210 protein-coding genes, 1 tRNA gene, 5 pseudogenes and 2 riboswitches (2 of these 218 cut by a window edge) are annotated in these 227,361 nt (G+C 70.0%); of the genes and pseudogenes, 121 read left to right on the top strand and 95 right to left on the bottom strand.

The window, feature by feature from the left end:
- The 3 genes from MAA44156_RS21665 to MAA44156_RS21655 form a co-directional block, all read left to right on the top strand.
- Positions 1 to 1,121 carry the 3' portion of a glycoside hydrolase family 3 N-terminal domain-containing protein gene (locus tag MAA44156_RS21665; RefSeq protein ID WP_009979624.1) on the top strand. It extends 46 nt beyond the left edge of the window, so 1,121 of the gene's 1,167 nt are visible here — the last part of the coding sequence; its start codon lies beyond the left edge, outside the window; its stop codon occupies positions 1,119 to 1,121.
- A 65-nt stretch (positions 1,122 to 1,186) separates the two neighbouring features.
- Positions 1,187 to 1,834: a TetR/AcrR family transcriptional regulator gene (locus tag MAA44156_RS21660; protein ID WP_003874043.1), complete on the top strand. Its 648-nt coding sequence runs from the start codon at positions 1,187 to 1,189 to the stop codon at positions 1,832 to 1,834.
- 25 nt (positions 1,835 to 1,859) lie between these two features.
- On the top strand, positions 1,860 to 3,113 hold the full coding sequence (locus tag MAA44156_RS21655) for a chloride channel protein (protein ID WP_009979623.1): 1,254 nt from the start codon (positions 1,860 to 1,862) through the stop codon (positions 3,111 to 3,113).
- 1 nt (position 3,114) lies between these two features.
- Here MAA44156_RS21655 and MAA44156_RS21650 read toward each other — a convergent pair whose 3' ends face one another.
- Together MAA44156_RS21650 and MAA44156_RS21645 are read right to left on the bottom strand one after the other, a co-directional pair.
- On the bottom strand, positions 3,115 to 3,957 hold the full coding sequence (locus MAA44156_RS21650) for a MaoC/PaaZ C-terminal domain-containing protein (RefSeq protein ID WP_009979621.1): 843 nt from the start codon (positions 3,955 to 3,957) through the stop codon (positions 3,115 to 3,117).
- Positions 3,957 to 5,321, bottom strand: coding sequence for a 3-oxoacyl-ACP reductase (locus tag MAA44156_RS21645; RefSeq protein ID WP_009979620.1), 1,365 nt, complete (start codon positions 5,319 to 5,321; stop codon positions 3,957 to 3,959). Before MAA44156_RS21645 ends, MAA44156_RS21650 begins: the two co-directional genes overlap by 1 nt.
- Positions 5,322 to 5,473: 152 nt before the next feature.
- Between MAA44156_RS21645 and MAA44156_RS21640 the strand changes: the two genes are divergently transcribed.
- Positions 5,474 to 6,820, top strand: a complete 1,347-nt coding sequence (locus MAA44156_RS21640; RefSeq protein WP_023879417.1) for an acetyl-CoA C-acetyltransferase — start codon at positions 5,474 to 5,476, stop codon at positions 6,818 to 6,820.
- Positions 6,821 to 7,141: 321 nt separating this feature from the next.
- On the opposite strand, the gene MAA44156_RS21635 is transcribed toward MAA44156_RS21640, so the two are convergent.
- The gene (locus tag MAA44156_RS21635) at positions 7,142 to 8,977 is read right to left on the bottom strand and encodes an acyl-CoA dehydrogenase (protein ID WP_003879144.1); all 1,836 of its coding nucleotides are present in this window, start codon (positions 8,975 to 8,977) and stop codon (positions 7,142 to 7,144) included.
- A 201-nt stretch (positions 8,978 to 9,178) separates the two neighbouring features.
- On the opposite strand from MAA44156_RS21635, the gene MAA44156_RS21630 reads away from it, so the two are divergent.
- Both MAA44156_RS21630 and MAA44156_RS21625 read left to right on the top strand, forming a co-directional pair.
- Positions 9,179 to 10,216 (top strand): isopenicillin N synthase family dioxygenase, encoded by a 1,038-nt coding sequence (locus MAA44156_RS21630; RefSeq protein WP_009979618.1) that lies wholly within the window; start codon positions 9,179 to 9,181, stop codon positions 10,214 to 10,216.
- A gap of 97 nt (positions 10,217 to 10,313) precedes the next feature.
- Entirely contained in the window at positions 10,314 to 10,802 is a 489-nt protein-coding gene (locus MAA44156_RS21625) for a flavin reductase family protein (RefSeq protein ID WP_003874036.1), read from the top strand.
- Positions 10,803 to 10,842: 40 nt separating this feature from the next.
- Here the strand turns inward: MAA44156_RS21625 and MAA44156_RS23370 are convergent, their stop codons facing one another.
- The 6 genes from MAA44156_RS23370 to MAA44156_RS21600 form a co-directional block, all read right to left on the bottom strand.
- Complete coding sequence (locus tag MAA44156_RS23370) at positions 10,843 to 10,998, bottom strand: hypothetical protein (protein WP_162291283.1); 156 nt, start codon at positions 10,996 to 10,998, stop codon at positions 10,843 to 10,845.
- Positions 10,999 to 11,117: 119 nt separating this feature from the next.
- Positions 11,118 to 11,864: a succinate dehydrogenase/fumarate reductase iron-sulfur subunit gene (locus MAA44156_RS21620; RefSeq protein ID WP_009979616.1), complete on the bottom strand. Its 747-nt coding sequence runs from the start codon at positions 11,862 to 11,864 to the stop codon at positions 11,118 to 11,120.
- A complete protein-coding gene (locus MAA44156_RS21615; protein ID WP_009979614.1) occupies positions 11,861 to 13,801 on the bottom strand; it encodes a fumarate reductase/succinate dehydrogenase flavoprotein subunit in 1,941 nt (646 codons plus the stop codon). Before MAA44156_RS21615 ends, MAA44156_RS21620 begins: the two co-directional genes overlap by 4 nt.
- A 42-nt stretch (positions 13,802 to 13,843) precedes the next feature.
- Complete coding sequence (locus tag MAA44156_RS21610) at positions 13,844 to 14,671, bottom strand: succinate dehydrogenase subunit SdhC (protein ID WP_009979613.1); 828 nt, start codon at positions 14,669 to 14,671, stop codon at positions 13,844 to 13,846.
- A gap of 93 nt (positions 14,672 to 14,764) precedes the next feature.
- A complete protein-coding gene (locus MAA44156_RS21605; RefSeq protein ID WP_003874031.1) occupies positions 14,765 to 15,079 on the bottom strand; it encodes an Rv0250c family protein in 315 nt (104 codons plus the stop codon).
- A 224-nt stretch (positions 15,080 to 15,303) separates the two neighbouring features.
- Positions 15,304 to 15,744, bottom strand: coding sequence for an Hsp20/alpha crystallin family protein (locus MAA44156_RS21600; protein WP_009979612.1), 441 nt, complete (start codon positions 15,742 to 15,744; stop codon positions 15,304 to 15,306).
- Positions 15,745 to 15,971: 227 nt separating this feature from the next.
- Between MAA44156_RS21600 and nirB the strand changes: the two genes are divergently transcribed.
- Both nirB and nirD read left to right on the top strand, forming a co-directional pair.
- A complete protein-coding gene (nirB, locus tag MAA44156_RS21595) occupies positions 15,972 to 18,539 on the top strand; it encodes a nitrite reductase large subunit NirB (protein ID WP_009979611.1) in 2,568 nt (855 codons plus the stop codon).
- 23 nt (positions 18,540 to 18,562) lie between these two features.
- Positions 18,563 to 18,931, top strand: a complete 369-nt coding sequence (gene nirD, locus MAA44156_RS21590; RefSeq protein ID WP_009979610.1) for a nitrite reductase small subunit NirD — start codon at positions 18,563 to 18,565, stop codon at positions 18,929 to 18,931.
- A gap of 4 nt (positions 18,932 to 18,935) precedes the next feature.
- Here nirD and MAA44156_RS21585 read toward each other — a convergent pair whose 3' ends face one another.
- The 8 genes from MAA44156_RS21585 to MAA44156_RS21550 form a co-directional block, all read right to left on the bottom strand.
- Positions 18,936 to 19,388: a TetR/AcrR family transcriptional regulator gene (locus MAA44156_RS21585; RefSeq protein ID WP_003874027.1), complete on the bottom strand. Its 453-nt coding sequence runs from the start codon at positions 19,386 to 19,388 to the stop codon at positions 18,936 to 18,938.
- Between the two features lie 31 nt (positions 19,389 to 19,419).
- Positions 19,420 to 20,193: a sirohydrochlorin chelatase gene (locus MAA44156_RS21580; protein ID WP_009979608.1), complete on the bottom strand. Its 774-nt coding sequence runs from the start codon at positions 20,191 to 20,193 to the stop codon at positions 19,420 to 19,422.
- A complete protein-coding gene (locus tag MAA44156_RS21575; RefSeq protein ID WP_010950070.1) occupies positions 20,184 to 21,335 on the bottom strand; it encodes a uroporphyrinogen-III synthase in 1,152 nt (383 codons plus the stop codon). The genes MAA44156_RS21580 and MAA44156_RS21575 overlap by 10 nt, the downstream gene beginning before the upstream one ends.
- A gap of 89 nt (positions 21,336 to 21,424) precedes the next feature.
- Positions 21,425 to 22,816, bottom strand: coding sequence for an MFS transporter (locus MAA44156_RS21570; RefSeq protein ID WP_009979607.1), 1,392 nt, complete (start codon positions 22,814 to 22,816; stop codon positions 21,425 to 21,427).
- A gap of 408 nt (positions 22,817 to 23,224) precedes the next feature.
- Entirely contained in the window at positions 23,225 to 24,136 is a 912-nt protein-coding gene (locus MAA44156_RS21565; protein ID WP_009979606.1) for a 5-oxoprolinase/urea amidolyase family protein, read from the bottom strand.
- A gap of 19 nt (positions 24,137 to 24,155) precedes the next feature.
- On the bottom strand, positions 24,156 to 24,830 hold the full coding sequence (locus tag MAA44156_RS21560; protein ID WP_009979604.1) for a 5-oxoprolinase subunit B family protein: 675 nt from the start codon (positions 24,828 to 24,830) through the stop codon (positions 24,156 to 24,158).
- A 100-nt stretch (positions 24,831 to 24,930) separates the two neighbouring features.
- Complete coding sequence (locus MAA44156_RS21555) at positions 24,931 to 25,938, bottom strand: ABC transporter substrate-binding protein (RefSeq protein WP_023879412.1); 1,008 nt, start codon at positions 25,936 to 25,938, stop codon at positions 24,931 to 24,933.
- 57 nt (positions 25,939 to 25,995) lie between these two features.
- Entirely contained in the window at positions 25,996 to 26,580 is a 585-nt protein-coding gene (locus MAA44156_RS21550; protein ID WP_009979602.1) for an acyl-CoA-like ligand-binding transcription factor, read from the bottom strand.
- A 279-nt stretch (positions 26,581 to 26,859) separates the two neighbouring features.
- On the opposite strand from MAA44156_RS21550, the gene MAA44156_RS21545 reads away from it, so the two are divergent.
- Positions 26,860 to 28,251 carry an MFS transporter gene (locus MAA44156_RS21545; protein ID WP_009979601.1) on the top strand — a complete coding sequence of 464 codons (1,392 nt, stop codon included), beginning with the start codon at positions 26,860 to 26,862 and terminating at the stop codon, positions 28,249 to 28,251.
- On the opposite strand, the gene MAA44156_RS21540 is transcribed toward MAA44156_RS21545, so the two are convergent.
- Positions 28,248 to 29,528, bottom strand: coding sequence for a DNA polymerase domain-containing protein (locus tag MAA44156_RS21540; RefSeq protein ID WP_009979600.1), 1,281 nt, complete (start codon positions 29,526 to 29,528; stop codon positions 28,248 to 28,250). The two genes, MAA44156_RS21545 and MAA44156_RS21540, sit on opposite strands and share 4 nt — an antisense overlap.
- A gap of 57 nt (positions 29,529 to 29,585) precedes the next feature.
- Here MAA44156_RS21540 and fadD2 point away from each other — a divergent pair, with 57 nt between their 5' ends.
- Positions 29,586 to 31,271, top strand: coding sequence for a long-chain-fatty-acid--CoA ligase FadD2 (gene fadD2 / locus MAA44156_RS21535; protein WP_009979599.1), 1,686 nt, complete (start codon positions 29,586 to 29,588; stop codon positions 31,269 to 31,271).
- Here fadD2 and MAA44156_RS21530 read toward each other — a convergent pair.
- The 4 genes from MAA44156_RS21530 to MAA44156_RS21515 all read right to left on the bottom strand — a co-directional run bounded on the left by MAA44156_RS21530 (position 31,268) and on the right by MAA44156_RS21515 (position 36,674).
- Entirely contained in the window at positions 31,268 to 31,633 is a 366-nt protein-coding gene (locus MAA44156_RS21530; RefSeq protein ID WP_009979598.1) for a hypothetical protein, read from the bottom strand. The genes fadD2 and MAA44156_RS21530 overlap by 4 nt on opposite strands.
- 1,043 nt (positions 31,634 to 32,676) lie before the next feature.
- On the bottom strand, positions 32,677 to 34,878 hold the full coding sequence (locus MAA44156_RS21525) for an acyl-CoA dehydrogenase family protein (protein WP_009979597.1): 2,202 nt from the start codon (positions 34,876 to 34,878) through the stop codon (positions 32,677 to 32,679).
- A gap of 90 nt (positions 34,879 to 34,968) precedes the next feature.
- Positions 34,969 to 36,111, bottom strand: coding sequence for an alpha/beta hydrolase (locus MAA44156_RS21520; protein ID WP_029248642.1), 1,143 nt, complete (start codon positions 36,109 to 36,111; stop codon positions 34,969 to 34,971).
- The gene (locus MAA44156_RS21515) at positions 36,108 to 36,674 is read right to left on the bottom strand and encodes a TetR/AcrR family transcriptional regulator (RefSeq protein WP_162151401.1); all 567 of its coding nucleotides are present in this window, start codon (positions 36,672 to 36,674) and stop codon (positions 36,108 to 36,110) included. The genes MAA44156_RS21520 and MAA44156_RS21515 overlap by 4 nt, the downstream gene beginning before the upstream one ends.
- 184 nt (positions 36,675 to 36,858) lie before the next feature.
- Here MAA44156_RS21515 and MAA44156_RS21510 point away from each other — a divergent pair, with 184 nt between their 5' ends.
- The 4 genes and pseudogenes from MAA44156_RS21510 (at position 36,859) to MAA44156_RS21495 (ending at position 41,217) form a co-directional block, all read left to right on the top strand.
- Positions 36,859 to 37,440, top strand: coding sequence for a VOC family protein (locus MAA44156_RS21510; RefSeq protein WP_009979593.1), 582 nt, complete (start codon positions 36,859 to 36,861; stop codon positions 37,438 to 37,440).
- 25 nt (positions 37,441 to 37,465) lie between these two features.
- Positions 37,466 to 38,001: pseudogene (locus MAA44156_RS21505) on the top strand (hypothetical protein).
- A gap of 385 nt (positions 38,002 to 38,386) precedes the next feature.
- On the top strand, positions 38,387 to 39,862 hold the full coding sequence (locus MAA44156_RS21500) for a condensation domain-containing protein (RefSeq protein ID WP_009979591.1): 1,476 nt from the start codon (positions 38,387 to 38,389) through the stop codon (positions 39,860 to 39,862).
- 2 nt (positions 39,863 to 39,864) lie between these two features.
- Entirely contained in the window at positions 39,865 to 41,217 is a 1,353-nt protein-coding gene (locus tag MAA44156_RS21495; RefSeq protein ID WP_033730514.1) for a WS/DGAT/MGAT family O-acyltransferase, read from the top strand.
- On the opposite strand, the gene MAA44156_RS21490 is transcribed toward MAA44156_RS21495, so the two are convergent.
- Entirely contained in the window at positions 41,214 to 41,876 is a 663-nt protein-coding gene (locus tag MAA44156_RS21490; RefSeq protein WP_009979585.1) for a TetR/AcrR family transcriptional regulator, read from the bottom strand. The two genes, MAA44156_RS21495 and MAA44156_RS21490, sit on opposite strands and share 4 nt — an antisense overlap.
- Before the next feature lie 83 nt (positions 41,877 to 41,959).
- On the opposite strand from MAA44156_RS21490, the gene MAA44156_RS21485 reads away from it, so the two are divergent.
- The 4 genes from MAA44156_RS21485 (at position 41,960) to MAA44156_RS21470 (ending at position 46,350) form a co-directional block, all read left to right on the top strand.
- The gene (locus MAA44156_RS21485) at positions 41,960 to 42,904 is read left to right on the top strand and encodes an oxygenase MpaB family protein (RefSeq protein WP_009979584.1); all 945 of its coding nucleotides are present in this window, start codon (positions 41,960 to 41,962) and stop codon (positions 42,902 to 42,904) included.
- A 94-nt stretch (positions 42,905 to 42,998) separates the two neighbouring features.
- The gene (locus MAA44156_RS21480) at positions 42,999 to 44,582 is read left to right on the top strand and encodes a PPE family protein (RefSeq protein ID WP_033730512.1); all 1,584 of its coding nucleotides are present in this window, start codon (positions 42,999 to 43,001) and stop codon (positions 44,580 to 44,582) included.
- A 38-nt stretch (positions 44,583 to 44,620) separates the two neighbouring features.
- Complete coding sequence (locus tag MAA44156_RS21475; protein ID WP_009979579.1) at positions 44,621 to 45,613, top strand: permease; 993 nt, start codon at positions 44,621 to 44,623, stop codon at positions 45,611 to 45,613.
- A complete protein-coding gene (locus tag MAA44156_RS21470) occupies positions 45,613 to 46,350 on the top strand; it encodes a TIGR03943 family putative permease subunit (RefSeq protein ID WP_009979578.1) in 738 nt (245 codons plus the stop codon). Before MAA44156_RS21475 ends, MAA44156_RS21470 begins: the two co-directional genes overlap by 1 nt.
- An 11-nt stretch (positions 46,351 to 46,361) precedes the next feature.
- Here the strand turns inward: MAA44156_RS21470 and rpmG are convergent, their stop codons facing one another.
- Positions 46,362 to 46,526 carry a 50S ribosomal protein L33 gene (gene rpmG / locus MAA44156_RS21465; protein ID WP_009979577.1) on the bottom strand — a complete coding sequence of 55 codons (165 nt, stop codon included), beginning with the start codon at positions 46,524 to 46,526 and terminating at the stop codon, positions 46,362 to 46,364.
- Positions 46,526 to 46,762, bottom strand: a complete 237-nt coding sequence (gene rpmB, locus MAA44156_RS21460; RefSeq protein WP_009979576.1) for a 50S ribosomal protein L28 — start codon at positions 46,760 to 46,762, stop codon at positions 46,526 to 46,528. The genes rpmG and rpmB overlap by 1 nt, the downstream gene beginning before the upstream one ends.
- A 101-nt stretch (positions 46,763 to 46,863) precedes the next feature.
- On the opposite strand from rpmB, the gene mrf reads away from it, so the two are divergent.
- The 14 genes from mrf to eccE all read left to right on the top strand — a co-directional run bounded on the left by mrf (position 46,864) and on the right by eccE (position 65,796).
- On the top strand, positions 46,864 to 48,060 hold the full coding sequence (mrf, locus tag MAA44156_RS21455; protein WP_009979574.1) for a ribosome hibernation factor-recruiting GTPase MRF: 1,197 nt from the start codon (positions 46,864 to 46,866) through the stop codon (positions 48,058 to 48,060).
- A 126-nt stretch (positions 48,061 to 48,186) separates the two neighbouring features.
- Positions 48,187 to 49,092, top strand: a complete 906-nt coding sequence (locus tag MAA44156_RS21450; protein WP_009979572.1) for a class I SAM-dependent methyltransferase — start codon at positions 48,187 to 48,189, stop codon at positions 49,090 to 49,092.
- A 179-nt stretch (positions 49,093 to 49,271) separates the two neighbouring features.
- Positions 49,272 to 50,738: a PPE family protein gene (locus MAA44156_RS21445; protein WP_009979571.1), complete on the top strand. Its 1,467-nt coding sequence runs from the start codon at positions 49,272 to 49,274 to the stop codon at positions 50,736 to 50,738.
- Positions 50,739 to 51,067: 329 nt separating this feature from the next.
- Positions 51,068 to 52,921, top strand: a complete 1,854-nt coding sequence (gene eccA3 / locus MAA44156_RS21440; protein ID WP_009979567.1) for a type VII secretion system ESX-3 AAA family ATPase EccA3 — start codon at positions 51,068 to 51,070, stop codon at positions 52,919 to 52,921.
- A complete protein-coding gene (gene eccB, locus MAA44156_RS21435; protein ID WP_009979566.1) occupies positions 52,918 to 54,552 on the top strand; it encodes a type VII secretion protein EccB in 1,635 nt (544 codons plus the stop codon). Before eccA3 ends, eccB begins: the two co-directional genes overlap by 4 nt.
- A complete protein-coding gene (locus MAA44156_RS21430) occupies positions 54,549 to 58,514 on the top strand; it encodes a type VII secretion protein EccC (RefSeq protein WP_009979563.1) in 3,966 nt (1,321 codons plus the stop codon). The genes eccB and MAA44156_RS21430 overlap by 4 nt, the downstream gene beginning before the upstream one ends.
- A gap of 2 nt (positions 58,515 to 58,516) precedes the next feature.
- Entirely contained in the window at positions 58,517 to 58,825 is a 309-nt protein-coding gene (locus MAA44156_RS21425) for a PE family protein (RefSeq protein WP_011726300.1), read from the top strand.
- A 3-nt stretch (positions 58,826 to 58,828) separates the two neighbouring features.
- Positions 58,829 to 60,310, top strand: coding sequence for a PPE family protein (locus MAA44156_RS21420; protein ID WP_065370874.1), 1,482 nt, complete (start codon positions 58,829 to 58,831; stop codon positions 60,308 to 60,310).
- Between the two features lie 63 nt (positions 60,311 to 60,373).
- Positions 60,374 to 60,667: a WXG100 family type VII secretion target gene (locus tag MAA44156_RS21415; RefSeq protein WP_003873939.1), complete on the top strand. Its 294-nt coding sequence runs from the start codon at positions 60,374 to 60,376 to the stop codon at positions 60,665 to 60,667.
- Positions 60,668 to 60,707: 40 nt separating this feature from the next.
- Positions 60,708 to 60,998, top strand: coding sequence for a WXG100 family type VII secretion target (locus tag MAA44156_RS21410; protein ID WP_003879185.1), 291 nt, complete (start codon positions 60,708 to 60,710; stop codon positions 60,996 to 60,998).
- A gap of 20 nt (positions 60,999 to 61,018) precedes the next feature.
- Entirely contained in the window at positions 61,019 to 61,900 is an 882-nt protein-coding gene (locus tag MAA44156_RS21405) for an ESX secretion-associated protein EspG (RefSeq protein ID WP_009979552.1), read from the top strand.
- Positions 61,901 to 61,979: 79 nt separating this feature from the next.
- Positions 61,980 to 63,404, top strand: a complete 1,425-nt coding sequence (eccD, locus tag MAA44156_RS21400; RefSeq protein ID WP_009979550.1) for a type VII secretion integral membrane protein EccD — start codon at positions 61,980 to 61,982, stop codon at positions 63,402 to 63,404.
- Positions 63,401 to 64,807, top strand: coding sequence for a type VII secretion system ESX-3 serine protease mycosin MycP3 (mycP3, locus tag MAA44156_RS21395; RefSeq protein WP_065370873.1), 1,407 nt, complete (start codon positions 63,401 to 63,403; stop codon positions 64,805 to 64,807). Before eccD ends, mycP3 begins: the two co-directional genes overlap by 4 nt.
- Complete coding sequence (gene eccE, locus MAA44156_RS21390; RefSeq protein ID WP_156649253.1) at positions 64,804 to 65,796, top strand: type VII secretion protein EccE; 993 nt, start codon at positions 64,804 to 64,806, stop codon at positions 65,794 to 65,796. The genes mycP3 and eccE overlap by 4 nt, the downstream gene beginning before the upstream one ends.
- Here the strand turns inward: eccE and MAA44156_RS21385 are convergent.
- Positions 65,786 to 66,985 carry an alpha/beta hydrolase family protein gene (locus tag MAA44156_RS21385; RefSeq protein ID WP_009979546.1) on the bottom strand — a complete coding sequence of 400 codons (1,200 nt, stop codon included), beginning with the start codon at positions 66,983 to 66,985 and terminating at the stop codon, positions 65,786 to 65,788. The two genes, eccE and MAA44156_RS21385, sit on opposite strands and share 11 nt — an antisense overlap.
- A gap of 169 nt (positions 66,986 to 67,154) precedes the next feature.
- On the opposite strand from MAA44156_RS21385, the gene MAA44156_RS21380 reads away from it, so the two are divergent.
- Positions 67,155 to 67,937, top strand: a complete 783-nt coding sequence (locus tag MAA44156_RS21380; RefSeq protein ID WP_009979545.1) for a trans-aconitate 2-methyltransferase — start codon at positions 67,155 to 67,157, stop codon at positions 67,935 to 67,937.
- A 157-nt stretch (positions 67,938 to 68,094) separates the two neighbouring features.
- On the opposite strand, the gene MAA44156_RS21375 is transcribed toward MAA44156_RS21380, so the two are convergent.
- Together MAA44156_RS21375 and bluB are read right to left on the bottom strand one after the other, a co-directional pair.
- On the bottom strand, positions 68,095 to 69,525 hold the full coding sequence (locus MAA44156_RS21375) for a sulfatase family protein (RefSeq protein WP_003879192.1): 1,431 nt from the start codon (positions 69,523 to 69,525) through the stop codon (positions 68,095 to 68,097).
- A gap of 69 nt (positions 69,526 to 69,594) precedes the next feature.
- Entirely contained in the window at positions 69,595 to 70,254 is a 660-nt protein-coding gene (bluB, locus tag MAA44156_RS21370) for a 5,6-dimethylbenzimidazole synthase (RefSeq protein ID WP_003879193.1), read from the bottom strand.
- A gap of 56 nt (positions 70,255 to 70,310) precedes the next feature.
- On the opposite strand from bluB, the gene MAA44156_RS21365 reads away from it, so the two are divergent.
- The gene (locus tag MAA44156_RS21365; RefSeq protein ID WP_009979544.1) at positions 70,311 to 70,595 is read left to right on the top strand and encodes a hypothetical protein; all 285 of its coding nucleotides are present in this window, start codon (positions 70,311 to 70,313) and stop codon (positions 70,593 to 70,595) included.
- On the opposite strand, the gene MAA44156_RS21360 is transcribed toward MAA44156_RS21365, so the two are convergent.
- Positions 70,579 to 71,061, bottom strand: coding sequence for a hypothetical protein (locus MAA44156_RS21360; RefSeq protein ID WP_003873927.1), 483 nt, complete (start codon positions 71,059 to 71,061; stop codon positions 70,579 to 70,581). The genes MAA44156_RS21365 and MAA44156_RS21360 overlap by 17 nt on opposite strands.
- Positions 71,062 to 71,119: 58 nt before the next feature.
- On the opposite strand from MAA44156_RS21360, the gene MAA44156_RS21355 reads away from it, so the two are divergent.
- Positions 71,120 to 71,764, top strand: coding sequence for a phosphatase PAP2 family protein (locus tag MAA44156_RS21355; RefSeq protein WP_009979542.1), 645 nt, complete (start codon positions 71,120 to 71,122; stop codon positions 71,762 to 71,764).
- A gap of 98 nt (positions 71,765 to 71,862) precedes the next feature.
- Positions 71,863 to 72,522, top strand: a complete 660-nt coding sequence (locus tag MAA44156_RS21350; RefSeq protein ID WP_003879195.1) for a L,D-transpeptidase family protein — start codon at positions 71,863 to 71,865, stop codon at positions 72,520 to 72,522.
- Positions 72,523 to 72,525: 3 nt separating this feature from the next.
- Here MAA44156_RS21350 and MAA44156_RS21345 read toward each other — a convergent pair whose 3' ends face one another.
- A complete protein-coding gene (locus MAA44156_RS21345) occupies positions 72,526 to 73,005 on the bottom strand; it encodes a nuclear transport factor 2 family protein (RefSeq protein ID WP_003873924.1) in 480 nt (159 codons plus the stop codon).
- Positions 73,006 to 73,009: 4 nt separating this feature from the next.
- Positions 73,010 to 73,630 carry a TetR/AcrR family transcriptional regulator gene (locus MAA44156_RS21340; protein WP_009979538.1) on the bottom strand — a complete coding sequence of 207 codons (621 nt, stop codon included), beginning with the start codon at positions 73,628 to 73,630 and terminating at the stop codon, positions 73,010 to 73,012.
- A 38-nt stretch (positions 73,631 to 73,668) separates the two neighbouring features.
- Here MAA44156_RS21340 and MAA44156_RS21335 point away from each other — a divergent pair, with 38 nt between their 5' ends.
- The 4 genes from MAA44156_RS21335 to MAA44156_RS21320 all read left to right on the top strand — a co-directional run bounded on the left by MAA44156_RS21335 (position 73,669) and on the right by MAA44156_RS21320 (position 78,967).
- On the top strand, positions 73,669 to 74,895 hold the full coding sequence (locus MAA44156_RS21335; RefSeq protein ID WP_009979537.1) for a hypothetical protein: 1,227 nt from the start codon (positions 73,669 to 73,671) through the stop codon (positions 74,893 to 74,895).
- A 156-nt stretch (positions 74,896 to 75,051) separates the two neighbouring features.
- Complete coding sequence (locus MAA44156_RS21330) at positions 75,052 to 76,980, top strand: Hsp70 family protein (protein WP_121035733.1); 1,929 nt, start codon at positions 75,052 to 75,054, stop codon at positions 76,978 to 76,980.
- A 147-nt stretch (positions 76,981 to 77,127) separates the two neighbouring features.
- On the top strand, positions 77,128 to 78,441 hold the full coding sequence (locus MAA44156_RS21325; protein ID WP_205590181.1) for a DUF7159 family protein: 1,314 nt from the start codon (positions 77,128 to 77,130) through the stop codon (positions 78,439 to 78,441).
- 139 nt (positions 78,442 to 78,580) lie between these two features.
- A complete protein-coding gene (locus MAA44156_RS21320) occupies positions 78,581 to 78,967 on the top strand; it encodes an Rv0313 family protein (RefSeq protein WP_003873919.1) in 387 nt (128 codons plus the stop codon).
- 3 nt (positions 78,968 to 78,970) lie between these two features.
- Here the strand turns inward: MAA44156_RS21320 and MAA44156_RS21315 are convergent, their stop codons facing one another.
- Complete coding sequence (locus MAA44156_RS21315) at positions 78,971 to 79,633, bottom strand: DUF3060 domain-containing protein (protein ID WP_009979530.1); 663 nt, start codon at positions 79,631 to 79,633, stop codon at positions 78,971 to 78,973.
- Between the two features lie 57 nt (positions 79,634 to 79,690).
- Between MAA44156_RS21315 and MAA44156_RS21310 the strand changes: the two genes are divergently transcribed.
- The gene (locus tag MAA44156_RS21310; RefSeq protein ID WP_009979529.1) at positions 79,691 to 80,710 is read left to right on the top strand and encodes an NADP-dependent oxidoreductase; all 1,020 of its coding nucleotides are present in this window, start codon (positions 79,691 to 79,693) and stop codon (positions 80,708 to 80,710) included.
- Between the two features lie 118 nt (positions 80,711 to 80,828).
- Positions 80,829 to 81,647 carry a glycoside hydrolase family 16 protein gene (locus MAA44156_RS21305; protein ID WP_009979528.1) on the top strand — a complete coding sequence of 273 codons (819 nt, stop codon included), beginning with the start codon at positions 80,829 to 80,831 and terminating at the stop codon, positions 81,645 to 81,647.
- 3 nt (positions 81,648 to 81,650) lie between these two features.
- Here MAA44156_RS21305 and MAA44156_RS21300 read toward each other — a convergent pair whose 3' ends face one another.
- Positions 81,651 to 83,171 carry a glycosyltransferase family 39 protein gene (locus MAA44156_RS21300; protein WP_009979526.1) on the bottom strand — a complete coding sequence of 507 codons (1,521 nt, stop codon included), beginning with the start codon at positions 83,169 to 83,171 and terminating at the stop codon, positions 81,651 to 81,653.
- A 76-nt stretch (positions 83,172 to 83,247) separates the two neighbouring features.
- Here MAA44156_RS21300 and MAA44156_RS21295 point away from each other — a divergent pair, with 76 nt between their 5' ends.
- The 3 genes from MAA44156_RS21295 to MAA44156_RS21285 all read left to right on the top strand — a co-directional run bounded on the left by MAA44156_RS21295 (position 83,248) and on the right by MAA44156_RS21285 (position 84,998).
- Positions 83,248 to 83,553, top strand: a complete 306-nt coding sequence (locus tag MAA44156_RS21295; RefSeq protein ID WP_003873914.1) for a hypothetical protein — start codon at positions 83,248 to 83,250, stop codon at positions 83,551 to 83,553.
- Positions 83,554 to 83,621: 68 nt separating this feature from the next.
- Positions 83,622 to 84,275, top strand: a complete 654-nt coding sequence (locus MAA44156_RS21290) for a GAP family protein (protein ID WP_009979524.1) — start codon at positions 83,622 to 83,624, stop codon at positions 84,273 to 84,275.
- Positions 84,276 to 84,326: 51 nt separating this feature from the next.
- Entirely contained in the window at positions 84,327 to 84,998 is a 672-nt protein-coding gene (locus MAA44156_RS21285) for a GAP family protein (RefSeq protein ID WP_009979523.1), read from the top strand.
- On the opposite strand, the gene MAA44156_RS21280 is transcribed toward MAA44156_RS21285, so the two are convergent.
- The 4 genes from MAA44156_RS21280 to MAA44156_RS21265 form a co-directional block, all read right to left on the bottom strand.
- The gene (locus MAA44156_RS21280) at positions 84,974 to 85,756 is read right to left on the bottom strand and encodes a hypothetical protein (RefSeq protein WP_023866904.1); all 783 of its coding nucleotides are present in this window, start codon (positions 85,754 to 85,756) and stop codon (positions 84,974 to 84,976) included. The genes MAA44156_RS21285 and MAA44156_RS21280 overlap by 25 nt on opposite strands.
- Positions 85,757 to 85,839: 83 nt before the next feature.
- On the bottom strand, positions 85,840 to 87,243 hold the full coding sequence (locus MAA44156_RS21275) for a mannitol dehydrogenase family protein (RefSeq protein WP_009979521.1): 1,404 nt from the start codon (positions 87,241 to 87,243) through the stop codon (positions 85,840 to 85,842).
- A gap of 52 nt (positions 87,244 to 87,295) precedes the next feature.
- Complete coding sequence (locus tag MAA44156_RS21270) at positions 87,296 to 87,652, bottom strand: DUF732 domain-containing protein (protein ID WP_023880532.1); 357 nt, start codon at positions 87,650 to 87,652, stop codon at positions 87,296 to 87,298.
- Positions 87,653 to 87,821: 169 nt separating this feature from the next.
- Positions 87,822 to 88,160, bottom strand: a complete 339-nt coding sequence (locus tag MAA44156_RS21265) for a DUF732 domain-containing protein (protein WP_011726280.1) — start codon at positions 88,158 to 88,160, stop codon at positions 87,822 to 87,824.
- Positions 88,161 to 88,493: 333 nt separating this feature from the next.
- On the opposite strand from MAA44156_RS21265, the gene MAA44156_RS21260 reads away from it, so the two are divergent.
- Positions 88,494 to 89,039: a hypothetical protein gene (locus MAA44156_RS21260; RefSeq protein ID WP_033725733.1), complete on the top strand. Its 546-nt coding sequence runs from the start codon at positions 88,494 to 88,496 to the stop codon at positions 89,037 to 89,039.
- A gap of 161 nt (positions 89,040 to 89,200) precedes the next feature.
- Here MAA44156_RS21260 and MAA44156_RS21255 read toward each other — a convergent pair whose 3' ends face one another.
- On the bottom strand, positions 89,201 to 90,016 hold the full coding sequence (locus tag MAA44156_RS21255; protein ID WP_009979517.1) for a L,D-transpeptidase: 816 nt from the start codon (positions 90,014 to 90,016) through the stop codon (positions 89,201 to 89,203).
- Positions 90,017 to 90,165: 149 nt separating this feature from the next.
- On the opposite strand from MAA44156_RS21255, the gene MAA44156_RS23655 reads away from it, so the two are divergent.
- Positions 90,166 to 90,753: a DUF4926 domain-containing protein gene (locus MAA44156_RS23655; RefSeq protein WP_224112112.1), complete on the top strand. Its 588-nt coding sequence runs from the start codon at positions 90,166 to 90,168 to the stop codon at positions 90,751 to 90,753.
- Between the two features lie 21 nt (positions 90,754 to 90,774).
- On the opposite strand, the gene MAA44156_RS21245 is transcribed toward MAA44156_RS23655, so the two are convergent.
- From MAA44156_RS21245 to MAA44156_RS21235, 3 genes are all read right to left on the bottom strand, one after another.
- Positions 90,775 to 91,065, bottom strand: a complete 291-nt coding sequence (locus MAA44156_RS21245; RefSeq protein ID WP_009979515.1) for a WXG100 family type VII secretion target — start codon at positions 91,063 to 91,065, stop codon at positions 90,775 to 90,777.
- Positions 91,062 to 91,379 (bottom strand): WXG100 family type VII secretion target, encoded by a 318-nt coding sequence (locus MAA44156_RS21240; protein ID WP_009979514.1) that lies wholly within the window; start codon positions 91,377 to 91,379, stop codon positions 91,062 to 91,064. Before MAA44156_RS21240 ends, MAA44156_RS21245 begins: the two co-directional genes overlap by 4 nt.
- A gap of 162 nt (positions 91,380 to 91,541) precedes the next feature.
- Positions 91,542 to 91,615: transfer RNA gene (locus MAA44156_RS21235), tRNA-Gly, on the bottom strand.
- A 174-nt stretch (positions 91,616 to 91,789) separates the two neighbouring features.
- Here MAA44156_RS21235 and MAA44156_RS21230 point away from each other — a divergent pair.
- The 10 genes from MAA44156_RS21230 (at position 91,790) to rfbA (ending at position 103,283) form a co-directional block, all read left to right on the top strand.
- On the top strand, positions 91,790 to 92,425 hold the full coding sequence (locus MAA44156_RS21230) for a VldE C-terminal domain-containing protein (protein WP_024636776.1): 636 nt from the start codon (positions 91,790 to 91,792) through the stop codon (positions 92,423 to 92,425).
- Between the two features lie 29 nt (positions 92,426 to 92,454).
- Positions 92,455 to 93,027 carry a dCTP deaminase gene (dcd, locus tag MAA44156_RS21225; protein WP_003873894.1) on the top strand — a complete coding sequence of 191 codons (573 nt, stop codon included), beginning with the start codon at positions 92,455 to 92,457 and terminating at the stop codon, positions 93,025 to 93,027.
- A 130-nt stretch (positions 93,028 to 93,157) separates the two neighbouring features.
- On the top strand, positions 93,158 to 95,026 hold the full coding sequence (locus tag MAA44156_RS21220; RefSeq protein ID WP_249043276.1) for a DUF7159 family protein: 1,869 nt from the start codon (positions 93,158 to 93,160) through the stop codon (positions 95,024 to 95,026).
- A gap of 245 nt (positions 95,027 to 95,271) precedes the next feature.
- Positions 95,272 to 96,744 (top strand): DUF7159 family protein, encoded by a 1,473-nt coding sequence (locus MAA44156_RS21215; protein ID WP_009979505.1) that lies wholly within the window; start codon positions 95,272 to 95,274, stop codon positions 96,742 to 96,744.
- A 172-nt stretch (positions 96,745 to 96,916) separates the two neighbouring features.
- Positions 96,917 to 98,035 carry a DUF7159 family protein gene (locus tag MAA44156_RS21210; protein ID WP_011726275.1) on the top strand — a complete coding sequence of 373 codons (1,119 nt, stop codon included), beginning with the start codon at positions 96,917 to 96,919 and terminating at the stop codon, positions 98,033 to 98,035.
- Positions 98,036 to 98,212: 177 nt separating this feature from the next.
- The gene (locus tag MAA44156_RS21205; RefSeq protein ID WP_416188425.1) at positions 98,213 to 99,661 is read left to right on the top strand and encodes a DUF7159 family protein; all 1,449 of its coding nucleotides are present in this window, start codon (positions 98,213 to 98,215) and stop codon (positions 99,659 to 99,661) included.
- 138 nt (positions 99,662 to 99,799) lie between these two features.
- Positions 99,800 to 101,125 (top strand): UDP-glucose dehydrogenase family protein, encoded by a 1,326-nt coding sequence (locus MAA44156_RS21200; protein WP_009979498.1) that lies wholly within the window; start codon positions 99,800 to 99,802, stop codon positions 101,123 to 101,125.
- A gap of 95 nt (positions 101,126 to 101,220) precedes the next feature.
- Entirely contained in the window at positions 101,221 to 101,976 is a 756-nt protein-coding gene (locus MAA44156_RS21195) for a maleylpyruvate isomerase family mycothiol-dependent enzyme (protein WP_023884766.1), read from the top strand.
- Positions 101,977 to 102,005: 29 nt separating this feature from the next.
- Positions 102,006 to 102,380, top strand: a complete 375-nt coding sequence (locus tag MAA44156_RS21190) for a nuclear transport factor 2 family protein (protein ID WP_009979496.1) — start codon at positions 102,006 to 102,008, stop codon at positions 102,378 to 102,380.
- A gap of 27 nt (positions 102,381 to 102,407) precedes the next feature.
- Entirely contained in the window at positions 102,408 to 103,283 is an 876-nt protein-coding gene (rfbA, locus tag MAA44156_RS21185) for a glucose-1-phosphate thymidylyltransferase RfbA (RefSeq protein WP_003879222.1), read from the top strand.
- Positions 103,284 to 103,334: 51 nt separating this feature from the next.
- Here rfbA and MAA44156_RS21180 read toward each other — a convergent pair whose 3' ends face one another.
- The 5 genes from MAA44156_RS21180 to MAA44156_RS21160 all read right to left on the bottom strand — a co-directional run bounded on the left by MAA44156_RS21180 (position 103,335) and on the right by MAA44156_RS21160 (position 111,439).
- On the bottom strand, positions 103,335 to 104,600 hold the full coding sequence (locus MAA44156_RS21180; RefSeq protein ID WP_029248630.1) for a YibE/F family protein: 1,266 nt from the start codon (positions 104,598 to 104,600) through the stop codon (positions 103,335 to 103,337).
- A gap of 32 nt (positions 104,601 to 104,632) precedes the next feature.
- Positions 104,633 to 105,925 carry a pyridoxal phosphate-dependent aminotransferase gene (locus tag MAA44156_RS21175; protein WP_023872266.1) on the bottom strand — a complete coding sequence of 431 codons (1,293 nt, stop codon included), beginning with the start codon at positions 105,923 to 105,925 and terminating at the stop codon, positions 104,633 to 104,635.
- A gap of 32 nt (positions 105,926 to 105,957) precedes the next feature.
- A complete protein-coding gene (locus tag MAA44156_RS21170) occupies positions 105,958 to 108,846 on the bottom strand; it encodes a heterodisulfide reductase-related iron-sulfur binding cluster (protein WP_029248629.1) in 2,889 nt (962 codons plus the stop codon).
- 226 nt (positions 108,847 to 109,072) lie between these two features.
- Positions 109,073 to 110,755 (bottom strand): Hsp70 family protein, encoded by a 1,683-nt coding sequence (locus MAA44156_RS21165; RefSeq protein ID WP_009979490.1) that lies wholly within the window; start codon positions 110,753 to 110,755, stop codon positions 109,073 to 109,075.
- 63 nt (positions 110,756 to 110,818) lie between these two features.
- Positions 110,819 to 111,439 carry a hypothetical protein gene (locus MAA44156_RS21160; protein WP_009979488.1) on the bottom strand — a complete coding sequence of 207 codons (621 nt, stop codon included), beginning with the start codon at positions 111,437 to 111,439 and terminating at the stop codon, positions 110,819 to 110,821.
- A gap of 396 nt (positions 111,440 to 111,835) precedes the next feature.
- Between MAA44156_RS21160 and MAA44156_RS21155 the strand changes: the two genes are divergently transcribed.
- A complete protein-coding gene (locus MAA44156_RS21155) occupies positions 111,836 to 113,266 on the top strand; it encodes a sugar porter family MFS transporter (RefSeq protein WP_023862140.1) in 1,431 nt (476 codons plus the stop codon).
- A 300-nt stretch (positions 113,267 to 113,566) separates the two neighbouring features.
- Here the strand turns inward: MAA44156_RS21155 and MAA44156_RS21150 are convergent.
- The 5 genes and pseudogenes from MAA44156_RS21150 to MAA44156_RS21130 all read right to left on the bottom strand — a co-directional run bounded on the left by MAA44156_RS21150 (position 113,567) and on the right by MAA44156_RS21130 (position 118,946).
- Positions 113,567 to 114,187, bottom strand: a pseudogene (locus tag MAA44156_RS21150) (hypothetical protein).
- Between the two features lie 203 nt (positions 114,188 to 114,390).
- A pseudogene (locus tag MAA44156_RS21145) lies at positions 114,391 to 116,723 on the bottom strand (putative alpha/beta hydrolase).
- Between the two features lie 255 nt (positions 116,724 to 116,978).
- Entirely contained in the window at positions 116,979 to 117,563 is a 585-nt protein-coding gene (locus MAA44156_RS21140) for a hypothetical protein (RefSeq protein ID WP_009979484.1), read from the bottom strand.
- Between the two features lie 135 nt (positions 117,564 to 117,698).
- Positions 117,699 to 118,362, bottom strand: a pseudogene (locus MAA44156_RS21135) (RES family NAD+ phosphorylase).
- Positions 118,347 to 118,946, bottom strand: a complete 600-nt coding sequence (locus MAA44156_RS21130) for a hypothetical protein (protein ID WP_023880545.1) — start codon at positions 118,944 to 118,946, stop codon at positions 118,347 to 118,349. The pseudogene MAA44156_RS21135 and the gene MAA44156_RS21130 overlap by 16 nt, the downstream one beginning before the upstream one ends.
- Positions 118,947 to 119,188: 242 nt before the next feature.
- On the opposite strand from MAA44156_RS21130, the gene dnaK reads away from it, so the two are divergent.
- The 10 genes from dnaK to MAA44156_RS21070 all read left to right on the top strand — a co-directional run bounded on the left by dnaK (position 119,189) and on the right by MAA44156_RS21070 (position 134,121).
- Entirely contained in the window at positions 119,189 to 121,060 is a 1,872-nt protein-coding gene (gene dnaK, locus MAA44156_RS21125) for a molecular chaperone DnaK (RefSeq protein WP_009979480.1), read from the top strand.
- A complete protein-coding gene (gene grpE / locus MAA44156_RS21120; RefSeq protein ID WP_009979479.1) occupies positions 121,057 to 121,740 on the top strand; it encodes a nucleotide exchange factor GrpE in 684 nt (227 codons plus the stop codon). Before dnaK ends, grpE begins: the two co-directional genes overlap by 4 nt.
- 60 nt (positions 121,741 to 121,800) lie before the next feature.
- A complete protein-coding gene (gene dnaJ, locus MAA44156_RS21115) occupies positions 121,801 to 122,979 on the top strand; it encodes a molecular chaperone DnaJ (RefSeq protein ID WP_003879233.1) in 1,179 nt (392 codons plus the stop codon).
- Complete coding sequence (locus MAA44156_RS21110; protein ID WP_009979478.1) at positions 122,979 to 123,374, top strand: heat shock protein transcriptional repressor HspR; 396 nt, start codon at positions 122,979 to 122,981, stop codon at positions 123,372 to 123,374. The genes dnaJ and MAA44156_RS21110 overlap by 1 nt, the downstream gene beginning before the upstream one ends.
- 142 nt (positions 123,375 to 123,516) lie before the next feature.
- The gene (locus MAA44156_RS23750) at positions 123,517 to 128,931 is read left to right on the top strand and encodes a polyprenyl synthetase family protein (protein WP_009979477.1); all 5,415 of its coding nucleotides are present in this window, start codon (positions 123,517 to 123,519) and stop codon (positions 128,929 to 128,931) included.
- Positions 128,928 to 129,386 carry a hypothetical protein gene (locus tag MAA44156_RS21090; RefSeq protein ID WP_009979476.1) on the top strand — a complete coding sequence of 153 codons (459 nt, stop codon included), beginning with the start codon at positions 128,928 to 128,930 and terminating at the stop codon, positions 129,384 to 129,386. Before MAA44156_RS23750 ends, MAA44156_RS21090 begins: the two co-directional genes overlap by 4 nt.
- Positions 129,383 to 129,652 carry a hypothetical protein gene (locus MAA44156_RS21085; RefSeq protein ID WP_009979474.1) on the top strand — a complete coding sequence of 90 codons (270 nt, stop codon included), beginning with the start codon at positions 129,383 to 129,385 and terminating at the stop codon, positions 129,650 to 129,652. The genes MAA44156_RS21090 and MAA44156_RS21085 overlap by 4 nt, the downstream gene beginning before the upstream one ends.
- Entirely contained in the window at positions 129,649 to 130,671 is a 1,023-nt protein-coding gene (locus MAA44156_RS21080) for a hypothetical protein (protein WP_009979473.1), read from the top strand. The genes MAA44156_RS21085 and MAA44156_RS21080 overlap by 4 nt, the downstream gene beginning before the upstream one ends.
- Entirely contained in the window at positions 130,664 to 131,065 is a 402-nt protein-coding gene (locus MAA44156_RS21075) for a hypothetical protein (RefSeq protein WP_009979471.1), read from the top strand. Before MAA44156_RS21080 ends, MAA44156_RS21075 begins: the two co-directional genes overlap by 8 nt.
- Positions 131,062 to 134,121 (top strand): FAD-dependent oxidoreductase, encoded by a 3,060-nt coding sequence (locus MAA44156_RS21070; RefSeq protein ID WP_009979470.1) that lies wholly within the window; start codon positions 131,062 to 131,064, stop codon positions 134,119 to 134,121. Before MAA44156_RS21075 ends, MAA44156_RS21070 begins: the two co-directional genes overlap by 4 nt.
- On the opposite strand, the gene MAA44156_RS21065 is transcribed toward MAA44156_RS21070, so the two are convergent.
- The 3 genes from MAA44156_RS21065 to MAA44156_RS21055 are packed head-to-tail and all read right to left on the bottom strand — an operon-like array spanning position 134,096 to position 136,714.
- Positions 134,096 to 134,998, bottom strand: coding sequence for an aldose 1-epimerase (locus MAA44156_RS21065; protein WP_009979469.1), 903 nt, complete (start codon positions 134,996 to 134,998; stop codon positions 134,096 to 134,098). The genes MAA44156_RS21070 and MAA44156_RS21065 overlap by 26 nt on opposite strands.
- A 7-nt stretch (positions 134,999 to 135,005) precedes the next feature.
- Entirely contained in the window at positions 135,006 to 136,187 is a 1,182-nt protein-coding gene (locus MAA44156_RS21060) for an FAD-binding oxidoreductase (RefSeq protein ID WP_009979468.1), read from the bottom strand.
- Between the two features lie 32 nt (positions 136,188 to 136,219).
- The gene (locus MAA44156_RS21055; protein WP_029248627.1) at positions 136,220 to 136,714 is read right to left on the bottom strand and encodes a DUF3060 domain-containing protein; all 495 of its coding nucleotides are present in this window, start codon (positions 136,712 to 136,714) and stop codon (positions 136,220 to 136,222) included.
- 125 nt (positions 136,715 to 136,839) lie between these two features.
- Between MAA44156_RS21055 and clpB the strand changes: the two genes are divergently transcribed.
- The 8 genes from clpB (at position 136,840) to MAA44156_RS23700 (ending at position 145,906) form a co-directional block, all read left to right on the top strand.
- On the top strand, positions 136,840 to 139,386 hold the full coding sequence (gene clpB / locus MAA44156_RS21050) for an ATP-dependent chaperone ClpB (RefSeq protein WP_003873857.1): 2,547 nt from the start codon (positions 136,840 to 136,842) through the stop codon (positions 139,384 to 139,386).
- 140 nt (positions 139,387 to 139,526) lie between these two features.
- The gene (gene ttfA, locus MAA44156_RS21045; protein ID WP_003873856.1) at positions 139,527 to 140,399 is read left to right on the top strand and encodes a trehalose monomycolate transport factor TtfA; all 873 of its coding nucleotides are present in this window, start codon (positions 139,527 to 139,529) and stop codon (positions 140,397 to 140,399) included.
- Positions 140,400 to 140,455: 56 nt separating this feature from the next.
- Entirely contained in the window at positions 140,456 to 141,229 is a 774-nt protein-coding gene (locus MAA44156_RS21040; RefSeq protein WP_009979458.1) for an SDR family NAD(P)-dependent oxidoreductase, read from the top strand.
- Positions 141,216 to 141,755, top strand: a complete 540-nt coding sequence (pyrE, locus tag MAA44156_RS21035; RefSeq protein ID WP_011726253.1) for an orotate phosphoribosyltransferase — start codon at positions 141,216 to 141,218, stop codon at positions 141,753 to 141,755. Before MAA44156_RS21040 ends, pyrE begins: the two co-directional genes overlap by 14 nt.
- 27 nt (positions 141,756 to 141,782) lie before the next feature.
- Positions 141,783 to 142,667, top strand: a complete 885-nt coding sequence (locus MAA44156_RS21030; protein ID WP_371304208.1) for a hypothetical protein — start codon at positions 141,783 to 141,785, stop codon at positions 142,665 to 142,667.
- Positions 142,664 to 143,308: a TrmH family RNA methyltransferase gene (locus MAA44156_RS21025; RefSeq protein ID WP_011726251.1), complete on the top strand. Its 645-nt coding sequence runs from the start codon at positions 142,664 to 142,666 to the stop codon at positions 143,306 to 143,308. The genes MAA44156_RS21030 and MAA44156_RS21025 overlap by 4 nt, the downstream gene beginning before the upstream one ends.
- Before the next feature lie 112 nt (positions 143,309 to 143,420).
- Positions 143,421 to 144,560, top strand: a complete 1,140-nt coding sequence (locus MAA44156_RS21020) for a glycoside hydrolase family 76 protein (RefSeq protein WP_062899416.1) — start codon at positions 143,421 to 143,423, stop codon at positions 144,558 to 144,560.
- Positions 144,557 to 145,906 (top strand): 3-oxoacid CoA-transferase, encoded by a 1,350-nt coding sequence (locus MAA44156_RS23700; RefSeq protein WP_009979449.1) that lies wholly within the window; start codon positions 144,557 to 144,559, stop codon positions 145,904 to 145,906. Before MAA44156_RS21020 ends, MAA44156_RS23700 begins: the two co-directional genes overlap by 4 nt.
- A 7-nt stretch (positions 145,907 to 145,913) precedes the next feature.
- On the opposite strand, the gene MAA44156_RS21010 is transcribed toward MAA44156_RS23700, so the two are convergent.
- Positions 145,914 to 146,606 carry a DedA family protein gene (locus tag MAA44156_RS21010; protein ID WP_009979448.1) on the bottom strand — a complete coding sequence of 231 codons (693 nt, stop codon included), beginning with the start codon at positions 146,604 to 146,606 and terminating at the stop codon, positions 145,914 to 145,916.
- Positions 146,607 to 146,643: 37 nt separating this feature from the next.
- Entirely contained in the window at positions 146,644 to 147,525 is an 882-nt protein-coding gene (locus MAA44156_RS21005) for an Rv0361 family membrane protein (RefSeq protein ID WP_009979446.1), read from the bottom strand.
- 123 nt (positions 147,526 to 147,648) lie between these two features.
- Here MAA44156_RS21005 and MAA44156_RS21000 point away from each other — a divergent pair, with 123 nt between their 5' ends.
- Positions 147,649 to 148,062, top strand: a complete 414-nt coding sequence (locus tag MAA44156_RS21000; RefSeq protein ID WP_003879249.1) for a DUF3151 domain-containing protein — start codon at positions 147,649 to 147,651, stop codon at positions 148,060 to 148,062.
- A 6-nt stretch (positions 148,063 to 148,068) separates the two neighbouring features.
- Here MAA44156_RS21000 and MAA44156_RS20995 read toward each other — a convergent pair whose 3' ends face one another.
- The 3 genes and pseudogenes from MAA44156_RS20995 to MAA44156_RS20985 all read right to left on the bottom strand — a co-directional run bounded on the left by MAA44156_RS20995 (position 148,069) and on the right by MAA44156_RS20985 (position 150,447).
- Positions 148,069 to 148,965: a cation diffusion facilitator family transporter gene (locus MAA44156_RS20995; protein ID WP_009979444.1), complete on the bottom strand. Its 897-nt coding sequence runs from the start codon at positions 148,963 to 148,965 to the stop codon at positions 148,069 to 148,071.
- A 40-nt stretch (positions 148,966 to 149,005) separates the two neighbouring features.
- Positions 149,006 to 149,787 (bottom strand): annotated as a pseudogene (locus tag MAA44156_RS20990) (site-2 protease family protein).
- 9 nt (positions 149,788 to 149,796) lie between these two features.
- On the bottom strand, positions 149,797 to 150,447 hold the full coding sequence (locus MAA44156_RS20985) for a peptidase M50 (RefSeq protein ID WP_065370866.1): 651 nt from the start codon (positions 150,445 to 150,447) through the stop codon (positions 149,797 to 149,799).
- 296 nt (positions 150,448 to 150,743) lie between these two features.
- Between MAA44156_RS20985 and MAA44156_RS20980 the strand changes: the two genes are divergently transcribed.
- From MAA44156_RS20980 to MAA44156_RS20955, 6 genes are all read left to right on the top strand, one after another.
- Positions 150,744 to 151,685 carry a histidine phosphatase family protein gene (locus MAA44156_RS20980; protein WP_009979442.1) on the top strand — a complete coding sequence of 314 codons (942 nt, stop codon included), beginning with the start codon at positions 150,744 to 150,746 and terminating at the stop codon, positions 151,683 to 151,685.
- A gap of 107 nt (positions 151,686 to 151,792) precedes the next feature.
- Positions 151,793 to 153,091, top strand: coding sequence for an adenylosuccinate synthase (locus tag MAA44156_RS20975; protein WP_009979441.1), 1,299 nt, complete (start codon positions 151,793 to 151,795; stop codon positions 153,089 to 153,091).
- Entirely contained in the window at positions 153,088 to 153,726 is a 639-nt protein-coding gene (locus MAA44156_RS20970) for a PaaI family thioesterase (RefSeq protein WP_003873841.1), read from the top strand. Before MAA44156_RS20975 ends, MAA44156_RS20970 begins: the two co-directional genes overlap by 4 nt.
- A gap of 53 nt (positions 153,727 to 153,779) precedes the next feature.
- Positions 153,780 to 155,042: a formate-dependent phosphoribosylglycinamide formyltransferase gene (purT, locus tag MAA44156_RS20965; protein ID WP_121035731.1), complete on the top strand. Its 1,263-nt coding sequence runs from the start codon at positions 153,780 to 153,782 to the stop codon at positions 155,040 to 155,042.
- A gap of 85 nt (positions 155,043 to 155,127) precedes the next feature.
- The gene (locus MAA44156_RS20960; protein WP_009979433.1) at positions 155,128 to 155,568 is read left to right on the top strand and encodes a rhodanese-like domain-containing protein; all 441 of its coding nucleotides are present in this window, start codon (positions 155,128 to 155,130) and stop codon (positions 155,566 to 155,568) included.
- Positions 155,569 to 155,573: 5 nt separating this feature from the next.
- Entirely contained in the window at positions 155,574 to 156,800 is a 1,227-nt protein-coding gene (locus MAA44156_RS20955) for an O-succinylhomoserine sulfhydrylase (protein ID WP_009979432.1), read from the top strand.
- 5 nt (positions 156,801 to 156,805) lie between these two features.
- Here the strand turns inward: MAA44156_RS20955 and MAA44156_RS20950 are convergent, their stop codons facing one another.
- The 6 genes from MAA44156_RS20950 to MAA44156_RS20920 form a co-directional block, all read right to left on the bottom strand.
- Positions 156,806 to 158,197: an NAD(P)/FAD-dependent oxidoreductase gene (locus tag MAA44156_RS20950; protein ID WP_009979431.1), complete on the bottom strand. Its 1,392-nt coding sequence runs from the start codon at positions 158,195 to 158,197 to the stop codon at positions 156,806 to 156,808.
- 853 nt (positions 158,198 to 159,050) lie between these two features.
- On the bottom strand, positions 159,051 to 159,671 hold the full coding sequence (locus tag MAA44156_RS20940) for a hypothetical protein (protein ID WP_009979429.1): 621 nt from the start codon (positions 159,669 to 159,671) through the stop codon (positions 159,051 to 159,053).
- Positions 159,672 to 159,675: 4 nt separating this feature from the next.
- Entirely contained in the window at positions 159,676 to 160,338 is a 663-nt protein-coding gene (locus MAA44156_RS20935) for a TetR/AcrR family transcriptional regulator (protein WP_009979428.1), read from the bottom strand.
- Positions 160,339 to 160,342: 4 nt separating this feature from the next.
- Positions 160,343 to 161,491: an acyl-CoA dehydrogenase family protein gene (locus tag MAA44156_RS20930; protein ID WP_009979426.1), complete on the bottom strand. Its 1,149-nt coding sequence runs from the start codon at positions 161,489 to 161,491 to the stop codon at positions 160,343 to 160,345.
- A 16-nt stretch (positions 161,492 to 161,507) separates the two neighbouring features.
- Entirely contained in the window at positions 161,508 to 162,704 is a 1,197-nt protein-coding gene (locus tag MAA44156_RS20925) for an acyl-CoA dehydrogenase (protein ID WP_009979425.1), read from the bottom strand.
- Positions 162,705 to 162,709: 5 nt separating this feature from the next.
- The gene (locus MAA44156_RS20920; protein WP_029248626.1) at positions 162,710 to 163,456 is read right to left on the bottom strand and encodes an SDR family NAD(P)-dependent oxidoreductase; all 747 of its coding nucleotides are present in this window, start codon (positions 163,454 to 163,456) and stop codon (positions 162,710 to 162,712) included.
- A gap of 71 nt (positions 163,457 to 163,527) precedes the next feature.
- On the opposite strand from MAA44156_RS20920, the gene MAA44156_RS20915 reads away from it, so the two are divergent.
- From MAA44156_RS20915 to MAA44156_RS20905, 3 genes are read left to right on the top strand one after another with little or no spacing between them, the layout of a single operon-like run.
- The gene (locus tag MAA44156_RS20915) at positions 163,528 to 163,899 is read left to right on the top strand and encodes a DUF3054 domain-containing protein (RefSeq protein ID WP_003873830.1); all 372 of its coding nucleotides are present in this window, start codon (positions 163,528 to 163,530) and stop codon (positions 163,897 to 163,899) included.
- 19 nt (positions 163,900 to 163,918) lie between these two features.
- Complete coding sequence (locus tag MAA44156_RS20910) at positions 163,919 to 164,809, top strand: class I SAM-dependent methyltransferase (RefSeq protein ID WP_023880558.1); 891 nt, start codon at positions 163,919 to 163,921, stop codon at positions 164,807 to 164,809.
- Positions 164,810 to 164,817: 8 nt separating this feature from the next.
- A complete protein-coding gene (locus MAA44156_RS20905; RefSeq protein ID WP_009979419.1) occupies positions 164,818 to 165,336 on the top strand; it encodes a GNAT family N-acetyltransferase in 519 nt (172 codons plus the stop codon).
- A 98-nt stretch (positions 165,337 to 165,434) separates the two neighbouring features.
- Here the strand turns inward: MAA44156_RS20905 and MAA44156_RS20900 are convergent, their stop codons facing one another.
- The gene (locus MAA44156_RS20900) at positions 165,435 to 166,178 is read right to left on the bottom strand and encodes an MBL fold metallo-hydrolase (RefSeq protein WP_009979417.1); all 744 of its coding nucleotides are present in this window, start codon (positions 166,176 to 166,178) and stop codon (positions 165,435 to 165,437) included.
- A gap of 35 nt (positions 166,179 to 166,213) precedes the next feature.
- Between MAA44156_RS20900 and fgd the strand changes: the two genes are divergently transcribed.
- Genes fgd through MAA44156_RS20885 form a run of 3 tightly spaced genes read left to right on the top strand, consistent with a single transcriptional unit; the run spans position 166,214 to position 170,457 of the window.
- Positions 166,214 to 167,224, top strand: a complete 1,011-nt coding sequence (gene fgd, locus MAA44156_RS20895) for a glucose-6-phosphate dehydrogenase (coenzyme-F420) (protein ID WP_009979416.1) — start codon at positions 166,214 to 166,216, stop codon at positions 167,222 to 167,224.
- Positions 167,217 to 169,304, top strand: coding sequence for a phosphate acetyltransferase (pta, locus tag MAA44156_RS20890; protein ID WP_009979415.1), 2,088 nt, complete (start codon positions 167,217 to 167,219; stop codon positions 169,302 to 169,304). The genes fgd and pta overlap by 8 nt, the downstream gene beginning before the upstream one ends.
- The gene (locus MAA44156_RS20885; protein ID WP_009979413.1) at positions 169,294 to 170,457 is read left to right on the top strand and encodes an acetate kinase; all 1,164 of its coding nucleotides are present in this window, start codon (positions 169,294 to 169,296) and stop codon (positions 170,455 to 170,457) included. Before pta ends, MAA44156_RS20885 begins: the two co-directional genes overlap by 11 nt.
- On the opposite strand, the gene MAA44156_RS20880 is transcribed toward MAA44156_RS20885, so the two are convergent.
- Together MAA44156_RS20880 and MAA44156_RS20875 are read right to left on the bottom strand one after the other, a co-directional pair.
- On the bottom strand, positions 170,446 to 171,630 hold the full coding sequence (locus MAA44156_RS20880; protein WP_009979411.1) for a DUF1501 domain-containing protein: 1,185 nt from the start codon (positions 171,628 to 171,630) through the stop codon (positions 170,446 to 170,448). The two genes, MAA44156_RS20885 and MAA44156_RS20880, sit on opposite strands and share 12 nt — an antisense overlap.
- Positions 171,627 to 172,943: a DUF1800 domain-containing protein gene (locus MAA44156_RS20875; protein ID WP_009979407.1), complete on the bottom strand. Its 1,317-nt coding sequence runs from the start codon at positions 172,941 to 172,943 to the stop codon at positions 171,627 to 171,629. Before MAA44156_RS20875 ends, MAA44156_RS20880 begins: the two co-directional genes overlap by 4 nt.
- A gap of 258 nt (positions 172,944 to 173,201) precedes the next feature.
- On the opposite strand from MAA44156_RS20875, the gene MAA44156_RS20870 reads away from it, so the two are divergent.
- The 4 genes from MAA44156_RS20870 to MAA44156_RS20855 are packed head-to-tail and all read left to right on the top strand — an operon-like array spanning position 173,202 to position 178,041.
- Entirely contained in the window at positions 173,202 to 173,612 is a 411-nt protein-coding gene (locus MAA44156_RS20870; RefSeq protein ID WP_003873821.1) for an MmpS family transport accessory protein, read from the top strand.
- Positions 173,609 to 176,479 (top strand): MMPL/RND family transporter, encoded by a 2,871-nt coding sequence (locus tag MAA44156_RS20865; RefSeq protein WP_023880562.1) that lies wholly within the window; start codon positions 173,609 to 173,611, stop codon positions 176,477 to 176,479. Before MAA44156_RS20870 ends, MAA44156_RS20865 begins: the two co-directional genes overlap by 4 nt.
- Positions 176,476 to 177,117 carry a TetR/AcrR family transcriptional regulator gene (locus MAA44156_RS20860; RefSeq protein WP_003879269.1) on the top strand — a complete coding sequence of 214 codons (642 nt, stop codon included), beginning with the start codon at positions 176,476 to 176,478 and terminating at the stop codon, positions 177,115 to 177,117. Before MAA44156_RS20865 ends, MAA44156_RS20860 begins: the two co-directional genes overlap by 4 nt.
- 60 nt (positions 177,118 to 177,177) lie before the next feature.
- On the top strand, positions 177,178 to 178,041 hold the full coding sequence (locus tag MAA44156_RS20855; protein WP_009979405.1) for an endonuclease domain-containing protein: 864 nt from the start codon (positions 177,178 to 177,180) through the stop codon (positions 178,039 to 178,041).
- A 164-nt stretch (positions 178,042 to 178,205) separates the two neighbouring features.
- On the opposite strand, the gene MAA44156_RS20850 is transcribed toward MAA44156_RS20855, so the two are convergent.
- Genes MAA44156_RS20850 through glnX form a run of 3 tightly spaced genes read right to left on the bottom strand, consistent with a single transcriptional unit; the run spans position 178,206 to position 182,793 of the window.
- The gene (locus MAA44156_RS20850; protein ID WP_009979404.1) at positions 178,206 to 180,497 is read right to left on the bottom strand and encodes a serine/threonine-protein kinase PknG; all 2,292 of its coding nucleotides are present in this window, start codon (positions 180,495 to 180,497) and stop codon (positions 178,206 to 178,208) included.
- Positions 180,497 to 181,477: a glutamate ABC transporter substrate-binding protein gene (locus tag MAA44156_RS20845; protein WP_003873816.1), complete on the bottom strand. Its 981-nt coding sequence runs from the start codon at positions 181,475 to 181,477 to the stop codon at positions 180,497 to 180,499. Before MAA44156_RS20845 ends, MAA44156_RS20850 begins: the two co-directional genes overlap by 1 nt.
- Positions 181,474 to 182,793, bottom strand: a complete 1,320-nt coding sequence (glnX, locus tag MAA44156_RS20840) for a protein kinase G-activating protein GlnX (RefSeq protein ID WP_003879271.1) — start codon at positions 182,791 to 182,793, stop codon at positions 181,474 to 181,476. The genes MAA44156_RS20845 and glnX overlap by 4 nt, the downstream gene beginning before the upstream one ends.
- A 150-nt stretch (positions 182,794 to 182,943) precedes the next feature.
- On the opposite strand from glnX, the gene MAA44156_RS20835 reads away from it, so the two are divergent.
- On the top strand, positions 182,944 to 183,585 hold the full coding sequence (locus MAA44156_RS20835; RefSeq protein WP_003879272.1) for an NUDIX hydrolase: 642 nt from the start codon (positions 182,944 to 182,946) through the stop codon (positions 183,583 to 183,585).
- Here the strand turns inward: MAA44156_RS20835 and thiE are convergent.
- On the bottom strand, positions 183,557 to 184,228 hold the full coding sequence (thiE, locus tag MAA44156_RS20830; protein ID WP_009979403.1) for a thiamine phosphate synthase: 672 nt from the start codon (positions 184,226 to 184,228) through the stop codon (positions 183,557 to 183,559). The two genes, MAA44156_RS20835 and thiE, sit on opposite strands and share 29 nt — an antisense overlap.
- A gap of 39 nt (positions 184,229 to 184,267) precedes the next feature.
- Positions 184,268 to 184,377: riboswitch (TPP riboswitch) on the top strand.
- Between thiE and thiO the strand changes: the two genes are divergently transcribed.
- The 4 genes from thiO to MAA44156_RS20810 all read left to right on the top strand — a co-directional run bounded on the left by thiO (position 184,369) and on the right by MAA44156_RS20810 (position 187,147).
- A complete protein-coding gene (thiO, locus tag MAA44156_RS20825; protein WP_009979402.1) occupies positions 184,369 to 185,385 on the top strand; it encodes a glycine oxidase ThiO in 1,017 nt (338 codons plus the stop codon). It overlaps the preceding riboswitch by 9 nt.
- 49 nt (positions 185,386 to 185,434) lie before the next feature.
- On the top strand, positions 185,435 to 185,632 hold the full coding sequence (gene thiS / locus MAA44156_RS20820; RefSeq protein ID WP_003873811.1) for a sulfur carrier protein ThiS: 198 nt from the start codon (positions 185,435 to 185,437) through the stop codon (positions 185,630 to 185,632).
- Positions 185,625 to 186,383 carry a thiazole synthase gene (gene thiG / locus MAA44156_RS20815; protein WP_009979401.1) on the top strand — a complete coding sequence of 253 codons (759 nt, stop codon included), beginning with the start codon at positions 185,625 to 185,627 and terminating at the stop codon, positions 186,381 to 186,383. The genes thiS and thiG overlap by 8 nt, the downstream gene beginning before the upstream one ends.
- Positions 186,380 to 187,147: an SGNH/GDSL hydrolase family protein gene (locus MAA44156_RS20810; protein ID WP_009979400.1), complete on the top strand. Its 768-nt coding sequence runs from the start codon at positions 186,380 to 186,382 to the stop codon at positions 187,145 to 187,147. Before thiG ends, MAA44156_RS20810 begins: the two co-directional genes overlap by 4 nt.
- A gap of 3 nt (positions 187,148 to 187,150) precedes the next feature.
- On the opposite strand, the gene MAA44156_RS20805 is transcribed toward MAA44156_RS20810, so the two are convergent.
- On the bottom strand, positions 187,151 to 187,672 hold the full coding sequence (locus MAA44156_RS20805; RefSeq protein ID WP_009979398.1) for a hypothetical protein: 522 nt from the start codon (positions 187,670 to 187,672) through the stop codon (positions 187,151 to 187,153).
- A gap of 53 nt (positions 187,673 to 187,725) precedes the next feature.
- Entirely contained in the window at positions 187,726 to 188,256 is a 531-nt protein-coding gene (locus tag MAA44156_RS20800; protein ID WP_009979397.1) for a hypothetical protein, read from the bottom strand.
- Between the two features lie 334 nt (positions 188,257 to 188,590).
- Between MAA44156_RS20800 and MAA44156_RS20795 the strand changes: the two genes are divergently transcribed.
- From MAA44156_RS20795 to MAA44156_RS20775, 5 genes are all read left to right on the top strand, one after another.
- Positions 188,591 to 188,923: a CD225/dispanin family protein gene (locus MAA44156_RS20795; protein ID WP_011726219.1), complete on the top strand. Its 333-nt coding sequence runs from the start codon at positions 188,591 to 188,593 to the stop codon at positions 188,921 to 188,923.
- A gap of 19 nt (positions 188,924 to 188,942) precedes the next feature.
- Complete coding sequence (locus MAA44156_RS20790) at positions 188,943 to 189,368, top strand: DUF2752 domain-containing protein (protein ID WP_003873805.1); 426 nt, start codon at positions 188,943 to 188,945, stop codon at positions 189,366 to 189,368.
- Positions 189,369 to 189,421: 53 nt separating this feature from the next.
- Entirely contained in the window at positions 189,422 to 190,918 is a 1,497-nt protein-coding gene (locus tag MAA44156_RS20785) for a M28 family metallopeptidase (RefSeq protein ID WP_009979396.1), read from the top strand.
- A complete protein-coding gene (locus MAA44156_RS20780; protein WP_009979395.1) occupies positions 190,915 to 192,387 on the top strand; it encodes a M28 family peptidase in 1,473 nt (490 codons plus the stop codon). Before MAA44156_RS20785 ends, MAA44156_RS20780 begins: the two co-directional genes overlap by 4 nt.
- 114 nt (positions 192,388 to 192,501) lie before the next feature.
- Entirely contained in the window at positions 192,502 to 193,947 is a 1,446-nt protein-coding gene (locus tag MAA44156_RS20775) for a neutral zinc metallopeptidase (protein WP_009979393.1), read from the top strand.
- 16 nt (positions 193,948 to 193,963) lie between these two features.
- On the opposite strand, the gene MAA44156_RS20770 is transcribed toward MAA44156_RS20775, so the two are convergent.
- The 6 genes from MAA44156_RS20770 to MAA44156_RS20745 form a co-directional block, all read right to left on the bottom strand.
- On the bottom strand, positions 193,964 to 194,839 hold the full coding sequence (locus MAA44156_RS20770; RefSeq protein WP_029248624.1) for an LLM class F420-dependent oxidoreductase: 876 nt from the start codon (positions 194,837 to 194,839) through the stop codon (positions 193,964 to 193,966).
- 16 nt (positions 194,840 to 194,855) lie between these two features.
- Positions 194,856 to 195,290 carry a MarR family winged helix-turn-helix transcriptional regulator gene (locus MAA44156_RS20765; RefSeq protein ID WP_009979391.1) on the bottom strand — a complete coding sequence of 145 codons (435 nt, stop codon included), beginning with the start codon at positions 195,288 to 195,290 and terminating at the stop codon, positions 194,856 to 194,858.
- 46 nt (positions 195,291 to 195,336) lie between these two features.
- The gene (locus MAA44156_RS20760; protein ID WP_009979390.1) at positions 195,337 to 195,960 is read right to left on the bottom strand and encodes an alpha/beta hydrolase family protein; all 624 of its coding nucleotides are present in this window, start codon (positions 195,958 to 195,960) and stop codon (positions 195,337 to 195,339) included.
- Positions 195,957 to 196,805, bottom strand: coding sequence for a bifunctional hydroxymethylpyrimidine kinase/phosphomethylpyrimidine kinase (gene thiD / locus MAA44156_RS20755; protein WP_009979389.1), 849 nt, complete (start codon positions 196,803 to 196,805; stop codon positions 195,957 to 195,959). Before thiD ends, MAA44156_RS20760 begins: the two co-directional genes overlap by 4 nt.
- Entirely contained in the window at positions 196,802 to 198,424 is a 1,623-nt protein-coding gene (thiC, locus tag MAA44156_RS20750) for a phosphomethylpyrimidine synthase ThiC (RefSeq protein WP_009979387.1), read from the bottom strand. The genes thiD and thiC overlap by 4 nt, the downstream gene beginning before the upstream one ends.
- Positions 198,416 to 198,526, bottom strand: a riboswitch (TPP riboswitch). (Overlaps the previous gene by 9 nt.)
- Before the next feature lie 99 nt (positions 198,527 to 198,625).
- Positions 198,626 to 198,901 (bottom strand): hypothetical protein, encoded by a 276-nt coding sequence (locus tag MAA44156_RS20745; protein WP_003873796.1) that lies wholly within the window; start codon positions 198,899 to 198,901, stop codon positions 198,626 to 198,628.
- Between the two features lie 72 nt (positions 198,902 to 198,973).
- Here MAA44156_RS20745 and MAA44156_RS20740 point away from each other — a divergent pair, with 72 nt between their 5' ends.
- Positions 198,974 to 199,168, top strand: a complete 195-nt coding sequence (locus MAA44156_RS20740; RefSeq protein ID WP_009979385.1) for an Rv1535 domain-containing protein — start codon at positions 198,974 to 198,976, stop codon at positions 199,166 to 199,168.
- A 1-nt stretch (position 199,169) separates the two neighbouring features.
- On the opposite strand, the gene MAA44156_RS20735 is transcribed toward MAA44156_RS20740, so the two are convergent.
- The 4 genes from MAA44156_RS20735 to MAA44156_RS20720 all read right to left on the bottom strand — a co-directional run bounded on the left by MAA44156_RS20735 (position 199,170) and on the right by MAA44156_RS20720 (position 202,012).
- Complete coding sequence (locus MAA44156_RS20735) at positions 199,170 to 199,619, bottom strand: hypothetical protein (RefSeq protein WP_023866963.1); 450 nt, start codon at positions 199,617 to 199,619, stop codon at positions 199,170 to 199,172.
- Between the two features lie 167 nt (positions 199,620 to 199,786).
- The gene (locus MAA44156_RS20730) at positions 199,787 to 200,605 is read right to left on the bottom strand and encodes an exodeoxyribonuclease III (protein ID WP_009979381.1); all 819 of its coding nucleotides are present in this window, start codon (positions 200,603 to 200,605) and stop codon (positions 199,787 to 199,789) included.
- A 10-nt stretch (positions 200,606 to 200,615) separates the two neighbouring features.
- Entirely contained in the window at positions 200,616 to 201,419 is an 804-nt protein-coding gene (locus tag MAA44156_RS20725) for a GNAT family N-acetyltransferase, cg3035/Rv0428c family (protein WP_009979380.1), read from the bottom strand.
- A complete protein-coding gene (locus MAA44156_RS20720) occupies positions 201,419 to 202,012 on the bottom strand; it encodes a peptide deformylase (RefSeq protein WP_003873791.1) in 594 nt (197 codons plus the stop codon). Before MAA44156_RS20720 ends, MAA44156_RS20725 begins: the two co-directional genes overlap by 1 nt.
- Before the next feature lie 181 nt (positions 202,013 to 202,193).
- Between MAA44156_RS20720 and napA the strand changes: the two genes are divergently transcribed.
- The 7 genes from napA to MAA44156_RS20685 are packed head-to-tail and all read left to right on the top strand — an operon-like array spanning position 202,194 to position 207,333.
- Positions 202,194 to 202,502, top strand: coding sequence for a nucleoid-associated protein NapA (gene napA, locus MAA44156_RS20715; protein WP_003873790.1), 309 nt, complete (start codon positions 202,194 to 202,196; stop codon positions 202,500 to 202,502).
- Between the two features lie 19 nt (positions 202,503 to 202,521).
- Positions 202,522 to 202,998, top strand: a complete 477-nt coding sequence (locus tag MAA44156_RS20710) for a LytR C-terminal domain-containing protein (RefSeq protein WP_003873789.1) — start codon at positions 202,522 to 202,524, stop codon at positions 202,996 to 202,998.
- 30 nt (positions 202,999 to 203,028) lie between these two features.
- Positions 203,029 to 203,712 (top strand): superoxide dismutase[Cu-Zn], encoded by a 684-nt coding sequence (sodC, locus tag MAA44156_RS20705; RefSeq protein ID WP_009979378.1) that lies wholly within the window; start codon positions 203,029 to 203,031, stop codon positions 203,710 to 203,712.
- A complete protein-coding gene (locus MAA44156_RS20700; protein WP_009979375.1) occupies positions 203,702 to 204,832 on the top strand; it encodes a glutamate--cysteine ligase in 1,131 nt (376 codons plus the stop codon). Before sodC ends, MAA44156_RS20700 begins: the two co-directional genes overlap by 11 nt.
- Positions 204,832 to 205,473: an LON peptidase substrate-binding domain-containing protein gene (locus MAA44156_RS20695; protein WP_009979374.1), complete on the top strand. Its 642-nt coding sequence runs from the start codon at positions 204,832 to 204,834 to the stop codon at positions 205,471 to 205,473. Before MAA44156_RS20700 ends, MAA44156_RS20695 begins: the two co-directional genes overlap by 1 nt.
- A 22-nt stretch (positions 205,474 to 205,495) precedes the next feature.
- Positions 205,496 to 206,518 carry an LLM class F420-dependent oxidoreductase gene (locus MAA44156_RS20690; RefSeq protein WP_009979373.1) on the top strand — a complete coding sequence of 341 codons (1,023 nt, stop codon included), beginning with the start codon at positions 205,496 to 205,498 and terminating at the stop codon, positions 206,516 to 206,518.
- Positions 206,515 to 207,333, top strand: coding sequence for an enoyl-CoA hydratase/isomerase family protein (locus tag MAA44156_RS20685; protein WP_009979372.1), 819 nt, complete (start codon positions 206,515 to 206,517; stop codon positions 207,331 to 207,333). Before MAA44156_RS20690 ends, MAA44156_RS20685 begins: the two co-directional genes overlap by 4 nt.
- On the opposite strand, the gene MAA44156_RS20680 is transcribed toward MAA44156_RS20685, so the two are convergent.
- Entirely contained in the window at positions 207,287 to 208,069 is a 783-nt protein-coding gene (locus tag MAA44156_RS20680; RefSeq protein ID WP_009979371.1) for a hypothetical protein, read from the bottom strand. The genes MAA44156_RS20685 and MAA44156_RS20680 overlap by 47 nt on opposite strands.
- Positions 208,070 to 208,090: 21 nt before the next feature.
- On the opposite strand from MAA44156_RS20680, the gene MAA44156_RS20675 reads away from it, so the two are divergent.
- A complete protein-coding gene (locus MAA44156_RS20675) occupies positions 208,091 to 208,687 on the top strand; it encodes a TetR/AcrR family transcriptional regulator (protein WP_009979370.1) in 597 nt (198 codons plus the stop codon).
- On the opposite strand, the gene MAA44156_RS20670 is transcribed toward MAA44156_RS20675, so the two are convergent.
- Genes MAA44156_RS20670 through MAA44156_RS20660 form a run of 3 tightly spaced genes read right to left on the bottom strand, consistent with a single transcriptional unit; the run spans position 208,661 to position 212,408 of the window.
- The gene (locus MAA44156_RS20670; protein WP_009979369.1) at positions 208,661 to 210,829 is read right to left on the bottom strand and encodes an AAA family ATPase; all 2,169 of its coding nucleotides are present in this window, start codon (positions 210,827 to 210,829) and stop codon (positions 208,661 to 208,663) included. The two genes, MAA44156_RS20675 and MAA44156_RS20670, sit on opposite strands and share 27 nt — an antisense overlap.
- The gene (pssA, locus tag MAA44156_RS20665) at positions 210,826 to 211,689 is read right to left on the bottom strand and encodes a CDP-diacylglycerol--serine O-phosphatidyltransferase (RefSeq protein ID WP_009979367.1); all 864 of its coding nucleotides are present in this window, start codon (positions 211,687 to 211,689) and stop codon (positions 210,826 to 210,828) included. Before pssA ends, MAA44156_RS20670 begins: the two co-directional genes overlap by 4 nt.
- Entirely contained in the window at positions 211,686 to 212,408 is a 723-nt protein-coding gene (locus MAA44156_RS20660; RefSeq protein ID WP_088294888.1) for a phosphatidylserine decarboxylase, read from the bottom strand. Before MAA44156_RS20660 ends, pssA begins: the two co-directional genes overlap by 4 nt.
- Before the next feature lie 65 nt (positions 212,409 to 212,473).
- Between MAA44156_RS20660 and MAA44156_RS20655 the strand changes: the two genes are divergently transcribed.
- Positions 212,474 to 213,640, top strand: coding sequence for an MFS transporter (locus MAA44156_RS20655; RefSeq protein ID WP_104123784.1), 1,167 nt, complete (start codon positions 212,474 to 212,476; stop codon positions 213,638 to 213,640).
- 6 nt (positions 213,641 to 213,646) lie between these two features.
- Here the strand turns inward: MAA44156_RS20655 and moeA are convergent, their stop codons facing one another.
- The 3 genes from moeA to MAA44156_RS20640 are packed head-to-tail and all read right to left on the bottom strand — an operon-like array spanning position 213,647 to position 216,331.
- The gene (moeA, locus tag MAA44156_RS20650) at positions 213,647 to 214,852 is read right to left on the bottom strand and encodes a molybdopterin molybdotransferase MoeA (protein ID WP_009979357.1); all 1,206 of its coding nucleotides are present in this window, start codon (positions 214,850 to 214,852) and stop codon (positions 213,647 to 213,649) included.
- A 14-nt stretch (positions 214,853 to 214,866) separates the two neighbouring features.
- Entirely contained in the window at positions 214,867 to 215,805 is a 939-nt protein-coding gene (locus MAA44156_RS20645) for an SDR family NAD(P)-dependent oxidoreductase (RefSeq protein WP_009979355.1), read from the bottom strand.
- A 31-nt stretch (positions 215,806 to 215,836) separates the two neighbouring features.
- Positions 215,837 to 216,331 carry a cupin domain-containing protein gene (locus tag MAA44156_RS20640; RefSeq protein WP_003873775.1) on the bottom strand — a complete coding sequence of 165 codons (495 nt, stop codon included), beginning with the start codon at positions 216,329 to 216,331 and terminating at the stop codon, positions 215,837 to 215,839.
- 31 nt (positions 216,332 to 216,362) lie between these two features.
- Here MAA44156_RS20640 and MAA44156_RS20635 point away from each other — a divergent pair, with 31 nt between their 5' ends.
- The 3 genes from MAA44156_RS20635 (at position 216,363) to MAA44156_RS20625 (ending at position 219,913) form a co-directional block, all read left to right on the top strand.
- Complete coding sequence (locus tag MAA44156_RS20635; protein ID WP_009979354.1) at positions 216,363 to 217,055, top strand: M24 family metallopeptidase; 693 nt, start codon at positions 216,363 to 216,365, stop codon at positions 217,053 to 217,055.
- 194 nt (positions 217,056 to 217,249) lie between these two features.
- Positions 217,250 to 218,875, top strand: coding sequence for a chaperonin GroEL (groL, locus tag MAA44156_RS20630; protein WP_009979353.1), 1,626 nt, complete (start codon positions 217,250 to 217,252; stop codon positions 218,873 to 218,875).
- Between the two features lie 180 nt (positions 218,876 to 219,055).
- Positions 219,056 to 219,913 (top strand): type IV toxin-antitoxin system AbiEi family antitoxin, encoded by an 858-nt coding sequence (locus MAA44156_RS20625; protein WP_050427690.1) that lies wholly within the window; start codon positions 219,056 to 219,058, stop codon positions 219,911 to 219,913.
- Positions 219,914 to 220,181: 268 nt separating this feature from the next.
- Here the strand turns inward: MAA44156_RS20625 and MAA44156_RS20620 are convergent, their stop codons facing one another.
- The 3 genes from MAA44156_RS20620 to MAA44156_RS20610 are packed head-to-tail and all read right to left on the bottom strand — an operon-like array spanning position 220,182 to position 223,014.
- A complete protein-coding gene (locus MAA44156_RS20620) occupies positions 220,182 to 220,574 on the bottom strand; it encodes a hypothetical protein (RefSeq protein WP_003873771.1) in 393 nt (130 codons plus the stop codon).
- A gap of 27 nt (positions 220,575 to 220,601) precedes the next feature.
- Positions 220,602 to 221,246 carry a PPE family protein gene (locus MAA44156_RS20615; RefSeq protein ID WP_003873770.1) on the bottom strand — a complete coding sequence of 215 codons (645 nt, stop codon included), beginning with the start codon at positions 221,244 to 221,246 and terminating at the stop codon, positions 220,602 to 220,604.
- A gap of 37 nt (positions 221,247 to 221,283) precedes the next feature.
- Positions 221,284 to 223,014: an N-acyl-D-amino-acid deacylase family protein gene (locus tag MAA44156_RS20610; RefSeq protein ID WP_009979351.1), complete on the bottom strand. Its 1,731-nt coding sequence runs from the start codon at positions 223,012 to 223,014 to the stop codon at positions 221,284 to 221,286.
- Positions 223,015 to 223,061: 47 nt separating this feature from the next.
- Between MAA44156_RS20610 and MAA44156_RS20605 the strand changes: the two genes are divergently transcribed.
- The 3 genes from MAA44156_RS20605 to MAA44156_RS20595 are packed head-to-tail and all read left to right on the top strand — an operon-like array spanning position 223,062 to position 224,812.
- Complete coding sequence (locus MAA44156_RS20605) at positions 223,062 to 223,427, top strand: VOC family protein (protein ID WP_009979350.1); 366 nt, start codon at positions 223,062 to 223,064, stop codon at positions 223,425 to 223,427.
- 10 nt (positions 223,428 to 223,437) lie between these two features.
- Positions 223,438 to 223,953, top strand: coding sequence for a mycothiol transferase (locus tag MAA44156_RS20600; RefSeq protein ID WP_009979349.1), 516 nt, complete (start codon positions 223,438 to 223,440; stop codon positions 223,951 to 223,953).
- A 10-nt stretch (positions 223,954 to 223,963) separates the two neighbouring features.
- Positions 223,964 to 224,812 (top strand): hypothetical protein, encoded by an 849-nt coding sequence (locus tag MAA44156_RS20595; protein ID WP_011726197.1) that lies wholly within the window; start codon positions 223,964 to 223,966, stop codon positions 224,810 to 224,812.
- Here the strand turns inward: MAA44156_RS20595 and MAA44156_RS20590 are convergent.
- Positions 224,799 to 226,529: a cytochrome c biogenesis protein DipZ gene (locus MAA44156_RS20590; protein WP_009979345.1), complete on the bottom strand. Its 1,731-nt coding sequence runs from the start codon at positions 226,527 to 226,529 to the stop codon at positions 224,799 to 224,801. The two genes, MAA44156_RS20595 and MAA44156_RS20590, sit on opposite strands and share 14 nt — an antisense overlap.
- A gap of 79 nt (positions 226,530 to 226,608) precedes the next feature.
- On the opposite strand from MAA44156_RS20590, the gene MAA44156_RS20585 reads away from it, so the two are divergent.
- Both MAA44156_RS20585 and MAA44156_RS20580 read left to right on the top strand, forming a co-directional pair.
- Complete coding sequence (locus tag MAA44156_RS20585) at positions 226,609 to 227,295, top strand: TetR/AcrR family transcriptional regulator (protein ID WP_023880582.1); 687 nt, start codon at positions 226,609 to 226,611, stop codon at positions 227,293 to 227,295.
- 22 nt (positions 227,296 to 227,317) lie between these two features.
- Positions 227,318 to 227,361 carry the 5' end (the start) of an MmpS family transport accessory protein gene (locus tag MAA44156_RS20580; RefSeq protein WP_003873763.1) on the top strand. 505 nt of this gene lie beyond the right edge of the window, so 44 of the gene's 549 nt are visible here — the first part of the coding sequence; the start codon lies at positions 227,318 to 227,320; its stop codon lies beyond the right edge, outside the window.

Below are 227,361 nucleotides of genomic sequence, written 5' to 3'. Positions count from 1 at the left end.
CCGTGTCGGCGCTGATGATCGGCTGCGCCCACCGCGCCGCACCCCCGCCCGCGCACTCGTCGACGTCGAACACGCCGGCCGCTGCCCCGGCGCCGCGGGTGTGCGTCGACCCGCCGGCAGCGCCGGCCACCCTGAACCTTCGCGACAAGCTGGCCCAACTGCTGATGGTGGGTGTCAAGAACGCCGACGACGCGCGCAACGTCGTCAACGGCTATCACGTCGGCGGCATCTTCATCGGCAGCTGGACGGACCTGACGATCTTCCAGGGCCCGCTGGCCGACATCGCGGCCAAGGCGGGGCCGTTGCCGCTGGCGGTCAGCGTCGACGAGGAGGGCGGTCGGGTCTCGCGGCTGAAATCCCTGATCGGGACGTCGCCGTCGCCGCGTGAGCTGGCGCAGACGCAGACCGTGCAGCAGGTGCACGACCTGGCCGCCGACCGCGGCAAGAAGATGCGCGACCTAGGCATCACCATCGATTTCGCGCCCGTCGTCGACGTCAGCGACGAGCCCGACGACGCCGTGATCGGCAACCGTTCGTTCGGCGCGGACCCGGCCAAGGTCACCGAGTACGCCGGTGCGTATGCGCAGGGGCTGCGGGACGCCGGCCTGTTGCCCGTGCTCAAGCACTTCCCCGGCCACGGGCACGGCTCGGGTGACTCCCACACCGGTGGCGTGGTCACGCCGCCGCTGGACGACCTGCAGAACAACGACCTGGTGCCCTACCGGACCCTGGTGACCACGCCGCCGGTCGGGGTGATGGTAGGCCACCTGCAGGTTCCCGGGCTCACCGACGACGTGCCGGCCAGTCTGAGCCCCGAGGCGGTGCAGTTGCTGCGCAACGGCGTCGGCTACAAGGGGCCGCCGTTCACCGGCCCGGTCTTCAGCGACGATCTGTCCAGCATGGCGGCCATCTCCGACCGATACGGGGTCTCCGAGGCGGTGCTGCGCAGCCTGCTGGCCGGCGTCGACGTCGCCTTGTGGGTCACCACCGACGAGGTGCCGGCGGTGCTGGACCGGCTGCAGAAGGCGGTCGCCTCGGGCGAATTGCCGGCACAGCGGGTGGACGAGTCGCTGGTGCGGGTGGCGACCATGAAGGGCCGCGGCCCGGCCTGCGGGCACTAGCGGCTGTGCGGCCGAAGCACATTGCCTACCCTTGACTCAGAACGGACCGGCTGGAGAGGTAAGCGATGGCGGGTGGCACCAAGCGGTTACCGCGTGCCGTCCGCGAGCAGCAGATGCTCGACGCCGCGGTCCAGATGTTCTCGGTCAACGGCTATCACGAGACCTCGATGGACGCCATCGCCGCCCAGGCGCAGATCTCCAAACCGATGCTGTACCTGTACTACGGCTCCAAGGAGGACCTATTCGGCGCCTGCCTGAACCGGGAGCTGGGCCGGTTCATCGACGCGGTGCGCGCCGACATCGATTTCCAGCAGAGCCCCAACGACATGCTGCGCAACACCATCGCGTCGTTCATGCGCTACATCGACGCCAACCGGGCGTCCTGGATCGTGATGTACACCCAGGCCACCAGCTCGCAGGCGTTCGCCCACATGGTCCGGGAGGGTCGCGAGCAGATCATCGAACTGGTCGCCGGGCTGATGCGGGCGGGCAGCCGCACCCCGCGGACCGACCGCGAGCACGAGATGATGGCGGTGGCCCTGGTGGGCGCCGGTGAGGCGGTGGCCAATCGGTTGTCCACCGGCGACATCGACGTCGACGAGGCGGCCGCGCTGATGATCGACCTGTTCTGGTACGGGCTCAAGGGTTCACCCGAGGAGCGGGAAGCCGCCGCGGCCCAGCCCGAGGCGGACCGCTCCGGCGCCGGCGGCTAGGGCTACCGTCGTCGAGGTGGCCCGAATGCCCGCACCCCGCTCGGACCGCAACGCTCTCGACTTCTTCTGCGCGGTCATCATCGTCGGTGTGCTCGCCGGAATCGCCGGCGTAGCAACCACATTGGTGCTGCGCGTGGTCCAGCACGCCACCTACCACTACAGTTTCGGCGCGCTGCTGGCCGGGGTGGCCGCCAGCAGCCCGATCCGGCGCGTGCTGGGCCCGATGGTCGGCGCGGCGCTGGCCGGGCTGGGGTGGTGGCTGCTGCGGCGGCGCACCGACGTGCCGCCGCTGGCCGAAACGATCGCGCGCTCCGAGCGCGTCCCGCGGCTCGCCTGGAGCATCGACGCCGTGCTGCAGGTGCTGCTGGTCGGATCCGGGGCATCGCTGGGGCGGGAGGGCGCCCCGCGCCAATTCGCTTCAGCGCTCGGCGATTTCGGTATCGGATGGCTCAGACGCCTGTCGTCGCGCGACCGGGAGATCCTGCTGGCCTGCGCGGCGGGGGCCGGTCTGGGCGCGGTGTATGCGGTGCCGCTGGCCGGTGCGCTGTTCGCGGCCCGGATCCTGCTGCGCACCTGGCGGCTGCGGGCGGTGGGCGCGGCGTTCCTGTCCTCCGGGGTGGCGGTGGCCGTCGGCTCGGCCGTCACCGGCGACCAGCCCAACCTGCGATGGCCGGTCGAAGAGTCCACCTACCTGTTGACCGCGCACGGGCTGTTGCTGGCGCCGGTGGCGCTCGCGGTGGGATTGGTCTTCAACCGGTTGATGGCCGTCGCCCGGCCGGCCCGCCCGATGCGGACCTGGACGCTGATCCCGGCACTGGCCGGCGCCGGCCTGGTGACGGGCGTCTGCTCGCATTGGTGGCCCGAATTGCCCGGCAACGGCCGCAGCATCCTGACGGTCAGCCTGGCCAGCGGCATGACCTTGGCGTCGGCCCTGGCGATCCTGCTGCTCAAACCCGTTCTGACCGCGTTGTATTTGCGCGCCGGCGGGGCCGGTGGCCTGTTGACGCCGTCGCTGGCCACCGGGGCGGCCGCCGGGGCGGCGCTGGTGCTGACGATCAATTGGGCGACCGGGAGCCAGCTGCACGTGCCCGCGGTGTCGCTGGCCGGCGCCGCCGGGGTGCTGGCCGTCACCCAGGGCTCACCGATCTGGGCGGCGATCTTCGTCTGGGAGCTGGCCCGGCCACCGCTGTGGCTGTTCCTGCTTTTCCTGCTGACCGCGACCGCCGCGCACGGGCTGAAAGTGCTTGCCCAGGGCCGTACTACGACGCACGCCGGCTGACCTACAGCGCCCGGACGGTTCCGGTCAGGTGCGGGTAGCCCTTGGCGATGTTGCGCAGCGCGATGTCCCAGCCGCCGTCGTGTTCGTCGATGTAGAGACCGGTGGTGGCGGGCAGCACCACCGGCTTGCCGAACCGCACCGAGTAGCGCGCCGCATCGGGAATCGCGGCTTCGATGTTGGCCAATACCGCTGCGGCGCTGAACATTCCATGCGCGATCACAGTGGGGAAGCCGAACAGCTTGGCCGCGATCGGGTTGGTGTGGATGGGATTGTGGTCACCCCCGACGACGGCGTAGCGGCGGATCAGCCCCGGGGTGATGCGCAGCACGGTCGGCGGCGGCGGCAGCTTGGGCTGCTTCTGCGGCGGCGGTTTGGGTTGGTCGGACAGGCTGGTGCGCTGCTGGTGCAGGAAGGTGGTCACCTGATGCCACGCGGTGTCGTTCCCCACGCTGACGTCGGTCACCAGATCGACCAGCAGACCCTTGCGGTGCTCGCGCAGGTTCTCCGCGTGCACCCGCACCCCGACGGTGTCGGTGACCGCGATCGGACGGTACTGCGTGATGTGGTTCTCGGTGTGCACCGAACCCATTGCCGCGAAAGGGAAGTCGAACCCGGTCACCAGCGACATCAGCGCCGGAAAGGTCAGCGCGAACGGGTAGGTCAACGGCACGTGGTTGCGGTAGCGCAGCCCGGTGACCGCCGCGTACTCGGCCACGTTGGTGCGGTCGATGGGAAGGTCCTCGACGGTGACCGTGCGGGTGGGCAGCGCGCTGCCGCGGGACACCACCGGCAGCGCCCCGGCGGCCGCGCGCAGCATGTTCTTCAAGCCGCTCGGCTGGTTCATCATGCCCCCAGCATCGCCTGGCCGCAGACCCGAATGACGTTGCCGGTCACCGCGTTCGACGCCGGGCTGGCGAAGTAGGCGATGGTTTCGGCGACGTCCACCGGCTGCCCGCCCTGCAGCAGCGAGTTCATCCGGCGCCCCACCTCGCGGGTGGCCAGCGGGATGGCGGCCGTCATCCGGGTCTCGATGAATCCCGGCGCGACGGCGTTGATGGTGATGCCCTTGCCGTAGAGCTCCGGTGCCAGCGCCTGGGTGAGGCCGATCATGCCGGCCTTGGTGGTGGCGTAGTTGGTCTGGCCGCGGTTGCCCGCGATGCCGGCCATCGACGACAGGCCGACGATGCGACCGCCTTCGCCGATGCTGCCGTTGCCCACCAGCCCTTCGGTAAGGCGAAGTGGGGCAAGCAGATTCACGGCCAACACGGCGTCCCAGCGCGCGTCGTCCATGTTGGCCAGCAGCTTGTCGCGGGTGATCCCGGCGTTGTTGACCAGGATGTCGGCGTGACCGCCGTGGTGCTCGCGCAGGTGCTCGGTGATCTTGTCGACGGCGTCGGGGGCGGTGACGTCGAGCCACAGCGCGGTGCCCCCGACCCGGCTGGCCGTCTCGGCCAGCGTCTCGGCGGCCGATTCCACGTCGATCGCGACCACACGGGCGCCGTCGCGGGCGAACACCTCGGCGATCGTGGCGCCGATTCCGCGGGCCGCACCGGTCACGATGGCGACCTTGCCGTCCAGCGGCCGTTCCCAGTCCGCCGGGGGGGTGGAGTCGGCCTCGCCGACGTAGAAGACCTGGCCGTCGACGTAGGCGGACTTGGCCGACAGGATGAACCGCATGGTCGACTCCAGGCCCGTCGCGGCGGGTTTGGCGGCCGGCGACAGGTACACCAGCGCCACCGTCGAGCCGTTGCGCAGCTCCTTGCCCAACGACCGGGTGAAGCCCTCCAGGGCGCGCTGGGCGATCCGCTCGTGCGCGCCGGCGGCGGCGTCGGGCGTGGTGCCGACCACCACCACGCGGGCGCAGTGACCCAGGTTGCGCAGCAGCGGGGTGAAGAACTCGTACAGCCCCTTCAGGCCCTCCGGGGTGGTGATCCCGGTGGCGTCGAAGACCAGCCCGCCGAACCGGTCGGCCCAGCGCCCGCCCAGGTTGTTGCCGACCAGGTCGTAGTCCTTGGCCAGCGCCGCCCGCAGCGGCTCGACCACGCCGCCCTCGCCGCCGATCAGCAGCGACCCGGCCAACGGCGGGTCACCGGGCCGGTAGCGGCGCAGCGTCTCGGGTTGCGGGACGCCGAGCTGCTTGGCGAGAAACGATCCAGGACCGGAATTGACAATCTGCGAGAACAGATCGGACGAGACCTTCGGAGCCACCGGAGCTACCTTCCGTGTTGTTTCTGCGTCGGGGTATGCCTATAGGACAACCGTATCGAGGACGAACTTACTTCAGAGTAAGAACAGTGGGTAGTATGGCCCGAGACGGGCGACCCACAAACCGACCAACCGCAGACACACGGAGAACACAAGTGGCCCCTGCAAGTTCCGAGGCAAGCAAACCGGCTGCTCAGCGCAGTGCGCAGCGGCGGCCAGTGGCCGTCCTGGGTGGCAACCGGATTCCGTTCGCCCGCTCCGACGGCGCCTATGCCGAGGCGTCCAACCAGGACATGCTCACCGCCGCGCTGGAGGGGTTGGTGGACCGCTTCGGGCTGGCCGGTGAGCGGCTGGGCGTGGTGGTCGGCGGCGCGGTGCTCAAGCACAGCCGGGACTTCAACCTGACCCGCGAATGCGTGCTGGGTTCACAGCTGTCGTCCTACACGCCAGCGTTCGACCTGCAGCAGGCCTGCGGCACCGGGTTGCAGGCCGCGATCGCGGCCGCCGAGGGCATCGCCGCCGGCCGCTACGACGTGGCCGCCGCCGGCGGGGTGGACACCACCTCGGACGCGCCGATCGGCCTGGGCGACAACCTGCGCCGCACACTGCTGAAGTTGCGCCGGGCCAAGTCGAACGTGCAGCGACTCAAGCTGGTGGGCACGCTGCCGGCGACCCTGGGCGTCGAGATCCCGGTCAACAGCGAGCCGCGCACCGGCCTGTCCATGGGCGAGCACCAGGCGACCACCGCCAAGCAGATGGGCATCACCCGGGTCGCCCAGGACGAGCTGGCCGCCGCCAGCCACCGCAACATGGCCGCCGCCTACGACCGCGGCTTCTTCGACGACCTGGTCACCCCGTTCCTGGGCCTGTACCGCGACGACAACCTGCGGCCCGACTCGTCGCCGGAGAAGCTGGCCAAGCTGCGGCCGGTGTTCGGGGTGAAGGCCGGCGACGCGACGATGACGGCGGGTAACTCGACCCCGCTGACCGACGGCGCCTCGGTGGCGCTGCTGGGCACCGAGGAGTGGGCGGCCGCGCACTCGCTGACCCCGCTGGCCTACCTGGTGGATGCCGAGACGGCCGCGGTCGACTACGTCAACGGGCGCGACGGCCTGCTGATGGCCCCCACCTACGCGGTGCCGCGGCTGCTCGCCCGCAACGGCCTGAGCCTGCAGGACTTCGACTTCTACGAGATCCACGAGGCGTTCGCCTCGGTGGTGCTGGCCCATCTGCAGGCCTGGGAATCCGAGGACTACTGCAAGGAACGGCTGGGCCTGGACGCCGCGCTGGGCTCCATCGACCGCTCCAAGCTCAACGTCAACGGGTCCTCGCTGGCCGCCGGTCACCCGTTCGCGGCCACCGGCGGGCGGATCCTGGCGCAGGCCGCCAAGCAGGTCGCGCAGCGTAAGGCCGAGCTCAAGGGCGCCGACACACCGGTGCGCGCCCTGATCTCGATCTGCGCGGCCGGCGGCCAGGGCGTGGCCGCGATCCTCGAGGCCTGACGGGCCGGGCCCATGAGTTGGGTCACATCGCGTTAGCAAGGGGTTAGTAACCGGAGGCCGCGGGTATCCGTGACCCCGGATAGCCCCGTGTTGTGGTCTGACCCCCCGACCCCGACGGCAATACGGGGCATCCCTGACACGACCGCCTGCCAGTTTGCGCGACGGGCGTCCGAGAAGGGCCGCCGCTGGAGTGAGGGGATCCAGCGGCGGCCTTTTTCTGCGCCCGATCGTGCGCCCATCCGGCGCCGCGCAATCAAAAACCCCGCTCCCATCGGGGAAGCGGGGTTTTTGATTGCGCTTGTCAGCGGCCTCGGAAGGGCTTTAGAAGGCCGCCTCGTCGAGCTCCATGATGTCGTTGTCCAGCGTCTCGATGACCTCGCGGGTGCTGGTCAGCATCGGCAGGAAGTTCTTCGCGAAGAACGACGCCACCGCGATCTTGCCCTCGTAGAAGGACCGGTCCTCGCCGCTGGCGCCGGCGTCTAGCGCCGCCACGGCCACCGCCGCCTGACGCTGCAGCAACCAGCCGATGATCAGGTCACCGACGCTCATCAGGAACCGCACCGAACCCAGCCCCACCTTGTACAGGCTGGTCACGTCCTCCTGGGCGGCCATCAGGTAGCCGGTCAGCGCGGTCGCCATGCCCTGCACGTCGGCCAGCGCCTTGGCCAGCAGTTCGCGCTCGGACTTGAGCCGGCCGTTGCCGGACTCGCTGTCGACGAACTTCTGGATCTGCTCGGACACGTGGGCCAGCGCCACACCCTTGTCGCGGACGATCTTGCGGAAGAAGAAGTCCTGCGCCTGGATGGCCGTGGTGCCCTCGTAGAGCGAGTCGATCTTGGAGTCGCGGATGTACTGCTCGATCGGGTAGTCCTGCAGGAAGCCGGAGCCACCGAAGGTCTGCAGGCTCTCGGTGAGCTTGGCGTAGGCCTGCTCGGAGCCGACGCCCTTGACCACCGGCAGCATCAGGTCGTTGACCTTGACCGCCAGTTCGGCGTCCACCCCGTAGAGCGCCTCGGCGACCGCCGCGTCCTGGTAGGTCGAGGTGAACAGGTACAGTGCGCGCAGACCCTCGGCATAGGCCTTCTGGGTCATCAGCGACCGCCGCACGTCCGGGTGGTGCGTGATGGTCACCCGCGGTGCGGTCTTGTCGGTCATCTGGGTCATGTCGGCGCCCTGGACGCGAGACTTGGCGTACTCCAACGCGTTCAGGTAACCCGTCGACAGGGTCGCGATGGCCTTGGTGCCCACCATCATGCGGGCCTGCTCGATGACCTCGAACATCTGCGCGATGCCGTTGTGCACCTCGCCGACCAGCCAGCCCTTGGCCGGGACGTCGTGCTGGCCGAAGCTCAGCTCGCAGGTCGCCGACACCTTCAGGCCCATCTTGTGCTCGACATTGGTGACGAAGACGCCGTTGCGCTCGCCGAGCTCACCGGTCTCGAAGTCGAACAGGAACTTGGGCACGAAGAACAGCGACAGGCCCTTGGTGCCGGGGCCGGCGCCCTCGGGGCGGGCCAGCACCAGGTGGAAGATGTTCTCGAACAGGTCGTCGGAGTCGGCCGAGGTGATGAATCGCTTCACACCGTCGATGTGCCAGGAGCCGTCGTCCTGCTTGACCGCCTTGGTGCGCCCGGCGCCGACGTCGGAACCCGCGTCCGGCTCGGTGAGCACCATGGTCGAACCCCAGCCGCGCTCGGCGGCCATCACGGCCCACTTCTTCTGCTCGTCGGTGCCCAGGTGGTAGAGGATGTTGGCGAAGCCCGCGCCGCCGGCGTACATCCAGACCGCCGGGTTGGCGCCCAGGATGTGCTCGTGCAGCGCCCACAGCAGCGCCTTGGGCATGGCGACCCCGCCGAGGGCCTCGTCGATGCCTACCTTGTCCCACCCGGCCTCGATGACGGCGTGGACGGACTTCTTGAACGATTCCGGCAGCGTCACCGAGTGCGTCTTCGGGTCGAACACCGGCGGGTTGCGGTCGCCCTCGACGAAGGAGTCGGCGATGGGCCCCTCGGCCAGCCGGCTGATTTCGTTCAACATCTCGCGGGCCGTGTCGGCGTCCAGATCGCTGAACTCGCCTTGCCCTAAAGCCTTGTCAACGCCCAGCACTTCGAACAGGTTGAATTCCTGGTCGCGGACGTTGCTCTTGTAGTGGCTCACTACGGTCCTCCTCGTTGAGAATGCCACTTGTGGTTGGGTACTAGGTCTAAGTTACCCACCAGTAACAACTTCAAAATATCGTTCGCGTCAGCGGGATGCAAGCCAATGTGAGCTAGATTTCATTGCCTAATTAACCAACCGGTTGGGCAGACGGGTGCCCACGCCGCGTGCAACCCATCTACCTGCGGTGACGGTGGGGAGGTGAGCAACGAGATGTGCCCTGTGCCGGGCGTCACCGCGGTGCCCGAGGTGGACCTGCGGGCCGATCCCGACGTGTTGCGGGACGGCCTGCGCGAGGCCGCGCACCGGGTCGGCTTCTTCTATCTGACCGGCCACGGGGTACCGGCGGACCTGGTGGACCGGGTGCTCGACGCCGCGCGCCGGTTCTTCCGGCTGCCCCAGGCGGACAAGGACGCCGTCGCGATGGTGCGCAGCCCCCATTTCCGCGGCTACACCCGGCTAGGCGGGGAGCGGACCCGCGGTGCGGTCGACTGGCGCGAACAGATCGACATCGGCCCGCAACGCCCGCCGATCGGCGGGCTGGACAAGTCGGACTACCGGTGGCTGCAGGGCCCCAACCAGTGGCCCGCGGCGCTGCCGGAGCTGCCCGGGCTCATCGCGGAGTGGGACGCCGCGCTGTCCGGGGTGGCCCGCACCCTGCTGCGGCACTGGGCGGCCGCGCTGGGCAGCCCGGACGATGTGTTCGACGCGGCGTTCGCCGATGCGCCGGCCACCCTGATCAAGATCATCCGTTACCCGGGGCGCGCGGCCGGCCCGCAGGGGGTGGGCGCGCATCGCGACGCCGGTGTGCTCACGCTGCTGCTGGCCGAGCCGGGCAGCCGGGGCTTGCAGGTGCGCCGCGGCGGGCCGGGCGGCGACGGCTGGATCGACGTGCCGCCGCGGCAGGGTGCGTTCATCGTCAACATCGGCGAGCTGCTGGAGGCGGCGACCCGGGGCTACCTGCGCGCCACCGAGCACCGGGTGAATCTGGCGGGATCGACGGCAGAGCGGATCTCGGTGCCCTACTTCTTCAATCCGCGCCTCGACGCCCGGATACCCGTGCTGTCGCTGCCGCCTGAACTCCGGGCGCGCGCCGTCGAGCGCTGGACCCCGTCGGAGGATCCGGCCGACCCCATCTTCTCCGTCTACGGCCGCAACGCCTGGAAGAGCCGGCTGCGCTCGCACCCCGATGTCGCCTCGGCGCACGGCTTTTCGGCGCACCACGGCGCAGCGGACTGATCCCGCGTAGCGCCAGGGTGGCCGCGACGGCGCCATCCGCGCCGGGTAGGGTCACATCCGAAAATCCCGTGTCCGGCCTAGGGGCGAATGAAGTCCGGTGAATTCGAACAACAAGCTGACAGCGTCGTCACTTCGTGAGGCCTTCGGTCATTTCCCGTCCGGTGTGGTGGCGATCGCCGCCGAGGTGAACGGAACCCTGGAGGGCCTGGCGGCCAGCACCTTCGTCCCGGTCTCGCTGGACCCGCCGCTGGTGTCGTTCTGCGTGCAGAACACCTCGACCACCTGGCCCAAGCTCAAGGACCGGCCCATGCTGGGGATCAGCGTGCTCGGCGAGGAGCACGACGAGGCCGCCCGCACGCTGGCCGCCAAGACCGGCGACCGGTTCGCCGGACTGGAGACCGTCTCGCGGCCCACCGGCGCGGTGTTCATCAAGGGCACCGCCCTGTGGCTGGAAAGCGCGGTTGAACAGCTGATCCCGGCCGGGGATCACACCATCGTGGTGTTGCGGGTCAACGAGGTGACCGTGGACGCCAACGTGGCGCCCATCGTGTTTCATCGCAGCGGGTTCCGCCGCCTCGGCGCCTGATCTTTTCCTGATTTCCCGGCCCGCCCCTTGGTCAGGTTGGTCAGGGGCGGTGGCTGAGTTCTTCGCGAAAACCCTGGATGCGGTTCTCGAGTTCGGCGGCGTCGCCGTGCCGCCCCTCCTTGCGCGCCAGCTGGGCGCGCACCGACAACTGCCGAATCGCGGTACGAATGTTGTTGATGCTGGCGGTCTGTCGCATCGGCTCCATGAGATGCCTTTCCGGTCGTGGGTACACGGCCGCCCGCGGGCGGCCCGACAGGATGCCAGGGGGTTACCCGGGGACCGCGACGGCCTAACCCGGCCGCGCGGCCGGCACGCTCAGCGACGGAACAGCTTGTTACCGAGCCACACCACCGGGTCGTATTTGCGGTCGGCGACCCGCTCTTTCATCGGGATCAGCGCGTTGTCGGTGATCTTGATGTTCTCCGGGCAGACCTCGGTGCAGCACTTGGTGATGTTGCAGTAGCCCAGGCCGTGCTCGTCCTGGGCGTCGTTGCGCCGGTCTCGGGTGTCCAGCGGGTGCATCTCCAGCTCGGCGATGCGCATCAGGAAGCGCGGGCCGGCGAACGCCTTCTTGTTCTCGTCGTGGTCGCGAATCACGTGGCAGACGTTCTGGCACAGGAAGCACTCGATACACTTGCGGAACTCCTGCGAGCGCTGCACGTCCTCCTGCGCCATCCGGTACTCGCCGGGCTGCAGGTCCTTGGGCGGCGCGAAAGACGGGATCTCGCGGGCCTTTTCGTAGTTGAACGAGACGTCGGTGACCAGGTCGCGGATCACCGGGAAGGTGCGCAGCGGCGTGACGGTGACCACCTCGTCCTCGGCGAAGGTGGACATCCGGGTCATGCACAGCAACCGCGGATAGCCGTTGATCTCCGCCGAGCAGGAGCCGCACTTGCCGGCCTTGCAGTTCCACCGGACCGCCAGGTCGGGCGTCTGGGTCTGCTGCAGGCGATGGATGATGTCGAGGACGACCTCGCCCTCGTTGACCTCGACAGTGAAGTCCTGCAACGCACCGTTGGCGTCGTCACCGCGCCATACCCGCATCTTCGCGTTGTAGGTCATTTGCTCTCCGTCCCGGGGTCCGTCCTGGGGCCCCGTCCTGGGTGCCCGGCGAGTTCCTCGTCGGTGTAGTACTTCTCCAGCTCGGCGATGTCGAACAGTTCCAGCAGGTCGGGCCGCATCGGCGTCTGGTCTTTCTTGCGGATGCTGATGTCGGGAATCACCTCGTCGCCCCCGGCCGCCTCGCACACCAGCAGCACCTTGCGCCAGGCCGAGTCCATCGACGGGTGGTCGTCGCGGGTGTGCCCGCCGCGGCTCTCGGTGCGCTCCAGCGCGGCCTTGGCGACACATTCGCTGACCAGCAGCATGTTGCGCAGGTCGAGGGCCAGGTTCCAGCCCGGGTTGTACCGGCGTTGCCCGTCCACGTGCAGGTTCTTGAACCGCTCCCGCAGTTTGCCCAGCCGCGCCAGGGCCTCGGAGATCTCGTCGGCGTTGCGGATGATGCCGACCAGGTCGTTCATCGACTGCTGCAGTTCCAGCTGCAGGGTGTAGGGGTTCTCGGCGGTGCCGCCGGCCGGCGCCTCGAACGGGGCCAGCGCCCGCTTGGCGGCCGCCTCGACGGCGTCGGGGCTGATGGTCGGGCGGCTGCTCAGCGCGCGCACGTAGTCGGCGGCGCCCAGCCCGGCGCGGCGGCCGAACACCAGCAGGTCCGACAGGGAGTTGCCGCCCAGCCGGTTGGAGCCGTGCATGCCGCCGGAGCACTCGCCGGCCGCGAACAGGCCGGGGACGGTGGCCGCCCCGGTGTCGGCGTCCACCTCGACGCCGCCCATCACGTAGTGGCAGGTCGGTCCGACCTCCATCGGCTCCTTGGTGATGTCGACCCCGGCCAGCTCCTTGAACTGGTGGTACATCGACGGCAGCCGGCGGTTGATCTCCGCCGGTGTCAGCCGCGACGCGATGTCGAGGAAGACGCCGCCGTGCGGGCTGCCGCGGCCGGCCTTGACCTCGGAGTTGATGGCGCGCGCGACCTCGTCGCGCGGCAGCAGGTCGGGAGTGCGGCGGGCCGAGTCGTTGTCCTTGAGCCACTGGTCGGCTTCTTGCTCGGTCTCGGCGTACTGGCCCTTGAACACCGGGGGGATGTAGTCGAACATGAACCGCTTGCCCTCGGAGTTCTTCAGCACCCCGCCGTCACCGCGGACGCCCTCGGTGACCAGGATCCCCTTCACACTCGGCGGCCACACCATGCCGGTCGGGTGGAACTGGACGAACTCCATGTTGATCAGCGATGCGCCCGCCCGCAGCGCCAGGGCGTGCCCGTCGCCGGTGTACTCCCAGGAGTTCGAGGTGACCTTGAACGACTTGCCGATGCCGCCGGTGGCCAGCACCACCGCGGGCGCCTCGAACAGCACGAACTGGCCGCTCTCGCGCCAATAGCCGAACGCGCCGGCGATCGCGTCGCCGTCCTTGAGCAGCTCGGTGATCGTGCACTCGGCGAACACCTTGATGCGCGCCTCGTAGTCGCCGAGTTCGGCGTAATCCTCCTGCTGCAGCGAGACGATCTTCTGCTGCATGGTGCGGATCAGCTCCAGGCCGGTGCGGTCACCGACGTGCGCCAGCCGCGGGTAGGTGTGCCCACCGAAGTTGCGCTGGCTGATCTTGCCGTCCTTGAGCCGATCGAACAGCGCGCCATAGGTTTCCAGCTCCCAGACGCGGTCCGGGGCCTCCTTGGCGTGCAGCTCGGCCATGCGCCAGTTGTTGAGGAACTTGCCCCCGCGCATGGTGTCGCCGAAGTGGGTCTTCCAGTTGTCCTTCGGGTTGGTGTTGCCCATCGAGGCCGCGCAGCCGCCCTCGGCCATCACGGTGTGCGCCTTGCCGAACAACGACTTGCACACCACCGCGACGCGCAGGCCGCGTTCCCGCGCCTCGATGACCGCGCGCAATCCCGCGCCGCCGGCGCCGATGACGACTACGTCGTAGGCATGCCGTTCGACCTCAACCATGAAACCTCGCTAGCTAATTCTGATTCTTCGTCAAATGGCTTGTCAGCCAACAAATCTCAGGTCGGGGATGGTGCCGCTGGCCACCAGGGCGATGTAGAAATCGGTGAGCATCAGGGTGCCCAGCGTGATCCAGGCGTACAGCTTGTGCCGGGTGTTGATGTGGCTGACCTGGGTCCAGATCCAGTACCGCACAGGGTGCTTGGAGAAATGCTTGAGCCGGCCACCGGTCACGTGCCGGCAGGAGTGGCAGGACAGCGTGTAGACCCACAGCATGATGACGTTGCCGAGCAGGATCAGATTGCCCAGCCCGAAGCCGAATCCGCCCGGACCGGTGTCGGAGTGGAACGCCACGATCGCGTCGTAGCTGTTGATCACCGAGATGAGGAAGGCGATGTAGAAGAAGTACCGGTGAATGTTCTGGATGATCAGCGGGAACCTGGTCTCGCCGGTGTAGTGGACGCGGGGCTCGGCCACCGCGCAGGCCGTCGGCGACTGCCACACCGTGCGGTAGTAGGCGCCGCGGTAGTAGTAACAGGTCAGCCGGAACAGCAGCAGGAACGGCAGCGACACCGCCGCGTACGGCAACCACCACACGTCCGGCAGGAACTGCGGCCAGATGTCGCCGGCCTCACCGCAGCCCTTGCTGACGCACGGCGAGTAGAACGGCGTCAGGTAGTGGTACTTGCCGACGAAGAAGTAGTTCTGCTGGAAGGCCCGCGCCGTCGCATAGATGAGGAACGCGGCGAAGCCCAGGTCGATCCGCAGCGGCGACATCCACCACCGGTCGGTGCGCAGGGTGCGTTGCTCGATGCGGGCGCGTGTGGGTGAAAAGACACCGGACGCAGGACGGTTCGCCGTGGGTGCGCTCATCTGGTTGTTCCTCTTCGAACGGGCTGTCTGTCGAAGGGTACACAGATGCGAGCCCCCCTTCTGCGGGGGGCTGGCTGGGGGCGCCCGGGTTGTTCAGGACCTGTGGTGGCCGCCGACGCCCTCGTCGTCGACGTCGCGCCAGAATTCGCTGTCGTACTGGGTGTCGGGGATGACGACCTTCTCCCCGGACTGCTGCACGGTAGCGCGGGCCAGGTCCAATTCGGATACGTCGGTGTCGAGCAGGTCGACGTCGGACAGGATGCGGTCGGCGTCGATGACGATGCGGCGCATCGCCGGGCTGTCGCCGTAGCGCGCCCGCAGGGAGCTCACACACCGCCGCAGGCCGCCGATGAGGTCGTGCAGCTCGGCGAATTCGGTCGTGCCCGTGGTGCCCGGCGTGCTAGTCAACGGATCTCCTCGAGGAGTGTTTCGGATCACAGTACGTCCCCGATAGTAGCCACGACACGCGCCGGACGTCAGGCGTTCATCGGCCCCGCGACCGGCACGCCGGGTCGGCGGGCCGCGGGATGCTGCCTGCCGGGCACCAACAGACGCACGAGCAGACGCAAAAGCCCCCGAAACGCCTTGCTTTCGGGGGCTTTTGCGTCTGCTCGCGCGGAGTACGGCGCGGATTACTTGGTGATCGCGATGCGCTTCGCCTGGTTTCCGGCGTACGCACCGGTGACCCGGACCGTCAGCATCCCGGCGTCGTAGGACGCCGTGATGTCGTCGTCGGTGACGTGGCCGGGCAGCTGGAACGACCGGTGGAACGAGCCGTAGCGGATCTCCCGCAGCGTGCGGCCGTCCTTCTCCTCCGCGTGCTCGTCGCGGTGCTCGCCGCGGATCACCAGGCGGCCACGGTCCAGCTCGACCTGGACGTCCTGGTCGACGTCAACGCCGGGCAGCTCGACACGTACGATCGCGTCGTCGCCGTCCTTGACGATCTCGGCGGCGGGCTTGAACGCGCTGGTCGCGGGCTTGTTCCAGTCCGCCGCGGCGGCGGGGCCGAAGAAGTCGCGCAGCCACCGGTCGGTGTCCCAGGCCGGTCGTGTCCACAATGCGAGGTTGCTCATGGTGCTTCCCTTCCACTTCCTTGAGCTTCGTTGTGAGATTCCTGTGACCGGCGCCTCGTCGGCCGGCTACTCCTACAAACATGAGTCGACCACGCTTAAGTTCCAGCTGGCCGTTCGCCGGCAGCGAACGATCAATCACAGCCGTTCCTGTGAGTTGTGAGATCCTCGTCATAGGACCGTCACATTGGGCGAAAAAGACGTAATTTCTCGCCGTTACCCTCAAAGCCATGTCTGCAGACGGGATTTCGCACGACGGCTGTGCGCCGCGTCACATCATCGTAGTCGGACATGGCATGGTCGGACACCGGTTCGTGGAGGCGCTGCGCGCCCGCGACACCGAGGGCCGTTGGCGCATCACGGTTTTCGCCGAGGAGGCTGACGCCGCCTACGACCGGGTGGGGCTGACTTCGTACACCGAGAGCTGGGACCGCGCGCTGCTGGCGTTGCCCGGCAACGACTACCAGGGTGACCCGCAGGTCCGGCTGGTGCTCAACCAGCGGGTCACCGAAATAGACCGCGCGACAAAGTCAGTGGTGACCGCCGACGGTCAGCGGCACCACTACGACACCCTGGTCCTGGCCACCGGTTCCTACGCCTTTGTGCCGCCGGTGCCCGGCCACGAGCTGCCTGCCTGCCACGTCTACCGCACCCTCGACGACCTCGACGCCATCCGCGCCGACGCCCAGCGTGCGGCGCAGACCGCCCATGCTCGCGCCGGCGTGGTCATCGGCGGCGGCCTGCTCGGGCTGGAGGCCGCTAATGCGCTGCGCCAGTTCGGCTTAGCGACCCATGTGGTCGAGATGATGCCGCGGTTGATGGCCCAGCAGATCGACGAGGCCGGCGGCGCTCTGCTGGCCCGGATGATCGGCGACCTGGGCATCTCGGTGCACGTCGGCACCGGCACCGAGGCGATCGAACCGGTCGAGGGCCCCGACGGGTCCACGACGGTGCGGGTGCGCCTGAGCGACGGCCAGGTGATCGACGCCGGCCTGGTCATCTTCGCGGCCGGCATCCGGCCGCGCGACGAGCTGGCGGTCGCCGCCGGCCTCGCCCGCGCCGAGCGCGGCGGGGTGCTCACCGACTTGTCCTGCCGGACAAGCGATCCCGACATCTACGCGATCGGCGAGGTGGCCGCGATCGACGGCCGGTGCTACGGCCTGGTGGGGCCCGGCTACACCTCCGCCGAAGTGGTGGCCGACCGGCTGCTGGACGGCAGCGCGGAGTTCGGCGAGGCGGACCTGTCCACCAAGCTCAAACTGCTGGGCGTCGACGTGGCCAGCTTCGGCGACGCGATGGGGACGACCGAGAACTGCCTCGAGGTCGCGATCAACGACGCGGTCAACCGCACCTACGCCAAACTGGTGCTCTCCGATGACGCCAAGACCCTGCTCGGCGGTGTGCTGGTCGGCGACGCCTCGTCCTACGGGGTGCTGCGGCCCATGGTCGGCAGCGAGCTGCCGGGCGACCCGCTGGCGCTGATCGCGCCGGCGTCCTCCGGCGGCGGAACGGCGTTGGGCGTTGGGGCGCTTCCCGATTCGGCGCAGATCTGCTCCTGCAACAACGTCACCAAGGGCGACCTGAAATGCGCGATCGCCGACGGCTGCGCCGACGTCGCCGCGCTCAAGTCGTGCACCTCGGCCGGCACCTCGTGCGGGTCGTGCGTGCCGCTGCTCAAGCAGCTGCTGGAAGCCGAGGGGGTGGAGCAGTCCAAGGCGCTGTGCGAGCACTTCAGCCAGTCGCGGGCCGAGCTGTTCGAGATCATCTCGGCCACCGAGATCCGCACCTTCTCCGGCCTGCTGGAGCGCTTCGGCCGCGGAAAGGGTTGCGACATCTGCAAACCCGTGGTCGCCTCGATCCTGGCGTCCACCGGGTCGGAGCACATCCTGGAGGGTGAGCAGGCCTCGCTGCAGGATTCCAACGACCACTTCCTGGCCAACATCCAAAAGAACGGCAGCTACTCGGTGGTGCCCCGGGTGCCCGGCGGCGACATCAAGCCCGAACACCTGATCCTGATCGGCCAGATCGCCCAGGACTTCGGCCTTTACACCAAGATCACCGGCGGCCAGCGGATCGACATGTTCGGCGCCCGGGTGGACCAGCTGCCGGCGATCTGGAAGCGGCTGGTCGACGGCGGCATGGAGTCCGGCCACGCCTACGGCAAGGCGCTGCGCACCGTGAAGAGCTGCGTGGGCACCGACTGGTGCCGGTACGGGCAGCAGGACTCGGTGCAGCTGGCCATCGACCTGGAGCTGCGCTACCGCGGGTTGCGGGCGCCGCACAAGATCAAGATGGGCGTCTCGGGCTGCGCGCGCGAGTGCGCGGAGGCGCGGTCCAAGGACGTCGGCGTCATCGCCACCGAGAAGGGCTGGAACCTCTACGTCGGCGGCAACGGCGGTATGACGCCCAAGCACGCGCAGCTGCTCGCCAGCGACCTGGACACCGAGACGCTGGTCCGCTACATCGACCGGTTCGTCATGTACTACATCCGCACGGCCGACCGGCTGCAGCGCACCGCGCCGTGGGTCGAGTCGCTGGACGGCGGTCTGGACCACGTCCGCGAGGTGGTGTGCGAGGACTCGCTGGGGCTGGCCGAGGAATTCGAGGCCGCAATGGAGCGGCATGTGCGCAACTACAAGTGCGAATGGAAGGGCGTGCTGGACGATCCGGACAAGCTGTCGCGGTTCGTGTCGTTCGTCAACGCCCCCGACGCCGTCGATTCGACGGTGGCGTTCACCGAGCATGCCGGCCGCAAAATCCCTGTGTCCATTGGCATGCCGAAGATCCGTCAGGGGTAGTTCCGGAGGAACTGGGAGATAACATGACACTTCTCAACGACATTCAGGTGTGGACGAGCGCATGCTCCTACGACCACCTCATCCCCGGCCGCGGCGTCGGGGTGCTGCTCGACGACGGTTCCCAGGCGGCGCTGTTCCGGCTCGACGACGGCACGGTGCGCGCGGTGGGCAACGTCGACCCGTTCTCCGGGGCGGCCGTGCTGTCCCGCGGCATCGTGGGCGACCGCAACGGCTGCCCGACGGTGCAGTCGCCCATCCTCAAGCAGGCTTTCTCCCTCGAAGACGGTACCTGCCTGGACGATCCGAGCGTTTCGGTGCCGGTGTACCCGGTGCGCATCACCGCCGACGGCTACGTTCAGGTGGGCCGCGACTACCAGCCGCGGGCGGCCTGAGCGGTCACCGGGTGATGTCGCCGACCAGGTAGCGCTGCATGGTCGGCCCGATCGCGTCGACGATGGCGTCCACCGACATCGAATGCAGCGGCTCCGAGCGGATGCCGTAGCGCATGATGCCCAGGCCCACCAGCTGGGAGGCGCACAACGAGGCCCGGACGGCCACCTTGTCGGCGCCCAGGATTCTCAGCAGCGGGCCGAAGACCGGGCCGATGAACATGCCCTGCACGATTTCGGCGGTCTTTGCCATCCCGGTGGACGCGATGGCGCTGGCCGCGAACGGCCCGCCGCCGGCGGCGTCCCAGGTGGTGATCAGCATCCGCAACGTGCGCCGGCCTACCTGGTTGACGCCCCCGGTGACGATCCGGTCGATGAATTCCGGTGTGCCGAAGGGCAACCGCAGCATCTTGGCCACGGGGTCGAGAAGCCCGTGCGACGGCTCTTCGCGGCGGGGCATGGTGTCAGGATCGCCGGTCGTGGGGCAAAGATCAAGGAACCGGCCGCGTGGCGGGCGCGTGGGCGCGCTGGTGCGGACCCGTTCGGCGGGACGCGTGCCGGGCGGTGGCGGCGAGCACCGGCGGCAGGGCGCGGCGGAATCGGTTCGCGATCAGCCGCGCCAGCCCCGGATGTGTGCTCAGCGGCGCACTGACCAGATCGGCGCCGCAGCCGTGCAGCCGCTGTTGGAACAGCCCGTCGGCCAGCAGGTAGGAGGCGACGACCACGCGCCCGCCGTTGCGGCGGGCATGCGGCCGGGCCCGGGCGACCGCCTCGCCCAGCGGCGGGTCTGCGGTGGCCGCGAACCCGAGGGTGACGCGTGATCCGGTCAGCGCCGACAACCACGTCGCCGCGGTGTGCAGGTCGGCCCGCGCCTTGTCGTCGGAGGTGCCCGCCGCCGCCAGCACCACCGAATCGTTTGGGCGCCAACCACATTCGAGCAGCTGATCGCCGACGATCCGGGCGATCTGGCCGCTGGGCCCCAACGCCGGGGTGACCGTCACGTTCGGGTGTCCGCTGAGCGCGACGTGGGCTGGCAGATCGGCGCGGACGTGATAACCGCGCGAGAGGAAGGCCGGCACCACGATGGCGGGCCGGCCGGCCGCCCGGGCCGCGGCCAGGACCTCGCTGGGGGTCGGCCCCACCACGTCCACGAACGCCACCTCGACGCGGCCGCCGACGAGCGTACTCACTTGCGCCGCAAGGCCTTCGATCATCGCCACACCGCCCGGCCGGCGGGTGCCGTGCGCCACCAGGATCAGTGCCATGCCGATCCGTCCGGGGTGTCGATCGCCAGCCGGTAGCCGCGCTTGACCACCGTCGCGATGATGTTCTTGTCGCCCAGCGCCGTTCGCAGCCGCAGCACGGCCGTGTCGACGGCGTGCGGGTCGTTGCTGTTGCCGGGAAGCACCCGCAGCAAGTCGTTGCGCGCGACCACGTCACCGGGGCGCGCCGCCAGCGCGCGCAGCGTCGCCATGGCCGACCCGGACAGTGACTTGACCGCGCCGTCGACCAGCACACAGGTGCCGCGGATCTCGATCTGGTGCCCGGCCGCCCGTAACGTGCACGAGCGCAGCGGCGGCAACTCCTGGGCGATGTGACGGGCCAACGCCCCCAACCGCATCCGCTCCGGCGACGACGTCGGCACACCCGCGCGGATCAACGGCTGCGCGGTCACCGGCCCCACGCACATGGCGTGCACGTCGCTGCGAAGTGCTTGCAGCAGTTGGTCTTCGATGCCCAGCTCGCGGCTGCGCTCCAGCAGCGCCGCGCCGGCGGGCGCCGAGGTGAAGGTGACCGCGTCGAACTGCCGCCGCGCCACGGAGGCGACGAGTTGGTCGAATTCTCCGCCGGCCGGTGTCGGCTTCCAGCGGTAGACGTGGATGGGCATCACCTGCGCGCCGGCCGAGCGAAGCCCATTGATGAACTCCGGGAAGGGATCCCAGCCGTCGGCCGCGCCGTGTAGCTGCACCGCGATCCGCTTGCCGGCCACACCGGAGTCGAGCAGGTAGCGCAATACCTCGCGCGACGATTCGGATTTCGGCGACCACTCCTCGTGCAGCCCGGCGGCGCGCAACGCGCCCGTCGCCTTGGGCCCGCGGGCCACGATCCGGGCCTGCGACAGCGCCGACAGCAGTTGGGGGGCCAGGCCCCAGCCGTCGGCCGCGGCGACCCAGCCGCGGAAGCCGATCCCGGTGTGCGCCACCAGGATATCGGGCGGTTGGGCGATCACCGCCTCGGTGTGGCGGTGCAGCTCCTGGTCCTCGGGCAGCGCGATGATGTTGATGGCGGCGGCGCTGGTGACTTCCGCGCCGTTGCGGCGCAGCAACGCGCACAGCTCCTCGGCCCGGTTCGCCGAGGTGACGGCGATCCGGTAGCCGGTGAGCGGCGCGGAGTCCGGCGGGGCCAGTTGCGGGGCCATATGAAGTGTGTATGCCTAGGACGTTTCCGTTGCGTTACCGAGCAATTGCTGTGGCATTGCCCCTGTTGCGAGTCCGCTCACAGCCGCGCGGCCTGGGTTTCGGGCAGCGAGACCCCGGGCGCGGTGACCGGCCGCCGCACGTACACCAGCCAGGTCATGATGGCGGCGACGACGTAGGACGCCATGAACGTCCAGTACGCCGACGTCTCGGTTCCGGTGCTCAGGTAAGACTGGCGCAGCGCCAGGTTGATCGCCACCCCGCCGAACGCCCCGACCGCCGAGCAGATGCCGATCAGCGACCCCGACATGGCGCGCGCCCATTGGCGGCGCTCGTCCTCGCTGGTGTCCCGGCCGCGGCTGCGGGCCTCGTAGACCGACGGGATCAGCTTGAACACCGAGCCGTTGCCCATGCCGGACAGGATGAACAGCACCATGAAGCCGACGACGTAGCCGATCATGCTGACCGAATGCGCGCCCGCGCGCTGGTCGTCGACGGTGCTGACGATCACCAGCAGGCCGGCCGCCAGGGTCATCGCGGCCAGCACGCCCAGCGTCACGCGGCTGCCGCCGACACGGTCGGCCAGCCGGCCGCCGTAGATCCGCGCCACCGAGCCCAGCAGCGGGCCGATGAAAGCCAGCTGGGCGGCGTGCAGCGCGGCATGCTTGGCGCTTTCCCCGTTCTCCAGGAAGTTGACCTGCATCACCTGCCCGAAGGCGAACGAGAAGCCGATCCAGGAGCCGAAGGTGGCGATGTAGAGCAGCGAGATCACATGGGTGTCGCGTTCGAACAGGATCGAGCGCATGGTGCTCAGCTGGGTGCCGTGGTTGATGTCGTCCATGAACATCGCGGCGGCGATGGCCACCGCGGCCAGGAACACCAGATACACCGCACACACCCAGTACGGGGCCTGGTGTCCGGCGGTGGCCAGCACCAGCAGGCCGACCAGCTGGATCACCGCCACCCCCAGGTTGGCGACGCCGGCGTTGACGGCCATGGCCGCGCCCTTGAGCCGCTGCGGATAGAACGCGTTGACGTTGGCCAGAGACGCCGCATAGTTGCCGCCGCCCAGCCCGGTCAGGGCGGCGCACAGCACGAAAAGCCACAGCGGCAGACCGGGATTGGCCAGCAAGACGATGGTGCCGACGGTGGGGATCAGCAACACGACCGCCGAGAACGTCGTCCATTTGCGGCCGCCGAAGGCCGCGATGCCCAGGGTGTAGGGGATCCGGGCGCAGCCACCGACCAGGGTGGCCACCGCGCCCAGCAGCAGCTTGTCGCCGGCGGAGAAGCCGTACACGGCCGCGGGCATGAACAGCGCCATCACCGGCCACAGGGTCCAGATCGAAAACGCCACGTGGTCACCGGCGATGGTGCACAGCAGGTTGCGACGGGCGATCCTTTTGTTGCCGGCCTCCCAGGCCGCTGCGTCTTCCGGATTCCAGTCCGTGATGCGGTGGTCGCGGCCCATCCGATCGTCACCTTTCCTCGAAGAAGACGCGCCGTTGTCGTCCGCTCGCCGTCGAAACCCGTTGGGCGCGTTCGGGTATGGCGCCCGTCGGACGGCATCGTCGAGCCAGGTGGCACCGCGCTCACCCGGGGTATCGGGAAAGCTGTTGCCGAGCCTGGCTTTCGACGCCTGTGTGGGCACCCCGAATGAAGAGGCGTGCCCCGCCGTGTTTTCCGATGCTCACACTTTGGACGCGAGCGGGTCAACCGGAACGGGCCGATATCCGCTGTCAGTTGATTACCAGTTGTCTGGTAAATCCCTGAAGGGTCGATCGGCGCGGGTCGGCGGCGAATGCACAGCGGCGCCAAGTGATTTCGTCCAGAGACGGCGGCCGGTGTGAGCTGGGCAATAGTTCGTGCGCGAGCGGCGTCAGGCGAACGGCCAACTGGCGGCGCCGGCGTGGGCGCCGGCCAGCGCCCGGGGCCGCGCCCAGTGCAGCCGCACGTATTGGCCGGGCCGCACCTGGGCGACCTTGTCGACGTCCTCGTCGGTGACCACGCCGACCACCGGGTAGCCGCCGGTGACCGGGTGGTCGGGCCCCAGGATCACCGGTAAACCGTTGGGCGGCACCTGGATTGCGCCGCGGGTGGTGCCCTCGCTGGGCAGCTGCCGGTCCGGGTAGCGGTGTTGCAGGGGGCGACCCTCCAGCCGCATGCCGACGCGGTCGCTGCGGTCGGAGGCCATCCAGATGGTGTGCACCAGTGCATCGGGATTGACCAACCAGTCGTCGCGCGGCCCCGGCACCACCTGCAGTTCCATCAGATGCCCGGTGATGGCCGCCACCGGCGCCTGGTCCAGTTCGGGATAGTCCTGCGTGTGTTCCCCGATCGGCAGCCGGTCTCCGGCCCGCAGCGGCGCCGGGCCGATGGCCGACATCACGTCGTAGCTGCGCGAACCCAGCACCGGGTCCACGCAGATGCCGCCGCGGACCGCGAGGTAGCTGCGCAGCCCGGCGCGGGGCGTGCCCAACGCGATCACTTGGCCGTCGCGCACATGCTGAATGCTGTTGCTGCCGAACTCGATTCCGTCGACCGTGGGATCCGCGTCGGCCCCGGTCACCGCGATGTCAACGTCGCCGCCGCGGACCCGGGCCGCGAAACCGCCGAAGGTCACCTCCACGGTGGCTCGGTCGTCGGGGTTGGCCACCAGCCGGTTGGCCAGCTTGTGCGCGCGCCGGTCGGCGGCTCCGGACCGGCTGACGCCGAGGTGGGCCAGGCCCGGCCGGCCCAGGTCTTCGATGACGGCCAGCGGCCCGGTGCACAGTATCTCCAGGAATGGCACAGCTGTCTCCTTAGTGAGGCTAGACGGCCCGGAACTGAACCCACATGCCCTGCGTCAGCAGGGCCGGGTTGGGTCGCTGCAGATCCCACAGCACCGCGTCGGTGTGCCCGATCAGCTGCCAGCCGCCGGGCGACCGGCGCGGATAGATCGCGCTGAATTCACCGGCCAGCGCCACCGAGCCGGCCGGCACGGCGGTGCGCGGCTCGGCGCGCCGCGGCACCCGCAGCCGCGGGTCGCCGTCCACCAGGTACGCGAAACCCGGTGCGAATCCACTGAATCCGACCTGCCACGGGGTGCCGGTGTGGGCGTCGATCAGCTGCGGGATGGTCAGTCCGGTGTGTTCGGCGACCTCGGCCAAATCCGGGCCGTCGTAGACGACGTCGATGACCACGTCGGCGTGGCGCTCGGCGGGCGGGGTGGGCGCGGCGGTGACGTTCATCTTGCGCAGCCGCTGCCGGAGGAGGCCTTGCCGGCCGGGGTCGTCGAGCTTGACCAGCACCGTGCGGGCCGCAGGCACGATGTCGACCACGCCGGGCAGCGCCGCGGCGCGCAGCGCCTGCGCCCACGCCAATACCTCTGCGGTACTGCCGCATTGCACCATCAGCGCTCGATCGCCGTAGTCCAGCACGGCGTTGCCGACCAGGGCTGTCGGCAGGTGGTGGGCCAGGTCGCCGCTAAGGTCCGTCACGCTCATTACTCGACGGTAACCCCGGGATCGCGGCCCGTGCGAGGGGTGGCCGACGGATTTTCGAGCACTGCCAGAGCTGCCTTAGCAAACGCTCAAACAGCCGCGACTAGCCCAGGATCTTGGTCAGCTGCGGGGGCAGCTGGTCGGCGATCACCGGGTAGCTCAGCGGGGACGCGAAGGCGATCGCACCCGCCTGGTCCTTGGTGGTGAAGATGTGCCGGTTCTGTGCGGTGGTCAGCGACCCGGCCACCTCGGGGTCGGCCAGCAGCGCCTTTTGGTCGTCGGGGTTCTGGGTCGTCCAGATCACCACGTCGGCGGATTCCAGCACCGATTTGATGTGGTCACGCGGGATGACGGCGCGCTGATCGGTGTCGAACGGTTTGATGCTGTCGGCGATGACCAGCCCCATCTGGTTGAGGAAGTCGGTGCGCCAGCCGGCCATGGTGGCCACCACGGTGCCCTGCCACAGCGCCCCGTGCATCAGCAGCGCCTTCTTGCCGGTCCATTGCGGGTTCTTCTTGCCGATATCGGTGAACTTCTGGTCGACGCCGGCGACCAACGGCTTCATCTTCTCGGCCGCGAACACCGCCTGGCCGACGGCGGCGGCCTGCTCCTTCCACGGTTCGAAGAAGGCGTCCCCGTCCGATTGCGCCACGGTCGGGGCGATCGCGGACAGCTTCTGGTAGGTGTCGGCGTCCAGCCCCGCGTTGATGGCCACGATCAGATCCGGTTTGAGACCGGCGATCTGGTCGACCGGGATGCCGTTGTCCAGGTTCAGCACGGTGGGCTGGGCCCCGCCGAGTTTGTCTGCGGCCCAAGGCCACACCGCGAACGGCTGGTCACCGAACCAGTTGGTCACCGCGATCGGCACCACGCCCACGGCGAGCAGGTCGTCCTGCTCGGTGTAGCCGGCGCTGACGACGCGCTTGGGCGGTTCCTTGACGACGGTCTGGCCGAACAGGTGGGTGAGGGTCACCGATCCCGGCCCGGCGCCCCCCGGGGGCGGCTGGTGTGCCGAGCACCCCGCCGACAGCCCGGCCGCACCGGCCGTCGCGGCCACGCCTGCTGCCCCTGCGAGCTGCAAGAATCCCCGTCGATTCCATCCCTGTCGCATCGCGTGAGAGTATCGCGTTCCGCCCCCACACACCCATCGCCGCGCTGGTGAGGCCGCTCAGTCCAGCGGCATCCCGGCGTCCATGAAATCCAGTGCCCGGTAGATGGTCTCGGCCGTGGTGGGGGCGCTGTCAAAGGCCGCCATCATGGCGCCGGTCAACGCCCCGGCGAACACCCGGACCTCGAAATCGTCTGCGGCCCGGCCGATCCGATGCGCGATCGCCTCGGCGGCGACGGTCACGGTGCGGTAGTACTCGTCGTACATGGCTGCCTTGAGCTCGGGGATGGAGAACATCAGCCGCTGCCGGGTGCTCTCGAACTCCAGCTGGTCGTCGGGCAGCTGGGACAGCACCGTCGCATAGGCCCGGCGGAACGCCTGCGGCAGCGACAGCTCGCGCGGCTGCGCCTTGAGGGCGTCCAGGATCAGCGGGTCCAGGTCGTCGGCGAGCAGCAGCGACTCCTTGGACCCGAAGTAGCGGAAGAAGGTGCTCGGCGACACGTCGGCGGCCTCGGCGATCTGTTCGACGGTGGTCGCGGCGTAGCCGTTCTGCTCGATGAGGCGAAACGCCTCGCGCCTGATGGCCTGGCGGGTCTTGATCTTCTTGCGCTCCCGCAGGCCCGGGGGAGCCTCACTGGCCGGCATGGGCCGATTCTCCCGCATCGGCGCGGGCCCGCGCCCGCAGCACGGCCACGCGTTGCGAAGTTCTGACAAAGCCGGGTCGGCGGTTGCGATTTCTGCGTAGCGCCGGCGTAACTGTGCACACCACGACCGGTAACACCGCCTCTTTAGCGTCGAGTGGTCACTGCCCGCGCCCGGCGAGACGGGCGCCCGACGAGACCCGCGCCCGGCGAAACGGGCGCCCTGATGAGACCCGCGCCCGGCGAGAGACGGGCGCCCTATGAGACAGGGGAGACCCACCGGATGACCACGACCATCACCCCGGTACCGCAGCCCGCGGCGGCGCCCGAGCGGCACAAGGGGCGGCACTGGATCGACGACTGGCGGCCCGAAGACCCCGAATTCTGGGAGACGACGGGCAAGGCGATCGCCCGCCGCAACCTGATCTTCTCGATCTTCGCCGAGCACGTCGGGTTCAGCGTGTGGATGCTGTGGAGCATCGTGGTGGTGCACATGACGGCCGGACCGCACGGGCACCCGTCGGCCTCCGGGTGGGCGCTGACCGCCAGTCAGGCGCTGTGCCTGGTGGCCGTGCCCAGCGGGGTCGGCGCCTTTCTGCGGCTGCCCTACACGTTCGCCGTCCCGGTGTTCGGCGGCCGCAACTGGACGACCATCTCGGCGGCCTTGCTGCTGATCCCGTGCCTGCTGCTGGCGTGGGCGGTGAGCCATCCCGGCATCCCGTTCGGGGTGCTGGTGGCGATCGCCGCGACCGCCGGGTTCGGCGGCGGCAACTTCGCCTCGTCGATGGCCAACATCTCCTTCTTCTACCCGGAGAAGGACAAGGGCTGGGCGCTGGGGCTCAACGCGGCCGGCGGCAACATCGGCGTGGCGGTGGTGCAGAAGGTCATCCCGCCCGTCGTGATCGCGGGCGGCGGCGTGGCGCTGTCCCGGGCCGGGCTGTTCTACGTGCCGCTGGCGGTCGTTGCTGCGGTGTGCGCGTTCCTGTTCATGAACAACCTGACCGAGATCAAGGCCGACGTGAAGCCGGTGTGGCAGTCGCTGCGCCACGCCGACACCTGGATCATGTCGCTGCTCTACATCGGCACCTTCGGATCCTTCATCGGCTACTCGGCCGCCTTCCCTACCCTGCTCAAAACGGTGTTCGGGCGCGGCGACATCGCGCTGGCGTGGGCGTTTCTGGGCGCCGCCATCGGGTCGGTGATCCGGCCGCTGGGCGGCAAGCTGGCCGACCGGGTCGGCGGGGCGCGGATCACCGCGGCCAGCTTCGTGATGCTGGCCGTCGGCGCGGCGGCCGCGCTGTGGTCGGTGAAGGCGGTGAACCTGCCGGCCTTCTTCGCCAGCTTCATGTTCCTGTTCGTCGCGACCGGCATCGGCAACGGTTCGACCTACCGGATGATCTCGCGGATCTTCAAGATCAAGGGCGAGCTGGCCGGGGGCGATCCCGACACCATGGTGACGATGCGCCGCCAGGCCGCCGGCGCGCTGGGTGTCATCTCGGCGGTGGGCGCCTTCGGCGGGTTCATCGTGCCGCTGGCCTACGCCTGGTCGAAGTCGCAGTTCGGCAGCATCGAACCCGCGCTGCGCTTCTATGTGGTGTTCTTCCTGGGCTTGCTGGCCGTCACCTGGTACTGCTACCTGCGCAAGCACAACGCGATCACCCGGGTCGGCGTCTAGCCCCGGGACGGTTTTTGCCGGCCGCCGTATCCCTGCCAGGGGGAGTAGTCGGCGATCAGCTCCTCCTGCGGTGGCCGCTGGTCCTCGGGGACGCGCTGCAGGTTGATCCGGATCCGGTACCAGATCGAGCTGGGCCCGCGCATCCCGTCGACCAGGACGTCGGCCGGCTGCAGCCGGGCGGCGGCCTCCGGATGGCGGTCGCGCCAGACATCCAGCGCCGCCATCGCCCCGTCCCTCGTCTTGGTGCGGGCCACCTCGATCAGCGGCATCGAGGACCGGCGCCGGCCGCCGGATCGTGTCCCGGCGCCCTTCGGCGCCCGCTCCGGCGGACCCAGCTCCTCGGCCAGCACCAGCAGCCGGTCGAGGTCGCCGACGGCGTCGTCCATGCCCGCCCACGGGTCGCCGATCTCGGCCAACCGGGCGGGCACGGTGTCGATGGTGAACGCCTCGGGCCGGCAGCCGGCCACCTCGTCCCAGCGCAACGGCGTCGACACCCGGGCGTCCGGGGTCGCCCGCACCGAGTAGGCCGACGCGACGGTGCGGTCCTTGGCGTTCTGGTTGAAGTCGACGAACACCCCCTCGCGCTCCTCCTTCCACCAGCGGCTGGTCGCCGCCTCGGGCGCGCGCCGCTCCACCTCGCGGGCCACGGTCTGCGCGGCCAGCCGCACCTGGCGGAACTCCCAGCGCCGGGCGATGCGGGCATAGATGTGGAAGCCGCGCGACCCGGACGTCTTCGGCCACGGGGTCAGGCCGTAGTCCTCGAGCACCTCGCGGGCGACCAGCGCGACGTCCACGATCCGCCGCCAGGACACCCCGGGCATCGGATCCAGGTCGACGCGCAGCTCGTCGGGGTGGTCGAGGTCGTCGGCCAGTACCGGGTGCGGGTTCAGGTCGACACAGCCAAGGTTGATCACCCAGGCCAGCCCGGCGGCGTCGTGGATGACCGCTTCGGCGGCGGAAGTGCCTCGCGCATAACGTAATTCGGCGACGTCGACCCAGTCCGGCCGGTTCGCCGGGGCGCGTTTCTGGAACACCGCCTCTTGCGTGATGCCCTTGACGAAGCGCTTCAGGATCATCGGGCGCCCGGCCACACCGCGCAGTGCGCCGTCGGCCACGGACAGGTAATAGCGGACCAGGTCGAGTTTGGTGTACGGGCCGGCAGCAGAACCGGTGGTTTCGCCGCCGCCGGCGCGGGGGAACACCACCTTGTCCGGATGGGTGATGGTGACCCGCCGCCCGGCCACCTCCAGCGAAACCGGACGGGTCATGTGGTTCATGCTAATTCGCCAGAATTTCTGGCCGTACTGAGACGGACGTCACATATGGTGGATTCCATGCCTAACCTCCTTGGCCTGCCCGGTCAGGCCACCAAAGCGGTAGCCAAAGTTCAGCAGTATGTCGAACGTGGCTCCGCTGAACTGCACTACCTGCGCCGGATCATCGAGTCGGGCGCATTCCGGCTGGAGCCGCCGCAGAACTACGCCGCGATGGCCGCCGACATCTACAAGTGGGGCGAGTTCGGCATGCTGCCGTCGCTCAACGCCCGCCGGACCCCCGACCGGGCGGCGGTGATCGACGAGGAGGGCGAACTCAGCTACGCCGAGCTGGACCGGGCCGCGCACGCGGTCGCCAACGGGCTGATCGCCAAGGGCGTCAAGGCCGGCGACGGCGTGGCCATCCTGGCCCGCAACCACCGCTGGTTCCTGATCGCCAATTACGGTGCGGCCCGGGTGGGTGCCCGCATCATCCTGCTCAACAGCGAGTTCTCCGGCCCGCAGATCAAAGAGGTCTCGGAGCGCGAGGGCGCCAAGGTCATCATCTACGACGACGAGTACACCAAGGCGGTCAGCAAAGCCGAACCGCCGCTGGGCAAGCTGCGCGCGCTGGGCACCAATCCCGACGCGGACGAGCCGTCCGGCAGCACCGACGAGACGCTGGCCGAACTGATCGAGCGCAGCAGCTCCGAGCCCGCCCCCAAGGCGGACAGGCACGCCTCGATCATCATCTTGACCAGCGGCACCACCGGCACGCCCAAGGGCGCCAACCGCAGCACGCCGCCGACGCTGGCGCCGGTCGGCGGCATCCTGTCGCACGTGCCGTTCAAGGCCGGCGAGGTGACGTCGCTGCCGTCGCCGATGTTCCACGCCCTGGGGTACCTGCACGCGACCATCGCGATGTTTTTGGGTTCGACGCTGGTGCTGCGGCGCAAGTTCAAGCCGCCGCTGGTGCTGCAGGACATCGAAAAGTACCGGCCGACCGCCATGGTGGTGGTGCCGGTGATGCTGTCGCGGATCCTGGACACCCTGGAGAAGATGGACAAGAAGCCGGACCTGTCCAGCCTGCGGATCGTGTTCGTCTCGGGCTCGCAGCTGGGGGCCGAGCTGGCGGCCCGGGCGCTCAAGGACATCGGACCGGTCATCTACAACATGTACGGCTCGACCGAGATCGCGTTCGCCACCATCGCCGGGCCCAAGGACCTGGAACGCAACGCGGCGACGGTCGGTCCGGTCGTCAAGGGCGTGAAGGTCAAGATCTTCGACGACAACGGCAAGGAACTGCCCCAGGGCGAGGTGGGCCGGATCTTCGTCGGAAACACCTTCCCGTTCGCGGGCTACACCGGGGGCGGCAACAAGCAGATCATCGACGGCCTGTTGTCCTCCGGTGACGTCGGCTACTTCGACGAGCACGGCCTGCTCTACGTAAGCGGCCGCGACGACGAGATGATCGTCTCCGGCGGCGAGAACGTGTTCCCCGCCGAGGTCGAGGACCTGATCAGCGGGCATCCCGACGTGGTGGAGGCCACCGCGATCGGCGTCGAGGACAAGGAGTGGGGCCACCGGTTGCGCGCCTTCGTGGTGAAGAAGGAGGGCGCCGACCTGGACGAGGACACCATCAAGCACTACGTCCGCGACCACCTGGCCCGCTACAAGGTGCCCCGCGAGGTCATCTTCCTCGACGAGTTGCCGCGCAACCCGACCGGCAAGATCCTCAAACGCGAGCTGCGCGAGATGGAGGTCTAGCGGCGCTCTTTGATGGCCCGGGTGATCTGGGCGGTCAGCTTTGGGTCGACCAGCAGCTGGTCGATCAGCGCGGTGAGCACCTCCTGCCCGGTCACCCGGGCGACCCCCAGCCGGTCGGCGGCTTCCCGCTGCCAGATGTCGAGGGCCCGGTGGGTGGCCGCCGGCAGGTCCACCGTCCGGCGGGTGCGCTGGGTGCGGCCCGCCTGGTTGGCCGGCGGGCCGCTGGGCACCCGCGGGCCGCCGGGCTGGCGGATGCTGGTGAGGCGCTCGGTGGGCGCGGCGTCTCCGGAGGGGCCGGCGGCTGGGGTGGGAGCGCGAAACGCGCCGCCGCTGGGTCCGCTGTGGCTGGGGTTGAAGTTCACTGCGGTGTCTTCCTCCGTGAGTGCCAATCAGTAAATCAGCGCTCGTTGCCTGTGTGTCAATACTGATTCTGTCACCGACGCCAGCCTAAGTCGCGTTGCCGGGCCGGGCATGTGGCGGGCCGGCGCCGCGCCGACGGCCGGCTGCGGCGGATCCGCCGAACCCGCTCGTCAAGCAAATTGCTGACGATAGCTGTGTGTAGGGTTAAACGCCGTTTTGAGTGGCGGTGGATGGGCTCGGGGACGACAACTTCGACAGCATTTCTTCCGCACATACGGCAATGGCATTAACCGTATATCAGTAGATACTCCGGTGCCGGGCCAGTACTTCAGTAGATACCTATCTACCTGTGTGTATGTGGGCCACTTACACCACGCGGAGTCAGTAATCGCGGATAAGCGCATCGGCGCAAATGCGTATAGGAACGCCGCAAAAGAGATGGTAATTCGGCACTCTTGTTATCCAATTCACAGCAAAAACAAGCTAATCCATCTTGTTTGCCGAGAAATGCGCGAGTAGCGTTCTGGGCATCAACCTCCGATAAATCCAAATCGTTGGAAGGACGCCCTCGATGATCTGCTCAGCATCGTCACACGGTGTCGTCGCGGGTGTCGCGGCGGCTGGGGCCGTGGTCGGCGCGCTGCTGTTCGGCGGCGCCCCGGCGGCTCAGGCCGCCCCCGCGCCGGCGCCTTCCACAAGTTTCGCCAGTGCCGGGCCGCACAGCGGACCGGGCCCCATTCCCGACGGTCCCGGTGGCCGCGGATGGGGAGGCCATGATGGTCGGGGACATGGCCCGTGGGGCCACGGTGGCTGGGGCCACGGTGGTTGGAACCGGGGCTTCTGGGCGCCCGGACACTGGTGGAACTGGTGGTGGTGACCACCATCTCCGCGCGGTGAACCGGTCATCGCCGACACGCCAACCCTCGGGATGATCGAACCGCGTAGTGGGGGGAACCATGCCGGCCTGGCATCAGCCAGGTCGGCATGGCCCTATTCCAGACCTATTGCCCAGACCTATTGTCCAGACCGTTTGCGGCGCAACGGTTTACGGGTCGCGGGGCAACCCCAGCAGCCGTTCGGCGATGATGTTCAGCTGCACCTCCGACGTACCGCCGTAGATGGTGGTCGCGCGGCTGGCCAGCAGGTACTCGCCCCACTTGCCGGGTAGCTGATCGGTGTCGCCGATCGCCGCGTCGGTGCCGAACGAGGACACCGCGAATTCGGCATAGCCCTGGCCGGTGCGCATCGACAGCAGTTTGGAGATCGCCGCCGAGGGCATCGCGTCCCCACCGGCCAGCGTCAGCAGCGTGGAGCGCAGGTTCAGCACCTTGGCCGCATGGCCCTCGGCGATCAGCTGACCCGCACGGTGCCGCGCAACCTGATCGAACTGCCCGTCGCGCACGAACTCGACGAACTGCCCCAGCGTGGCCAGGAAATTCGCCTCGCTGCTGCCGATCGAGACCCGCTCGGCGGTCAGCGTGTTGCGGCTGACCTCCCAGCCGCGGTTCACCTCACCCAGCACGCACTCGTCGGGCACGAACACGTCGTCGATGTAGACGGTGTTGAACATCGCGTTACCGGTCAGCTCGCGCAGCGGCTTGACGTCGACGCCGTCGCTGCTCATGTCCAACAGGAAGTAGGTGATGCCATTGTGTTTCGGGGCGTTGGGGTCGGTTCTGGCCAGCAGCGCGCCCCACTGCGCGAACTGCGCGGCGGTGGTCCAGATCTTCTGGCCGGTGATCCGCCAGCCGCCGTCGGTCCGGGTGGCCTTGGTGGACAGGCCGGCCAGGTCCGATCCCGCACCCGGCTCGGAAAACAGCTGGCACCAGATCATTTCGCCGCGCAACGTCGGCGGCAGGAAGCGTTGCTTCTGCTCGTCGGTCCCGTACGCCACGATCGACGGGATGATCCAGGTGGCGATCCCGGTCTGCGGCCGTTTGACCCGCCCGGCGGCGAACTCCTGGGCGATGATGATCTGCTCCACCGGGCCCGCACCCCGGCCCCACGGCTTGGGCAGGTACGGCAGCACCCAGCCGCCCTCGGCGAGGGCAACCTTGCGCTGCTCGCGGTCCATCGCCTTGAACGCCGCCACCTCGGCCCGGATCTCGGCCCGCAGCTTCTCGGTGTCGGGGTCAAGGTCGATGTCGACCGCGCGCATCCCGGTGCTGGTCGCGGTGTCCACCACCTGCTGCGGATAGTCCGAGCTGCGGCCGAACGAGGCGGCCAGCATCAGCGCCCGACGGTAATAGACGCCTGCGTCGTGCTCCCAGGTGAAGCCGATCCCGCCGTGCACCTGGATGCAATCCTGCGCGCATCGTTGGGCGGCGGCCGGGGCCAGCGTGGCCGCCACCGCGGCGGCGAACTCGACGTGCGAACCCGCTGTGTCCCAATCCTTTTCGCGGGCCTCATCGAGCGCGCGGGCCGCGTCCCACACCGCCGCGGTGGCCCGCTCGGTGTCGGCGATCATCTCGGCGCACTTGTGCTTGATGGCCTGGAACTGGCCGATCGGCCGGCCGAACTGCTCGCGGATCTTGGCGTATTGCGACGCCGTGTCGGTCGCCCAGCGCGCGACGCCGATGGCCTCGGCGGACAGCAGCGTGGTCATCAGGGCGTGCGCGGTCGCCATGCTCAGCTTCGTCAACACCACGTCGTCGCCGACCTCGACGGCGTTGGCCCGCACGTCGGCGATGGGCCGCAGCGGGTCGATGCCTTTCACCGGTTCGATCTCGAGCTGCTCGGCGCGCAGCATCACCCACGCCTCGCCGCTGTCGATCGCCACCGGCAGCACCAGCAGCGAGGCCTGCGCCGCGGCGGGCACCGCGCGCAGTTCGCCGCGGATCACCAACACATCACCCTGACGGGTCGCGGTCAGCGCACAGCAATTCAGGCCGTAGGCCGCGATCTGGGCGCCGGATGCCAGCTCGGAGAGCACCTTGGCGTCCGGGTCGTGCGCGGAGATCAGTGCACTGGCGATGGCCGACGGCACGAACGGGCCCGGCACCGCGCCGTAGCCGAATTCGGCCAGCACAATGGCCAACTCGAGGATGCCGAAGCCCTGCCCGCCCACCGACTCCGACAAATGGACGCCGTGCAGGCCCTGCTCGGCCGCCGCCTGCCAGTACGGCGGCGGGTTCTCCAGCGGCGTCTCCATCGCCCGGTGCAGCGTCTCGGACGGCGCGATGCGCGCCACCAGCGATCGCACTGAATCGGCCAGTTCTTGATGCTCGGGATTTATTGCGATCGGCATTGGTCGCCTTCCGTTGCTGCAGGACGCCGTTTCGGCCAAGTACCTTCCAAGCTAACAACCAGTGGGTTGGTCGACGACATGGGCCAGCGGCTAGCGCCACCGCTTGAAGATCCACCGCGCGATGAGATCGGCCTGCTCGCTGCGCGCCCCGGGCGTGGTGAAGTAGTGGTCGGTGTCGATCGAGGCCCGCGTCTTGTCGGTGCTGGCCAGCGCGTCGAAGATGCGTTGCGCGTCAGAGGGAAACACCCCCGTGTCGGCCTCGGCGTTGATCACCAGCGCGGGGCAGCCGATGCGGGCCAGGTGCGGTTCGGCCCGGGTTTGCGCCACCCGCAGGCTCCACATGCTCAACCAGTTCCGCAGCGTGCACGCCGCGGCGATGCCGTGCGCGGAACGGTTCGCCTTGGCCGGGACACCCGCGTAGCACGTGTTGGGTTGGCGCTTGGTGGGCTCGATGGTCGGATCCACCATGCGGGGGTCGGCCCAGGTGCGCATGACCGAAAACGGGCGGTCCGAAAACCCCGCGGCGCGAATGCGTTTCAGCTCCTTTTCGGCCCAGTCGGTGATGGCGTGGTTGCGCGCGGTCTGCGCGGCCCGGTAGCGGGCGAGGAACTCCGGCGCATACGGCGGGCCGTTGCGCTCGTTGAACAGGTCGAGGTCGGCGTCGGTGGCGACGGGGTCGTTCTCGTCGACGACGGCGGCGTCCATCCAGGCGGTGAGCACCTCCGGGCGCCCCGGGTGGGCGGCGGTGGCCACATAGCCGTCGGCCGGCGGCAATTCGGTCAGCCCCGCCGCCGGGCGCATCCCGTCCAGCGGGGTCACGTTCGGCTCGACGGCCTGCGACTGGTAGGCGGCCATTAGCGATCCGCCGCCCGAATTGCCCAGCAGCACAACGGTATCCACTCCCTGGACGTCGCGCAGCCAGCGCACACCGACGCCGATGTCGACCAGCGCGTGGTCGAGCAGGAAGCTGCTCTCGAAGCCGCGGAACCGGGTGTTCCAGCCGAGAAAACCGATGCCGCGGGTGGCCATGTAGTCCGCCAGATAGTGCTCGGAGAAGTCGATCTGGTAGTGCGTGGCGATCATCGCCACCTTCGGTTTGCGTCCCACGCCCCGGTGGTAGAGCCCCTGGCAGGGATGCCCGCCGGCGCCCGCGCGGCCGGCGGTGCGCGAGGGCAGCCCGACGAATTCCCGGATCACCCCGGCGCCGGTACGGCGACTCGATTCGCGACTCAACTCTGCGGCTCCTCCTCACGCCCGTAGATGGCCCGGTAATAGATGTTGGCCAGGGTTCGGATGCAGGCCTGGTCGTCGGGTTCCCCGGAGCGCGCGGAACCGAGCTGGATGTAGCAGAACTGGTTGAACATCGCCACGATCGCCTCGGCGATCAGCTGCGGGTCGTCGTCGCGGCAGTAGCCCCGGGCTTGTGCGCGCCGCACCGATTCGGCGATGAAAGAGATTGGTATCGCGCAGATTTCGGCCCAGTACCGAGCAAAGTCGTCGTTGACCATGGCCAGTTGTGACACGCTGATCACCTCGGCCAGCCGGTTGCGGTAGGTGTGCCAGTGGGCGGCGGCCGCGGTGTAGGCGCGGTCCCGATCGGACAGGCCGTGCCGGGTCGCCGACCGCGCCCGCTGGTTGGCCTCGTCGCGGAAGCGCAGCGCCCACTGGCGCACCATCGCCTCCTTGGAGTCGTAGTAGTTGTAGAAGGATGCCGCCGAGCGGCCCGCCTCCGCGGCGATGTCGGCGATGGTGGTGGCCAGCACACCCTTGCGGGCGATGACGGTGCGGGCGGCCATGTCGATGGCGGCCCGGGTGCGCCTGCCCCGATGCGTGGGCAGCGCCGCGGGCCGGCCGGGCCGGTCAGCCGGGGATGCCGCGGTCGACACCTGCGCACCTCCCTGGGCCAAAACTGAATCTGATGTTAGATTCAGATTCGGGTCTTGGCCAGGATCGTCACCCGGGGACCGAGGGAGAAACCCGATGATCAAGCCGCACAACACCAACACCGAATTCGAACTCGGCGGGATCAATCACGTCGCCCTGGTGTGTTCGGACATGGCGAAAACCGTGGACTTCTACAGCAACGTGCTGGGCATGCCGCTGGTCAAATCGCTCGATCTGCCCGGCGGCGCGGGCCAGCACTTCTTCTTCGACGCCGGCAACGGCGACTGCGTGGCCTTCTTCTGGTTCGCCGACGCGCCCGACCGCGTCCCGGGCATCTCGTCGCCGGGCGCCATCCCCGGCATCGGCGACATCACCAGCGCGGTGAGCACCATGAACCACCTGGCCTTCCACGTGCCCGCCGAGAAGTTCGACGCCTACCGCCAACGGCTCAAGGACAAGGGTGTGCGGGTCGGCCCGGTGCTCAACCACGACGAAAGCCCGATGCAGGTCTCCGCGACCGTGCACCCCGGCGTCTACGTGCGCTCCTTCTACTTCCAGGACCCCGACGGCATCACCCTCGAGTTCGCTTGCTGGGTGAAGGAATTCGACAGCGGCGACGCTCGAGCGGTGCCCAAGACCGCGGCAGACCGCCGGCCCCGGGTGGGCGCCGGGCGCTGACGCCGCCGAGCCGGAGGATGGTGTCATGACCGACGGCATATTGACCGACGAACAGATCGCGGCGCTCACGCCCGAGCAACGGCGCGAACTCGTCTCCCGGCTGAAGCGGCCCCTGGGCGAAGTGATCGACCCGGAATATCTGGCCCGGATGCGGCGCATCCGGCTGAGCCTGATGATCGGCGGCTCCATGGCGATGATCCCGTGGCTCGGCTACCTGTCGGTGACGCTGCCGGAGAACTACGTCGCCCACAACTGGCCGATCACCTGGATCGGCTTCGACGTGCTGCTGGTCGGTTTCATGCTGGCCACCGCGGTGCTCGGCTACCTGCGCCGCCAGCTGCTCGGGCTCGCCGCGTCCTGCTGATCTGTGACGCGTGGTTCGACCTGATGACCGCCGGACCCAAGGACGTCTGGCTGTCGGTGATCACCGCGCTGCTGATCGAGGTGCCGTTGGCCGTCTTCATGATCCTGAGCGCGCTGCGCATCACCCGGCTCACCATGATGCGGCTGTGGCTGCTGCGCCCCGGCATGCGACTGTGGGACCTGCCGCTGTTCCCCTGACGGTCCGGCCGCCCAACGGTCAATCGTATCCCGAGTTACCGACCCGCACAGCGGAATTGGCGAGGACACCGCGCGCGCGGGTGCCTGGCGTCCGGATCGGGGACCTGTCGGGCAGGAGAGGTTACTGCACCGCCGGTGATTTCGCTGGGGAATGCGAGTCTTCACAAAACCGCCGAAATCTTCGCCTCCGTCAGCTAGCGTCACAGCAGCGACACAGGGGGTGCAAGCGACGGGGTGGTTCAGTCCGCCTCAGGGGTCGAGACCGTTGCCGATTTCCAGCGCGAAACCAAACCGATGATGTGCGAAAAGCCAAGCGCTCAATGCACTTTCGCAACCCCCGGCCGCACCGGAAGCGTCGGCTCACACAGCACAAGGATTCGAGGAAATGGTCGCACTCGGCAACATCAACGAATGGCAACCGCCGCACGGCCCGGTCACGATGTGGATGGCCGCGCCGGCCGCGCTCGAAGCCGCGCGCGCCGCGCGGCGAAGTGACCTGCCGCCGAGTTACCAACAGAACCAACACCTCTGGGCCGCCTACCACGGCAAGGTGCTGGACCGCCAGCTACCGCGGCTGATGGTCGTGGCGTGGGACATCCCCGGCGCCTGCGACATTGGCGCGATGACGGCGACCATCAACGCGCACCTGCGCCGGCAGGACACCTACCACAGTTGGTTCGAGCACGACAACGGCGTCTTCGTGCGCCGGGTCATCGACCGTCCCGAGGACATCGACTACGTTGCGGTGCCGCTCGGGCAGATGAACGCCGACCAGGTGCGCACGCACGTGCTGACAAGCACTCCGCAGACCCTGGAATGGGGTTGCTTCACCTACGGAATCATCCAGCACGCAGAGTATTTCACCTTCTACGCCAGCGTCGACCACCTGCACATCGACGGTCTTTCGGCCGCCCTCATCTTCCTCGACATCCACCTGACCTATCAGGAGCTGGCCCATACCGGCCGGCTGCCCGCGGGGCTGCCGGAGATCCGCAGCTACCGCGACTACGCGGTGCGCCAGCGCGCGAAGGCCGCCGCGCTGACCTTGTCGTCGCCGGAGATCAAGCACTGGATCGAGTTCGCGCGCGACACCGACGGCGACTGGCCGAGTTTTCCGCTGCCCCTGGGCGACACGTGGGCCAGCAGCAAGGGCGACCTGCTGACCGTCGAGCTGATGGACGCCGCGGACACGACGTCATTCGACGCCGCCTGCGGGGCGGCCGGCGCCCGGTTCATCGGGGGAGTGCTGGCCTGCACGGCGCTGGCCGAACACGAATTGACCGGCAAGACGACGTATCACGGATTCACCGCCCGGGACACCCGCACACCCGGCGTCGACACCATGACCCTGGGCTGGTTCGCCAGCCTGATCCCGGTCACGGTGCCGACCGCGGGCGAAACGTTCGCCCAGGCGGCCAGGACGGCGCAGAAGTCGTTCGACGACGCCCAACGCCTGGCCGACGTGCCGGTGGAGCGGGTGCTGGAGCTTGCCACGCCGGACGAACTGGGTATCAAACTGCCCACCCAGCTGCCGATGATGTTGTCGTTCCTCGACTTCCGCAAGATTCCCCTCAACGGCCTGTGGGCCGAGACCAAGTTCGGCACCTACGGCGACAGCCTTTCGCACGGCGGGGTGAACATGTGGATCAACCGCCAGGCCGCGAACACCACGGTGACAATGTCGTTCCCGGACAACGCGATCGCCCGCGACTCGGTGCTGCGCTACATCGCCACGCTGATCCGGGTGTTCATCCGCGTCGCCAGGCCCGCCGCGGACGAGCCCGTCGTGGTTGTGCGCCAACCCGATTCGCACGAACCGGGCACCTTGGCGCCCACCGCGGACGACACCGAAGCGGCGTAATCATGAGCAACGTGCTGGATTTGGCCGACCAGACCCTGTTTCTCGGTGAGCGGGCGACGGGAGCCACCAGCCTGCTGCAATGCGTGTGGGTGTACGACCGCGCGATCGACCTGGCCGGGCTGAGGCGGTTCCACCGGCACCTGGGTGCCGGACGGCTGGCGCGGCGGATCGAGTGCTCCCCGTTGCCGTTCGGCCGTCATCGCTGGGTGTCGACCGGCGCGCAGGGCGCCCTCGAGGTGGTCGCGGTGCCGCGGCCGCGGGATGCCGTCGACGCCTGGCTAACCGAGCAGGCCGGCAGGCGGCCGGACGCCGAGCACGGGCCCGGGTGGCACCTGGCGGTGTTGCCGCTGACCGACGGCGGCGCGGTGGTGAGCCTGGTCACCACGCACTGCCTGACCGACGGCGTCGGGCTGTGCGAGGCGCTGGCCGACGCGGCTCTCGGGCGCGCGGACACGGTCCGCTGGCCCGCGGCGGCGGGCCGGCCACGCTGGTCCGCGGTGGCCGAGGACGCACGCCAAACCGCCCGCGACACAGGCGATGTCGGCCGTGCGGTGCGGGCGGCGGCACGGATGCTGCGCCAGGGCCGCGACGGCGCGGCGCCGGCACGGGGCCGCGCGACCCGGCGGCGCGGCACCCAAGACCGCATCACCGTTCCCGCGCAGACGATCTTCGTCGACGCCGACGAGTGGGACGCCCGCGCCCGGACCCTGGGCGGCACCAGCAACGCGCTGCTCGCCGGACTGGCCGCCCGCCTCGCCCAGCGGGTGGGACGGGTCGCCCGCGACGGTTCGGTCACCGTCGGCATGCCGGTCAACGAACGCGTTGCCGGCGACACCCGCGCCAACGCCGTTACCAACGTCGACGTGCTGCTGGGACCCGCGGCGATCGGCACCGACCTGCGCGCGATCCGGGCCGCGGTCAAGCACGCCCTGGTCCGCCACCACGACCTGCCCGACGAGCGGTGGGCGTTGCTGCCGCTGGTTCCGCTGATCCCCAAGCGGGTGTTCCGGCGGCTGCTCGGCGTGGTCACCGGCGGCGCCACCACGGTGGTGTCGTCCAACCTCGGTGCGCTCGACCCGGCCGCCAACCGGCCAGACGGCACGGACGCCGACTATTTCGCGATGAGGTCGGTGTACCCGGGCGTGACCGACGCGACCATGCAGCGCACCAACGGAGCGCTGGCGCTGCTGTCGGGACGAGTGCACGACCGGGTCTTCGTCTCGGTCCTGGGCTACGAGCTGGGCCGGCAGAATTCGAACGAGGCGTTGCGGCAAGCCCTTTCGGGGGCGCTGAACGATTTTTCGCTGACCGCCGCGACGGGCTGGAATCCGGTCCGCGCGGTGGCAACCCGCTAGGACTGCGCGGGCGTTTCGGTGCGCCGGTACAGGGCCGGCTCGGCCAGCTCGTCGAGCAGCGCGGCGAGCTGGTCGACGAGCTGATCGGGCTCGAGACGCACCTCGCCGGCCAGCCAGGCGCTGATGGTCTGTGCCACGCCGCCGACCACGAAGTGGGCGGCCGCCTTGATCCGGTCGTTGGCCGGCATCCGTAGCGCGTCGCCCACGTGCTGGCCGGACAGCATCGCGAACAGCGCGCTGGACTCGGCGCGCTTGCGCACCACCACCGGATCGGCCAGCTGGGTGCTGAACAGCAGCCGGCCCACCCGGGCGTCCTCGGTGATGGTCCGCACGATGTTGGCCATGCCCGCGCGGGTCTGCTCGTGGGCCGGCACCGCCGTCACCGCGGCCTGCGTGGTCGCGGCCAGCTCGGCGACCACCCAGTCGAACACACACGCCACGAATTGGTCCTTGTCGGTGAAGCTTTCGTAGAAGTAACGCGCCGCCAGGCCGGCGCGGCGGCACACGCCGCGGACGGTGACCGCCGCAATGTTCTGCTGCTCGGCCCCCAGCAGGTCCAGCCCCGCGCCCAGCAGCCGGTTGCGCCGGGTGGCCAGCCGCTCGGCCGCCTCGACCCCGCGGTACGGCCGCGCGCCGGACGTCTGGCTCATGCACACCATCTTGACACCAACGCCGGGCCACGACAATATCAGGAAACAAGCGTTCGCAGATTAGCGGACCAGTGCTGCGGGAGGACCTGACGATGGCGATTCACGAGCCGGTGCACCAGCCGACGGCCCATGTCGAGCCGACGGGCCATGTCGAGCCGACGAGCCACGTCGAGCGCCGCGTCACCGACCCGCCCCGGCCCCGGCGGCGCAAGCCGCTGCGGACGCTGGGCATCGACGAGGGGCTGATGGGCGTGGCGCTGCTGGCCGGCCCGGCGAACGTGATCATGCAGCTGGCCAATCCCGGTGTCGGCTACGGCGTGATGGAAAGCCGCGTGGAAAGCGGCCGGGTCGACCTGCATCCGATCAAGCGGGCCCGCACCACCTTCACCTACCTGGCCGTGGCGACCTCCGGCAGCGAGGCGCAGAAGGACGCCTTCCGCCGGGCGGTGAACCGGGCGCACGCGCAGGTGTACTCGACGCCGGAAAGCCCGGTGTCCTACAACGCCTTCGACCCCAACCTGCAGCTGTGGGTGGGCGCCTGCCTGTACAAGGGCGGGCTGGACATCTACCGGATGTTCATCGGCGAACTCGACGGCGACGACGCCGACCGCCACTACCGCGAGGGCATGACGCTGGCCACCACGCTGCAGGTGCCGCCGGCGATGTGGCCGCCGGACCGCGCGGCGTTCGACCGCTACTGGGAGGAGTCGCTGGCCAAGGTGCACATCGACGACGCCGTGCGCGAGTATCTGTATCCCATTGCGGCCAACCGCATTCGGGGAGTGTGGCTGCCCGGCCCGGTGCGGCGTCTCACCGAGGGCTTCGCGTTGTTCATCACGACCGGCTTCCTGCCGCAGCGGTTCCGCGACGAGATGCGGCTGCCCTGGGACGCGACCAAGCAGCGGCGCTTCGACCGGCTGATCGCGGTGTTGGCGACGGTGAACCGCTACCTACCGCGGTTCATCCGGCAATTCCCGTTCAACGTCCTGCTCTACGACCTGGACCGCCGGATCCGCAAGGGGCGTCCGCTCGTGTAGCGCGGGCGGCCGGCCGCCACGGCCGGGTTGATAACAATAATCATTTTCATTAAAGTTTGCTCAGTCTGGTCCGCCTTCCAGCCTGAGGAGACCCATGACGGCGCCGATCTTCATGGCCTCGCCGCCCGAACTGCATTCCGCGCTGCTCAGCAGCGGCCCTGGACCCGCGTCGTTGCTGGCCGCCGCCGGCGCATGGTCGCAGTTGAGTGCCGAATATGCTTCTGCGGCAGAGCAATTGAGCACGCTGCTGACCGGCGTCGCCGCGGGCGCCTGGCAGGGCGTCAGCGGCGAATCGTACGTCGGCGCGCACGCCCCCTACCTGGCATGGCTGACCAAGGCCAGCGCCGACAGCGCGGCGGTGGCCGCCCAGCACGAGGTGGCCGCGACCGCCTACACCACCGCGCTGGCCACGATGCCGACGCTGCCGGAGCTGGCCGCCAACCACGCCGTGCACGCGACCCTGGTGGCCACCAACTTCTTCGGTGTCAACACGGTGCCGATCGCGGTCAACGAGGCCGACTATGCGCGGATGTGGACGCAGGCGGCGACCACCATGTCCACCTATCACGCGGTGTCCACCGCCGCCGTCGCGTCCACACCGCAAGCCGGACCGGCACCGCAGATCATGAAATCTGATGCCTCGCAAGACGATTCGGGCAACGAAGATCACGACCCCAAGATCGACAACCCGTTCAACGACTTCATCGCGAACATCCTGAGGAACCTGGGGATCGACTGGGACCCGGCCAAGGGAACCGTCAACGGGCTGGACTACGACGCCTACACGAATGCCGGGGAACCCATCTTCTGGGTGGTGCGCGCCCTGGAACTGCTGGAGGATTTCGAGCAGTTCGGCTATTACCTGGTGCACAATCCCGCCTTGGCGTTCCAGTACCTGGTGCAACTCATGCTGTTCGACTGGCCGACGCACATCCTGGAGATCTTCATGAGCCAGCCGGAGTTGCTGGCCCCCGCGCTGTTGCTGGCGGCCGCGCCGTTCGCCGCCGTCGGCGGATTCGCCGGGCTGGCCGGGCTGGCGGCCCTCCCGCAGCCGGTGGCCGTCCCCGCGGCCGTCGCGGCCCCGCCGGCCCCGCCCGGCCTGCCGCCCGCCATCGCCATCGCACCCACCCCCGTCGCAGCGGCCGCCCCGGTGGCGACGGCCCCGGCGCCCGCGCCCGCCGCCACGGCGACCACGGTGGCCGGCGTGCCGCCCGCGGCACCGGCACCCGTCGCGCCCGCGGCGGGATTCTTCCCGCCCTACGTCATCGGCCCGCCGGGCATGGGAACCGGCTCGGGGATGAGCGCCAGCGCCAGCTCGAGCGCCAAACGCAAAGCGCCGGAACCCGACAGCGCCGCCGCCGCGGCGGCCGCGGCGGCACGCAATGCCGCCCGGTCGCGCCGGCGCCGCCGCGCCACCCGGCGCGGGCACGGCGAGGAGTTCATGGACATGAACGTCGACGTCGACCCGGACTGGGGCGGGCCGGCCGGCCCCGAGTCCTCGGCGTCCGATCGGGGCGCGGGCGCGCTGGGCTTCGCCGGCACCGCGCGGAAGGACGCGGCCGGCGCGGCCGCCGGGTTGACCACCCTGCCCGGCGCCGAGCTCGGCGGTCCGACGATGCCGATGATGCCGGGCAGCTGGGAACCGGGCGACGACGCGGGAGCCGAACACGACAGCTAGTCGGTTCGTTGCGACGGGCGCGCAGCGATAATGGCCCGGTGGCGACGCTGAAGGCCGTCCGCGGCTGGCGAATCGGGTCGATGGAGGTGCTGGTCGGCATCCTGCTGGCCTGCGCCCTGGCCGCGACCACCCTGCGGACCGTGGTCGGCAACAGCGCGGCGTTGTCCACGGTCGGCACCGTGTTCTGCGGGGTTTTCGTCCAGGCGATCCCGTTTTTGGTGCTCGGGGTGGTGGTGAGCGGGCTGATCGCGGTGTTCGTCTCGCCCGAGCGATTGGCGCGCTGGCTGCCGCGTCGGCCGGCGACGGCGGTCCTGGCGGCCGGTGCGGGCGGGATGGCGTTGCCCGGTTGCGAGTGCGGGTCGGTGCCGCTGGCGCGGCGGCTGTTCGGCGAGGGCGGGGCGACGGGGGCGGCCGCGTTGACGTTCATGCTGGCGGCGCCGGCGATCAACCCGGTCGTCCTGGCGTCCACCGCGGTGGCGTTTCCGGGCTTGCCCGGCATGGTGTTCGCGCGGCTGGGCGCGTCGCTGCTGACCGCCGTCGTCATGGGTTGGGTGTGGTCACGCTGGGGCCGTCCGGAATGGATCACGCGCGCACTGCCGGCATCCCGGGCGCCGGCCGAATCGCGGTTGGAGGTCTTCACCGAGGCGGCCCGTCACGACTTCCTGCAAGCCGCATCGTATTTGGTCCTCGGTGCCGCCGCCGCCGCACTGCTGCACGTGGCCGTGCCGCCGTGGGTGTTCACGCATCTGGCCGGTGACCTGGCGCTCGGCGTCGCGCTGATGGCCGCCCTGGCGGTGGTGCTGGCGCTGTGCTCGGAAGCGGATGCGTTCGTGGCGGCCAGTCTGACGATGGTGCCGCTGTTGCCCCGGCTGGTGTTCCTCGTCGTCGGGCCCGCCGTCGACGTCAAGCTGTTCGCCATGCAGGCGGGCATGTTCGGCCGGGCATTCGCGGCCCGTTTTGCGCCGTGCACTCTTCTCGTAGCAACCGTGAGTGCTTGCGGCATCGGCTTTTTCGTGCTGGGCGCGCGCTGATGAGCCGCGAGACCGAAAACACCGTGTTGCTGTTGGTGGGCATCAGCATGGTCATCATCACCGCCTCCGGCGTGTTCACCCGGTATGTCAAACCCGGACTGTGGCCGTGGCTGGTGACCTCGGCCGTGGTGTTGATCGGGTTGGCGCTGGCGGCCATCGTGGGCGACATCCGCCGCGGTGGCCCGCGCACCGTCGACGCGCCCGGCGGGGCGGGCCACGAGCACTCCCACCGCAGCGGCCTCGTCTGGCTGCTGGTGCTTCCCGTGCTGGTGCTGATGTTCGTGGCGCCGCCGGCGCTGCGTCCTTCCGCGGCGGCCCCGTCGGTGATGGCGGTGTCCAATGATGTTCTGAGACAAAAGTTTCCGCCGTTGCCGACGGGATCGTCCCCGGAAGTGTCGCTGCCGGAGGTGTTGATGCGCGAGGCGCAGGACACCACCGGATCGCTGACGAACCGGACGATCACCGTGACCGGCTTCGTCCTCAACGAGGCTCACGGCGTCGACCTGGGACGCGTCGTGATCGTCTGCTGTGCGGCCGACGCGCAGCTGGCCCGTATCCATCTGCGCGGCCCGGCCGCCGCGGCCGCCGCCGGCCTGCCGGACAACACCTGGATCCGGGTCGAAGGTCAGGTCATTCCGGCGCCGCGGCAACCGAAATCGGCGGTGATTCCGACGCTGCAGACCACCGCGGTCACCCGGATCGATGCGCCGCGCAACCCCTACGCCTACCCGCGCTGACCCGCCTTCGCTCAGCGCTCTTCGCGGAAGTCGACGTGGCGGCGGACGACCGGATCGTATTTGCGCAGCACCAGCCGGTCGGGGTCATTGCGCCGGTTCTTGCGGGTGATGTAGGTGTATCCGGTCCCGGCCGTCGAACGCAGTTTGACCAAGGGTCGAATCTCGTTGCGGGCCATCAGATTTGCTGCCCTTGCCGGCGCAGCCGCGCCACCACCGCCTCGATGCCGTCGCGGTCGATAACCTTGATGCCCTTGGCGCTGACCCGCAGCCGGACCCGGCGCCCCTCCGAGGGCAGGTAATAGGTCTTCAGTTGAATGTTGGGTGACCAGCGCCGAGGCGTCCGGCGATGCGAATGCGACACCGCATTACCGAAGCTCGGCCGCCGGCCCGTCACCTGGCAGTGGGCAGACACGTAACCCCTCTCCGCTTATTGAAAATCATTTTCGACAAGGCCCGCCACGAACGGTACCGTATGGGTGGCTTAGATGAAAACGATTACCAATAAGGAGGCCGATGCGGACGCCCGTCATCCTGGTTGCCGGCCAACGCGGCACGGATCCGGTCGTGGGTGCGCTGCTGCGCACCCCGGGAACGCTGGTCGTCGAGCATCGGTTCGACGGCCACGTGGTGCGCCGAACCACGGCGGTGCTCACCGATGGCGTCTTGACCAGCACCGAGTGCGGGCTGGAACTCGCGCACGGCTGCGTGTCGTGCACTATCCGCAACGATCTACTGGTCCTGCTGCGTCAACTGCACCGTCGCGACGACGTCGACCGGATCGTGGTGCACCTGGCCCCCTGGCTGGAACCGGAACCGATCTGCCTGGCCATCAACCACGTCCGGGTCCGGGTGGCGCCGGGTGGCGTCGACGGCCCTGCGGCCCTTGATGTTTCGATCGCCGCCGTGGTGACCTGTGTCGACTCCTCGACGTGGCTGAGCCAGGCACTGGGCGAGGACGAACTGGACGACGGCCGCACCCACGCCCAGGTGGTGATCGGTCAGGCCGAATTCGCCGACGTGGTGGTGCTCGACCATCCCAATCCGTTCCTGGCCGCCGTGCTGCGCCGGCTGGCCCCGCGCGCCCGCGTCCGAGTTGGCGCCGACGGCATCGATGACGCACTGAACAACCTGTACCGCGACGCGCGCCGCGGCCGCGTCGACGACCCGCACGGCCCGCTGCTGGCGGGGCAGCCGCCGCTGGATGCGCGCGGGCCGATTCGCTTGGTGGAGTTCAACTCTCGAAGGCCCTTCCATCCCGGGCGGCTGCATGCCTGCCTGGATCTGCTGCTCGACGGCGTCATCAGAACCCGCGGGCGGCTCTGGCTGGCCAGTCGGGCCGACCGCGCGATGTGGCTGGAATCGGCCGGTGCCGGCCTGCGGGTCAGCTCGGCGGGCAAGTGGCTGGCCGCCATGACCGGCCCCGAGCGCGACGGCATCGATGCCCAGCGCCGTGTGCTGGCCGCGCTGGGCTGGGACGACCGGCACGGCGATCGGCACACCGCGATGGCAATCCTGGTGTGCGGCGCGGATCCCGCCGAGATTCTCGACGCGCTGCAGGCGGCGCTGCTCACCCACGAGGAGCTGGAGCGCCCCGGCGAGTGGGAGGGGTACGACGACCCGTTCGGCGATTGGCATGAGGAGCCGTGCGTGGGCCTTGAAGCCGCCGACAACGCGGCGCAGGGGGCGCGGCAGGACCCGGACCCGTCATGAGCCCCGCCGGCGCAGGCGGGATGGAGCAGTTCCGCCGACGCGACGGTCGCCGATAGCTGCGAAACCCTAGTACCGTTGCGCGCCACCGGAAATGCGGTGTCGGCCGGGCGGCGTAGGGTGGATCGCGTGCGAAGCGAAGGCGATACCTGGGACATCACCACCAGCGTGGGCTCGACCGCGTTGTTCGTGGCCACGGCGCGGGCGTTGGAGGCGCAAAAGCCCGACCCGCTCGCGGTGGATCCGTACGCGGAGATCTTCTGCCGCGCCGTCGGCGGTTCGGCCGCCGACGTGCTGGACGGCAAGGATCCCGACCATCAGCTCAAGACCGACGACTTCGGCGTGCACTTCGTGAACTTCCAGGGGGCACGCACCAAGTACTTCGACGAATATTTCCGCCGGGCGGCCGACGCGGGGGTGCGGCAGGTCGTCATCCTGGCCGCGGGCCTGGACTCGCGGGCCTACCGCCTGGACTGGCCGGCCGCGACCACCATCTTCGAACTGGACCAGCCGCAGGTGCTCGACTTCAAGCGCGAGGTGCTGGCCGGCGTCGACGCCCACCCGCGCGCCGAGCGCCGCGAGATCGCCGTCGATCTGCGCGAGGACTGGCCGCAGGCCTTGCGGGACAGCGGATTCGACCCGGACAAGCCGTCGGCGTGGATCGCCGAGGGCCTGCTGATCTATCTGCCGGCCAGCGCCCAGGAGCAGCTGTTCACCGGCATCGACGCGCTGGCCGGCCACGGCAGCCACGTCGCCGTCGAGGAGGGCGCCCCGCTGACGCCCGAGGACTTCGAGGCCGCGGTGGCCGCCGAACGCGCCGCCAACGAGCAGGGCGAGCAGCGAATATTCTTTCAGCTCGTCTACAACGAACAGTGCGCGCCGGCCGCCGAGTGGTTCGGCAGCCGCGGCTGGACCGCGGTGCCCACCCCGCTGGCCGACTACCTGCGCCAGGTCGGCCGTCCGGTGCCCGGCCCGGACACCGAGGCCGGGCCGATGATCGCGCGCAACACCCTGGTGAGCGCCGTGCGGGGCTGACCCGCCGAGCGACAAACCGGCCGCGAACCCCGATCGCGGCCGGCTTTTCATGAGTCATCCATGAATCGGCGCCGCGCCGGAACTTCTCGCGGCCCCGGTGCGACTACTACCGGGCTCACCCGTGCGCCGCCGAACAGCCCCGGCGGTTCCTGACCCAGCCCGACGAGGAGTCTTCGGCCATGACCGCGCCGGTGTGGATGGCGTTCGCCCCGGAGGTCCATTCCACGCTGCTCAGCAGCGGGCCGGGGCCGGCCGGCCTGCTGAGCGCGGCCGCGTCCTGGACGTCGTTGAGCGAAACCTATGCGTCGGCCGCCGCGGAACTCAGCGCGACGCTGGCGGCGGCGCAATCCGATGCGTGGCAGGGGCCCAGCGCCGAGCGGTACGTGGCCGCGCACGCGCCCTATCTGGCGTGGCTGGAGCGGGCCAGCGCGAACAGCGCGGCCGTGGCCGCCCAGCAGGAGACCGCGGCCGCCGCATACACCGCCGCGCTGGCCGCGATGCCGACCCTGCCGGAGCTGGCCGGCAATCACGCCACGCACGCCGCGCTGGTGGCGACCAACTTCTTCGGCGTCAACACCATCCCGATCGCGGTCAACGAGGCCGACTACGCACGGATGTGGGTCCAGGCCGCCACCACCATGTCCACCTATCAAGCGGTCGCCGGCACGGCGGTGGCCGCCGCGCCGCAGACCGACCCGGCGCCGTCGATCGTCAACTCCACCAGCTCGGACGGTTCGGACAGCGACGACAGCGGCGACGACGGCGGCATCGTCGACAACGACGGCGGCAACCCCTACCAGCTGAGCTGGTGGGTCAACCGGTTCCTGGAGATCTTCCAAACCATCGGGCGGGATCTCGAGGAGTTCCCCGAAAACCCGTCTGCCGCGCTGACCCAGCTGCTGCGGGACATCTGGCTGCTGATCGTCGACGAGATCGGCCACGCCATCGAGGCCTTCCAGGCCTTCGCGCCCCAGATCGCGGCGTTCAGCCTCGCCCTGCCGGCCGGGGCCGCGGCGGGACTCGCCGGCCTGAGCGGGCTCGCCGCGATTCAGAAGGCCGCACCCCTGCCCGCGCTGCCGGCCGCGCCGCCGCCGCAGCCGTCGAGCATGCCGGCCGTGGTGGCCGGTCCCGCGATGGGCGCCGCGGCCGTCGCCGCCCCGGCGCCCGCATCGGCCGGCGCACCGGCCCCCGCGTCGGCGACGGTGACCGCGTCCGGGGCCGCACCGCCGCCGCCCTCCGGCATCGGCGGCACCGCCTACCCGTACCTGATCGGCGGCCCGACCATCGGGAGCGGCACCGGCATGGGCAGCGGCGCACAGCGCAAGGCGTCCGAGCCCGACCCCGCCGCGGCCGCCGCGCCGGCCGGCGCATCGGCGTCCGAGCGGGCGCGGGCGCGACGGCGACGCCGGGCCGCCATGAAGGACCGCTATCGCGGCTACGAGTTCATGGACGTGGAGCCCGACGCCGGACCCGAGCCCGAAACCGACTCGGTGACGGCATCGGATCGGGGCGCCGGCCCGCTGGGCTTTGCCGGCACCGCGCCGTCGGCCCCCGCGCAGGCGACCGGGCTGGCCACGCTGGCCGGCGACGAGTTCGGCACCGGACCGTCGATGCCCATGGTGCCGGGCAACTGGACCGGCGAGTAGCGGCGGAACTTTACCGCCGCGGCGCCCGACTACTGGCTGCGTGACCGTGCCCGGCTACCCATCCGCTACCCGTCCGCGGGAGGCACGCCGGAATTGATAATGAAAATGATTTTCAGTAAGGTGAGGTCTTGCTGTGAGGCTGCCGAGGGTGCGGCTGTGAGTATGCCGAAAATGCGGCAAATCCCTAGGCGAAACGTCCTCATCAGCGGTAGAAGAAGGGCAGCGGAGTGGTGAGCCGACCAGGCTCGAACGCCTCGACAGTTAGCTTATGCAATGCTAACTTCAGGCGGTTAGGTTAGGGGAGGCTACATACATGAGAAGGCGCGGCCGTGGAACGCGGTGACACCGGCATGCTCACAGCTCAGCCGGTCAATTCCCGGGTCGACGCACGCGTCGACGGCGACGTGGTCAGCCGGTTCGCCACCTGCTGCCGCGCGCTGGGCATCGTCGTCTACCAACGGCAGCGCCCGGCCGACCTGGCCGCCGCCCGCTCCGGCTTCGCCGCGCTGACCCGCATCGCCCACGACCAGTGCGACGCGTGGACCGGGCTGGCGGCCGCCGGCGACGTGTCGCTGCGCGTGCTGGAGGCGGTGGCCCGTACCGCTGCCACCGCGGGCGTGCTGCAGCGCCAGGTGGACCTGGCGCCCGGCGCGCTGGGCTTCCGCTACGACACCGGGCTGTATCTGCAGTTCCGCGCCACCACGACCGACGACTTCCAGCTCGCCTACGCGGGGGCGCTGGCAACCGCCGGGCGCTTCGCCGACGCCGACCGGATCGTCGCCGCGCTGACCGCCGCCCGACCCGGCTGGCGGGAAGCCCGCTGGGTGTCGGTCGTGATCAACTACCGGGCCGAGCGCTGGTCGGACGTCGTCAAGCTGCTCACCCCGATCGTCAACGACACCGACCTCGACGACGCCTACGCGCACGCCGCCAAGATCGCCCTGGGCACCGCGCTGGCCCGCCTCGGCATGTTCGCCCCGGCGCTGTCCTACCTGGAGGAGCCCGACGGTCCGGTCGCCGTGGCGGCCGTCGACGGCGCCCTGGCCAAGGCGCTGGTGCTGCGCGCGCACGTGGACGAGGAATCGGCCAGCGAGGTGCTGCAGGACCTCTACGCCGCGCACCCGGAGAACGAACAGGTCGAACAGGCGTTATCGGACACCAGTTTCGGCATCGTGACCACCACCGCGGCCCGCATCGAGGCCCGCACCGACCCGTGGGACCCCGCCACCGAGCCCAGCGCCGAGGACTTCGTCGACCCGGCCGCGCACGAGCGCAAGGCGGTGCTGCTGGCCGAGGCCGAACGCCAGCTCGCCGAATTCATCGGACTCGACGAGGTCAAGAACCAGGTGTCCCGGCTGAAGAGCTCGGTCGCCATGGAACTGGTCCGCAAGCAGCGCGGGCTCGCGGTCGCGCAGCGGGCCCACCACCTGGTGTTCGCCGGGCCGCCCGGAACCGGTAAGACCACCATCGCCCGCGTGGTGGCCAAGATCTATTGCGGCCTGGGGCTTTTGAAGCGGGAGAACATCCGCGAGGTGCACCGCGCCGACCTGATCGGCCAGCACATCGGCGAGACCGAGGCCAAGACCAACGCCATCATCGACAGCGCGCTGGACGGGGTGCTGTTCCTCGACGAGGCCTACGCGCTGGTCGCCACCGGCGCCAAGAACGACTTCGGGCTGGTCGCCATCGACACCCTGCTGGCCAGGATGGAGAACGACCGCGACCGCCTGGTGGTCATCATCGCCGGATACCGGGCCGACCTGGACAAGTTCCTGGACACCAACGAGGGCTTGCGTTCCCGGTTCACCCGCAACATCGACTTCCCGTCCTACGCGCCGTCGGAGCTGGTCGAGATCGCCACCAAGATGGCCGAACAACGCGACAGCGTCTTCGAACAGGCCGCGCTGGACCACATGGAGGAGTTGTTCACCAAGCTGGCCCGCGAATCGACCCCGGACGCCAACGGGATCTCGCGCCGCAACCTGGACATCGCCGGTAACGGCCGATTCGTCCGGAACATCGTCGAGCGCGCCGAAGAGGAACGGGAGTTCCGGCTCGACCATTCCGAGCACGCCGGAACCGGCGAATTCACTGACGAGGAGCTGATGACGATCACCGACGACGACGTCGCACGGTCGGTTGAGCCGCTGCTGCGCGGCCTTGGCCTGTCGGTGCCGGCATGACCGCCAACAACGAGCCCGACGACCGGCGTTCGTTCACCTCGCGCACCCCGGTCAACGACAACCCCGACCAGGTGCAGTACCGGCGCGGCTTCGTCACCCGGCACCAGGTCAGCGGCTGGCGGTTCGTGATGCGCCGCATCGCCTCCGGTATCGCCCTGCACGACACCCGGATGCTGGTCGACCCGCTGCGCACCCAGTCGCGCGCCGTTGCGATGGGCGCGGTCCTGCTGGTCACCGGGCTGGCCGGCTGCTTCGTGTTCTCGCTGATCCGGCCCAACGGCACCGCCGGGACCAACGCCGTGCTGGCCGACCGGTCCACGGCCGCGCTGTACGTCCGGGTCGGCGACGACCTGCACCCGGTGCTCAACCTGACCTCCGCCCGGCTGATCGTGGGCAAGGCGGTCAACCCCACCACCGTGAAAAGCGCTGAGCTGGATCGGTTTCCGCGCGGCAACCTGCTCGGCATCCCCGGCGCCCCGGAGCGGATGGTGCAAAACCCGTCCACCGACGCGAACTGGACGGTGTGCGACTCGGTCAGCGAGCCCGCCCCGGGCGGGCACGGCGCGCACAGCACCGGTGTCACCGTGATCGCGGGCCGGCCGGACAGCAGCGGCGCTCGCGCCGCCGCGCTGCCGTCGCAGCAGGCGATCCTGGCCGAGCGGGACGGCGGCACCTGGCTGCTGTGGAACGGCCGGCGCTCGCAGATCAACCTGGCCGACCACGCCGTCACCAACGCGCTCGGCCTGACCGAGAACAACTCCGAGCTGCCCGCGCCCCGGCCCATCGCGCTCGGTCTGTTCAACGCGATACCCGAGGCGCCGTCGTTGTCCGCGCCGGGCATCCCGAACGCCGGCGCCCCGGCGCCGTTCGCGGTGCCGGCCCCGATCGGGGCCGTGGTGGTCTCCTACACCCTGGATCAAAGCTCCTCGGGGGCGCCGCGCTACTACGCGGTGCTGCCCGACGGCCTGCAGCAGATCTCACCGGTGCTGGCGGCGATCCTGCGCAACACCAATTCCTATGGGCTGGACCAACCGCCGCGGCTGGGCGCCGACGCGGTGGCCAAGCTGCCGGTGTCGCGGATGCTGGACACCGCGCGCTACCCGGACCAACACGTCAGCCTGGTGGACACCGCCAAATCGCCTGTGACATGCGCATATTGGACCAAGCCCGCCGGTGCGGCCACCAGCTCGCTGAACCTGTTGTCCGGCTCGGCGCTGCCGATCGCCGAATCGATCCGCCCCGTCGACCTGGTGGGCGGCGGCTCCCCGCAGAACGGGCCGGTGGCCACCCGGGTCGCGTTGCCGCCGGGCACCGGCTACTTCACCCAGACCGCCGGCGGCGGCGCGGGCTCGCCGGGTGCCGGATCGCTGTTCTGGGTGTCGGACACCGGGGTCCGCTACGGCATCGACAACGAGGCCGAGCACTCGGCCGCCGGGCACGGCAAAACGGTTGAGGCCCTTGGCCTTAGCGGCTCGCCGCTGCCCATCCCGTGGTCGGTGCTGTCGTTGTTCGCCAAGGGTCCGACGTTGTCGCGCGCCGACGCGCTGCTGGCACACGACGGGCTGCCGCCCGACCAGGCGCCCGGCCGCGTGGCTGCCGCCGCACCGCAAGCCGAGGGAGCCCCCCGATGAGCCGACTGATCTTCGAAGCGCGCCGGCGGCTGGCGCCCCCGGTCGCCCGCAAGGGCACCATCGTCATCGAGCCGCCGCCCGAGCTGCCCCGGGTGATCCCGCCGTCGTTCCTGCGCCGGGCGATGCCCTACGTGCTGGTCATCCTGATCGTCGGCATGATCGTCGCGCTGTTCGCCACCGGGATGCGGCTGATCTCGCCGCAGACGCTGTTCTTCCCGTTCGTGCTGTTGCTGGCCGCGACCGCGATGTACCGCGGCAACGACAACAAGACGCGCACCGAGGAGGTCGACGCCGAACGCGCCGATTACCTGCGTTACCTGTCGGTGGTCCGGGACAACATCCGCACCCAGGCCGCCGCCCAGCGCGCCGCCGCGCAGTGGTCGCATCCCGAGCCCAGCGCACTGGCCACGGTGCCCGGATCGCGCCGCCAGTGGGAGCGCGACCCGCACGACCCGGACTTCCTGGTGCTGCGCGCCGGCCGCCACCACGTGCCGCTGGCCACCACGCTGCGGGTCAACGACATCGCCGACGAGATCGATCTGGAACCGGTGTCGCACAGCGCATTACGCAGCCTGCTCGACACCCATCGCACGGTGCGCGACGTGCCGACCGGAATCGATCTGGCCAAGGTCTCCCGGATCACGGTGCTGGGTTCGCAAGACGAGGCGCGCGCCGCGATACGGGCCTGGATCGCTCAGGCGGTCACCTGGCACGACCCGACGGTGCTCGGGATCGCCCTGGTGACACCCGATCTGGAAGGCCCGGACTGGTCCTGGCTGAAGTGGTTGCCGCACATCGACATTCCCGGTGAGCTCGACGGGGTGGGGCCGGCCCGTTTCATGGCCGGCAACGTCGACGAACTGGTCGCGAAGCTGGGCCCGGCGCTGCTGGACCGGCCGGCCTTCACCGGCGAGGCGGCCGACGCGCTGCGGCACCTGCTGATCGTCGTCGACGACCCGGACTACGACCTGAGCGCCTCGGCGCTGGCGGTCGGCCGGGCCGGTGTCACCGTGGTGCACCGCAGCGCGACAGCGCCGCACCGCGAACAGTATTCGGATCCGGAGAAGCCGATCCTGCGCGTGGCGCAGGGCGCCATCCAACGCTGGCAGACCGGCGGCTGGCAGCCCTACATCGACCACGCCGACCAGCTGGGCACCGACGAGGCCGCCCACCTGGCGCGCCAGCTGTCGCGCTGGGACTCCAACCCGACGCACACCGGGCTGCGCTCGGCGGCCACCCGCGGCGCCACCTTCACCACCCTGCTGGGCATCCCGGATGCCTCCCAGCTGGATGTGCCCACGCTGTGGGCGCCGCGCCGCCGCGAGGACGAGTTGCGCGTCCCGATCGGTGTCACCGCCACCGGTGAGCCGCTGATCTTCGACCTCAAGGACGAAGCCGAGGGCGGCATGGGCCCGCACGGGCTGATGATCGGCATGACCGGTTCGGGCAAGTCGCAGACCCTGATGTCGATCCTGTTGTCGCTGTTGACAACTCACTCGGCCGACCGGCTGATCGTCATCTACGCCGACTTCAAGGGCGAGGCCGGCGCAGACAGCTTCCGCAACTTCCCGCAGGTGGTCGCCGTCATCTCCAACATGGCCGAGAAGAAGTCGCTGGCCGACCGGTTCGCCGACACGCTGCGCGGCGAGGTGGCCCGGCGGGAGAACCTGCTGCGCGAAGCCGGCCGCCGGGTGCAGGGCAGCGCGTTCAACTCGGTGGTCGAGTACGAGGCCGCCATCGCTGCGGGACACGACCTGCCGCCGATCCCCACGCTGTTCGTGGTGGCCGACGAATTCACCCTGATGCTGGCCGACCACCCCGAGTACGCGGAGCTGTTCGACTACGTCGCGCGCAAGGGCCGCTCGTTCCGCATCCACATCCTGTTCGCGTCGCAGACCCTGGACGTCGGCAAGATCAAGGACATCGACAAGAACACCTCCTACCGCATCGGGCTGAAGGTGGCCAGTCCCAGCGTGTCTCGGCAGATCATCGGCGTGGAGGACGCCTACCACATCGAATCCGGCAAGGAGCACAAGGGCGTGGGCTTTTTGGTGCCCGCCCCCGGCGCCACCCCGATCAAGTTCCGCAGCACCTACGTCGACGGCATCTACGAGCCGCCGCAGAAGGCCAAATCCTTTGTGGTGCCGTCTATCCCAGAGCCCAAGCTGTTCACCGCCGGGCGGGTCGAACCCGATCAGGACACCGTGATCAGTGCGCCCGAGGAAGACGAACTGGCCGGGCCGCCGCGCAAGCTGATCGCCACCATCGGCGAGCAGCTGGCCCGCTACGGTCCGCGCGCGCCGCAGCTGTGGCTGCCGCCGCTGGACGAGCCGATCCCGTTGAGCGCCATGCTGGCCCGCGCCGGCGTGCCGCCGCGGCAGTGGCAGTGGCCGCTCGGCGAGATCGACAAGCCCTTCGACATGCGCCGCGACCCGCTGATCTTCGACGCCGCGTCCGCGGCCGGAAACATGGTCATCCACGGTGGCCCCAAGTCGGGGAAGTCGACCGCGCTGCAGACCTTCATCCTGTCCGCGGCCAGCCTGCACTCGCCGCGCGAGGTCACCTTCTACTGCCTGGACTACGGCGGCGGGAAACTGCGTGCGCTCGAAGATCTGGCGCACGTTGGCAGCGTGGCCTCGGCGCTGGAACCCGAACGCATCCGGCGCACCTTCGGCGAGCTCGAGCAGCTGCTGTTGTCGCGGCAGCGCCGCGAGGCGTTCCGGGACTCCCGCGGTGGGGTGCCCGACGACGGGTTCGGCGAGGTGTTCCTGGTCATCGACAACCTGTACGCGTTCGGCCGCGACAACACCGACCAGTTCAACACGCGAAACCCGTTGCTGGCCAAGGTCAGTGAGCTGGTCAACATCGGCCTGGCGTACGGCATCCACGTCGTGATCACCACCCCGAGCTGGCTGGAGGTGCCGCTGGCCATGCGGGACGGCCTCGGGTTGCGGCTGGAACTGAAGTTGCACGACCCGCGGGACAGCAACGTCCGGGTGGTCGGCGCCCTGCGCCGCCCCGCCGAGGCGGTGCCGCACGACCAGCCCGGTCGCGGATTGACCATGGCCGCAGAGCATTTCCTGTTCGCCGCCCCGGAACTCGACCAGATCGCCGCGATCAACGACCGCTACCCGGGCATGGCCGCGCCGCCGGTGCGGCTGCTGCCCACCAACCTGGCCCCGCACGCCGTCGGGGCGCTGTACCGCGGGCCGGAGCAGGTGGTGATCGGGCAGCGCGAGGAGGACCTGGCGCCGGTGGTGCTCAACTTCGCCGACAACCCGCTGCTGATGGTGTTCGGCGACAGCAAGACGGGCAAGACCACGTTGCTGCGCCACCTCATTCGCACCGTGCGCGAACACTCCTCGCCCGACCAGGTGGCCTTCACCGTGCTGGACCGGCGGCTGCACCTGGTCGACGAACCGCTGTTCGCCGACAACGAATACACCGCCAACATCGACCGCATCATCCCGGCGATGCTGGGGCTGGCCAACCTGATCGAATCGCGCCGGCCACCGGCCGGCCTGTCGCCGCAGGAGCTGTCCCGCTGGACGTACGCGGGCCACACCCACTACCTGATCATCGACGACGTCGACCAGATCCCGGACTCACCGGCGATGAGCGGGCCCTACGTCGGGCAGCGCCCGTGGACCCCGCTGATCGGATTGCTGTCGCAGGCCGCCGATCTGGGGTTGCGGGTGATCGTCACCGCGCGCGCCACCGGCTCGGGGCACGCGCTGATGACCAACCCGCTGCTGCGCCGGTTCAACGACCTGCAGGCGACCACGCTGATGCTGGCGGGCAACCCGCAAGACAGCGGCAAGATCCGCGGCCAGCGATTCGGCCGGTTGCCCGCCGGACGGGCAATCCTGTTGGGCGACAGCGACGCTCCGACATACGTGCAGTTGGTCAACCCCCTGGCCGGGGAATCCGTCATGGCAAGTGAAGCGCAACGGGAGGAGTAGAGATGACACTGCGAGTGGTCCCCGAAGGCCTGGCCGCCACCAGTGCGGCGGTGGAGGCGCTGACGGCGCGGCTGGCGGCGGCGCACGCGGCGGCGGCGCCGGCGATCACGGCGGTGGTGCCGCCGGCGGCCGACCCGGTATCCCTGCAAACCGCACTGGGTTTCAGCGCCCAGGGCCAGGAGCACTCGGCCGTGGCCGCCCAGGGCGTGGAGGAGCTGGGCCGGGCCGGGGTCGGTGTCGGCGAGGCCGGCGCGAGCTATCTCGCCGGCGACACGGCGGCCGCTGCGACGTTCGGGATCGCGGGCGCCTGACACATGACCTCCCCGTTCGGACCGATCTGGATGGCTTCGCCGCCCGAGGTGCATTCGGCGTTGCTCAGCGCCGGTCCGGGCCCGGGGCCGCTGCTGGCGGCCGCCGGTGCCTGGGCCTCGCTCAGCGCCCAATACGCCACGGCGGCAGCCGAACTCAGCGCACTGCTGGGCGAGGTGCAGGCCGGGTCCTGGGAAGGGGAGAGTGCCGAGCAGTACGCGGCGGCCCACCTGCCGTATCTGGCGTGGCTGCAGCAGGCCAGCGCCGACAGCGCGGGGGCCGCGGCGCAGCAGGAGGTGGCCGCGACGGCCTACACGACCGCGCTGGCGGCCATGCCGACGCTGGCCGAACTGGCCGCCAACCACACCATCCACGGGGTGCTGCTGGCGACGAATTTCTTTGGCATCAACACCATTCCGATCGCCGTGAACGAAGCCGACTACGCCCGGATGTGGGTGCAGGCGGCCACCACGATGGGCACCTATCAGGCCGTCGCCGGCTCGGCGCTGGCCGCGGCACCGCGCACCGCCCCGGCGCCGTCCATCGTCAAATCCGGCGGGGAAGCCAACAACCTCGCGGCCAACGCGGCCCAGAACAGCTCCGGGGATTGGTGGCAGAACTTCATCCAGCAGCTGTCTCAGTTCTTCCAGAACATCCAGAAGATGCTGCAGGACTTCTGGGCGAATCTGCCGGCGTTCCTGGCGGCCAACGGACCCCTGCTGTTCTTCGTCGCCTACCAGGTGTTCTTCAACGCGGTGGGCTGGCCGACCTGGGGTGCGATCCTGACCGCGCCGTTCCTGCTGCCGCTGCTGCTGGGCATCGGCCTGAGCTCGCTGCTGGCCGCGCCCGCCGAGATCGCGCCCGTCGCCGCCCCCGCCGCGATCACCCCGGTGCTGGCGTCGAACAAGCCGCCCACGTTGCCGGCGGCGGTGGCGCTGGCCCCGAGCGTCGCCACCCCCGCCGGGGCCCCGGCCAGCACGGTCGCCGCCGGCTCCGGCGCGCCGGCCGCCCCCGCGCCGGCCGCCGCGGCGGGAAACTTCGCCTATCTGGTCGCCTTCGGCGGCGACCCGGACACCGGAGTGGGCCCCACCCTGAGCGGGCGCGGCGGGGCCAAGGCCCCGGCGGCGACCATCCCCGCGGCCGGTGCGGCCGCGCCGGCCCGCGCCGAGGCGCGAGCGCGACGCCGGCGGCGGGCCGCGCTGCACGACTACAGCGACGAATTCCTGGACATGGACTCCGGTTTCGGTGTCCCCCCGGATTACGGCGCCGAGGAGGAGCTGGCCGCGGCGGTGGCCTCCGGGCAGGGCGCCGGGACGCTCGGGTTCGCCGGAACCCAGCAGCGGCGCAAGGCCTTTCAAGCGGCCGGACTGACCAAGCTGGCCGACGACGACTTCGGCGGCAGCCCACGGATGCCCATGGTGCCCGGCACCTGGGAGCAGGACACACAGAACGGAGCTCATCCGACCGAGCCGGGGAAAGGGGGGTAAGGCAGTCAGCCAGATGCAGGTGAATCACCGAAACCCCAACGGACGCAACAGAAAGGAAGCACCATGAGTATGTTGGACGCTCACATTCCGCAGTTGGTAGCCGCACAATCGGCGTTCAGCGCCAAGGCGGCGCTGATGCGCAGCACGATCAGCCAGGCCGAGCAGGAAGCGGTCTCGGCCCAGGCGTTCCACCAGGGCGAGTCCTCGGCGGCATTCCAGGCCGCGCACGCCCGCTTCGTGGAAGTCGCCGCCCGGGTCAACACCCTGCTGGACATCGCCCAGGCCAACCTCGGCGACGCCGCCGGTACCTACGTGGCCGCCGACGCCGCGGCCGCGTCCGGCTACACCGCGTTCTGACCCAGCCGTTTTCGAGACGCCGACAGCGAAAGGACTTGTGATGTCACAGATCATGTACAACTACCCGGCGATGCTGAGCCACGCCGCCGACATGTCGGGCTATGCCGGCACGATGCAGGGCCTGGGCGCCGACATCGCCAGCGAGCAGGCCACCCTGTCCAACGCCTGGCAGGGTGACACCGGGATGACCTACCAGGTGTGGCAGGCGCAGTGGAACGAGGCCATGGAGAGCCTGGTGCGCGCCTACCAGTCGATGGCCAGCACCCACGAGGCCAACACCATGTCCATGTTGGCGCGCGACCAGGCCGAAGCCGCCAAATGGGGCGGCTAGTTCGTGGCTGAACTGACCTGATGGACCCAGCACCCAACGCCGTCGAGCTGACGGTCGATCACGCCTGGTTCATCGCGGAAACCACTGGGGCAGGAAGCTTTCCCTGGGTGTTGGCGATCACCTGCCCGTACCGCGATGCGGCGGAACGCAACGCGTTCCTCGACCGTCAGCGCGCGGAGCTGAGCGAGATGGGCCTGGTGTCCGACGCCGGGCTGATCAACCCCGCGGTCGCCGAGTGGATCAAGGTGGTGTGCTTCCCGCAGCGCTGGCTGGACCTGCGCTACGTCGGCCCCGCCAAGGGCACCGGTGAAGGCGGCGGCAGCGAGCTGCTGCGCGGCATCGTCGCGCAGCGCGACGGCGCGGGCGGCCGGTCGATCACGGTGGTCGCGTTGCGCAGCGCGCAGCTGATCACGTTCACCGCCATGGACATCGACGATCCGCGCGCGCTGGTCCCGGTGCTCACCGTGGGCCTCGCGCAGCGGGCACCGGCCTCCTTCGACGAGTTCAGCATGCCCACCCGGGTCGGCGCCCGGGCCGACGAGCGGCTGCGTGCGGGTGCTCCGCTTTCCGAAGTCCTTGACTACCTTGGTATTCCGCAGTCGGCGCGTCCGGTGGTGGAGTCGGTGTTCAACGGCCCGCGCAGCTACGTCGAGATCGTCGCCGGCTGCCACCGCGACGGCCGGCACTCCACCACCGAGGTGGGGATGAGCATCGTCGACGCCCGCGAGGGGCGGGTGCTGGTCAGCCCGTCCCGCGCGTTCGACGGCGAATGGGTGTCAACGTTCAGCCCGGGCACCCCGTTCGCGATCGCCGTCGCGATCGAACACCTGACCGCGCTGCTGCCGGACGACGGATGGTTCGCCGGCCACCGGCTGGCCCGAGATTTTTCTGTCCAACACTGAAGAGAAATAGAGAAGAGAGCACGATGTTCCAGGAACGGCCGCAACATTCTGCGAGGGTCCGGTGACATCCGGAACCGTCATGCCGATCGTCCGGGTGGCAATACTGGCGGACAGCAGGCTGACGGAGATGGCCCTGCCCGCCGAGCTGCCGCTGCGCGAGATCCTGCCCGCCGTACAGCGTTTGGTGGTTCCGGCCGCCGCCAACGGCGACTCGGAGGACGGCGCCCCGTCGCGGGGCGCCGCAGAGGTCGGCGGGGCGGTGCAACTGAGCCTGGCGCCCATCGGCGGGGCGCCGTTCAGCCTGGACGCCAGCCTGGACACGGTCGGCGTCGTCGACGGTGACCTGCTGGCCCTGCAACCGGTGCCGGCCGGCCCGGCCGCGCCCGGCATCGTGGAGGACATCGCCGACGCGGCCATGATCTTCTCCACCTCGCGGCTACGGCCTTGGGGCACAACGCATATCCAGCGTTTCGCGCTGGCCGCGGTGATCGCGGTGGCCCTACTGGCGACCGGACTGTCGGTCAGCTACCGGGTCGCCACCGGGGCGCTGGGCGGGCTGGTTGCGGTCAGCGCGGTGGCGGCACTGACCGCGATAGTCGGCCTGCTGGCCACCGCCCGCTCGCCGCGCACCGGGATGGCGCTCTCGATCGCGGCGCTGGTGCCCATCGGCGCGGCGCTGGCGCTGGCGGTGCCGGGCCGGTTCGGTCCCGCGCAGGTGATGCTGGCCGCGGCGGGTGTCACCGCCTGGTCGCTGATCGCCCTGATGGCGCCCAGCGCCGAGCGGGAACGCCTCGCCGGCTTCTTCACCGCGACGGCGGTGCTGGGCGCCGCGGTGCTGCTGGCCGCGGGCGCCGAATTGCTCTGGCACATCACTCCCGTCGCGCTCGGCTGCGGCCTGATCGTGGCCGCGCTTCTGGTCACCGTGGAAGCCGCGCCGCTGTCCGCGCTGTGGGCCCGCTTCCCGCTGCCGGTCATTCCGGCGCCGGGCGACCCCACGCCGTCGGCGCCGCCGTTGCCGGTGCTCGAGGACCTGCCGCGGCGGGTGCGGATCGGCGACGCCCACCAGAGCGGGTTCATCGCCGCCGCGGTGCTGCTCAGCGTGCTGGGCTCGGTGGCGATCGCGCTGCGGCCCGAAACACTCAGTGCCGCAGGCTGGTACGTGGTGGGGGCGACGGCGGCGACGTCGGTGCTGCGCGCCCGGGTGTGGGACTCGGCCGCGTGCAAGGCGTGGCTGCTCGCCCAGCCGTACCTGGCCGCCGGTGTGCTGCTGGTGCTCTACACCGCGACCGGCCGGTATGCGGGCGCCCTCGGCGCGGTGCTGGTGCTGCTGGCGCTGGTGGCGGTGTGGATCGTGGTGGCCCTGAACCCGGGTATCGCCGCGCCGGAAAGCTATTCGCTGCCGGTGCGCCGGTTGGTCGGCTTCGTCGCGACCGGGCTCGATGCGTCGCTGATCCCGGTCATGGCGTTCGTGGTCGGCCTGTTCGGCTGGGTGCTCGATCGATGATTCGGCCGGCATCGGCCTGCCTCGCGGCGGCGTTGGCGTTGTTGCCCGCCACCGCGACGTGGGCGAGTCCGCCGGCCCTCGCGATCAGCCCGCCGACGGTCGATCCGGGGGTCCCGCCACCGAGCGGGGCGCCCGGCCCCGGGCAGCCAATGGAGCAGCGCGCACCATGTACCACCTCCGGGGTGATCCCCGGCAGCGAGCCGGCCGCCGTCACACCCAGCCAGTCGGCGCTGAATCTTCCTGCGGCATGGCGGTTTTCCCGCGGTGACGGTCAGCTGGTCGCGGTGCTGGACACCGGGGTGCGGCCCGGCCCGCGGCTACCCAACGTCGAGCCGGGCGGCGATTTCGTCGAGACCACCGACGGCCTGACCGACTGCGACGGGCACGGGACGCTGCTGGCCGGCCTCGTCGCGGGCCAGCCGTCGCCCGACGACGGGTTCGCCGGCGTGGCCCCCGCGGCGCGGGTGGTGTCGATCAGGACCACCTCGGCCAAGTTCTCGCCGCGCACCCCGGGCGGCGATCCGCTGCTGGCGCGGGCGGCCGCCGAGGTCGGCACGCTCGCCCGCGCGATCGTGCACGCGGCCGACCTGGGCGCCCGGGTGATCGACATCGGCTCGGCCACCTGCCTGCCGGTGGACCGCCCCGTCGACCAGGCCGCCCTGGGCGCCGCCGTGCGCTATGCGGCCGTGGACAAGGACGCGGTGATCGTCGCCGCCGCCGGCGACAGCGGGCCGACCGGATCGTTCGCCGGCGGAACGTCGTGTGAGTCCAATCCGCTCACCGACCTGAGCCGCCCGAGCGATCCACGCAATTGGGCCGGCGTCACCTCGCTGTCCATCCCGTCGTGGTGGCAGCCCTACGTGCTGTCGGTGGCCTCGCTGACCCCGGACGGTCAACCGTCGAAGTTCACCGTGGCCGGCCCGTGGGTGGGGGTCGCGGCGCCCGGCGAACGCATCGTGTCGATCGGCAACGGCGACGGCGCCGGCCTGACCAACGGACTGCCCGACGAACACCAGCAGCTGGCCGCCCTCAACGGCACCGGCTACGCGGCCGGTTACGTCGCGGGCGTCGCCGCGCTGGTGCGCAGCAAGTACCCCGACCTGTCCGCCACCGCGGTGGTGCATCGGATCACCGCAACCGCGCACAACGGCGCCCGCGACCCGTCCAACGTGGTGGGCGCGGGGAGCGTGGACCCGGTGGCGGCGCTGACCTGGCAACTGCCCGCCGGCGATCAGCCGGGCCCGGCGGCCAAGCCGATCGCCGTGCCGCCCGCGCCGGCGCCCCCCGACGCCACACCCCGCACCGTGGCGGTGGCCGGCACCGCCGCCCTGGCCGTGCTGGTCGCGGTGGCCGGCGCGGTCACCGCCCTCGCGGCACGCCGACGAAAGGACCCCAGCGCGTGAGCAAGCATCGGATACCGACGCCCGGAAGCGGGCGAATCACGTTGGCGCTGTTGGCCGTTGCGCCCGCGGCGATGGCCTACCCGTGGCACTCGCCGCGCGACTACTGGCTGCTGGGCATCGCGGCCGCGGTGCTGATCGTGCTGTTCGGATGGTGGGGCGGGCTGTACTTCACCACCCTGCTGCGCCGCCGGCTGGCGATCATCGGGCGGCACAATGCGGTGCGCCCGCAGCGTCCCGACCCGGCCACCACCGTCCTGATCCGCGTCGGTGCGCCCGCCGACGGCTCCGACGCGCTGCCGCTGCCGCTGATCGCCGGCTACCTGGACCGCTACGGCATCCGTGCGGACAAGGTCCGAATCACCAGCCGCGACAACGCCTCCGACGAGTCCCGGCGCCAAACCTGGATCGGGCTCACCGTGTCGGCGCCGGACAACCTGGCCGCACTGCAGGCGCGCTCGCCGCGCATCCCGCTGGCCGAGACCGCGCAGGTCGCCGCCCGCCGGCTGGCCGACCACCTGCGGGAGACCGGCTGGGAGGCCGGTGTTGTCCCGCCCGACGACATCCCCCGCCTGTTGACGTCCAACCCGCGCGAGAGATGGCGCGGGGTGCAGCGCGGCCCGTCGGATTACCTTGCCGCATACCAGATCCCGGTGGACGAGTCGCTGCCGGAGACGTTGGAGGCGATCCGCTCGTACCCGGCGCGCGAAAGCTGCGCCGCGCTGGAGATCGCCGGGGACAAGGCGGCGCCGACGATCGCCGTGGCATGCGCGTTCCAGACCGACACCGCCCCGGACCGCGGGGCGCCGCTGGCCGGGCTGATCCCGCAACGCGGCAACCATCTGCCCGCGCTGACCGCCCTGGACCTGTTGTCGACCGGGCGGCTGGACGGGCACACCGCGGCGCCCGCGGACCTGCTCGACCGGCTGCACTGGCCCACCCAGGGAGCGCCGGCCGGTGACGCCGACACCGTCGCCGCCGCTAGAACATGACCTGCTGCAGGAACGCGGTCATCCGGCGCAGGTAGTCCAGCTGGCTGATGTGCAGCACATGGCTGCCCGGAAACCAGTGCAGCGCACAATGATCCCAGTGCTGCCATAGCTTGACGGCGTGCTCGGGCGGGGCCATCCGGTCACCGAGGCCGGTGATGATCATCCGCCGGTCTTTGGCCAGCACCGGCCGGTAGGTGAGCGGGCAGTGGTAGGCCAACCCGGCAGCCAACTGCGCGCGGCTGATGTCGGACGATCGCAGGCCCAGCCCGACCAGCTTGTTGGCCGGGAACCATTCGTCGAACAGCGTCGCCGGGGTGACGACGGGACAGTTGGGGATGACGGCCTCGAGCCGATCGTCCACCGAGGCCACCAGCGCCGAGGTGTAGCCGCCCAGCGAGATGCCGGTGAGCGCGATGCGCTCGACACCGGTGTGGCGCAGATAGTCGATGAGCGAACGAAAGTCGTGCACGGCCTGGGCCATCGCCTCGGCGAAGCCGCTGAGTCCACCGGCGAAATAGCCGAAACCGCTGAAGGGCGAGAACCTTTCGGCCCGCTTGCCGTGAAAAGGCAAGGTGTACATCAACACGTCGTAGCCGGCCCGGTAGTACCAGGGCAACGAAAAGAACCGCCCGTTGGCCAGATACGACGACCCCAGGAAACCGTGGATGACGCACAGCGTGGGCCGCGGCCCGTCGTCGTGGCGCCAATGCTGCGCGCGCACCACGTTGTTGCGGCCCCACCCGCTCCAGCGCGCCCGCATGGCCGGGTTGACCGCGGTGAAGCTGCTGTCGAACGCGAGGTTGTCCACCGTGCCGCGGGCCACCCATTCGGCCAACGGGCTGGCCCGTCGGAAGGTGACCCGGGGCGGTTCGGTGGGCGGCGGAAAGGACCGGTCGGGGTCGGCCGCCGCGCCCAGCTCGGCGTAGAACTCGAGATTGGCGCGTTCGGTGGCGGCGTCGGCGTGCCGCAGCGCGTTGGCGACCACGAACGGCGCCACCGTGGTGGACAGCAGCGAGGCCACCCAGGTGCGCAGGGCCAGATCGCCCAGGGCCGAGGCCTCGACTACCATTCGCTGACGAGGCGACAACGCCGAAGTGGGGGGTAATCCGCCGGCGCCGGGCGGTACATCGGCGCCGGGAACGTCTGGAACGGGGATGGGCGGGTCGAACGGATCCAAGTCGGGCGCCACGAACGCCGATGCTAGCCCGGCCGTCGCGCGCTTCCTACAGCGTTCGGCCCGTTTCGCTTCGCCGTGATGTCATCTCGGGCCCACGCAGGGGCGGTGTCGAGGCGCACCATTGGGGTACTACGGTGTGCATCGGCCGGCTAGCGAGGGCGCGTTGATCAGGAGGACCGACATGTGGGATCCGGACGTCTACCTGGCCTTTGCCGACCATCGAGCCCGTCCCTTCTACGATCTGCTGTCGCGGGTGGGCGCCGAGCGGGCGCGCCGCGTCGTCGATCTCGGGTGCGGGCCCGGCCACCTGACCAAGTACCTGGGCCGGCGCTGGCCGGACGCGGTCATCGAGGCGATGGACAGCTCCCCGGAGATGGTCGCCGCCGCCAAGGAGCGCGGCATCGATGCCGTCACCGGCGACCTGCGCAACTGGAAACCCAAACCCGACACCGACGTGGTGGTCAGCAACGCCGCCCTGCACTGGGTGCCCGAACACTCCGACCTGCTGCTGCGCTGGGCCGGGCAGCTGGCGCCCGGGTCGTGGATCGGGGTGCAGATGCCGGGCAACTTCGAGTCCCCGTCCTACGCCGCGGTGCGCGCCCTGGCCCGCCGGGAGCCGTACGCGAAGTTGTTGCGCGACATACCTTTTCGGGTAGGCGCGGTGGTTCAGCCGCCGACCCACTACGCCAACATGCTGCTGGACGCGGGCTGCAAGGTCGACGTCTGGGAGACCACCTATCTGCACCAGCTGACCGGTGAGCATCCGGTGCTGGAGTGGATCACCGGCACCGCGCTGGTCCCGGTGCGCGACCGGCTCGACGACGACGCCTGGGAGCAGTTCCGCGAGGAGCTGATCCCGCTGCTGCGCGACGCCTACCCGCCGCGCGCCGACGGGACGACGATCTTCCCGTTCCGGCGGGTCTTCATCGTCGCCGAGGTCGGCTCCGGCCGCCCGGCCGCCTAGCTCCCGCGCGCCGCCCCGCGCCGGCCCCGCGCGCCGAGCACCGCGCCGGCCCCGCGCGCCGAGCGTGTGGGGCAGGTACGAAAAACGAACGGGACACGTGCGTAGGCCCCACACTGGGCGCGGCCCGGGCGGCGACTTCGCGTCACGATGACCGCAACTACCGCTGCGCGGGGTTGCCCTCCTCCTCGATGCCCCGGTCGGCGGCGATGGCCGAGCGGGCGGTCGGCCGGGCGCCGTGGTGAATCTGCAGATACGTTTCGGTGTAGCGCGCCGCGATGCGGGTGCCGGCGAACTCCGAGGGAATCACGTCCCCGGTGCGCTGACGCCAATCATGCAGCAGCACAGCAAGATTGGCGGCGACCTCGTCGGCGTCGGCGTCATCTCCGGCCAGCAGGTTGGTGATTTCGGTGGGGTCGGCGCGCAGATCGTAGAGTTCACGCTCGGGCCGCGGCGCGGTGACCAACGGCGCCACCGCCATCCCGGACGGGCTCTCCTCGATGTCCCAGGGCAGTTCCAGCAGCGGCCGCGACGCGTAATTTTCGATGTAGCTGTAATCCTTGGTGCGAATCGCGCGAATCGGATCGAACGAGTCGTGGTAGGTCTTCATCGTGTACACGTGCTCGCGCACCGGCGCAGCATCCGGATCCGGCCGCAGCAGCGCGGACGCGTGCGACACGCCGTCGACATCGGGCGGCACGCTGATTCCCAACAGCCCCAACAGGGTTGGCACCAGATCGACCGCGCTGAACAACTCGTCGTACACCCGGGGCGGCAGTCCCCGGCCGGTGGGCGGCCGGACGATCATGCCGATGCCGGTGCCGGCGTCGTACAGCGTGGATTTCGCCCGCGGGAACGCCGGCCCGTGATCGGTGAAGAACACCACCCAGGTGCTGGCGTCCAAACCGGTGTCGGCCAGCGTGTCCAGCAGCCGGCCCACCGCGGCGTCGGCCGTGCTGATGGCCCCGTAGAAGGCGGCCAGGTCGCCGCGCACCTCCGGGGTGTCCGGGAGGTAGTCGGGCGGTTGCACCTCGGCGCTGTCCGCCGGCGGGTACCGGTCCTCCGGATATGGCCGGTGCGTCTCGAAGAAGCCGGCGGTCAGCAGAAACGGTTGCCCCACAACACCTTCAGCGCTCTGCCGCAGCCACTCGTCGGCCCGCTGCGCCACGTAGTCGCAGTAGGAGTTCGACACGTCGAACTCGTCGAACCCCAACCGCTTCGGGTAGGAGGTCTCGTGTTGCATGCCGAAAAGCGCCGAGTACCAACCCGCTTCGGACAGTATCTGGGGCAGGGTGCGAATCCCGCTGCGGTATTCCCAGCCGTGGTGGGCCAGCCCGATCAGTCCGTTGGTCTGCGGATAGCGGCCGGTGAACAGCGATCCCCGCGACGGCGAGCACAGCGGCGCGGTGGCGTGCGCCCGGGTGAACAGGATGCCCTCGGCGGCAAGGCGGTCCAGGCGCGGGCTGGACACGTCCCGGTGGCCGTAGGCGCCCAGGTAGCGCCCCAGGTCGTGCCAGTGCACGATCAGCACGTTGTCCTTGCGGCCCGCGTCGTTGCGGTCGCCAGCGTCGCCCGGCGTCAATTGCGTCACCTCTCACATTGCCTTGCGACCGGCGACGATACCGCAACATGCCGCGACGACTCCCGCCGCGCCGACCGGTCAGGGCAGCTGCGGTTGCGCCCACCGGTTTTCGCAGACGAACTCCGCCAGCGGCCGCGGCGTGGCCCAGCCGTCCAGCTCCAGCGCCGGGCGATCGGGGAATTCGGGCACCGGTCCCAGGCACAGGATGGCCACCGGTTCGGCGCCGTCCGGCAACCCGAGCAGCTCCGCCAGCGGCCGCGGCTCGAACAGCGACACCCAGCCCATGCCCAGGCCTTCGGCCCGGGCCGCCAGCCACAGATTCTGGATGGCGCACGACACCGACGCCAGGTCCATCTGCGGCAACGTCCGCCGGCCGAAGACGTGCTTGTCGCGGTCGTCGCCCAGGGCCACCACGAGAAGCTCGGCGCACTCCAGGATGCCCTCCACCTTGAGCGCCAGGAACTCCTGCGCCCGCTCGCCCAGGGCGGCGGCGGTGCGCGGCCGTTCCTGCTCGACGAGGGCGTGAATGCGCCGGCGCAGCGCAGCGTCGGTGATCCGGATGAAGCGCCACGGCTGCATCAGCCCCACGCTGGGCGCGGCGTGCGCGGCGGCCAGCAGCCGCGCCAGCACCTGCTCGTCCACCACCGCGCCCGCAACGAAGCGGCGCATGTCGCGCCGTTCGGAGATGACGCGATAGACCGCCCGTCGCTCCTGCGGACTGAAAGCCGGACCGGTCACGCAGCCATCGTAGGAAATCCGGGCTAGCGTGGATCGTGTCTTGAAGGGAGTGGCCCGTGAAGCCTTCCGACGTCCTCGAGCAACTGGCCGCCGACCGCGGCGCCGACCGCGGCTACGGCGAGCCCTATCAGACCCCGGACGGCACCACCGTCATCGTGGTCGGCAAACCGCCGGGGGTCTTCACCATCCGTGACGGCCAGGCCCGCTGGACGCCGGCCGTGGACACCGGCCGGGTGGCGCTGATCGGGGTGATGACCGGCCTGCTGGCGGCGGTGATCGGCAGCCTGGCGGTGCTGCGCCAGCCGCCCTGGCCGCGGATCACGATCAGGGACTATAGGTAACGCCGACCGCGCGGAACACGTACTCCGGCGGCATGTCGAAGGCCAACGAGTGGCGCGGCAGGCCGCTGAGCACATCGGCGGGAATGGCGACCTTGTAGTGCAGTGACAACTCGCCGCTGAATTTCTCGTCGACCCGCGAGACGTCGACGTCCACCTGCAATCCCGTCGAGGAGATCTCCACCTGGGCCGCCCCGGTCTGCGGCGCGTCCCAGGCGACGTTGACGGTCGGGCCGGCCAGCCGGGGCAGCATGGACAGCGTCGCCAGCACCCGCTCGGAGGTGAACACCAGCGACCCCGTGTAGCTGGCGACGCTGTGCGGCAGCCGCACGCCCGGGATGGTGCCGCTGAATCGCCGGGTCACCGCGACGTAATCGGCAAGGTAGATAAGGCCTTCCGCCTCGACCTGGGCATGCAGGTCGTCGGGCAGCTTGCCGATGCCGAACAACCTACGGACAAACACGGCCATGCTGCCCAGTATGACGGCGCGCGCGCCGTCGCGCGGCCGTGCTGGTATCGATGGGGCAATGATGCGACCGAGGCCCGCGCCCGCCGCGGCGATCGCCCTGCTGGCCACGGCGGTGTACGCGGTGATGTGGATCGGCTACCGGCACGGCTGGGGCTGGCTGGCGCGGATGGACTGGTCGTTCCTGAACGGCACGCGTGACCTCGCGGTCAAACACCCGGGCTGGCTGCGCGCGGCCGAGGTGGTGTCGGTGGTGCTGGGCCCGGGCACGCTGGCGGTGCTGGGCATCGCGGTAACGCTGTGCGCGGTGGTGCTGCGCCGGCTGCGGGCCGCGCTGGCGCTGGCGCTGGCCTGCGCGCCGTGCAACGAGCTGGTCACCGCCGGGGCCAAGGCGCTGGTCGACCGGCCGCGGCCGCCGACCGCGCTGGTCGGCGCGGCCTCGACGTCGTTTCCGTCCGGACACGCGCTCGAGGCGACGGCCGGTCTGTTGGCCATGACGTTGTTCGCGCTGCCGATGCTGAACCGGGTGCTGCGCGGCCTCCTCGTCGCCGCGGTCGCGGTGGCGCTGCCGGCGGTCGGGCTGTCCCGGGTGATGCTGAACGTGCACTACCCGTCCGATGTGCTGGCCGGCTGGTCGCTGGGCTATCTGTATTTCCTGTTGTGTCTCTTGGTGTTTCGGCCTTCGGCTCCGGACCGCTCGGGCTAAAGCCGTGCGGCGGCGGGCTTTTGGTCACGGCGCGGTGACCTAACCGGGTCTAAAGCTTTACTTGACCCTCGGGACGGGCCGGTCCGACGATGGAGTGCATGCACCGACTGCTCACGTCACTGTGCGCTGCGGCGTGCGTGATCGTCGCCTCGGTGGTGCTCTCGCCGATCAGTGCCGCGGCCGGCGCTCCCTGGTTCGCCAACGCGGTTGGCAATGCGACACAAGTGGTTTCGGTGGTCAGCACCGGCGGCTCGAACGCCACCATGGAGATCTTCCAGCGCACCGGCACCGGCTGGCAGTCGCTGCGCTCCGGCGTGCCCACCCACGTCGGCTCGGCCGGGATGGCGCCGCAGGCCAAGAGCGGCGTTCCGGCCACCCCGATGGGGGTCTACAGCCTGGACTCCGCCTTCGGCACCGCGCCCAACCCCGGCACCGGGCTGCCCTACACCCAGATCGTCGGGCCCAACTACTGGTGGAGCGGCGACGACCACAGCCCCACCTTCAACTCCATGCAGGTGTGCCCGAAAGCCCAGTGCCCGTTCAACACCGCCGAAAGCGAGAACCTGCAGATCCCGCAGTACAAGCACGCGGTGGTGATGGGCGTCAACAAGAACAAGACCCCCGGCGGCGGCGCCGCGTTCTTCTTTCACACCACCGACGGCAAACCCACCGAGGGTTGCGTGGCGGTCGACGACGCTCAGCTGGTGTCGATCATGAAATGGCTGCGGCCCGGCGCGGTCATCGCGATCACCAAGTGACGCTCAGTCCGCCCCGGCGATGGCCCGGCCCGGCTTGAGCGTGAAATTCAGCCCCTCCAATGACATGGTGGCGTCATAGGTGCGGTCGTAGCCGGTGCCGCTGATCTTCCACCCCCGCTCGGTGCGCCGGTAGGTGTCGCGGTAGAAGGCCGCGCCGATCAGCATGAAATTGAGCTCGGCGACCATCACCCGGTCCTGCAGATACCAACTGCCCGTGGCGGTGTCGCCGTCGACGACGATGTCGGGATGGGTGACCCGGTGTTCGGTGATGACGTTCGCGGGCAGCGAGGTTCGCATGTACTCGACCAGCTCGGCGCGGTTGGTGAAGTGCAGTTCGTTGCCGATCGAGGGGCCGTAGTCGGCCGTGATGTCCTCGGCGAGGGTGTCGGCGAAATCGTCCCAGTGCTTGGTGTCCAGCGCGCGCAGATAGCGGTATTTGACTTGCTTGATGGCTTCGATGTCGGCCAGGTCGTCGAGGGTCATCGGATCATTGCAGCACACGGGTGACCATGTCGATCAGGGCACGCCGTTCCAGGCTCCAATCGACGGTCGTCCCGATCACCATCTGCGCCAGCACAACCCCGCGCAGCGTCGCCCAAATCACCTCGGCCACACCGGCATTCGCCGGATCCGTGGTGATCAGTCGGCCGAGCTGGCCGATCGCGGCGTTCATGTCCAGCAGGTGGCGGCGCGACGAGTCTCCCAGCGCGCCCCGGGTGGCGTGCAGGATCTCGAACGCCGCCATCGACGTGGGGCTGCTGTAGCAGCTCCACGCGGTGTCGATGACGACCTCGACGCGCTGCCGCAGCGGCAACTCGCTGACGTCGGCCGACGACAGGCTTTCCACCAGCCGGGCCACCCCGTCGTCCACCACGGCCATCAGCAGGCCGTTGCGGTCGCCGAAGTGGTACTGGATGACGCCCCAGGTCACTCCCGCCCGCTCGGCCACGTGCTTGGCGGTGGCGGCGGCGAACCCCTCCTCGATGATGCAGCGGACCGTCTCGTCGATGATCCTGGCCCGCGTGTCGTCGCCGCGCTTGCGCGGCGCGGTCGTCCGCCTGGTGGGCCCCGCGGGGCGACCGGGCTGCTGGCCTGGGGCAATGGACATTGTTGACTTTATAACATAGCCGAGTCTATTTTTGGGCCGTGGCCCAATCTCCGTATGCCCGCCTGTCCCGGTCCGAGCTGGCCGTCCTGGTCCCCGAACTGCTGCTGATCGGCCAGATGATGGACCGCTCCGGCATGGCCTGGTGCATCAGCTCCTTCGGCCGCGACGAGATGGTGCAGATCGCCATCGAGGAGTGGGCCGGCGCCAGCCCGATCTACACCCGGCGCATGCAGCGGGCGCTGGGCTACGAGGGCGACGACGTCATCACGATCTTCAAGGGGCTGCAGCTCGACATCGGCGCGCCGCCGCAATTCATGGATTTCCGCTACACCGTGCACGACCGCTGGCACGGCGAGTTTCAGCTCGACCATTGCGGGGCGCTGCTCGACGTCGAACCGATGGGCCCGGACTACGTGTTCGGGATGTGCCACACCATCGAGGACCCGACCTTCGACGCCACCGCGGTGGCCACCAATCCGCGCGCCCAGGTGCGGCCCATCCACCGCCCGCCCCGCGAACCCGCGGACCGGCATCCGCACTGCGCGTGGACCGTGATCATCGACGAGTCCTATCCGGAGGCCCAGCCTATCCCGGCGCTGCACATCGTGGGCCAAACCCGCGCTGCCGGTTGGGAACTCGACCCGATCGATGCGTCGGACGAGGGCATGGCCGACTATTCCGGGCCGCTGCTGTCCGACCTGGACTTCGGCGCGTTCTCGCACTCGGCGCTGGTGCGCATCGCCGACGAGGTCTGTTTGCAAATGCACTTGCTGTACCTGTCTTTCGCCATCGCGGTGCGAAAGCGCGCTGCCGATGATGCCGAGGCGGTGTCCGTGTGCACCCGCGGCCTGACCGGCGTCGCCGGGCTGGCCGCCGAGCGAATCCATCGCGCCGTCGGATCCGGTGGCGGGATCGACGCGGTGCTGCGCGTGCTCGAATTGCATCCGCTGCTCAACCCCGCCGGCTACGTCGTCTCCGAAATCGCCGGCAACCGGCTGCTGGTGCACCGGTCACCGGCGCACGACGACGCCGCCTGGATATCCCTGTGCTCGCCGGGTTCGGTGCAACCGCTGCAGGCGATCGCCACCGCGGCGAATCCGCGGATCGGCGTGCGGGTCAGCGGCACCGACACCGACTGGACCGCCGAATTCGTCGAAACCGACACCGACGCCGATGAGCTGCCGGAGGTTTCGGTGACCAAGGTCAGCGGCGGTTCCACCTTCCAATTCGAGCCGAGACGATCGCTGCCGCTCACCGTGGTCTGAGTCCAACGGGAGTTTGTCAAGGGGTCCGCGGTACCACTTCGGTGACACAACCGCATCGACCATATACCGATGACGTTGCAACCCATCGGCTTTGGGCGTGTCCACGGATATGGTTGACGCTGGCCACCGACCCCTATAGACGAAGGTTTTCGCTCTATGTACGACCCACTCGGGTTGTCGATCGGGACCACCAACCTGGTCGCTGCGCGTAATGGAAGCCCACCGGTTAGTCGCCGCTGTGTGCTGACCCTCTACCCGCACTGCGCACCGAAAATCGGTGCGCCCGAAGAGAATCCGCTTCTGGCTGAGCCTGGCGTGCCGATGAAGGGCTTTGTGGAGCGCATCGGCGATTCGGTCGCGCTGGTGTCGCCGGACGGTTCCGCGCACGATCCGGAGCTGTTGACGGTGGAGGCGCTGGACGCGATGGTGCTCGCCGCCGGTGCGGATGCGGCGTCTTCGGAGATTTCCATCGCGGTCCCGGCGCACTGGAAACCCGGCACCGTGCAGGCGCTGCGCGACGCGTTGCGCACTCACCTGGGCTTCGTCCGCAGCGGCATGGCGCCACGGCTGGTCAGCGACGCCATCGCTGCGCTGACCGCGGTGAAGTCCGAACTGGGCCTGCCCGACGAGGGCGTGGTCGGGCTGCTCGACTTCGGGGGCAGCGGCACCTCGGCCACCCTGGTGAACGTCGCCGGCGACTTCGAGCTCGTCAGCGCCACAATGCGATACGCCGCGCTGTCCGGCGACGAGATCGACCAGGAGCTGCAGCTGCGGGCGTTCGAGGAGCTCGGGCACGGCAGCGGCCTCGACCCGGCCAGCACCGCCGGGGTGGGACAGCTCGCGGCGCTGCGGGAGCAGTGCCGCGCCGCCAAGGAACGGCTTTCCACCGACGTCGTCACCGAGATCACCGCCGAACTCGGCGGGCGCAGTTGCAGCCTGACGTTGACGCAGGACGATCTCGAAGAGCTGATGCAGGACCGGCTGACCGGCTTCATCTATGCCTTCGACGACCTGCTGGTGCGCTACCGCAAGAGCTGGTCGGACCTGGCGGCGGTGGTGACCGTCGGTGGCGGTGCACGCATTCCGCTTGTCACGGAGCGACTTTCGGTGCACGGCCGGACACCGATCCTGACACCGTCGCAGCCGGCGTTCGCGGCCGCGGCCGGGGCGCTGCTGCTGGCCTCGCGCGGCGGCGAACTGGACATGCGCACGCGCACCTCGATCGGCCTGCTGGCGGCGGCCGACGCCGCCGGCGACGTCGTCGACCTGGGCGCCGGCGATGTGCTGGTGATCGACGACGAGGCGCTGACCGACCGCGAATTAGCTTGGTCGCAAACCGAATACCCCGGTGACCTGCGGATGCGGTTCGGCGGCGAAACTTATGACGAGGACGGCCCGGCCGGCTGGTCGATGCGGCTCAACGTCATCGACCCGCCTAAACCGCGGCGGCCCTGGCGGCGACTTCGCTTCTCCCAGTTGATCATCGGGATGTCCGCCGCGGTCGCCATGACCGCGATCGGCGGGGTGGCCTACACGCTGACCGGGATCGAAAACCGCCAGGCCCCGCCGGCGCCGTCCGTCGCCCCGCTGCCGCCGGTCAGCCGGGTGGTGCCGCCGTCGGCCGTCGCGCCGCCCACCGCGGTGCCCCCGCCGCCACCGCCCAGCGCGCAACCGGTCCCCAGCCCGGCGCCGCCACCGCCGCAGCCGCCCCCGCCGCCACCGTCGCCGCCGCCGGCACCGCCGCCTCCGGTCGTGGTGACCACGGCACCGCCGGCGCCGACCTACACGCCGCGGCACACCACGGCGCCGACGCCGAGTCCGACGCCCACCACCACACCGCCGCCACCGACGACGACGCAGGAGCCGACCACCACCAGCACCACCACCACGGTGCCGATGACCACCGAGTGGATCCACGTTCCGCTGCTGCCGGTTCCGATCCCGGTGCCGGTGCCGCAGAAGCAGGCTCCCGCGACGCCGCAGTATCCGTCGAACGAGTATCCGCAGTACCCGCAATATCCGGGCAACGAATATCCGCAATACCCGGGGAACTCCCAAAACCCCTACTACGGCCCGGGGTATTAGCGTCCGTCCTGCTCAGGCAGTCCATCTGCGCGCCGAGTCGCGCGCGGGTAGCGTGGTGTCACCAAGTTCATGCGGGGTTTACCCGCCATGCCCTCGCCCGGCCCGGTCCGGGTCGCGCGGGGCAGTGCAAGACCTTGGAGGCGTTACGTGGACATCGTGCTTGGGGTGTCGATGGCTCCCGGGACGGTCCGCCTGGTAGCGATCGAAGGACAGAATGCCGACGGCGTGACCGTCGAACAGGAAGAGTTCGCAGTCGGAGCCGCTGAGAGTTCGGCGAATTCGGCGGCCGACCAGGTGATCGACGCGATCATCGGCACCCGCGAGGGAGTTTTCGAGGGCGGCCACCGGCTGACCTCGACGGGGGTTACCTGGACCGACCCCACCGGGGCCGCGGCGTTGCGGGATGCGATCGCCTCCCACGAGCTGGGCAACGTGATGTTGGTCTCGCCGCTGCTGGCCGCGGCCGCGCTGGCGCAGACGGTCGGGTATGCGCTCGGCTACGGGCACATCGCGATGCTGTTCGTCGAGCCGCGCAGCGCGACGCTGGCCGTCGTCGACGTGAGCGACGGTTCGATCGTCGATCTGCACCGCCACCAGATCCCGCACGGCGCCGGCGCGCCGGTGGCGGCCGAGCTGGCGTCGATGGTCGCCGGCCTGGATGCGCGCGACACCCGCGCCGACGGCGTGTTCGTGGTCGGCTGCGGAACCGACATCGTCGCGGTGAAACCGGCGCTGGAGGCGGCCAGCCCCGTTCCGGTCACCGGCCCCGAGGAGCCGGACATGGCGCTGGCCCGCGGCGCGGCCCTGGCCTCGGCGAACGCGCCGCTGTTCGCGTCGTCGACGGCGGCGCTGGCCTACGCGCTGGACCCGGGCACCGGGGAGATGGATCCTCCCGCGTTCAACCCCACCTATCTGGATGTGTGGGGCGACACCGGTGCGGGCACCGGCGTGCGCGCCTACAGCGCCGTCCCCGACGAGGAGGAGCCGGCCCCGCGCCGGCCGTGGTCGATGCTGCTGGCCGGCGGCGCGCTGGCCGGCATCGCCGCGGTGATCGGCGGCGTGGTGCTGGTGACGCTGACCTCGGACGGTCACGGCTCGAACACCCGGCACAACCAGGGCGTCAGCGTCGCCACCCCGGGGATCCAGCTGCCGGCGCCGCCGCCGAGCAACCCGCCGGCGGCGCAGCCGCCCGCGCCGAGCACGCCCGCCCCCGCCCCGACCCCACCGAGGTGGCCGCCCCGGCGCCGGAGCCCGTCCAGCAGGCGGCGCCGCAGACCCCGGTCACCACGGCGCCCCCGGCGCCGGTCTACCGCGCCCCGGCCCGGCCCACACCGCAGTACCAGCCGCGGCCCGTCGAGCAGCCGGTGCCGCCGCCGGCCGCCGCGCCCGCCCCGGCCGCCCCACCTCCGGCGCCCGCGCCGCCGCCGGCCGCCCCGCCGGTGCCCCACCAGCCACCGGTGACGATGTACCTGCACTTCCCGTTCGTCACGGTGCCGATCCCGATCACCCCGCCGGCGCCGCCGCCCGGCCCATAGCACCTGGCACACCCGGCCGGCCGGGCGCACACTGGCAGGTACGGCACGAGCGGCAAGGAGGTCGCGTGGGCGAGCAGGGTGGGTTCGGATTCGACCCCGACGAGTTCGATCGGATGATCCGCGAGGGCAGCGAAGGGCTGCGCGAGGTGTTCGAGCGGGTCAGCAAGTTCGTCGCCGCTCCGGGCGCTCGGACCGGCTGGTCCTCCCTTTTCGAGGACCTGTCGCGGCGGGGTCGCCCCGCGCCGGAGACCGCCGGGGAAGCCGGCGACGGGGTGTGGGCCATCTACACCGTGGACGCCGGCGGCGGCGCGCACGTCGAACAGGTCTTCGCCACCGAGCTCGACGCGCTGCGGGCCAACAAGGACAACGTCGACCCCAAACGCAAGGTGCGCTTCCTGCCGTACGGCATCGCGGTCAGCGTCCTCGACGACGATCCCGAACAGCCCGGCTGACCGTCAGCCGCGGCCGACCACGTTCGAGCCACCCGAGTTGCTGATGCTCGGTGTGCCCGAGTGGTAGGTGACCTTGTTGTTGAAGCCCGAGGCGTCGATGCGCTCGACCGCCTCGACTGTGACCGTGTTCTGCACGCCCGACACCGACAGGCTGGTGCAATGCCCCGTGATCACCACGGTGTTGGACACGCCGCTGACGCTGACTGGGTTGTCGTCACAGGCCAGCGTGCGGTTCTCGTTGATCCCGGCGACGCTGAGCTCGGTGCCCGGCGGCGCGGCCGGTGACGTCGGCGTCCGGCGGGACGTCGAGGGGGCCGGCGTCGTCGAGATGCCCGGCGGCGGGCCGAACGTCCTGGAGATGGTGGGCGGCGAGTTGATGATCGACTTCACCCCCGAAAGCTGGTGTGCCGCAAAGGCTGCGATGCCGCCGGCCAGGGCCAGCACGCCGACGGCGATGAGGGTGCCCACCACCCACCACACCCGGTTGCCCGACGGGCGTTGCCCGGGCGGGCCGGGGACGGGCCCGCCGTAGGACCACGGCGCCGGCGCAGGAGGGTAGCCCGGGCCGGTGGACGGCGCGCTGCCCTGCTCGGAGGCCCGCGCCGAGTCGGCGAGCGGACGCTCGAGTTCCCGGATCCGCTCCTCCGGGTCGTCGTTTGCTGCCATGGATTGAATATGCCATTCCCTTCTGCGGTTTCGGCCCGTTCGGTAGTTTTTAGGACCGTGCCCGATTTGCCGAACCGCCAGATCCTGCTGCGTCGCCGCCCCTCCGGACTGGTCCGGCCGGACGACACCGAACTGGTCACCACCCCCGCCCCGGAACCCGCCGAGGGGGAGGCGCTGCTGCGGACCACCTACGTCGGCATCGACGCCGCGGCGCGCACCTGGCTCGACGACCAGCCCAGCTACCTGCCGCCGGTGCAGTTGGGTGAGGTCATTCGCGCGGCCGGGATCGGCGAGGTGGTGGCCTCGCGCTGTGACGCGTTCGCCGTCGGCGACGTGGTCACCACGCTGACCGGATTCCAGGAGTACGCGATCATCCGCGACGACCTGTTCAGCACGCCGATTCCCGGCGAGGACGACCAGCTGGCGATCATGTCGGTGTACGGACCGACCGGCGCCACCGCCTATTTCGGGATGACCGACATCGGCCGCCCGCAGCCCGGCGAGACGGTGGTGGTGTCGGCGGCCGCGGGCGCCACCGGGTCGATCGCCGGGCAGATCGCCAAGATCGCCGGCGCCCGGGTGGTGGGCATCGCCGGGGGACCGGAGAAATGCCGTGCGGTGGTGGCGGACTTCGGGTTCGACGCGTGCATCGACTACAAGAACGACGACGTCGCGGCGGCGCTCAAACAGCATTGCCCGCGCCGCGTCGACGTCTACTTCGACAACGTGGGCGGGCCCATCCTGGACGCCGTGCTGGGTCGGCTGGCCCCCCGCGCCCGGGTGGTGCTGTGCGGCGTCATCTCCAGCTACCTGACCGGGGACCATCCCGGCCCGGCCAACTACGTGAACCTGCTGTCCAAGACCGCGCTGATGCAGGGGTTCAACGCGCTCGACCAGTGGGGCCGCTTCGACGAGGCGTTCGCCGCGCTGCGGAAGTGGGAGGCCGAGGGCCGACTTCACCACCGGCAGACCATCTTTGAGGGCATCGAATCCTGCGTCGACGCCCTCAACGGGCTGTTCACCGGCGTCAACATCGGCAAGACGCTGGTCAAGCTCAGCGAACCCGGCGCCGGCTGACCGGGCGCGGGATGCGGCCCAACCCCGGCGCGTGGTTTCATAACACCGTTTGCGAGAGTTGCTTGGGGAGATCGCGCCGCGCATGACGGGCCGGCATCGAACGATTGGTGGTTACTAGATGGATCGTCGCAGCATGATGTTGATGTCGGGAATCGGCATGCTGGGAGCTGCGATGCGCCTGCCCGGCGCCTGGGCCACCCCGCCGGCGCCCGAAGCGCCGCCGTCGGCCGGGGGCGGGCCCTACATCTTCGCCGACGAGTTCGACGGTCCCGCCGGCTCGCCGCCCGATCCGGGCAAGTGGACCATCCAGACCTGGCAGGACGACGTGTTCCCGCCGGTGGCCGGGATCTACCGCGACGACCGCCGAAACGTGTTCCAGGACGGCAATTCCAACCTGGTGTTGTGCGCCACCCAGGAGATGGGCTACTACAGCGGCAAGCTGCGCGGCAATTTCCGCAGCATGATCAACCAGACCTGGGAGGCGCGGATCAAGCTGGACTGCCTGTTCCCCGGCCTTTGGCCGTCGTTCTGGGGAGTCAACGAGGACCCGCTGCCCGACGGCGAGGTGGACATCTTCGAGTGGTACGGCAACGGCCAGTGGCCACCGGGCACCACCGTGCACGCCGCCTCCAACGGCAAGACGTGGGAAGGCAAATCGATTCCCGGCCTGGTCGACGGCAACTGGCACACCTGGCGAATGCATTGGGGCGAAGAGGGATTCGAGTTCTCGCGGGACGGGGCCGAGTACTTCAAGGTGCCCAACAAACCCATCCACGTCGCCGGCGGCGCGCCCGACGACTTCCGCTGGCCGTTCAACAACCCCGGCTACTGGATGACGCCGATGTTCACCCTCGCCGTCGGCGGGGTGGGCGCCGGTGACCCCGCGGCGGGCGTGTTCCCGTCGTCGATGCTGATCGACTACATCCGCATCTGGTAGCGCTCACCTCGTGGCCTCGAACACCTGAACCAGGTTGAACTGCCAGCGCTCGACCAGCCGGAAGCCTAGGTCGTGCGGCACCGCGAAGGCGGGCGTCGCCCCGTAGACCGGGCCCGGCGGCAGCGCCGGGCCCTGCTGGTGCGCCGGCTCGGACGAGTCGGCCTGGGTGATGATCCACAGCACGGCGCAGTGGCTCAACGGCCCGGCCACCACCTCGGGGATCAGGTTGGTGTCGAAGACGTCGTTGCGGTCGACGGCCCGCTGCCACAGCGTGAGATCGATCAGCTTGCGATACGCGTCCGGGCGCGCCGCCAGCAGCGGTCGCATCGGGGCGGGCATGAACGTCACCGTGTCGTTGACCAGCAGGCAATCGCCGGGTGCGGCCTTCGCGGTGATCAGATCGGCAACCTGGCTGTAGTCCATCCCATACTTGGCATACGGATTGCGCTGTGCCCGAATATAATTCGGTGCCGCAGCGATAGCGAAAACACCGACCACGGCGGTGGTCACCCAGGGCTTGGCGGCTATCGCGGCGCTGCAGACGCCCAGGATCAGCGCCATCGCCGGCGCGGTGAAGCACAGGTAGCGGGGCGTGTAGATCGGATGCACCAGCGCCGAGTAGGCCACGATCGCCGCGGTCGGTATCCCGACCCAGCACGTCGCCAGCACCAGCAGTTGCCGCTCCGAGGGCCCCAGCGGCGCGGACCGGCTGAGCCACAACGCGATTGCCGCGCAGATCAGCAGCGCCGACAGCACGGCGAACGGCGGGCTGCGTTCGAAATACTGCTGCATCACCACGTCTTCGATGGTGCGGTGCCCGATCGCTGCCACCCAGCTGATCTGGTGCGCCTGCCCGGCCACCGTCAGCAGGAACGGCAGCAGCATGACCACCGCCACCGCCGAGCTGATGCCGAAGCGCCACAACACCGTTCGGCTGCGACAGCAGACGCCGACGAAGACGGCGTACGCCGCGAGCAGCAGCGCGATGTACGCGTCGAGCAGCACCGAGCACACCAGGGCGAGGCCGAAACACAGCCACGGCCAACGGGATTGGCGGCGGGCGGCGAAAACCAGCAGCGCGCTCAGCCACACCGCGGCCATCATCGACAGGGCATACGGCCGGGCCTCGACGCCGGCCCAGGTGGTGCGCGGCAACACCGCGCAGAAAACACCGGAGGCCACCGCGACCGTGCGCGACGAGAACTGCCTGCCCAGCACGACGACGCCGGCCGCGGCGGCCCCCACCGCCAGCCCGCTGGGGGCGCGCGACCAGAACTCGGTGGGCGGGACGAGCCGGAACCAGCCGTGCATGAGCAGGTAGTACAGGCCGTGCACGGCGTCGACATTGCCCAGCATGTGCCACATCTGGGTCAGCGACCGGCTGTAGGAGGCCGAGATGGTCGCGGCCTCGTCGTACCAGAAGGACGGCCGCGCGGCCCCGGCCAGGCTCACCGCGGCGGCCAGCGCCGCAACGATCCACGGGTCCAGCGCGGCCGGTACCGCCGGACGGGTCGGGCTGGACACACCGCCATGTTGCCAGACGCCCGTCGGGCCACCCGGCGTACCCGGACACCTCAGGATTCGAACGTATGATCGATCGATGGATCCGCTCGCGTCGATCGGATACAACGGCCAACCGGTGCGCAGCCCGTTTCGGGTGGTGCGCCCGCCGATCGCCGTGCTGGTCGATCTGACCGTGCTGTTCCCGCGCCAGCCGCACCGCTCGGGGCGGTATCAGCCCAACGGTCTGCAACTGCACAAGGTGGTGGAGGGGCGGCTGAGTTGCTGGGCGCTGTGCGAGCAGGGCGACTGGTGGGGCCTGGTCACCTATCCGGTGGCCTACGGCGCCAAATGCCGGACCGTGACGCACTGGGTGCCGGCCTGGACGCTGCGCCGCAAGGGCTGACGGCGCAGCCATGCGCCGGTGTCGCGCCGATGCGATGATGGCTGCCCGTGGAACCAAGTTGGGCATCGGTGCTGAGCAAGCTGGTGGCGCTGGCGGCGGTCATCGCGCTCTCGCCGATCACGGTCATTCCCGCGGTGCTGGTGTTGCACGCGCCCCGCCCGCGCCCGGCCAGCCTCGCCTTCCTCGGCGGCTGGGTGCTGGGCCTGGTCGGGCTCACCACCGCGTTCGTCGGTGGTTCGGAGCTGCTCAGCGGCTTGCACGCGACCCCGCCGAAATGGGCGTCCTGGGTGCGGCTGGTCTTCGGGGTCGCGCTCCTCGCGTTGGCCGCCTACCACTGGTTCACCCGGCACCGGCAGCGCAGCATGCCGCGCTGGATGCGCTCGTTCGCCGCGCTGTCGCCGGTGCGGGCCGGGGTGGTGGGGGCGGTGCTGGTGCCGCTGCGGCCCGAGGTGCTCATCCTGTGTGCGGCAGCCGGTTTGGCCGTCGGCAACAGCAGCCTGAGCGCGGGCGCCCAGCTGGTCGCCGCCGCGATCTTCGTCGTGCTGGCCGCGTCGACGGTGGCCGTCCCGATCCTGGTCTACGTCGGTGCCGGGGACCGCTTCGACGATGCGCTGGAGCGCCTCAAAGCGTGGATGGAAGCCAACCACGACGCGATGCTGGCGGTCATCCTGCTGCTGATCGGGTTGATCGTGCTCTACAACGGGATTCGCGCGCTGGCCTGACCCGGCGCGTTTCGGTGTCACATCGGCGCGGCGGTGGCAGGATTGCCGCTCATGGCAGGAAGCTGGGGCACCGTGCTGACCGGGCTGGTGCCGCTGGGGCTGGTCATCTCGTTGTCGCCGCTCACCGTCATCCCGGCGGTGCTGGTGCTGCAGGCGCCGCGGCCGCGGCCGAGCAGCCTGGCGTTCCTGGGCGGCTGGCTGCTGAGCCTGGCCGCGCTGACCGCGCTCGCCGTCGCGGCCTCGCACCTGCTCGGCGGCCTGGACAGGTCGCCGCCGCGGTGGTCGTCGTGGCTGCGGGTGGTGTTGGGGGCGGGGCTGATCGGCTACGGCATTTTCCGGTGGCACACCCGGCACCGGCACAGCGAGTCGCCGGCCTGGATGCGGTCATTCGCCAGCATCACCCCGGCCCGCGCCGGCATCACCGGGGCGGTGCTCGCGGTCGTGCGCCCGGATGTGGCGCTCATCTGCGTCCCGGCCGGATTGGCCATCGGCAGCAGCGGACTCGGCCCGATCGGCGACTGGATGGCCGCGCTGTTCTTCGTCGCGGTCGCGGCGTCCAGCGTCGCGATCCCGATACTGGCCTATCTGGCGGCCGGCAGCCGCCTCGACGACGCGCTGGCCCGGCTCCGGGACTGGATGGACCGCAACAACGCCGCCCTGCTCGCGGCGGTCCTGGTGGTGATCGGCGCGATGGTGCTCTACCACGGGATCGACGCCCTGTAGCCCCCGTCGCACAATCCCGCGTCCTCCTCGAATCGGTTGACCACCCGAAAAGCCAACTCGCGGAACAACTCCCGGCCGTAGCCGGTGAGCATGCCGAAATAACCGCGGGCCGCCCACTGCGCGGCGTGCCGTTCCTCGTGGTGCAACAAGCGGTCCAGGTCGAGGTGGGCGGCGCGCGGGACGCCGTGCGCGTCCCGGCCCCAGGCGCGTCCGGAGCGGATGATCCGGTGCAGCTGGTCGACCGGGTCGGCCAGCCGGCCCAGGTTGACCATGAAGATGTCGCCCCAGGTGGTACCGCCCCGCGCGCTGAACAGCCGTTGAATCCCGTTGCCGCCCAATCCCATCAGCATGCCGTTGGGGGTGGTGACCAGGCGAGCTCCGTTGCGGTGCACGAACCGGACGTCGCGGCGATAGCTCCAGTCGTTGGCGTGCTGGCGGGCGATGATGCGCACCGCCTCCACGGCGCTATAGGGGGTGGGTGGAAAGTCCGTGGGCGCCTTGCCAATCCCGTAATCGGTGCCGGCATTGAGGATGTAGGTCATCAGCACCGCCTCCCGGGCGTGCTCGCCGGGGGTGTCCGGGCGCAGCAGGAAATACGATTTGCCGAGCGGGTCCCGGAACTCGGTAAGGGTCTCGAGCACCGCGAAGCGCGCCGGGGTGATGCCGTGGCGCCGGACGATCTCGTCGACCACCCGCGCGGCCACGCCTCGACGATCGGCGTTCTGCCGCCACCGCGCGCAATAGCCCTGTGCGTCCATGTCTTTGGCTGTTCCCCGCCCAGCCTAGGCGCTCTCGGTCAGGCCGCGGGGGTCCGTGCCCGGGTCGATGCCCGCGACCAGGCTCACGACCCGTCGGCCCCGATCAGCGCCCGCAACGTCGCGCGCGCGCCGCGCCGGTGCAGCGAGTCCAGGGCCCACCGGTAGGCCTCGCGGAAGCGCGGTGCGTCGATCAGGTCGCCGAACACCGCACGGTTGGCCAGGAACGCGTCCGGATTCTCGCGCTGCGAGCGGGCGAGCGGCACCAGGGTGTCGGCGAGCCGGTCCACCACCTCGATCGGGCGGCCCTGTTCGTCGACGCCCTCGGCGTAGCGAGCCCAGCTCGCGACGATCGCCGCGGACAGCTGCACCGGGCCGCCGGAGCGCAGGTTGTCGTGCACCACCGGCAACAGCCACTTCGGGATATGGTCGGAGGAGTCCGCGCACAGCCGGGCCACCTGGTCGCCCACATAGGCGTTGGCGAAGCGGGGGATGAGGCCGTCCCGGAAGTCTTCCAGACCGGGCATCCGCGGCAGCGTCGGCATCGCCTCCGAATCCATGTAGCGGGCAAGGAATTCCGCGATCACCGGATCCTGCGCGGCCTCGTGCACCTCGCGGTATCCGGCCAGGTAGGCGAAATAGCACAGGCCCTGATGGCCGGCGTTGAGCAGCCGCAGCTTGATCGCCTCGTAGGGCGCCACGTCGTCGACCAGCCGCACGCCGGCCTTGTCCAGCGGGGGCCGCCCGTCGGCGAAGTCGTCCTCGAGCACCCACATGGCGAACGGCTCGGCCACCACCGGCTCGGCGTCCTGCACGCCGAACTCGGCGGCCAACCGGTCGACGAGGTCTGGTGTGGGCGTCGGGGTGATCCGGTCGACCATCGAGTTGGGGAAGGTGGTGTTCTCCCGCATCCATTGCGCGAGTTCGGGATTGACCTGCTCGGCGTGGGCAGTGAAGGCGCGCCGGGCCACGTCTCCGTTTTTGATGATGTTGTCGCAGGAGACGATCGTCGGAGAGGGCAGGCCGCGCTCCCGTCGCCGATTCAGCGCCTCGGCCACCAACTCGAACGCCGCGCTGAGCGGCGGCTGGTAGCCGCCCTCGGTGATGGTGAGCGAGATGATCCGGGTGGCGGGATCGGCCAGCAGATCGACGACGGAACCGGGATCCTCAGGCGCGTAACGGAAGTCGACGATGGATCCGATGACGCGCGGCTCCTGGGTGCCGTCGGGATGTTCCAGGATCAGCGTGTAGAGGTAGTCCTGGCTGCGCAGCGCGTCGCGCATGCGCCGGTCGTCGGGCAGCACGCCGATACCGCAGATGCCCCAGTCCCGGGCGAGACCGTCGTTCAGCAAGCGGTCCAGGTACATGGCCTGGTGGGCGCGATGAAAACCCTCGACGCCGAAATGCGCTATGCCGATGCCGATTTGGCTACGGTCATAGGTCGGGACGGGGATTTTGAGACCGGTCAGGTTATGTGCGTTCAGCTTCACTCGACTGTCACCCTAGCCTGGACCGGACGCCTGGGTAGCGACCGGGCCGGTGCTAGGCGTTGGGGCACAGATCGCGCAACGCGAAGATCACCACGTCCGCGGCCTGCCGGCCGTTGATGCCGCCGGTGCCCTGGTCGGCGTCGGAGCGCTGCAGCGCGAGCCCCTCCAGCTGCTGGGGAGATGCCCCCCAGGACAGCTGTTGGCACAAATCCGCGCCCATTTGCAGGAGCGCGTCGTCGCCGCCGTTGACGGCATGGATCCCGGCGTTGTGCAGGTCGTTGAGGAAGGCGGCTTGGTCCGCCCGCGCCGGGCCGGCCGTCACGGTCGCCGTCAGCATCCCCGCCAGCATCAGTGGGCCCGCCGTCAGCGCCGCGCCCGTTACCCGGTCAACCAGCCTGCGTGCCGCCATCCAACCTTCTCCTTCGTCTGTGCCCGATGCGGATGATGCACTTTGACACAGAAGTGCGAAAAACCGCTGCGCAAACACATCCGGAGGATGAACAGTCGGCGAAGAGGAGTGGGCGGTCGCGGCACGCGGCGACCGTCCACTCGGGCCTACCTAGCGGGGCTACGCGGTGCTAGCTGGGGCACAGATCGCGCATGGCGTAACCGACGAGGTCGTCGGCCTGCTGGGGGGTGAGCCCGCCGGGCCCCTGCCGGTCGTCGGAACGCTGCAGCGCCAGACCCTCGAGCTGCGCGGGCGGGGCGCCCCACGATATTTGCTGGCAGATGTTCAGGCCCGCCTGCAGCAGCGCCGCGTCGCCGCCGGTCACGGCATGGATGCCGTCCCGGTGCATGTCGTTGAGGAAGCCGGCCGCATCGGCCTGTGCCGGGCCGGCCCAGACGACCGCGGCGAGAAGCGGGCCACCGAGCAGCGCTGAGCCGATCAAACCGCCAGCTAGACGACCTGGTGACATAATCCCTTCCCCTCTTCCTGTCAACCGTTCGGATCACGGTGTTCACTTCTATGTAACCTCGAAACCCGCCATTGTTCACCAAAAATTTCCTGTGAATGGCCTGCGGAAAAATAGATTCCCTGCGATTCGAAGTCGCCCGGCTGGGGTGCGCCGGCGCCGGGTGGCTCCGTGACACCGTTGTGACGTCACCATTTGGAAACGGCGCGGTGCGGCGCGGCTCGTGTCGCGCGCCGGCTACCGACAATTAGCCCGGTCGTGAAAAGGCCGGGTACGGCGAAGCGGGTCTGCTGCACCAAAACATTGCCGAACTAGCAGAGCGTGGATGAAGGGAAGTTGACGCTGATGGCGATCGTCGATCGGTTCAACATGAAAGTGGTTGCGAGCGCTGGGTTGTGCGGAGCGGCCATAGCGTTGAGCCCCGATGCGGCGGCCGCCCCGCTGATAACGGGCGGCCACGCGTGCATTCAGGGGCAGTCGGGCGAAGCGGCGCCCGCAGCCGGCGGTCCGGTCGCCGGTGGTGCGCCCGCGGCCGGTGGTGCGGTGGCCGCGGGTGCGACGGACATGTGCGCGGCCCCCCTCACCGACATGTCCGGCGTGCCGATGGCCGTGCCCGGGCCGGTGCCGCTCGGCGCTCCGGTACCGCTGGGCGCTCCATTGCCGCTGGGTGCCCCCGTGCCACTCGCGCCCCCGGTGCCGGTGGTGCCGGCCGGCGCGCCGCTGATCGCGCTCGGCGGGCCGGCCGCGGCCGGCGCCCCGGTGGAGGCGGCCGCTCCCATCATCGACATGTCGGGTGTGAAGGACGCGCCGACCGGCCCGGCGCCCACCGGCGGTCCGGTGCCCGGTCAGCCGGTGCGGCCCGGCCCCTCGGGCGCCAGCTGACGCTTCGTTCGCTTACAGCGGGCCCGCCGGTTTGCATGCCGGTGGGCCCGCTTTCGTTGTGGGAGTGGGTATTTCCTGTTCCAGGTGCCGGGACGCCGCCTGGGTGACGCGGTGTGCCCCGCGAATTACGTTGTGCTGCGGTTGGTTACGCCCGGCCGTCGTTAGTCTTGGACGATCACCGGGTCGCCGACGTTGACGTGGTCGTAGTACCACTCGGCGTCGTCGGGACTCAGGCTGATGCACCCGTGGCTGACGTTTTCCAGCCCCAGTGAGCGGACCGCCCACGGCGCGGAATGCACGAACAGGCCGCGGTTGGTGATGCGGACGGCGTAGTTGACAGTCAGCAGGTATCCGTCGGGATCGTCGACGGGAATGCCGACGCTGCTCGAATCCATCGTCACCGCACGCTCTTTCGACAGGACGGTGTACGAGCCCACCGGCGTCGGGAATTCCGGCCTGCCCATCGAGGCCGGCATCACCCCCTGCTCACCGAAGTGGGGCCGGTGGTGCGGCGCCGGCAGCGAGGTCGGCGGACCGGCTTCGACGCCGTCGATGCTCACGGTGAAGGTGTGTTCGGAGATGCTGGCCACCCCGATGACCGCGGGACCCGTCTTGATCTCGGTGGAAACCCCGCCGACGGTCAGCGCAATCGTGCTGTGCGCGGGCCAGTACCGGTCCGGAACCCATTGCACGACACGGTTGTCGAGCCATTCGAACTTGCCGCTCATCGCGGGTGTCGATTTGACGTCAATGGTCTGTTCGGCCGCGTGTCGCTTGGCCGGATCGGTGATGGGCGCGCGGAACGTCACGACCACGGGGTGCGCCACGCCGACCACCTCGCCGCTGCTGGGCAGCACCGACGCGATCGCGAACGCGTGCGACTGGCTCGCCGCGGCCAGGCTGACGCCGGCCGGCGTCACCACCACACACGCAGCGACGCCGACCGTCGCAAGAACACACCGAACACCCGTCCGCATGGCCCCAATTCCTTTTAACTGACATAGTTGCAATAGGGATCGTAAATGGGCGATTACCTGCGGAAGCGCAAGGGCGCGTTGATATTTGGCCACGCATCGGTCACGTTTCGGTGTCAGCGGTTTAGCGCGTCAGTGGGAGGGGTTGGAGAGTGACTTTTCAGCTGCCGCTCCTCGCCGCGAACGCAAGAATCTTCGCAGCCGAGAAGGCGGCAAGTGGTGGTGCCGGCATTGATGTGGTGCAGGCGGCCAGGCTTTCACAGGAAAGCGATCTGGACAAGCTTGAAAGGTACTTGCTCAATCCCGACCACGTAACTGGGGGACCGAAGGCGAAGTGGTTCGAACGAAACGGGTGTCACCCAGTACGGCATAAAATACAACCAAGTGATCTCGATCGCCGGAGCGAACGGAAGGGTCATAGATGTGACGTTCGCCTGGATACGCGGAAACGACGGTGTAGTGCGCTTGGTGACGGCGATCCCTACGAGCAAATGAGAGAACGTAAAGCGTTGAGACCTCGAGAGTATGACGTGATCAGGCTGCTGCGGCCGCTGCCGGAACACAACCTGCCTGCCGGTTCACGCGGGACTATCGTCATGGATTACACGAAGGATTCGGATAGCACTCTCCCGTCCGCGTACGAGGTGGAGTTTTCAGATGCCGACGGCGTAACCCAGGCGCTGGTCACGCTTTCCGGAGATGACCTGGAAGTCGTCTGGCGGCCGGATCCAGATGCGTAGCGACTGTAGTTGCGGCCCGATTCAGGGCCACATGGCCGTATTGTGTTGGGCCACACCGTCATAGTTGCGGTGCGCCCTCTCCACATTGGTGCGCAATTCGGTGAGCGCTTCTCGCATTTGTTTGTCGGCTGCTACCCATCTTTGGTGGTACTCGCGCTCGGCGTCTGCGCCGCGACCCAGCCAGGAACCGTGGAGTTCGGCGATGCATTGGTCGACGGCCGCGGCAATTTGTTCCGCGCTGGCAGTGAATTTCGCCAGTCGGTCGGCAAAATGCGACAGTGCCTCAGGGTCGACCGTGTAACGGCGGCTCATGATTCCGGATCCGTTGGGGACAGGGCGGCGAAGGCTCTCGCGGCAATCGTCTCGTGGTCGAGCATGAGGTCCAGTGAGCGGAGCAACAGCTGGGAGTGTTCCGATAGCAGCGTTGCGACGGCCTTTGCGCCTTGGTGCCACTCATCCCATGCGGGCCGGAAATCAGATGCGGCGGCGCCTTGCCACGTCGATGACAGATTGCGCCAGTCGTCGGCGATGCTGTCGAGTTCGCTGCTGAAGCCGTCGGCTTGGTTTGTCAGGATGTGTGCGGCCGACGCCATCGCCTCCAACTGCATCGTCAGATGGCCAGCCACCGCAGCCTTCTTTCACCGTTTTTTGACACCTAAGCCAAGGTTGCGACGCCGTACAACTCACCCTGATTGGTGACGCGGAAACCCGTGCGCGGGTTGTGATGCAGGCCGGCGTCGCCGTTGGCGATGCCGAGAACTTGGGCCGTTGCCCGGAGTATGGGGTCGTGGAGCCGATGACGGGAATCGAACCCGCGTTCTCAGCTTGGGAAGCTGATGTTCTGCCATTGAACTACATCGGCGCGGTCGCGTCAGAAGGCTAGCATCCGGCGCCGCGGACGCTCACCTGCCTGGGCCGTCGCGGCCGGCCGCCAATCGCCCGTCGCATTACGCCTTAAACCACGCATGCACAATATCCGCCGGTCGGCGAAATGCCCGTGTTTATTATTTCGTGATTGCGCCGTAATGTGCTGGGCGTGGGTCGACACGCATTAGCCAGGAAGCGACGCAAACCGTCGGCGACCCTGGCTGCGGTGCTCGCGCCCGCTGCCGTCTTCTTCGCGGTCTCGGCCGATGTTCATCCATTCGCGGCGCGCGGGACAGCCAAACCCGTTATCAACGAGCCCGCTCCGTGTTGCGCGGAAATCGTGACCTTGGCATCGACGCGGCTCAGTAAAGGATTCGGCGACGGCCAGCCCGTCGCTGCCTCGCGCTATCACACCCGCTCGCGCTTCCTGCCCGCCGGCGTGGCGCCGGAACGGGGCCTGCAGGTGCGCACCATCCTGACCGCCCGCAGCATCAGCGCCGAGTTCCCCCAGATCCACGAGATCGGGGGAGTGCGACCGGATCCGCTGCCCTGGCACCCCCTCGGCATGGCGATCGACGTGATGATTCCCGACCCGGAAAGCGCCCAGGGCATCGCGCTGGGGAACGCGATCGTGGCCTACGTGCTGCAGAACGCCGACCGGTTCGGAATCCAGGACGCGATCTGGCGCGGCGTCTACTACACCCCCAACGGCGCCCAAACGAGCCGGCTCGGTCACTACGACCACGTCCACGTCACGACCATCGGCGGCGGATACCCCACCGGCGACGAGGTCTATCTCCGCTGAACGCGCTGCGCAGCAGTTAGGCTCGCTTGGTGCTGCTCTCCGATCGCGACCTCAGGGCCGAAATCACCGCCGGGCGGTTGGGCATCGAGCCGTTCGATGACGCGCTGGTGCAGCCGTCCAGCATCGACGTCCGCCTTGACTGCATGTTCCGGGTTTTCAACAACACTCGCTACACCCACATCGACCCGGCCAAGCAGCAGGACGAGCTCACCTCGCTGGTCGAACCGCAAGACGGTGAGCCGTTCGTGCTGCACCCCGGCGAGTTCGTGCTCGGCTCGACGCTCGAGCTCATCACCCTGCCCGACGACCTCGCCGGACGTTTGGAGGGCAAATCGTCCCTGGGCCGCCTGGGGCTGCTGACGCACTCGACCGCCGGCTTCATCGATCCCGGCTTCAGCGGCCACATCACGCTCGAGCTGTCCAACGTCGCCAACCTGCCGATCACGCTGTGGCCGGGCATGAAGATCGGTCAGCTGTGCATTCTGCGGTTGACCAGTCCGGCCGAACACCCGTACGGCAGCACTCGCGTAGGTTCGAAGTACCAGGGCCAGCGAGGACCGACACCGTCGCGCTCGTACCAGAACTTCATAACGTCTACATAGGTTCTGCGGGGCTCTCACGCCACCGTTCTGCGCGATACTTAGTTAGCCGTGGTTTTTTCCTCCGCCTGGCCGTGGCGATCGCGCAACACCTTTGGAGGGGTTTGTCTTGAATATCGTGCTCGGGGTGTCGATGGCACCGTCTTCGATCCAAATGGTCGTTCTGGAAGGCGAATACGCCGATGGCGCGACGGTGGAAGAGGACGCGATCGATGTCACCGGCGCCGATGACGCGGCCACCGCGAGCGCCCCGGATCGGGTGATCTCGGCCATTCTGGGCACCCGGGAGGGCGCCGCCGACGCCGGCCTGCAGCTCTCCTCCATCGGGGTGACGTGGACCGATCAACTCGAAGCCGCGGCCCTGCGCGACGCGTTGGCGGCTCGCCGGATCGACAATGTCATGCTGGTCTCGGCGTTTCTGGCGGCTGCGGCGCTGGCGCAAAACGTCGGCGGCGCAATGGGTTACGAGCGCACCGCGGTGCTGCTGGTGGAACCCGATACCGCGACCCTGGCGGTCGTCGAGACCTCCGACGGCTCCATCCCCGATGTCTACAAGCAGCAGATTCGCGCCGAGTCCTACGGCGACGCGGCCGGGCAGCTCAGCGCGATGGTCGCCGGGCTGGAGAAGCTGGAGTCCCTGCCGGGCGGGCTGTTGCTCGTCGGCTCGGGCGTCGACGTCGCTCCGCTCAAGCAGGTGCTGCAGACCACGACGTTCCTCGACGTGAGTGTGGCCGAGGAGCCGGAGACCGCGCTGGCCCGCGGGGCCGCCCTGGCCGCGGCGAACGCGCCGCTGTTCGCGTCGTCGACGGCGGCGCTGGCCTACGCACAAGACCCCGGCACCGGCGCTGTCGACCAGTACTCGCTGCCCGACTACCTCTATGTCCCCGTCGATCCCGAGCCCGGCGACGACGAACTCGCCTACAGCGCGGTGGGGGAGGAGGACGCCGAGTCGCCGACCGTGGTCATCGAGAAGCTGTTCCTTCCCGAGGACAGTGAGCCGCGTCGACGGCCGGTCCTGCTGGTGGGCAGCGGGCTGGCGGTGGTCGGCATCAGCGCGGTGCTGGCGCTGGAGATCGCGCTGGCGATCGGCATCCGCACCACCGGAACCGTGGCGTTGCAACCTACCCCGAATCAACATCTGATCGTTCCCACCGAGCAGGCGCCGGCACCGCCGCCGGTGCAGGCGTCGGCACCGCAGCCCAAGATCAGCGTGCCCGAGCCGGTGGCGGCGCCCAAGCCGTTGAGCCCGCCGGTCGCCGCGCCGTTGCCGGCCGCCCCGCCGCCGGCTGCGCCGCCGCTTCCGGAGGCGCCGCCGATCCCCGCGGCCCCGCCGGTGGTGCCGGTCCCGGTGGTGGTCCCGCCGGTCCCGGTTCCGGTGCCGGTCCGCATCCCGGTGCCCGATCCGGTCAGCCCGCCGCAGCTGCTGGCGCCGCCGCGGCTGTCGGTTCCACAACCGGTGCAACCGCCGGTGCGCGTCCCGCAGCCGCCGTCGCCTCCGCAGGTCGGCGGCACTGTTCCGCAGTCACCGCCGCAGCACCAGACCCCGCCCGGCGAAGGCACGCCGCCCAAGCCGGACGGCCCCGGCAACTACGGCGGTGGTCACGTTCCCACCCCCGGTGCCGGTGGTTCGGGTGGCTCGGGCGGCGGTCACGTTCCCACCCCCGGTGCCGGTGGTTCGGGTGGCTCGGGCGGCGGTCACGTTCCCACGCCCGGTACCGGTGGCCCGGGTGGCACCGGTGGATCGGGTGGCGGGCACGTTCCGACGCCCGGGGCGGGTACCCCGGGTGGCTCCGGTGGCGGTCACCTTCCCTTCCCGGGCGCGGGCAGCACTCCGGGCGGCTCGGGTGGCGGTCACCTTCCCACTCCAGGTGCCGGTACGCCCGGCGGCGGCCTGGGCGGCTTCGGCGGTGGCCACGCCCCGGCGCCCGGCGGTGGCTTGGGTGGCTTCGGCGGCGGTCACAGCGGCGGCGGCCTGGGCGGACTCGGCGGCGGGCACAAATAGCCCCGCGCCGACCACTCCGTCGACCCGCGCCACGACGCAGGCCGAGATCACACGAGTAGGGTTGCGGTATTGAGGCTGGCGAAAAGACGCCGCCTCGTCCGCCAAAATTTCATCAATCCAGCAAACGGCTTGGGTTGTGAGCCGGGCTTAGCTACGGCAAGGAAATTCGTGGCGCACGCGCAATAGGGATGCTGCCCGGAGGGCGCGTCGGGCAGCGCAGCAAATGGGGCAGGGGGCTAGAAGCAGTGGCGGGCATCGTGCTTGGCGTCGCGATGACGCCGACCAAGGTGCGCATGGTTCTGGTCGAAGGCGAAAGCGCCGACGGCGTCACTGTCGACGAGGACGACTTCGACGTCGACACCCGACGAACCGCCCTCCCCGGCACCGCCCCCGACCAGGTCATTTCGGCGATCCTGGGCACCCGGGAGGGTGCCGCCGACAGCGGCTACCAGCTGCTGTCGACCGGCGTTACCTGGACCGATCACGTCGAGGCGGCCATGCTGCGCGACGCCTTGATCGCGTACAAGGTGGAAAACGTCATGCTGGTCTCGGCCTTCATGGCCGCCGCAGCACTGACCCAGGCCGTCGGCGACGCCACCAACTACGCGCGGACCGCGATGCTGTTCGTCGAGCCCTACAGCGCGACGATGGCGGTGGTCGACACCGCCGACGGTTCGGTCTCGGAGGTCCGCCGTCGGCCCCTGCCGGAGGACGAGGACCAGGCGGTGGCCGAACTCGTCGACATGGCCGCCAGCGCCGAGTCCCTGCCAACCCGTCCGGAGGGCCTGGTCCTGGTCGGCTCCGGCGTCGACGTCCCGCTGATCAAGCCGGCGCTGGAGGCTGCGACGTCGCTGGAGCTGTCGGTGCCGGACGAGCCGGAGATGGCCCTGGCCAGGGGCGCCGCACTGGCGTCGGCGAACGCGCCGCTGTTCGCGTCGTCCACCGCGGCGCTGGCTTACGCGCTGGATCCCGGCACCGGAGAGGTCGACCCGCTCGCCCTGGCCGGGCAGTCCCCCGGCCTGCTGCCCGGCTATCAGCCCGAGTACCACAGCCGCATTGCGGCGCAGGCCGCCGACGCCGGCGAGGGCAAGGCCAACGTCGCCTACAGCGCGGTTCCCGACGATGATGCCGAGGCCAAGACACTGATCGACCTCGACGAACGCGCCCGGCGGCGCAAGTCGCTGCTGCTGGTCAGCAGCACCCTGGCGGTGATTTTCATCGCCGCCGTGGTGGCGCTGGAGATCGCCCTGGCGATCAGCATCCGGCCCACCGTCGCGTTGCGGCCCAGCCCCAACGAGAACATCATCGCCCCCGCTCCGGCGCCGCCCCCGCCCGCGCCGCCGGTCCAGGCGCAGCCGAAGATCACGCCGCCGCGGCCGCTGGCCGCGCCGCACCCGATCGCACCACCGCCCCCGGCCCCGCCGCCCATCGCCGTCCCCGTTCCCGTCCTTCCGCCGCCGGTGTTCGTTCCGCCGCCGCGCGTGCCGCTCGCCCGCCCACCCGCGCCCGGTCACGGCCCCTTCGGCGGCCACGGCCCGTTCGGTGGGGGCCACGGTCCCTTCGGCGGGCACGGTCCGTTCGGCGGGCATGGTCCCTTCGGCGGGGGTCACGGCCCGTTCGGCGGGCATGGTCCCTTCGGCGGGGGTCACGGCCCGTTCGGCGGGCATGGTCCCTTCGGTGGCGGCCACGGGTTCGGTGGCGGCCACGGCCACCGGTAGCGCGGATTCCGGCTCGCCTGCGTGTCTGACCCGGCGCGCTAGGGTGGCGGACTAGGGTATGGCCGCGGCCAGAACTCTCAGCAAGTCCCGGCTGACCCTCAAATCGCGAGCCCCGACGCGGCTACGCAGCCACCCGGCACAGCAACCGACTTTCGGACGATTTGGAGGAGCGGTGGACGTCGTACTCGGCGTGTCGATGGCGCCTGAGACAGTCCGCATGGTGCTCGTCGAAGGAGAATCGGCCGGCGGGCTGACCGTCGATCAGGACGGCTTCGACGTCACCGCCGACGCAACCCCCGCGGCCGCCGCCCACCACGTCGTCGCGGCGATCCTGGAAACCCGGGACAGCGCGACCCAGGGCGGTTACCGGCTCAAATCGAGCGGGGTGAGCTGGACCGACCCGGTTAAGGCGGCCGCACTCCGCGACGCGTTGGCGGCCCGCAAGATCGAGAACGTGATGCTGGTTTCGGCGGTCATGGCCGCCGCGGCCCTGGCCCAGGCCATGGGCAGCGCCACCAACTGGGCCCGCACCGCACTCCTGCTCGTCGAGCCGACCAGCGCGACCCTGGCCGTCGTCGACACCCGCAACGGAACGGTCACCGACGTGCACCGCCACCCGCTGCCGGGCCATGACGACGCCGCGCTGGCAAAGCTCACCGCGATGGTGTCGGGTGCCGAATCGATGCGATCGCGACCCGATGGGCTCTTTTTGGTCGGGTCGGATGTGGACATCCCGGCGATCAAGCCCACCCTCGAGGCCGCGACGTCGTTATCGGTGACGACGCCCGAGGAACCGGAGATGGCCCTGGCTCGGGGTGCCTCGCTGGCCGCGGCCAACGCGCGGTTGGGCGCGCCGCGGACGGTCGAGATGGCGTCGACGCACCTCTCGTCGACCGCGACCGCGCCGCCGGCGGCCGAACTCGCCTACAGCGCCGACACGCACGACGATCCGGCGTCCGAGCCCACCCGCGAAGGGCGCAGTCCCAAGTCGGTGGCCACGATCGCCGCGGTGGCGGTGATCTTCGTCGGCGGCATCGTCGCCCTGGCGTGGGCGCTGGCGTTCATCCGGCCGCACGCCGACAAGCGCCCCGAGGTGGGCACCCAGGTCGTCGCCCCCGACAACCCGCCGCCGCCCAGCGCCGCCCCACCGCCGCCACCGGCAGCGCCCGTACCGGCGGCGCCCCCGCCCCAGGCTCCGGTGTCTCCGGCCCCCTCGCCGCACTCCGGCGACCACGAGCACTGGGACGACTGGCTGCATCGCCACCTGGGCCCGGGAGTCCCGGTCCCCTAGACCGGCCCCGCGGACTGGTGCCGGCCCCCTCCGGCCCACCCCCCGGCCATCGATGGCGCGTAAAATCGGGGCATTAGGGGAATATCGGGTGGGGACTCAGCGATGTCTTGCGCCATCATGTCGTGCGACGAGCACGCCCTCACCGCGAAGGACTAGCAACCGACTATTGGAGGAGCTTTGGACACCGTACTGGGCGTGTCGATGGCGCCGACGGCAGTCCGAATGGTGCTGGTCGAAGGCGAGAACGGCGATGGCGCCACCGTCGACGAAGACAACTTCGACGTCGCCACAAGCGAGGATGCAGCAACTGTCACCGCCTCCGACCAGGTGCTTTCGGCGATACTGGGAACTCGGCAGGGGGCGGCCGAGGGCGGCTACCAGCTCGCCTCGACCGGCGTGACGTTCACCGACCCGGTCGAGGCCGCCGCGCTGCGCGACAAGCTGGCCGCCCACAAGGTCGAAAATGTGATGCTGGTCTCGGCCTTCCTGGCCGCGGCCGCGCTGGCCCAAGCGGTCGGCCACCGGACCAACCACGCGCACACCGCGCTTCTGTACATCGAGCCCGACACCGCGACGCTGGCGGTCGTCGACAGCGCGGACGGCTCCATCGCCGACGTGCGGCGCCAGCCCCTCCCCGAAGACGACGAGGCGGCGGTGGCCGAGCTGGCCTCGATGGTCTCCAACGCCGAGAACCTGGAGACCCGCCCCGACGCCGTGTTCGTCGTCGGCTCGGGCATCGACATCCCGCTGATCAAGCCGGCCCTGGAGGCGGCGACCACGCTTCCGCTGACCGCGCCCGAGGAGCCGGACACCGCGCTGGCCCGCGGCGCGGCCCTGGCCTCGGCGCACGCTCCGCTGTTCGCGTCGTCCACCGCGGCGCTGGCCTACGCGCAGGACCCGGGCACCGGTGCCATCAATCCGCTCGCGGTGGCGCCCGGCTACTTCGAGACCCCCGCCGACGCCGGCGCCGACGGCCTGGCCTACAGCGCGGTCCCCGACGACCCGGACGAGTTCTTCACCGGCACCCAGGCCGCGGCCACCGAGCTGGTCGACGCCGACTACGCGGACCGCAGCTCGTTCAAGCTGGTGGGCAGTGCGGTGGCGGCGATCTTCGTCATCGGTGTGGTGGCCCTAGTGGTCTCGCTGGCGATCGCCATCCGGCCGACGGCCAACGTGCGGCCCAGCCCGAACCAGAACGTCGTCGTCGCACCCACCCGACCCGCGCCGGCGGCTCCGGCCCCGGCGCCCGCCCCCGAGGCGCCCGCGCCCGCACCCGCTGCCGCACCTCAGGCCCCCGCGCCCGCGCCGGAGGCCCCTGCACCCGCCCCGGCGGCCCCGGCCCCGGCCCCGGTTCAGGTGGCGCCCGTGCCCGTCCCGGAGGCACCCGCGCCGGCTCCGGCGGCCCCGCCACCCCCGCCGCCGGCGGTCGCGCCCATCCCGGTGCCGATCCCGTTGCCGATCCCCGGCCTGGGTGGTCCCGGATTCGGCGGACCGCCCGGCCACGGCGGCGGTGACGGCGGCGGGCACGGCGGCGGTGGCTTCCCCGGCTTCCCGGGCGGCGGCGGCCACGGCGGTGGCGGCTTCCCCGGCTTCGGCGGCGGGCACGGCGGCTTCGGCCACCACTAGTACCGGGCCCACCGCTAGTACCGGGCCCACCGCTAGTACCGGGCAGTGTCGGCGCCATCGGCCAGCTGTCATCCGCCGTTTGCCTGACGCTTAGCCCAGCGATGCAATCAGCTCATCGGGGCCACCTACACCGGTTGTATGCGATGCACCGTGTTCGGCACGGGTTACCTGGGCGCCACCCACGCGGTGGGAATGGCGGAGCTGGGACACGACGTGCTCGGGGTCGACATCGACCCCGGCAAGGTGGCCAAGCTCGCCGGGGGTGACATCCCCTTCTACGAGCCCGGCCTGCGAAAGCTGTTGAACGAGAACCTGTCCGCGGGCCGGCTGCGCTTCACCACCGACTACGACATGGCGGCCAGCTTCGCCGACGTGCACTTCCTGGGTGTGGGCACCCCGCAGAAGAAGGGCGAATACGGCGCCGATCTGCGCCACGTGTACGCCGTCATCGACGAATTGGTGCCCCGGTTGACGACGTCGGCGGTGCTGGTCGGCAAATCGACGGTCCCGGTGGGCACCGCGGCCGAGCTGAACCAGCGGGCGGCGGCCCTGGCGCCGCACGGCGTCGACGTCGAAATCGCGTGGAACCCGGAGTTTCTGCGCGAGGGCTACGCCGTGCAGGACACCCTGCGGCCGGACCGGATTGTGCTGGGCATCAAACAGGATTCACTGCGCGCCGAGGCCGCCGTCCGAGAGCTGTACGGGCCGCTGTTGGACGCCGGGGTGCCGTTCCTGGTGACGGATCTGCAGACCGCGGAGTTGGTCAAGGTATCCGCCAATGCCTTTCTGGCGACCAAGATTTCGTTCATCAACGCGATCTCCGAGGTGTGCGAGGCCGCCGGCGCCGACGTCAGCCTGCTGGCCGATGCGCTGGGCTACGACCCGCGGATCGGGCGCCAATTCCTCAACGCCGGTTTGGGTTTCGGCGGGGGCTGCCTGCCCAAGGACATCCGGGCGTTCATGGCGCGCGCCGGCGAGCTGGGCGCCGATCAGGCGCTGACGTTCCTGCGCGAGGTGGACAGCATCAACATGCGCCGCCGCACCCGGATGGTGGAACTGGCCAGCGCGGCCTGCGGCGGCTCGCTGCTGGGCGCCAACGTCGCGGTGCTCGGCGCGGCGTTCAAGCCCGAATCCGACGACGTGCGCGACTCGCCGGCGCTCAATGTCGCCGGCCAGCTGCAGCTCAACGGTGCCGCGGTCAACGTGTACGACCCGAAGGCCCTGGACAACGCGCAGCGGCTGTTCCCCACGCTGAACTACGCCGTCTCGGTCGAGGAGGCCTGCGAGCGCGCGGACGCGGTGCTGGTGCTCACCGAGTGGCGCCAGTTCGTCGAGATGGACCCCGACGACCTGGCCGACCGGGTGCGGGCCCGCGTCGTCGTCGACGGCCGCAACTGCCTGGACGTCACCCGCTGGCAGCGGGCCGGCTGGCGGGTCTACCGCCTGGGCGCGCCGCGACCCTGAGCGCGCCGGCCGAGCGTCACGCCAGCGCGACGCCGGCCCGCGAGCGCCACGCTGGCGTGACGCTCGGCGACGAACGGGAGCGTAGCCTGACCGGCGTGGACTATGCCGGAGCGTTCCTCGACGAAAACCGCGCGTTCGCGGAGCTTTTCCGGGATGCCGACGAGTCGATGCCGGTGCCCACCTGCCCGGACTGGACCCTGCGGCAACTGTTCCGCCACGTCGGCCGGGGCGACCGCTGGGCGGCGCAGATTGTGCGCGACAGGCTCGACAGCTACCTCGACCCGCGGATGGTCGAGGGCGGCAAGCCGCCGCCCGATCCCGCCGACGCGATCTCCTGGCTGCACGGCGGGGCGCAGCGGCTGGTCGACGCCGTCGAGCTGACCGGCGTCCAAACGCCGGTCTGGACGTTCCTCGGGCCGCGCCCGGCCAATTGGTGGATCCGGCGCCGGCTGCACGAGACGGCCGTACATCGCGCCGACGCGGCCATCGCCCTGGGCCGCGAGTTCACGCTGCGGCCCGAGCTGGCGGCCGATGCGATCACCGAATGGCTGGAGCGGGTCGCGGTTCAGGCGGGCGGCCAGGGCGCGCCGCTGCCGCTCGACAACGCCGACACCCTGCATCTGCACGCCACCGATCCCGGCCTCGGCGATGCCGGCGAGTGGACCGTCGCGGTCGAGCAGGGCCGCATCGCCTGGTCGCACGAGCACGGCAAGGGCAGCGTCGCGCTGCGCGGTGGCGCAACCGATCTGCTGCTGGCGATCCTGCGCCGCCGCCCACTGGCCGACACCGGCGCCGAACTGTTCGGCGACGACGCCGTGTGGCAGCGCTGGTTGGACCGTACGCCTCTCTAGCCGCGCGACCACACGGTAACTTGCACACCATGACCACATCGGAGATCGCCACCGTTCTGGCCTGGCACGACGCGCTCAACGCGTCGGACCTGGACACCCTGATCGCCCTGTCCAGCGACGACATCGAGATCGGCGACGCGCACGGAGCCGCACAAGGCCATGAGGCGCTGCGCAACTGGGCCGCCGCCCGTCGGGGAACCGCGGAACTCGGCCGGATGTACGTGCACGATGGTGTCGTGGTCGTCGAACAGAAGGTCACCAGCCCCGACGACCCGGGCGCCGTCAGCACGGCCGCCTCGGCGTTCCGCGTCGTGCACGACCGGGTCACGTCGGTGTTCCGGCACGACAGCCTGGCCTCGGCGCTGGCGGCCACCGAACTGACCGAGGACGACGCCGTCGACTAGGGCCGATCAAGGCAGTAGGAGCCACCCATGCGCGGAATCATCTTGGCCGGCGGGTCGGGCACCCGCCTGCATCCGATCACCACCGGCATCAGCAAGCAGTTGCTGCCGGTCTACGACAAGCCGATGGTCTACTACCCGCTGTCCACCCTGATGATGGCCGGCATCCGCGACATCCTGGTGATCACCACCCCGCACGACGCGGCCGGATTCGTCCGGCTGCTGGGTGACGGCTCGCAATTCGGCATCAACATCACCTACGTGACGCAGGAGCGGCCCGACGGCCTGGCCCAGGCGTTCGTCCTGGGCGCCGACCACATCGGCAACGACTCGGTAGCATTGGTGTTGGGAGACAACATCTTCTACGGCCCCGGGCTGGGCACCAGCCTGAGGCGCTTCCAAACCATAACCGGCGGAGCGGTTTTCGCGTACTGGGTGGCCAACCCGTCGGCGTACGGGGTGGTGGAGTTCAGCGACGACGGCATGGCGCTGTCGCTGGAGGAGAAACCCAAGACGCCGAAATCCAATTACGCGGTGCCGGGTTTGTATTTCTACGACAACGACGTGATCGAAATCGCCAAGGGTCTGAAGAAATCCGAGCGCGGCGAGTACGAGATCACCGAGGTCAACCAGATCTATCTCAGCCGCGGCCGGCTCTCGGTCGAGGTGATGGCCCGCGGCACGGCCTGGCTGGACACCGGCACTTTCGATTCGCTGCTGGACGCCAGCGACTTCGTGCGCACGCTGGAGCGCCGCCAGGGACTCAAAGTCAGTGTGCCCGAAGAGGTGGCGTGGCAGCAGGGCTGGATCACCGATGAGCAGCTGTCCGAGCGCGCCCAGAGCCTGCTCAAGTCGGGCTACGGCGGCTATCTGCTGGACCTGTTGGAGCGCAGCCGTTTTCACTAGACCGATGGCGGCGGCCCGCCGCGCCCGGCTTCGCCGCGCTTGCGACCGCCGCTAGACCGATGGCGGCGGCCCGCCGCGCCCGGCTTCGCCGCGCTTGCGACCGCCGCTGGGTCTGGCCAGCACCGCGGCGATCGCCGTGGTCAACGGCACCGACAGGGCCAGCGCCATGCCGCCGACCGCCGAGCGGGCGATCTCGATGGCCACGCTCTCGCCGGTCAGCACGTCGGTCAGCGAGCGGTTGGCGACGCTGAACAGCAGCAGCAGCGGCAGCGAACTGCCGGCATAGGCCAGCACCAGCGTGTAGACGGTGCTGGCGATGTGATCGCGGCCCACCCGCAGGGCGCCGGTGAAGATCGCCCGCCGCGAGCCGCCCAGGCGGGCCAGCTCGAACACCGTCGACGACTGGGTCACCGTCACGTCGTTGAGCACACCCAGCGAGCCGATGATGAAACCGGCCAGCAGCAGCCCGCCGATGGACACGCTACCGAGGTACGCGCTGACCGTGCTGTTCTGTTCATCCGAGAGCCCGGTGAGATGCGCCAATTGTATTGCCGCCCAAGATAATCCGGCGGCCAGCAGCAACGACGACAGGGTGCCCAGCAGCGCGGCGCTGGTGCGCAGGCTGACGCCGTGAGCCAGGTAGATGACCGCGTAGAGGATCGCCGCCGCCGCCACCAGCGCCACCGGAACCGCGGGCGCGCCGTCGCGCAGCGCCGGCAGCAGGAACGTCACCAGCACCACGAAGGCGACCAGGATGCCCACCAGCGCCAGCAGTCCGCGCCAGCGCGCCACCGCGACGATCACCACCGCGAACGCGACCGCCAAACCGACCAGCGCCCAACCCCGTTCGAAGTCGTAGAAGGCGTAGCTGGTAGCGCCCTGGTCGTCGACCTGCCGGACGATCCGGATGCGGTCGCCCACCGCGAATTTCGGTTGGCCGGGCCCCGGGGAGGACTCCAGCAGCGTGGCGGCGCCGGCGTTGGGCCCGGAATCGATCGCCACCTGGGTCAGCACGCAGCGCCCGGCACCCGGCAGCGCCGGCTGCGGCGGGCCGGTGAGCACCTGACTGACCGACGGGCTGCCGCAGTCGCCCAACCCGCTGGACAGCACGTGCCCGGCCTGCGTGCTCACCGCGCCGCCGGCCGCGTTCTGCAGCGGCATCGGGATGTCGACGTGCTGCCGGCTGGGCCACAGCACGATCGCGCCGACGGCGACCGCCACGCCGATCGCGATCAGCAGCCCGACGACGATGCGGGCGGGCAACCGATCGACGGGGGCCGGGCCCGACGGCAGGCCGTGGGAGTGGGAGTGCGTCACGCGCTCCACCGTAGAGGCGCCCGGCTGGGTGCTTACTGTCGATAGCCGACCAGGAAGTTGCCCAGCCGCTCGATCGCGGCGGCCAGGTCCCGCGCCCACGGCAGCGTCACGATGCGCAGGTGATCCGGCGCCGGCCAGTTGAAGCCGGTGCCCTGGGTGACCAGGATCTTCTCCTGCAGCAGCAGGTCGAGCACCAGCTGCTCGTCGTCGGTGATGTCGTAGACCTCGGGGTCCAGCCGGGGAAACGCGTACAGGGCGCCGGCGGGTTTAACGCAGGACACCCCGGGGATCTCGTTGAGCTTGCTCCACGCCACGTCGCGCTGCTCGAGCAGCCGCCCGCCCGGCAGCACCAGGTCCTCGATGCTCTGGTGGCCGCCCAGGGCCACCTGGATCGCATGCTGCGCCGGGACGTTCGGGCACAGCCGCATGTTGGCCAGCAGGTTGATGCCCTCGATGAAGCTGCCGGCGTGGTCCTTGGGTCCGGTGATCGCCAGCCAGCCGGCCCGGTAGCCGGCCACCCGGTACGCCTTCGACAGGCCGTTGAAGGTCAGGCACAGCATGTCCGGCGCCAGCGACGCCACGTTGATGTGCTTGGCGTCGTCGTAGAGGATCTTGTCGTAGATCTCGTCGGCCAGCAGCAGCAGCTCGTGCTTGCGCGCCAGATCGACCATCTGGCTCAGGATTTCGCCGCTGTACACCGCGCCGGTCGGGTTGTTCGGGTTGATCACCACCAGCGCCTTGGTGCGCTCGGTGATCTTGGATTCCAGATCGGCGATGTCGGGCTGCCAGCCCTGCGTCTCGTCGCACAGGTAGTGCACGGGGGTGCCGCCGGCCAGCGAGGTCGACGCCGTCCACAGCGGGTAGTCCGGCGACGGGATAAGCACCTCGTCGCCGTTGTCGAGCAGCGCCTGCAGCGTCATCGTGATCAGTTCGGACACGCCGTTGCCCAGGTAGACATCGTCGACGTCGAAGCGGGGGAACCCGTCGACCAACTCGTAGCGGGTGACCACCGCCCGGCGCGCGGGCAGGATGCCCTGCGAGTCGGAGTAGCCCTGGGCGTACGGCAGGGCCTGGATCATGTCGCGCATGATGACGTCGGGCGCCTCGAAGCCGAACGGCGCCGGGTTGCCGATGTTGAGCTTGAGGATGCGGTGTCCCTCGGCCTCCAGCCGCGCCGCGTGCTGATGTACCGGGCCGCGGATCTCGTACAGGACGTCCTGGAGCTTGGACGACTGGGCGAAAGTACGCTGCTGGCGATGGTGCGCGGACGAGTGCACAGGCAGCTGGTGGGTTGTCACACCACCAATGGTGCCATCACTGTCCACTGAAATTTGCTGTCAAGCCTGAAATTGCCAGCTCAGCGCTTGCCCGGTGGACGCGCCCCGCGGGCGATGCCCAGTCCCTTGACCGGTGGCTGCGACGGTGCGTCGTCGCCATTGGTCTGCTTTGCCGGCTCCGCTTTCGGGGCCGGTTCGGCTTCGGCCTTGGGAGCTTCCGCCTTGGGCGCTTCCGCCTTGGGTGCCTCGGCCTTGGGTGCCGCCTTCTTCGCACCGGGCCGCTTGGCGCCCGCGGCGATGCCCAGCCCCTTCACCGGTGCGGCCGGCGCCGGCGGAGCCCCCGTCTTGGCCTCACCGGCTGCCTCGGTCTTGGCTTCGGTCTTGGGCGCTTCGGTCTTGGGTGCTTGGGCGGCCGGGGCGGACTTCTTGGCGCCGGGCCGCTTGGCGCCCGCGGCGATGCCCAGCCCCTTGGCGGGCGCCGCCGGGGCCTCCGTCTTGGCCTCCGCCGGAGCCTCGGTCTTGGCCTCGGCGGCCGGCGCGGACTTCTTGGCGCCGGGCCGCTTCGCGCCGCCGGCGATGCCCAACCCCTTGACCGGCGCGGCCGGCGCGGCCGGTGCCGCCTCCGCCTTGGGTGCCGCCTCGGCGGGCTCCTTCGTCGTCTCCTTGGCCGGCGCCTCGACGGTGGCCGTGGCCTTGGGCGCCTGGGCCGCCTGCTTCTCGGCTTCCTTGGCGGCCGTGCCCTTTTCGGGCAGCGTCGCCTTGTCGTACTCGAGCGAGCCCAGCAGGATCTGGGCGACGTCGAGCACCTCGACGCCGGAGCGGCCGGCCTCCTCCTGCCGGTCGTTGACGCCGTCGGTGACCATCACCCGGCAGAACGGGCACGCGGTCGCCACGGTCGCGGCGCCGGTGGCCAGGGCCTCGTCGACACGCTCGTGGTTGATCCGCTTGCCGATGTGCTCTTCCATCCACATCCGGGCGCCGCCGGCGCCGCAGCAGAAGCTGCGCTCGGCGTGCCGCGGCATCTCGGTCAGGTTCGCGCCCGCGGCGCCGATCAGCTCACGCGGCGCCTCGTAGACCTTGTTGTGCCGGCCCAGGTAGCAGGGGTCGTGGTAGGTGATGTCCTGGGACACCGGGGTCACCGGCACCAGCTTGTTGTCCCGGATCAGCCGGTTCAGCAGCTGGGTGTGGTGCAACACCGTGTAGTTGGCGCCCAGCTGGCGGTATTCGCGGCCCAGCGTGTTGAAGCAGTGCGGGCAGGTCACCACGATCTTGCGGTCGACCGTCTCCACACCCTCGAACACCCCGTCCAAGGTTTCGACGGCCTGGGCGGCCAACTGCTGGAACAGGAACTCGTTGCCCGAGCGGCGGGCCGAGTCGCCGTTGCAGGTTTCGCCGGCGCCGAGCACCAGGTACTTCACCCCGGCGACGGCCAGCAGCTCGGCGACGGCCTTGGTGGTCTTCTTGGCCTTGTCGTCGTAGGCGCCGGCGCAGCCCACCCAGAACAGGTATTCGTAGCCGTCGAAGCTGTCGACGTCCTCGCCGTAGACCGGCACGTCGAAGTCGACCTCGTCGATCCAGTTGGTGCGGTCGCTGGCGTTCTGGCCCCACGGGTTGGCCTTGGTCTCCAGGTTCTTGAACAGCACCGACAGTTCCGAGGGGAACTCCGACTCCATCATCACCTGGTAGCGGCGCATGTCGACGATGTGGTCGACGTGCTCGATGTCCACCGGGCACTGCTCGACGCAGGCGCCGCAGGTCACGCACGACCACAGCACGTCGGGGTCGATGACACCGCCCTGCTCCTCGGTGCCGACCAGCGGGCGGGTGGCCTGCTCCGGGCCCGAGCCCATCACCCGGCCGAAGCCCGACTCGGGCACGTGGTGCGCCTCGGCGTGCTTCTCACCGGACAGCTCCTCGCCGACCCCGCCCTCGGGCGTGCTCTCCAGCGGGGACTGCTTGTCGCCCAGGATGTAGGGCGCCTTGGCCATCCAGTGGTCCCGCAGGTCCATGATGACCAGCTTGGGCGAGAGCGGCTTGCCGGTGTTCCAGGCCGGGCACTGCGATTGGCAGCGGCCGCACTCGGTACACGTGGCGAAGTCCAGCATCGCCTTCCAGCTGAAGTCCTCGACCTTGCCGCGGCCGAAAACAGCGTCGTCCGGCGGGTTTTCGAAGTCGATGGGCTTGCCGTCGTATTCGATCGGCAGCAGCGGGCCCAGCCCGTTGGGCAGCCGCTTGAAGATGACGTTGATCGGCGCCGTGAAGATGTGCATGTGCTTGGAGTGCAGCACGATGATCAGGAACGCCAGCATCACCGCGATGTGCGCCAGCAGGGCCGCGGTCTCGATGTACTCGTTGGCGGGCTGGCCCAGCGGCCGCAGGATGGCGCCGAACAGCTGGGACAAGAACGCGCCCTTGCCGTAGGGCAGCGTGCCGTTGTTCACCGCCGAACCGCGCACCAGGACATAGGTCCAGATGACGTTGAAGATCATGAACAGCACCAGCCAGGCGCCGCCGGTGTGCGAGCCGTAGAACCGTGACGAGCGGCCGATCTCACGCGGGCTGCGCATCAACCGGATGACGGTGAAGGTGGCGATGCCCAGGAACACGGCGGTGGCGAAGAAGTCCTGCAAAAAGCCCAGCGCGTCCCAGCGCCCGATGATCGGGATGTGGAAGTTGTCCTGGAACAGCAGGCCGTAGGCCTCGATGTAGACCGTCAACAGGATGAAAAAGCCCCACATGGTGAAGAAGTGGGCCAGGCCGGGGATCGACCACTTGAGCAGGCGGCGCTGCCCGAAGACCTCGGAGACCTCCGCCCAGACCCGCTTGCCGGGGTCGTCGGTGTGCCCCGGGGCCGGCTTGCCGGACGTGATCAGCTTGAACAGCCACAGCACCCGGCGTGCGGCGAGCGCGGCCACGATCAGCGTCATGCCCATGCCCACGACCAGTCTGATGAGCATCTGCGTTGTCACAGAAGGTCTCCCCAATGCATAGAAAATTCGGCCTGTGCTTTATTTGCCTGCTTAAGCCCCGCTCATAGTTACATCTTCGTGGCTTTCGGCGCGAGAAAGGCTGCCCTAACTTGGCCGTGGTCGGCGCCCCTGGCCTGCTGCGTTGGTACCCGCCCGCGGCCATGTGACGTTTGTCGGAGTGATCGACGCCACCGGCTTTTCGCCGAATGACCTTTACCGGGCGGTGTTAACGGCCGAAAGGTGGTTGAAAGATCGGCGGAATCGGGCGCACCCGGGTGGTCGTCGGCGCCGCGCTGGTGGTGCTCGGCTGCGCCGTCGTGGTGGGCGCGGCGCTGGTCGTGGTCGTGCTGCTCGGCGGGGGCGTCGTGGTTGTCGTGGTGGTCGACGGCTCCGGCGGCGCTGTCGTGGTGGTGGCCGGGGGTGGCGGCGCCTCGCTGGACGGCGGTGGCGGGGCCGGCACGACGGTGACGGTGGTGCTGTCGTTCGGCCCGGTGATGGTCACGGTTTGCGGCGGGGCGGGCGTGCTGGGCGGCGACGTGGGCCGGTCCTGGGTGGACTTGGTGAGCAGCAGGTTGATTGCCAACACCAGGGCGATCAGCACCGCCGCGCCGGCCCCGGCCACGCTCAACACCAGCGCGGTGCGCTTGTACCAGGGCAGCCCGCCCGCCGCGACATCGTCGAATCGTCTTGCCTCACTGGCGTATTCGCCGGTGGCGTCGCGGCCGGTGTAGGGCACCGGCTCGTCGGAGGTGTCGGCGTCCTGCGACCACGCCAGTGCGTCGTCCACGTCGGTGGCCTGGGCGGCCCAGGCGGCCTGGGTCATGTCGAGCCCGCCGGCGCCGACCATCTCGGTGGGTGTCTCCACCGCGGCGGCGGCCGTCGGAGCGGCCCCCGACGCGTATTGCGCACCCAGCGTCGCCGCGCCCAGCGCGGCGCTCAATCCCGGCTGCGCGGTGCTGTGCACCGGCACCCCGAACCGTCCCGACAACCGCGGCGTGAGCAGCGGGATGCTCGCCCCGCCGCCGACGATCGCCACCCCACGCAGAGTGGAGTTACCAATCCCGTTGCGCCGCAACGCTTCCTGGCACCAATCCAGGAACCGGTCCAGCGGTGTGGAGATCAGTTGCTCGAACTCGGCGCGGGTCAGCTGGGCGCCCTGTCCGGGCGCCCCGGCCACCGTGACCGCCACGGCCGTCGACAGCTGCTCCTTGGCCCGACGGCAGGCGCCGAGCAGCCGGCTCTGCGACCCGATCCGCCCGGACCCGCCCAGCATGGCGGTGCTGACGTCGGAGGCCAGCAGGTGGTCGAGGACGAGCTGGTCGATCGCGTCGCCGGAGAAGTCGGTGTACCGCAGCGACGGGCCGACCGGCGCGAAGCCGGCCCGGCCGTCCATCAGGGTGACGGTGGTGCCGCCGGCGCCGAAGTCACACAGCGCAATCACGCCGTCGGACGGGAATCCCGGCGTGCCGCGCAGCATCGCGAGTGCGGCCGTGGCGTCGGAAACCAGCATCGGCGCCACCCCCTCCCGCGCGAGGTCGGACTGGGCGAAGAACTCCTCGCGCAGCGCGGCGAACTGGTCGTCGGACCAGTAGGCGGGCACCGCGATGGTGATCGGCGCCCCGTAGCCGACCGCGCGGGCCATCGCCTCGACCGCCTCGACCGTCAGCGCCGCGCCCAGGTACTTGGTGCCGTCGGCCGCCACCAGCGGGGCCCGGTCGCCGACCCGCTCGACGAACCCCCGCAACACCAGCCCGGGTTCGGTCAGGTTCGGGTTCTCGTCGGGCAGGCCGACTTCGGTGGGCCGCTGCTCGAACAGCGTCAGCACCGAGCTGCGGATCACCGGGACGCTGCCGGCGCGGGCCGCCACCAGGTTGGCCACTCCGATCGACAGTCCGAGCGGCTCGCTCATGTCCCGCACCCCTGTGTCAGTCGTCGGTTGGATTGCAGCGAGTGTAGGGCGCCGCCCCGCGGCCTAACGCAGACCCGGCGGCACCGTGATGACGGTCGGCACCTGCGGAATGGTGATCACCGGCGGCAGCTGCGGCAGCCGGTGGTGATGCGACGGCTGCTGGGTCTGGCCCCCGCCGGGCTGCTGGCTGGGCTGCTGCGCCGGCGGCTGTTCGGCGCTGCTGCCGGGCGAGGTCGAGCTCGGCGTGGTGGTTGTCGTCGTCGGTGTCGTGGTCGTCGTGGTCGTGGTGGTCGTGCTGGTGGTCGATCTGGGCACATGGCTGACGCCCTGTTGGCCGCCGATGAGCTCGATGACGCCGAAGACGATCAGGCCGATCAGGACGACGACGGAGACCACCCAGGCGATCAGCATCGCGGGCCGGCGATACCAGGGGGTGGGCTCGGCCTCCTGGTCGAACGGGTCGACGTTGCCGGGTTGCTCGAACCCCTCGGGCCGGTCCGGCGGGAAGCCGGGCGGCGGCAGCTCGCCGGTGGGCGGCTGCTGGCTCATGCCGAAGTCGGCATGCTGCGTGGGCTGGTTGTGGAACTCGTCGCGTGGGCCGTTGGATGCCACGGCACCGATGGTACTGACCGCACCTGCCAATCCGCTGATGCCGATCGGTAACCGGGGCGTCGGGACGCGCACCGCACACCGTCGATCCTGACCCGTCTATCGGGTCGGCTCACGCCTGCGACTGTGGCGCCCGACACACCAGTCCGGCGGTTCGTGCGTCGAATCTCGTTCTGGTACAATATAACTGGCTTCGTCGCCTGATGACTTCACCAAGTCTGCGACGGGCACGCGTTCCGCGTCAATGCGCAGCGAGCCGACCGGAACCGCTGGTCATGCGAGCACCTTGACCGCGCCCGCGACCACTACACAACCGCCTCCCGGTAGCGCCACCGGTGATGACATCGGGCTGTCGAGACCGTCGGAAAGCAACGCCGAGCAACCATCCGAGCACACGCCCAAGGAGACGATGACGATGCCCGGGCCGACCCGGCAAACGCCTACGCTCCGCGATGACCACCAGCTCTGCTAGTGCGCGACGACGACTCGGCAAACCGGTGGTCAGGGGTCCGCGAGGCTCCGACCGCGCCGAGTCGGCAACTGACGGGTGCCGTGGTGATCATCGCGCTGGTCGCCGCGATCTCGGGCATGCTCTACGGCTACGACACCGGCGTCATCTCCTGGGCCCTGCTGCAGCTCACGCAGGACTTCAACATCACCGAGGGCTGGCAGCAGGTGATCGCCGCCAGCATCCTGCTCGGCGCCGTCGCCGGGGCGCTGACGTGCAGCTGGCTCTCCGACCTGCGCGGCCGGCGTGGCACGCTGTTGATGCTGGCGGTGGTGTTCATCGTCGGCGCGTTGTGGTGCGCCGACGCCGCAGATTCCGTGATGCTGTCGCTGGGCCGGCTGGTGCTGGGGTTCGCGGTCGGGGGCGCGACGCAGACGGCGCCGATGTATGTCGCCGAGCTGGCGCCGCCGGCCTACCGGGGACGGTTGGTGCTGTGCTTCCAGATCGCCATCGGGGTGGGCATCCTCACCGCCACCCTGGTCGGGGCCGGCGGCTCGATCTCCTGGCGGGGGCCGATCGGCCTCGCCTGCGTGCCCGCGGCGATCATGCTGTGGCTGCTGCTGCGCCTCCCGGAAAGCCCGCGCTGGCTGGTCAAAAAGGACAACCGAGACGCCGCCCGCGCCGTGCTGGAACACGTCCGGCCCGAGGGCTACGACGTGGCCGCCGAGCTGGATGAGGCCACCGAACTCGCCCGCGTCGAACGCACGGCCGCCACCCGCGGGTGGCGCGGGCTGCGCGACGCCTGGGTCCGCCCGGCCCTGGTCCTCGGTTGCGGTATCGCGGTGTTCACCCAGCTCAGCGGCATCGAGATGATCATCTACTACTCGCCGACCATCCTGACCGACGACGGCGTGTACCGGTCCGTGGCGCTGCAGGTGTCGGTGTGTCTGGGCGCGGCGTACCTGATCGCCCAGCTGGTCGGGTTGGCCATCATCGACCGGGTCGGCCGGCGCCGGCTCACCCTCATCATGGTGCCGGGCGCGGCGATCAGCCTGTTCGCGCTGGGCCTGCTGTTCATCACCAGCGACAGCGGTCGCGACGTGATCCCCTACATCATGATCTGCCTGATCGCCTTCATGCTGTTCAACGGCGGCGGCCTGCAGTTGATGGGCTGGCTGACCGGCTCGGAGACCTATCCGCTGGCGGTGCGGCCGGCGGCCACCGCCCTGCAGTCGGCCACCCTGTGGGGGACCAACCTGGTGATCACCTTGACGATGCTGTCGCTCATCAAGGCGATCGGGGTCGGCCCCTCGATGTGGCTCTACGCGTTGTTCAACGTGGCGGCCTGGATCTTCGTGTTCTTCCGCATGCCCGACCTCACGGGCAAAACCCTTGAGGAGATCGAATACCAGCTGTCCGAGGGGAAATTCCGGCCGTCGGACTTCGGCCGCTGACGAATCCCGTTGCGCGGCAACCCGATCCGCGGCTCAGAACGTGTTGACCTTCTCGATGCTGACGAACCTATCTGGACGTTTGGTGAAGCAAGGTGTGTTGAGAACGTTGGCTCTGATGGTTGCCATGAATTGCCGCTAACTCTGCTGCGGACGGTCTGCGGACGATTGCTGATACTGAACCGCCAAGGTGCGGATCCCCTCGCGAGGAATCTCGTTGAATTGGGTGGCTTGAAAGCGAAGCCGGGTCTGCTCAGCACCCAGGGCGATCGCAGCATGGAACCTCGAAACCGAGGCAGGACATCACGATGCCGCGCTCGGGGCTGGCCATCCCGGAGAGGGCGGCAGCGTGGGGAAGTCGGTGCGGGGGTATTCGCCGCCACGCTGGAGGTCGGGGTGTGGGGGTGCTTTGGCGAGGCAGGTGTTTCTGTCTTCGCTGGCGTTCGGCTATTCGTCCCCGACTCCGGACTGGGCGAAGTAGCCGCCTTGATGGCTGGTGATCCGCCAGCCGTTGAAGACGTCGACGGACGGTGTACGGGCCGGTCCCTGCTGAGGAAATTGTGGTCCTGGCTTAGCGGGGGTTTCCATCGTGATCCGCAGGGGGTCGATGCCCGAATATGGCGGTGGCTTACCGATATTGGGTTCGTAACCGTGGCGGGCTGGTTGGGCTGAGCCAAACGTGTATTCGCAGGCCACCACCGTCACGTCGCGGCCGGCCGTCGTGACAGACAGGATGTGCACCTGGACGGTGCCGATCCATTGTTGTTGGGGGGCGTTGGTTTTGGGCCACAGAGATTGGGTGCCGATGGGGTGGTTGATGGACTGGTTGGGATCGACAGACTGCTGGAAGCCGGGATACAAGTACCGGTTGTCACCCATGATGGAGGCGAGCAGGTAGGACTCGGTGTAGGCGCGCACCGGCACAGCGGGTCCCGCGGTGACGTCAATGCCGGGCTCAGCGGTCCAAACGAATGTGAAGTCGTTGAGGGCCGCGGGCCAACCGGCAGGAGGGGTAGCCGGCGTCGAAGACGCCTCAGAACGGTGGGCGCCGGAGCTGCATCCAGCTATCGAGATCACGGCGAATACCACGCAGGTGGCAATACCGCCGAACTTGCGTAACACATTCGTCACTTCGGTCGACCCTGTTCCGCGTGCGGGACGCCGACGACATTGTCGTAGCGGGTGGCCATCCACTCATCCGGAGACATTTTTCCTCGGGCGGCAATGCGATTGCGTGCGATAGCGCAGGGCCAATCACGCCGTCGTACTGACTAGCAGTAAGCCCGGGGAATTTCGCCCTTGCTTCGTCGAGTGTTGCGAGTCGCCCGTGCGGGTGTTGATCGTCGTACACGACGTACCCGTCCGGAAGCGGGACGTTGTGCCCGGCCGCGAGCATCGCATTGGCCATTCCTTGGTCTGCGACGCCGATGTCCATGGGTTGTATGGGGTTCTCGCCTGGTGCGCTGGGAGCCGGCCCGAGGATGCTGTTTTCCAGCCCGTGTCCGAGCACGTTGAGTGCGGGGTTGGCCACGGTACCGACACCTGGCGGTAACCCGGCCACGGTGCCTAGACCGGTGAGCCCGGCCTCGTATGCCTGTTTCTTCAACTCGTATTCGGATAACTGTTGGTGATATCCGTTTACTTCATTCGCGTGATATGCGTTGTGAGTTCCGACGTCGACCAAGCCCTTCAGAGTCGCGGCGTCGTAAAGCTGGGTGTCGTAACCGGAATGAGTCGGCTCATTGCCGAAGGCGGCTTCGTGAGCCACGGCATGTGCATAGGCTTGACCGTTAAAGTATTGGCCCGCGGCTTGGTCGCTATTGAGGACTGAGAAGACGCCTTTGGCGACCGGCAGCGCGCCAGATCGAGTGTCGCCCTCGTTGTCAAGGGAGTCGCCGAATCCTGGCAGTCCGCCGGTCGTACCGGCGATGTTGTCGACGTAAGGCCCCAAACCGTGGGCCATGCCCTGTACGAGATTGGGGTTGACCTGTCCGAGGGTGTGATTGCCGGGAAGGTTCAATAGGTCCTGCTGGTGGTGCCCGATGTAGGTGCTGTAGGCGTGTGCGGTTTGAGCGGCGATGCTTGCTTCGGGTCCTTGGGTCGCATCACCCGTCCAAGAAAACAGCGAGCTCACCGCCTGGCCGTGGTCTTGCCAGGAATGGTGTGTGAGGTTCTGCAGGAAGCGGTCATGGTCGCCGGTGGTCATGGCGTCGTGCACCACTTGGTGATCAGGTGATGCCGCCGATAAGACATTGGAAACCGTGGGGTCGATGCCGGGGTTGAGGTCGCCAGGACCGCCTTCACCGGCACGCCAAAACGGGCTATTCATGAGCGTCGATGCCTGCTTGACCATCCCACGGTCCAAGTCGGTGTTGGCCTGGAAGGTGTGGTTGCCGTCTTTGACGATGTCAGCGAGCTGGTTCAGGTGGCGAAGGTCCGGTCGCGGTGAATTCAGCAGCTGCTGAACACTTGTGGGCAACTGGTTGGCCCCACCTTTGACCATGTCGGTTCCCTGCTTCGCGCCAATGCTCAGCGGGGTCTGAGGGAACATGAGATTCGGGTTGCTCATCAGCTGCAACGAATTGCCGATCACGCCTTTCTCGTCGCCCAAACGCTGTTCGGCGGTCTTGAGCGCATCCATAGACATGCCATGTTCTTGCGCCTGTAGTTGGCTCAACACCGAAGCCTGCTCGGCGGTTAATGGCACCTTCCCGGCCAGCTGGTCGGGGGTGATCGAGTTCAGGACGCCGTTGACGCGGGAAGCGGCCCCCTTGTCACCCGCCAGGGCATCGGTGACGTCTTGCCTTGCCTGGTCGGGTGTTTCGGCTTCATGGCCGTCGGCACCGAAGGTCGATGTGGGGTCGTATCCGTCGTTGGCCAAGTTGGTCTGCGCTTTGCGAAGGGAACTCGAATAGCTGTCGCGGGTGGCATGCAGCTGGCCGAGCGCATCCTTGGTGTCATTAACCGCAGCCGTTCGGAGAGCTTTGATAATCGCATGCAGCTCTTGCTGGCTCGCCGCGTCGGGGTGGTCCCGCAGATCCTGCTCGGCCAAGTCGATCATGTGGTCGAGCTGCTCCAGCTGACCTTCCAAGGTGGCGATCTCGGCAGCACCGCTTTTTTGCGCCTCGGACAATGCAGCGGCGATGTTTTCCAAGTCGGCGCCGATCTTGGGCAACTGTTCAGACTGCGCGCCAAGGGATTTGACGGTCCGCTGCACTTCCGCTGAGCTATTGATCGGGTTGGGGCCGCCGTCCTGATGGTTCCAGGCGGCATTGAAACGTTGCTGCGCCTGCGCGAATGCATGGTCGGACTCGGCGGTGTGACGCCCCGCGCCGTGGAAAGCTTCTGCCAAACGCTCAATCTGGGCCGGGCGGCCGGCCTGCAAGGTCCGGTTGACCTCCCACGGATCACCGCCAGCCCCGGCAACCAGCTCGGCGATGGTGAGATGCTTTAGCTGCATCGCATCCCCATACCAGTTCGCGGTGACTGGTCAACCACTCCCGTTGCACATCGGTCAGGGCAGTAAGCTCCGGAGCGCCGCCAACCCCTCCCGACAGCATCGCCATCCCTTCCGCGCACGGGAAAAGGCTACCGCCGCGAGCTTGTTGACCAATTCACTTTCGGACTGTGGGCGGCGCGGTGCTCAAGCCATCTGCTGCGGACGCACTGCGGACGTCATCTGCGAAGTAAGCCCACTACCTCGGCTTTCAGGCCCCTAGAACGTGTTGACCTTCTCGATGCTGACGAACATGCCGTGCTTGGTCTGGTCGTTGGTGAACCGGGTGCCGTCGGCGTTGGCGACGATCGTCCAGCCCTGCGCGCTGTAGGTGCGGTAGTCGAGCTTGACGGTCGGGATGGCGCCCAGGTTGCCCAGCACCCACTGCACCTTGCCGCCGGCGTTGATGCTGACGCCGTTGGCGTGTTCACCGTCCTGCAGCGGGGAGTTGGTGAACGGCGCCTCGCAGCCGACGGTGTCCTTGTTGATCTGGCAGCGGGTCGACCCGGATTTGGTCTCGATGAAGACGTAGCCGTTCTGGTCCGGCGGCAGCGGGATGGCGCCGGCGGGAGCCGAGGGACTCGGGGGCGGCAGCGCCGTCGGCGCGGGGGCGGCGGTGGCCGACGGCGGGGTGGAGCGGGGCGTGGGGAAGGACGGTTCGGTGGGTCCGGCCCCCGGGGAGGCCACCGGCCGGCCGCCGATCACCGTGCTGCAGCCGGACACCAGCCCGCCGCCGCCCGGCAGGACCACCAGCAGCAGTGCACCACCGGCCAGGCTCCGCCGGGCATTCTCCGATAACCGCACCTGCCGCTCCCCAGACAATTCAGATCGCGGGACTCAGGTTACGCATACCGCGGCGGTGGTCGCTGCGGCGCGGCGGGCATCGATGCGGCGCCGATGGTGAAGTTTTATCGCGGCGTGATCGACGCGTCGACGCCGTCACACCACGCCGTAGCCGAGACGTTTCGCCGCACCGGCGACCCGGCCGGCCAGATCCGGATGGGCGAGGGGTAGCGACAATCTCGGCCTGGCCGGCATCGCGGATGCGGCCGGCGGGAACAGCGCCAGGCATGGGTCGCCGGCGAATCGGCTGTTGTAGCGCAGGCCGTCGAGATGGGGGAATGCGGCTGTGATGTGCCGCGCCCATTGCTGAGTCACGGTGTGCCGGGCCGTCGAAATGGCGAACGTGCCGCCGACGCGGGTGGCCCACGCCCCTCGGCTGTCAGCGGCGAGGTCGAGGACCCGCAGCGGGCGGGTGAAGGACAAGCCGGTCAGATAGGGGCGGCCGCGTTCGCGGTCAATGGTCCGGTCGACTTGGTATGCCTCGCCGAGTGCGGCGCACGGACTTGACGCTCCGTACCAAACGCCATGCCGGGCATGCTCCCCCCCTGGGGAGAGGGTGCGGGTCGAACCGCAGCACCGGCCCGAAGGTGCGCAATGCATTCCACGCCAAGACGTGCTCGCCCGCCGTGCGATGGACACGCCACCAGATCTCATCGACGCCGATCGCGCGCATCTCGTCGTCGCCGATGCCGAGCGAGCGCAATATGTGCGGTGCCGGAGGTTCCGGCAGCATGGGGTCGACGGTCAAGTCGCGGTCCAATCGGCGATCTCGATCAGTTCGAGTACCGGCCCGACGGATTCACCGTGTAACAGCCAGTCCCGCACCGACTTCGGCTGACCGTCGATTCGTAAATCGGGTTGCGTCGTCATGAGAAAGCCGGCCACCGCGGTGGGATGCAGCTCCCTAGCGAGCAGAGCCGGCAGCACCGCGTCCAGGCCGCGGACCTGTTTGAGCGTGAGGGGCTCGTCGCGGCCGCGGTCGACGATCTCGAACTGGATCGCGGGGTACACCCAGGTGCCGCCGTCGTCGATAGCCCATAGCGTGTGGGCGAGGCGGCGCTGCCTCACGCGGGAGTCGTTGACGCCGAGCCCTTTGCTGACGTCGGCGGCGCTGTAGGCCGTGCCGTACAGCCTGGCCATATGGGCGGTGACGTCGGCTGCGATCTCCGCGTAGGCTCCGGGATCTTCGGTGAAACCGGCGTCATCGAGCAGCCGGGCCTCGTCGGTGGTCAGCGTGGCCGCCCACGGCCGGTGCGCGGGGAGCGTTTTAAGCGCCGCGATCAGGTCGGAGCGGCGCAAGTTGAACCGATCGAGCAAGAGTTGGTCGAGTTCATCGGTAGACATCGGCAAGCCTTCGCGCGCGCTAACGGAAATTAACAGAACTCTATCACCGTTAGATGGATTCTGGCTCGAACGATAGCCCCCGGGAACAAGATGCGGCCGCGCGCCGTTACCATTCTCGACAAGTTGAGCGAACCGGACTCAATGCTGGGTTGACAGCCCACTGCCCTCACGGGCAGGCTTGAGCGGGGTTCACTCAGCATAGTGACACCACAGCAGGCTCTACATAACCAGGAGGAATTACTATGGCTCGTGCGGTCGGTATCGACCTCGGGACCACCAACTCCGTCGTCGCAGTCCTCGAGGGCGGTGACCCCGTCGTCGTCGCCAACTCCGAAGGCTCGCGGACCACCCCGTCCATCGTCGCGTTCGCCCGCAACGGCGAGGTGCTCGTCGGCCAGCCCGCCAAGAACCAGGCGGTGACCAACGTCGACCGCACCATCCGTTCGGTCAAGCGGCACATGGGGACCGACTGGTCCATCGAGATCGACGGCAAGAAATACACCGCTCAGGAGATCAGCGCCCGCGTGCTGATGAAGCTCAAGCGCGACGCCGAGGCCTATCTGGGTGAGGACATCACCGACGCGGTCATCACCGTACCGGCGTACTTCAACGACGCCCAGCGTCAGGCGACCAAGGAAGCCGGCCAGATCGCCGGCCTCAACGTGCTGCGCATCGTCAACGAGCCGACCGCGGCCGCGCTGGCCTACGGCCTGGACAAGGGCGAGAAGGAGCAGACCATCCTGGTCTTCGACCTCGGCGGCGGCACGTTCGACGTTTCGCTGCTCGAGATCGGCGAGGGTGTGGTCGAGGTCCGCGCCACCAGCGGTGACAACCACCTCGGTGGCGACGACTGGGACGACCGGATCGTCAACTGGCTGGTCGACAAGTTCAAGGGCACCAGCGGCATCGACCTGACCAAGGACAAGATGGCCATGCAGCGGCTGCGTGAGGCCGCCGAGAAGGCCAAGATCGAGCTGTCCAGCTCGCAGAGCACCTCGATCAACCTGCCCTACATCACCGTCGACGCGGACAAGAACCCGCTGTTCCTCGACGAGCAGCTGACCCGCGCCGAATTCCAGCGCATCACCCAGGATCTGCTGGACCGCACCCGTCAGCCGTTCAAGTCGGTGATCGCCGACGCCGGCATCTCGGTGTCCGACATCGACCACGTGGTGCTGGTGGGTGGTTCCACCCGGATGCCCGCGGTGACCGACCTGGTCAAGGAACTCACCGGCGGCAAGGAGCCCAACAAGGGCGTCAACCCCGACGAGGTTGTCGCGGTGGGTGCCGCCCTGCAGGCTGGTGTGCTTAAGGGCGAGGTGAAAGACGTTCTGCTGCTTGACGTTACGCCGCTGAGCCTGGGTATCGAGACCAAGGGTGGCGTGATGACCAAGCTGATCGAACGCAACACCACCATCCCGACCAAGCGGTCCGAGACGTTCACCACGGCCGACGACAACCAGCCGTCGGTGCAGATCCAGGTGTACCAGGGTGAGCGCGAAATCGCCGCGCACAACAAGCTGCTCGGCTCCTTCGAGCTGACCGGAATCCCGCCGGCGCCCCGCGGCGTGCCGCAGATCGAGGTCACCTTCGACATCGACGCCAACGGCATCGTGCACGTCACCGCGAAGGACAAGGGCACCGGTAAGGAGAACACGATCAAGATCCAGGAGGGCTCCGGCCTGTCCAAGGAGGAGATCGACCGGATGATCAAGGACGCCGAGGCGCACGCCGAGGAGGACCGCAAGCGGCGCGAGGAAGCCGACGTCCGCAACCAAGCGGAATCGCTTGTCTACCAGACGGAGAAGTTCGTCAAGGACCAGCGCGAGGCCGAGGGTGGCTCGAAGGTTCCCGAGGAGACGCTGTCCAAGGTCGACGCCGCGATCGCCGACGCCAAGACGGCCCTGGGCGGCACCGACATCACCGCGATCAAGTCGGCGATGGAGAAGCTCGGCCAGGAGTCGCAAGCGCTGGGACAGGCAATCTACGAGGCCACCCAGGCCGAGTCCGCCCAGGCCGGCGGGCCGGACGGTGCCGCGGCCGGCGGCGGGTCCGGATCCGCCGACGACGTTGTGGACGCGGAGGTGGTCGACGATGACCGGGAGTCCAAGTGACACAAGGAAATCAGAAGACGGAAGGCAACCCGCCGGAACAGGTGACGGTTACCGACAAGCGGCGAATCGATCCCGAGACCGGTGAGGTCCGGCACGTCCCTCCCGGCGACACGCCGGGAGGGACGGCGCCGCAAGCCGCGACCGCCGAGTCGGGCGGCGCCGGGGCCGACAAGGTCGCCGAGCTCACCGCTGACCTGCAACGCGTGCAGGCCGACTTCGCCAACTACCGCAAGCGGGCGCTGCGCGACCAGCAGGCCGCGGCGGACCGGGCAAAGGCCGCCGTGGTCAACCAATTGCTGGGCGTGCTCGACGATTTGGAGCGGGCACGCAAGCACGGCGACCTGGAGTCAGGGCCGCTGAAGTCGGTGGCCGACAAGCTGGAAAGCGCGCTGACCGGCCTGGGCCTGACCGCATTCGGTGAGGAGGGCGAAGAGTTCGACCCGGTGCTGCACGAAGCCGTGCAGCACGAGGGCGACGGCTCCAAACCCGTCATCGGCACCGTCATGCGGCAGGGCTACAAGCTCGGCGATCAGGTGCTGCGCCACGCCTTGGTCGGCGTCGTCGACACGGTCACCGAGGAAGGCGACGGGGAAGCCGCGGCCACCGACGAGCCCACCGCCTCGGCCGCCGAAACCCGGCCGCCCGAATCGGACGATAACGCCGGCGCATCCGGTGACTAGATCACACAATCAGCACATTGGAAGACAGACCAACAGAAAGTGGTGAGGGGGTGACGCGGCATGGCCCAGCGTGAATGGGTCGAAAAAGACTTCTACAAGGAGCTGGGCGTCTCCTCTGACGCCAGTCCCGAAGAGATCAAACGCGCCTACCGCAAGCTGGCGCGCGATCTACACCCGGATGCCAACCCCGACAATCCCGCCGCCGGCGAACGATTCAAGGCGGTCTCCGAGGCGCACAACGTGTTGTCGGACCCGGCCAAGCGCAAGGAATACGACGAAACCCGAAGGCTTTTCGCCGGAGGCGGTTTCGGCGGGCGCCGGTTCGACACCGGTGGGTTCGGCGGCTTCAACGTCGGCGGGGACGGGGCGGAGTTCAACCTCAACGATTTGTTCGACGCCGCCGGCCGCAGCGGCGGCACCAACATCGGCGACCTGTTCGGCGGCCTGTTCGGGCGCGCTTCGGGCGGCCGGCCCAGCCGGCCGCGCCGCGGCAACGACCTCGAAACCGAGACCCAGCTGGATTTCGTCGAGGCCGCCAAGGGCGTGGCGATGCCGCTGCGGCTGACCAGCCCGGCGCCGTGCACCAACTGCCACGGCAGCGGCGCACGCCCCGGCACCAGCCCCAAGGTGTGCCCCACCTGTAACGGCTCCGGCGTAATCAGCCGCAACCAGGGCGCTTTCGGCTTCTCCGAGCCCTGCACCGATTGCCGGGGCAGCGGCTCGATCATCGAGCACCCCTGCGACGAGTGCAAGGGCACCGGGGTCACCACCCGCACCCGCACCATCAACGTGCGGATCCCGCCCGGCGTCGAGGACGGGCAGCGCATCCGGTTGCCCGGTCAGGGCGAGGCCGGGCTGCGCGGCGCGCCGTCGGGCGACCTGTACGTGACGGTACATGTGCGGCCGCACAAGGTGTTCGGCCGCGACGGCGACGACCTGACCGTGACCGTTCCCGTCAGTTTCACCGAATTGGCTTTGGGCTCAACCATATCGGTGCCCACACTGGACGGCAAGGTCGGGGTTCGAGTGCCCAAGGGCACCGCCGACGGCCGCATCCTGCGGGTGCGCGGACGCGGGGTGCCCAAGCGCAGCGGCGGCCACGGCGACCTGCTGGTGACGGTAAAGGTCGCGGTGCCACCGAATTTGGACGGCGCCGCTCAGGAGGCGCTGGAGGCCTACGCGGCCGCCGAGCGCGCCAGCGGCTTCGACCCACGGGCGGGATGGGCAGGTAACCGCTGATGGCCAAGAACCGGAAAGGACACGAATCCCGGACGTTCCTGATCTCGGTGGCCGCCGAGTTGGCCGGCATGCACGCCCAGACGCTGCGCACCTACGACCGGCTCGGCCTGGTCAGCCCGCAGCGCACGTCCGGTGGGGGACGGCGGTATTCGGAGCACGACGTGGACCTGCTGCGCGAGGTGCAGCGGCTCTCCCAGGACGAAGGCGTCAACCTGGCCGGCATCAAGCGGATCATCGAGCTGACCAATCAGGTCGAGGCGCTGCAGGCGCGGGTCAAGGAGCTGACCGAGGAGTTGGCGCAGGTGCGCGCCGGCCAGCGGCGCGACCTGGCGGTGCTGCCCAAGAGCACCGCGCTGGTGGTGTGGCAGCCGCGCAAGGGCGGGACCCGGGCCTGATCAGACCCGCATCGCCACGCGGCTGAATTCACTCCGCCGATTTGCCGGGCCTGCGTTATAGTCGGCCGGTGACCAGCGGAGAACCGCTGAGCGGGCGGGGCAGCAAATTAGCCACAGCGGGCGCCGTGCCGTGACGGCTCCGGTGCTCGACCTCGACGACCGGGTGACCGACCGGCAGCGGGAGCTCGCCCGGCTCCGGGCCGCGGTCGACGCGGCGGCGCGCGGCGGCGGGGAATGCGTCCTGATCAGCGGGGTGCCGGGCGTCGGCAAGTCGGCACTGATGAAGGCCTTCGGCGTCGAGGTGGCCGGGCGTGGCTGTGTCTTCGCCTACGGCAGGTGCCGGGACGGCGCGCCGGCGCCGTACGCCGCGGTGCGCGACGCGCTCGGATCGCTGGTCCGCACCATGGCGGCGACGGCCCCGGCCGAACGTGACCGCTGGCGCGCGGATCTGGCCGGCGGGGTGTCGCCGATCGCCGGCGTGCTCGGGGAACTGGTCCCCGACCTGCCGCGGGTGCTGGGCGAGACCGCGTCCCACCCGGAACTCGACGCCACGGATTCCCGCCGGCAGCTGCACCGCGCCGCCACCCGGCTGCTGTCCGCCACCGCGTCCTACCGGACCGTGGTGCTGGCGATCGACGACCTGCAGTGGGCCGATCGGGATACCCTGCTGCTGCTCGCCGAGTTGTTGACGGTGTCGCTGCGCGACCTGCTGGTCGTCGGCGCGCACCGCGCGGGCGGGTTCGACCCCGCCGCGGCGGGGATCGCAGCGGAGAACCTCACCACGATCGAGCTCGAACCGCTGGCCCGCGACGACGTCGAGGAGCTGCTCGCCACCGTGTGCGGCCAAAGCGGGGAGCTGCCCGAGGTGGCCGCCGAGTTCCACCACCGCACCGGGGGCAACCCGCTGCAGGTCCGTCAGCTGCTGTACCGGGCGCAGCGCGAAGGCGCGCTGCTCCCGGTCGGCTCCGGCGGGCCCCCGCGCTGGGACCTGCGGGTGCTCACCTCGATCGAGGTTTCGGCCACCGCCGCCGAGTTCCTCGGCCGCTACCTCGACCAGCTCCGCCCCGCCGACCGGGAGGTGTTGAGCGCGCTGTCGTGCATCGGCGGCGAATTCGACCTCGACGACGCCGCGGCAGCGGCCGCGCGGACGCCCGACGTCGTGGCCCACGCGCTGTGGGCCTGCCTCGAGCTGCGCCTGCTCGAAGCCCTCGACATGACCGGCCAGCGGATCAGCAACGCCATCAGCCGCGACGCCCGCTACCGGTTCAGCCACGACCGGGTGGCCGAGGCGGCGCGCGCGGGACTGTCGCCCGACGAGATGCGCGCCGTGCACCTGCGCATCGGCCGGCGGCTGATCACCCTCGGGGACGATCGCCTGTTCGAGGCCGCCCGCCACGTCGGCGTCGGCGGCCTCGCCGTGGCCGACGAGGCCGAACGCACCCGGTTCGTCGAGGTGCTGCGGCGGGCCGCGCACCAGGCCCGGGCGCAGGCCTCCTTTCCCCTGGCGCTCGGATACTGCCGCGACGCGCTGGACCTGCTCGGCGAGCAACGCTGGGCCGGGCAGTTCGTGCTGACCCGGGAGCTTGCGCTCGACGCCGCCGATGCCGCGCTGCGGGTCGGTGACGTGCCGGTGCTCAACGCCCTGCTCGACGAGGCCGAGGAGTTCCTGCGCGAGCCCCCGGACCGCGCGCGACTGGCCTACCTGCGGATGAAGGGCAGGGTGGCCGAAAACCGTCTGCAGGAGGCGCTCGAGATCGGGCTTGCGGCCCTCGACGAGCTCGGCGAACGGGTGGCGACCCAGGCGGGCAAGCCACGCATGGGCAACGCGATCGTGCGGATGCGGCTCACGATGGCCCGCTGGAGCACCGAACGGCTGCTGCAGCTGCCGCACTGCACCGACCAGCGGGTCATCGCACTGCACCCGATCCTCGCCGAACTGTGCAACATGGCGGTCCTGGTGCGGCCCAACCTGTTACCCCTGCTGGTGCGCAAGCAACTGGAGCTCACGTTGGCCCACGGCCACACGTCGTCCTCGCCGCTGGTCATCACCGGCTACGGGATCGTCCTGGTGTTGCTCGGCGACCACGCGGGCAGCCAGCGCTTCGGCGAGGTCGGCATGCTGCTGGCCCAGCGACCGGAACTCCGCGAGGCCCGCCCGCAGACGGTGTTCATGTACCTCGACTACATCCACCACTGGCGCCACCCGATCCGCGACGGCCTGGGCGAGCTGCGCGACGCCGTCGAGGAGGCGCTCGACCGGGGCGACCAGGAAAACGCCGGATTCCTGACCGCGGTCCTGCTCTCCCAGTCGTTCTGGGTCGGCCGGCCGCTCCCGGAGATCGACGCGCTCGCCAGCTCCCTCATCCCGCACATCCGTTCCCAGCCGGTGCCCAGCGCGCTGTGCCAGGCCGTGCAACAGCTTTGCCTGAACCTGATGGGGCGCAGCGCCGACCCCTTCCTGCTGGCCGGCGAGAGCGGCTACGACGAGCGGCAGGTGTTACCGGCGTCCCGGCAGCAGGGCGACGAGGTGGCCCTGGGCGCGGCCGCCGCCATGAAGCAGGGCCTGCACTTCTGGTGCGGCGACCACGCCGGCGCGGCCGAGGCCACCACGGAGGCGATCGAGCATCTCGGCGGTTTGGCCGGCGTCGCGGCCTCACAACTCGTCCACCTGATCGGCGCGCTCAGCATGATCCATTGTGCGCCAAGGGATTCCGCAACCATCCGGTTCGTCCGCCAGGCGCTGGCGTCGCACCGCAAATGGGCAGCCGGCGCACCGGAGAACTACGCGGCGCCCTACGCGCTGATCCAGGGCGCGTGGGCGCGGGCGCGCGGGCAGCACGGCAAGGCCGAACGTCACCTGCACCAGGCGATCGAGCTCGCCGAGGAGCACCGGCTGCCGGCGATCAGTGCGCGCGCCCACGAGGAGGCCGCCGCCCTCTATGCCGAGACCGGGCGGCAGACCCTGCGCGAACACATGCTGCGCTCGGCCTACCAGCGCTGGCTGAATCTGGGTTTCGCGGTGCGCGCCGATTGGCTGGCCCGGGAACACCCGTGGCTGCTGCGCCGCGATCTTCGGACGGGCTCGGCCGGCATCGACCCGCTCGGCGCCCACCAGCTGGTGCACGCGCTGTCGGGGGCGCGCACCCCGGACGCCTTGGCCAACATCATCCTGGGCTCGGTCGCCGACACCACCGGCGCGGGCCGCGTCCTGTTCATCACCGGCGAGGCGGACAACCAGTCGGTGCGGGCCATCCACGATCACGGAGAGGTCTTGATCGTCGAAGGGCCGTGGACGGAGGTTCCCTACCGCCGCGACATCGTGCGCCGAGTGATCGACGGCGGCGCGCCGGTGATCGTCGCCGCCGACCGTGCGGCGGCGACCAACTCCGTCCTTGCCGCTCCAATCACGTTGCACGACAGGATACTTGGCGTGGTCTATGCCGAGCAGGGCGAACCGGGCAGGAATTTCGGCGCCGATCACGAGGAGGCGATTGCCTTCCTGTGCGCCCAGGCCGCCGCGCCGCTGTGGAGCTTCCAGCTCGAGGCGCGACTGCGCGCCGCCGACGAGTACCGGCAGTCCCTCATCGACGTGCAATCCAGATTCGTGCCCAACGAATTGCTGGGCCCTCGCCAACCAAACGGTCAAAGAGACGTTCGAGCAGTGCAGCGTGGCCTGGCAGGCCATCCCGCACTGGGACACCGGCGACCCCAGCCAGACGACGGTGCCCAACGACAACGTCAACCCGCCGAACAACTTCCTGCCGCTCACCTCGCTGCCCAAGCCGTTCGAGGTGACGCTGGCCGCGGCCATCGCCCCGACGCCCGACGAACTGCTGGCCACCATCGTCTACTACACCGCCAAGCTGGCCGCCGATTTCGACGCCGCGGTGATCCCCGGGCTCCTGACGGCGACGACGCCGTCGCAGCTGGTGCCCGGGATCAGCCCCGCCCAGCTGTTGACCGCGCTCATCGAGGCCCGGGCGAAGGTCGAGAAGGGCGGATACCGGGCCCCGTCATGTCTGATCACCGACACCATCGGCGTGGAGACACTGGCCGCGAGCACCATCGCCAACGGGTATGCCGGCACCGACGTGCTGTTGCCCCCGGCCAACATCAACTCGCTGCAACGCGTCGACACGCTGGCCACCGATCCACAGGTCCGGGGATGGTTGCTCGGACGGCGTCAGCGCATCGCACCGGGTGGCGCGGCGGAGGCCTCGCCGGGCGAGGAGGCGGTGGACCTTGCCGTCAGCGTCCCGCCCGGTCTGGAGGTCGTCGGCGACACGACCAACAACACGATCAAACTCGACGTCCGCCTCAGCTACGCCCTCAGGATCAAGGACGAAGGCGGGCTCGTCGTCTTCCGCGCGTGATGACGTCGACCCTGCCTGACGCGCGGCCCGCGGTCGCCGCGCTGAACCCGCTCGAGGACTACCTCGCCGCGTGCAAACAAGCCTGCGACCGGGAGATCGTCCGGCTGTACGGTCCGGGTGAGCGCGGGTCGAACGGGCTGTACCAGCTCATCCTCGACTACCCGCTGCGCGGCGGGAAGGCGCTCCGGCCGGCGCTGAGCATCGCCACCTGCCTCGGGCTCGGCGGCCACCTCGAGGCGATACTGCCGACCGCCGCAACGCTCGAGCTCTACCACAACGCGTTTCTCATCCACGACGACATCGAGGACGAATCATGGTGGCGGCGAGGCAAACCCACGCTGCACATCGACCACGGCGTGCCGGTCGCGGTCAACGTCGGCGACGCCATGCTCTCGCTTTCGTTGCAACCCCTGCTCGACAACGTCGAGCGGGTGGGGCTGGGGCCCGCGCTGCGCATCCTGCGTGCCGTGGCCACGATGACCCGCAAGACCGTCGACGGCCAGGCGCTCGAGCTGGACTGGGTGCACTCCAACACCTGGCGGCTCGATGACGCCGACTACCTCGAGATGGTGGAACTCAAGACCAGCTGGTACTCCTTCATCACGCCGTTGCAGGCCGGCGCCGTCGCGGCCGGGGCAACACCCGACCGGATGGCCCCGTTGGAGTCGCTCGGGCGGCATCTCGGGGCGGCCTTCCAGATCACCGACGACCTGCTCAACCTGCGCGCCGACCCGCAGGAGTACGGCAAGGAGATCGGCGGCGACCTGTGGGAGGGCAAGCGCACCCTGATGCTGCTGCACACCCTGCGGCATGCCGAACCCGGCGACCAGGAGCGCGCGGTGCAGATTTTGTCCCGGCGCCGCCCGAGCCCCGACGCCGAGTTCGACCTGACCGAGCTGCTGGACCGGCTCACCGCCGGCGGGCAACTGTCCGTCTCGGGCCGCACCGAGATCGAAGCCCGGCTGCGGCGGCACCACCACTCGGAAGTCAAGAGCCTCAACGACATTCGCTGGCTCTACGAATTGATGCACCGGGTGGGCTCGCTCAACCACGCCCGCGACGTCGCCGTCCGGCAGGCCCGCCAGGCCGCCGCCGTGCTCGCCGGCCTGGACTGGTTTCCCCGCAGCCGGCACCGCGACATGCTGGCCGCCCTGGTCGATTACGTGCACGGGCGGGCGCGATGAACCCCGAGGCACTGATCGGCATGCTGGCCGAACTCGAGCGGATCCGCGAGCTCACCCTCGACCTCGTCGAGCGGCAGGCCCCCGGGTTGAACCCCGCCCCGCCGGCCGACGCCGACGGTGCGGAGCGCGCCGTGTTCGACCTGCTGCTCGGCGCGCGCCGTGCGGTCCTGGGTAACCCGGCGGCCGCCCGCCGGGTGCACGACCTGCTCGTCGCCGAGGGCCGCCGGTACGCGAACACGCCCCGCGGGGCGCGGCTGCGCGACGGGTTGGTCGCCTCCGAAGCGGTGGAGAACCTGCGGCGGGTCTGGGAGATGGTGAGCCTCAACGTTCTCGGCGGTCCCGCCGCGCCGCACGCCGGCCCGGACGCCTGGGCGGACCTGCTGGCGGACGCGTTCATCGGGCACGGGCTGGACGACTCCGTGCTGGCTCGGCTGCGGCCCGAGGGGTACGCATGACGCTCACCGATCCCCGCGACGCGCTCGCCGACCAGAGCGACTTCATCGGCTATCTGGTCGGCCTCGCAGGGCTGGCCGACGTGGTGCACACCCTGGCCGGCGACGGCGCCCGCGCCGCCGCGGATCCCCGCGCCCCCGACGACTTCGTGCACCTGCTGCTCGGCGTGGCGAGCGTCGGTGCGGGGATCGCGCGGCTGGCCGATTGTGCTGTGGCACAGTCTTTTCCAGTCGCCGGGGTGGCATCGACCGCGCGGTGGTTGCGATGAGCGCGGTCCTGGCCCGCAGCGACTTCCTGCGCGCCCCGGTGTTGGCCACCGCCCGGCCTGCGGGTTTCAAGGAGTGGCATCACTTCGTGGTGCACGGCCGGGGCGTGCGACTGTTGATCAACTTCAGCCTCAACAATGAAGCCTTCGGCGCGGACGGGGCGCGGCTCACCCCGCGGGTGATCGTGATCGCGCGCGACGAGCGCTGGACCGGGGCGGTGGCGCGGTTCGACGAGCGCGCTGTGCACGTCTCGGCCGACCTGGGTGAACTGTCCGTCGGTGGCAACCGGATGACCATCGTGCCCGACGGCTACCGGGTGGCAATCGAATTGCCGGACAAGGACATTCACGGCGAATTGCACTTTACCTCGACCAGCCGGCCGTTCGTGGTGCGCAACGAGCCGGCGGGCGAGGGACGGGTCAGCTGGCTATTCGTCCCCAGGCTGCGCGCCGACGGCTGGCTGCGGATCGGCGGCGCCGACTACCGGGTGCGCGACGACCTCGCCTACCACGACCACAACTGGGGCCGGTTCCGGTGGGGCGACGACTTCGGCTGGACGTGGGGCACCATCTTGCCGGCCGGGCCGGACGACCCGTGGTCGATGGTGTTCGCCCAGATCACCGACCGGAGCCGGCTGCGCTGTGTGTCCCGGTCGCTGTACGTGTGGCATCGCGACGAGCCGGCGGCGATATTCCGGCACGCGGCGGTGCGGGCACGCACCGAGGGCCCGCTCGACCGGCCGGCCGACTGCACTCTGCCCCCGCCGATGCGGCTGCTGCTGGACGGCGAGGTGCCCGGTGTGCCGGAACGGATCGAGATCACCGCGACACGGGCCGCCGACACCGTGCGCGCCGAATTCCGTTCGCGCTCCTATGTTCGCCTGGCGCAACCGAGCGAAACCCGCCTCGACCGATCGACCGTGCTGTGCGAGACGGACGGCACCGTGGCGGCGAGCGGCACGGTGCGGGGCGAGAAATTCGACTTCGCCGGCACGGGTGTATTCGAGTTCCTCCATGGCTGAGCGGGTTTCGTCGCTGTTGCGGCGTTCGGTCGAGCACCTGCACGACGAGGTGCCGGCAAGCTACCGGCTGCTGGCCGCCGAGCTCGGCGAGATGGTGGTCGGGCTCGACGTGGACGGCGAGGCGTTCACCCTGTGCGGCGGTGATCGGCTGGACGTGTCGGACGGGGCGCCGCGCGAGGCCGCCGTGCGCATCGTCACCTCGCGGAACACCATCCTGGCGCTCCTCGACGCGGAGGTCGGGCTCGGCGAGGCGGTGCAGGCCGGCGCCGTGAGCGTGCGGGGTTCGCTCGACGACGTCCAGCGCGCGCACGACGCGCTGCGGGCCTACGTGCACGCGGCCGTCCGGGCCTCCACTCAGCCCGCGCTGCTGTCCGAACTGCGGGCGGGCGCATGAGCGAGCACATCCGGACCCCGGCGTCGCAGGCACGACGTCCCACCGTCGCGGTGCTCGGCGCCGGCATCGCCGGGCTCACCGCCGCCCACGAACTCGCCGAGCGCGGCTTCGTCGTGACGGTGTACGAGGCGCAGCAGGACGAACGCAACGGGTTGGGATCCGCGCCGACCGGAACATACCCGCCCGTCAAGCTGGGAGGCCTTGCCGCGTCGCAATATTCGACCGTGGGCACCCACGACGGGAGCCACGCCGAACTGCGTCCCTTCCCGGGCCGGCCCAGCCGGCCCACCGACCCGGGGCGCGCCGTCGCCGGCGAACACGGCTTCCGCTTCTTCCCGGCCTACTACCTGCACATCTGGGACCTGTTCCAGCGCATCCCGGTCTACGAGCTCAGGAACCCGGGCGGCTGGGCTCCGACCGCGCGCACCGTCTACGACAACGTCCGGCGGGTGATCACCCAGGGCGTCACCATCGACGGCAGGCCGTCGCTGGTCTTCCCGCGCGAACTGCCGCGCAGCGGCGCCGAATTCCTCGGCATTCTCGGCCAACTCGCGACGGTGGGTCTCACCTTCGGCGATGTCGCGACCTTTCAGGGCAGGATGCTGCGCTACCTGGTCACCAGTCCGCTGCGCCGGGCGCGCGAGTTGCAGAACATGTCGGCCTACGACTTCTTCGTCGGCCACGACCGCCGCACCGGGTTGAACCAGTACTCCTACACGCCGCGTTGCGACGCGCTGTTGCGGCAGATGCCAAAGGTTTTGGTGGCCTTCGACTCCCGTTGGGGTGACGCCCGCACCAACATCAGCACCTATCTGCAGCTGTACCTGAACATGGACCGCCGCGACGACAAGGCCGACGGCGTGCTCAACGGTCCCACCACCGAGTCGTGGTTCGACCACTGGTACCGCCACCTCGTCGCGCTCGGCGTCCGCTTCGTCCGCGACGCGGCGACCCGCCTCGACCCGGTGCCCGTCGACCCGAGCCGGCCACCGCATCTGCGGCCCCGGGTGCAGATCACGCTGACCGACGGAACGCGGGTGACACCGGATTACATCGTGGTCGCCGTCGACGCCCCGGGCGCCGAATTCCTCACCGCCCCAATGCGCGCCGCGGGCACCGGCGGCACCGTGGCCGGGCTGGACGGCTTCGCCACCTCCGTCCCGCCGCCCGACGGCCCGCTGCAGCCGCAATCGACGCGGCCGCCGGGCCGCCGCGATCCGTACGCGATGGACGAGTTGGGGCGGGTGCCCTGGGATCGTTTCCAAACGCTGTGCGGTATCCAGTACTACTTCGACACCGAGTTCCAGTTGCTGCGCGGGCACCTGCTCTACGCCGGCACCGAATGGGCGCTGTCGTCGATCAACCAGACCGGAATGTGGGAGAGGCCACCGATTCTCGATCGAGACGGCCACGTCTCGGTGCTCTCGGTCGACATCGGCGATTTCAACGCCGCGTCCTCGCACCTGGTCGACGAGTCCGGCCGCGGCAAGGCGGCCCGCGACTGCACGCCCGACGAGATCGCCACGGAAGTATGGCGCCAGATCGTTGCCGCGCTCACCAGCAGCACCGGGCCGGCGGGGGAGGAGTTCATGCCCCGGCCCGTGTGGTACGCGCTCGACCGCGGCCTGATCATGGAATCCGGGCCCGGTCAGGGCCGGGGCCGGGTGGTGCGCAACGCGACACCGTATCTGGTTCCCATCGTGGGGGATTGGGACAACCGGCCGAGCAGCGACCCGTGGAACCCGCACGGCACGTCGTGGAGCAGCGTGCCGCCCGAGGACTGGTGGCTCGAGGATCTGTGGCGGCGCAACGTCTGGCAGGCCCGCCACGGCGGCTATCAGGTGCACAACAATGCGGTGGTCTTCGCCGGCACGTGGAACAAGACGTTCACCCGGTTGACGTCGATGGAGGCGGCGTGCGAGTCGGGGCGCCACGCCGTCAACGCCATTCTCGACCACTACATCTGGGTCCAATCCGGCGGCCTGGACCGCCGCGAGAAGACCACGCTCTCATGGGAGTTCCCCTTCGGCTTCCTCGACCAGGGCCTGTCGAGCCCGATCCGGATGCCCACCCCGGCCGGCGACTACTGCTATGTGTTCGACATCGAAAACCGCGAGCCGGCCGACACCCGGGCGCTGCGCATCCTCGACTCCAAATTCTGCGAACGGTCGCTGCCGCACCCGTTGGACGTCGGCGCCCCCACGTCCTTCATCCCACCACCCGCGGGAGGTCAGGAAATGTTCGGTCCCACAACGGATTACAACCAGCAGTTGCTCGCCTACCTGCAGGCGTGGCGCGAGCTGCTGGAGCGGTGGACGGCCATGTGCGCCGCCACGCCGTCCCCCGCCGCGCCGTTCACGCCGCCGTTCATGCCGCCCGCGGCTGCGCCGGCGCCGATGCCGCCGGCACCCGCGGACTATTCCCAGCAGCTGTTCGGCTACCTGCAGGCCTGGCGGCAGTACCTCGAACAGATGGCGGGCGCATCCTCCGGATCGGCGCAGCAGCCGACCGCGCCAACGACAATGCCACCGACAATGCCACCGCCGACGCCGCCCACCGCGCCGCCGCCCTCCATGCCATCGACCGGCGGTCAAGCCTTCGGCGCCGCCCCGCCGGGTCAGCCCGGCACGTCGGGCGACCCCACGCCGGGCGGCAGCACGCCGGTCAGCGCGACCGCCAAGGGATCGACCCTGACCTGGCCGCCCCCGCTGCTGGGTTTGGAACCCAGCAGCTACGTCGGCACCCAGGACCCGCCGGTCAGCCGCTTCCTGCCGCCGAATCTGGTCAACCGCGTAGAGGACCGCCGGGAGGTGCTGCTGCGGCCCAATGACGAGTACGGGTATCTGCACGACCTCTTCAGCCTGAACCCCGGCCTGGCACGCGCCATCTCGTCGACCGGGCCGGCCCCGGTCGCGTCGGGTTCGTCGTTCCTGGGCGCCATGAACCGGGTCGGGCCCGACGTGTCGGCACGGGTCACGCCGCGCTCGCTGTTCTCCAGTCGCGCCGCGCGCGCCCCATCGGCCGGGGCGATCACACCCGGATCGAGAACCGGGTAGCCGCCGGCCGGCCGGGGTGTGCGCGGCGGTAGCCGCCGCGGCGCAGGGCGTCGGTCGGCGCGGTCATCGGCTCGAAGCAGATGACGGCCTCCTCGCCGGGTTTGGCCGGCGGCGCGAAGATCTGCGCGGCGGGATAGCCGTGCTCGAAACATACCTCGAGCCGGCGCCCGCCGCCGGACACCGCGAACACCGCGCCCTCGTCGACCCGGTCGTAGGCATCATCGAACGTCTTGTCCCGCAGCGGTTCTCGCTGTGCCGGCTGTAGTTCGGACTCCCCGGTGGGCAGCCCGTGGTCGTCCAACCCCAGATGCCGCAGCGGCGGGGTCTCGATGACCCACTCGGCGCGCGGTACGGCGGGCAGCTGCAGGTAGGGGTGAAAGCCGAAGCACACCGGCACCGCGGTGTCACCGGTCGCGGTGACCGTGGTGGTCAGCGTCAGCGTGCGCCCGGCCAGGCGCACCGCCACCTGCAGCAGATGCGGAAACGGGAAGCCGGCCAACAGCTTTGGATCGGCGCCGAAATCGAGCTGGGCGGTCAACTCGTTCGCCGTCTGCGCCGTCACCCGCCAGCCGGGATAGCCGGCCAGCACGCCGTGCAGCGGCAACCCGTTGGGGTCGGCGCGCACGCCGTTGCGTCCGGGCGTCAGGGTCACGGTCGCGCCCTCGGCGGCATAAGTGTTGCCGCCCAACCGGTTCGCCCACGGATACAGAATCGGGATGCCCATCGTCTTGCCGTCGGCGACGTAGGCGTCCAGGCCGCGGCGCTGGCCCAGCAGCTCCACCTCGCCGTCGCGCAGCGACGTGCCGATCATGCCCGCCCGCGGGATGAAGCGGGCGACGACCGACGACACGGGGTCACGCAGCGCGACGACATCCATGGCTAGCTCACCTCGACAAGGGGTCGTGCTGAATACGTTGGGCCGCAGCGCCTTTGGCGATCAGCGCGGCCTTGGTGGCGGCGACCATCCTGGGCCCGCCGCAGATCAGGATCTGCCGGTCGCCCCAGCCCCCGTACTTGGTCACCACCTCGGGCAGCCGTCCGGTCTGGTGCACGTGCAGCCCCCGCGGCGGTGTGACGTCGGGATAGTCGGCGGCCCACGGCGGGTCGGCCCGGTACTCCGACACCGGCGACACCGACAGCCACGGATTGTGGGATGCGATCTGCCACAAGGTCGGCAGGTCGTAGAGCTCGCAGCGGTAGCGCGCACCGAAGAACAGGTGCACCCGCGGGTTCACCGCAAACCGGGACAGGTCCATGATCAGCGCCCGCAGCGGCGCCAGGCCGGTGCTGCCGGCGACCATCAACACGTCGCCGCCGTCGCGGTCGACCCGCAGGCCGCCGTGCGGACTGGACAGCCGCCAGCGGTCGCCGGGCCGGGTTTCGTTGACGATCGCGGTGCTGACCAGGCCGCCGGGGACCAGGCGGACGTGAAACTCGATCCCGCAGCCCGGGTCGGCCGGAATGGCCGGGCTCAGATACCGCCAGCGGCGCGGGCATTGCGGCACCTGGACGTTGACGTACTGGCCGGGGTGATAGGGCATCGGCTGATCGAGCCGCAGCCGGACCACCGCCAGATCCCGGGACACCCGCAGGTGCCCGATGACGGTGCCGTCCCACCAGGCCGGCCCCTCGTCGGCGTCCGCGGCCCCGCTCATCACCCCGGTGATCAGGTTGAGCGACGTGCGGGCCGCGTCCTCGACGGCGTCGGTCCAGGCCGCGTCCAGATGCGAGCGCAGCGTGGCCAGCAGCGCGCGACCGAGCGTTTGGTAATGCCGGGGCAGCACACCGTATTTGCGATGATCCCGCCCGAGCTGGGCCAGAAACGCCACCGGTTCCTGCGCCCGCCGCGCCACCAGCTCGCCGTACACCCAGTGCAGCGCGTGGCCGAAAGCCACGCGCTGGGCGCCCATTTCGGGCGGGAACAGATCGCGCACCGAGGGGTCGAGGGCGAACCAATGCGTATAGAAGCGGTGCACCAGATCACCGGAATCGCCCGGGCGGCCCGCATCGCAGGGCGCGAAGGCGTCGCGCAGCACCCGCAGCGCGTCGGCGTCCTCGAGGCTCACGGGGCCCGATTCTAGGCTCGCGGGCCGCCGGCTCAGCCCTGTCGAACGACGTTGCCGGAGCCGGCGTTGACGACCTTGGGTGAACCCCAGTGGTACACAACGACATTGCCGGCGCCCGCGGCGCTCACGGCGTCGCTGCTGTCGACCGCGATGCGGTTGCCGTTGCCCGAGACGCTGACGCTGGTGCAGTGCCCGGTCAGGGTGACCGTGTTGTCTTTTCCGCTCACCGAGAGGTAGCCGGCATGGCAGGGCAGCGACTTCGTGGTGCCGGCGCCGCTGACCTGCAACGTCCCGGCTTCCGGCACGACCGGCGCCCGGCTGTCGCCGCCGAGGCCGGTGCGCGCGCCGGTCGCCGCCAGCCCGGCCGCGGCCACACAGCAGACCGCGATCGCCAGCCAGCACACCGCCCCCGCCCGCACCCGGGCCACCCGTTTGCCGTCGCGGCGCGCCCGCGCGGGAGCGCGCTCGGAGTCTGGGATATCGGCCCGCACCTGGGTGCGCATCTGGGGTTGTGTCGTCTGCGTCATCACTCTCCGGGTACCCCGTACGCCGGGTCGCCCAAAACTCGATAGAGTTGAGCGGAACAGACTCAACCTTGACGGCGTTGAACAACCCGACAAGCATTTTTGCCACTACCCGAACGGAGGTCGTCGTGGACTCTTTCAACCCGACCACCAAGACGCAAGCGGCGTTGACCGCGGCGCTGCAGGCGGCCTCGGCCGCCGGCAACCCCGAGATCCGGCCCGCCCACCTGCTGATGGCCCTGCTGACGCAGGCGGACGGGATCGCCGCGCCGTTATTGGAGGCCGTGGGTGTCGAGCCCGCCACCATTCGCGCCGAGGCCGAGCGCATGCTGGCCCGGCTGCCGCAGGCCAGCGGCGCCAGTTCGCAACCGCAGCTGTCCCGCGAGTCGCTGGCCGCCATCACCACCGCCCAGCACCTGGCCACCGAGCTGGACGACGAATACGTCTCCACCGAACACCTGATGGTGGGCCTGGCCACCGGCGACTCCGACGTCGCCAAGCTGCTCACCGGGCACGGCGCGTCCCCGCAGGCCCTGCGGGAGGCCTTCGTCAAGGTGCGCGGCAGCGCCCGGGTCACCAGCCCCGACCCCGAGGCGACCTACCAGGCGCTGGAGAAGTACTCCACCGACCTCACCGCGCGGGCCCGCGAGGGCAAGCTCGACCCGGTCATCGGCCGTGACAACGAGATCCGCCGCGTCGTGCAGGTGCTCTCCCGTCGCACCAAGAACAACCCGGTGCTCATCGGTGAGCCCGGCGTCGGCAAGACCGCGATCGTGGAGGGCCTGGCCCAGCGCATCGTGGCCGGCGACGTGCCGGAAAGCCTGCGCGACAAGACCGTCATCGCGCTGGACCTCGGCTCGATGGTGGCCGGCGCCAAATACCGCGGCGAGTTCGAGGAGCGGCTCAAGGCCGTCCTCGACGACATCAAGAACTCCGCCGGGCAGATCATCACGTTCATCGACGAGCTGCACACCATCGTCGGCGCCGGCGCGACCGGCGAGGGCGCGATGGACGCCGGCAACATGATCAAGCCGATGCTGGCCCGCGGCGAGCTGCGCCTGGTCGGCGCCACCACGCTCGACGAGTACCGCAAATACATCGAGAAGGACGCCGCGCTGGAGCGACGCTTCCAGCAGGTGTTCGTCGGCGAGCCGTCGGTGGAGGACACCGTCGGCATCCTGCGCGGGCTCAAGGACCGCTACGAGGTGCACCACGGGGTGCGCATCACCGACTCCGCGCTGGTCGCCGCCGCCACGCTGTCGGACCGCTACATCACCGCCCGCTTCCTGCCCGACAAGGCCATCGACCTGGTCGACGAGGCCGCCAGCCGGCTGAAGATGGAGATCGACTCGCGGCCCGTCGAGATCGACGAGGTCGAGCGGCTGGTGCGCCGCCTCGAGATCGAGGAGATGGCCCTGGCCAAGGAGGAGGACGAGGCGTCCAAGGAGCGGCTGGAGAAACTGCGCTCCGAGCTGGCCGACCAGAAGGAAAAGCTGGCCGAACTGACCACCCGCTGGCAGAACGAGAAGAACGCCATCGACGTCGTCCGCGAGCTCAAGGAGCAGCTGGAAACGCTGCGCGGCGAGTCCGACCGCGCCGAGCGCGACGGCGACCTGGCCAAGGCCGCCGAGCTGCGCTACGGCCGGATCCCGGAGGTGGAGAAGAAGCTCGAGGCCGCGCTGCCCCAGGCCGAGGCCCGCGAGAACGTGATGCTCAAGGAGGAGGTCGGGCCCGACGACATCGCCGAGGTGGTGTCGGCGTGGACCGGGATCCCGGCCGGGCGGATGCTCGAGGGCGAGACCGCGAAGCTGCTGCGCATGGAGGACGAGCTGGGCAAGCGCGTCGTCGGGCAGAAGCGGGCCGTGCAGGCGGTGTCCGACGCGGTGCGGCGCGCCCGGGCCGGCGTGGCCGACCCGAACCGGCCGACCGGGTCGTTCATGTTCCTGGGACCCACCGGTGTCGGTAAGACCGAGCTGGCCAAGGCGCTGGCCGACTTCCTGTTCGACGACGAGCGGGCGATGGTCCGCATCGACATGAGCGAATACGGCGAGAAGCACTCGGTGGCCCGCCTGGTCGGCGCGCCGCCGGGCTACATCGGCTACGACCAGGGCGGTCAGCTGACCGAGGCGGTGCGCCGGCGTCCCTACACGGTGATCCTGTTCGACGAGATCGAGAAGGCGCACCCGGACGTGTTCGACGTGCTGCTGCAGGTGCTCGACGAGGGCCGGCTCACCGACGGGCAGGGCCGCACCGTCGACTTCCGCAACACCATCCTGATCCTGACCTCCAACCTGGGGTCGGGTGGCAGCGAGGAGCAGGTGATGGCCGCGGTGCGCTCGGCGTTCAAGCCCGAGTTCATCAACCGGCTCGACGACGTCATCATCTTCCACGGCCTCGAGCCCGGCGAGCTGGTGCAGATCGTCGACATCCAGCTGGCCCAGCTGCAGAAGCGGCTGGCGCAGCGCCGGCTCACGCTGGAGGTGTCGCTGCCGGCCAAACAGTGGCTGGCCCACCGCGGCTTCGACCCGGTCTACGGCGCCCGGCCGCTGCGCCGGCTGGTGCAGCAGGCCATCGGCGACCAGCTGGCCAAGCAGTTGCTGGCCGGTCAGGTGCACGACGGCGACACCGTCCCGGTCAACGTCAGCCCGGACGGCGACTCGCTGATCCTGGGCTAGTCGGTCTGGCTCGAACGTCGACTTGTTGCGGGGATTTCCCTCGAAATCGCCCAACAAGTCGACGTTCGGCGCATTTAGTGATTTTGTTGTGACCTGGTCGCCTTCTGTGTTCCCGCCCAATAGCAGATACGCTGTTTTGGATGGTCCCCCTCTGGTTCACGCTGTCCGCACTGTGCTTTGTCGGTGCGGGCGTGCTGCTGTACGTCGACATCGACCGGCGGCGCGGGCGCAGCAGGCGCCGCAAGTCGTGGGCGCGGTCGCACGGGTTCGACTACGAGCGTGAATCGACCGACATCCTCAAACGCTGGAAGCGCGGGGTGATGTCGACGGTGGGCGATGTGGCCGCCCAGAACGTCGTGCTCGGTCAGATCCGCGGCGAGGCGGTCTACATCTTCGACCTCGAAGAAGTCGCCACGGTGATCGCGCTGCACCGCAAGGTCGGCACCAACGTCGTCGTCGACCTGCGCCTCAAGGGGCTCAAAGAGCCTCGGGAGAGCGACATTTGGCTGTTGGGCGCGATCGGGCCGCGGATGGTCTACTCGACCAACCTGGACGCGGCGCGGCGGGCCTGCGACCGGCGCATGGTGACGTTCGCCCACACCGCGCCCGACTGCGCCGAGATCATGTGGAACGAGCAGAACTGGACGCTGGTGGCCATGCCGATCACCAGCACCCGCACCCAGTGGGACGAGGGGCTGCGCACCGTGCGCCAGTTCAACGACCTGCTGCGGGTGCTGCCGCCGCTGCCGGAGGAGACTCCGCAGGAGGCGCCGGCCGCGCCGCGCAACTCCTCGCCCAGCCGCCCGCTGGCCCCCGCCGGCCGCGCGGAGCTGCCGCCGCGCCGCGCGCAGCAGGACGTGGCCGGGCTGCTCGGCCCGGACGTCCAGCCCGGCCGCCGCGCCGCCGAGCCGGTGCGCCGCGACCAGCCGCGGCCCGAGGCGCGCCCGGACACGCTGCGCCGCCCACCCCCGGGTGGGCGTAACGGCCATCAGGCCACCAACTATCAGCGCTGACGGCGGCCCCGGGCGTCCGCGAGGCCGGGCGCCCCGCCGTCATTAAGATGTCGCTCATGCCTCGCCCCGTCGCCCTGATCACCGGGCCGACCTCCGGGATCGGCGCCGGATACGCGCGGCGCTACGCGAGCGACGGCTACGACCTGGTGCTGGTCGCCCGCGACGTGGACCGGCTGACCGCGCTGGCCGGCGAACTGCGCGACCGGGCGGGCAACATCGAGATCCTGCCCGCCGACCTGGGCGATGCCGTCGACCGGCAACGGGTCGGTGAGCGCCTGGCCGGCGGAGTGCGGGTGCTCGTCAACAACGCCGGCTTCGCCAGCTCCGGCGACTTCTGGCACACCGACCCTGCGCTGCTGCAGTCCCAGCTCGACGTCAACGTCACCGCCGTCATGCATCTCACCCGGGCGGCGCTGCCGGCCATGCTCGACGCCGGCGCCGGGACCGTCATCAACATCGCCAGCATCGCCGGGTTGCTGCCGGGGCGGGGGTCGACGTACTCGGCGTCCAAGGCGTGGGTGATCTCGTTCAGTGAGGGCCTGTCCGTCGGGCTGCAGGGCACCGGCGTCTCCGTGCACGCGGTGTGCCCGGGCTACGTGCGCACCGAGTTCCACGCGCGCGCCGGGATCGACATGTCCAAGTCGCCGTCGTTTCTGTGGCTGCAGGTCGACGACGTGGTCGATCAGAGTCTGGCCGACATCGCCCGCGGCAAGGTGATCAGCATTCCGGGCTTGCAGTACAAGGCGATCGTCGCCGTCGAGCGGCTGATCCCGCGCACCCTGATGCGGGCGATCACCAAACGAGTCGGTGGTGGCCGTGGCCGAACCTGAGCTCGAGGAGCTGGCCGAGCTGGTGCGCCGGCTGTCGGTGGTGCACGGGCGGGTGACGCTGTCGTCGGGCAAGGAGGCCGACTACTACGTCGACCTGCGCCGGGCCACCCTGCATCATCGCGCCTCGGCGTTGATCGGCAGGCTCATGCGCGAGCTGACCAGCGACTGGGACTACGCGGTGGTCGGCGGCCTGACCCTGGGCGCCGACCCGGTGGCCACCGCCATCATGCACGCGCCGGGCCGCCCGATCGACGCCTTCGTTGTCCGCAAGTCAGCGAAAACCCATGGGCTGCAACGCCTTATCGAAGGCTCGGAGGTCGCGGGCAAGCGGGTGCTGGTGGTCGAGGACACCAGCACCACCGGCAACTCGGCGCTCACCGCGGTGCGCGCCGTCCAGCAGGCCGGCGGTCAGGTGCTGGGGGTGGCCACCGTGGTGGACCGCGCCACCGGCGCCGCCGAGGCCATCGAGGCCGAGGGGCTGCCCTACCGCAGCGTGCTCGGTCTCGCCGATCTGGGGCTGGGCTAATTGCATTGCTGTGCAAGGCTTCTCGCGATAGTTGCCTGCCTGCTGGCCTGCGTGACGGCCTGCTCGAACCCCCACCCCGCGGCGCGCCCGTACGGCGCCCAGGGCGCGCGGCTCGGCGAAGCGCTGGCGCTGCTGGGCTGGAACATGTCGCTGTCCAACCTGCGCTGGGACGGCGACTACGTCCTGGTCGACGTCGACGCCAGCCCGGCCTCGGCCAAGGGCCCGCACGCCAAACCCGAGGACATCCGGTTCGGGCTGTACGGCGCCCTGGCCCACCCGATGGAGGCGGCCGGCCTGGGCAGCTGCGACAGCACGACGACCAGCCTGCGTGACGTCCCCGCGCCGCTGTCCGCGCCGCCCGACCGGCTCACCGGCACGGTTTGCCTTGGGCCGCTGAAGGATCGCAGTCAGGTCCGCGGCGTCTACGGCTACTCGCCGCGCGACCGCATCCCCAACAGCTCGTCGGCCTACCCGGTCGCCTTCCCGGTGGGACTGCTGCCGACGAACCCCAACGACAGCGGCGGCCTGGCGGTCAAGACGGCCAGCCTGTCCGCGTGGCGGGCCGACGGCACGCCGGTGACCAAGGCGCAGCTCGGCGATCCGGGGGCGTTCACCGGCAACGGCTACATGCTGCTGGGGTTGGAGGCCACCGCCGTGGCGGCCCGCTATCGCGACGAGTCGGTCCAGCGCGGCGGCCCGATGATGCTGCTGGCCTCGCCGACGCTGCCCGGCCGGGGCCTGAACCCGGCCTGCGCGGCTTACGGGTCGTCGGTGCTGATCCTGCCCGACGCCTCGCTGGACGCGGTGCACGTGAACGCGTCGCTGTGCACGCAGGGCGAGATCAACGACGCGCTGCTGTATGCGACGCTGGCCATCGACGGCACCCACGCCGGGGTGTGGACGCAGCGATGAGCGAACCGGGGCCCACTGAATGGGGAACGCCGGCCGCCGGGGTGGGGCCGTGGCGCGGCGAGCTTCCCGACGACCCGCGCTATGACCCGATCCTGTTGCGCGACGGCGACACTCGCAACGTCGTCGACGCCTACCGGTACTGGACCCGCGAGGCGATCATCGCCGACATCGACCGGCGCCGCCATCCGCTGCACGTGGCGATCGAGAACTTCGGCCACGACGCCAACATCGGCTCGGTGGTGCGCACCGCGAACGCCTTCGCCGTGCACACCGTGCACATCGTGGGGCGGCGGCGGTGGAATCGCCGCGGCGCCATGGTGACCGACCGCTATCAGCGGCTGTGCCACCACGACAGCACCGCCGAGCTGCTCGACTTCGCGGCCACCGCGGGGTTGACCGTCGTCGCCGTCGACAACGTCCCGGGCGCGGCGCGGCTGGAAGAGACCACGCTGCCGCGCGAGTGCCTGCTGGTGTTCGGTCAGGAGGGCCCGGGCATCACCGACGACACCCGCACCGGCGCCACGCTGACGGTGTCGATCGCCCAGTTCGGCTCGACGCGCAGCATCAACGCCGGCGTCGCCGCCGGCATCGCGATGCACGCCTGGATCCAGCAGCACGCCGACCTGTCCCGCGCCTGGTGAAGCCGGCGCACCCGTCGAGTGTGTACTCACGGCGGCCCCGGCCGGCGTGTCGTCGCCAACGATGCACACTCGACGCCGCTGGGCGGCCGGGCGTGAGGCAGGATCGGCAGGTATGGATCAGCTCTGGGCCAATCGGGCGGCCAGCTGCGAAGCCGCTGTCACGCAACGACACCTGAGGCGGCTGTGGGGACTGCCCGCCACCCAGCTCGGCGTGGTGGCCTGGCCGCCGACCCGGCGCGACCGATGGTTCGGCACCTGGCACTACTGGTGGCAGGCGCATCTGCTGGACTGCCTCGTCGACGCGCAGCAGCGCGACCCGCAGCCGCAGCGGCGGGCCCGGATCAACCGGCAGGTCCGCTCGCACCGGCTGCGCAACAACCTCTCCTGGACCAACAGCTACTACGACGACATGGCCTGGCTGGCGCTGGCGCTGGAACGCGCCGCCCGCATCGCCGGCGTGCACCGGCGAAAGGCCCTGCCCAAGCTCGCGAACCAGTTCCTCCGCGCCTGGGTGCCCGAGGACGGCGGCGGCATCCCGTGGCGCAAGTCCGACCAGTTCTTCAACGCGCCCGCCAACGGCCCCGCGGGGATCTTCCTGGCCCGCTACGGCGATCACCTGAAACGCGCTGAGCAGATGGCGAATTGGATCGACGAGACCCTGATCGACCCCGAGACGCACCTGGTGTTCGACGGCATCAAGGCCGGTTCGCTGGTGCGCGCCCAGTACACCTACTGCCAGGGCGTGGTGCTGGGGCTGGAGACCGAGCTGGCCGCGCGCACCGACGGGCCGGCCCGGCAGCGGCACGCCGCGCGGGTGCGCCGGCTGGTCGCGGCCGTGGCCGAACACATGGCGCCGGCGGGCGTGCTGGCCGGCGCCGGCGGCGGCGACGGCGGGCTGTTCGCCGGTGTCACGGCCCGCTACCTGGCGCTGGTCGCCACCACGCTGCCGGGGTCTGCCGCCGAGGACGTCGCGGCCCGCGACACCGCCCGGCGGATCGTGCTGGCTAGCGCGAAGTCGGCCTGGGACTACCGGCAAACCGTGGACGGGCTGCCGGTGTTCGGCCCGTTCTGGGACCGCGACGCCCAGTTACCCACGGCCGGCGGCAAACAGGCGGAGTTCGTCGAGGGCGCGGTGACGGCATCCGAGATCGCCGAGCGGGACCTGTCGGTGCAGCTGTCGGGGTGGATGCTCATGGAGGCCGCCTGTAACGTCTCCGCCGAATCGTCGCACGAGAACAGGAGCGCCCTGTGAGTAAAGTCCACCCCGACGCGGAATCGGCTCTGCACGGCCTGCTGAAGGACGGCATCACCGTCGCCGCCGGCGGTTTCGGTCTGTGTGGCATCCCGGAGAAGCTGATCCAGGCGCTGGTGGACAGCGGCATCAAGGACCTCACCATCGTCGGAAACAACGCCGGCGTAGACGATTTCGGGATGGGGCTGCTGCTCAAGGGCCGGCAGGTGAAGAAGGTGATCGCCTCCTACGTCGGAGAGAACAAGGAGTTCGAGCGCCAGGTGCTCTCCGGCGAGCTGGACCTGGTGCTCACCCCGCAGGGCACGCTGGCCGAGAAGCTGCGCGCCGGCGGCGCGGGCATTCCCGGCTTCTACACCCGCACCGGCTACGGCACCACGCTGGCCGAGGGCAAGGACACCCGGGTCTTCGACGGCGTCGAATACGTACTGGAAGAAGGCATTCGGGCCGACCTGGCGATCGTCAAGGCGTGGAAGGGCGACAAGGCCGGCAACCTCGTCTACCGCAAGACCGCGCGCAACTTCAACCCGATGATCGCCACCTGCGCCGCGGTGACGGTGGCCGAGGTCGAGGAGCTGGTCGAGGTCGGCGATCTGGACCCCGACCTGATCCACACCCCCGGCATCTACGTGGACCGCATCATCCAGGGCATCGGCTACGAGAAGCGCATCGAGTTCCGCACCACCAGCGGCGGCGCCGCGCTGAAGAACGACAGCCCGATCCGCGAGCGGATGGCCCAGCGCGCCGCCAAGGAACTGCGCGACGGCTACTACGTCAACCTGGGCATCGGCATCCCGACCCTGGTGGCCAACTTCATCCCGGACGATATCCAGGTCACGCTGCAATCGGAGAACGGCCTGCTGGGCATCGGCGCCTATCCCAGCGAGGACACCGTCGACCCCGACCTCATCAACGCGGGCAAGCAGACCATCACCAGCCTGCCCGGGTCCAGCTTCTTCTCCAGCGCCGATTCCTTCGCGATGATCCGCGGCGGCCACATCGACCTGTCCATCCTGGGCGCATTGGAGGTCGCCTCCAACGGGGACCTGGCCAACTGGATGGTGCCCGGCAAGATGGTCAAAGGGCCCGGCGGCGCAATGGATTTGGTGTCCGGTGTGAAGCGGGTGATCGTGCTGATGGACCACACCGCCAAGGACGGCAGCCCGAAGGTCCTCGAGCAGTGCACGTTGCCGCTGACCGGCAAGGGCGTGGTCGACATGATCATCACCAACCTGTGCGTCTTCGACGTCGAGCCGGGCCGGGGGCTGCTGCTCACCGAGCTGCATCCGGGGGTGACGGTCGAGGAGGTGCGCGCCAAGACCGGCTGCGACTTCACCGTCGCGCTCTAAAGCCCGGCTACTCGGACGCCGGCAGCCGCTCGGATTCCCGCTCGGGCGTGCGCGCGGGGCGTCGCCGCCCCCGATAGCCCCGCCAGGCGGCGACGAACGCCGGCATCAGCGAGACGACCAGGATGCCCAGGATGATCTTCTCCAGGTTGTGGTGCACGAACGGCACGTTGCCCAGGAAGTAGCCGGCCAGCGTCGCGCCGCCACCCCAGGCGATGCCGCCGACGATGTCGAAACCCAGGAACACGGGATAGCGCATGTAGGACACCCCGGCGATGACCGGGACGAAGGTGCGCACGAACGGCGCGAACCGGGCCAGGATGACCGCCCAGGACCCGTACTTCTCGAAGAAGGCGTGCGACTCGGTCACGTAGTGCTTCTTGAAGAACCGGGAATCTTCCTTCTTGAACAGCGCCGGCCCGATCCGGCGCCCGATGAAGTACCCGGTCTGATCGCCCAGCACCGCGACGATGGCGACGGCCGGGGCCAGCACCCAGATGCTGGCCGGCGGGTTGGGGTGCGCGGCCAGCAGCCCGCCGGTGAACAGCAGCGACTCTCCGGGCAGCAGCGGGAACAGCAGGCCGGTCTCGATGAAGACGATGACCAGGATGCCGGGCAGCACCGCGGAGCCGAAGACGCCGTCGGCGCCCAACCAATACATCGGGTCGAGGATGTCGGGCAGGGCCGTCACGGCGGTGCTCATGATGCCTCAAACATACCGGTCGCACCGGCAATCATGGCTATCCGCTGGCGGACTGGCAGATCTTCCACTGGTCGTCGCGGTACTGCAGGTCCAGGCTGCGGGTGGAGCGCACCTGCGGGTCGTAGGCCATGAAGGTGGTGACGTTCGCCTCGGCGTGCTGGCCGTTGACCACCACCTGGTCGATGCTGGCGATCACCGGGTACTGCTTGGCCGCCGAGACCCGGCGATAGGTCTCCGCCCAGGCGTGTTCGTCGTAGTCGGCGTAGCCGTCGCGGGTGGTGCCGCAGGTGATGCTGCGCAGCGTGGTCAGGTCACCGCGCTGGATGGCCGCGTCGAAGTTGCCGATGGTGTGCCGGACCTGATCCTCCTGCGAGACGTTGGTGTGCCTGCCGCGGGTGAGCAGCACGGTGCCCAGGATCGCGATCGCCGCCAGCGCCAGCACGATCACCACCAGCGCCAGTATCCAGCCCCAGTTGAATTGCCGGGAGGTGCGCAGCTTCCCGCCGAGCCGAGGTGGAATCGATTGTGGGACAGCGGCTTTGGGCGGAACCCCGAACTGGGTGGTGTTGTCCTGCCCGGGCGGCACGAACGCCTCGGTGGCCGGCTCCGGTGTGGTGGCGATGATCGTGGTTTCCTTCGCGTCGAAGCCCGGCGCGGTGAACCGGCGTTCGCGCTGCGGGCCGTCCGGCGTCTCCTGCGGGCCGCTGGGCGGATCGGGTTTGTTGATCACCACGGTCTCGGTTTCGGCGTCGCTCGGGACCATCGGGACGCTCTCGGTGGCGTCCTCGCTGCTGTCGAAGCCGCCGTCGGGCTCCTCGCCGGTCTCGGGCGTCCACTCGTCGCTCGCGCGAGACGCGCGTGGGTCGAACCCGGGCCGTTTCGGCGGGCCGCCGCGGCCGGGTTCGGGTGGGTTGGGCATGAGTACTACTGTCCTCCCGCTGTCGAGTGGGGTAGTTGCAGAGCTTAGCGACCGAGTACCCCGCTCGGGGCGATGGTAGAGGTGCGTCCCGCGGGCGAGACGAGTGAGCTGCAGAATAGAGCCATGACGCCGATGGGAGATCTGCTGGGGCCCGACCCGATCCTGCTGCCCGGAGATGCCGACGCCGAGGCGGAACTGGCCGCGGGGGAGAACCCGGGCATCGTCGCCGCCGCGCATCCGACGGCCTCGGTGGCCTGGGCGGCGCTCGCCGAGCAGGCGCTGGCCGACGACCGGGCCATCACCGCCTATGCCTACGCCCGCACCGGCTACCACCGCGGCCTGGACCAGCTGCGCCGCAACGGCTGGAAGGGCTTCGGCCCGGTGCCGTACTCGCACGAACCCAACCGCGGCTTCCTGCGCTGCGTGGCGGCGCTGGCCCGCGCGGCCGACACGATCGGCGAGACCGACGAGTACCTGCGCTGCCTGGACCTGCTCGATGATTGCGACCCCGCAGCACGCAAAGAGCTTGGGCTGTAAGGCTTTTCAGAAGCTGTCGGAGCACTCGGTGTCGTCCGGGCAGTCGATCTGCACGGTGGCGTGGGCGAGCCCGCGGGCCGAGAGCACGGCGCGGGCGTCGCGCAGCACCCGGGCGGAGTCGCCGGTGCTGATCAGGTGCGCGGTGCACATGTCCTTGCCCGGCGACAGCGTCCACACGTGCAGGTCGTGCACGCCGGTCACGCCGTCGACGGCGCCCAGCGCGGCGCGCAGCTCCTCGACGTCGATGTGGGTGGGTGAGGATTCGGACAGGATCCGCAGTGCGTCGCGGGCCAGCGAGATGGCCCGGGGCAGCACCCACAGCGCCACCAGCACGGCCACCACCACGTCGGCGTAGGGCCAGCGCGTGGTCACCGTGACCACCCCGGCGATCAGCACGCCCAGGCTGCCCACGGTGTCGGCGATGACCTCCAGGTAGGCGCCCTTGACGGCCAGGCTGCCCGACGAGTGCGAGCGCAGCAGCAGCGCGACGACGAAGTTGGCGGCCAGCCCGGCCAGTGCCACCACGATCATCGGCACGCCCGGCACGGCGGGAGCCTCGCGCAGCCGCTGGATCGCCTCGTAGAGGATGAACACCGAGACGCCGATCAGCAGCCCGGCGTTGGCGACGGCGGTGAACACCTCGGCGCGGTGCCAGCCGTAGGTGCGCGCCGGCGACGAGCTGCCCCGGCGGGCCAGCGTGACGGCGACCAGCCCCATGAACACCGCAACGACGTCGGTCAGCATGTGGCCCGCGTCGGCCAGCAGCGCGATCGAGTTGATCAGCAACGAGGTGACCAGCTCGACGACGAAGAACGCCGCCAGGATCGCCGCGGCCATCACCATCCGCGGGATCAGCCGGGCGTCACCCGTCTCGGCGGGGGTGTGGTTGTGGCCGGCGCCCATGCCGGGAAATATATGCATGGCAACGCATATATGGCAAGGGTCAGACCCAGCGGCTCCAGAAGCGGGTCAGCACGTTGCCCGCGCCGGCCAGCCAGTGCGGCACGCCGGAGAAGTCGAACAGCCAGTAGACGATCCCGAAGAACCACCGGTTGAGCCCCGGCGCCAACAGCAGGAACAGCAGGATGAAGAACCCCCACTGCTTGGCCGGCGCCAGCGCCCGCTGCGTCTCGGGGCTCAGGTGCGGTTCCAGGGCGTCGTAGCCGTCCAGCCCCGGGATCGGCAGCAGGTTCAACAGCACCGCGGTGAGCTGCAGGAACCCCAGGAAGGCCACGCCCGCCCACAGCACCGCGTGGTCGGCGGTGAAGAACGCCCGGGTCAGCGCCAGCAGCACCGCCGCCAGCACCAGGTTGGCCGCCGGGCCGGCCAGGCTGACCAGGGTGCGGCGGGCCGGGGTCATGAACCAGGTCTGCACGTAGACCGCCGCACCGGGCAGACCGATGCCGCCCAGCGCGATGATCACCATCGGCAGCACCAGCGACAGCGCGGGATGGCTGTAGCGGCGCGGGTCCAGCGTCAGTAGCCGCGCACCGCCGCGTCCCGGTCGCCGAAGCGCCAGGCGGTCACCGCGTGCCCGAATTCGTGCAGGCACAGCGACACCAGCCAGCCGGCGATGACGAAGACGAACACGCCGAGGTAGGCCAGCGGCCGCGGGCTGGATCCGGCCAGCCAGGCCAGCGCCCCGCCCAGCGCGGTCAACCCCAGCAGAGCCAGAAAGATCGGGCTGGGCCGCACCGACTCGTGTTGGGGGGCGCGGAAGCTCACCGGTCGAAACTAGCGGACCAGCAGCCAGCCCTCGATGTTGCGGTAGAAGGCCGACCGCCGCGCGGGGCGGTCGGCCGGCACGCCGTCGCGCAGCACGGTCGCCCCGGTGCTGCCCAGCTGCGCCGCCCGGCCGGTGACCCAGCGCCGCCACGGCCGGCCCGCGACCGCCGCCCGCAGGCCCGGCATCGCCGCCGTCGGCTCGATCCACACGGCGGTGACGTCGCCGTCGAACAACGTGGTGTCGTCGACGACGGCCTCGCCGTGCAGCCACCGCTGCCCGCCGGGCGCCGCCCAGCAGGCCCGCCCGACGATCGCCGAGCCCGTCTCGTCGCGGATCAGCGGCACCCGCCGCGCCGCACCCCGCGCGGCCCGCCGCGCCGCCCGGAATCCGGTGGGCAGCCGGTAGTTCCGGGTGGCCCGGGTGCGCCGGCGCGGCACGTAGGCCATCTCGACGTCCAGCCGCTCGGCGCGCAGCAGCCGGGTCAGCACCAATGCCAGCTCGGCGTCGCCGCCGAGCACGATCAGCCGCCGGTACGGGCCGATCGCGGCGTCGACATCGGTGTCACCGGCGACCCGATGGGTGGGCATGCCGCGCAACGGCCGGTAGCCGCGTCGCCGGCCGAACTGAAGAACCGCGGCGGCCCGATCCTGTTGCGTCACAGCCCATCCAATCGGCGAACATCCAATGTCCTTGTCTCCCAACATCTCTGAGCGGACATGAACCGCGACGCCGAAAGGGCGCACCATAACGACACGGTCACAACATGGCGTCGGACTGCGAAAGTTGTTGCCACGCTTCCGGGAAACAACCGGATACTTTACTCCTGCCACAGGGCTGACGTTGCGCGGAATCCCGCCACGAGTGGTTTAGCGGAACGGAGCACCACCATTCCTCGACCAACCGCCATCTTGTCGATCGCGCCGACCGCGTCGGGCGCCGGTCCCGTCCGCGTCCGTTGCTGAGGACGCCGCTGTGCCGCGCCGGCGCCGTGCTGGCGTCGGTCGTGCTGCTGTGCAGCGCTTCGGCGACCGCCTCGGCCGACGAGTCGATCGTGATCGACCTGGTGCGCCACGGGCAGTCGGTGGCCAACGCGGCGGGACTGATCGACACGGCGGTGCCCGGCGCATCCCTCACCCAGCTCGGTCAGCAACAGGCGCAGACCGTCGCCGGCGTTCTGGCGGCGCGGGGCCCGGTCGCCGCGATCTTCGCCTCGCAGCTGATCAGGACGCAGCAGACCGCGGCGCCGCTGGCCAGCGCGCTGGGCATGAACGTCCAAGTGCTGCCGGGGCTCAACGAGATCGACGCCGGCATCTTCAACGGCCAGCCGCAGTTCAGCCTCGGCGGGCTGGCCTACCTCTTGGCGCCGATCGCGTGGATGCTCGGGCTGCGCATCGTGCCGATGCTGGCTCCCGGCTCCGCGGACGCCAACGGGTACGAGTTCCGCCGGCGCTTCGACGGCGCGCTGCAAACCGTGTACGGCAGCGCCGCGGCCAGCGCCGGCGGCTTCGGTGACGTGCTTCAGGCGGTGTACGCCGGGGCGGTGACGAACCCGGTCCGCGCCGCCAATGGCCGGATCACCGGGGTGGCGTTCTCCAGCGAGTTCGCCATCGGCGTCGGGACGATGATGACCGTCAAGAACCCCGATCCGTTGCTGCTGCTCTTCGACCCGCTGCCCAACACGGGCATCGTGGTCATCCAGGGCAGCCCCCGCGACGGCTGGACGCTGATCAGCTGGAACGGCAAACCCGTGCATCCGGGGTGGTCGGCCACCCGGAACGGTCGCGGCGCCAATGGCCTGTGCCTGATGCTGGACCCGTCCACCCGGACCGGCGTGTGCGCGGCCAAACCGCCCGGGCCGGCGAGCGCCCCGGTCGCGGCGCGTCCTGGCTTAAGCTGATTTGCCCGGCTCCTGCGCCGGCCATCGGCGGCCCGCCTCGCCGCCAGGCTAGGGTGGGTCACCGGCTGGACCACAATACGCAGGCGAGATCAGGGTTGGAGCGTGTCATGCCGGCAATCGTCCTCATCGGCGCCCAGTGGGGCGACGAGGGCAAGGGTAAGGCCACTGACCTGCTCGGTGGGCGCGTGCAGTGGGTGGTGCGCTACCAGGGCGGCAACAACGCCGGGCACACCGTCGTCTTGCCGACCGGGGAGAACTTCGCCCTGCACCTGATCCCGTCCGGGGTGCTCACGCCCGGCGTCACCAACGTCATCGGCAACGGTGTGGTGGTCGACCCCGGGGTGCTGCTCGACGAGCTCAAGGGGCTCGAAGACCGCGGCGTGGACACCTCGCGGTTGCTGATCTCGGCGGACGCGCACCTGTTGCTGCCGTATCACGTGGCCATCGACAAGGTCACCGAGCGCTACATGGGCAACAAGAAGATCGGCACCACCGGCCGCGGCATCGGCCCGTGCTACCAGGACAAGATCGCCCGGATCGGAATCCGGGTGGCCGACGTGCTCGACCGCGAGGTGCTGACCCACAAGATCGAGGCAGCGCTGGAGCTGAAGAACCAGATCCTGGTCAAGATCTACAACCGCAAGGCGCTCGATCCGCATCAGGTGGTCGAATGCCTGCTGGAGCAGGCCGAGGGTTTCCGGCACCGCATCGCCGACACCAGGCTGCTGCTCAACACCGCGCTGGAGGCCGGCGAGACGGTGCTGTTGGAAGGCTCGCAGGGCACCCTGCTCGACGTCGACCACGGCACGTACCCCTATGTGACGTCGTCGAATCCGACGGCCGGCGGGGCCGCCGTGGGCTCGGGGATCGGCCCGACCCGGATCACCGCGGTGCTGGGCATCCTCAAGGCCTACACCACCCGGGTGGGGTCCGGCCCGTTCCCCACCGAGCTGTTCGACGAGAACGGCGAATACCTGTCCAAGACCGGCGGCGAATTCGGGGTCACCACCGGCCGGCGCCGCCGGTGCGGCTGGTTCGACGCCGTGATCGCCCGCTACGCCACCCGGGTCAACGGCATCACCGACTTCTTCCTGACCAAGCTCGACGTGCTGTCCAGCCTGGAGACAGTGCCGGTGTGCGTCGGCTACCGCATCGACGGGTCGCGCATCAACGAGATGCCGATGACCCAGACCGATCTGCACCGCGCCGAGCCGATCTATGAGGAGCTGCCCGGCTGGTGGGAGGACATCTCGGCGGCCCGCGAGTTCGACGACCTGCCGGCCAAGGCGCGCGACTACGTGCTGCGGCTGGAAGAGCTTGCCGGAGCGCATGTTTCGTGCATCGGGGTGGGGCCCGGTCGGGAACAGACCATCGTGCGACGCGACATCCTGGCGGCGCGCCCGTGACGGAACCCGACCCGACCGAACTAGATCCCGAATACGAACACCACGGCGGCTTCCCGGAGTACGGCCCGGCCAGCCCCGGGCCGGGGTTCGCCCGGTTCGTGGAGTCCATGCGCCGGCTGCAGGACCTCGCGGTGTCCGCCGACCCCGGTGACGACGTCTGGGACGACGCGGCCGAGCGGGTGGCCGCCTTGGTCGAGCTCCTGGATCCGTTCGAGGCCGACGAGGGCGCTGCGCCCGCGGGCCGCACCCCCGGCCTGCCCGGCATGGGCAGCCTGCTGCTGCCGCCATGGGTGCTGACCCGCTACGGACCCGACGGTGTCGAGATGACCGGGCACTTCAGCCGGTTCCACGTCGGCGGCAACCACGCGGTGCACGGCGGCGTGCTGCCGCTGCTGTTCGACCACATGTTCGGCATGATCTCGCACGCCGCGGGCCGGCCGATCAGCCGGACGGCCTTCCTGCACGTCGACTACCGCAAGATCACCCCGATCGACGTGCCGCTGCTGGTGCGCGGCCGGGTCACCGGGACCGAGGGCCGCAAGGCGTTCGTGGCCGCCGAACTGGTCGACGGCGACCAGACGGTGCTGGCCGAGGGCCACGGCCTGATGGTGCGGCTGCTACCCGGCCAGCCCTGAGGCCGGCCCCGAGGCGGGACGGGCACTCAGCGGACCCACCTATCCTTGGACCCGTGACTGACGGCGTGACCGACGGACGGGACGACGAGACGACGGCGCTCGCCGTGCCCAGGCCCGCTCCCGCCGAGGGCGGCCCGGCTCCCGCCGACGGCGGCCCGGCTCCCGCCGACGGCAGGCCGGCGGTGATGCTGCTGGGCTCCGGCGACATCAGCCGCGAGCTGGCGATCGCCTTGGGGCGGCTGGGCGCGCGGGTGATCGCCGTCGACGCGCACCCGCAGGCGCCCGCGCACGCGGTGGCCGACCAGGCGCTGGTGCTGCCGTTGACCGACGCCGGCGAGCTGTCGGCGGCGATTCACCGGCTGCGACCCGACGTCGTGGTGAGCACCGCCGACGCCGTCGCGGTGCCGGCCCTCGAGGCGCTGGACGGCACGGGCGCCGAGCCGGTGCCCAGCGCCCGCGCCGTGCGGCTGGCCGCCGACCGGGAAGGGCTGCGCCGGCTGGCCGCCGACGAGCTGGGGCTGCCCACCGCGCCGTTCTGGTTCGCCGGATCACTGGGTGAACTCGAGGCGGTGGGCGCGCACGCCGGATACCCGTTGCTGGTCAAGCCGGTGGTCGGGGCGGTCGGGCCGCGGCAGTCGGTGGTGGCGGGCCGTGAGGACATCGCGGCCGCCTGGCACCGCGCGGTGGACGGTCAGCCCGGCGCCCGGGTGCTGGCCGAAACCGTGGTCGAGGTGCAGTTCCACGTCATGCTGCTGGCGGTGCGCAGCGAGGGCGCCGCGGGTCCGGCGATCGAATTCTGCTCACCGATCGGGCATCGCGGCGCCGGCGGGCGGGTGCTGGAATCCTGGCAGCCGCAGAAGATGAGCCCGGCCGCGATGGACGCCGCGAAGTCGATCGCGGCGCGAATCGTCAAGGCGCTGGGCGGGCGTGGCGTGTTCGGCGTCGAGTTGATGGTCAACGACGACGAGGTGTATTTCGCCGACGTCACCGCCCACCCGGGCGACAGCGCCTGGGTGACGGTGCGCAGCCAGCGGCTCTCGGCGTTCGAACTGCAGGCCCGCACCATCCTGGGCCTGCCGGTGGACACCATGATGGTGTCGCCGGCCGCCGCCCGGGTGGTCGACTCCGCCGACCCCGGCGACCGAGCGGCCCTGTCCGGCGCGCTCGGCGTGCCGGAGAGCGACCTGCGGGTGTGCGGGCGCGGTTTCCGGGCCCTGGCGACCGCACCGGAGGTGGCCGCCGCCCGGGAGCGCGCCGGCCAGGTCGCCGCCCGGCTGACCGCGGGCGCGGGCGGCGTGGGCGGCGCGGGCGGTTGAGCCGCGGCGGCGCCGGCGCGACGGCCTCGATACGATCGCAGGTCAGGGTGGCCGGCAATGCGTACCGAGACGAGGGGACACCAGCATGAGCACCGAGCGCGCACACTCCTACGCGGGGGACGTTTCGCCGCTGGAAGCATGGAAACTGCTCAGCGACAATCCGAACGCCGTGCTGGTCGACGTGCGCACCGACGCCGAATGGCGCTTCGTCGGGGTGCCCGATCTGTCCAGCCTGGGCCGCGAGGTGGTCTTCCTGGAGTGGAACACCTCCGACGGCAGGCACAACCCGGACTTCGCCGACCAGCTGCGCCGGCAGGTCGAGCCGGCGCCGGCCGGCCAGGAGCGTCCGGTGCTGTTCTTGTGCCGCTCGGGTAACCGCTCCATCGGCGCCGCCGAGGTGGCGACCCAGCTGGGCATCACGCCGGCCTACAACGTGCTCGACGGCTTCGAGGGTCATCTCGACGCCAACGGCCACCGCGGTGAAACAGGTTGGCGGGCAATCGGTTTGCCCTGGAAGCAGGGATAGCCCGGATGAGTCAGGCCGGCGACGATTCGGTCCGCACGCCCCCCGCGCTGCCCGACGGCGTCAGCCAGGCGACCATCGGCGTGCGCGGCGGACTGCTGCGTTCGGGATTCGACGAGACCGCCGAGGCGCTGTATCTGACCTCCGGCTACGTCTACGAGTCGGCCGCCGTTGCCGAGCAGTCGTTCACCGGCGAACTGGACCATTTCGTCTACTCCCGCTACGGCAACCCCACCGTGACCATGTTCGAGGAGCGGCTGCGCCTGCTCGAAGGCGCGCCGGCGGCGTTCGCCACCGCGAGCGGCATGGCGGCGGTGTTCACCTCGCTGGGCGCGCTGCTGGCCGCGGGCGACCGGCTGGTCGCCGCGCGCAGCCTGTTCGGCTCCTGCTTCGTGGTGTGCAACGAGATCCTGCCCCGCTGGGGCGTGCAGACGGTGTTCGTCGACGGCGACGACCTCGCGCAGTGGGAGGAGGCGTTGTCGGTGCCGACGGCGGCGGTGTTCTTCGAGACGCCGTCGAACCCGATGCAGTCGCTGGTGGACATCGCCGCGGTCACCGAGCTCGCCCACGCCGCGGGCGCAAAGGTGGTGCTGGACAACGTTTTCGCCACCCCGTTGCTGCAGCAGGGCATCCCGCTCGGGGTGGACGTGGTGGTGTACTCGGGCACCAAACACATCGACGGCCAGGGCCGGGTGCTGGGCGGGGCCATCCTCGGGGACAGGGACTACATCGACGGGCCGGTGCAGAAGCTGATGCGGCACACCGGTCCGGCGATGAGCGCGTTCAACGCCTGGGTGCTGCTGAAAGGCCTTGAGACCATGGCCATCCGGGTGGAACACAGCAATTCCTCGGCGCACCGGATCGCCGAATTCCTGGAGACCCATCCCGCGGTGCGCTGGGTCCGCTACCCGTATCTGCCGTCCCACCCGCAGTACGACCTGGCCAAGCGCCAGATGTCCGGCGGCGGAACGGTGATCACCTTCGCGCTGGACTGCCCCGACGACAAGGCCAAGCAGCGGGCCTTCGAGGTGCTGGACAAGCTGACGCTGATCGACATCTCCAACAACCTCGGTGACGCCAAATCCCTTGTCACACATCCCGCTACCACCACCCACCGGGCGATGGGCCCGGAGGGCCGCGCGGCGATCGGGCTGGGCGACGGCGTGGTCCGCATCTCGGTCGGGCTGGAAGGCACCGACGACTTGATCGCCGACATCGACCGCGCGCTGGGTTAGCCGGGTCAGCCGGCCTGCTTTTCGGCCGAGTCGACGTGCTCGGCGGCCGCCAGCGTCCCGTCCTGGGCCCGGCGCTCCAGCCACTCCACCACCGGGCGCGCGTAGATCATCTGGCTGGTGATGGCCATCTGGCCGCGGGTGCGGCCCAAAAACGAGATGCCCCAGGCGAACATGGCGGCCAGCCGGTTGCGGTGGCCGATCAGGTAGTACAGGTGCAGCAGCAGCCACGCCAGCCAGGCGATGAAGCCGGCGAACTCCACCCTGCCGACCTGCGCGACGGCGCTGTACCGCGAGATCAGCGCCATGCTGCCCTTGTTGACGTACCGGAACGGCTTGCGCTCGGCCGGGTTGTCCTGGCCCTTGACCGCCTGCTTGATGATGCCGGCCGCGTACTTCGCGCCCTGGATCGCGCCTTGGGCCATCCCGGGGACACCGGGCACCGACATCAGATCGCCGACGACGAAGACGTACGGATGCCCCTTGACGGTGAGGTCGGGCTCGACGATCACCCTTCCGGCACGGTCGGTTTCGGTGCCGTCGGACTGCTCGGCGATCATCGCGCCCAGCGCGCTGGCCTGCACCCCCGCCGCCCACACCTTGCACGCGCATTCGATGCGGCGCTCGGCGCCGTCCTTCTCCTTGACCGTGATGCCCATGTAGTCCACCGCGGTCACCATCGCGTTGAGCTGGACCTCGACGTCCATCTTCTGCAACCGCCGCTGCGCCTTGAGGCCCAGCTTGGGGCCCATCGGCGGCAGCACCGCGGGCGCGGCGTCGAGCAGGATGACCCGGCATTCGCTGGGGGTGATGGTTCGAAACGCCCCGGCCAGGGTGCGCTCGGCGAGCTGGACGATCTCGCCGGCCAGCTCGACGCCGGTGGGGCCGGCCCCGACCACCACGAAGGTCAGCCGGCGTCTGCGTTCGGCCGGATCGGTGGCCACCTCGGCGGCCTCGAAGGCGCCCAGGATGCGTCCGCGCAGCTCCAGCGCGTCGTCGACGCTCTTCATTCCCGGCGCGAACGCGGCGTACTCGTCGTGGCCGAAATAGGACTGCTGGGCCCCGGCGGCCACGATCAGGCTGTCGTAGGGCGTGACGGTGTCCATGCCCATCAGGTGCGACGTCACCGTCCTGGCGGTGAGGTCGATGGCCGAGACGTCACCCCAGAGCACCCGAACGTTCTTCTGCTTGCGCAGGATCAGTCGGGTGGTCGGGGCGATGTCGCCCTCGGACAGGATGCCGGTGGCCACCTGGTAGAGCAGCGGCTGGAACAGATGCGTGGTGGTTTTCGAGATCAGGGTGATGTCGACCTGGGTTCCCTTGGGCACGCGTTTGAGCGCCTTGGCCGCAGTCAGTCCGCCGAAGCCGCTTCCGATGATGACGACACGATGGCGCGACATGCCCGTCCCTTCTGCCGTGCCGGGCGGCCGGTCTGCCCAGCGCAACTCCACCGTACGACGCCACACCCGCGAAAGGCGAGGCATCCGGGCAGACCGATGCGCCGCGCGGCCCAGCCGTCGACCGGCCGAAGGAACCCCTCAAGGCGAAAACGGTTGGGAGCGCGCGGTTCTCGGCAATGCCCGAACACCGAGGCGCCGCTGCTCCCACGCCGTGAACCGAAGCGAACAGCGAAGTTCCTTGTGCGGCAGCAGGTCCCGGCCGAAGCCGCGGTGAGCCGACGACCCCAGGCCGCGGCTCCGGCCGGTTACCTAACTCATCTTCGCTTTTGCGAAGCGTGAAATGACCGAAAAAGCCCGAATCACACTGTGGGCTTGTTCGGTTGATGCACTACTACGGAGTGCAGGTCAAACCGGGTCCGCAGTCGATAACTAACGGAACCGTGCACGCCGAGGTCATTGGTGCCGCCAAGGCGAGGACCACGGCGACGACGATTTTGCTGGTGCGACGAGACATAAGAACCCCCTTCGTCTGGGAGACGATATTCTGATGCCCGATGTGGGCGAGTTTACGTCGTCAGCACTTCGCAGATAAGGGATTTCGCGAAGATCGCCGACCGATTCGCCAAACGGATGATCGGCGACCACCGGCGCGGCCCGGCCCCCGGATGGGCATTGCAATCGCAGCAAAATTCGCTGCCGGGAGGAATTCGAATTATCCTGCGCGCGGCCGTGACCGCGGCTATATTGGATCGCTATTTACCGGCCGCCGATTGGTGCCGGTGCGTAAACCGGACATGAATTCAAAAACCCGGCAAGCGGTTTCGGTCTCATTCCGCTCCGACCGGCGGCGGGGCTAGAACGGCCACCCGGTGGCGTCGCTCTTGTACTTGGCGTTGAGGTCACTGCAGAAGTCGGCGGCGGTGCCGGCGAGCAGGATGTAATAGGTCTCGCCGCGGCGGCTTTCGTAGGAGGTGGGGGTGGTCCAGCCGCTGTTGCACATCGCGGTTTCGCCGCCGGCGGTGGCCCGTCGCCAGTTGGTCTTCGCGCACGCGGCCAGGTTGTCCGGGCTCGGCGTGGCACTCTTGGCCGCGACGAGCATGGCCCCACCCCACTGGCCGTCGTTGCGCCGGTAGGCGCGCGCCCCGAACCCGGCGTTGTTGTCCTGGTACGTCAACGCGCGGCGCAACAGCGAAAAGGGCGCCGCCAGCTGCTGGTTGGCCGCCCCCGCCGCCGCGGTGATGAACTGCGCCGCGTCCGAGCCGTCGATCTCCTGCACCACGCCGGGGTTGCCAAAGCTGAACAGCTGCTGGGAGATTCCCTGCGCGGCGGCCGAGCCGCCGCCGATGATCGGGCGGCTGCCGCCGGAAGTCATCGGCGGCAGCCCCGGGGGCGGGTCGGCGGCCGCCGGCGCCGTGGCGGCGTACAGGGTCGCCAGCGCGGTCAGGGCGCCGATCCGGCGGGCCGTGGCACTCATGCCCCTATTTCAGCACGTCCGCGTAGTCGGCGCGGCGCTCATCGGAAATCAGCCCGTTGAGCAGGTGCCGGGTCTGCAACGCGATGTACTCGTCGAGGGTGTAGATCGGCCCGAAGTGCCAATGCTTGAGCGCCCAGCCGTGGGCGAGCAGCATGATGTCGAACACGGCGAGGTCGACGTCGACGCTGCGGAAGACGCCTTGGGCGATGCCGGTTTCGATTACCGCGCGCAGCGGCGCGGCGGTGGCGATTTCCAGGTCCTTGATCTGGGCGCGGCCGGCCGCCCCGAGGGTCCGGCTCTCCCGGTAGGTCAGCACCACCCCGTCGAGGTTCTCGTCGACGATCTGGATGTAGCGGCGGATCCCCGCGCTCAACTGGTCGACGACGTCGTCGCCGGCGGCGTCGATGACCGGTGCCAGTTGATCGCGGAACACGTCGAGGATGCGCACGATGGTGGCCAGCAGCAGGTCCTGTTTGCCGCCGAAGTACTTGTACAGCAGGCCGACGCTGACGTCGGCCTCGGCGGCCAGGTCGTGCATGGACATGCGGTGAAAACCGTTGCGGCCCATCACCTTGACCGCGGCGTCGAGCACCTGGCGGCGCCGCGCGCCGGCCCGTGCGGCACGCACGGCCTCCTCGGCGGGCAATTCGCTGTAGTCGACGGCCATGCCGCTAGAGGCCCAGGTCCCTGGCGATGATGGTCTTCATGATCTCGTTGGTGCCGCCGTAGATGGTCTGGATGCGGGCGTCGACGAACGCCCGCGCCACGCCGTACTCGCGCATGTAGCCGTATCCGCCGTGCAACTGCAGGCAGCGGTCGGCGGTGCGGACCTGCAGATCGGTGGTCCACCATTTCAGCCGGGCGGCCCGCGCCGCGGTCAGCTCGCCGGCCAGGTGCGCGGCCAGGCAGTCGTCGAGATAAGTGCGGGCAACGTCGATTTCGGTGGCCAGTTCGGCGAGCACGAATTGACTGTTCTGGAAGGCGGCGATGGGCGCGCCGAAGGCGTGCCGCTGCTTGACGTAGTCCAGCGTCTCGGCGAATACCGCCTCGGCGGCGGCGACCGCGCCCACGGCCAGCGAAAGCCGTTCCTGAGGAAGGTTTTTCATCAGCTGGTAGAAGCCCCGGCCTTCCGCCTCGAGCAGGTTCTCGGCCGGCACCCGCATGTCGGTGAAGCTCAGCTCGCTGGTGTCCTGGGCGTGCAGGCCGATCTTCTCCAGGTTGCGGCCCCGGCCGAAGCCCGGCGTGTCCGCGTCCACGACCAGCAGCGAAAGCCCCTTGTGCCGGTCCGGTGCGGTGCGTACCGCGACCACGAACAGGTCGCCCACCTGCCCGTTGGAGATGAACGTCTTGGCGCCGTTGACCAGGTAGTGATCGCCGTCTCGCACCGCGGTGGTGCGGATCCCGGCCAGGTCGCTGCCGGTGCCGGGCTCGGTCATGGCGATCCCGAGCACCGTCTCGCCGGTCACCACGCCGGGCAGCCAGCGCCGTTGTTGCTCGGGTGTGGTCAGCTCGACGAGGTAGGGCAGCACGATGTCGTTCTGCAGCGAGAAGGCGATGGCCTCGGCGGCCGCGCCGGCCCGCTGCAACTCGTCGACCACGATCGCGTTGTAGCGAAAGTCGTCGACCCCCGGGCCGCCCAACCGCTCGGGCGCCGAAAAGCCCAGCAGCCCCAGTTTGCCCGCCTCGACGAACAGCGACCGGTCCCACTGGCCGTCGCGTTCCCACTTCTCGTGATTGGGCACGACCGTCCGTTGCACGAAATCGCGGACCAGCTCCCGGAACTGGTGATGCTCGGAGGTGTACTGCAGGTGTGCGGCCATCGGGTGCTGCTCCGGGTCAGCGGAAGGCGTCGGCGCCGGTGAACGCCTGGCCGAGGACGAGCTGATGCATCTCCGGCGTGCCCTCGTAGGTCAGCACCGATTCCAGGTTCACCATGTGCCGGATGACGGGGTATTCCAGCGATATCCCGTTGCCGCCCAGGATGGTTCGCGCGGTCCGGCAGATCTCGATCGCCTCCCGGGTGTTGTTGAGCTTGCCGAAGCTGACCTGCTCGGGCCGCAGCCCGGTGCTGTCCTTGAGGCGGCCCAGATGCAGCGACAACAGCTGGCCCTTGTGCAGCTCGACGGCCATGTCGACGAGCTTGGCCTGGGTCAGCTGGAATCCGGCGATGGGGCGGCCGAACTGGGTGCGCTGGGTGGCGTAATCCAGGGCGGCCTGCCAGGCCGAGCGCGCCGCGCCCATGGCGCCCCAGATGATCCCGTAGCGGGCCTCGGACAGACACGACAGCGGGCCGCGCAGCCCGGTGGCTCCGGGCAGCATCGCCTCGTCGGGCAGCCGCACGTCGTCGAGCACCAGCTCGCTGGTGATCGAGGCACGCAGCGACAGCTTGTGGTGAATCGTGTTGGCGGTGAAACCCGGCGTGTCGGTGGGCACCAGGAAGCCGCGGATGCCGTCGTCGGTGCCGGCCCACACCACGGCGACGTCGGCCACCGACCCGTTGGTGATCCACAGCTTGCGGCCGTCGAGCACCCAGTCCGAACCATCCCGTCGCGCACGGGTTTTCATCGCCGCAGGGTCGGAGCCGACGTCGGGCTCGGTCAGCCCGAAGCAGCCGAGCAGTTCGCCGGTGGCCATGCCCGGCAGCCATTGGCGTTTTTGCTCCTCGGAGCCGAAGTTCCAGATCGCGAACATCGCCAGCGAGCCCTGCACCGAGACCATCGAACGCAGACCGGAGTCGGCGGCCTCCAGCTCCACGCAGGCCAGCCCGTAGTGCACGGCCGACGCGCCGCCGCAGCCGTAGCCGTGCAGGTGCATGCCCAGCAGGCCGAGCCGGCCGAACTCCCTGGCCAGTTCGCGGACCGGCAGGTCGCCGATCTCGAACCACTCCGCCACGTGCGGCAGCACATGCTCGGCGCAGAAACCCCGCACGGTGTCGCGCACCGCGCGTTCGTCGTCGGACAGCAAGGCGTCCAGGCCCAGCGGGTCGTAGCGGTCGAAGGCCGGTGGGGTCTTGGTGCTCGTCTCGGTGCTCATAGCAGTCAGCCTGCCATCGTCAGGCCGCCGCTGACACTGATCACCTGTCCGGTGACGAACGACGCGGCCTGCGAGGCGAAGAACAGCACCGCCGCGGCGACCTCCTCGGGCCGGGCCAGCCGGCGCAGCGGAATCGCTTTGACCAGTGCTTCTTTCAGCTTCTCGGGCTGGGCGTGAAACAGCGGGGTGTCGGTCGGGCCCGGGCACACGCAGTTCACCGTGATCTGGTGGCGCGCCATCTCGCGCGCCAGCGACTTGGTCAGCGCGATCACCCCGCCCTTGGCGCCGGCGTAGATGCTCTCACCGGCGCTGCCGACCCGCCCGGCGTCGCTGGCGACGTTCACCACGCGTCCGCCGCCGTGCGTCTCGATCATCCCGGGCAGGAACGCCGAACACACATGCACCGGCCCCAGGTAGTTGATGGCCACCACCTTCTGTGCGAATTCCGGTGTGGCGTTGAGGAATTGGTCGGTTCGGTCCCAGCCGGCGGCGTTGACGACGACGCCGGGCACCTCGATGTCGGCGTGGATGCGGTCCCGCAGCGCGGCGACCCGTGCCGGGTCGGCGACGTCCACCGGCGCCGCGGTGATCAGGTCGGGATGCTCGGCGGCGGTGGCCGCGGCCGACGCCTGGTCCAGGTCGGCGGCGACGACGCGGTCACCCCCGGCGGCCAGCCCGAGCGCGATCGCCCGGCCGATGCCCGAACCCGCGCCGGTCACCACCGCGAGGCGGCGGTGTGAATCAGTATTCATTGCAGACGAATCTAGGTTCACCTCGGTTGCCGGGTCAAGGATCGGCGCGGCCGAGCGGGTAGTCTCGCTGCATGCTTAGGCTCCGGCGGCTGGCCTGGTTCGCGGTCGATGTCCTCGGCGTGCTGGTGTTCTGCGCCGTGGGGCGGCGCAGCCACGACGAGGGCCTCAGCGCCACCGGCGTCGCCGTGACGGCGTGGCCGTTTCTGACCGGCACCGCGCTCGGCTGGCTGGTCTCCCGGGGATGGCGGCAGCCCACCGCGGTGCTGCCCACCGGCGTCGTCGTCTGGCTGTGCACCGTGATCGTCGGCATGCTGCTGCGCAAGGCCAGCTCCGCCGGCGTGGCGGCCAGTTTCGTGGTGGTGGCCTCGACGGTCACCGCGCTGGTGTTGCTCGGCTGGCGGGTGGCCGCCGGGCTGACCCTGCGGCGCCGCTCCGACGCCTGAGACGACGCCCGGGACGACGATGGCAGCGACAGCCGAGGTGGGGGTGACCGCAACCTTGGGCGCCGGCGCCCGGGCCGTCGCCACGCGGCAGGGGTTGCTCAACGACCCGTACGCCGAGCCGCTGCTGGGCGCCGTCGGCATCGACTACCTCACCCGCGCGATCGCCGACCACACGTTCGCGGCCGATGAATCGCCGGTCGGCGACGACCCGGCGGTGACGTCGTTGCTGGATGCGCTGGCCGCCCACACCCGGTTCGTGGACGAATTCCTCGCCGAGGCGGGCCGCGCGGGCATTCGCCAGGTGGTGATCCTGGCATCGGGCCTGGACACCCGGCCGTACCGGCTGTGGTGGCCGCGCGGGACCACGGTCTACGAGATCGACCGGCCGCGGGTGCTCGATTTCAAGGCCGGGGTGCTGCGCGGGCTGGACGCCCGGCTGGCCGCCAACCGGTGCGCGGTCGGCATCGACCTGCGCGACGACTGGCCGGCGGCGTTGCGGCGGGTGGGTTTCGACGCGGCCCAGCCCACGGCGTGGGTCGCCGAGCAGCTGCTGGTCGGCTACCTGAAGCCCGCCGAGCAGAACCGGCTGCTGCGCCGGCTCACCGCGGCCAGCGCCGCGGGCAGCCGGTTGGCCGCCGACCACCTGCCCACCTGGGATCCGCTGCAGCTGGAGGCCGAGCGGGCCTTCGTGGAGGGCTGGCGGCGCCGCGGCCTGGACATCGACCTGGCCAGCCTCACCCACCCGGGCGAATACCATTACGTCCCTGAGTATTTGGCGACCCACGGCTGGGAGCCGGCGGCGCGGTCCATCGCCGATCTGCTGGGCGCCCTGGGGTTGGGGCCGCGGCGGGGCGCCGGATCAGGCGGCGCCCAGTTCATCCCGGAATACGTCACCGCGACCCGCGTTTGAGTGTGTCGATGACCTCCGAATCCAGCCCGCCGGCCGACGGCCGACTGCGGTTCGTGCCGGCCACGCACGACGACCCGCTGGCCCGGCCGCTGCTGGCCGAACTTGCCGTCGAGTACGCCCAGCGCTACGGCGGCACGCCGAGCGCGCACCTGAGCTGGTTGCCGGTGCCGCGCGACGAACTGGCACCGCCGCACGGCGGGCTGCTGATCGGCGTCGTCGACGGCGTGCCCGTCACCGGCGGCGCGTTTCGCCGCTACGACGCCGAGACCGCCGAGCTCAAGCGGATCTGGACCGACGCGGCCCACCGGCGCCGCGGCTACGCGCGGGCGCTGCTGGCGGCGCTGGAGGAGCGGACCCGGGCGTGCGGGTATCGGCGGCTCTACCTGATCACCGGCAACCGGCAACCCGAGGCCGAGGCGCTCTACGACGCGACCGGATACATCCGGGTGCCCGCCGACCCGCTGCCGGATTGGGGTCCGTTCCGCCCGATCGCGTTCGAGAAGTGGCTGGTTCCCGACGAACGGTGAATTGCCCTGGGCCGCAACAGCTCACTGGCGCCGAGCGTGGGCCGTATGGACGAATTCCGGGCGGTTGGCGTACGTGGGGCCCACGCTCGGGCGCCGGCCTAGCGACCCGCCGCGAGCGCGAGCGCCGCGTCGGTGGCCTCCTTGATCGGCCCGCGCCACACGTCGCCGTGGCCGGGCAGCAGCACCTCGGTGTCGAGCAGGGCGAGCGCGGACAGCGTGCGGATGCAGTCGCGCTGGCTGTAACTGAAAATCGCCGGGAGCAGCTGAGGTCCGCGGTGGCGCAGCAGGGGATGGCCGGTGATCAGCGCGTCGCCACTGACCAGGACGCCGTCGATCAGGTACGAGCAATGGCCGTTGGTGTGGCCGGGGCTGAAGACCGGCGTCGGCCGTCCCGGCAGCCCGGCGGCCACCTCGGCGGTCAACGGTTGGGCGGTGGGGATGCCGTCGCGGATCAGGCCGCCGCTGCGGACCACATGCGCGGTCCACTTCGCCCATCGGGGCCGCCAAATACGAAGCGCCACATCGAAAATCGACACCTGCTCCAGGTACTCGCGTTTGGCGTGGCCCACCTCGTCGGCGTGGCAGTAAACCGGGATGCCGTGCTCGCTCGCCAACCAGATCGCGGTGCCCAGGTGGTCGATGTGCGCGTGCGTCAACACGATGGCGCGCACGTCGCCCGGGCCGTAGCCGAGCTCGGCCAGCGAGCCCAGCACGTCCTCGCGGTCCCCGGGATAGCCGGCGTCGACCAGCATCACCCCGGTGTCGTCGGCGACCAGCGTCCAGTTGACCGCGTCCCCCCGGGCGAGGTGCACCGCGTCGGTGACCTGAACTAGCTCCGCCATGCCCGCGAGTGTAAGCGGAGGAGTAGAAATGACCCGTGGCTGAACTCAAACTCGGATACAAAGCGTCCGCCGAACAATTTGCACCCCGCGAGCTGGTCGAACTCGCCGTCGCCGCCGAAGCCCACGGCATGGACAGCGCCACCGTCAGCGACCACTTCCAGCCGTGGCGACACGAGGGCGGCCACGCCCCGTTCTCGCTGGCCTGGATGACCGCCGTCGGGGAACGCACCACGCGGATCACACTGGGCACCTCGGTGCTCACGCCGACCTTCCGCTACAACCCGGCCGTCGTCGCGCAGGCCTTCGCCACCATGGCCTGCCTGTACCCGGGCCGGATCTTCCTCGGGGTGGGCACCGGCGAGGCGCTGAACGAGATCGCCACCGGATACCAGGGCGAGTGGCCGGAGTTCAAGGAGCGCTTCGCCCGGCTGCGCGAATCGGTGCGGCTGATGCGCGAGCTGTGGCGCGGCGACCGCGTCGACTTCGACGGCGAGTACTACCGACTCAAGGGCGCCTCGATCTACGACGTGCCCGACGGCGGCGTCCCGATCTACATCGCCGCCGGCGGCCCCGCGGTGGCCAAATACGCCGGCCGGGCCGGCGACGGCTTCGTCTGCACCTCCGGCAAGGGCGAGGAGCTGTACAAGGACAAGCTGATCCCCGCGGTCATGGAGGGCGCGGCGATCAACGACCGCAATGTCGACGACATCGACAAGATGATCGAGATCAAGATCTCCTACGACCCCGACCCGGAACTGGCGCTGGAGAACACCCGGTTCTGGGCGCCGCTGTCGCTGACCGCCGAGCAGAAGCACAGCATCGACGACCCGATCGAAATGGAGAAGGCGGCCGACGCGCTGCCCATCGAGCAGGTGGCCAAGCGCTGGATCGTGGCCTCGGACCCCGACGAGGCGGTGGCCAAGGTCAAGGACTACGTCGACTGGGGCCTCAACCACCTGGTGTTCCACGCGCCCGGCCACGACCAGCGCCGGTTCCTGGAGCTCTTCGAAAAGGACCTGGCGCCCAGGCTTCGGCGACTTGGCTGACATTTCGGCGATCTACGTTGCCGCTCCCGAACCGGAGACCGGCAAGTCCACCGTCGCGCTGGGCCTGCTGCACCGGCTGACCGCCACGGTCGCCAAAGTCGGTGTGTTTAGGCCGATTACGCGTGAGGGGCAGGACCGCGACTACATCTTGGAGCTGCTGCTGTCGCGCACCACCGCGGGGCTGTCCTACCAGCAGTGCGTCGGCGTCACCTACCAACAGCTGCACGCCGACGGCGACGCGGCGATCGCCACGATCGTCGACGCCTACCACGCGATGGCCGAGCTGTGCGACGTGGTGGTCATCGTCGGCAGCGACTATTCCGAACTGGGACAGGCGATCCGGCCCGCGGAGCTGTCCACCAACGCCCGGATCGCGGTCAACCTCGGTGCGCCGATCCTGCTGACGGTCAGCGGCAAGGGGCGCACCGCCGCCGAGGTCGCCACCGTCGTGCAGGTCTGCCTGGCCGAGCTGGACGCCCAGCACGCGCACACCGCGGCGGTGGTGGCCAACCGGTGCGAGCCGGCCGAGCTGGACGCGGTGGCCGAAGCGTTGCGCGGCTTTCCCCAGCGCTGCTACGTGCTGCCCGACGAGCCGCTGCTGTCGGCGCCGACGGTGGCCGAACTGGAAAAGGCGGTCGCCGGTTCGCCGGTCAGCGGCGAGGAGTCGCTGCGCGAGCGCGAGGTCACCGGCATCCTGGTCGCCGGGATGACCGCCGACCACGTGCTGGAGCGCCTCGCGGACGGCATGGCCGTGATCACCCCCGGCGACCGCTCCGACGTGGTGCTCGCCGTGGCCAGCGCCCATGCCGCCGAAGGCTTTCCGTCGCTGTCGTGCATCGTGCTCAACGGCGGGTTCGCGCTGCATCCGTCCATCGCGGCGCTGGTGGCCGGGCTGCGGCTGCGGCTGCCCATCGTCGCCACCGCGCTGGGCACCTACGACACCGCCAGCGCGGCGGCCGCGGCCCGCGGCAGGGTGACGGCCACCTCACAGCGCAAGATCGACACCGCGCTGGAGCTGATGGACCGGCACGTCGACATCGCGGATCTGCTTGAACAGCTTGCCATTCCGATTCCCACCGTGACCACGCCGCAGATGTTCATCCATCAGCTGACCCTGCAGGCGCGCGCCGACCGCAAGCACATCGTGCTGCCCGAGGGCGACGACGACCGCATCCTGCGCGCCGCCGGCAGGGTGCTGCAGCGCCGCGTCGCCGACCTGACCATCCTGGGCGACGAGGCCCGGATCCGGCAGCGCTCGGGAGAACTCGGGGTGGACCTGAGCGACGTTAAGGTCATCGACCCGCGCACCAGCGCGCTGCGGCCCGAGTTCGCGCAGCAGTACGCGCAGCTGCGCAAGGCCAAGGGCGTCACCGTCGAGCAAGCCCGCGAAATCATGCGCGACGCAACGTACTTCGGCACCATGCTGGTGTACACCTCCCAGGTCGACGGCATGGTGTCCGGCGCCGCCCACACCACCGCGCACACCGTGCGCCCGGCCTTCGAGATCATCAAGACGGTGCCGGACGTCTCCACCGTGTCCAGCATCTTCCTGATGTGTCTGCCCGACCGGGTGCTGGCCTACGGCGACTGCGCGATCATCCCCAACCCGACACCGGAGCAGCTGGCCGACATCGCGATCTCCTCGGCGCGCACCGCCGCCCAGTTCGGCATCGAACCGCGGGTGGCCATGCTGTCCTACTCGACGGGTGACTCCGGCACCGGAGCCGACGTCGAAAAGGTGAGAACTGCAACGCAATTGGTGCGGCAGCGCAACCCCGACCTGCCGGTCGAGGGCCCCATCCAGTACGACGCCGCCATCGAACCGTCGGTCGCCGCCACCAAGCTGCGGGATTCGCCGGTGGCCGGTCGGGCCACCGTGTTGATCTTTCCCGACCTCAACACCGGCAACAACACCTACAAGGCGGTGCAGCGCAGCGCCGGCGCGCTGGCCATCGGGCCCGTGCTGCAGGGCCTGCGCAAGCCGGTCAACGACCTGTCGCGGGGTGCGCTGGTCGAAGACATCGTGAACACGATTGCCATCACCGCGATTCAGGCGCAGGGGCTGCCCGGTGGACGGTAGTGACGGCGCGCGCCGGGTGCTGGTGATCAACTCCGGCTCGTCGTCGCTGAAGTTCCAGCTGGTCGATCCCGAGTCCGGGGTGGCCGCCTCGACGGGCATCGTGGAACGCATCGGCGAGGAATCCTCGCCGGTCCCCGACCACGACGCCGCGCTGCGCCGGGCGTTCGACATGCTGGCCGGCGACGGCGTCGACCTGAACACCGCCGGGCTGGTCGCGGTGGGTCATCGGGTGGTGCACGGCGGCAACACCTTCTACCAGCCCACCGTGCTGGACGACGCGGTGATCGCCCGGCTGCACGAGCTGTCGGAGTTGGCCCCGCTGCACAATCCGCCGGCGCTCCAGGGAATCGAAGTGGCCCGCCGGCTGCTGCCCGGCATCGCGCATGTGGCCGTCTTCGACACCGGGTTCTTCCACGACCTGCCGCCCGCGGCGGCGACCTACGCCATCGACCGCGAATTGGCCGATCGCTGGCAGATCCGCCGGTACGGGTTCCACGGCACCTCGCACCGCTACGTCAGCGAGCAGGCCGCGGCCTTCTTGGATCGGCCGCTGCGCGGCCTGAAACAGATCGTGCTGCACCTGGGCAACGGCTGCTCGGCGTCGGCGATCGCCGGCACCCGGCCTCTCGATACCTCGATGGGGTTGACGCCGCTGGAGGGACTGGTGATGGGAACCCGCAGCGGTGACATCGATCCCAGCATCGTCAGCTATCTGTGCCACACGGCCGGGATGGGGGTGGACGACGTCGAGTCGATGCTCAACCACCGCTCGGGGGTGGTGGGGCTGTCCGGCGTGCGGGACTTCCGCCGGCTGCGCGAACTCATCGAATCCGGGGACGGCGCAGCGCAATTGGCCTACAGCGTGTTCACGCACCGGCTGCGCAAGTACATCGGTGCCTACCTGGCGGTGCTGGGCCACACCGACGTCATCAGCTTCACCGCCGGCATCGGTGAGAACGACGCCGCGGTGCGCCGCGACGCGGTGTCCGGCATGGAGGAGCTGGGCATCGTGCTCGACGAGCGCCGCAACCTGGCCGGGAGCAAAGGGGGACGCCAGATCTCGGCCGACGACTCGCCGATCACGGTGCTGGTGGTCCCCACCAACGAAGAGCTGGCCATCGCCCGTGACTGCGTGCGGGTGCTAGGCGGATAGGAAGCCGAGGTCGCGGCGGCCGGCGCCGACCGAGGGCGCGGGATCGGTGCCGACGGTGCGTGCCAGCAGCTCGTGGTAGATGTCGCGAAAATCGGTGGTGTACTTCAGGTCTCCGTTGTCGAGGTCGGTGAGGCTGGGTTGCTCGCCGTAGAATCCGCCGTTGACCGGTGCGCCCGCGATGAACACCGGGCCGGCCGTGCCGTGGTCGGTGCCCTGTGAGGCGTTGGCCCGCACCCGCCGCCCGAACTCCGAATACGCCATCAGCACCACGTTGCGCCCGGCCATCTGCGCGACGAATCCGGTGACCGCCTCGTCGAAGGTCTGCAGCAGCCGCTGCTGGGTGCCGCGTTCCCCGGCGTGGGTGTCGAAACCGCCCAGTTGCACGGTGTAGACGCGGGCCGGCACCCGGGCCTTGACGGCCTGGGCGACCACGTCCAGCTGGGCTGCCAGCGAATTATTCTGTTTGGCAGGCGGTTTCACCGAGGCGAAGGTGGCGTCGGCGGTGCGCGCGGCGCGGTAGGCCTTGCACACCGCGGCCATCGCCGGGGTGTCGTCGGGGGCGTCGTCGCCCAGCGCGGTCATCACGGCGTCGAACTGCCCGGCCTTGCCGGCGCCGCCGCCCGGGCTCAGCGCCGCGGCCGTGCACTTGGCGCCGACCGCCAGCGGCGGCAGCACCGCCCCGATGTTGACCGCGCGCAACGGGTCGTCGCCGGTGGCGTCGAGCCAGCGGCCGATCCAGCCCGTCGACACCGGCTCGTCCGGCGACGCGGTCTGCCAGATGTCCATGGAGCGGAAGTGACTGTGGTCGGGTTTCGGGTAGCCCGCGCCGCGCACGACGGCCAGCTTCCGCTGGTTCCACAGCCCGGCCAGGCCCTTGAGCGCCGGGTTGAGCCCCAGCTGCTGATCCAGGTGCAGGACGTCTTGCGGGGCGTAGGCGAGTTCGGGCCGGGCGTCGTGATAGGCGTTGTCCGCGTACGGGATCAGCGTGTTGATGCCGTCGTTGCCGCCGTAGAGGGTGACGATCACCAGCACGCCGGCGCCCGGTGCCAGCGGCCGGTCCCGGGCCGCGCGCATCAGGTCGGGCCAACCGACCGCCACCGCCGACGACAGCAGCCCGGCCGCCGACACGCCCGCGCTGGCGATCAGGAATCTGCGACGGTTCATCTCGGTCATGACGTCAGGTACTCCGGGGTGTTGACGGCCGCGGCGACCAGCCGGGGCGGTTGGCCCACCAGGGGTTGCAGCGCGCGGGCGGTGCGGTCGGACCAGGCGCCGACGCCGATCAGGTAGCCGACCGCGTCGATGCGGTCGGTGGGCGGGGTGTTCTCGATGCCGGACAGGTCGCCGGCGTGCGCCAGCTCGGTCGCGGCGCGCAGCCGGGCCCCGGCGCTGGCGGTGGACAGCCAGACCTGCCCGCTGGGCCAGCCGCCGACGCTGGGCGGATAGAACGGCCGCTGCCCCAGCGTGCGCAACGTCGCGTCGATCATCTTGAGTCGCTTGGGATCATCGACGGGCACCCGCAGCGAGCGGATCACGCCGATCAGCCATTCGATCGGGGTGTTGACCATGCTGGCCTGGGCGCCGGTGAACTCCGGGTCGGTGAGGATGGCCCGGGTCAGGGCGCGCAGGTCGCGGCCGGGGCCGTAGGCGGCGACCAGCCGGTCGAGCGCGGGCGGCGACGGCGGGTCGTCGCCGGCCAACTGCTGCCACAGCCGCCCCGCCACGTACCCGGCCGATTTCGGCTGGGCGAGCACCGCGTCGCAGAACCCGGCGGCATCGAAGTTCGCGCTGCGGCCGAACAGCGTCTTGGCCGTCGCGTCATGGCGTTTGGGCAGCACCGACGTCGCGCCGCCGGCGCCGATGACCCAGCCGGTCAGGGCGCGTGCCCCGTTGCGGACGTCGCTCTCGGTATAGCCGTTGCCGTGGCCCAGCGCGAACAGCTCCATGAATTCGCGGGCCAGGTTTTCGTTGGGCGCCTTGGCGGTGCTGGTCTGCCCGTCCAGCCAGCGCAGCATGGCGGCGTCGGTCAGCATGGCGTAGGCCAGGGTGCCGAAATCGCCCAGCGACAGCGTGCGCAGCTTCTGGTTCTGCGCGGCCATCTGCGCCGCCACCCGCACCTTCTGCGCCGAGGTGGCAAAGTGGTTGTGCCACAACAAGGTCAGCTTCTCGTGGAACGGTTGGCGCACGACGACCATGCGGCGGATCCACCAATCCGACAGCACGCCCTGCTGTTCGGTGAGCTGCTGGTTGTACTGCTTGCGGGCCGCGGGGGTGGCGCGTTTGCCGGGCGGCTGGGGCGCCGGCAGGGCGGGCATCGGGGTGGCCAGCGCGCCGGGGTCGGCGTCGGGATCGGCGGCCAGCATCGCGTCCAGGTGGCCGGGCCAGCCGCGGGCGACGGCGGCGTCGACCTCGGGGCCGGTCACGCCGAAACCGGCCCGGCGCAGCATGCGCGCCGTGCCGACCCACAGGGTGGACTGCCCCGCCATGGAATAACTGTGCGGTGTGCAGCTGAAAATTCGCTGAGGGTTCTTGCGATTTTCTTGAGGCCTCACGGGCGGCGCGATCCGACGCTGCCGCGCGGCCGCCGTTCGCGTGCTGTACAGTGACCGAGGGCCGGTTCACGGAACCGGAGTTCCGTTTAGGGTTGGGCTTCGCGGGCGTTGCGCGCTAGTCGGCGGCGCTTGTCTCGCTGCGCGAAAAATGAAGGGAGGCAGCGGATTTTGCGCATCTTGCGTAGGGCGTGGATGCCCCTGCTGCTGGTGGTCGTGATTTCGCTGGGCGCCTACGCGGTGGTCCGTATCCGCGACACGTTCGGCACCCACGGCGGTGTGACGAGCGGGGAGGGCGCCGGCGACAACACCAAGCCGTTCCACCCCAAGCACATCACGTACGAGATCACCGGCGCCCCGGCCGGCACGGTGAACGCGAACTATCTGGACGAGAACGGCCAGCCGCACCTGGTCGAATCGGCGCCGTTGCCGTGGTCGTTCACCATCGTGACCACGTTGCCGTCGATGTCGGCCAACATCGTCGCCCAGGCCAGCGAGCAGGTGCATGCGCTGCGGTGCCGGGTCATCGTCGACGACCAGGTCCGCGACGACCGCAACACCAACGACTACCAACCGTTCATCTACTGCTTGGTGAAATCCGTATGAGTAACCCGCATGCGCAGTCCCGACTCCCGGTCATTCCCAGGCTCATTCGCGTGCTGTCGCTGCCGATCACCCTCCTGGGCTGGGTGTTCGTCGCGGTCGCCCTGGGGGTGCTGTCGCCGTCGCTCGACGACGTCGCGTCCCAGCACTCGGTGCCGATGACCCCGCGGGACGCGCCGGCGTTCAAGTCGATGATGCACATCGGCGACAAGTTCAACGAGTTCCACACCGATTCCACGGCGATGGTGGTCCTGGAGGGGAAGGACAAACTCGGCGACAGCGCGCACGAGTTTTACGACCGCATCGTGCGCAAGCTGCGGGACGACCATCAGCACGTCCAGAACATCCAGGACTTCTGGAGTGATCCGCTGACCGCCGCCGGCTCGCAGAGCCCGGACGGCAAGTCCGCCTACGTGCAGGTCTTCCTCAACGGCGCCCAGGGAACCACGCCCAGCTACGAGTCGGTCGCCGCGGTGCGCAAGATCGTCGACAGCACACCCGCACCGCCCGGCGTCAAGGCGTACGTGGCCGGCAACACCGTGCTGAACGCCGACACCAGCATCGTCGGCCATAAGAGCATGGCGACGATGGCGCTGGTCTCGATCGTGGTCATCTTCGTGATGCTGCTGGTGGTGTACAGGTCGATCGTCACCACCGTGCTGAGCCTGGTGATCATTGGCATAGAACTCTTTGCGGCCCAGGGCATTACGGCGACGGCCGGCAATCTCAACATCATCGGCCTGACGCCCTACGCGGTCAGCATGATCACCATGCTCAGCATCGCCGCGGGAACCGACTACGTCATCTTCCTGCTCGGCCGCTATCACGAAGCGCGCTCCTTCGGCCAGGGCAGGGAGGAGGCCTTCTACACCGCCTATCACGGTGTCTCGCACGTCATCCTGGGCTCGGGCCTGACCATCGCGGGCGCCTGCCTGTGCCTGACGGCGGCCCGGTTGCCGTATTTCCAGACCATGGGGTTGCCCTGTGCGATAGCGATGGTGGTCATCGTGTTGGCGGCGCTGACCCTGGCGCCGGCGATCCTGGCGGTCGGCTCGCGGTTCGGCCTGTTCGATCCCAAACGCGCGATCGACGTGCGGGGCTGGCGCAAGGTGGGCACCGCCGTGGTGCGCTGGCCCAAGCCGATCATCGTGGTGACCGCGGCGATCGCGGTGATCGGGTTCATCAGCCTGCTGACGTACGTGCCGAACTACGACGACCAGAAATTCACGCCGAAGGACATGCCCGCCAACGCCGCGATGACGGCCGCCGAACGGCACTTCTCCCAGGCCCGGATGAACCCGGAGTTGCTGATGGTGGAGGCCGACCACGATCTGCGCGACCCGGCCGATATGCTCGTCGTCGACCGAATCGCCAAGAGCGTCTTTCATCTTCGCGGCATCGAGCGGGTCCAGACCATCACCCGGCCGCTGGGGGCGCCGATCGAGCACAGCTCGATCCCGTTCCAGATCGCCATGCAGAACTCGGGCACGCTGCAGACGGCCAAGTTCATGAACGACACCATGGCGAACATGCTCGAGCAGGCCGACGAGCTGGACAAGACGATCGCCGTGATGGAGCACATGTACGGCGTCATGAAGGAACTCACCGCCACCACGCACAGCATGGTCGGCCGCACCCACGAGATGGTGGACACCACCAATGAATTACGGGACCGCATCGCCGATTTCGACGACTTCTTCCGGCCCATCAGAAGCTACTTCTACTGGGAGAAACACTGTTTCGACATCCCGGTCTGCTGGTCGATGCGCTCGCTGTTCGACGCGCTGGACGGCATCGACGAGCTCTCCGACCAGATATCTGGGCTCACCATCGATCTCGATCACATGGATCGGTTGATGCCGCAACTGCTGGCCGATTTCCCGAAAACCATCGACTCGATGAAGACGATGCGCGACTTCATGCTGTCCACCCATTCCACGATGGCCGGCATCCAGGCCCACCAGCAGGAGGCCGCCGAGGGCTCGACGTTGATGGGGCAATACTTCGACGAGGCCAAGAACGACGACTCGTTCTACCTGCCGCCGGAAGTCTTCAAAAACCCCGACTTCAAACGCGGGCTGAAGATGTTCGTCTCACCCGACGGCACCGCGGTGCGGTTCATCATCACCCACCAGGGCGATCCGGCCTCGGTCGAGGGAATCAAGCACGTCGCCGGTGTCAAGGACGCGGTCGCCGACGCCATCAAGGGCACCCCGCTGGAGAGCTCCAAGGTGTACCTGGCCGGGACCGCGTCGATGTACTCCGACATGCAAGAAGGCGTCATCATCGACCTCCTGGTTGCCGGAATCTCCTGTCTCATCCTGATTTTCACGATCATGTTGATCATCACCCGCAGTGTGGTCGCGGCGTTGGTCATCGTCGGCACCGTCGCCGCCTCGCTGGGCACCGCCTGCGGCCTGTCGGTGCTGATGTGGCAGGACCTCATCGGGCTCGGCGTGCAATGGATCGTGCTGCCGCTGTCCATCGTGATCCTGCTGGCGGTGGGATCGGACTACAACCTGCTGCTGGTGTCGCGACTCAAGGAGGAGATCCCCGCGGGCCTCAACACCGGCATCATCCGCGGCATGGGCGCCTCGGGCCGGGTCGTCACCGCCGCCGGGCTGGTGTTCGCCTTCACCATGGCGTCGATGATCGTCAGCCAGCTGCGGGTGATCGGCGAGCTCGGCACCACCATCGCGCTGGGCCTGCTCGTCGACACCCTGATCGTGCGGTCCTTCATGACGCCGTCGATCGCCGCCGCGCTCGGGCACTGGTTCTGGTGGCCGATCAACACCATCCGCATGACCCGACGCACACACCACGACGAGGAGGCACACACGGCGCCGATCCGGCAGCCGGCTCTAAGGTGAACTGCGTGGGGCAGCCGCAATCGCAGATGGAGCCGGAATCCAAGCTTCGCCAGCGCACCGAGGGGCGACTCGATCGCTCGCGCGACCCCGCGATCCTCGATGCCGCGTTGGCGGCGCTGGCCGAACACGGCTATGACGCGACGAACATGAACGACATCGCCGCGCGGGCCGGCGTCGGCAAGGCCGCGATCTACCGGCGGTGGTCGTCGAAGGCCGCGTTGATGACCGACGCCCTGATCTACTGGCGGCCCGAGCTCCTCAACGACGACGCGCCCGACACCGGGAGCCTGGCCGGCGACCTCGACGCGATCGTCAAGCGCGCCAAGCGCAACGACAACGCGTTGATCTCCAACGACCTCGTGCTGCGGGTCGCCTTGGAGGCCGCGCACGATCCCGAGCTCGCCACCGCGCTGAACGACCTGATCCTGTTCAAGGGCCGGCGGGTGCTGTCGGCCGTTCTGGCGCAGGCCGCCGACCGCGGGGAAATCGACCCGAACCGCGACTGGTCGTTGGTCGCCGACGTGTTGACCGCGATGGGCCTGTTGCGCGCCATCAGCGGGCAGCGCGTCGACGGCAAGTTCGTGCGGCGGGTCATCGACACCCTGATCCTGCCCGCCGTGCGGGCGGCACCCGAATAGCTATCGGGGCCTGTGCACAGCCGCGGTCGCGGTCGCCGCCGGCGTGCCAGGGTTTCTCGTATGGGGGAGGCGCCGGTCGTCGGCAGCGAGGAACTGGCGTCCGGGCGGCTGAACCGTCACCGGCTGCGGGTGGCCTACCGTCCGGTGTTCCCGAATGTCTACCTGCCCGCGCAGGTCGAGCCGACGCTGCCGCTTCGCATCCGCGCGGCGTGGCTGTGGTCGGGGCGGACGGCGGTCATCGCCGGCGCGGCCGCGGCGGCGGTGCACGGCGCCGCGTGGATCCCCGATGCTGTCCCGATCGAGTTGATCCACCACAACACTCGTGCCCCCGACGGGGTGCTGATCCGGCGCGACGGCCTGTGCCCCGGCGAAACGCAGATCTGCGACGGGCTCGCCGTCACCACACCGGAGCGAACCGCCTTCGACATCGGGCGACGGGGTGCCGTCCGCTCGGCTGTGGTCCGGCTCGACTCGCTGGCGCGCGCAACGGGTTTCAAGGCCGACGACGTGTTGCGGGTGGCCGGGGCGCACCCGCGCTCGCCCGGGCTACGGCGCCTGGAGGCGGCGCTGGGCCTCGTCGACCCCGGTGCGCAGTCACCGCGGGAGAGCTACCTGCGGCTGCTGCTCATCGACGCGGGTCTGCCTCGGCCGCAGACCCAGGTCCCGGTGCCGGGCGCCGACGGCCTGCCCGTCGCGTACCTGGACATGGGCTGGCCCGAGTGGATGGTCGCCGTCGAATACGACGGCGACCACCATCGCACCGACCGGCGCCAGTACGTCAAAGACATTCGCCGGCTGGAGATGCTCGAGCAGCTGGGCTGGGTCATCGTCCGGGTGGTCGCAGAGGACCGGCCGGCGGACATCGTCCGCCGCGTCCGCGCGGCACTGGCGAAATCTGGTGTTGCGCCTCGGCTTTCAGTGTGAGGTGTCGGCTTTCGGTGTTGCGGTACGGCTTTCGGTGTTGCGCTGCGGCTTTCGGTGTTGCACCAGGGCGCGGATCGTCGGCGTGTCGCCGCCCTGTGTACACACTCGACGCCCAGGGTGCACACTCGGGCCGAGGCGCCGGGACGCCGAGGCGCCCGGACGACTCAGAACGTGCTGGTGGGCCGCACCTTGTTGGCCATGTCCACCAGCGCGTAGCGGTGCCGCTGGGTGGGGGCGACGCGGGCCAGGTTGCGCAGCGCCGCTTCGACGCCCAGCCGCAGCCCGTGCTCGGTGAACGGGAAGCCGAGGATGTGGTTGGTGCTGGCCTTGTTGTCCTCCAGCCAGTCCATCGCGCAGCCGAGCACCAGGGCGCGGATCTGCAACACCCGCGGCTCGGTCGGCGGCAGCGCCTCCACCCGCCGGGCCGCGTCCCGGATTTCCTCTTCGGTGATCTCGCTCTTGGACCGCCCGGACAACAGCGTCACCGCACTGGTCAGCCGCGCGGTGGTGAAGTGCCGCGAGGTGGCCGGCACCTCGTCGAGGGTGCGCACCGCGGCGGCCCGATCACCCTCGGCGGACAGGGTTCTGGCCAACCCGAAGGCCGCCGAGATCACGCCGTCGTTGGTCTTCCACACCGTCTCGTAGAACCGATGCTCGTCGACATCGCCGGCCAGCTCGGCGGTCGCGGCCAACGCCAACTTGGGCGCCAGCTCGCCCGGGAAGGTGTCCAGCACCTCGGTGAAATGCGTTGTGGCCGAATCGTAGTCGCCGGTCAGCAGCTCGGCCACCGCCTTGTACCAGACCAGCCGCCACTGCCAGCCGACCCGCTCGGCCAGGTCGTCGAGCTTGCGGGTGGCCTTGGCCACGTCGCCGAGGTCCAGCAGCGCGCGCACCTCCATCAGCGGCAGCTCGATCGACTCGGACAGCTCGACCCCGTCGGCGTCCAGCGTCCCGTGCCGGGCCGCGCGCAGCGAGTCCAGCGTCTGCACCGGCTGCGACAACACCGTCGCCTGCAGCACCGGGGCGGCGACGTCGGCCGGATCGACCAGCGGCACCTGCAGCGCGGTCACGATCTCGCGGGCGGTCAGCTTCTCCGAATGCACCTGGCCGTCCAGGTACACGTCGGTGTGCGCGACCAGCAGGTCCACCCCGAACGTCGAGCGGCTGGGCGAGAAGATGGTCGACAGGCCGGGCCGCGGCACCCCGGTGTCGTGCGCGACCACCTCGCGCAGCACCCCCATCAGCTGGGCCGACATCTCCTCGGTGCTGGAGAACCGGCGCCGCGGGTCGGGGTCGGTGGCGCGGCGCAGCAACCGGCGGAAGGAGTCGTAGGTGCCCAGCACCGGGTCGTTGTCGGGGATGCCGTCGACGTAGCGGCCGTTGCGGGTGGGCAGGTTCAGCGTGAGCGCGGCCAGCGTGCGCCCCACCGTGTAGATGTCGGTGGCCACCGTCGGGCCGGTCCGCACGATCTCCGGCGCCTGGAAACCCGGTGTGCCGTAAAGGTATCCGAACGAGTTGATCCGCGACACCGCGCCCAGGTCGATCAGCTTGAGCTGCTCCTCGGTGAGCATGATGTTCTCCGGCTTGAGGTCGTTGTAGACCAGGCCTATCGAATGCAAATAGCCCAGCGCCGGCAGGATCTCCAGCACGTAGGCGATGGCCTCGGAGACCGGCAGCTTCTCGCCCTTGCCGTGCCGCAGCGGCTGCCCGCCGACGTACTCCATGACGATGTAGCCGACCGGATTCCCGTGCCGGTCCACATGCTCGACGAAGTTGAAGATCTGCACGATCTGCGGGTGCACCACCTCGGCGAGGAATTGCCGTTCGGCCATCGCGATGGCCTGCGCCTCGGCGTCACCGGAGTGCACCAGGCCCTTGAGCACCACCGGCCGGTCGTTGACGTTGTGGTCCACCGCCAGGTAGACCCAGCCCAGCCCGCCGTGCGCGATGCAGCCCTTGACCTCGTACTGGTTGGCGACGATGTCGCCCGGATTCAGTTGCGGCAGAAACGAATACGCGCTGCCGCAGTGCGGGCACCAGCCCTCGGAGGTGCCCTTGCTCTTCTTGGTGGACCGCCCCACCGGTTTGCCGCAGTTCCAGCAGAAGCGCTTGGACTCCGGCACCACCGGGTTGGTCATCAACGCCTCGCGCGGGTCGATGTCGCGGCCGCGCGGAATCTCGACCAGCCCACCGCCGAGCTGACGGACCGGCGGCAGCGCCCGCGTCGCCACCGTCATGCGGTCGGCGCTGTCGGTGTCCAGGGCGCCCAGCGAGATGTGCGGGAAGTCGTCGTCGTCATCGTCGAAGTCGGGCCGGAACAGCGCCTGGGTGGCCTGCAGCCGCCCCGTTGCCGCGCCGCCCTGGGCGTCGTCGCCCACCTCGGCCGGCTGGGTGCCCGGGCCCACCTGCTCGGTCCCCGGTTCCGGCTGCTCGCTCTTGTTGTCCGGCTCGGCCATCAGTCCAGATACCTCGGGGTGGGCGGGGCCGGCGCGGGGCCCAGCACGGTCAACCACTTGCGGTACAACGTGTTCCAGGTGCCGTCCCGGCGGATCCGCTCCAGCGTTCCGTTGACGAACCGCACCAGTCCGGTGTTGTTCAGGTTGATCCCGATGCCGTAGGGCTGGGTGGCCATGTTCGGCCCGACGATGTGCAGGTACGGGTCCTCTTCGACCAGCCCGGCCAGGATCGAGTCGTCGGTGCTGACCGCGTCGATCTCGCGCTGCTGCATGGCCACCAGGCAATCGGCCCAGTTGACCACCGACACCACGATCGGCGGGGGATCGATCTGCCGGATCCGGTGCAGCGACGTGGTGCCCTTGGCCACGCAGACGCGTTTGCCGGACAGGTCGGAGACCTTGGTGATCGGCGAGTCGCGCGGGGCCAGGATGCGCTGGTTGGCATCGAGGTACACGGTGGAGAAGTTCACCTGCTTGCGCCGGTCGCAGGTGATGGTCATGGTCTTGACCACGACGTCGACCTCGCCGCGCTGCAGCGCGGTGACCCGCTCGTCCGACGACAGGATCCGGTACTCGACGTGCGAGGGCGCGCCGAAGATGTCGCGGGCGATCTCGCCGGCGATGTCGACGTCGAAGCCGGTGATCTCGCCGGTGATCGGGTCGCGGAAGCTGAACAGGTTGCTGCCGATGTCGAGGCCGACGATCAGCCGGCCGCGGGCGCGGATGTCGGCCACCGCGGCGTCGGCCTCCGCCTTGGTGGGGAAGGGTCGCAGGCTGGCCGTCAGGTCGCAGTTTTGGTCCGGGCCGTCGGGCGGCAGCGGCGGCTGCGGCGGCAGCTGCTCCATGCCGACCGGGGTGGGCGGCGGCAACGTCGGCACGCTGGCCACCCGCAGCGACTCGGTGTGGCCGCACCCCGCCGCGACCAGCACCGCGGCCAGCGCGGTGCACGCCCGTCGCAGCAGGGGCAGCCCGGCCGTCATCGGTACTCTTTCAGCCTCGGCCACAGGCCCAGCGCCACCGCGATGGCGGCGCCCAGCGACAGCACCACGCCGCCGACCTGGGCGCCGGACAGCCCGCTGCGCGCGTTGATGACGTCGTTGCGCAGGTGGATGCGGCCCTGGTCCATCGCCTTCATCAGCTCATCCTGCAGCTTGTCGAACGCGGGGGTGGAGTCCTCCTCGCTGCTGCCCAGCGCGACCTGGGTGGCGGCCCGATAGTTGCCCACCGAGATGTAGGAGGTGATCCGGTCGTTGGCTTGGCGCCAGCGCAGCAGCAGCTGGTCGGCACCCTCCAGGTCGGGCTTGTCCACCGCATCGCTGCGCGACATGTACTCGTCGAGCTGGCGGTGCATCGAGTCCAGGCGCTGGTAGAACGACTGCTTGCGCTTCTCTTCGTCGCCGCGGCGGATCAGCGACAGCGTCTCGTCGGCGCGGGCCTGCTGCGCGGTGATGGCGACGTTGGTGACGGTCTTGAGCGACTCGGCGGCAGTGTCCTTGGCGCTACGGCTGGCCGTCGTAGAAATGGTCAACGCTGTCCCGACCCACACCACCATGACGAGAATAGCGAGCGCGCCCACCACCAGCCCCGGATTGATCCGCCGCCGCGTGCGCCGGGCCAGCCAGCGATGGGCGAACGCCCCGAAGACCACGGTGGCGCCGACCACCATGATGACCGGCGCCGGGATCTGGGTGGACGCCGTGGTCTCCTCGTCCACCCGCTTGGAGGTGGCCTGGTACAGCCGGGCCGCGTCGGGCAGGATCGTCGACTGCATCAGCCCCGACGCCTCCGACAGGTACGACGAGCCGACGGGGTTGCCCTGCCGGTTGTTGGTGCGGGCGGTCTCGATCAGCCCGGTGTAGACGGCCAGCTCGGCGTTGATCCGGCCCAGCAGCTGCACCATCGGCTCGTCGGTGAGCCCGCTGGAGGCCCGGGTCACCGCCACCGCGGCGTCGGTGATGGCCTGCTCGTAGCGCTGCCGCACCGGCGGCGGCTCGGCCTCGGCGATGAAGGCGGTGGCCGCGGCGGCGTCGGCCACCGACAACGTGGTGTACAGCCGCCCGGCCGCGAACGACAACGGCTCGGTGTGGTTGAGCACCGTGGTGAGCACCTGCTGGCGGTGGTTGATGGTGGTCGAGGTGGCGAACGCGCTCAGGCCGCCCAGCGCCGCCAGCACGATGCCGATGGTCAGGATGCGGCCGGGCGTCGTCGAGATGAACCACCAGCGGGGATGGGCTGGTTCGGCCGGTGACCGCGAGCCCTGCGGCTCGGTCGACGGGTGCGCCAGCTCAACCGTCACGTCTGATCAGCCCTCATCTCTCGGCCACTGGATTTCGCTGCACGGACCTGTATAAGCGAAGTCTAAGAGCATGTTCGGGTGGATGGGTGGAGGCGAAGCAATTGACGACGTGCCAGGGAACAAAGAACTAAGTCTGCCTATCCTGAACTCGTGCACGGCGACGGTGACGGGTGGGTGATCTCCGAGCGCGGCGCCCACTACTGGGGTCGGTACGGCGCCGCCGGTTTGCTGCTGCGCGCCCCGCAACCCGACGGTACGCCCGCCGTGCTGCTGCAGCACCGCGCGGTGTGGAGCCATCAGGGCGGCACCTGGGGACTGCCCGGCGGCGCCCGGGACAGCCACGAGACACCCGAGGAGACCGCGGTCCGCGAAGCGAACGAGGAGGCCGGCCTGCTGGTCGACCGGCTCGCCGTGCGCGCCAGCGTGGTGACGGCCGAGGTCGCCGGGGTGGGCGGCACCCGGTGGAGCTACACCACCGTGATCGCGGACGCCGACGAACTGCTGCACACCGTGCCCAACCGGGAAAGCGCCGAGATGCGCTGGGTCGCCGAGGACGAGGTGGCCGACCTGCCGCTGCACCCCGGCTTCGCGGCCAGCTGGCACCGGCTGCGCACCGAGCCCGCCCGGCTGCCGCTGAGCCACGGCGACGAACGCCGGCAGTACCTGCCCCGCACCATCGAGCTGGAGGACGGCGTCTTCGTCTGGTGCATGCCCGGCGACCCGGCCGACACCGACGAGGCGTCCGCGCAGCTGTGCCGCCGGATCAGCGCGCTGCTGCCAGCGCCGAGCTGAGCCGCCGGGCCGCCGCGGCGGGGTCGTCCGCCGCGGTGATCGCCCGCACCACCACGACCCGGCGGGCCCCGGCGTCGAGCACCTCGGGCAGCCGCTGCGCGTCGATCCCGCCGATCGCGAACCACGGCTTGCCGGTGCGCAGCTCGGCGGCCGCCCGCACCAGCGCCAAGCCCGGCGCCGCGCGGCCCGGTTTGGTGGGCGTGGGCCAGCAGGGCCCGACGCAGAAGTAGTCGGCCGGTCCCGCCGCCGCCGCGGTCATCTGGTCGCGGTCGTGGCTGGACAGCCCGAGCAGCACGTCGGGCCCGACGAATGCGCGCGCCACCTCCAGCGGCAGGTCACCCTGCCCCAGGTGCAGCACGTCGGCGCCGGCCGCGCGGGCGATGTCGGCGCGGTCGTTGACAGCGAACAGGGCGCCGTGCCGGCGGGCCGCGTCGGCCAGGATCTCGCAGGCGGCCAGCTCGTCGCGCGCCTCCAGCGGGCCGAACCGCTGCTCCCCGGGCGACCCCTTGTCGCGCAGCTGGATGACGTCCACGCCGCCGGCCAGGGCGGCGGCGGCGAACTCGGCCAGATCGCCGCGCTCCCGGCGGGCGTCGGTGCACAGGTAGAGCCGCGCGGCGGCCAGAGTTGCCAGACGTTGATGCACACCGCGACGCTAGCGCGCTAGCGTGGAACCCGAACAACTCGTTTTAGACACGGGAGTCCCGGGACCGGGGTCTGAGAGTGGGCGCGCCCGCCCTTACCGTCACACCTGATCCGGATCATGCCGGCGAAGGGAGGCCGCGAATGCCCTCGGACTGCGGGTCGCTGGCCGTCGTCGGTGGCGGGGTCATCGGGCTGGCGGTGGCGCGCCGCGCCGCGCAGGCCGGGTGGTCGGTGCGGGTACACCGCAGCGGCGAGCGGGGCGCCTCCTGGGTGGCCGGCGGCATGCTGGCCCCGCACAGCGAAGGCTGGCCCGGCGAGGAGCGACTGTTGCGGCTGGGCCTGGAATCGCTGCGGTTGTGGCGGGAGGGCGGTTTCCTCGACGGGCTGCCGGGGCGGCTGGTCACCGCGCGCGAGTCGCTGGTGGTGGCGGTCGACCGCGCCGACGTCGCCGACCTGCGCACCGTCGCGGATTGGCTGTCCGCACAAGGACATCCGGTGGTCTGGGAGTCGGCGGCCCGCGACGTCGAGCCCCTGCTGGCGCAGGGCATCCGGCACGGCTTCACTGCGCCCACCGAACTGGCCGTGGACAACCGCGCGGTGCTCGAGGCGCTGGACGCGGCCTGCGAGCGGCTCGGGGTGCGCTGGGCGCCGCCGCTGCACGACCTGGCGGAGGCCGACGCCGACGCGGTGGTGATCGCCAACGGCATCGACGCGCCGGCGTTGTGGCCGGGCCTGCCGGTGCGCCCGGTGAAGGGCGAAGTGCTGCGGCTGCGGTGGCGAAAGGGTTGTATGCCGGTGCCGCAGCGGGTCATTCGGGCCCGCGTGCACGGCCGGCAGGTGTACCTGGTGCCACGCGCGGACGGGGTGGTGGTCGGCGCCACCCAGTACGAACACGGGCGAGACACCGCCCCGGTGGTCTCCGGCGTGCGGGACCTGCTCGACGACGCCTGCGCGGTGCTGCCGGCGCTGGGCGAATACGAGCTGGCCGAGTGCGGCGCCGGGCTGCGCCCGATGACGCCCGACAATCTGCCGCTGGTGGGCCGCCTGGACGCGCGGACCCTGGTTGCCGCCGGTCACGGCCGGTCGGGATTCCTGTTGGCGCCCTGGACGGCAGAACAGATCGTGTCCGAACTGGCCCCGGTGGGAGCACACCGATGATCCCGCCGGCGACGATGCTTCAGCGAAGCGATGAGGAGGAGCGGCGCCAATGATCGTCGTAGTCAACGAGCAAAAGGTCGACGTCGACGCGCACACCACGGTCGCGGCGCTGCTCGATGAGCTGGGCTTCGGCGGCCGCGGCGTCGCGGTGGCCGTGGACGACGCCGTGTTGCCCCGATCCCGTTGGACGACAGAGCTTTCCGAGGGCGCGCGGCTCGAGGTGGTGACGGCGGTGCAGGGTGGTTGATTCGAAACTGACCATCGCCGACCGCAGCTTCAGCTCGCGGCTCATCATGGGCACCGGGGGAGCGGGAAACCTGGCGGTGCTGGAAGAGGCGCTGATCGCCTCGGGCACCGAACTGACCACCGTCGCCATCCGCCGGGTGGACGCCGAGGGCGGCACCGGCCTGCTCGACCTGCTCAACCGGCTGGGCATCACGCCGTTGCCCAACACTGCGGGATGCCGGGGCGCGGCCGAGGCGGTGCTCACCGCGCAGTTGGCCCGCGAGGCGCTGAACACCAACTGGATCAAGCTCGAGGTGATCGCCGACGAGCGCACCCTGCTGCCCGATGCGGTCGAATTAGTCAGGGCCGCAGAACAATTGGTGGACGACGGGTTCGTCGTGCTGCCCTACACCAACGACGACCCGGTGTTGGCGCGCCGACTCGAGGACGCCGGCTGCGCGGCGGTCATGCCGCTGGGCTCGCCGATCGGCACGGGTCTGGGCATCACCAATCCGCACAACATCGAGATGATCGTCGCCGGCGCGGGCGTCCCAGTGGTGCTCGACGCCGGCATCGGCACCGCCAGCGATGCCGCGCTGGCGATGGAATTGGGTTGCGACGCCGTGCTGTTGGCCACCGCGGTGACCCGGGCCGGCGATCCGGCCGCCATGGCCGCCGCGATGTCGGCCGCCGTCACCGCCGGCTATCTGGCCCGCCGGGCCGGGCGGATCCCCAAGCGGTTCTGGGCCCAAGCGTCGAGCCCGCCTCGATGAAACGCTATGTGGCGCTGGGCAGCTCGATGGCCGCCGGCCCCGGGATCCGGCCCCGCGCCGCCGGGGCTCCGCGCTGGTCGGGTCGATCCGCGCGCAACTACGCGCACCTGGTCGCCGCGCGTTGCGGCTACGACCTGGTCGACGTCACCTTCTCCGGGGCGACCACCGCCCACGTGCTCACCGAGCGCCAACACGGTGCGGCGCCGCAGATCGCCGCGCTGGACGGCTCGGAGAGCCTGGTCACCGTCACCATCGGCGGCAACGACGTCGGCTACATCCCGCTGTTGACGGTCGCCGCGCTGCCGCGCCCGCTGCGGCGGCTGCCGCTGCTGGGTGACCGCATCGCCGAACTGCTGGACGCCGAGGCGCGAAACGGCGCGCTCGAGGCGGTGTTCGAATCGCTGTGCGCCGTGGGCACCGCGGTGCGTCAACGCTGCGCGGAGGCACGGATTTTCTTTGTCGACTACCTGACGATGCTGCCGCCGGCGGGCGTGCCGGCCGCGCCGCTGTCAGCCGCCGACGCCGACCTGGGCCGGCACGTGGCCACCACGCTGGAACGGATGACCGCCGATGCCGCCGCGGCGACCGGCTGCGATCTCATCCGGGCGGCCGCGGCCAGCCGCGAACACCACGCCTGGTCCGCCGACCCGTGGACGACGCTGCCGGCGCGGTACGGTCTCCCGCTACCGGGCCGGCCCGCGCCGTTGCACCCCAATGCCGCCGGGATGCGTGCGGTGGCGAAATTGATTGCGGCGCGACTGTAAGCGTCAGCCGTTGGTGCGCCACCACTGGTAGAGGGCGTTGACGTCGGAGTTGGCCGCGGTCAGGTGGCCCAGCACGTTCTTGGCGTCGGTGGTCCAGGTCAGCGTCGCGTAGTTCTTGTAAGTGCCGCAAGCGATCTGACCACCCGTCTGGCCGTTCTGCTTCCAGGTGCCCGGCGACTGCCCGGCGTCTCCGCAGTTGGCCAGCGACACGTCCTTGATGGTGGAGCTGAACGCGGACGCCAGGTTGGTGCCGTTGGAGAACAGGGCGTAGACGCCCGACCCCGGTCCGCTGGGGTCGGGGCTCTGCCCGCACAGCAGCTCGGCCAGTTCGCCGGACTCGGTCAGCTCCTGCGGCTTGCAGTTGTTCAGGCCATAGCCTTTCGATAGCGACGCCGCCAGCGTGTTCATGTCCGAGGCGCTGCCGGTGTTGGGTTCGGCGAGTGCGGGGGCGCTACCCGCGAGAGCCAAACTGCCGGTGAAGGCTGCGGCCGACACGAGACGCAGCGCGGTGTTCCGATATGACATTTTCTGACTCCCTGCGGTTGATGGAAACAAAGCGGGCGAACGCATCTGGGCGCTCACCCGTTGGCGCGCCACCATTGGTAGAGCGCCGCGACATCGGTGTTGGACGCGCGCAGGTAGCTCAGGATGTTCTTGGCGTCGATGGTCCAGATGATCTCGGCGGCGTTGCGGAAGGTGCCGCACGCGGCCTGCCCGGCGCTGGCGGACGAACCATCCTTGTGCCAGCTCGACGGCGACTCGTGGGCGTCGCCGCACGGGGTCAGGACATCCTCTTTGATGGTGGCCCGGAACGCGGTGGCCAGGTTCTCGGGGTTGGTGAACAACACGTACTTGGCCTGCGCCGGTCCCTTCGGGTCGGGGCTTTGCCCGCAGGTCAGTACCGCCAGTTGCCTGCCGCGGTCGATGTTTCCGGCGGTGCAGTTATTCAGCCCGTAGCCCTTCGACAGCGACGCGGCCAGGGTGTTGATGTCCGACGGGTTAGGTGTGCCGGCCGGGTCGGCGGCCGCCGCGGCGCTGCCCGCAAAGACGAATCCGCCAGTGAATACCGCTGCCGTCGCCGCCCTCAGCGCATTGCTGACTTCGGACATCAATGGCTCCTATAACCGCACCTGTTAACACGGATAGTAGGGCTATGTCGCGGTAATGCAATACGTTCCGTCGGCAATTGTCTGTCTGGGCATCGATTTCCGCGCATCCCGTGGAGGACCAGCCAGTGGCGGCAGAGTGAATTTTTCCGCGCCATATTTCGAATTCTGTTGAGGGACGATCGGTGTCGGCGTGGCGCGGATGCACCGATGTGGCCGGGTCGGCACGGCCCGACTCGGCCGAATCAAATTTTGTCATTGCTAGTGCCGACCCGAGCGCGAGCGGGTATGGTTAGCACCGCTTTACGCCAGCTAACTCCCCTCGACTGGAGAATCCATGACACAGCCGCCGCCTCCCCCGCCGCCGCCCGGGTATCCGCCGCAGCAACCGGCCGCCCAAGCGCCGAATAACTATCTGGTGTGGTCGATCCTGGTCACCCTGTTCTGCTGTCTTCCGTTCGGCATCGTCGCGATCGTCAAATCCAGCCAGGTCAACGGATTATGGGCGCAGGGCCGCTACGCCGAGGCGCAGGCGTCCGCCGACAGCGCCAAGAAATGGGTGATCTGGTCGGCGGTCATCGGGGTCGTGGTGGGCATCATCTACGGCATCTTGATGGCGGTCGGCGCGCTGAACACGAACACCAACGCGGCGCTCGCCGCGATGTTCTGACGCCGCGGGGGCCTCGATCATGGTGATCCGCCGGGGGGCGGTGCAGCAGAATCTGACTGCGCCGGTGGTGGTGGCCGCATCCGCGACGGTGCTGTGCGCCGCCGTCTGGGCGGGTGACCCGACCACCCCGGGCGGGCCGCTGCCGGTGTGCCCCACCAAAGCGCTGCTGGGCGTTGACTGTCCCGGCTGCGGCAGCCTGCGCATGGTGTACGCGCTCATGCACGGCAATCTGTTGGGGGCGGCCAGGTTCAACGCCTTAGGCCTGGCCGCCGTCGTGCTGTTGATGTGGGCGTACTTCGCCTGGACCTACGGGCACCTGGTGGGACGACGGATCCGCAGTTGGCAACACCATCGCTGGGCCGCGGCGGTGACGCTGTCGTTGGTGCTGGCCTGGTTCGTGGTGCGCAACATCCCGGTGGCGCCGTTCACCGCGCTGCATGTCTGAGGACGCCGTGTCCTGAATCCGCCCACCCGGGCCGCGGTCTAACCTGGGGCGCGATGGTGAACAAATTCACGACATTTCCGGCGCTGCTCGCGGTGGTCGCCCTGACCGCGTTGGCCACCGGCTGCGGGCACCGCTCCTCCGGCGCGGGCCAAACCACCGGAGACCCCGCCGCGGCGGAGTTCGCGTCCGGGTTGCGCAACAAGGTCACCACCGACGCGATGATGACCCACCTGACCAAGCTGCAAGACATCGCCAACGCCAACAACGGCACCCGGGCGGTCGGCACACCCGGCTACGAGGCGAGCGTCGACTACGTGGTGAAAACCTTGCGCGACAGCGGGTTCGACGTGCAGACCCCGGAGTTCTCGGCCCGGGTGTTCCACGCCGAAAAGCCCGATCTCACCGTCGGCGGCAGGCCGGTGGAGGCCCACGCACTGGACTTCAGCCTGGGCACCGGGCCCGACGGGGTGAGCGGCCCGCTGGTCGCCGCCCCGCCCAACAACCCCGGGTGCGCGGTCACCGACTACGGCAGCCTGCCGGTGCAGGGCGCGGTGATCCTGCTCGACCGCGGCACGTGCCCGTTCGCGCAGAAGGAAGATGTCGCCGCGCAGCGCGGCGCGGTGGCGATGATCATCGCCGACAACGTCGACGAACAACAGATGGGCGGCACGCTCGGGCCGTCGACCGAGGTGAAGATCCCGGTGCTGAGCGTGACCAAGTCCGTCGGGGTGCAGCTGCGCGGGCAGCCCGGGCCCACCACCATCAAGCTCACGGCCAGCGCGCAAAGCTTCAAGGCGCGCAACGTGATCGCGCAGACCAAGACCGGATCGGAGCACGACGTGGTGATGGCCGGGGCGCACCTGGACAGCGTGCCCGAGGGCCCGGGCATCAACGACAACGGGTCGGGCGTGGCCGCGGTGCTGGAAACCGCTGTGCGACTGGGCAGTTCGCCTCCGGTGCACAACGCGGTGCGGTTCGGGTTCTGGGGCGCCGAGGAGCTCGGGCTGATCGGGTCGCGCAACTACGTCGAGTCGCTGGACTTGACCGCGCTGAAAGACATTGCGCTGTACCTGAACTTCGACATGCTCGCCTCGCCGAACCCCGGCTACTTCACCTATGACGGCGACCAGTCGCTGCCGATGGACGCCCGTGGTCAACCGGTGGTGCCCGAAGGGTCGGCGGGCATCGAGCGCACGCTGGTGGCCTACCTGAAGTCGGCCGGCAAGACCGCACAGGACACCTCGTTCGACGGCCGGTCGGATTACGACGGGTTCACCCTGGCGGGGATTCCGGCCGGCGGGCTGTTCTCCGGCGCCGAGGGGAAGATGTCCGCCGATCAGGCCAAGCTATGGGGCGGAACCGCCGACCAGCCGTTCGACCCCAACTACCACCAGAAGACCGACACCCTCGACCACATCGACCGCACCGCGCTGGGGATCAACGGGGGCGGGGTGGCCTACGCGATCGGTCTCTACGCCCAAGACCTCGGCGGCCACAACGGCGTCCCCGCCATGGCCGACCGCACCCGGCACGTGCTCGCCAAGTCATGACCGTCCGGCTGGGCGCGACGCTGCTGTGGATCGCCGTGCTGCTGGCCGGTTGCTCGTCGGCGGGGCCCGGACTGCCGACCGCGGCACCCGATTTGGGCCACGGCCTGGCCAAGAAGGTGACCGCCGACGCCATGATGGCCCACCTGCGCGCCTTGCAGAACATCGCCAACGCCAACGGCGGCAACCGCGCGGACGGCACCCCGGGCTTTCAGGCCAGCGTCGACTACGTGGCTAAAGCGCTGCGCGACAAGGGTTTCGACGTACAGACGCCGCAGTTCGACCGGCTCTACCCGGTGTCCCCCGGCAAGCCGACGCTGACCGTCGCGGGCCGCGGCTACCCCGTCGACCAGGCCTCGATGTTGGTCCAGACCCCGCCCGGCGGGCTGACCGGACCCGCCGTCCGCCCGGCCCAGCCGTCGGGTTGCGCGGCCAGCGACTACCCCGGCGCCCCGCCCAAGGGTGCGATCGCCGTCGTCGACGACACCCGCTGCTCGGTGGTCGACAAACAGAACAGCGCGGTGGCCCGGGGCGCGAGCGCGCTGATCGTGGTGAGCGCACCCGACGGGCACGGCGCCCCGCCCACCTTGTTCACCCCCGGCTACTACAAACAGCTGAGTGTGCCGGTGGCCGTCGTCAACCCGTCCGGCGCCGCCGCGCTGGCCGGTGCCGGCGGGCCGGTGCGGTTAATCCTGGATGCAGTCAACGTCAAGGTCACATCGCGAAACGTGGTGGCGCAGACCAAGACCGGGTCAGCCCACGAGGTCATCATGGTCGGTGCGCACCTGGACGGCTCGCGCGCCGGACCGGGCATCAACGACAACGGCTCCGGCGTGGCCGCGGTGCTGGAAACCGCGCTGCAGCTGGGTCCGCTGGCGCCGGTGAGCAACGCGGTGCGGTTCGTGTTCTGGGGCGCCGGGGAAGACGGACTGGGCGGCGTGATGGATTACCTGTTCGGCCTGGACCGCGACCAACTCAACGACATCGCGCTGTATCTGAACTTCACCATGCTCGGCTCGCCCAACGCCGGGTTCTTCACCGACGACGGCGATCAGTCCGGGCCGCCGGCCCCCGGTATTTCGGCCGCCGACGTCCCCGAAGGGTCGGCCGGCATCGAGCGCACCCTGGCGGGCTATCTGAACCTGGCCGGCAAGCGTGCGGCGGACATGCCCCTGAACACCCGGGCCGACTACCACCCCTTCATGGTGGCCGGTGTGCCGATCGGCGGCATGACCACCGGAGCCTCGCAACCGAAAACCACTGTGCAGTCCCGGTTGTGGGGCGGCCAGGCCGGCGTGCCGTTCGATCCGGACTTCCAAGGTCCCCGCGACACCGCCGACAACATCAACCGGGACGCCCTGGCGGTGATGGGTTCCGGCGTCGGGTTCGCGGTCGGCAGCTACGCCCAATCGATCGGCGGGGTCAACGGGGTGCCGCCGCACGACAAGCGGCATCGCACCCGAGTGCCCTGACCGCGGCACAACGATTTACGCCGGCACGCCGAAGGGTGAGAAATCGCGAGATCCCTTGAAGGGAGCCAGCGCCTTTCTTGCCCCCGGCGACGGCCGGTCGCTCTACACTGAGCCATGCACAGCCACGCGCTCAGGTCGGCATTCGTGTCGGCCGCGGCGGTGCTGCTGGTGGCGGGTTGCTCGACGTTCGTCGAGGGACGCGCGCTGTCGATGCTCAACGACCCGTTCCTGGTTGGTGGTCTGCCCGCGACCAACGGGCCCAGCGGCATCCGCTCCAACGCCCCCGCCCCCACCGGCAAGGTGCTCAACACCGACAACGGGTCGATCGACTCGCTGTCGTTGCTGTCGATCAACGACATCGAGGACTACTGGCGCTCGGTGTACGGCCAATCGCTGAAGGGCAAATTCGTTCCGATCAGCAAGATCGTGTCCTACAACTCGACCGATCCGAGCAGTCCGATCGTGTGCCACAACGACACCTACCAACTGGTCAACGCGTTCTACACCTCGCGGTGCAACCTGATCGCCTGGGACCGCGGCGTTTTCATGCCCGTGGCGCAGAAGTATTTCGGCGACATGTCGGTGACCGGTGTGCTGGCGCACGAGTTCGGGCACGCGCTGCAGCAGATGGCCGCACTGGTGACCAAACGCGATGCGACCATCGTGCGCGAACAGCAGGCCGACTGCTTCGCCGGGGTCTATCTGTTCTGGGTTGCCGACGGCAAGTCGCCGCGCTTCACGCTGAGCACCGCCGACGGGCTCGACCATGTGCTGGCCGGGATCATCACCACGCGCGACCCGGTGATGGACAGCGAGACCGCGAACGACGACGCGCACGGCTCGGCGCTGGACCGGATCAGCGCCTTCCAAATGGGTTTCCTCAACGGCGCCTCGGCCTGTGCGTCGATCAACCGCAGGGAAATCGAGCAGCGCCGCGGCGACCTGCCCAATGCCCTGCGGGTCGACACCAGCGGCACACCGGAGACCGGCGAGGTCCCGATCAACCAGGACACCCTGTCCACGCTGATGGAGCTGCTGGGAAAGATCTTCGCGCCGGCCAATCCGCCCGCGCTGAGCTACCAGCCGGCCGCATGCGCCGACGCCAAGCCCAGCCCGCCGGCGTCCTACTGCCCGGCCACCAACACCATCGCCGTCGACCTGCCCAAGCTGGCCGCGCTGGGCAGGGTCGCCGACGAGAACGAACACACCCTGCCCCAGGGCGACGACACCGCCCTGTCCGTGGTGATGTCGCGCTACGCGCTGGCGGTACAGCATGAACGCGGCCTGGCCATGCAGAGCCCGTGGACCGCGCTGCGGACCGCCTGTCTGACCGGCGTGGTGCACCGCAGGATGGCCGAGCCGATCGAACTGCCCTCGCACAACCAATTGTTGCTCACAGCAGGCGATCTCGACGAGGCGGTGGCCGGGCTGCTGACCAACCACCTGGTCGCCAGCGACGCCGACGGAACCAGCGTGCCGGCGGGTTTCACCCGCATCGCGGCGTTCCGCGGCGGCGTGACCGGCAACGCGGACGCCTGCTACTCCCGGTATCCGGGATAGCGAAAGCCGAACGCCATCAACCGATTTCGGCCAGCCGGGGGATCACCTCATCGCCCAGCCGGCGGATATAGCCGACGGGATCCGGATTGCCGGGTAGCGGCCCCACGTTGATCATGTCGATGCCGAGCCTGCCGAAGCGTTCCACCGTCCTGAGGTATTCGTCGAGGTTCTCGAACGGGTCGAGGGTCGCCAGGCCACCGCACGTCTTACGGATATCCCGCGGGTCGCGGCCCACCGCGTCGCAGTGCCGGTGCAGCACCTCGATCTTGTGCTCGAGCTCGGCGAGGTCGTTCGACATGCTGTTCCAGACGTCGGCGTACTGCGCGACCAAACGCAGCGTCTTCTTCTCGCCGTCCCCACCGATCAGGATCGGCGGGCGCCGAATCGGCTGTGGCGCACAGATCGTCTCGGCCAGCCGGTAGTGCTTGCCCTGGTACGCGCCGTCGTCGTCGCTCCACATCTGCCGGCAGATCTGCAGGGTTTCCTCGAGCATCTCGAACCGTGTGCTCAGCGCGGGATACGGAATGCCCAACGCGGTGTGCTCGCGTTCGTACCAGGCCGCCCCGAGTCCCAGCATCGACCGGCCCTGCGACAACACGTCCAGGGTGGTGACCGTCTTGGCCAACACGCCGGGGTAGCGATAGGTGACCCCGGTGACCAGCAGCGCCAGCTCGATCGTGGAGGTCTGCGCGGCCAGAAAACCCAGCGACGTGTAGCCCTCGAGGAACGGATTCTCCGCGGGCCCAAGCTGTTCCATCTGGAAGAAGTGGTCGGCCAGGGTGAACAGCGTGGCACCGCCCTGCTCGGCGGCGCGGGCCGCCTCGGTCAGCGTCGGGCCCAGCCGTGCCGGGTCGCCGGGCAGAAAGTCGATGAAATGCAATCCCAATTCGATGGTGGGTCCCTCTCTGCTATTGCTCGGTCAAGCGCTCGAGCAGCGACAGCGCGTCGACGATGACGCGCCGCTCCGCCTCCGTGTAGCGCTCCTGGATGGCGCGGGCCAGCCACTCCTCCCGCGCACGGCGGTCGCTCTCGGCGCGCTTGCGGCCGGCCGCCGTCAACGAGACGACCTGGCGCCGCTTGTCATTCGGGTCGGGTCTGCGTTCGATGAGCCGACGTTGGCCCAGCGCAGCCAGGATGGTCGCCATCGACTGGGGGCGCACCCGTTCCGCCGCGGCCAGTGCGCTGGCCGACGACGGTCCCTCTTTCCACAGCCGGGTGAGCACCGCCGTCTGCGAGGGGGTCAACCCGTCGACCGCGATGTCCTTCAGCCGGCGCCGCAGCCGGCTGAACACCACCCGGATATCGCGCGCGGCCGCCACCGCGGAGTCGCTGACGCCATCCACACGGCCAGCCTAAACTGCACAGTCAAAACTGTCCAGTTAAAACTGTCTAATTCCGGCCGAGCAGCTGCAGCGCGGCGTCGACGGCCAGCGCCGCCACGTTCAGCGTCTTGGACCGCAGATCGTGTCGGGCGCTGGCGATCTCGACCACCGCCGTCGTTCCGCCGACCAACGCGGCGGCCGCGTTGAGCTCCTCGGGCGTCCCGAAGGGATCCGACGTCCCGTGGGTGAAGACCGTCGGCACCGTGATGGCCGGCAGATGCTCGGTGCGGGCCCGTTCCGGCTTGCCGGGCGGATGGACCGGGTAGGAGAACAGCGTCAGCACGTCCACCGCGGCGTCACCGGCGGCGACCACCATCGACGTCTGCCGGCCCCCGTACGAATGGCCGCCGGCGATCAGCGGGCCGTCGGCAAGCCCGCGGCACAGCGTGATCGCCTCGACGATGCCGGCACGGTCGGCGGCGCCCGACCCGGACGGCGGGCCGGTGGGCCGGCGCCGGCGGAAGGGCAGGTTGTAGCGCACCGCCAGCCAGCCGCGCTGGGCCCACTCCTCGCAAACCTGTTGCAGCAGTGGCGAATCCCGGTTGCCGCCGGCGCCGTGGGTGAGCACCACCACGCCTTCGGGGAAGCCGTCGGGCCGGTGGTCGATGCCCGCGATCCGGTCGAGGTTCATCCGTCCCCCGACAGCCGGAACAAGGCGGAGACGGGGCCGTGGCCGTGGCCCAGCGGGTAGGAGGCGCGCAAACACTCGGTGACCCAACGCTTTCCGAAGGCGACCGCATCCGGCACGGTGAAGCCGTGCGCAAGCGCACAGGCGACGGCACTGGCCAGCGTGTCGCCGCCGCCGTGGTCGTTGCCGGTGGCCAGCCGGTGCGCGTCGAACTCGTAGCACGAGTCGCCGTCATAGAGCAGGTCACAGCTGCGTTGCGACGACCGCAGATGCCCGCCCTTGACCAGCACCCATTGCGAGCCCAGCGCGTGCAGGGCCTTGGCCGCATCCCGCTGCGACGCGGCATCGGTCACGTCGATGTCCACCAGCAACCGGACCTCGTCGAGGTTCGGCGTCACCAGGGTGGCCAGCGGGAACAATTGGCCGCGCAGGGTGTCCAGCGCGTCGGCGGCCAGCAGCGGGTCACCGTGCATGGACGCGCACACCGGATCGACCACCAGCGGCACCGACAACCCGAGCCGGCGCCAGGTCGCGGCCACCTCGGCGATGATGGGCGAGGACGCCAGCATGCCGGTCTTGGCCGCCTGGATGCCGATGTCGCCGGCGACCGCCTCGATCTGGCCGGCCACCACGTCGGCGGGCACCTCGTGAAAGCTGTTGACCCCCAACGTGTTCTGCACGGTCACCGCGGTCACCGCGACGCAGGCGTGCACGCCCAGCATCGCCATGGTGCGCAGGTCGGCCTGGATGCCCGCACCACCCCCGGAGTCGGATCCGGCGATGGACAGCACGCGACGCGGCGTGGTGCCCGGCGGCGCCAGTGGCAGCGTCGGCGGCGGCCCCGTCACTGTGCCAGCGGTAGATACACCCGGTTGCCGTGCTCGGCGAACTCGCGAGACTTGTCGGCCATGGCCGCCTCGATCGCTTCCTCGCTGTCCAGCCCGTGCTTGGCCGCATAGTCGCGGACGTCCTGGGTGATGCGCATCGAGCAGAACTTCGGCCCGCACATCGAGCAGAAGTGCGCGGTCTTGGCGGGCTCGGCGGGCAGCGTCTCGTCGTGATACTCCCGCGCGGTGTCGGGATCCAGCGACAGCGCGAACTGGTCGTTCCAGCGGAACTCGAAACGCGCCTGGCTCAACGCATTATCGCGCTCCTGCGCGTGCGGGTGCCCCTTGGCCAGGTCGCCGGCGTGCGCGGCGATCTTGTAGGCGATCACGCCGTCCTTGACGTCCTTGCGGTCCGGCAGACCCAGGTGCTCCTTGGGGGTCACGTAGCACAGCATCGCGGTGCCCGCCTGGGCGATGATGGCCGCGCCGATCGCCGAGGTGATGTGGTCGTAGGCCGGGGCGATGTCGGTGGCTAGCGGGCCCAGCGTGTAGAACGGGGCCTCCTCGCACCACTCCTCCTCCAGCCGCACGTTCTCCACGATCTTGTGCATCGGAACGTGCCCGGGGCCTTCGATCATCACTTGCACGCCATGGGATTTCGCGATCTTGGTCAGCTCGCCCAGGGTGCGCAGCTCGGCGAACTGCGCGGCGTCGTTGGCGTCGGCGATCGAGCCGGGCCGCAGGCCGTCGCCCAGGGAGAAGGTGACGTCATAGCGAGCGAAGATCTCGCACAGCTCGTCGAAGTTGGTGTACAGGAACGACTCTCGGTGATGCGCCAGGCACCAGGCGGCCATGATCGACCCGCCGCGGGACACGATGCCGGTGACCCGCTTGGCGGTCAGCGGCACGTAGCGCAGCAGCACACCGGCGTGCACGGTCATGTAGTCCACGCCCTGCTCGCACTGCTCGATCACGGTGTCGCGGTAGATCTCCCAGGTGAGCAGCGTCGGATCGCCCTTGACCTTCTCCAGCGCCTGATAGATCGGCACGGTGCCGACCGGCACCGGCGAATTGCGCAGGATCCATTCGCGGGTCTCGTGGATGTTCTTGCCGGTGGACAGGTCCATGATGGTGTCCGCACCCCACCGGGTGGCCCACACCATCTTGTCGACCTCCTCGGCGATCGAGCTGGTCACCGCCGAGTTGCCGATGTTCGCGTTGACCTTGGTGGCGAACGCCTTGCCGATGATCATCGGCTCGATCTCGGGATGGTTGTGGTTGGCCGGGATCACGGCGCGGCCGCGGGCGACCTCGTCGCGCACCAACTCCGCCGGCATGCCCTCGCGGGCGGCGATGAACGCCATCTCCGCGGTGATCTCGCCGGCCCGGGCCCGCTGCAGCTGGGTGCCGCGGTCGCGCACCCGGCCCGGCCGCGCCGGCAGCCCGGCCGTCAGGTCGATCGTCGCGTCCGGATCGGTGTAGGGGCCGGAGGTGTCGTAGAGGTCGAAGTGGTCGCCGGTGGACAGGTGGACGCGGCGGAACGGAACCCGGGCACCGGGCACCCCGTCCAGTTCGCGGTAGACCTTGCTGCTGCCCGCGATGGGCCCGGTGGTCACGCTCGGTTCGACAATTGCGGTCATTTTTCATCTCCCTACGCCGGCATTACCCGGTCAGGTTCGTACGGTCGACGGCCCCGAGCCGTCCTCTCAGCACACTCGGCGTGCGCTCCCGCGTCTGATGGATGGGTCCGCACGCGACGTTACCCCCACCGGCAACCGCATGGCATGGCCGACGGCCCTATTCCCGCCGGTTCGTGCCGCGCGGTCACCGCGCGCTGACCCTCACACCTCCTCCATCGCCTCCCCGAGCTCCTCGAGGATCTTGTTGTGGTGATTGCTGGCCAGCAGGTGCCCCGCGGCGATGACCACGGCCACCGGCCAGTCGATGAGCTCCAGCGCCGCCAGGGCGGCCAGCCCGCCGAAGTAGGCCAGCTGCTCGGGCCGGGGAATCTCGACCTGGCCCAGGCCGGGCAGGTTCACCACGAAGGTTTCGCCCTCCCGGATCTTTTCCACCGCCTCGCGCTGGGACGTGCCGCGCCTCGCCTTCTTTTCCGCCATCATTTGCCTTTCGGTAACGAAGGGTTTCCCGACTCGCTGGGTCGCGCGTCCACCGTCGGAACTATGTCGACGATGACCGACACCGGGGGCGATCCGCTAGTTTCGTCGTTTGCTTCGGTGCTGAAGGTGCCGCTAGTTGAACTGTATGCGCTGTTGTGGCGCGTCGGGGTGGTCGAGATTCGCGACGACGATCGGACGCGCGCCGCGGCGGCGGGCCCGATCTGTCCGGATCCGTCGGCCCATCGGGCCGACCGGGTGGCCGTCTAGCTCAGTTGGTGCTGCGCAAGTCGCCGGCACCGGCCCGGCGCCCCGGGGCCTTCTTGGCCGTCGACTTGGCGGCGGTCTTGGCCGGCGCCTTGCGGGCCGGCGCCGATTCCGCCGGCACCGACTTCAGGTTCGCCTTGACCGCCCGCGGCTCGGGCTGCTGCTCCTTGCGGTTCAACCGCTGCAGCAGCAAGGCGCCGCCGCCGACAGCCAGCAGCACCGGCCACTCCACCAGTCCCGCGACGCCGAGCGCGCCGAAGGCCAGCGCGGCCGCGGGCGTGGAATGGCTGCCGCTGTTCATCCCGCGTTTGACGCCCTCCGCGGCTCCGGTGACGCCGCCGATGACGCCGTTGACCGCCGCGCCGCCCACGGCACCGGCGGCCGCGGTCGTCGCGGACGCGGCGCGGTTCACCGCCTGACTCACGCCCCGGACTGCTCCGCCGATGACACTCATGATGACTCCCTGGCTTTGATTGCGTACGCCGCGCGCCGGCGTCGGCAGCGAGTAGTACCCGCTGAACGCAGGCTTAACAACTAGGCAATGCTGTTTCCGCTCCTGATTTTGCAAAGCCTGCCACCTTGCCGCGCGGCAGACAACGAGAAGCGGTGCCGGATTTCTCCCTAGGACGGCGGCTCGTCGCGGCTCACATCGACCAGCACCGGCGCGTGATCGCTGGCGCCCTTGCCCTTGCGCTCCTCGCGGTCGATCTGCGCGTGCGTCACGCGGCGCGCCAACGCGGGTGAGCCGAGGATGAAATCGATGCGCATGCCTTGCCGTTTCGGGAACCGCAGCGCGGTGTAGTCCCAGTACGTGTACACCCCCGGGCCCGGCGCGAAAGGCCGTACCAGGTCCGCGAATTGCGCGTCGAGGATGGCGTTGAACGCGCGCCGCTCCGGCTCGGAGACGTGGGTGGCGCCGGCGAAGATCTCCATGCTCCACACGTCGTCGTCCTGCGGGGCGATGTTCCAGTCCCCGGCCAGCGCGATCTGGGCGGCGGGATCCTCGCGCAGCCAGCCCGCGGCCGAATCACGCAGGGCGGCAAGCCAATCCAGCTTGTAGGCGTAGTGCGGGTCGCCCACCGCGCGGCCGTTGGGAACGTAGAGGCTCCAGATCCGCACACCGGCGCAGGTGGCGGCCAGGGCGCGGGCCTCCGCGGCGGCGGCGACCTCCGGCTTGCCGCTCCAGCTCGGCTGGCCCTCGAAGCCGACCCGTACGTCGTCCAGGCCGACCCGGGAGGCGATCGCCACACCGTTCCACTGGTTGAAGCCGACGTGGGCGACCTCGTAGCCGAGTTCGAAGAACGGCAACGTCGGGAACTGGCCGTCGGCGCACTTGGTCTCCTGCATGGCCAGCACGTCGACGTCGGTGCGGGCCAGCCAGTCCAGCACCCGGGGCAGCCGGGAGCGAATCGAGTTCACATTCCAGGTGGCCAGCCGCACGGACTAGAAACTATCCCACCGGCCCGGCCGGGACCGTCAGGTAGCGGCGCCGGTGGTGCAGCCGGAAACCCAGCGCCCCGGCCAGTTCCAGCGCCGCGGCGTCGTCGTCGGGCACCGCCAGATAGGCGCGCGTGGCGCCCCGCCCGGCGCCCCGCGCCAGCAGCGCCTCGCACCCGGCGCGGGCCTCGGCGTCGTGCCCGCCGGGCGGCACCCACAGCCCCACCCACCGGGTGCCGTCGGGTGCGGCGCTGAGCGCGGCCTGCGCGACGGACGCGTCGACCCGAACCCCGGGTTCGTCGCCGGACGGGCGGGAAAGGTCTTGCACCACAACCTGTTCGGTGCGCTCGCAGGTCAGCCCGGGCGGCGGCGTCAGCATCCGGTCCGGGACGGCCAGTCGCGGCATCAGGCCGCGTCGCTGGTACCAGCCGGCGATCTCCGGGATGGCCTCGGCGTGAGCGGAAAGGTCCAGCGGCACAGCGGAATCGGCTGCGGGCCCGGCGGGCCGGCCGGGTGGCGGGCCGGCCCGCAGCAGCCAGCCGTGCAGCCAGGTCTGCTCCGCGGCGGGCCAGGCCGCGGCGGCGGCGTGTTCGAGCGCGCGGATCTGCGAGGTGCGGATCGGGGTGTCGGTGAGCACCCGCAGCGCAACCACGTCGGCGGGCGCGAACTCGACGACCGCGCCGGTCTTGGTCTGCACCCGCACCGTCGGATCGACCGTCAGCAGCCGGCCCACCGCGTCGGTCAGCGGCGGCACCGATCCGGGCGGGCGCCGGTAGCGAACCGTCACCCGGGTCCCCGGGTCGGGCCACGAGAACATCAGTGACCGAACGGGTCCGGTCCCTCGCCGGGCATCCAGGACAGGCCGGGCACACCCCAGTTGTGGGATTTGACGGCCCGTTTCGCGCTGCGGGCATACCGGCCGATGAGTCGGTCCAGATACAGGAAGCCGTCCAGGTGCCCGGTCTCGTGCTGCAGCATCCGGGCGAACAGGCCGTGGCCCTCGATGGACACCGGGTTGCCGTCGGCGTCCAGCCCGGTGACCCGCGCCCAGCTGGCCCGCCCGGTGGGGAACGATTCGCCGGGCACCGACAGGCAGCCCTCGTCGTCGGTGTCCGGGTCGGGCATGGTCTCGGGGATCTCGGAGGTCTCCAGCACCGGGTTGACCACCACGCCGCGCCGCCGCTCGGTCAGCCCCCGGTCGTCGGCGCAGTCGTAGACGAAGACCCGCAACCCGACCCCGATCTGGTTGGCGGCCAAGCCGACCCCGTGGGCGGCGTCCATGGTGTCGTACATGTCGGCGATCAGCTTGCCCAGATCCGCCGGCAGGGAACCGTCGTCACCGACCGGCACCGGCTGTGTCGGGGTGTGCAGGACGGGATCTCCCACGATGCGGATCGGTACGACTGCCATGGTCGGCTAAGCTACCGCACGCTCGCGGGTGGGCAATCTGGGTCAATCGGCCGACTCGCGGGTCTGGATGACGGCTTGAGGGTTTGGGGCGTGTTTCAATAATTCGCGCAAACCACGCGCTTAGCTAAGCCAAGTCATTCGAGCAGTTCGGAATTCGCCGAAAGGGTCCAGGGGAAGCGATATGGACAGCGCCATGGCGCGGGCAAATCGATCGGGGGACGACGCCGAGATCGCAGATGGGCTGACCCGCCGCGAACACGACATCCTGGCGTTCGAACGCCAGTGGTGGAAGTTCGCCGGTGTGAAGGAAGACGCCATCAAAGAGCTGTTCTCGATGTCGGCGACGCGGTACTACCAGGTGCTCAACGCGCTCGTCGACCGGCCCGAGGCGCTGGCCGCCGACCCGATGCTGGTGAAACGGCTGCGGCGGCTGCGCGCCAGCAGGCAGAAAGCGCGTGCGGCGCGGCGGCTCGGCTTCGAGGTGACCTGACTCGTTACAGTAGGGCTCGATGAAAGAACGAGTTCCCGACTCCACTGGACTGCCTTTGCGGGCCATGGTGATGGTGCTGTTGTTCCTCGGCGTCATCTTCCTGCTGCTCGGGTGGCAGGCGCTGGGTTCGTCCGGGAACTCCGAGGACGATTCGGCGTCGCCGGTGTCCAGCTCGACGGCCACCAGTTCGGCGTCCGCCTCGCCGACTAACAAGCCGGCGGCCAACCAGGCCGAGGTGCAGGTGTACAACATCTCCTCGAAAGAGGGCGTGGCGGCGCGCACCAAGGATCAGCTGACGTCCGCCGGGTTCAAGGTCACCAAGGTCGACAACCTGGCCGTGCCCGACGTCTCGGCCACCACGGTCTACTACACCGACGCCGACGACGAGCACGCCACCGCCGACGCGGTGGGCAAAAACCTGGGCGCGCCGGTCGAGCCGCGCATCCCCGCGCTGAGCGGCCAACCCCCGGGTGTCATCGTCCTCGTCGCGGGCTGAGCGGGCCGGCGAAGCGTTAGGCTGCTGGCTATGCCCAAGCTGCTGCCTCCCGTGGTTCTGGCCGGTTGCGTCGTGGCGCTGGGCGCCTGTTCGTCGCCCCAGCACGCGTCGTCGCTGCCGGGTACCACCCCCGCGGTGTGGACCGGATCGCCGTCGCCGTCGGGCGCGGGCGCAGCCGAGGCCGCGCCGGCCGCGGCGCCCAGCATCACCACCCACCTCAAGGCGCCGGACGGCACCCAGGTCGCGACCGCGAAGTTCGAGTTCAGCAACGGCTACGCCACCGTCACCATCGAGACGACGGCCAACGGCGTGCTCACGCCCGGCTTCCACGGGGTGCACATCCACAAGGTCGGCAAGTGCGAACCCAGCTCGGTCGCCCCGACCGGCGGCGCCCCGGGGGACTTCCTGTCCGCCGGAGGGCATTTCCAGGCGCCCGGGCACACCGGCGAACCCGCCAGCGGCGACCTGACCTCGCTGCAGGTGCGCAAGGACGGCTCCGGGACGCTGGTGACCACCACCGACGCCTTCACCATGGAGGATCTGCTCGGCGGGCAGAAGACGGCGATCATCATCCACGCCGGCGCGGACAACTTCGCCAACATCCCGGCGGAGCGCTACAACCAGACCAACGGAACACCGGGCCCCGACGAGATGACGATGAGCACCGGTGACGCCGGCAAGCGGGTGGCGTGCGGTGTCATCGGTGCCGGCTAGACGGGGCGACGCGCACATCGATTTCGCCCGCTCGCCGCGGCCGACCATCGGGGTGGAGTGGGAGTTCGCGCTCGTCGACGCGCAGACCCGCGACCTGAGCAACGAGGCCACCGCGGTGATCGCCGAGATCGGCGAAAACCCGCGCGTGCACAAGGAATTGCTGCGCAACACCGTCGAGGTGGTCAGCGGCATCTGCCGGACCGTGCCCGAGGCGATGGAGGATCTGCGGCAGACCCTGGGGCCCGCGCGCCGGATCGTGCGGGACCGCGGCATGGAACTGTTCTGCGCCGGCGCACATCCGTTCGCGCAGTGGACGACCCAGAAGCTCACCGACGCCCCGCGCTACGCCGAGCTGATCAAGCGCACCCAGTGGTGGGGACGGCAGATGCTGATCTGGGGGGTGCACGTGCACGTCGGGATCTCCTCGCCGAACAAGGTGATGCCGATCATGACGTCGCTGCTGAACTACTACCCGCACCTGCTGGCGCTGTCGGCGTCCTCGCCGTGGTGGACCGGGGTGGACACGGGCTACGCCAGCAACCGGGCGATGATGTTCCAGCAGCTGCCCACCGCCGGGCTGCCGTTCCAGTTCCAGACCTGGGCGGAGTTCGAGGGCTTCGTCTACGACCAGAAGAAGACCGGCATCATCGACCACGTCGACGAAGTCCGTTGGGACATCAGGCCTTCCCCGCACCTGGGCACGCTGGAGATGCGGATCTGCGACGGCGTGTCCAACCTGCACGAGCTGGCCGCGCTGGTGGCGCTGACGCACTGCCTGGTGGTCGACCTGGATCGCAGGCTGGAGGCCGACGAGTCGTTGCCGACCATGCCGCCCTGGCATCACCAGGAGAACAAGTGGCGCGCCGCCCGCTACGGCCTGGACGCGGTGATCATCCTGGACGCCGACAGCAACGAACGCCTGGTCACCGAGGACCTCGACGACGTGCTCAACCGGCTGGAGCCGGTCGCCCGCAAGCTGCAGTGCGCCGACGAGCTGGCCGCGGTGGCCGACATCCCCCGCCACGGCGCGTCATACCAGCGTCAGCGCCGGGTGGCCGAGGAACACAACGGCGACCTGCGCGCGGTCGTCGACGCGCTGGTGGCCGAGCTGGAGATCTGATGACCGAACCTGTTGCGCTGCCGATGTTTCCGCTGGAGTCGGCGCTGCTGCCCGACCAGGACCTGCCGTTGCGGATCTTCGAGCCCCGCTACGGCGCGCTGGTGCGGCACTGCCTGGACACCGGCGAGCAGTTCGGGGTGGTGCTGATCGCCCGCGGCCGCGAGGTGGGCGGCGGTGACGCGCGCTGCGACGTGGGGGTGCTGTCCCGGATCGTCGACTGCGTCGACCAGGGCGCCGGCCGGTACTTGCTGAATTGCCGCACTGGGCAACGCATTCGGGTGTCCGAGTGGCTGCCCGACGACCCCTATCCCCGGGCAACGGTGATGCCGTGGCCCGACGAGCCCGGCGCCGTGGTGACGCCGGAGCAGCTGCTCGGCGTGGAAGACCGCGCGGTGGCGCTGTTCGAGCGGATCGCGCAGGCGCGCGGCATCACCCTGCCCGGGCGCGACGTGCTACTGGGCCGCCACGATCCGGAACGCCCGGTCGGGCAACGCCTCTACGAGCTGGCCTCCCGCATCCCGATCGGCACGGCCGACCGCTACACGGTGCTCTGCGCGCCGTCGGCCGCCGAGCGCCTGGCCGCGCTGCGCGAGGCCGTGGACGCGGTGACCGAAGTGGTCGAGTTCCAGCTATCCGAATAGCGCTGTGCGACAGGAGCTTACGATGAAGGTTCAGCTGCAGGTCGACGGTTCGCCGGTGCGGGCGGCGGCAAGTGCCGCCGAGATCGCCGCGACCGGCGCCGACGGCCTGTTCACCTTCGAGGGCCAGCACGACGTCTTCTTCCCGCTGCTGATCGCCGCCGAGGCCACCGGGTGCGAGCTGATGACCAACGTGGCGATCGCCCCGCCGCGCAGTCCGATGCACCTGGCCTACGCGGCCTACGACCTGCAGCTCTACAGCGGCGGCCGGTTCCGGCTGGGGTTGGGCTCGCAGATCAAGGTGCACGTCGAAAAGCGTTACGGCAGTAGGTGGGAGCCGCCCGCGGCGCGGATGGCCGAGGCCATCTCGGCGATCAAGGCGATCTTCGCCGCGTGGGAAGGCCGGGCCCGCCTGGATTTTCGCGGTGAGTTCTACACGCACACCATCATGGCGCCCACCTTCGATCCCGGCCCCAACCCGTACGGGGCGCCGCCGGTGCTGCTGGGCGCGCTGGGTCCGGTCATGACCCGCACCGCCGCCGAGGTCGCCGACGGGCTGCTGGTGATGCCGTTCAACAGCGCCCGCCACTTCGCCGAGCGCACCCTGCCCGCCATCGGTGAGGGGCTGCGCCGTTCGGGGCGGACCTTGACCGAGTTCCCGATCATCGCCCAGGCCATGGTGGCCGTCGGCCGCGACGAGGCCGACCTGGCGACGGCGATCGACGGGGTGGCCTCCCTCATCGCCTTTTACGGCTCCACGCCGGCCTACCTGCCGGTGCTGCAGGTCGAGGGTTGGGACGGCATCCAGCCCGAGCTCAACGCGCTGTCCAAGCAGGGCCGCTTCGCGCAGATGCGCGGGCTGATCACCGACGAGCTGGTGGCCCGGATCGGGATCGTGGGAACACCCGAGCAGTGTGCCGAGCAGATCGCCGCCCGGTTCGGCGAGCACGCCGACGAGGTGTGCTGTTACTTTCCGGGCTACACCCCCCGCCCCGCGGACGTCGCCGACCTGATCGGCGCCCTGCACCGGGTGCCGGCGCTGCCGTGACCGCCGACCTGACCGTCGAAATCGACTCGGGCGTCGCGGTTCTCACGCTCAACCGGCCCGAGCGGCTGAACGCCTACACCGCCGCGATGGGCGAGCTGCTGAGCCGCGCCTACCGCGAGTGCGACGAGGACGACGACGTCCGGGTCATCGTGCTGACCGGCGCCGGGCGCGCCTTTTGCGCCGGGGCCGACTTCTCCGGCGGCGCAAGCCCGTTCGACGCCCCGGCCGGCGACGGCGCCTTCACCGCCTCACCGATCACCCCGGCGGCGTTCGAGTTGCGCAAACCGGTGATCGCCGCGGTCAACGGCCACGCCGTCGGGATCGGCCTGACCATCGCGTTGCAGGCCGACATCCGCATCGTCGCCGCGGACGCCAAATACGGTGTGGTGCAGGTGCGCCGGGGTGTGCTACCCGACTGCATGGCGCACTGGACGCTACCCCAGTTGACCAACCTGGGGGTGGCCGCCGAGCTGCTGCTCACCGGGCGGATGTTCGGCGGCGCCGAGGCGGCCGCGCTCGGCGTCGCCAACCGCGCGCTGCCCGCCGATCGGGTGCTCGACGAGGCGATGGCGCTGGCCCGCGACATCGCCGTCAACGTGGCGCCGATGTCGGCGGCGCTGTGCAAACGCCTGCTGTGGGACAGCGCGATCAATCGCTACCCACCGCGACAGGTCGCCGCGCTGGAAACCCTGCTGCACGAACGGGTGATGGGAGGCGCCGACGCCGCCGAGGGCGTCGCCGCGTTCCGCGAGCACCGGGCGCCGCGCTTCACCGCGCGGCTGTCGTCGGAGTGGGAGCCGCTGCCGGAGCCATGACGGCGGCGCGCCGCATCAGCCGCGGCGCCGCCCGGCGATGCAGCGGACCGACCAGTGCCCACACCGCCCGGGCGGCGATCGGGCGGCGGTAGCGCACCCGCGTGGTCAGGGCGGCGCGCCGATCGTCGTGACGGCGCAAGGTCAGCTCGCCGCACAGCAGCGGCCCGCGCGCGGCGAGCACGACTTCGTCGCGAGCCGAACGGACGATCGTCCACCCGCCCAGCCGCAGCACGTGCCGGTGCACCCAGCGCACCGCGTCGCCGCCCGCGCCCGGACGCCCCACCGCGTCGCGAAAGGTCTCCTCGGCGCTGCGCGAATCCCCTTGGGGCAGAGGTGCTTCGAACACGTCGGTGTAGTCGGCCCGCGCGGCGGCCCGGGCGACACGGTTCAGCGTGCGCCGAACGACGATGCGGTGCCCGCCGGTGCCGATGACCAGCGCCCGGTAGGCCTTGCCGTGCACCCCCGGGAAGGCCGCCCAGGTGGCCGCCCGCAGCCGGGTGCGTGCCGGGCCGTCGAGCGCGTCCAGCTCGAACACCCACCGGTACACCGCGAACGGGTGGCGGCCCTTCAGCGCGAACCGCACCGGCGGCCGGGCCTCGTCCAGGGCGAAGCCCAGCGGCACGGTCGACGGGTCGCGCGGGTCGCGGCACAGCACCCGCAGCAGCGCCGCCCACGTGTCGTCGCGGTTGGCCTCGATGGTTATGGCATGCTCATCGATATAGGGTAATCGTTCCATATAGAAGGAATGTACTAGATCATGGCGCCTCCGCGGAAGCATGAAACCGATGTGATCCTCGACGCCGCCCGGGCTCTGGTGCTCGACGGCGGGCCGCGCACGGCCAGCGTGGCAGCGATCGCGACAGCCAGTGGCGCGCCGGCGGGCACGCTGTATCACCGGTTCGGCAACCGCGACGGCATCCTGACCGCGGCGTGGCTGCGGGCGCTGGAACGCTTCCAGGCCCGGGCGCTGGCCGCCGACGGCGACACCCCGGAGGACACCGCGGTGGCGATGGCCGTGGCCGCGGTCGGCTTCGCCCGCGCCCTGCCCGACGACGCCCGGCTGCTGCTGACGATCCGCCCGGGCGACCTGCTCGACGGCGAGCCCGATGCGGCGTTCCGGCAGACGCTGGCCGCGATGAACGCCCCGCTGACCCAGCGGCTGGCGCAGTTGGCCCGGCACCTGTACGGGAACGCCCGGCCGCGATCGGTCGACGCCGTCGCCCGCGCCGTCGCCGACCTGCCGTATGCCGTGGTGCGCCGTCACGCGCACGACGACCCGATGCCGTCCTGGCTGGAAACCGACGTGGCCGCGTCGGCCCGGGCCGTGCTACGGAGCTTCGGCGAACGCCCGTAGCGACGCGACCTGCGCGGGATCCAAAGAGGGACGGACGTTTTCGCGAGCCGCGGCGAGGTCGGCGGCCGTCACGTCGGTGGCGTCGATGGACCGGCGCATGGCCGTCAGCGCGGCCTCGCGCAGCAGCGCCACGCAGTCGGCGGCGCTGTAGCCGTCCAGGCCGGCGGCCAGCTCGTCGAGGTCGACGTCAGCGCTCAGCGGAATCGATTTGCCCGCGGTGCGCAGGATTTCGCGCCGCGCCGCGGCGTCGGGCGGCTCCACGAACACCAGCCGCTCCAGCCGGCCCGGCCGCAGCAGCGCGGGGTCGATGAGGTCGGGCCGGTTGGTGGCGCCCAGCACCACGACGTCGCGCAGCGGGTCGACGCCGTCCAGCTCGGTCAGCAGCGCGGCCACCACCCGGTCGGTCACCCCGGAGTCGAAGCTCTGCCCGCGCCGCGGGGCCAGCGCGTCCACCTCGTCGAGAAAGATCAGCGCGGGCGCCGAATCGCGGGCCCGCCGAAACAGTTCGCGCACCGCCTTTTCCGAGCTGCCCACCCACTTGTCCATCAGCTCGGAGCCCTTGACGGCGTGCACCGACAGCTGGCCGGTGCTGGCCAGCGCGCGCACCACGAAGGTCTTGCCGCAGCCGGGCGGCCCGTACAGCAGCACCCCGCGCGGCGGCCGCACACCCAGCCGGGCGAACGTGTCCGGATGCTGCAGCGGCCACAACACCGCCTCGGTGAGCGCCTGCCGGGCCTGCGCCATGTCACCGACGTCGTCGAGGGTGATGTCCCCGACGCTGACCTCTTCGGCGGCCGAGCGGGACAGCGGCCTGATCACGCTCAGCGCGCCGGTGAGGTCCTCCTGGTGCAGCGCGGGGGGACGGCCGTCGGAGCTGGCCCGCGACGCCGCCCGCAGCGCCGCCTCGCGGATCAGCGCGGCCAGGTCGGCGACGACGAAACCCGGTGTGCAAGAAGCAATTTCATCCAAATCGAGGCCATCGGTGGGCACGTTGCGCAGCAGCGACTCCAGCAGGGCCTTGCGGGTGGCGGCGTCGGGCAGCGGCAGGCTCAGCTCCCGGTCGCACAGGTCCGGCGCGCGCAGCCTGGCGTCGAGCTGGTCGGGGCGCGCCGAGGTGGCGATCAGGGCGACACCCTCGCTGGCCACCGCGCCGCGCAGCTCGGCGAGGATCAACGAGGCCACCGGCTCGGCGGTGGCCGGCAGCAGGGCGTCGACGTCGGTGATCAGCAGCACGCCGCCGCCGTCGCGGACCGTCTGCACGGCCGAGGCCACCGCCTTGAGCCGGTCGTCGGCGCCCAGCGCGCCGACCTCCGGGCCGTCCAGCGTGACCAGCCGGCGATCCCCGCACACCGCGCGCACCAGCGTCACCTTGCCCACCCCGGCCGGGCCGGTCACCAGCACGCCCAGGAAGGTGGCCGCGCCCAGGGTCTTGAGCAGGTGCGGCTCGTCCAGCGCGAGCTTGAGCCATTCGACCAGCTTGGCGGCCTGCGGCTGGCAGCCCTTGAGCTCCTCGACCACCGTCTGCGGGCGGGCCACCTCGACCGAGACCCGCGACGCCGCCGCGGGCGCCGCCCCGGCGCCCCAGCCGACCAGCGAGTTGGGTTGCACGCTGACCGGCCCGTCCGGGTCGACGCCGGTGACGGTCAGCAGCTCGGAGGTCCAGCTGATGCCCACCGCGGCGGCCAGCGCGCGGGTCGCCTCGGACGTCGAGGTGCCGGGCCCGAGGTCGCGGGGCAGCAGCGACACCGCGTCGCCGACGGTGAGCACCTTGCCCAGCAGCGCCTGACGCAGCGTGACCGGTGACACCGACCGGGTGGTCAGCGGCGAGCCGGACAGGGTCACCGACCGCGCGCCGTACACGGTGACCGGGCTGACCACCACGGCGGTCCCGTCGCGCAGGCCGGCGTTGGACAGCGTCACGTCGTCGAGCAACACGGTGCCGGAGGGTATTTCGGGGCCGGCCAGGCCGGCCACCGCCGCGGTGGTGCGCGAACCGATCAGCGACACCGCGTCCCACTCCCGAATGCCAAGGGCCGCAACGGCACTCGCGTGCAGGCGGACGACGCCGCGACGGGAGTCGACGGCCGAGGTGTTCAGCCGGGCGGTCAGCGTGAGTTGACGCGCCGAGCCGGAACCGGTCACGGCACGCGCCTGCCCGGCTTGCGCAGGCCCAGCCGCGTCACCGACCGGCGGTTGGGCTGTGCCCGGCGGATCGCCCGCCGGGCGGCGCGGCGCTGCTTGGGCGCCTCGTCCCACGCCTCGGGGTGCGCGGCCAGCCAGCGCTGGTTGCGCACCGCGAACGGCACGTGGCACAGGTAGGCGACGATGATCACCCAGATCAGCACGTAGGGCGCCAGCACCGCCGCCGCCGCGCAGATCGCCAGCACCGCCAGCAGCGGCGCCGCCCAACTCGGCGGCACCGCCACCGCGTGCATCTTGCGCATCGGGATCTTGCTGACCATCAGGATCGACGTCCCGGTGATCCAGATGCACAAAAACAGCGGGGACGTCCACCAGCCGTCGCCGAACTGCAGCTTGAGTCCGATCAGGCCGATCATCGACACCGCGCCGGCCGGCGCCGGCATGCCGATGAAGAACTCGTGGGTGTAGGCGGGCTGGCTGCCGTCGTCCAGCAGCGCGTTGAACCGGGCCAGCCGCAACACCACGCACACCGCGTAGAGCAGGATCGCCACCCACCCGGCCGGCGACGTGGTCAGCAGCGTCACGTAGAGCACGATCGCCGGGGTCACCCCGAAGTTCACCGCGTCGGCCAGCGAGTCGATCTCCTCGCCCATCCGGGACTGAGCGTCCAGGATCCGCGCCACCCGGCCGTCCAGCCCGTCCAGGATCGCGGCCGCCGCGATCAGCGCCATCGCGGCCTTGGGCTGGTGCTCGAGGGCGAACCGGATCGAGGTCAGCCCCGCGCACACCGAGAGCACCGTCATCGCGCTGGGCAGGATCTGCAGATTGACTGCCCGGCGGCCGCGCGGCTTGCTGATCATGGCAGCTCGGCCAGCACGGTCTCGCCGGCGATGGCGCGTTGGCCGACGGTCACCAGCGGCTGTGCGCCCGCCGGCAGGTAGGTGTCCAGCCGGGAGCCGAAGCGGATCAGGCCGTAGGTGTCGCCGATCGACAGCTTGTCGCCGACGTGCGCGTCGCAGATGATGCGCCGCGCCAGCAGCCCGGCGACCTGGACCGCGACCACCTCCGCGCCGCCGGGGGTGCGGATGCGCAGGCTGGTGCGTTCGTTCTCGGTGCTCGCGGCCGCCAGGTCGGCCGACCCGAACCGGCCCGGCCGGTGCTGCACGTCGATCACCTCGCCGCTGACCGGGGCCCGCTGCACGTGGGCGTCCAGCAGCGACAGGAAAATGCTGACCCGCGGCAGCGCCACGTCGCCCATGCTCAATTCGGCGGGCGGGGTGGCGACGTCGATCACGCAGATCTCGCCGTCGGCGGGCGCGACGATCGCGCCGGGCCGGGCCGGCGGCACCCGGGGCGGGTGCCGGAAGAATCCCGCGCACGCCCCCGCCGCCAGCAGGCCCGCCCGGCGCAGCCAGCGGTGCCGGCGCCCGGCCAGCGCCAGCGCCAGCCCGGCGCCGACGAACGGCCGGCCGGCCGGATGCACCGGCGGGATGGCGGAGCGCACCAACTCCAGCGCATGCTGGGGGCTGAAACCGGGGTCGGAAGCCGAGGGGCCGATGGTGCGGGGGCGTCGTGCCACGCGGCCATCTTACGGAGCCGGTGACGGATTCGTCGCCGCCCGCGAAGGGAACGTTCACCGTCGAGATGCTGAGTCGGGCCAAACGCGGTGTCACCGCGGTGTTCGTTGCTCACGGCCTGCTGTTCGCGTCGTGGGCCGCCCACATTCCGCAGGTCAAAGCCGGACTCGGCCTGGACGACGCCGCGCTGGGCACGGCGTTGTTCGGCGCTCCGCTGGGCTCGGTGCTGGCCACGCTGGCCGGCCACTGGGCGCTGCCGCGCTGGGGGAGCCACCGGCTGATCCCGGTCACCGTCGCCGGCTACGCGGCGGCCGGGACGACGGTGGGGCTGGCCCGGTCCGGGCCGGCGCTGTTCGCGGCGCTGGCGTTGTGGGGGATGTTCCAGGGCGCGCTGGACGTCGCGATGAACACCCAGGCCGGCACGGTCGAACGGCGCGCCGGGGCGCCGATGATGGCGCGCTTTCACGGGATGTGGAGCCTGGGCACCCTGCTCGGGGCGCTGATCGGGGCGGCCTGCGTCGGCGCCGGCATCGGCCTGACCGCTCAGCTGACGGTGCTCGGGGCGGTCGTGCTCCTCGTGGTGGCGGCGCTGACCCGACGCCTGCTGCCGGACGCGGCCGATTCCGTGGCCGCGCCGCCGGAACCGGCCGCGGGCCGGCGGGTGACGCCGGCGGTGGCGATCCTGGCGGCCGTGTCGTTCGCGTCGTTCCTGTGCGAGGGAGCGGCCACCGACTGGTCGGCCACCTACCTGCGCGACGTCGTCGGCGCCGGCCCGAGCGTGGCCGCGGCGAGCTACGCGGCCTACACCCTGACCATGGTCGTCACCCGGTTCGGCGCCGCCCGGCTGCACGCGCGGCTGCCCAGCCGCCGGTTGCTGCCGGCGCTGGCGGTGCTGGCCGTGGCGGGCATGAGCGTGGCGCTGGCGACCGCCGACGCGGCCGCCGGGGTGCTCGGGTTCGCCGCGCTGGGCGTCGGCGTCGCGCTGCTGGTGCCCACCGCGTTCAGCGCGGCCTACGGCGCCCGCGGCGCCGGATCGGCGATCGCGATCGTGGCCGCCACCGGCTGGCTGGGCTATCTGCTCGGCCCGCCGCTGATCGGCCACCTGTCCGAGTGGGTGGGCCTGTCCGGGGCGCTGGTCACCATCCCGGTGATGATGACGATCGTCGCCGTCGCCATCCGCTACACGCCGGCCTTCGACACCGCCGACGAATTCCATCGAGCGCCCGCCGGCTGAATCGGGCTAGCGCAGATCCCACACCTCGAGGGTGGTCCCCTCGGGCACCTCGACGACGTCTTCGGGGATGTCCAGCAGCCCGTTCGCCGACGCCAGCCAGCGCAGGTGATGCGAGGCCGGCGGGCCGTAGCTGACGACGGTGCCGGCGTCGTCGTCCAGCACCGCGCGCCGGAATTGGCGTTTGCCGCGCGGCGAGGTGAGCGACTCGGCGAGCACCGCCGACCGGTGCGGGCGTTCGGGATCGGGCAGGCCCATCGCGGCGCGCAGCGCCGGGCGGATGAACACCTCGAAGGACACCAGCGCGCTGACCGGATTGCCGGGCAGCGTGACGATGGTCGCCCCGGCCACCCGTCCCACGCCCTGCGGCATGCCCGGCTGCATGGCCACCTTGACGAACTCCACGCCCTGATCGCCCTCGCGCCCGAAGGCGTCCTTGACCACCTCGTAGGCGCCGGCGCTGACGCCGCCGCTGGTGATGATCAGGTCGGTGCCGGCCGCATACCGGTCGATGATCGAACTGAACTGTGCCACCTCGTCCTCGGCGGTCGCGACGGCCACCAGCTCCGCGCCGGCGTCGCGCACGGCCCCGGCCAGCATGATCGAGTTGGACTCGTAGATCTGCCCCGGCCGCAGCGCGGCGCCCGGGGCCACCAGCTCCGATCCCGTCGAGATGACCAGCACCCGCTGCCGCGGGATCACCGACAGCTCGGCGATGCCCAGCGCCGCGGCCAGCCCGAGCACCGCCGGCGTCACCACCTGCCCGCGGCGCAACACGGTGGTGCCGGGGGAGACGTCCTCACCGGCGCGGCGGATGTGCTTGCCGGGTTCGCGCGACGCCCGAATCGACACCACGTCCACGCCGCCGTCGGTGTCCTCCACCGGCACGACGGCCGTCGCCCCGGCCGGCACCGGCGCGCCCGTCATGATCCGGTGCGCGGTGCCCGGCTGCAGCGTCAGCTCGTCGGTGCGCCCGGCCGGAATGTCCTCGGCGACCGGCAGCACGACCGGCCGCTCGGGGGTGGCGCCCGCGGTGTCCTCGGCGCGCACCGCGTAGCCGTCCATCGCGGAGTTGTCGAACACCGGCAGCGCCAGCCCCGCCACCACGTCCTCGGCCAGCACCAGGCCCTGGGCCTGCGCCAGCGGCACCGCGACCGGCGGCCGGGCGCGGATCAGCCCGGCCACCACCCGCTGGTGTTCGGCGACGGAGCGCATCGCGGCCATGGAGGTCAGACCGGGAAGTGGACGCCGGTGAGTTCTTCGGACACGGCCCACAGCCGGCGCTGCAGCTGCTCGTCGTGCGACTGGGCGCTGGACTCGACCAGCTTCGGGCGCCCGCGCTGTTCGAGGAAGCCGTCCGGGCCGTAGTACTGCGCGCCCTGCACGGCCGGATCGGTGGCGGCCCGCAGCGTCGGCAGCGCGCCCATCGCCGGGCTCTGGAACAGCACCGGCCCCAGCACCGCCTGCACCGGCCGGAAGATTCCGGGCAGGTGGCGGGCCAGCTCGGTGTTGGAGCCGCCGGGGTGCGCGGCGACCGCGATGGTCTTCGCGTCCGGGGCGGCCGCCAGCCGGCGCTGCAGCTCGTAGGTGAACAGCAGGTTGGCCAGCTTGGACTGGCCGTAGGCGGCGACCCGGTCGTAGCGGCGCTCCCAGTGCAGGTCGTCGAAGTGGATGGCGGCGCGCAGCCGGTGGCCGAGGCTGCTGACCGTCACCACCCGCGAATCCCGCACTCCCAGCAGGTGATCGAGCAGCAACCCGGTCAGCGCGAAGTGCCCCAGATGGTTGGTGCCGAACTGCAATTCGAAACCGTCCTCGGTGACCTGCTTGGGCGTCCACATCACGCCGGCGTTGTTGATCAGCAGGTCGATGCGCGGGTAGGCCGCGCGCAGCGCCTCGGCGGCAGAACGCACCGAGGCCAGCGAGGCCAGGTCCAGCTGCTGCAGCGTGACGTCGGCGTTCGGGCTGGCGGCCACGATCCGCGACAGCGCCGCGTTGCCCTTCTCCAGGTCGCGGACCGCGAGCACGACGTGGGCGCCGCGGTGGGCCAGCACGGCGGCCGTCTCGTAGCCGATGCCGGTGTTGGCGCCGGTGATGACGACGACGCGGCCGCTCTGATCACCGACGTCGGCCTCCGACCAGTCGCGGTGCTGTTTGTCGTGGGGAGCCATGGCCCACAACATACTCATCGACCGGGACGCGCTATTGAACCCAGAAGTTGTCGTGCCGGGCGAACCATTCCCGGCGTTCCTCGTCGGTCATGTCGGCCAGCGCGGCGAAGCCTTCGAAGTAGGCCTCGCGCGGCGCGCCGGGCGCGAACAACATCAGGATCGACGCGGGGTCGTCGGCCTCGTTGCGGAAGCCGTGCACCCCGCCGGGCGGGACGTAAAGGAAGTCGCCCTGGTGCCCGTCGGTCCACTCGGTGCCGTCGTAGAGCTTCATCGTCCCGGAGAGCACGAAGAACGCCTCGGACATGGCGCGGTGGAAATGCGGCCCGGGCCCGCCGCCGGCCGGGGCGATGTCGACCCGGTACAACCCGTAGTCGCCGGCGGTGTCGTGCTGGTTGGCCAGGTAGTGGTACTTGACGCCGGCGGTCTGGTAGTCCGGCGGTTCGTCGGCCCGCTTGAGCCAGGCGCTGGTCTCCGGCTGGTCTTTCGTGTAGCGGGCGGGCGGGTAGGGCGGCACGACGAGGGACATGAGGTCCAGCCTGCCAGTTAGCATCGCCAAGGTGGAGGCCTCCGAGGACGTGCGGGTGCGGCGGCTGCTGGACGCCCAGGACAAGGCGGCGCAGCTGTTCGACGAGATCGAGCGGCGCGGCATGATCCGCCCGGGAGTGGCCGAACGGCAGCTCTCGGACGAGATCCACGACCTGGCCGGGGCGATGTTCGGGGTGCGCCAGCACTGGCACCGGCGGATCGTGCGGGCCGGCCCCAACACCCTGCAGCCGTTCCAGGAACGCCCGCCGGACCGCACGATCGCCGCCGACGACATCGTCTTCCTCGACCTGGGGCCGGTATTCGAGGAGTGGGAAGCCGACTTCGGGCGTACCTTCCTGCTGGGCGACGACCCGCACAAGAAGGCCGTTCGCGATGCGCTGCCGCGGGTGTGGCAGGCCGGGCGGGACTACTTCGCCGGCCACCCGGATGTCACCGGGGCCGAGCTGTTCGACGCCGTCGTCGCGGTGGCGCGGGCCGAGGGTTTCGAGTGGGGCAGCCACATCGCCGGGCATCTGATCGGGGAGTTCGCGCACAAGAAGATCGCCGGGCCGGGCATCGAGTGGTACATCATGCCCGGATCGGACAAGCCGATGCGCCGCACCGATCCCCGCGGCCGCACCTGCCACTGGATCCTGGAGATCCATCTGGTGGACCCCCGGCGCGGTTTCGGCGGCTTCTACGAGCAGCTGCTCGACCTGCCCTAGTTGCGCCCCGACCTGTTCTTGCACTCGGCATGGGCGAGTGCTAAGAATGACTTGGCACTCGCGACCAGTGAGTGCTAGGTCGGGACGGTGAGGCTCGGCTCTGTCGTCGCCCGACGGCAGCAGCCTGGTCGTCCGTCGCGGGCACTGCACCCGGCCAGGACGTGTCATCCCCAATCCGGAGGAATCACTTCGCAATGGCCAAGACAATTGCGTACGACGAAGAGGCCCGTCGCGGCCTCGAGCGCGGGCTCAACGCCCTCGCCGACGCGGTAAAGGTCACGTTGGGCCCCAAGGGTCGCAACGTCGTCCTGGAGAAGAAGTGGGGTGCCCCCACGATCACCAACGATGGTGTGTCCATCGCCAAGGAGATCGAGCTGGAGGACCCGTACGAGAAGATCGGCGCCGAGCTGGTCAAGGAAGTCGCCAAGAAGACCGACGACGTCGCCGGTGACGGCACGACGACGGCCACGGTGCTCGCCCAGGCGTTGGTCCGCGAGGGCCTGCGCAACGTCGCGGCCGGCGCCAACCCGCTGGGTCTCAAGCGCGGCATCGAGAAGGCCGTCGAGAAGGTCACCGAGACCCTGCTCAAGTCGGCCAAGGAGGTCGAGACCAAGGACCAGATCGCTGCCACCGCGGCCATCTCCGCGGGCGACCAGTCGATCGGCGACCTGATCGCCGAGGCGATGGACAAGGTCGGCAACGAGGGCGTCATCACCGTCGAGGAGTCCAACACCTTCGGCCTGCAGCTCGAGCTCACCGAGGGTATGCGGTTCGACAAGGGTTACATCTCGGGCTACTTCGTCACCGACGCCGAGCGTCAGGAAGCCGTCCTCGAGGATCCGTTCATCCTGCTGGTCAGCTCCAAGGTCTCGACCGTCAAGGACCTGCTGCCGCTGCTGGAGAAGGTCATCCAGGCCGGCAAGCCGCTGCTGATCATCGCCGAGGACGTCGAGGGCGAGGCCCTGTCCACCCTGGTCGTCAACAAGATCCGCGGCACCTTCAAGTCGGTGGCCGTCAAGGCGCCCGGCTTCGGCGACCGCCGCAAGGCGATGCTGCAGGACATGGCCATCCTCACCGGCGGCCAGGTCATCAGCGAAGAGGTCGGCCTGTCGCTGGAGAGCGCCGACATCTCGCTGCTCGGTAAGGCCCGCAAGGTCGTCGTCACCAAGGACGAGACCACCATCGTCGAGGGCGCCGGTGACTCCGACGCCATCGCCGGCCGGGTGGCCCAGATCCGCACCGAGATCGAGAACAGCGACTCCGACTACGACCGCGAGAAGCTGCAGGAGCGGCTGGCCAAGCTGGCCGGCGGCGTGGCGGTGATCAAGGCCGGCGCCGCGACCGAGGTCGAGCTCAAGGAGCGCAAGCACCGCATCGAGGACGCGGTCCGCAACGCCAAGGCGGCCGTGGAGGAGGGCATCGTCGCCGGCGGTGGCGTGGCCCTGCTGCACGCGATCCCGGCCCTGGACGAGCTGAAGCTCGAGGGCGACGAGGCGACCGGCGCCAACATCGTCCGGGTGGCCCTCGAGGCTCCGCTGAAGCAGATCGCCTTCAACGGTGGCCTGGAGCCCGGCGTGGTGGCCGAGAAGGTCCGCAACTCGCCCGCCGGTACCGGCCTCAACGCCGCCACCGGTGAGTACGAGGACCTGCTCAAGGCCGGCGTTGCCGACCCGGTGAAGGTGACCCGCTCGGCGCTGCAGAACGCGGCGTCCATCGCGGGGCTGTTCCTGACCACCGAGGCGGTCGTCGCCGACAAGCCGGAGAAGGCGGCCGCTCCCGCGGGCGACCCGACCGGCGGCATGGGCGGCATGGACTTCTGAGTCCGTTACGGAAAAGCCCGGTCCCTCGAAATCTCGAGTGGGCCGGGCTTTTTCGTGCCCGCGTCGGGCCTGGTTTACCGCGCCGAGCGTGGGGGCTACGTCCGTCCACACCCCGGAATTCGTGCACAGCCCCCACGCTCGGCGCACCCGCCGCGCGTGTGCGACGGCGAATATGCCGGCATGTCCCCGTTTCTGGGCAGTGACGCCCTGCACCGCGGCGCGGTGACCCGCAGTCAGCTGCGAACGCGGTATCGCAAGGTGTTCCGCGACGTCTACATCGCGAAGGACGCCGAGCTGACGCCGGCCGGCAAGGCGCGCGCGGCGTGGCTGTCGACCGGTGCGACACTGGCCGGTTTGTCCGCCGCGGCGATCCATGGCACCAAGTGGCTCGATGCGGCCGCGCCCGCCGAAATCGTGCGCGCGGATCGGCACGGTCAGCGCGGCATCCTCGTGCGCAGCTACACGCTGGCCGATGACGAGGCGGACACCGTGTCCGGAATGCGGGTGACGACCGCGGCCCGGACGGCGTTCGACATCGGTTGCGGCCTGCCCGCCGCCAAGGCGCTGCCGATCCTCGACGCGTTACTCAACGCGACGGGTATCAAGCCCGCCGACGTCGTCGCTGTGGCCGACCGGCACCGGGGCGCCCGCGGCATTCGCCGGCTGCGCGCCTCGCTGGAGCTGGCCGACGGCGGTGCGGAGTCTCCCCAGGAGACCAGGTTGCGGGTGCTGCTGGTGCGGGCCGGACTGCCGAAGCCGCAGACGCAGATCGAGCTGCGAGAGCTGCGCGTTCGGGTGGACATGGGGTGGCGGGAGTGGAAGGTCGCCGTCGAGTACGACGGGATCCAGCACTGGGACGATCCCTATCAGCGGGCCTGGGACATCGAGCGAATCGCGTTGCTCGAGGCGGCCGGCTGGGCCGTGATCAGAGTCAGCGCGGCGATGTTGTCGCGGCCGCAGGTGATCGTCGAGCGCGTCACGGCCAAGCTCGCCGAGCGTGGGGCCTACGGTCGACCGCGAGCGAGTTCGCGTGCGTAAGGCCCACGCTCGGCGCCCGTAGGGTGAGCGTTATCCCGTTGTGGTGCAACGTGATTGCTCATAGCGGCGACGCGGGTCACTCCAAGACGCTTGCCGACACCTGCTGACTCATCCGGACATTTGTGGGGTGTTCAATCGTTCAAGCACCGCCAGCGACCAGCACCATCCGGCCAGCTGACGCGCGATCGCGGCGTTGGGACCCACGGAGCGTTTCTTGCGCTGATCAAAACACGTTCACATGTGAGCGAGGCCCCAGCCCCCATACCGTCTAGGCCGGCAGCGAGAAAACCACGCAGTCGTGCAGACAGCCCTTGGCGGCGTCGGCCGAGTCGGCGTCGCGGTGCAACAGCGCGCGGGTGGGCGCCACCGCCAGCCGAACCGCGTCGCCGGCCTCGCTCACCTGCGCCGTGCCGTCGACGATCAGCGAGTAGCCGCCCGGCTCGGTCGGCGGCCACAGCAGGGTGACGTCGCGGCGCCGGGCCAGGTTCTGCTGAGTGCGGCCACCGATCAACCCGACGTCCAGGATCGACTCACGCAGCACCGGTTCGACCGTCACGGTGTGCGCGCGGTAGTCGTCGTCGACCGTGATCAGGTAGGCATACGGGTAGTCGGCCAGCGCGTCGGCCAGCGCCTGCAGATCGACCTTCTTCTTGCTGCGCATGATGTTCCACGATAGGCGCGCGCGGCGTCACTGCGGCGCGCGCGGCGCGAGAAACCCCGCGATGCGCGAGGTGTAGCCGCGGGCCACGGCGCCCGAGCCGGCCGGGCGGGTGACGGCGGTGCTGGCGTTGGAGAACCCGAGGTTCTGCAACACCTCATTCCACGGCGGCAACTTCGCCACGGCCGCCGATGCGTCGGCGTGGTAGCCGAACATCGCCGCCACGTCCGAGGCCCACATCTGCTCGTAGGCGGCCTCGATGTCGGCGATCGCCGGCGTGTTCTGGCCCAGCCAGTTGGTGGCGGCCAGCGCCTGCACCAACGCCCGGTTGGCGGCCACCACGGCGGGCTGCACGGTGGCCGCCAGGGCCACCTCGAACGCCGTCGCGATGGCCGAGGCCTGGTGCGACACCTCCTCGGCCTGCGCGGCGGCCGCGGACAGCCAGCTCACGTATTGGTTGGCGACGGTCATCATGGCCGCCGACGACGCGCCCTGCCACGACCCGCTGGCCAGATCCGACGTGACCGAAGAAAACGACTGTGCCGACGACGCCAGCTCCTCGGCCAGGCCGTCCCACGCCGCCGCGGCAGCAAGCAGCGGCCCGGGACCAGGACCGGAATAAATTAGTGCCGAGTTGACTTCTGGCGGCAACCACGCAAAATGCGGGTTCGTCACGGACCCAACTTAGCTGGTATATGCCACTTTTGGGGCGTTATCGCAAGGGTGCCGGGCCGGGCCGGCGGCCGCGCACCAACTTGCCCGGACGCGCAGCGGTGGGCACGCCGTTCTCGGCGATGATCTCTCCGGACACGATGGTGGCGACGTAGCCGTCGGCGGTCTGGTCCAGGCGCCGCCCGCCCGCCGGCAGGTCGTGACTGATCACCGGCTTGTGCAGCCGCAGCGCGGCGTGGTCGATGACATTGAGGTCGGCCTTGTAGCCCACCGCGATGCGGCCGCGGTCGCCCAGCCCTGCCACCCGCGCGGGCACCGAGGTGAGCCGGCGCACCGCGTCGGCCACGCTGAACCGCCCCGACTTTCGGTCGCGCGCCCAGTGCGTCAGGAAGTAGGTCGAGTAGCTGGCGTCGCAGATCATCCCGTAGTGCGCGCCGCCGTCGCCCAGACCCAGCACCACATCGTCGCGGTGCAGCAGCTCCCCGACGGTGTCCAGCGAGTTGCCCTGCAGGTTGCTGGTCGCCACCAGCAGCATGGCCCGGCCGTCGTCGTCGAGCAGCCGGTCGTAGGCCTCCTCCATCGGATCCACGCCGCGGGCGCGGGCCCGGGCCGCGATGGACGTCGACGGGTCCGGCTCGTAATCGGGGTTGTCGCCGAGCGGGTAGATCCAGTCCCACATCTGGGCCACGTACAGGATCGGGTGGCCCTCGCCGGGCTTGTCGGCCAGGATGCGGGCCCGCACCTCGGGCTTGCGCATCTGTGCGACCCGCTCGGCCAGCGGCAGGTGCGCGATCTCGCGGTAGCTGGGGTAGAGCACGAATGGGTTTGCGCTCAACTGCAATCCGATGATCAACCCGATCGGGCGCGGCAACAGCTGCGCGGTGATGTCGCCGCCCGCCGCGTTGGCCTTCTCGATCATCGTGATGGCGTCCGGCCACGTCGGGTCACCGGAGTTGGCGACGACGAGGGTGAAGGTGAGCGGCAGGCCGACGTCCTCGGCGACGTCGAACACCGTCTGCAGCACCGGCTGGTAGCCGCCGGCCGGGATGTCGGGAACGAACTGCAGCAGGCCGCCGCCGCCGTCCACCACACCCCGGGCGATCTGCTCGATCTCCTCCCGGGCGGCGTCGTAACTCGGGATGGGAGAACCACTTTCGGTCTTGTGGATGGTCAGCCGCGACGAGGCGAAACCCAGTGCGCCCACCTCGACCGCCTCCTTGGCCAGCGCCCGCATCTTCGCCAGGTCCTCCGCGGTGGCCGGCTCCCGGTCGGCGCCGCGCTGACCCATCACGTACACCCGCAGCGGCGAATGCGGCAGATAGGCGGCCACGTCGATGTCACGCTTGCCGGCCTCGAGGGTGTCCAGGTATTCGGGGAACGTCTCCCACGTCCACGGCAGGCCGTCGGTCATCACGACGCCGGGGATGTCCTCGACACCGGCCATCACGTCGACCAGCACGTCGTGGTCGGACTGGCGGCACGGGGCGAAGCCGACGCCGCAGTTGCCCATCACCACCGTGGTCACCCCGTGCGCCGAGGACGGGGTCAGCCGCTCCGACCAGACGGCCTGGCCGTCGTAGTGGGTGTGCAGGTCCACGAAGCCCGGCGTGACCAGCCGCCCGGTGGCGTCGATCTCGCGGTTCGCGGTGGCCCCGTTCACCGCACCGACCGCCGCGATCACGCCGTCGCGCACCGCCACGTCGCCGACGTACGGCTCACCCCCCAGCCCGTCGACGATGCTGCCATTACGGATGATGAGGTCGTAAGTCATTCAAACAATCTACGACCGTTCCCGCCGGTCGTGCCAGGATCTGTTCCGTGATCGATCACGTGGGAATCAACTGCGCCAACTACGCGGAATCTCAGCGGTTTTACGACGCCGTGCTGGGCACCCTGGGTTTCTCCCGGCAGCTGGATGTGGGGCCAGCCATCGGCTACGGCCGGGCGGGCAAACCGACCTTCTGGATCTCGGACGCGCCCGCGGGCCCCAACCGGGAGGTGCACCTGGCCTTCGAGGCCGCCGACGAGGACGCGGTGCGTGCCTTCCACCGGGCGGCCGTCGAGCTGGGCGCCGAGGTGCTGCACCCGCCGCGGCTGTGGCCCGAATACCACCCCGGCTATTTCGGTGCGTTCGTGCGCGACCCCGACGGCAACAACGTCGAGGCGGTCTGGCACGGCGCGTAGGGTCGGCCTTATGCGAGCTGACAGCGACGCCGTTACCCGAGAGCTGCTGCGCGACGCGTTCACCCGGCTGATCGAACACGTCGACGAACTCACCGACGGGTTGACCGACGAGGTGTCGGGCTACCGCCCGACCCCCGACGCCAACAGCATCGCCTGGCTGATCTGGCACAGCGCCCGGGTGCAGGACATCCAGCTGGCCGACATCGCCGGGGTGGAGCAGGTGTGGACCCGCGACGGCTGGGTGGACCGGTTCGGGCTGGACCTGCCGCGCAACGACACCGGCTACGGGCATACGCCCGAGGACGTCGCCAAGGTGCGGGCGCCCGCCGACCTGCTGTCCGGCTACTACCACGCGGTGCACGAGCTCACCTGCGAATACATCGGCGGGGTGACCGCCGGGGAGCTGAGCCGCGTCGTGGACACCAACTGGGACCCGCCGGTGACGGCCAGCGCGCGGCTGGTGAGCATCATCGACGACTGCGCCCAGCACCTCGGGCAGGCCGCATACGTGCGGGGAATTCAGTAGATTCGCGGGCGTGCGATTCGCGGGCGTCGTGCTGGGGTGGCTGATCGCCACGCTGGCCCTGGCGGTGGCGGTGCCGGCGGGATGGGTGCAGCTGCACGTCGTCGACGCCGACGGCTATGCCGCGCTGGCCCGCCGGGCCGCCGCCGACCCGGCGCTGCAATCCGCCATGGCGGCCGAACTCACCACGCGGGCAATGGCTTTGATCGCCGAGCACGGCGGCGGCCGCTACCCGGTGGACGGTACGCAGGTGCACGACGCCGCTGCCGCGTTCACCGCGGGGCCGGCGTTTCCGCCGTTGTTCGCCCAGGCCAACCGCGCCGCGCACGCCTGGCTGTTCGACGGGTCCGGCGCGGGCGGCGACCAGTGGGCGGTCGATGTGGCCCCGATGCTCGACGACCCCTCGATCCGGCCGCTGCTGCGCCGGCACAACGTCGCGGTCCCGGCGAAACTGACTGTGCCGCTTACCGTTTCGGTGCCTCGGCAGGGCCGGCTCAGCGGGCTGACGCGCTGGGGGCCGTGGCTGAGCCTGGGGTCGGCGGCGCTGTGCGGGGTGGGCGCGCTGCTGACGCTGGCCGCCGCCCGGCGCCGCGGCAAGGCGCTCAGCAGCCTGGGCGTCGCGGCGCTGCTGGTCGGCGCGGCCGGATGGGCCGGCCTGGAGGCGGCCGGCCGCTACGTCAACGACGCGCTCAACCACACCACCGGCAACGTCCGCCGCATCGCCGAGGTGATGGTCGCGCACGCCGAATCCGGTGTGCACCAATGGCTCAACGCCACGCTGCTGGCCGGGGCGGCGCTGGCGGGGCTGGGCGTGCTGGTGGCGGTGCTGGGCGGCCTGGCCGGTGCGGCTAGCCGAAGGTGAACGAGAAGACCTGCAGCCCTGGGCTGACGCGCATGTCCAGCTGGTCGCGGTGCGCGGAGTCGTCGGCGACGATCCGGTGCAGGGTGGGCGCCCCGCCGATCGGCGTCGTGGTGGTCGTTCCGTCCCGGGTCACGGTCAGGGTGCCGGTGCCGCCGACGACGGCGTAGACGTCTTTGGCGGTGTAGTTCAGCCGGACCGCGCAGTCGTCGCCGGCCGCGGTGGCGCCCTGGTCGTCCAGCGTCCAGCGCCCGCGCAGCGCGAACCTGTCCTCGCCCAGGGTGGCCGGATAGCTCAGCGTCGCGGTGCCCGACCGGTAATCGCCGGTGCCGCCGTAGTTTCCGGCCTTGCCCACGCCCAGGTAGGTCTCCGGGGTGAGCCTGGACTGCGGTGTGGTGTCGGCGGTGTTCGCCGGGGCGGGTAGCCGCGCGCCGGGATGGGCGGCGGCGAGCAGTTCGCGGATCAGCCGTTCGGTGCCGTCGTAGTCGCCTTCGCCGAACTTGGTGTGCCGCACCTGCCCGGTCGCGTCGATCAGGTACTCGGCCGGCCAGTACAGGTTCTGGTAGTTGTTCCACGTCGCGTAGTCGTTGTCCAGGGCGATCGGATAGCCGATGTGCAGGTCGGCCGCGCCGCTGGCCACGTTGCCCGGGACCCGTTCGAAGGCGTATTCCGGGGTGTGCACCCCGATGACCAGGAATCCGCTGTCGTGATACCGGTCGTACCAATCGATTACGTGCGGGATGGCGCGCTGGCAGTTGATGCACGAGTAGGCCCAGAAGTCGATCAGGATCACCTTGCCGCGCACCGCCGCCGGGTCGAGCGGTTTGCCGTCCGGGGTGTTGAGCCACCCGGTGATCCCGGTGAGCGCGGGCGCCGGCCCGCACCGCTGCAGCTCCGCCAACCCGTCGGAACAGTCGGACAGCGCCCCGCCGCCGGTGACGTCGCCCGGGCTCAGCTGCAGCGCGCCGCCCTGGGTCGGCGGCGGCCCGGGGGGGCTCAGACTGCGCTGAAGGTCGTTGGCGCCCAACCGGTTCTGCATCGCGGTGGTGTAGTCCGGGACGGCGCGCTGCAGCATCGCGGGCAGGTTGAACACCAGCGCGACGGCCAGCACGATCATCGCGATCCCGCCGGCGACCTGTATCGCCCGCTGCCGGCGGCGGAACGCCGCGACCCGCTGGGCGACGCGCCGGCCGGCCAGCGCGAAGGCCAGCAGCGGCAGCGCGTTTCCGGCGGCGAACGTCGCGGTCAACACCAGCGCGCCGGGGCCGATCGAGGAGGTGCCGCCGGCCACCACGATCGCGGCAAGCACCGGTCCGGCGCACGGCACGTACAGCGCGCCCAACGTCAGGCCCAGGCCGAAACCGTCTGCGCCGGGCCGACTTTGGCGCTGCGGCAGGTAGGCGAACGGTCGCTCGATCAGTTGCTGCAGCGGCGGGAAGATCAGTCCCAGCCCGATGGCGGTCAGCACCACCAGGGCGGTCCACCGGATCGCATCCTGGGGCAGGTGCAGCGCCGTCAGCAGCGCCGAGCCGATCAGCGTGGCCACGCTGAAGCTGCACACCAGGCCCGCGATCACCAGGTAGGGCCGCGCCGCGGAGCCCACGCCGCGCCGGTCGCCGTCCATGCCGGACAGCAGTATCACCGGCAGCACCGGCAGGATGCACGGCGAGATCCCGGTGATCAGGCCGCCGAGGAACCCGATCAGGGCGATGGTCTGCACCCGTCCAGCTTGACGCGTCGCGGCGGGGCTCAGTGGCCAACGACAAATCACGCCACGTGCGTTATACAAATCACATAATGTGCGTTACGCTCGGCCGGTGGCGCAACTAACATTCCAGCGCGCCCGCACCGAGGAGAAGAAGCGCCAACGTGCGGAGGCCCTCGTGGAGGCGGCCCGTTCGCTGGCGCTGGAGACGGGCGTCGCGTCGGTCACGCTGACCGCCGTCGCCCGCCGCGCCGGGATCCACTACTCGGCGGTGCGCCGCTACTTCACCTCGCACAAGGAGGTCCTGCTGCACCTGTCCGCCGAGGGCTGGGTGCAGTGGTCGAACACGGTGTCGGACAAGCTCGCCCAGCCCGGCGCCGCGACGCCGTCGCGGATCGCCGAGACGCTGGCCGACGCCCTGGCCGACGATCCGCTGTTCTGCGACCTGCTGGCCAACCTGCACCTGCACCTGGAACACGAGGTGGACGCCGAACGCGTGGTCGAGGTCAAGCGGATCAGCACCGCCGCCACGCTGTCCCTCGCCGACTCCATCCAGCGGGCGCTGCCCGAACTCGGGCGCTCGGGGTCGCTGGACATCCTGCTGGCCGCCTACTCGCTGGCGGCCACGCTGTGGCAGGTGGCCAACCCCCCGGAACGGCTCACCGACGCCTACGCAGAGGAGCCGGAAGTCGTTCCGCCGGAATGGAATCTGGACTTCGCCTCCGCGCTGACCCGGCTGTTGACCGCCACGTGCATCGGCCTCATCCCGCAATCGGCATGATCGCAGAAAGGGGGGCGCGCCCATGACGACGACCGAGCCAAGGACCGAGCCGTTGAACAAGCAGGA

Source organism: Mycobacterium avium subsp. avium (assembly GCF_009741445.1).
Classification (GTDB): domain Bacteria; phylum Actinomycetota; class Actinomycetes; order Mycobacteriales; family Mycobacteriaceae; genus Mycobacterium; species Mycobacterium avium.
This window is presented reverse-complemented; position numbering and strand designations above follow the sequence as displayed.

Coding starts and splice junctions, on each gene's coding strand:
- MAA44156_RS21600 (WP_009979612.1), bottom strand. CDS start 15,744: ATGAGCAACCTCGCATTGTGGACACGACCGGCCTGGGACACCGACCGG.
- MAA44156_RS20865 (WP_023880562.1), top strand. CDS start 173,609: ATGAGTAACCCGCATGCGCAGTCCCGACTCCCGGTCATTCCCAGGCTC.
- MAA44156_RS20625 (WP_050427690.1), top strand. CDS start 219,056: ATGTCCCCGTTTCTGGGCAGTGACGCCCTGCACCGCGGCGCGGTGACC.
- MAA44156_RS20645 (WP_009979355.1), bottom strand. CDS start 215,805: ATGGCTCCCCACGACAAACAGCACCGCGACTGGTCGGAGGCCGACGTC.
- MAA44156_RS20795 (WP_011726219.1), top strand. CDS start 188,591: ATGACACAGCCGCCGCCTCCCCCGCCGCCGCCCGGGTATCCGCCGCAG.
- MAA44156_RS21270 (WP_023880532.1), bottom strand. CDS start 87,652: ATGGCGGCACGCAGGCTGGTTGACCGGGTAACGGGCGCGGCGCTGACG.
- MAA44156_RS23370 (WP_162291283.1), bottom strand. CDS start 10,998: ATGCGACAGACCGCCAGCATCAACAACATTCGTACCGCGATTCGGCAG.
- MAA44156_RS21090 (WP_009979476.1), top strand. CDS start 128,928: ATGAACCCCGAGGCACTGATCGGCATGCTGGCCGAACTCGAGCGGATC.
- MAA44156_RS21360 (WP_003873927.1), bottom strand. CDS start 71,061: ATGGCCGTGTTTGTCCGTAGGTTGTTCGGCATCGGCAAGCTGCCCGAC.
- MAA44156_RS21500 (WP_009979591.1), top strand. CDS start 38,387: ATGGTCGCACTCGGCAACATCAACGAATGGCAACCGCCGCACGGCCCG.
- MAA44156_RS21555 (WP_023879412.1), bottom strand. CDS start 25,938: ATGCGACAGGGATGGAATCGACGGGGATTCTTGCAGCTCGCAGGGGCA.
- MAA44156_RS21425 (WP_011726300.1), top strand. CDS start 58,517: ATGACACTGCGAGTGGTCCCCGAAGGCCTGGCCGCCACCAGTGCGGCG.
- dnaJ (WP_003879233.1), top strand. CDS start 121,801: ATGGCCCAGCGTGAATGGGTCGAAAAAGACTTCTACAAGGAGCTGGGC.
- MAA44156_RS21410 (WP_003879185.1), top strand. CDS start 60,708: ATGTCACAGATCATGTACAACTACCCGGCGATGCTGAGCCACGCCGCC.
- MAA44156_RS21560 (WP_009979604.1), bottom strand. CDS start 24,830: ATGAGCGTGACGGACCTTAGCGGCGACCTGGCCCACCACCTGCCGACA.
- MAA44156_RS20655 (WP_104123784.1), top strand. CDS start 212,474: ATGCTGAGTCGGGCCAAACGCGGTGTCACCGCGGTGTTCGTTGCTCAC.
- MAA44156_RS20745 (WP_003873796.1), bottom strand. CDS start 198,901: ATGGCGGAAAAGAAGGCGAGGCGCGGCACGTCCCAGCGCGAGGCGGTG.
- MAA44156_RS21220 (WP_249043276.1), top strand. CDS start 93,158: ATGGCACCGTCTTCGATCCAAATGGTCGTTCTGGAAGGCGAATACGCC.
- MAA44156_RS21405 (WP_009979552.1), top strand. CDS start 61,019: ATGGACCCAGCACCCAACGCCGTCGAGCTGACGGTCGATCACGCCTGG.
- MAA44156_RS20780 (WP_009979395.1), top strand. CDS start 190,915: ATGACCGTCCGGCTGGGCGCGACGCTGCTGTGGATCGCCGTGCTGCTG.
- MAA44156_RS20690 (WP_009979373.1), top strand. CDS start 205,496: ATGAAGGTTCAGCTGCAGGTCGACGGTTCGCCGGTGCGGGCGGCGGCA.
- rfbA (WP_003879222.1), top strand. CDS start 102,408: ATGCGCGGAATCATCTTGGCCGGCGGGTCGGGCACCCGCCTGCATCCG.
- MAA44156_RS20935 (WP_009979428.1), bottom strand. CDS start 160,338: ATGGCCGTCGACTACAGCGAATTGCCCGCCGAGGAGGCCGTGCGTGCC.
- eccD (WP_009979550.1), top strand. CDS start 61,980: ATGCCGATCGTCCGGGTGGCAATACTGGCGGACAGCAGGCTGACGGAG.
- MAA44156_RS21200 (WP_009979498.1), top strand. CDS start 99,800: ATGCGATGCACCGTGTTCGGCACGGGTTACCTGGGCGCCACCCACGCG.
- MAA44156_RS21345 (WP_003873924.1), bottom strand. CDS start 73,005: ATGACCCTCGACGACCTGGCCGACATCGAAGCCATCAAGCAAGTCAAA.
- MAA44156_RS20640 (WP_003873775.1), bottom strand. CDS start 216,331: ATGTCCCTCGTCGTGCCGCCCTACCCGCCCGCCCGCTACACGAAAGAC.
- MAA44156_RS21040 (WP_009979458.1), top strand. CDS start 140,456: ATGCCTCGCCCCGTCGCCCTGATCACCGGGCCGACCTCCGGGATCGGC.
- MAA44156_RS21295 (WP_003873914.1), top strand. CDS start 83,248: ATGGATCCGCTCGCGTCGATCGGATACAACGGCCAACCGGTGCGCAGC.
- MAA44156_RS21545 (WP_009979601.1), top strand. CDS start 26,860: ATGACCACGACCATCACCCCGGTACCGCAGCCCGCGGCGGCGCCCGAG.
- dnaK (WP_009979480.1), top strand. CDS start 119,189: ATGGCTCGTGCGGTCGGTATCGACCTCGGGACCACCAACTCCGTCGTC.
- MAA44156_RS20805 (WP_009979398.1), bottom strand. CDS start 187,672: ATGTCATATCGGAACACCGCGCTGCGTCTCGTGTCGGCCGCAGCCTTC.
- MAA44156_RS20760 (WP_009979390.1), bottom strand. CDS start 195,960: ATGAACCTCGACCGGATCGCGGGCATCGACCACCGGCCCGACGGCTTC.
- eccB (WP_009979566.1), top strand. CDS start 52,918: ATGACCGCCAACAACGAGCCCGACGACCGGCGTTCGTTCACCTCGCGC.
- MAA44156_RS21650 (WP_009979621.1), bottom strand. CDS start 3,957: ATGAACCAGCCGAGCGGCTTGAAGAACATGCTGCGCGCGGCCGCCGGG.
- MAA44156_RS20955 (WP_009979432.1), top strand. CDS start 155,574: ATGAGTCAGGCCGGCGACGATTCGGTCCGCACGCCCCCCGCGCTGCCC.
- MAA44156_RS20800 (WP_009979397.1), bottom strand. CDS start 188,256: ATGTCCGAAGTCAGCAATGCGCTGAGGGCGGCGACGGCAGCGGTATTC.
- MAA44156_RS21490 (WP_009979585.1), bottom strand. CDS start 41,876: ATGGTGTGCATGAGCCAGACGTCCGGCGCGCGGCCGTACCGCGGGGTC.
- MAA44156_RS20855 (WP_009979405.1), top strand. CDS start 177,178: ATGGGGGAGGCGCCGGTCGTCGGCAGCGAGGAACTGGCGTCCGGGCGG.
- MAA44156_RS21660 (WP_003874043.1), top strand. CDS start 1,187: ATGGCGGGTGGCACCAAGCGGTTACCGCGTGCCGTCCGCGAGCAGCAG.
- MAA44156_RS21265 (WP_011726280.1), bottom strand. CDS start 88,160: ATGTCACCAGGTCGTCTAGCTGGCGGTTTGATCGGCTCAGCGCTGCTC.
- MAA44156_RS21350 (WP_003879195.1), top strand. CDS start 71,863: ATGCACCGACTGCTCACGTCACTGTGCGCTGCGGCGTGCGTGATCGTC.
- MAA44156_RS21110 (WP_009979478.1), top strand. CDS start 122,979: ATGGCCAAGAACCGGAAAGGACACGAATCCCGGACGTTCCTGATCTCG.
- MAA44156_RS21540 (WP_009979600.1), bottom strand. CDS start 29,528: ATGAACCACATGACCCGTCCGGTTTCGCTGGAGGTGGCCGGGCGGCGG.
- MAA44156_RS21655 (WP_009979623.1), top strand. CDS start 1,860: ATGCCCGCACCCCGCTCGGACCGCAACGCTCTCGACTTCTTCTGCGCG.
- mrf (WP_009979574.1), top strand. CDS start 46,864: ATGCGGACGCCCGTCATCCTGGTTGCCGGCCAACGCGGCACGGATCCG.
- MAA44156_RS21075 (WP_009979471.1), top strand. CDS start 130,664: ATGGCTGAGCGGGTTTCGTCGCTGTTGCGGCGTTCGGTCGAGCACCTG.
- MAA44156_RS20950 (WP_009979431.1), bottom strand. CDS start 158,197: ATGTCGCGCCATCGTGTCGTCATCATCGGAAGCGGCTTCGGCGGACTG.
- MAA44156_RS21495 (WP_033730514.1), top strand. CDS start 39,865: ATGAGCAACGTGCTGGATTTGGCCGACCAGACCCTGTTTCTCGGTGAG.
- MAA44156_RS21615 (WP_009979614.1), bottom strand. CDS start 13,801: ATGGTTGAGGTCGAACGGCATGCCTACGACGTAGTCGTCATCGGCGCC.
- MAA44156_RS21515 (WP_162151401.1), bottom strand. CDS start 36,674: ATGGCCGCCCGCACCGTCATCGCCCGCAAGGGTGTGCTGGCCACCACC.
- MAA44156_RS20610 (WP_009979351.1), bottom strand. CDS start 223,014: ATGACTTACGACCTCATCATCCGTAATGGCAGCATCGTCGACGGGCTG.
- thiO (WP_009979402.1), top strand. CDS start 184,369: ATGCCCTCGGACTGCGGGTCGCTGGCCGTCGTCGGTGGCGGGGTCATC.
- MAA44156_RS21020 (WP_062899416.1), top strand. CDS start 143,421: ATGGATCAGCTCTGGGCCAATCGGGCGGCCAGCTGCGAAGCCGCTGTC.
- groL (WP_009979353.1), top strand. CDS start 217,250: ATGGCCAAGACAATTGCGTACGACGAAGAGGCCCGTCGCGGCCTCGAG.
- MAA44156_RS20940 (WP_009979429.1), bottom strand. CDS start 159,671: ATGAGTGCCACGGCCCGCCGGATCGGCGCCCTGACCGCGCTGGCGACC.
- MAA44156_RS20775 (WP_009979393.1), top strand. CDS start 192,502: ATGCACAGCCACGCGCTCAGGTCGGCATTCGTGTCGGCCGCGGCGGTG.
- MAA44156_RS21340 (WP_009979538.1), bottom strand. CDS start 73,630: ATGTCCATTGCCCCAGGCCAGCAGCCCGGTCGCCCCGCGGGGCCCACC.
- MAA44156_RS20675 (WP_009979370.1), top strand. CDS start 208,091: ATGGCGCCTCCGCGGAAGCATGAAACCGATGTGATCCTCGACGCCGCC.
- MAA44156_RS20925 (WP_009979425.1), bottom strand. CDS start 162,704: ATGAGCACCGAGACGAGCACCAAGACCCCACCGGCCTTCGACCGCTAC.
- MAA44156_RS20850 (WP_009979404.1), bottom strand. CDS start 180,497: ATGGCCGAGCCGGACAACAAGAGCGAGCAGCCGGAACCGGGGACCGAG.
- MAA44156_RS20790 (WP_003873805.1), top strand. CDS start 188,943: ATGGTGATCCGCCGGGGGGCGGTGCAGCAGAATCTGACTGCGCCGGTG.
- MAA44156_RS21280 (WP_023866904.1), bottom strand. CDS start 85,756: ATGGACGCACAGGGCTATTGCGCGCGGTGGCGGCAGAACGCCGATCGT.
- MAA44156_RS21245 (WP_009979515.1), bottom strand. CDS start 91,065: ATGAGCCGCCGTTACACGGTCGACCCTGAGGCACTGTCGCATTTTGCC.
- nirB (WP_009979611.1), top strand. CDS start 15,972: ATGTCTGCAGACGGGATTTCGCACGACGGCTGTGCGCCGCGTCACATC.
- MAA44156_RS21620 (WP_009979616.1), bottom strand. CDS start 11,864: ATGACCTACAACGCGAAGATGCGGGTATGGCGCGGTGACGACGCCAAC.
- MAA44156_RS21580 (WP_009979608.1), bottom strand. CDS start 20,193: ATGGCACTGATCCTGGTGGCGCACGGCACCCGCCGGCCGGGCGGTGTG.
- MAA44156_RS21415 (WP_003873939.1), top strand. CDS start 60,374: ATGAGTATGTTGGACGCTCACATTCCGCAGTTGGTAGCCGCACAATCG.
- fadD2 (WP_009979599.1), top strand. CDS start 29,586: ATGCCTAACCTCCTTGGCCTGCCCGGTCAGGCCACCAAAGCGGTAGCC.
- thiC (WP_009979387.1), bottom strand. CDS start 198,424: ATGACCGCAATTGTCGAACCGAGCGTGACCACCGGGCCCATCGCGGGC.
- MAA44156_RS21525 (WP_009979597.1), bottom strand. CDS start 34,878: ATGCCGATCGCAATAAATCCCGAGCATCAAGAACTGGCCGATTCAGTG.
- moeA (WP_009979357.1), bottom strand. CDS start 214,852: ATGCGCTCCGTCGCCGAACACCAGCGGGTGGTGGCCGGGCTGATCCGC.
- MAA44156_RS21070 (WP_009979470.1), top strand. CDS start 131,062: ATGAGCGAGCACATCCGGACCCCGGCGTCGCAGGCACGACGTCCCACC.
- MAA44156_RS21025 (WP_011726251.1), top strand. CDS start 142,664: ATGAGCGAACCGGGGCCCACTGAATGGGGAACGCCGGCCGCCGGGGTG.
- MAA44156_RS21130 (WP_023880545.1), bottom strand. CDS start 118,946: ATGTCTACCGATGAACTCGACCAACTCTTGCTCGATCGGTTCAACTTG.
- MAA44156_RS21000 (WP_003879249.1), top strand. CDS start 147,649: ATGACGCCGATGGGAGATCTGCTGGGGCCCGACCCGATCCTGCTGCCC.
- MAA44156_RS20905 (WP_009979419.1), top strand. CDS start 164,818: ATGACCTCCGAATCCAGCCCGCCGGCCGACGGCCGACTGCGGTTCGTG.
- MAA44156_RS21255 (WP_009979517.1), bottom strand. CDS start 90,016: ATGCGGACGGGTGTTCGGTGTGTTCTTGCGACGGTCGGCGTCGCTGCG.
- MAA44156_RS20880 (WP_009979411.1), bottom strand. CDS start 171,630: ATGACCGAGATGAACCGTCGCAGATTCCTGATCGCCAGCGCGGGCGTG.
- MAA44156_RS20870 (WP_003873821.1), top strand. CDS start 173,202: ATGCCCCTGCTGCTGGTGGTCGTGATTTCGCTGGGCGCCTACGCGGTG.
- MAA44156_RS20600 (WP_009979349.1), top strand. CDS start 223,438: ATGCGAGCTGACAGCGACGCCGTTACCCGAGAGCTGCTGCGCGACGCG.
- MAA44156_RS20725 (WP_009979380.1), bottom strand. CDS start 201,419: ATGTTCTCGTGGCCCGACCCGGGGACCCGGGTGACGGTTCGCTACCGG.
- MAA44156_RS21080 (WP_009979473.1), top strand. CDS start 129,649: ATGAGCGCGGTCCTGGCCCGCAGCGACTTCCTGCGCGCCCCGGTGTTG.
- MAA44156_RS21430 (WP_009979563.1), top strand. CDS start 54,549: ATGAGCCGACTGATCTTCGAAGCGCGCCGGCGGCTGGCGCCCCCGGTC.
- MAA44156_RS21420 (WP_065370874.1), top strand. CDS start 58,829: ATGACCTCCCCGTTCGGACCGATCTGGATGGCTTCGCCGCCCGAGGTG.
- MAA44156_RS20695 (WP_009979374.1), top strand. CDS start 204,832: ATGACCGAACCTGTTGCGCTGCCGATGTTTCCGCTGGAGTCGGCGCTG.
- MAA44156_RS20785 (WP_009979396.1), top strand. CDS start 189,422: ATGGTGAACAAATTCACGACATTTCCGGCGCTGCTCGCGGTGGTCGCC.
- MAA44156_RS20930 (WP_009979426.1), bottom strand. CDS start 161,491: ATGGCCGCACACCTGCAGTACACCTCCGAGCATCACCAGTTCCGGGAG.
- MAA44156_RS20975 (WP_009979441.1), top strand. CDS start 151,793: ATGCCGGCAATCGTCCTCATCGGCGCCCAGTGGGGCGACGAGGGCAAG.
- MAA44156_RS21065 (WP_009979469.1), bottom strand. CDS start 134,998: ATGGATGTCGTCGCGCTGCGTGACCCCGTGTCGTCGGTCGTCGCCCGC.
- MAA44156_RS21305 (WP_009979528.1), top strand. CDS start 80,829: ATGGATCGTCGCAGCATGATGTTGATGTCGGGAATCGGCATGCTGGGA.
- MAA44156_RS20995 (WP_009979444.1), bottom strand. CDS start 148,965: ATGGGCGCCGGCCACAACCACACCCCCGCCGAGACGGGTGACGCCCGG.
- ttfA (WP_003873856.1), top strand. CDS start 139,527: ATGGTCCCCCTCTGGTTCACGCTGTCCGCACTGTGCTTTGTCGGTGCG.
- MAA44156_RS21470 (WP_009979578.1), top strand. CDS start 45,613: ATGAGCCGCGAGACCGAAAACACCGTGTTGCTGTTGGTGGGCATCAGC.
- MAA44156_RS20960 (WP_009979433.1), top strand. CDS start 155,128: ATGAGCACCGAGCGCGCACACTCCTACGCGGGGGACGTTTCGCCGCTG.
- pssA (WP_009979367.1), bottom strand. CDS start 211,689: ATGATCAGCAAGCCGCGCGGCCGCCGGGCAGTCAATCTGCAGATCCTG.
- MAA44156_RS21480 (WP_033730512.1), top strand. CDS start 42,999: ATGACGGCGCCGATCTTCATGGCCTCGCCGCCCGAACTGCATTCCGCG.
- MAA44156_RS20875 (WP_009979407.1), bottom strand. CDS start 172,943: ATGGCGGGGCAGTCCACCCTGTGGGTCGGCACGGCGCGCATGCTGCGC.
- MAA44156_RS21165 (WP_009979490.1), bottom strand. CDS start 110,755: ATGAGCGAGCCGCTCGGACTGTCGATCGGAGTGGCCAACCTGGTGGCG.
- MAA44156_RS21285 (WP_009979523.1), top strand. CDS start 84,327: ATGGCAGGAAGCTGGGGCACCGTGCTGACCGGGCTGGTGCCGCTGGGG.
- MAA44156_RS20735 (WP_023866963.1), bottom strand. CDS start 199,619: ATGAGTGTCATCGGCGGAGCAGTCCGGGGCGTGAGTCAGGCGGTGAAC.
- MAA44156_RS20900 (WP_009979417.1), bottom strand. CDS start 166,178: ATGGCGGAGCTAGTTCAGGTCACCGACGCGGTGCACCTCGCCCGGGGG.
- sodC (WP_009979378.1), top strand. CDS start 203,029: ATGCCCAAGCTGCTGCCTCCCGTGGTTCTGGCCGGTTGCGTCGTGGCG.
- mycP3 (WP_065370873.1), top strand. CDS start 63,401: ATGATTCGGCCGGCATCGGCCTGCCTCGCGGCGGCGTTGGCGTTGTTG.
- MAA44156_RS20720 (WP_003873791.1), bottom strand. CDS start 202,012: ATGGCAGTCGTACCGATCCGCATCGTGGGAGATCCCGTCCTGCACACC.
- thiS (WP_003873811.1), top strand. CDS start 185,435: ATGATCGTCGTAGTCAACGAGCAAAAGGTCGACGTCGACGCGCACACC.
- MAA44156_RS21610 (WP_009979613.1), bottom strand. CDS start 14,671: ATGAGCGCACCCACGGCGAACCGTCCTGCGTCCGGTGTCTTTTCACCC.
- MAA44156_RS21085 (WP_009979474.1), top strand. CDS start 129,383: ATGACGCTCACCGATCCCCGCGACGCGCTCGCCGACCAGAGCGACTTC.
- MAA44156_RS21570 (WP_009979607.1), bottom strand. CDS start 22,816: ATGGGCCGCGACCACCGCATCACGGACTGGAATCCGGAAGACGCAGCG.
- MAA44156_RS20710 (WP_003873789.1), top strand. CDS start 202,522: ATGAAAGAACGAGTTCCCGACTCCACTGGACTGCCTTTGCGGGCCATG.
- rpmG (WP_009979577.1), bottom strand. CDS start 46,526: ATGGCCCGCAACGAGATTCGACCCTTGGTCAAACTGCGTTCGACGGCC.
- MAA44156_RS20915 (WP_003873830.1), top strand. CDS start 163,528: ATGCTTAGGCTCCGGCGGCTGGCCTGGTTCGCGGTCGATGTCCTCGGC.
- MAA44156_RS20620 (WP_003873771.1), bottom strand. CDS start 220,574: ATGCGCAGCAAGAAGAAGGTCGATCTGCAGGCGCTGGCCGACGCGCTG.
- MAA44156_RS21485 (WP_009979584.1), top strand. CDS start 41,960: ATGGCGATTCACGAGCCGGTGCACCAGCCGACGGCCCATGTCGAGCCG.
- MAA44156_RS20680 (WP_009979371.1), bottom strand. CDS start 208,069: ATGGAACGATTACCCTATATCGATGAGCATGCCATAACCATCGAGGCC.
- MAA44156_RS21330 (WP_121035733.1), top strand. CDS start 75,052: ATGTACGACCCACTCGGGTTGTCGATCGGGACCACCAACCTGGTCGCT.
- nirD (WP_009979610.1), top strand. CDS start 18,563: ATGACACTTCTCAACGACATTCAGGTGTGGACGAGCGCATGCTCCTAC.
- MAA44156_RS21445 (WP_009979571.1), top strand. CDS start 49,272: ATGACCGCGCCGGTGTGGATGGCGTTCGCCCCGGAGGTCCATTCCACG.
- MAA44156_RS21010 (WP_009979448.1), bottom strand. CDS start 146,606: ATGAGCACCGCCGTGACGGCCCTGCCCGACATCCTCGACCCGATGTAT.
- MAA44156_RS21510 (WP_009979593.1), top strand. CDS start 36,859: ATGATCAAGCCGCACAACACCAACACCGAATTCGAACTCGGCGGGATC.
- MAA44156_RS21190 (WP_009979496.1), top strand. CDS start 102,006: ATGACCACATCGGAGATCGCCACCGTTCTGGCCTGGCACGACGCGCTC.
- MAA44156_RS21005 (WP_009979446.1), bottom strand. CDS start 147,525: ATGCCCAACCCACCCGAACCCGGCCGCGGCGGCCCGCCGAAACGGCCC.
- MAA44156_RS20810 (WP_009979400.1), top strand. CDS start 186,380: ATGAAACGCTATGTGGCGCTGGGCAGCTCGATGGCCGCCGGCCCCGGG.
- MAA44156_RS20910 (WP_023880558.1), top strand. CDS start 163,919: ATGGCAGCGACAGCCGAGGTGGGGGTGACCGCAACCTTGGGCGCCGGC.
- MAA44156_RS21315 (WP_009979530.1), bottom strand. CDS start 79,633: ATGGCAGCAAACGACGACCCGGAGGAGCGGATCCGGGAACTCGAGCGT.
- MAA44156_RS21585 (WP_003874027.1), bottom strand. CDS start 19,388: ATGCCCCGCCGCGAAGAGCCGTCGCACGGGCTTCTCGACCCCGTGGCC.
- MAA44156_RS20740 (WP_009979385.1), top strand. CDS start 198,974: ATGACCGACACCGGGGGCGATCCGCTAGTTTCGTCGTTTGCTTCGGTG.
- napA (WP_003873790.1), top strand. CDS start 202,194: ATGGACAGCGCCATGGCGCGGGCAAATCGATCGGGGGACGACGCCGAG.
- MAA44156_RS21055 (WP_029248627.1), bottom strand. CDS start 136,714: ATGACGCAGACGACACAACCCCAGATGCGCACCCAGGTGCGGGCCGAT.
- MAA44156_RS20920 (WP_029248626.1), bottom strand. CDS start 163,456: ATGAATACTGATTCACACCGCCGCCTCGCGGTGGTGACCGGCGCGGGT.
- MAA44156_RS21380 (WP_009979545.1), top strand. CDS start 67,155: ATGTGGGATCCGGACGTCTACCTGGCCTTTGCCGACCATCGAGCCCGT.
- MAA44156_RS20845 (WP_003873816.1), bottom strand. CDS start 181,477: ATGACGGCCGGGCTGCCCCTGCTGCGACGGGCGTGCACCGCGCTGGCC.
- MAA44156_RS21550 (WP_009979602.1), bottom strand. CDS start 26,580: ATGCCGGCCAGTGAGGCTCCCCCGGGCCTGCGGGAGCGCAAGAAGATC.
- MAA44156_RS21355 (WP_009979542.1), top strand. CDS start 71,120: ATGATGCGACCGAGGCCCGCGCCCGCCGCGGCGATCGCCCTGCTGGCC.